The organism is Rummeliibacillus pycnus (assembly GCF_044359855.1).
GTDB classification, from domain to species: domain Bacteria; phylum Bacillota; class Bacilli; order Bacillales_A; family Planococcaceae; genus Rummeliibacillus; species Rummeliibacillus pycnus_A.
In genome coordinates this window covers 922744-1153429 of the sequence record NZ_CP132291.1, presented here as the reverse complement: position 1 = coordinate 1153429, position 230686 = coordinate 922744, and the positions used below count along the sequence as shown (strand labels likewise).

At 33.7% G+C, this 230686-nt stretch carries 249 protein-coding genes, 7 pseudogenes and 3 riboswitches (2 of these 259 running past the window's edge); of the genes and pseudogenes, 188 read left to right on the top strand and 68 right to left on the bottom strand.

The annotated features are described in order from the left end of the window. The 4 genes from Q8X41_RS05765 to Q8X41_RS05750 all read right to left on the bottom strand — a co-directional run. Positions 1 to 411: the 5' portion of a hypothetical protein gene (locus Q8X41_RS05765; protein ID WP_397539300.1), read on the bottom strand. The gene continues 162 nt to the left of window position 1, outside the view; only the first 411 of its 573 coding nucleotides appear in the window; its start codon is at positions 409 to 411; the stop codon falls past the left edge of the window. A gap of 19 nt (positions 412 to 430) precedes the next feature. Then, positions 431 to 1546 carry a flavodoxin-dependent (E)-4-hydroxy-3-methylbut-2-enyl-diphosphate synthase gene (ispG, locus tag Q8X41_RS05760; RefSeq protein WP_397539299.1) on the bottom strand — a complete coding sequence of 372 codons (1116 nt, stop codon included), beginning with the start codon at positions 1544 to 1546 and terminating at the stop codon, positions 431 to 433. Positions 1547 to 1642: 96 nt separating this feature from the next. Beyond that, entirely contained in the window at positions 1643 to 1975 is a 333-nt protein-coding gene (locus Q8X41_RS05755; protein ID WP_397539298.1) for a hypothetical protein, read from the bottom strand. 51 nt (positions 1976 to 2026) lie between these two features. Next, positions 2027 to 2539: a DUF1189 family protein gene (locus Q8X41_RS05750; protein WP_397539297.1), complete on the bottom strand. Its 513-nt coding sequence runs from the start codon at positions 2537 to 2539 to the stop codon at positions 2027 to 2029. Between the two features lie 187 nt (positions 2540 to 2726). Between Q8X41_RS05750 and Q8X41_RS05745 the strand changes: the two genes are divergently transcribed. The 5 genes from Q8X41_RS05745 to phoU all read left to right on the top strand — a co-directional run bounded on the left by Q8X41_RS05745 (position 2727) and on the right by phoU (position 8604). Then, complete coding sequence (locus Q8X41_RS05745; RefSeq protein WP_397539296.1) at positions 2727 to 3206, top strand: DUF456 domain-containing protein; 480 nt, start codon at positions 2727 to 2729, stop codon at positions 3204 to 3206. A gap of 130 nt (positions 3207 to 3336) precedes the next feature. Continuing rightward, positions 3337 to 3945: a superoxide dismutase gene (locus Q8X41_RS05740; RefSeq protein ID WP_397539295.1), complete on the top strand. Its 609-nt coding sequence runs from the start codon at positions 3337 to 3339 to the stop codon at positions 3943 to 3945. Between the two features lie 351 nt (positions 3946 to 4296). Further along, entirely contained in the window at positions 4297 to 6483 is a 2187-nt protein-coding gene (locus Q8X41_RS05735; protein ID WP_397539294.1) for a peptidoglycan D,D-transpeptidase FtsI family protein, read from the top strand. Between the two features lie 624 nt (positions 6484 to 7107). Then, positions 7108 to 7935 carry a phosphate ABC transporter ATP-binding protein PstB gene (pstB, locus tag Q8X41_RS05730; protein ID WP_397539293.1) on the top strand — a complete coding sequence of 276 codons (828 nt, stop codon included), beginning with the start codon at positions 7108 to 7110 and terminating at the stop codon, positions 7933 to 7935. Between the two features lie 12 nt (positions 7936 to 7947). Continuing rightward, positions 7948 to 8604 (top strand): phosphate signaling complex protein PhoU, encoded by a 657-nt coding sequence (phoU, locus tag Q8X41_RS05725; protein WP_397539292.1) that lies wholly within the window; start codon positions 7948 to 7950, stop codon positions 8602 to 8604. Positions 8605 to 9088: 484 nt separating this feature from the next. Here the strand turns inward: phoU and Q8X41_RS05720 are convergent, their stop codons facing one another. Both Q8X41_RS05720 and Q8X41_RS05715 read right to left on the bottom strand, forming a co-directional pair. Beyond that, positions 9089 to 9571 carry a hypothetical protein gene (locus tag Q8X41_RS05720; protein ID WP_397539291.1) on the bottom strand — a complete coding sequence of 161 codons (483 nt, stop codon included), beginning with the start codon at positions 9569 to 9571 and terminating at the stop codon, positions 9089 to 9091. Continuing rightward, positions 9568 to 9951 (bottom strand): hypothetical protein, encoded by a 384-nt coding sequence (locus tag Q8X41_RS05715; protein WP_397539290.1) that lies wholly within the window; start codon positions 9949 to 9951, stop codon positions 9568 to 9570. The genes Q8X41_RS05720 and Q8X41_RS05715 overlap by 4 nt, the downstream gene beginning before the upstream one ends. Before the next feature lie 168 nt (positions 9952 to 10119). Between Q8X41_RS05715 and rpmG the strand changes: the two genes are divergently transcribed. From rpmG to Q8X41_RS05695, 4 genes are all read left to right on the top strand, one after another. Next, positions 10120 to 10269: a 50S ribosomal protein L33 gene (rpmG, locus tag Q8X41_RS05710; RefSeq protein ID WP_066786565.1), complete on the top strand. Its 150-nt coding sequence runs from the start codon at positions 10120 to 10122 to the stop codon at positions 10267 to 10269. Between the two features lie 68 nt (positions 10270 to 10337). Continuing rightward, positions 10338 to 10901: a 5-formyltetrahydrofolate cyclo-ligase gene (locus Q8X41_RS05705; RefSeq protein WP_397539289.1), complete on the top strand. Its 564-nt coding sequence runs from the start codon at positions 10338 to 10340 to the stop codon at positions 10899 to 10901. A 23-nt stretch (positions 10902 to 10924) separates the two neighbouring features. Further along, positions 10925 to 11137 (top strand): YqgQ family protein, encoded by a 213-nt coding sequence (locus tag Q8X41_RS05700; RefSeq protein WP_397539288.1) that lies wholly within the window; start codon positions 10925 to 10927, stop codon positions 11135 to 11137. 195 nt (positions 11138 to 11332) lie between these two features. Beyond that, entirely contained in the window at positions 11333 to 13213 is a 1881-nt protein-coding gene (locus tag Q8X41_RS05695; protein ID WP_397539287.1) for an LTA synthase family protein, read from the top strand. Positions 13214 to 13341: 128 nt separating this feature from the next. Here Q8X41_RS05695 and Q8X41_RS05690 read toward each other — a convergent pair whose 3' ends face one another. Continuing rightward, complete coding sequence (locus Q8X41_RS05690) at positions 13342 to 13491, bottom strand: hypothetical protein (protein WP_397540206.1); 150 nt, start codon at positions 13489 to 13491, stop codon at positions 13342 to 13344. Between Q8X41_RS05690 and Q8X41_RS05685 the strand changes: the two genes are divergently transcribed. Beyond that, positions 13490 to 14476: a hypothetical protein gene (locus Q8X41_RS05685; RefSeq protein ID WP_397540205.1), complete on the top strand. Its 987-nt coding sequence runs from the start codon at positions 13490 to 13492 to the stop codon at positions 14474 to 14476. The two genes, Q8X41_RS05690 and Q8X41_RS05685, sit on opposite strands and share 2 nt — an antisense overlap. 118 nt (positions 14477 to 14594) lie before the next feature. Here Q8X41_RS05685 and Q8X41_RS05680 read toward each other — a convergent pair whose 3' ends face one another. Then, on the bottom strand, positions 14595 to 14777 hold the full coding sequence (locus Q8X41_RS05680) for a DUF2759 domain-containing protein (RefSeq protein WP_397539286.1): 183 nt from the start codon (positions 14775 to 14777) through the stop codon (positions 14595 to 14597). Between the two features lie 233 nt (positions 14778 to 15010). Between Q8X41_RS05680 and Q8X41_RS05675 the strand changes: the two genes are divergently transcribed. Then, positions 15011 to 15649 (top strand): MBL fold metallo-hydrolase, encoded by a 639-nt coding sequence (locus Q8X41_RS05675; protein ID WP_397539285.1) that lies wholly within the window; start codon positions 15011 to 15013, stop codon positions 15647 to 15649. Positions 15650 to 16318: 669 nt separating this feature from the next. Here the strand turns inward: Q8X41_RS05675 and Q8X41_RS05670 are convergent. Continuing rightward, positions 16319 to 16561 carry a DUF2626 domain-containing protein gene (locus Q8X41_RS05670; RefSeq protein WP_397539284.1) on the bottom strand — a complete coding sequence of 81 codons (243 nt, stop codon included), beginning with the start codon at positions 16559 to 16561 and terminating at the stop codon, positions 16319 to 16321. Between the two features lie 137 nt (positions 16562 to 16698). Next, positions 16699 to 17394: a helix-turn-helix transcriptional regulator gene (locus Q8X41_RS05665; protein ID WP_397539283.1), complete on the bottom strand. Its 696-nt coding sequence runs from the start codon at positions 17392 to 17394 to the stop codon at positions 16699 to 16701. A 299-nt stretch (positions 17395 to 17693) separates the two neighbouring features. On the opposite strand from Q8X41_RS05665, the gene comGA reads away from it, so the two are divergent. From comGA to gcvPB, 11 genes are all read left to right on the top strand, one after another. After that, a complete protein-coding gene (gene comGA / locus Q8X41_RS05660; protein WP_397539282.1) occupies positions 17694 to 18725 on the top strand; it encodes a competence type IV pilus ATPase ComGA in 1032 nt (343 codons plus the stop codon). Next, positions 18685 to 19758, top strand: coding sequence for a competence type IV pilus assembly protein ComGB (gene comGB / locus Q8X41_RS05655; protein ID WP_397539281.1), 1074 nt, complete (start codon positions 18685 to 18687; stop codon positions 19756 to 19758). Before comGA ends, comGB begins: the two co-directional genes overlap by 41 nt. 13 nt (positions 19759 to 19771) lie before the next feature. After that, positions 19772 to 20086, top strand: coding sequence for a competence type IV pilus major pilin ComGC (gene comGC, locus Q8X41_RS05650; RefSeq protein WP_397539280.1), 315 nt, complete (start codon positions 19772 to 19774; stop codon positions 20084 to 20086). Further along, positions 20070 to 20534 (top strand): competence type IV pilus minor pilin ComGD, encoded by a 465-nt coding sequence (gene comGD, locus Q8X41_RS05645; RefSeq protein WP_397539279.1) that lies wholly within the window; start codon positions 20070 to 20072, stop codon positions 20532 to 20534. Before comGC ends, comGD begins: the two co-directional genes overlap by 17 nt. After that, entirely contained in the window at positions 20524 to 20829 is a 306-nt protein-coding gene (locus Q8X41_RS05640; protein ID WP_397539278.1) for a hypothetical protein, read from the top strand. The genes comGD and Q8X41_RS05640 overlap by 11 nt, the downstream gene beginning before the upstream one ends. Continuing rightward, a complete protein-coding gene (gene comGF, locus Q8X41_RS05635; RefSeq protein ID WP_397539277.1) occupies positions 20808 to 21251 on the top strand; it encodes a competence type IV pilus minor pilin ComGF in 444 nt (147 codons plus the stop codon). Before Q8X41_RS05640 ends, comGF begins: the two co-directional genes overlap by 22 nt. 10 nt (positions 21252 to 21261) lie before the next feature. Further along, positions 21262 to 21432 (top strand): hypothetical protein, encoded by a 171-nt coding sequence (locus Q8X41_RS05630; protein ID WP_397539276.1) that lies wholly within the window; start codon positions 21262 to 21264, stop codon positions 21430 to 21432. A 173-nt stretch (positions 21433 to 21605) separates the two neighbouring features. Then, the gene (locus Q8X41_RS05625; RefSeq protein ID WP_397539275.1) at positions 21606 to 22118 is read left to right on the top strand and encodes a shikimate kinase; all 513 of its coding nucleotides are present in this window, start codon (positions 21606 to 21608) and stop codon (positions 22116 to 22118) included. Between the two features lie 147 nt (positions 22119 to 22265). Further along, a riboswitch (glycine riboswitch) is annotated at positions 22266 to 22359 on the top strand. Between the two features lie 140 nt (positions 22360 to 22499). Then, a complete protein-coding gene (gene gcvT / locus Q8X41_RS05620) occupies positions 22500 to 23600 on the top strand; it encodes a glycine cleavage system aminomethyltransferase GcvT (RefSeq protein ID WP_397539274.1) in 1101 nt (366 codons plus the stop codon). 25 nt (positions 23601 to 23625) lie between these two features. Continuing rightward, on the top strand, positions 23626 to 24972 hold the full coding sequence (gene gcvPA, locus Q8X41_RS05615; RefSeq protein WP_397539273.1) for an aminomethyl-transferring glycine dehydrogenase subunit GcvPA: 1347 nt from the start codon (positions 23626 to 23628) through the stop codon (positions 24970 to 24972). Then, positions 24965 to 26443, top strand: coding sequence for an aminomethyl-transferring glycine dehydrogenase subunit GcvPB (gene gcvPB / locus Q8X41_RS05610; RefSeq protein WP_397539272.1), 1479 nt, complete (start codon positions 24965 to 24967; stop codon positions 26441 to 26443). The genes gcvPA and gcvPB overlap by 8 nt, the downstream gene beginning before the upstream one ends. A 341-nt stretch (positions 26444 to 26784) precedes the next feature. Here the strand turns inward: gcvPB and Q8X41_RS05605 are convergent, their stop codons facing one another. Continuing rightward, positions 26785 to 27165, bottom strand: coding sequence for a rhodanese-like domain-containing protein (locus Q8X41_RS05605; RefSeq protein ID WP_397539271.1), 381 nt, complete (start codon positions 27163 to 27165; stop codon positions 26785 to 26787). A gap of 107 nt (positions 27166 to 27272) precedes the next feature. Here Q8X41_RS05605 and Q8X41_RS05600 point away from each other — a divergent pair, with 107 nt between their 5' ends. From Q8X41_RS05600 to Q8X41_RS05585, 4 genes are all read left to right on the top strand, one after another. Beyond that, complete coding sequence (locus Q8X41_RS05600) at positions 27273 to 28106, top strand: biotin/lipoate A/B protein ligase family protein (protein ID WP_397539270.1); 834 nt, start codon at positions 27273 to 27275, stop codon at positions 28104 to 28106. Between the two features lie 178 nt (positions 28107 to 28284). Further along, complete coding sequence (locus tag Q8X41_RS05595; RefSeq protein ID WP_397539269.1) at positions 28285 to 30849, top strand: vitamin B12-dependent ribonucleotide reductase; 2565 nt, start codon at positions 28285 to 28287, stop codon at positions 30847 to 30849. Between the two features lie 68 nt (positions 30850 to 30917). Next, the gene (locus tag Q8X41_RS05590; RefSeq protein ID WP_397539268.1) at positions 30918 to 31496 is read left to right on the top strand and encodes an HAD-IA family hydrolase; all 579 of its coding nucleotides are present in this window, start codon (positions 30918 to 30920) and stop codon (positions 31494 to 31496) included. Positions 31497 to 31564: 68 nt separating this feature from the next. Beyond that, on the top strand, positions 31565 to 31912 hold the full coding sequence (locus Q8X41_RS05585) for a hypothetical protein (RefSeq protein WP_397539267.1): 348 nt from the start codon (positions 31565 to 31567) through the stop codon (positions 31910 to 31912). A gap of 111 nt (positions 31913 to 32023) precedes the next feature. Here Q8X41_RS05585 and Q8X41_RS05580 read toward each other — a convergent pair whose 3' ends face one another. Further along, complete coding sequence (locus Q8X41_RS05580; RefSeq protein WP_397540204.1) at positions 32024 to 32908, bottom strand: DUF1385 domain-containing protein; 885 nt, start codon at positions 32906 to 32908, stop codon at positions 32024 to 32026. Positions 32909 to 33297: 389 nt separating this feature from the next. On the opposite strand from Q8X41_RS05580, the gene Q8X41_RS05575 reads away from it, so the two are divergent. From Q8X41_RS05575 to efp, 4 genes are read left to right on the top strand one after another with little or no spacing between them, the layout of a single operon-like run. Beyond that, entirely contained in the window at positions 33298 to 33747 is a 450-nt protein-coding gene (locus Q8X41_RS05575; RefSeq protein WP_397539266.1) for a hypothetical protein, read from the top strand. 28 nt (positions 33748 to 33775) lie between these two features. Then, positions 33776 to 34216, top strand: coding sequence for a type II 3-dehydroquinate dehydratase (gene aroQ / locus Q8X41_RS05570; protein ID WP_397539265.1), 441 nt, complete (start codon positions 33776 to 33778; stop codon positions 34214 to 34216). Between the two features lie 5 nt (positions 34217 to 34221). After that, a complete protein-coding gene (locus Q8X41_RS05565; protein ID WP_397539264.1) occupies positions 34222 to 35289 on the top strand; it encodes a M24 family metallopeptidase in 1068 nt (355 codons plus the stop codon). Between the two features lie 24 nt (positions 35290 to 35313). Next, positions 35314 to 35871 carry an elongation factor P gene (gene efp, locus Q8X41_RS05560; protein ID WP_397539263.1) on the top strand — a complete coding sequence of 186 codons (558 nt, stop codon included), beginning with the start codon at positions 35314 to 35316 and terminating at the stop codon, positions 35869 to 35871. A gap of 746 nt (positions 35872 to 36617) precedes the next feature. On the opposite strand, the gene Q8X41_RS05555 is transcribed toward efp, so the two are convergent. Next, positions 36618 to 37043: a hypothetical protein gene (locus Q8X41_RS05555; RefSeq protein WP_397539262.1), complete on the bottom strand. Its 426-nt coding sequence runs from the start codon at positions 37041 to 37043 to the stop codon at positions 36618 to 36620. Between the two features lie 210 nt (positions 37044 to 37253). On the opposite strand from Q8X41_RS05555, the gene Q8X41_RS05550 reads away from it, so the two are divergent. The 21 genes from Q8X41_RS05550 (at position 37254) to Q8X41_RS05450 (ending at position 56036) form a co-directional block, all read left to right on the top strand. Next, the gene (locus Q8X41_RS05550; protein WP_397540203.1) at positions 37254 to 37484 is read left to right on the top strand and encodes a SpoIIIAC/SpoIIIAD family protein; all 231 of its coding nucleotides are present in this window, start codon (positions 37254 to 37256) and stop codon (positions 37482 to 37484) included. A gap of 54 nt (positions 37485 to 37538) precedes the next feature. After that, positions 37539 to 37859 (top strand): hypothetical protein, encoded by a 321-nt coding sequence (locus Q8X41_RS05545; RefSeq protein ID WP_397539261.1) that lies wholly within the window; start codon positions 37539 to 37541, stop codon positions 37857 to 37859. Positions 37860 to 37985: 126 nt separating this feature from the next. Then, positions 37986 to 38786, top strand: a complete 801-nt coding sequence (locus Q8X41_RS05540; protein ID WP_397539260.1) for a hypothetical protein — start codon at positions 37986 to 37988, stop codon at positions 38784 to 38786. Further along, positions 38786 to 38932 carry a hypothetical protein gene (locus Q8X41_RS05535; RefSeq protein WP_397539259.1) on the top strand — a complete coding sequence of 49 codons (147 nt, stop codon included), beginning with the start codon at positions 38786 to 38788 and terminating at the stop codon, positions 38930 to 38932. Before Q8X41_RS05540 ends, Q8X41_RS05535 begins: the two co-directional genes overlap by 1 nt. A gap of 260 nt (positions 38933 to 39192) precedes the next feature. After that, entirely contained in the window at positions 39193 to 39447 is a 255-nt protein-coding gene (locus tag Q8X41_RS05530) for a hypothetical protein (RefSeq protein WP_397539258.1), read from the top strand. After that, positions 39444 to 39992, top strand: a complete 549-nt coding sequence (locus Q8X41_RS05525) for a SpoIIIAH-like family protein (RefSeq protein ID WP_397539257.1) — start codon at positions 39444 to 39446, stop codon at positions 39990 to 39992. The genes Q8X41_RS05530 and Q8X41_RS05525 overlap by 4 nt, the downstream gene beginning before the upstream one ends. 115 nt (positions 39993 to 40107) lie before the next feature. After that, positions 40108 to 40614 carry an acetyl-CoA carboxylase biotin carboxyl carrier protein gene (gene accB, locus Q8X41_RS05520; RefSeq protein ID WP_397539256.1) on the top strand — a complete coding sequence of 169 codons (507 nt, stop codon included), beginning with the start codon at positions 40108 to 40110 and terminating at the stop codon, positions 40612 to 40614. 15 nt (positions 40615 to 40629) lie between these two features. Then, positions 40630 to 41985: an acetyl-CoA carboxylase biotin carboxylase subunit gene (gene accC / locus Q8X41_RS05515; protein ID WP_397539255.1), complete on the top strand. Its 1356-nt coding sequence runs from the start codon at positions 40630 to 40632 to the stop codon at positions 41983 to 41985. Positions 41986 to 42006: 21 nt separating this feature from the next. Beyond that, positions 42007 to 42414: an Asp23/Gls24 family envelope stress response protein gene (locus Q8X41_RS05510; protein WP_397539254.1), complete on the top strand. Its 408-nt coding sequence runs from the start codon at positions 42007 to 42009 to the stop codon at positions 42412 to 42414. Between the two features lie 760 nt (positions 42415 to 43174). After that, a complete protein-coding gene (nusB, locus tag Q8X41_RS05505; RefSeq protein ID WP_397539253.1) occupies positions 43175 to 43549 on the top strand; it encodes a transcription antitermination factor NusB in 375 nt (124 codons plus the stop codon). A gap of 36 nt (positions 43550 to 43585) precedes the next feature. Beyond that, complete coding sequence (folD, locus tag Q8X41_RS05500) at positions 43586 to 44437, top strand: bifunctional methylenetetrahydrofolate dehydrogenase/methenyltetrahydrofolate cyclohydrolase FolD (RefSeq protein WP_397539252.1); 852 nt, start codon at positions 43586 to 43588, stop codon at positions 44435 to 44437. A gap of 201 nt (positions 44438 to 44638) precedes the next feature. Then, positions 44639 to 45994: an exodeoxyribonuclease VII large subunit gene (xseA, locus tag Q8X41_RS05495; protein WP_397539251.1), complete on the top strand. Its 1356-nt coding sequence runs from the start codon at positions 44639 to 44641 to the stop codon at positions 45992 to 45994. Positions 45995 to 45997: 3 nt separating this feature from the next. Then, on the top strand, positions 45998 to 46237 hold the full coding sequence (locus tag Q8X41_RS05490) for an exodeoxyribonuclease VII small subunit (protein ID WP_397539250.1): 240 nt from the start codon (positions 45998 to 46000) through the stop codon (positions 46235 to 46237). Then, positions 46238 to 47122, top strand: coding sequence for a polyprenyl synthetase family protein (locus Q8X41_RS05485; protein ID WP_397539249.1), 885 nt, complete (start codon positions 46238 to 46240; stop codon positions 47120 to 47122). A gap of 92 nt (positions 47123 to 47214) precedes the next feature. Then, on the top strand, positions 47215 to 49122 hold the full coding sequence (dxs, locus tag Q8X41_RS05480) for a 1-deoxy-D-xylulose-5-phosphate synthase (protein WP_397539248.1): 1908 nt from the start codon (positions 47215 to 47217) through the stop codon (positions 49120 to 49122). Beyond that, positions 49122 to 49943 (top strand): TlyA family RNA methyltransferase, encoded by an 822-nt coding sequence (locus tag Q8X41_RS05475; RefSeq protein WP_397539247.1) that lies wholly within the window; start codon positions 49122 to 49124, stop codon positions 49941 to 49943. Before dxs ends, Q8X41_RS05475 begins: the two co-directional genes overlap by 1 nt. Before the next feature lie 102 nt (positions 49944 to 50045). After that, positions 50046 to 50495, top strand: coding sequence for a transcriptional regulator AhrC/ArgR (gene ahrC / locus Q8X41_RS05470; protein ID WP_397539246.1), 450 nt, complete (start codon positions 50046 to 50048; stop codon positions 50493 to 50495). Between the two features lie 26 nt (positions 50496 to 50521). Beyond that, positions 50522 to 52219 (top strand): DNA repair protein RecN, encoded by a 1698-nt coding sequence (gene recN, locus Q8X41_RS05465; RefSeq protein ID WP_397539245.1) that lies wholly within the window; start codon positions 50522 to 50524, stop codon positions 52217 to 52219. Positions 52220 to 52396: 177 nt separating this feature from the next. Then, on the top strand, positions 52397 to 53356 hold the full coding sequence (locus Q8X41_RS05460; protein ID WP_397539244.1) for a SpoIVB peptidase S55 domain-containing protein: 960 nt from the start codon (positions 52397 to 52399) through the stop codon (positions 53354 to 53356). Between the two features lie 296 nt (positions 53357 to 53652). Beyond that, positions 53653 to 54444, top strand: coding sequence for a sporulation transcription factor Spo0A (gene spo0A, locus Q8X41_RS05455; RefSeq protein WP_397539243.1), 792 nt, complete (start codon positions 53653 to 53655; stop codon positions 54442 to 54444). A 441-nt stretch (positions 54445 to 54885) separates the two neighbouring features. Continuing rightward, a protein-coding gene (locus Q8X41_RS05450) for an IS3 family transposase (protein ID WP_397537045.1) occupies positions 54886 to 56036 on the top strand; the annotation gives its coding sequence in 2 pieces (ribosomal slippage) (positions 54886 to 55159 and positions 55159 to 56036; 1152 coding nt in all). A gap of 224 nt (positions 56037 to 56260) precedes the next feature. Here Q8X41_RS05450 and Q8X41_RS05445 read toward each other — a convergent pair. After that, on the bottom strand, positions 56261 to 56809 hold the full coding sequence (locus Q8X41_RS05445) for an SMI1/KNR4 family protein (RefSeq protein ID WP_397539241.1): 549 nt from the start codon (positions 56807 to 56809) through the stop codon (positions 56261 to 56263). Positions 56810 to 57231: 422 nt separating this feature from the next. Here Q8X41_RS05445 and Q8X41_RS05440 point away from each other — a divergent pair, with 422 nt between their 5' ends. From Q8X41_RS05440 to Q8X41_RS05425, 4 genes are all read left to right on the top strand, one after another. Then, positions 57232 to 57606 (top strand): DUF4181 domain-containing protein, encoded by a 375-nt coding sequence (locus Q8X41_RS05440; protein ID WP_397539240.1) that lies wholly within the window; start codon positions 57232 to 57234, stop codon positions 57604 to 57606. Positions 57607 to 58133: 527 nt separating this feature from the next. Then, entirely contained in the window at positions 58134 to 58424 is a 291-nt protein-coding gene (locus Q8X41_RS05435) for a hypothetical protein (RefSeq protein WP_397539239.1), read from the top strand. Positions 58425 to 58888: 464 nt separating this feature from the next. Beyond that, positions 58889 to 60460: a FapA family protein gene (locus Q8X41_RS05430; RefSeq protein ID WP_397539238.1), complete on the top strand. Its 1572-nt coding sequence runs from the start codon at positions 58889 to 58891 to the stop codon at positions 60458 to 60460. Further along, a complete protein-coding gene (locus Q8X41_RS05425) occupies positions 60453 to 61184 on the top strand; it encodes a glycerophosphodiester phosphodiesterase (protein ID WP_397539237.1) in 732 nt (243 codons plus the stop codon). The genes Q8X41_RS05430 and Q8X41_RS05425 overlap by 8 nt, the downstream gene beginning before the upstream one ends. Before the next feature lie 74 nt (positions 61185 to 61258). Here Q8X41_RS05425 and Q8X41_RS05420 read toward each other — a convergent pair whose 3' ends face one another. Then, positions 61259 to 61504, bottom strand: coding sequence for a DUF2627 domain-containing protein (locus tag Q8X41_RS05420; protein WP_397539236.1), 246 nt, complete (start codon positions 61502 to 61504; stop codon positions 61259 to 61261). A gap of 132 nt (positions 61505 to 61636) precedes the next feature. Between Q8X41_RS05420 and Q8X41_RS05415 the strand changes: the two genes are divergently transcribed. The 9 genes from Q8X41_RS05415 (at position 61637) to meaB (ending at position 74977) form a co-directional block, all read left to right on the top strand. After that, a complete protein-coding gene (locus Q8X41_RS05415) occupies positions 61637 to 63688 on the top strand; it encodes a sigma 54-interacting transcriptional regulator (protein ID WP_397539235.1) in 2052 nt (683 codons plus the stop codon). A gap of 186 nt (positions 63689 to 63874) precedes the next feature. Further along, entirely contained in the window at positions 63875 to 64969 is a 1095-nt protein-coding gene (locus Q8X41_RS05410) for a Leu/Phe/Val dehydrogenase (protein ID WP_397539234.1), read from the top strand. Positions 64970 to 65150: 181 nt separating this feature from the next. After that, positions 65151 to 66578 (top strand): dihydrolipoyl dehydrogenase, encoded by a 1428-nt coding sequence (gene lpdA / locus Q8X41_RS05405; RefSeq protein WP_397539233.1) that lies wholly within the window; start codon positions 65151 to 65153, stop codon positions 66576 to 66578. 15 nt (positions 66579 to 66593) lie between these two features. After that, positions 66594 to 67598 carry a thiamine pyrophosphate-dependent dehydrogenase E1 component subunit alpha gene (locus Q8X41_RS05400; RefSeq protein WP_397539232.1) on the top strand — a complete coding sequence of 335 codons (1005 nt, stop codon included), beginning with the start codon at positions 66594 to 66596 and terminating at the stop codon, positions 67596 to 67598. 3 nt (positions 67599 to 67601) lie between these two features. Continuing rightward, a complete protein-coding gene (locus Q8X41_RS05395) occupies positions 67602 to 68585 on the top strand; it encodes an alpha-ketoacid dehydrogenase subunit beta (RefSeq protein ID WP_397539231.1) in 984 nt (327 codons plus the stop codon). 126 nt (positions 68586 to 68711) lie between these two features. Further along, positions 68712 to 69974: a dihydrolipoamide acetyltransferase family protein gene (locus Q8X41_RS05390; RefSeq protein ID WP_397539230.1), complete on the top strand. Its 1263-nt coding sequence runs from the start codon at positions 68712 to 68714 to the stop codon at positions 69972 to 69974. A gap of 118 nt (positions 69975 to 70092) precedes the next feature. Next, positions 70093 to 71754 (top strand): methylmalonyl-CoA mutase family protein, encoded by a 1662-nt coding sequence (locus Q8X41_RS05385; RefSeq protein ID WP_397539229.1) that lies wholly within the window; start codon positions 70093 to 70095, stop codon positions 71752 to 71754. After that, a complete protein-coding gene (gene scpA / locus Q8X41_RS05380; protein ID WP_397539228.1) occupies positions 71751 to 73898 on the top strand; it encodes a methylmalonyl-CoA mutase in 2148 nt (715 codons plus the stop codon). The genes Q8X41_RS05385 and scpA overlap by 4 nt, the downstream gene beginning before the upstream one ends. Beyond that, positions 73898 to 74977, top strand: coding sequence for a methylmalonyl Co-A mutase-associated GTPase MeaB (meaB, locus tag Q8X41_RS05375; RefSeq protein WP_397539227.1), 1080 nt, complete (start codon positions 73898 to 73900; stop codon positions 74975 to 74977). The genes scpA and meaB overlap by 1 nt, the downstream gene beginning before the upstream one ends. Before the next feature lie 345 nt (positions 74978 to 75322). On the opposite strand, the gene Q8X41_RS05370 is transcribed toward meaB, so the two are convergent. Next, complete coding sequence (locus tag Q8X41_RS05370) at positions 75323 to 75502, bottom strand: hypothetical protein (RefSeq protein ID WP_397539226.1); 180 nt, start codon at positions 75500 to 75502, stop codon at positions 75323 to 75325. Between the two features lie 531 nt (positions 75503 to 76033). On the opposite strand from Q8X41_RS05370, the pseudogene Q8X41_RS05365 reads away from it, so the two are divergent. Further along, positions 76034 to 76234, top strand: a pseudogene (locus Q8X41_RS05365) (SDR family oxidoreductase); the annotation flags it as partial. Between the two features lie 129 nt (positions 76235 to 76363). Here the strand turns inward: Q8X41_RS05365 and Q8X41_RS05360 are convergent. The 3 genes and pseudogenes from Q8X41_RS05360 to ytaF all read right to left on the bottom strand — a co-directional run bounded on the left by Q8X41_RS05360 (position 76364) and on the right by ytaF (position 78605). Then, a pseudogene (locus Q8X41_RS05360) lies at positions 76364 to 77200 on the bottom strand (LCP family protein). Between the two features lie 30 nt (positions 77201 to 77230). Then, positions 77231 to 77875 carry a DUF1232 domain-containing protein gene (locus Q8X41_RS05355; RefSeq protein WP_397539225.1) on the bottom strand — a complete coding sequence of 215 codons (645 nt, stop codon included), beginning with the start codon at positions 77873 to 77875 and terminating at the stop codon, positions 77231 to 77233. Between the two features lie 97 nt (positions 77876 to 77972). Next, positions 77973 to 78605 carry a sporulation membrane protein YtaF gene (ytaF, locus tag Q8X41_RS05350; protein ID WP_397539224.1) on the bottom strand — a complete coding sequence of 211 codons (633 nt, stop codon included), beginning with the start codon at positions 78603 to 78605 and terminating at the stop codon, positions 77973 to 77975. Between the two features lie 288 nt (positions 78606 to 78893). On the opposite strand from ytaF, the gene dacB (Q8X41_RS05345) reads away from it, so the two are divergent. Further along, positions 78894 to 80348 (top strand): D-alanyl-D-alanine carboxypeptidase/D-alanyl-D-alanine-endopeptidase, encoded by a 1455-nt coding sequence (dacB, locus tag Q8X41_RS05345; protein WP_397539223.1) that lies wholly within the window; start codon positions 78894 to 78896, stop codon positions 80346 to 80348. A 384-nt stretch (positions 80349 to 80732) separates the two neighbouring features. Here dacB (Q8X41_RS05345) and Q8X41_RS05340 read toward each other — a convergent pair whose 3' ends face one another. After that, positions 80733 to 81278 carry a pyridoxamine 5'-phosphate oxidase family protein gene (locus Q8X41_RS05340; protein WP_397539222.1) on the bottom strand — a complete coding sequence of 182 codons (546 nt, stop codon included), beginning with the start codon at positions 81276 to 81278 and terminating at the stop codon, positions 80733 to 80735. Between the two features lie 55 nt (positions 81279 to 81333). Here Q8X41_RS05340 and Q8X41_RS05335 point away from each other — a divergent pair, with 55 nt between their 5' ends. The 4 genes from Q8X41_RS05335 to Q8X41_RS05320 all read left to right on the top strand — a co-directional run bounded on the left by Q8X41_RS05335 (position 81334) and on the right by Q8X41_RS05320 (position 84786). Further along, positions 81334 to 82782: a PLP-dependent aminotransferase family protein gene (locus Q8X41_RS05335; RefSeq protein ID WP_397539221.1), complete on the top strand. Its 1449-nt coding sequence runs from the start codon at positions 81334 to 81336 to the stop codon at positions 82780 to 82782. A 631-nt stretch (positions 82783 to 83413) separates the two neighbouring features. After that, on the top strand, positions 83414 to 83536 hold the full coding sequence (locus Q8X41_RS05330; RefSeq protein ID WP_397539220.1) for a hypothetical protein: 123 nt from the start codon (positions 83414 to 83416) through the stop codon (positions 83534 to 83536). 53 nt (positions 83537 to 83589) lie between these two features. Next, a complete protein-coding gene (locus Q8X41_RS05325; protein ID WP_397539219.1) occupies positions 83590 to 84279 on the top strand; it encodes a lysozyme family protein in 690 nt (229 codons plus the stop codon). A gap of 297 nt (positions 84280 to 84576) precedes the next feature. Beyond that, positions 84577 to 84786: a DUF6440 family protein gene (locus Q8X41_RS05320; protein WP_397540202.1), complete on the top strand. Its 210-nt coding sequence runs from the start codon at positions 84577 to 84579 to the stop codon at positions 84784 to 84786. Positions 84787 to 85068: 282 nt separating this feature from the next. On the opposite strand, the gene Q8X41_RS05315 is transcribed toward Q8X41_RS05320, so the two are convergent. After that, positions 85069 to 85617: a GNAT family N-acetyltransferase gene (locus tag Q8X41_RS05315; protein ID WP_397539218.1), complete on the bottom strand. Its 549-nt coding sequence runs from the start codon at positions 85615 to 85617 to the stop codon at positions 85069 to 85071. A 638-nt stretch (positions 85618 to 86255) separates the two neighbouring features. Here Q8X41_RS05315 and Q8X41_RS05310 point away from each other — a divergent pair. The 19 genes from Q8X41_RS05310 (at position 86256) to Q8X41_RS05220 (ending at position 99558) form a co-directional block, all read left to right on the top strand. Next, the gene (locus Q8X41_RS05310) at positions 86256 to 86690 is read left to right on the top strand and encodes a DUF1801 domain-containing protein (RefSeq protein ID WP_397539217.1); all 435 of its coding nucleotides are present in this window, start codon (positions 86256 to 86258) and stop codon (positions 86688 to 86690) included. A gap of 130 nt (positions 86691 to 86820) precedes the next feature. Continuing rightward, a complete protein-coding gene (gene dacB / locus Q8X41_RS05305) occupies positions 86821 to 88278 on the top strand; it encodes a D-alanyl-D-alanine carboxypeptidase/D-alanyl-D-alanine-endopeptidase (RefSeq protein ID WP_397539216.1) in 1458 nt (485 codons plus the stop codon). A 511-nt stretch (positions 88279 to 88789) separates the two neighbouring features. Continuing rightward, positions 88790 to 88969, top strand: a complete 180-nt coding sequence (locus Q8X41_RS05300; RefSeq protein WP_397539215.1) for a hypothetical protein — start codon at positions 88790 to 88792, stop codon at positions 88967 to 88969. 104 nt (positions 88970 to 89073) lie between these two features. Further along, positions 89074 to 89514, top strand: coding sequence for a BrxA/BrxB family bacilliredoxin (locus tag Q8X41_RS05295; protein WP_397539214.1), 441 nt, complete (start codon positions 89074 to 89076; stop codon positions 89512 to 89514). 59 nt (positions 89515 to 89573) lie between these two features. Further along, the gene (locus Q8X41_RS05290; RefSeq protein ID WP_397539213.1) at positions 89574 to 90602 is read left to right on the top strand and encodes an aromatic acid exporter family protein; all 1029 of its coding nucleotides are present in this window, start codon (positions 89574 to 89576) and stop codon (positions 90600 to 90602) included. 1034 nt (positions 90603 to 91636) lie between these two features. Then, entirely contained in the window at positions 91637 to 91822 is a 186-nt protein-coding gene (locus Q8X41_RS05285) for a hypothetical protein (protein ID WP_397539212.1), read from the top strand. Between the two features lie 103 nt (positions 91823 to 91925). Next, positions 91926 to 92129, top strand: coding sequence for a hypothetical protein (locus tag Q8X41_RS05280; protein ID WP_397539211.1), 204 nt, complete (start codon positions 91926 to 91928; stop codon positions 92127 to 92129). A gap of 89 nt (positions 92130 to 92218) precedes the next feature. Further along, entirely contained in the window at positions 92219 to 92428 is a 210-nt protein-coding gene (locus Q8X41_RS05275; RefSeq protein ID WP_397539210.1) for a hypothetical protein, read from the top strand. A 364-nt stretch (positions 92429 to 92792) separates the two neighbouring features. Beyond that, a complete protein-coding gene (locus Q8X41_RS05270; protein ID WP_397539209.1) occupies positions 92793 to 93191 on the top strand; it encodes a hypothetical protein in 399 nt (132 codons plus the stop codon). 14 nt (positions 93192 to 93205) lie between these two features. Further along, on the top strand, positions 93206 to 93409 hold the full coding sequence (locus Q8X41_RS05265) for a helix-turn-helix transcriptional regulator (RefSeq protein WP_397539208.1): 204 nt from the start codon (positions 93206 to 93208) through the stop codon (positions 93407 to 93409). Between the two features lie 47 nt (positions 93410 to 93456). After that, positions 93457 to 93663, top strand: a complete 207-nt coding sequence (locus Q8X41_RS05260; protein ID WP_397539207.1) for a hypothetical protein — start codon at positions 93457 to 93459, stop codon at positions 93661 to 93663. Between the two features lie 193 nt (positions 93664 to 93856). Next, positions 93857 to 94039 (top strand): DUF4083 family protein, encoded by a 183-nt coding sequence (locus Q8X41_RS05255; protein WP_397539206.1) that lies wholly within the window; start codon positions 93857 to 93859, stop codon positions 94037 to 94039. A gap of 182 nt (positions 94040 to 94221) precedes the next feature. Next, positions 94222 to 94455, top strand: a complete 234-nt coding sequence (locus Q8X41_RS05250) for a DUF3953 domain-containing protein (RefSeq protein ID WP_397539205.1) — start codon at positions 94222 to 94224, stop codon at positions 94453 to 94455. A gap of 170 nt (positions 94456 to 94625) precedes the next feature. Further along, on the top strand, positions 94626 to 95093 hold the full coding sequence (locus Q8X41_RS05245; protein ID WP_397539204.1) for a DUF3291 domain-containing protein: 468 nt from the start codon (positions 94626 to 94628) through the stop codon (positions 95091 to 95093). Positions 95094 to 95436: 343 nt separating this feature from the next. Continuing rightward, positions 95437 to 96561, top strand: coding sequence for a hypothetical protein (locus tag Q8X41_RS05240; RefSeq protein WP_397539203.1), 1125 nt, complete (start codon positions 95437 to 95439; stop codon positions 96559 to 96561). A gap of 46 nt (positions 96562 to 96607) precedes the next feature. Next, positions 96608 to 97801 (top strand): hypothetical protein, encoded by a 1194-nt coding sequence (locus Q8X41_RS05235; protein ID WP_397539202.1) that lies wholly within the window; start codon positions 96608 to 96610, stop codon positions 97799 to 97801. A 439-nt stretch (positions 97802 to 98240) separates the two neighbouring features. Continuing rightward, positions 98241 to 98519: a hypothetical protein gene (locus Q8X41_RS05230; protein ID WP_397539201.1), complete on the top strand. Its 279-nt coding sequence runs from the start codon at positions 98241 to 98243 to the stop codon at positions 98517 to 98519. Positions 98520 to 98681: 162 nt separating this feature from the next. Beyond that, positions 98682 to 99083 (top strand): Hg(II)-responsive transcriptional regulator, encoded by a 402-nt coding sequence (merR, locus tag Q8X41_RS05225; protein WP_397539200.1) that lies wholly within the window; start codon positions 98682 to 98684, stop codon positions 99081 to 99083. A gap of 13 nt (positions 99084 to 99096) precedes the next feature. After that, entirely contained in the window at positions 99097 to 99558 is a 462-nt protein-coding gene (locus tag Q8X41_RS05220) for a putative iron-sulfur cluster-binding metallochaperone (RefSeq protein WP_397539199.1), read from the top strand. Positions 99559 to 99720: 162 nt separating this feature from the next. Here Q8X41_RS05220 and Q8X41_RS05215 read toward each other — a convergent pair whose 3' ends face one another. Then, complete coding sequence (locus Q8X41_RS05215; protein ID WP_397539198.1) at positions 99721 to 100293, bottom strand: GNAT family N-acetyltransferase; 573 nt, start codon at positions 100291 to 100293, stop codon at positions 99721 to 99723. Between the two features lie 318 nt (positions 100294 to 100611). Here Q8X41_RS05215 and Q8X41_RS05210 point away from each other — a divergent pair, with 318 nt between their 5' ends. The 5 genes from Q8X41_RS05210 to Q8X41_RS05190 all read left to right on the top strand — a co-directional run bounded on the left by Q8X41_RS05210 (position 100612) and on the right by Q8X41_RS05190 (position 103418). Further along, complete coding sequence (locus Q8X41_RS05210; RefSeq protein WP_397539197.1) at positions 100612 to 100881, top strand: hypothetical protein; 270 nt, start codon at positions 100612 to 100614, stop codon at positions 100879 to 100881. A 331-nt stretch (positions 100882 to 101212) separates the two neighbouring features. After that, on the top strand, positions 101213 to 101509 hold the full coding sequence (locus tag Q8X41_RS05205) for a hypothetical protein (RefSeq protein WP_397539196.1): 297 nt from the start codon (positions 101213 to 101215) through the stop codon (positions 101507 to 101509). Further along, positions 101464 to 101988 carry a hypothetical protein gene (locus tag Q8X41_RS05200; RefSeq protein ID WP_397539195.1) on the top strand — a complete coding sequence of 175 codons (525 nt, stop codon included), beginning with the start codon at positions 101464 to 101466 and terminating at the stop codon, positions 101986 to 101988. Before Q8X41_RS05205 ends, Q8X41_RS05200 begins: the two co-directional genes overlap by 46 nt. 397 nt (positions 101989 to 102385) lie before the next feature. Then, complete coding sequence (locus Q8X41_RS05195) at positions 102386 to 102574, top strand: hypothetical protein (RefSeq protein WP_397539194.1); 189 nt, start codon at positions 102386 to 102388, stop codon at positions 102572 to 102574. Between the two features lie 409 nt (positions 102575 to 102983). After that, a complete protein-coding gene (locus tag Q8X41_RS05190) occupies positions 102984 to 103418 on the top strand; it encodes an OsmC family protein (RefSeq protein ID WP_397539193.1) in 435 nt (144 codons plus the stop codon). Positions 103419 to 103782: 364 nt separating this feature from the next. Here the strand turns inward: Q8X41_RS05190 and Q8X41_RS05185 are convergent, their stop codons facing one another. The 3 genes and pseudogenes from Q8X41_RS05185 to Q8X41_RS05175 form a co-directional block, all read right to left on the bottom strand. Then, positions 103783 to 104205: a tyrosine-type recombinase/integrase gene (locus tag Q8X41_RS05185; protein WP_397539192.1), complete on the bottom strand. Its 423-nt coding sequence runs from the start codon at positions 104203 to 104205 to the stop codon at positions 103783 to 103785. 146 nt (positions 104206 to 104351) lie between these two features. Continuing rightward, positions 104352 to 104639, bottom strand: a pseudogene (locus tag Q8X41_RS05180) (transposase); the annotation flags it as partial. A 14-nt stretch (positions 104640 to 104653) separates the two neighbouring features. Beyond that, the gene (locus Q8X41_RS05175; protein ID WP_397539191.1) at positions 104654 to 104896 is read right to left on the bottom strand and encodes a hypothetical protein; all 243 of its coding nucleotides are present in this window, start codon (positions 104894 to 104896) and stop codon (positions 104654 to 104656) included. Between the two features lie 339 nt (positions 104897 to 105235). Between Q8X41_RS05175 and Q8X41_RS05170 the strand changes: the two genes are divergently transcribed. The 5 genes from Q8X41_RS05170 to Q8X41_RS05150 all read left to right on the top strand — a co-directional run bounded on the left by Q8X41_RS05170 (position 105236) and on the right by Q8X41_RS05150 (position 109121). Next, positions 105236 to 105550, top strand: coding sequence for a YfzA family protein (locus Q8X41_RS05170; protein ID WP_397539190.1), 315 nt, complete (start codon positions 105236 to 105238; stop codon positions 105548 to 105550). A gap of 15 nt (positions 105551 to 105565) precedes the next feature. Next, entirely contained in the window at positions 105566 to 105937 is a 372-nt protein-coding gene (locus tag Q8X41_RS05165; RefSeq protein WP_397539189.1) for a GntR family transcriptional regulator, read from the top strand. Positions 105938 to 105942: 5 nt separating this feature from the next. Further along, on the top strand, positions 105943 to 106809 hold the full coding sequence (locus Q8X41_RS05160; RefSeq protein WP_397539188.1) for an ABC transporter ATP-binding protein: 867 nt from the start codon (positions 105943 to 105945) through the stop codon (positions 106807 to 106809). Then, a complete protein-coding gene (locus Q8X41_RS05155; RefSeq protein ID WP_397539187.1) occupies positions 106802 to 107407 on the top strand; it encodes an ABC-2 transporter permease in 606 nt (201 codons plus the stop codon). Before Q8X41_RS05160 ends, Q8X41_RS05155 begins: the two co-directional genes overlap by 8 nt. A gap of 350 nt (positions 107408 to 107757) precedes the next feature. After that, positions 107758 to 109121, top strand: a protein-coding gene (locus Q8X41_RS05150; protein ID WP_397538106.1) for an IS3 family transposase whose coding sequence is annotated in 2 segments (ribosomal slippage) — positions 107758 to 108232 and positions 108232 to 109121 — 1365 coding nt in all. Because the reading frame shifts where the segments join, the coding sequence is not laid out codon by codon here. A gap of 58 nt (positions 109122 to 109179) precedes the next feature. Here the strand turns inward: Q8X41_RS05150 and Q8X41_RS05145 are convergent. Continuing rightward, complete coding sequence (locus Q8X41_RS05145; protein ID WP_397539186.1) at positions 109180 to 110004, bottom strand: Ku protein; 825 nt, start codon at positions 110002 to 110004, stop codon at positions 109180 to 109182. Between the two features lie 106 nt (positions 110005 to 110110). On the opposite strand from Q8X41_RS05145, the gene Q8X41_RS05140 reads away from it, so the two are divergent. Both Q8X41_RS05140 and Q8X41_RS05135 read left to right on the top strand, forming a co-directional pair. Continuing rightward, a complete protein-coding gene (locus Q8X41_RS05140; protein ID WP_397539185.1) occupies positions 110111 to 111949 on the top strand; it encodes a DNA ligase D in 1839 nt (612 codons plus the stop codon). Positions 111950 to 112063: 114 nt separating this feature from the next. Then, the gene (locus Q8X41_RS05135) at positions 112064 to 112237 is read left to right on the top strand and encodes a hypothetical protein (protein ID WP_397539184.1); all 174 of its coding nucleotides are present in this window, start codon (positions 112064 to 112066) and stop codon (positions 112235 to 112237) included. 355 nt (positions 112238 to 112592) lie between these two features. Here Q8X41_RS05135 and Q8X41_RS05130 read toward each other — a convergent pair whose 3' ends face one another. Further along, positions 112593 to 113219: a nitroreductase family protein gene (locus Q8X41_RS05130; protein WP_397539183.1), complete on the bottom strand. Its 627-nt coding sequence runs from the start codon at positions 113217 to 113219 to the stop codon at positions 112593 to 112595. A 413-nt stretch (positions 113220 to 113632) separates the two neighbouring features. After that, complete coding sequence (locus tag Q8X41_RS05125) at positions 113633 to 114241, bottom strand: hypothetical protein (protein ID WP_397539182.1); 609 nt, start codon at positions 114239 to 114241, stop codon at positions 113633 to 113635. Positions 114242 to 114626: 385 nt separating this feature from the next. Here Q8X41_RS05125 and Q8X41_RS05120 point away from each other — a divergent pair, with 385 nt between their 5' ends. Further along, entirely contained in the window at positions 114627 to 114956 is a 330-nt protein-coding gene (locus Q8X41_RS05120; RefSeq protein WP_397539181.1) for a hypothetical protein, read from the top strand. Between the two features lie 161 nt (positions 114957 to 115117). Continuing rightward, a complete protein-coding gene (locus Q8X41_RS05115; RefSeq protein WP_397539180.1) occupies positions 115118 to 115282 on the top strand; it encodes a transmembrane Fragile-X-F protein in 165 nt (54 codons plus the stop codon). Positions 115283 to 115344: 62 nt separating this feature from the next. Here the strand turns inward: Q8X41_RS05115 and Q8X41_RS05110 are convergent, their stop codons facing one another. Together Q8X41_RS05110 and prli42 are read right to left on the bottom strand one after the other, a co-directional pair. Continuing rightward, entirely contained in the window at positions 115345 to 115632 is a 288-nt protein-coding gene (locus tag Q8X41_RS05110; protein ID WP_397539179.1) for a transposase, read from the bottom strand. Between the two features lie 365 nt (positions 115633 to 115997). Next, the gene (gene prli42 / locus Q8X41_RS05105; RefSeq protein ID WP_397539178.1) at positions 115998 to 116093 is read right to left on the bottom strand and encodes a stressosome-associated protein Prli42; all 96 of its coding nucleotides are present in this window, start codon (positions 116091 to 116093) and stop codon (positions 115998 to 116000) included. Between the two features lie 127 nt (positions 116094 to 116220). Here prli42 and mce point away from each other — a divergent pair, with 127 nt between their 5' ends. The 4 genes from mce (at position 116221) to Q8X41_RS05085 (ending at position 120307) form a co-directional block, all read left to right on the top strand. After that, positions 116221 to 116631, top strand: a complete 411-nt coding sequence (gene mce / locus Q8X41_RS05100; protein ID WP_397539177.1) for a methylmalonyl-CoA epimerase — start codon at positions 116221 to 116223, stop codon at positions 116629 to 116631. A 7-nt stretch (positions 116632 to 116638) separates the two neighbouring features. After that, entirely contained in the window at positions 116639 to 118195 is a 1557-nt protein-coding gene (locus Q8X41_RS05095) for an acyl-CoA carboxylase subunit beta (protein WP_397539176.1), read from the top strand. Between the two features lie 477 nt (positions 118196 to 118672). Continuing rightward, a complete protein-coding gene (locus Q8X41_RS05090) occupies positions 118673 to 119794 on the top strand; it encodes a M20/M25/M40 family metallo-hydrolase (protein WP_397539175.1) in 1122 nt (373 codons plus the stop codon). A 27-nt stretch (positions 119795 to 119821) separates the two neighbouring features. Beyond that, a complete protein-coding gene (locus tag Q8X41_RS05085) occupies positions 119822 to 120307 on the top strand; it encodes a chemotaxis protein CheW (protein WP_397539174.1) in 486 nt (161 codons plus the stop codon). A gap of 291 nt (positions 120308 to 120598) precedes the next feature. Here Q8X41_RS05085 and Q8X41_RS05080 read toward each other — a convergent pair whose 3' ends face one another. Together Q8X41_RS05080 and Q8X41_RS05075 are read right to left on the bottom strand one after the other, a co-directional pair. Continuing rightward, positions 120599 to 121774 carry a YbfB/YjiJ family MFS transporter gene (locus Q8X41_RS05080; RefSeq protein WP_397539173.1) on the bottom strand — a complete coding sequence of 392 codons (1176 nt, stop codon included), beginning with the start codon at positions 121772 to 121774 and terminating at the stop codon, positions 120599 to 120601. A gap of 156 nt (positions 121775 to 121930) precedes the next feature. After that, positions 121931 to 122467 carry a GNAT family N-acetyltransferase gene (locus Q8X41_RS05075; RefSeq protein WP_397539172.1) on the bottom strand — a complete coding sequence of 179 codons (537 nt, stop codon included), beginning with the start codon at positions 122465 to 122467 and terminating at the stop codon, positions 121931 to 121933. Between the two features lie 161 nt (positions 122468 to 122628). Here Q8X41_RS05075 and Q8X41_RS05070 point away from each other — a divergent pair, with 161 nt between their 5' ends. The 3 genes from Q8X41_RS05070 to Q8X41_RS05060 all read left to right on the top strand — a co-directional run bounded on the left by Q8X41_RS05070 (position 122629) and on the right by Q8X41_RS05060 (position 125412). After that, on the top strand, positions 122629 to 123870 hold the full coding sequence (locus tag Q8X41_RS05070) for a DNA polymerase IV (RefSeq protein ID WP_397539171.1): 1242 nt from the start codon (positions 122629 to 122631) through the stop codon (positions 123868 to 123870). Positions 123871 to 123881: 11 nt separating this feature from the next. Continuing rightward, positions 123882 to 124826, top strand: coding sequence for a ribonuclease Z (gene rnz, locus Q8X41_RS05065; RefSeq protein ID WP_397539170.1), 945 nt, complete (start codon positions 123882 to 123884; stop codon positions 124824 to 124826). A gap of 394 nt (positions 124827 to 125220) precedes the next feature. Beyond that, positions 125221 to 125412, top strand: coding sequence for a hypothetical protein (locus Q8X41_RS05060; protein WP_397539169.1), 192 nt, complete (start codon positions 125221 to 125223; stop codon positions 125410 to 125412). An 8-nt stretch (positions 125413 to 125420) separates the two neighbouring features. On the opposite strand, the gene Q8X41_RS05055 is transcribed toward Q8X41_RS05060, so the two are convergent. The 3 genes from Q8X41_RS05055 to Q8X41_RS05045 form a co-directional block, all read right to left on the bottom strand. After that, the gene (locus tag Q8X41_RS05055; RefSeq protein WP_397539168.1) at positions 125421 to 126350 is read right to left on the bottom strand and encodes an alpha/beta hydrolase; all 930 of its coding nucleotides are present in this window, start codon (positions 126348 to 126350) and stop codon (positions 125421 to 125423) included. 284 nt (positions 126351 to 126634) lie between these two features. Beyond that, positions 126635 to 127009, bottom strand: a complete 375-nt coding sequence (locus tag Q8X41_RS05050) for an SET domain-containing protein (protein ID WP_397539167.1) — start codon at positions 127007 to 127009, stop codon at positions 126635 to 126637. Positions 127010 to 127446: 437 nt separating this feature from the next. Beyond that, positions 127447 to 128532 carry a CotH kinase family protein gene (locus tag Q8X41_RS05045; RefSeq protein WP_397539166.1) on the bottom strand — a complete coding sequence of 362 codons (1086 nt, stop codon included), beginning with the start codon at positions 128530 to 128532 and terminating at the stop codon, positions 127447 to 127449. Positions 128533 to 128946: 414 nt separating this feature from the next. On the opposite strand from Q8X41_RS05045, the gene Q8X41_RS05040 reads away from it, so the two are divergent. Beyond that, on the top strand, positions 128947 to 129312 hold the full coding sequence (locus Q8X41_RS05040) for a hypothetical protein (RefSeq protein ID WP_397539165.1): 366 nt from the start codon (positions 128947 to 128949) through the stop codon (positions 129310 to 129312). 510 nt (positions 129313 to 129822) lie between these two features. On the opposite strand, the gene Q8X41_RS05035 is transcribed toward Q8X41_RS05040, so the two are convergent. After that, entirely contained in the window at positions 129823 to 130908 is a 1086-nt protein-coding gene (locus tag Q8X41_RS05035; protein WP_397539164.1) for a CotH kinase family protein, read from the bottom strand. A gap of 182 nt (positions 130909 to 131090) precedes the next feature. On the opposite strand from Q8X41_RS05035, the gene Q8X41_RS05030 reads away from it, so the two are divergent. From Q8X41_RS05030 to Q8X41_RS05020, 3 genes are all read left to right on the top strand, one after another. Beyond that, a complete protein-coding gene (locus tag Q8X41_RS05030; protein ID WP_397539163.1) occupies positions 131091 to 132620 on the top strand; it encodes a DEAD/DEAH box helicase in 1530 nt (509 codons plus the stop codon). Between the two features lie 357 nt (positions 132621 to 132977). Continuing rightward, positions 132978 to 133757, top strand: coding sequence for a YqhG family protein (locus tag Q8X41_RS05025; protein WP_397539162.1), 780 nt, complete (start codon positions 132978 to 132980; stop codon positions 133755 to 133757). A gap of 61 nt (positions 133758 to 133818) precedes the next feature. Then, positions 133819 to 134202: a DUF302 domain-containing protein gene (locus Q8X41_RS05020; RefSeq protein WP_397539161.1), complete on the top strand. Its 384-nt coding sequence runs from the start codon at positions 133819 to 133821 to the stop codon at positions 134200 to 134202. 387 nt (positions 134203 to 134589) lie between these two features. Here Q8X41_RS05020 and Q8X41_RS05015 read toward each other — a convergent pair whose 3' ends face one another. After that, positions 134590 to 135861, bottom strand: a complete 1272-nt coding sequence (locus Q8X41_RS05015) for a LysM peptidoglycan-binding domain-containing protein (protein ID WP_397539160.1) — start codon at positions 135859 to 135861, stop codon at positions 134590 to 134592. Between the two features lie 535 nt (positions 135862 to 136396). Here Q8X41_RS05015 and Q8X41_RS05010 point away from each other — a divergent pair. The 4 genes from Q8X41_RS05010 to pstA all read left to right on the top strand — a co-directional run bounded on the left by Q8X41_RS05010 (position 136397) and on the right by pstA (position 140616). Beyond that, positions 136397 to 137815 (top strand): stalk domain-containing protein, encoded by a 1419-nt coding sequence (locus tag Q8X41_RS05010; RefSeq protein ID WP_397539159.1) that lies wholly within the window; start codon positions 136397 to 136399, stop codon positions 137813 to 137815. Positions 137816 to 137837: 22 nt separating this feature from the next. Then, entirely contained in the window at positions 137838 to 138692 is an 855-nt protein-coding gene (locus tag Q8X41_RS05005) for a phosphate ABC transporter substrate-binding protein (RefSeq protein ID WP_397539158.1), read from the top strand. Positions 138693 to 138765: 73 nt separating this feature from the next. Next, positions 138766 to 139692 carry a phosphate ABC transporter permease subunit PstC gene (gene pstC, locus Q8X41_RS05000; protein WP_397539157.1) on the top strand — a complete coding sequence of 309 codons (927 nt, stop codon included), beginning with the start codon at positions 138766 to 138768 and terminating at the stop codon, positions 139690 to 139692. 3 nt (positions 139693 to 139695) lie between these two features. Continuing rightward, the gene (gene pstA / locus Q8X41_RS04995; protein ID WP_397539156.1) at positions 139696 to 140616 is read left to right on the top strand and encodes a phosphate ABC transporter permease PstA; all 921 of its coding nucleotides are present in this window, start codon (positions 139696 to 139698) and stop codon (positions 140614 to 140616) included. Positions 140617 to 140727: 111 nt separating this feature from the next. Here pstA and Q8X41_RS04990 read toward each other — a convergent pair. After that, a pseudogene (locus Q8X41_RS04990) lies at positions 140728 to 142089 on the bottom strand (IS3 family transposase). A 636-nt stretch (positions 142090 to 142725) separates the two neighbouring features. Here Q8X41_RS04990 and Q8X41_RS04985 point away from each other — a divergent pair. The 3 genes from Q8X41_RS04985 (at position 142726) to Q8X41_RS04975 (ending at position 144522) form a co-directional block, all read left to right on the top strand. Then, positions 142726 to 143268: a hypothetical protein gene (locus Q8X41_RS04985; protein ID WP_397539155.1), complete on the top strand. Its 543-nt coding sequence runs from the start codon at positions 142726 to 142728 to the stop codon at positions 143266 to 143268. Between the two features lie 163 nt (positions 143269 to 143431). After that, positions 143432 to 144046 carry a hypothetical protein gene (locus Q8X41_RS04980; protein ID WP_397539154.1) on the top strand — a complete coding sequence of 205 codons (615 nt, stop codon included), beginning with the start codon at positions 143432 to 143434 and terminating at the stop codon, positions 144044 to 144046. Then, the gene (locus Q8X41_RS04975) at positions 144016 to 144522 is read left to right on the top strand and encodes a DUF1648 domain-containing protein (RefSeq protein WP_397539153.1); all 507 of its coding nucleotides are present in this window, start codon (positions 144016 to 144018) and stop codon (positions 144520 to 144522) included. The genes Q8X41_RS04980 and Q8X41_RS04975 overlap by 31 nt, the downstream gene beginning before the upstream one ends. Positions 144523 to 144718: 196 nt before the next feature. Here Q8X41_RS04975 and Q8X41_RS04970 read toward each other — a convergent pair whose 3' ends face one another. After that, positions 144719 to 145537, bottom strand: coding sequence for a helix-turn-helix domain-containing protein (locus Q8X41_RS04970; protein WP_397539152.1), 819 nt, complete (start codon positions 145535 to 145537; stop codon positions 144719 to 144721). Between the two features lie 184 nt (positions 145538 to 145721). Here Q8X41_RS04970 and Q8X41_RS04965 point away from each other — a divergent pair, with 184 nt between their 5' ends. The 8 genes from Q8X41_RS04965 (at position 145722) to Q8X41_RS04930 (ending at position 153985) form a co-directional block, all read left to right on the top strand. Continuing rightward, a complete protein-coding gene (locus Q8X41_RS04965) occupies positions 145722 to 147677 on the top strand; it encodes a primary-amine oxidase (RefSeq protein WP_397539151.1) in 1956 nt (651 codons plus the stop codon). 96 nt (positions 147678 to 147773) lie between these two features. After that, a complete protein-coding gene (locus tag Q8X41_RS04960) occupies positions 147774 to 149189 on the top strand; it encodes an APC family permease (protein ID WP_397539150.1) in 1416 nt (471 codons plus the stop codon). Between the two features lie 3 nt (positions 149190 to 149192). Then, positions 149193 to 149741: a hypothetical protein gene (locus Q8X41_RS04955; RefSeq protein WP_397539149.1), complete on the top strand. Its 549-nt coding sequence runs from the start codon at positions 149193 to 149195 to the stop codon at positions 149739 to 149741. Further along, positions 149734 to 150294, top strand: coding sequence for a hypothetical protein (locus Q8X41_RS04950; RefSeq protein WP_397539148.1), 561 nt, complete (start codon positions 149734 to 149736; stop codon positions 150292 to 150294). Before Q8X41_RS04955 ends, Q8X41_RS04950 begins: the two co-directional genes overlap by 8 nt. Positions 150295 to 150493: 199 nt before the next feature. After that, on the top strand, positions 150494 to 150859 hold the full coding sequence (locus tag Q8X41_RS04945) for a GntR family transcriptional regulator (protein ID WP_397539147.1): 366 nt from the start codon (positions 150494 to 150496) through the stop codon (positions 150857 to 150859). 2 nt (positions 150860 to 150861) lie between these two features. Then, positions 150862 to 151734, top strand: a complete 873-nt coding sequence (locus tag Q8X41_RS04940) for an ABC transporter ATP-binding protein (RefSeq protein WP_397539146.1) — start codon at positions 150862 to 150864, stop codon at positions 151732 to 151734. Beyond that, on the top strand, positions 151731 to 152423 hold the full coding sequence (locus Q8X41_RS04935) for a hypothetical protein (RefSeq protein WP_397539145.1): 693 nt from the start codon (positions 151731 to 151733) through the stop codon (positions 152421 to 152423). The genes Q8X41_RS04940 and Q8X41_RS04935 overlap by 4 nt, the downstream gene beginning before the upstream one ends. A 746-nt stretch (positions 152424 to 153169) precedes the next feature. After that, complete coding sequence (locus tag Q8X41_RS04930) at positions 153170 to 153985, top strand: metallophosphoesterase (protein ID WP_397539144.1); 816 nt, start codon at positions 153170 to 153172, stop codon at positions 153983 to 153985. Between the two features lie 73 nt (positions 153986 to 154058). On the opposite strand, the gene Q8X41_RS04925 is transcribed toward Q8X41_RS04930, so the two are convergent. From Q8X41_RS04925 to Q8X41_RS04900, 6 genes are all read right to left on the bottom strand, one after another. Next, positions 154059 to 154973, bottom strand: coding sequence for an aminoglycoside phosphotransferase family protein (locus tag Q8X41_RS04925; protein WP_397539143.1), 915 nt, complete (start codon positions 154971 to 154973; stop codon positions 154059 to 154061). A 762-nt stretch (positions 154974 to 155735) separates the two neighbouring features. Beyond that, entirely contained in the window at positions 155736 to 155951 is a 216-nt protein-coding gene (locus Q8X41_RS04920; protein ID WP_397539142.1) for a hypothetical protein, read from the bottom strand. Positions 155952 to 156058: 107 nt separating this feature from the next. Next, positions 156059 to 156553: an energy coupling factor transporter S component ThiW gene (gene thiW / locus Q8X41_RS04915; protein WP_397540201.1), complete on the bottom strand. Its 495-nt coding sequence runs from the start codon at positions 156551 to 156553 to the stop codon at positions 156059 to 156061. 28 nt (positions 156554 to 156581) lie between these two features. Continuing rightward, entirely contained in the window at positions 156582 to 157586 is a 1005-nt protein-coding gene (locus Q8X41_RS04910; protein WP_397539141.1) for an ABC transporter substrate-binding protein, read from the bottom strand. Positions 157587 to 157934: 348 nt separating this feature from the next. Further along, positions 157935 to 158705: an ABC transporter permease gene (locus Q8X41_RS04905; RefSeq protein ID WP_397539140.1), complete on the bottom strand. Its 771-nt coding sequence runs from the start codon at positions 158703 to 158705 to the stop codon at positions 157935 to 157937. Next, on the bottom strand, positions 158692 to 159438 hold the full coding sequence (locus tag Q8X41_RS04900) for an ABC transporter ATP-binding protein (RefSeq protein WP_397539139.1): 747 nt from the start codon (positions 159436 to 159438) through the stop codon (positions 158692 to 158694). Before Q8X41_RS04900 ends, Q8X41_RS04905 begins: the two co-directional genes overlap by 14 nt. Before the next feature lie 571 nt (positions 159439 to 160009). Then, a riboswitch (TPP riboswitch) is annotated at positions 160010 to 160099 on the bottom strand. 116 nt (positions 160100 to 160215) lie between these two features. Then, a riboswitch (TPP riboswitch) is annotated at positions 160216 to 160322 on the bottom strand. A gap of 271 nt (positions 160323 to 160593) precedes the next feature. Here Q8X41_RS04900 and Q8X41_RS04895 point away from each other — a divergent pair. The 3 genes from Q8X41_RS04895 (at position 160594) to Q8X41_RS04885 (ending at position 163157) form a co-directional block, all read left to right on the top strand. Continuing rightward, positions 160594 to 161511 carry a patatin-like phospholipase family protein gene (locus tag Q8X41_RS04895; protein WP_397539138.1) on the top strand — a complete coding sequence of 306 codons (918 nt, stop codon included), beginning with the start codon at positions 160594 to 160596 and terminating at the stop codon, positions 161509 to 161511. A gap of 110 nt (positions 161512 to 161621) precedes the next feature. Beyond that, a complete protein-coding gene (locus Q8X41_RS04890; protein WP_397539137.1) occupies positions 161622 to 162440 on the top strand; it encodes an alpha/beta fold hydrolase in 819 nt (272 codons plus the stop codon). A gap of 291 nt (positions 162441 to 162731) precedes the next feature. Further along, positions 162732 to 163157 carry an HIT family protein gene (locus tag Q8X41_RS04885; protein WP_397539136.1) on the top strand — a complete coding sequence of 142 codons (426 nt, stop codon included), beginning with the start codon at positions 162732 to 162734 and terminating at the stop codon, positions 163155 to 163157. A 90-nt stretch (positions 163158 to 163247) separates the two neighbouring features. On the opposite strand, the gene Q8X41_RS04880 is transcribed toward Q8X41_RS04885, so the two are convergent. After that, on the bottom strand, positions 163248 to 163748 hold the full coding sequence (locus Q8X41_RS04880) for a GNAT family N-acetyltransferase (protein ID WP_397539135.1): 501 nt from the start codon (positions 163746 to 163748) through the stop codon (positions 163248 to 163250). A gap of 211 nt (positions 163749 to 163959) precedes the next feature. Between Q8X41_RS04880 and Q8X41_RS04875 the strand changes: the two genes are divergently transcribed. After that, the gene (locus Q8X41_RS04875; RefSeq protein ID WP_397539134.1) at positions 163960 to 164448 is read left to right on the top strand and encodes an Lrp/AsnC family transcriptional regulator; all 489 of its coding nucleotides are present in this window, start codon (positions 163960 to 163962) and stop codon (positions 164446 to 164448) included. Between the two features lie 155 nt (positions 164449 to 164603). On the opposite strand, the gene Q8X41_RS04870 is transcribed toward Q8X41_RS04875, so the two are convergent. Continuing rightward, the gene (locus tag Q8X41_RS04870) at positions 164604 to 164825 is read right to left on the bottom strand and encodes a hypothetical protein (protein WP_397539133.1); all 222 of its coding nucleotides are present in this window, start codon (positions 164823 to 164825) and stop codon (positions 164604 to 164606) included. 337 nt (positions 164826 to 165162) lie between these two features. Between Q8X41_RS04870 and Q8X41_RS04865 the strand changes: the two genes are divergently transcribed. Continuing rightward, complete coding sequence (locus Q8X41_RS04865; protein ID WP_397539132.1) at positions 165163 to 165579, top strand: VOC family protein; 417 nt, start codon at positions 165163 to 165165, stop codon at positions 165577 to 165579. Positions 165580 to 165650: 71 nt separating this feature from the next. Here Q8X41_RS04865 and Q8X41_RS04860 read toward each other — a convergent pair whose 3' ends face one another. Next, the gene (locus Q8X41_RS04860) at positions 165651 to 165872 is read right to left on the bottom strand and encodes a hypothetical protein (RefSeq protein WP_397539131.1); all 222 of its coding nucleotides are present in this window, start codon (positions 165870 to 165872) and stop codon (positions 165651 to 165653) included. A gap of 154 nt (positions 165873 to 166026) precedes the next feature. Between Q8X41_RS04860 and tlp (Q8X41_RS04855) the strand changes: the two genes are divergently transcribed. Continuing rightward, positions 166027 to 166269 (top strand): small acid-soluble spore protein Tlp, encoded by a 243-nt coding sequence (gene tlp / locus Q8X41_RS04855; protein WP_397539130.1) that lies wholly within the window; start codon positions 166027 to 166029, stop codon positions 166267 to 166269. A 94-nt stretch (positions 166270 to 166363) separates the two neighbouring features. Here the strand turns inward: tlp (Q8X41_RS04855) and Q8X41_RS04850 are convergent, their stop codons facing one another. From Q8X41_RS04850 to Q8X41_RS04840, 3 genes are all read right to left on the bottom strand, one after another. Continuing rightward, positions 166364 to 166645 carry a transporter gene (locus Q8X41_RS04850; protein ID WP_397539129.1) on the bottom strand — a complete coding sequence of 94 codons (282 nt, stop codon included), beginning with the start codon at positions 166643 to 166645 and terminating at the stop codon, positions 166364 to 166366. A 208-nt stretch (positions 166646 to 166853) separates the two neighbouring features. Next, entirely contained in the window at positions 166854 to 167036 is a 183-nt protein-coding gene (locus tag Q8X41_RS04845; protein ID WP_397539128.1) for a hypothetical protein, read from the bottom strand. A gap of 462 nt (positions 167037 to 167498) precedes the next feature. Next, positions 167499 to 168341, bottom strand: coding sequence for a helix-turn-helix domain-containing protein (locus Q8X41_RS04840; RefSeq protein ID WP_397539127.1), 843 nt, complete (start codon positions 168339 to 168341; stop codon positions 167499 to 167501). Positions 168342 to 168847: 506 nt separating this feature from the next. On the opposite strand from Q8X41_RS04840, the gene Q8X41_RS04835 reads away from it, so the two are divergent. From Q8X41_RS04835 to Q8X41_RS04820, 4 genes are all read left to right on the top strand, one after another. After that, complete coding sequence (locus Q8X41_RS04835) at positions 168848 to 170824, top strand: methyl-accepting chemotaxis protein (RefSeq protein WP_397539126.1); 1977 nt, start codon at positions 168848 to 168850, stop codon at positions 170822 to 170824. 736 nt (positions 170825 to 171560) lie between these two features. Then, on the top strand, positions 171561 to 172199 hold the full coding sequence (locus tag Q8X41_RS04830) for a lysostaphin resistance A-like protein (RefSeq protein WP_397539125.1): 639 nt from the start codon (positions 171561 to 171563) through the stop codon (positions 172197 to 172199). A 162-nt stretch (positions 172200 to 172361) separates the two neighbouring features. Continuing rightward, positions 172362 to 172598 (top strand): small acid-soluble spore protein Tlp, encoded by a 237-nt coding sequence (tlp, locus tag Q8X41_RS04825; RefSeq protein ID WP_397539124.1) that lies wholly within the window; start codon positions 172362 to 172364, stop codon positions 172596 to 172598. 137 nt (positions 172599 to 172735) lie between these two features. Next, on the top strand, positions 172736 to 173005 hold the full coding sequence (locus Q8X41_RS04820; RefSeq protein WP_397539123.1) for a small acid-soluble spore protein Tlp: 270 nt from the start codon (positions 172736 to 172738) through the stop codon (positions 173003 to 173005). Between the two features lie 155 nt (positions 173006 to 173160). Here Q8X41_RS04820 and Q8X41_RS04815 read toward each other — a convergent pair whose 3' ends face one another. Next, positions 173161 to 173355, bottom strand: coding sequence for a hypothetical protein (locus Q8X41_RS04815; RefSeq protein ID WP_397539122.1), 195 nt, complete (start codon positions 173353 to 173355; stop codon positions 173161 to 173163). Between the two features lie 213 nt (positions 173356 to 173568). Here Q8X41_RS04815 and Q8X41_RS04810 point away from each other — a divergent pair, with 213 nt between their 5' ends. The 10 genes from Q8X41_RS04810 (at position 173569) to Q8X41_RS04765 (ending at position 181217) form a co-directional block, all read left to right on the top strand. Further along, positions 173569 to 174423, top strand: coding sequence for a hypothetical protein (locus Q8X41_RS04810; protein WP_397539121.1), 855 nt, complete (start codon positions 173569 to 173571; stop codon positions 174421 to 174423). Positions 174424 to 174557: 134 nt separating this feature from the next. Beyond that, complete coding sequence (locus Q8X41_RS04805; protein WP_397539120.1) at positions 174558 to 174935, top strand: SET domain-containing protein; 378 nt, start codon at positions 174558 to 174560, stop codon at positions 174933 to 174935. Between the two features lie 352 nt (positions 174936 to 175287). Further along, positions 175288 to 175611, top strand: a complete 324-nt coding sequence (locus Q8X41_RS04800) for a YbjQ family protein (RefSeq protein ID WP_397539119.1) — start codon at positions 175288 to 175290, stop codon at positions 175609 to 175611. After that, complete coding sequence (locus Q8X41_RS04795; protein WP_397539118.1) at positions 175608 to 175844, top strand: hypothetical protein; 237 nt, start codon at positions 175608 to 175610, stop codon at positions 175842 to 175844. Before Q8X41_RS04800 ends, Q8X41_RS04795 begins: the two co-directional genes overlap by 4 nt. A gap of 242 nt (positions 175845 to 176086) precedes the next feature. Next, the gene (locus tag Q8X41_RS04790; protein WP_397539117.1) at positions 176087 to 176482 is read left to right on the top strand and encodes a VOC family protein; all 396 of its coding nucleotides are present in this window, start codon (positions 176087 to 176089) and stop codon (positions 176480 to 176482) included. Between the two features lie 627 nt (positions 176483 to 177109). Then, entirely contained in the window at positions 177110 to 177472 is a 363-nt protein-coding gene (locus Q8X41_RS04785; RefSeq protein WP_397539116.1) for an NUDIX hydrolase, read from the top strand. A gap of 151 nt (positions 177473 to 177623) precedes the next feature. Beyond that, positions 177624 to 178133, top strand: coding sequence for a MepB family protein (locus tag Q8X41_RS04780; RefSeq protein WP_328163709.1), 510 nt, complete (start codon positions 177624 to 177626; stop codon positions 178131 to 178133). A 200-nt stretch (positions 178134 to 178333) separates the two neighbouring features. Further along, the gene (locus Q8X41_RS04775) at positions 178334 to 178792 is read left to right on the top strand and encodes a VOC family protein (RefSeq protein WP_397539115.1); all 459 of its coding nucleotides are present in this window, start codon (positions 178334 to 178336) and stop codon (positions 178790 to 178792) included. Between the two features lie 717 nt (positions 178793 to 179509). Then, on the top strand, positions 179510 to 180307 hold the full coding sequence (locus tag Q8X41_RS04770; protein WP_397539114.1) for a fumarylacetoacetate hydrolase family protein: 798 nt from the start codon (positions 179510 to 179512) through the stop codon (positions 180305 to 180307). A gap of 502 nt (positions 180308 to 180809) precedes the next feature. Next, entirely contained in the window at positions 180810 to 181217 is a 408-nt protein-coding gene (locus Q8X41_RS04765) for a VOC family protein (protein WP_397539113.1), read from the top strand. A gap of 163 nt (positions 181218 to 181380) precedes the next feature. On the opposite strand, the pseudogene Q8X41_RS04760 reads toward Q8X41_RS04765, so the two are convergent. Beyond that, positions 181381 to 182615, bottom strand: a pseudogene (locus Q8X41_RS04760) (IS110 family transposase). Between the two features lie 476 nt (positions 182616 to 183091). Between Q8X41_RS04760 and Q8X41_RS04755 the strand changes: the two are divergent. Together Q8X41_RS04755 and Q8X41_RS04750 are read left to right on the top strand one after the other, a co-directional pair. Then, entirely contained in the window at positions 183092 to 183658 is a 567-nt protein-coding gene (locus tag Q8X41_RS04755) for a TetR/AcrR family transcriptional regulator (protein WP_397539112.1), read from the top strand. A gap of 58 nt (positions 183659 to 183716) precedes the next feature. Continuing rightward, the gene (locus Q8X41_RS04750) at positions 183717 to 185573 is read left to right on the top strand and encodes an alpha/beta fold hydrolase (RefSeq protein ID WP_397539111.1); all 1857 of its coding nucleotides are present in this window, start codon (positions 183717 to 183719) and stop codon (positions 185571 to 185573) included. Between the two features lie 690 nt (positions 185574 to 186263). On the opposite strand, the gene Q8X41_RS04745 is transcribed toward Q8X41_RS04750, so the two are convergent. Then, positions 186264 to 187691 (bottom strand): serine hydrolase domain-containing protein, encoded by a 1428-nt coding sequence (locus tag Q8X41_RS04745; RefSeq protein ID WP_397539110.1) that lies wholly within the window; start codon positions 187689 to 187691, stop codon positions 186264 to 186266. 538 nt (positions 187692 to 188229) lie between these two features. Between Q8X41_RS04745 and Q8X41_RS04740 the strand changes: the two genes are divergently transcribed. Both Q8X41_RS04740 and Q8X41_RS04735 read left to right on the top strand, forming a co-directional pair. Continuing rightward, complete coding sequence (locus Q8X41_RS04740) at positions 188230 to 188610, top strand: hypothetical protein (RefSeq protein WP_397539109.1); 381 nt, start codon at positions 188230 to 188232, stop codon at positions 188608 to 188610. A gap of 110 nt (positions 188611 to 188720) precedes the next feature. After that, positions 188721 to 188951, top strand: a complete 231-nt coding sequence (locus Q8X41_RS04735; protein WP_397539108.1) for a hypothetical protein — start codon at positions 188721 to 188723, stop codon at positions 188949 to 188951. Between the two features lie 161 nt (positions 188952 to 189112). Here the strand turns inward: Q8X41_RS04735 and Q8X41_RS04730 are convergent, their stop codons facing one another. Then, entirely contained in the window at positions 189113 to 189562 is a 450-nt protein-coding gene (locus Q8X41_RS04730) for a DinB family protein (RefSeq protein WP_397539107.1), read from the bottom strand. Positions 189563 to 190229: 667 nt separating this feature from the next. On the opposite strand from Q8X41_RS04730, the gene Q8X41_RS04725 reads away from it, so the two are divergent. From Q8X41_RS04725 to Q8X41_RS04700, 6 genes are all read left to right on the top strand, one after another. Beyond that, a complete protein-coding gene (locus Q8X41_RS04725; RefSeq protein ID WP_397539106.1) occupies positions 190230 to 190811 on the top strand; it encodes a hypothetical protein in 582 nt (193 codons plus the stop codon). Between the two features lie 240 nt (positions 190812 to 191051). Next, a complete protein-coding gene (locus tag Q8X41_RS04720; RefSeq protein ID WP_397539105.1) occupies positions 191052 to 191471 on the top strand; it encodes a DUF4181 domain-containing protein in 420 nt (139 codons plus the stop codon). A 215-nt stretch (positions 191472 to 191686) separates the two neighbouring features. Beyond that, on the top strand, positions 191687 to 192364 hold the full coding sequence (locus Q8X41_RS04715) for a hypothetical protein (RefSeq protein ID WP_397539104.1): 678 nt from the start codon (positions 191687 to 191689) through the stop codon (positions 192362 to 192364). A gap of 430 nt (positions 192365 to 192794) precedes the next feature. Beyond that, on the top strand, positions 192795 to 193790 hold the full coding sequence (locus tag Q8X41_RS04710; RefSeq protein ID WP_397539103.1) for a hypothetical protein: 996 nt from the start codon (positions 192795 to 192797) through the stop codon (positions 193788 to 193790). 853 nt (positions 193791 to 194643) lie between these two features. Further along, complete coding sequence (locus Q8X41_RS04705; protein WP_397539102.1) at positions 194644 to 194823, top strand: hypothetical protein; 180 nt, start codon at positions 194644 to 194646, stop codon at positions 194821 to 194823. A gap of 147 nt (positions 194824 to 194970) precedes the next feature. Then, positions 194971 to 195705 (top strand): hypothetical protein, encoded by a 735-nt coding sequence (locus Q8X41_RS04700; RefSeq protein WP_397539101.1) that lies wholly within the window; start codon positions 194971 to 194973, stop codon positions 195703 to 195705. A 629-nt stretch (positions 195706 to 196334) separates the two neighbouring features. Here the strand turns inward: Q8X41_RS04700 and Q8X41_RS04695 are convergent. Beyond that, positions 196335 to 197090: an SH3 domain-containing protein gene (locus tag Q8X41_RS04695; RefSeq protein WP_397539100.1), complete on the bottom strand. Its 756-nt coding sequence runs from the start codon at positions 197088 to 197090 to the stop codon at positions 196335 to 196337. A gap of 83 nt (positions 197091 to 197173) precedes the next feature. Between Q8X41_RS04695 and Q8X41_RS04690 the strand changes: the two are divergent. After that, positions 197174 to 197688 (top strand): annotated as a pseudogene (locus Q8X41_RS04690) (uridine kinase). Between the two features lie 174 nt (positions 197689 to 197862). Here Q8X41_RS04690 and Q8X41_RS04685 read toward each other — a convergent pair. Continuing rightward, on the bottom strand, positions 197863 to 198291 hold the full coding sequence (locus Q8X41_RS04685) for a hypothetical protein (RefSeq protein ID WP_397539099.1): 429 nt from the start codon (positions 198289 to 198291) through the stop codon (positions 197863 to 197865). Between the two features lie 490 nt (positions 198292 to 198781). Between Q8X41_RS04685 and Q8X41_RS04680 the strand changes: the two genes are divergently transcribed. Together Q8X41_RS04680 and Q8X41_RS04675 are read left to right on the top strand one after the other, a co-directional pair. Continuing rightward, on the top strand, positions 198782 to 199171 hold the full coding sequence (locus tag Q8X41_RS04680) for a DinB family protein (RefSeq protein ID WP_397539098.1): 390 nt from the start codon (positions 198782 to 198784) through the stop codon (positions 199169 to 199171). Positions 199172 to 199780: 609 nt separating this feature from the next. After that, positions 199781 to 201143: pseudogene (locus Q8X41_RS04675) on the top strand (IS3 family transposase). Between the two features lie 133 nt (positions 201144 to 201276). On the opposite strand, the gene Q8X41_RS04670 reads toward Q8X41_RS04675, so the two are convergent. The 3 genes from Q8X41_RS04670 to Q8X41_RS04660 form a co-directional block, all read right to left on the bottom strand. Further along, positions 201277 to 201750, bottom strand: a complete 474-nt coding sequence (locus Q8X41_RS04670; protein ID WP_397539097.1) for a hypothetical protein — start codon at positions 201748 to 201750, stop codon at positions 201277 to 201279. A 226-nt stretch (positions 201751 to 201976) separates the two neighbouring features. After that, positions 201977 to 202174: a YwbE family protein gene (locus Q8X41_RS04665; RefSeq protein WP_397539096.1), complete on the bottom strand. Its 198-nt coding sequence runs from the start codon at positions 202172 to 202174 to the stop codon at positions 201977 to 201979. Further along, complete coding sequence (locus tag Q8X41_RS04660) at positions 202174 to 202368, bottom strand: hypothetical protein (RefSeq protein ID WP_397539095.1); 195 nt, start codon at positions 202366 to 202368, stop codon at positions 202174 to 202176. The genes Q8X41_RS04665 and Q8X41_RS04660 overlap by 1 nt, the downstream gene beginning before the upstream one ends. Before the next feature lie 482 nt (positions 202369 to 202850). On the opposite strand from Q8X41_RS04660, the gene Q8X41_RS04655 reads away from it, so the two are divergent. The 4 genes from Q8X41_RS04655 (at position 202851) to Q8X41_RS04640 (ending at position 205074) form a co-directional block, all read left to right on the top strand. After that, a complete protein-coding gene (locus Q8X41_RS04655) occupies positions 202851 to 203189 on the top strand; it encodes an ASCH domain-containing protein (protein ID WP_397539094.1) in 339 nt (112 codons plus the stop codon). 503 nt (positions 203190 to 203692) lie between these two features. After that, a complete protein-coding gene (locus Q8X41_RS04650; RefSeq protein WP_397539093.1) occupies positions 203693 to 203893 on the top strand; it encodes a cold-shock protein in 201 nt (66 codons plus the stop codon). Between the two features lie 125 nt (positions 203894 to 204018). Then, the gene (locus Q8X41_RS04645; RefSeq protein ID WP_397539092.1) at positions 204019 to 204345 is read left to right on the top strand and encodes a hypothetical protein; all 327 of its coding nucleotides are present in this window, start codon (positions 204019 to 204021) and stop codon (positions 204343 to 204345) included. A gap of 336 nt (positions 204346 to 204681) precedes the next feature. Then, entirely contained in the window at positions 204682 to 205074 is a 393-nt protein-coding gene (locus Q8X41_RS04640) for a DoxX family protein (RefSeq protein ID WP_397539091.1), read from the top strand. Between the two features lie 404 nt (positions 205075 to 205478). On the opposite strand, the gene Q8X41_RS04635 is transcribed toward Q8X41_RS04640, so the two are convergent. Both Q8X41_RS04635 and Q8X41_RS04630 read right to left on the bottom strand, forming a co-directional pair. After that, positions 205479 to 205676 (bottom strand): YwbE family protein, encoded by a 198-nt coding sequence (locus Q8X41_RS04635; protein ID WP_397539090.1) that lies wholly within the window; start codon positions 205674 to 205676, stop codon positions 205479 to 205481. Beyond that, on the bottom strand, positions 205676 to 205870 hold the full coding sequence (locus Q8X41_RS04630; protein WP_397539089.1) for a hypothetical protein: 195 nt from the start codon (positions 205868 to 205870) through the stop codon (positions 205676 to 205678). The genes Q8X41_RS04635 and Q8X41_RS04630 overlap by 1 nt, the downstream gene beginning before the upstream one ends. A gap of 407 nt (positions 205871 to 206277) precedes the next feature. Here Q8X41_RS04630 and Q8X41_RS04625 point away from each other — a divergent pair, with 407 nt between their 5' ends. The 4 genes from Q8X41_RS04625 to Q8X41_RS04610 all read left to right on the top strand — a co-directional run bounded on the left by Q8X41_RS04625 (position 206278) and on the right by Q8X41_RS04610 (position 208861). Next, a complete protein-coding gene (locus tag Q8X41_RS04625; protein ID WP_397539088.1) occupies positions 206278 to 206574 on the top strand; it encodes a hypothetical protein in 297 nt (98 codons plus the stop codon). Between the two features lie 301 nt (positions 206575 to 206875). Further along, positions 206876 to 207427: a GNAT family N-acetyltransferase gene (locus tag Q8X41_RS04620; RefSeq protein WP_397539087.1), complete on the top strand. Its 552-nt coding sequence runs from the start codon at positions 206876 to 206878 to the stop codon at positions 207425 to 207427. A 244-nt stretch (positions 207428 to 207671) separates the two neighbouring features. Continuing rightward, on the top strand, positions 207672 to 207974 hold the full coding sequence (locus Q8X41_RS04615) for a hypothetical protein (RefSeq protein ID WP_397539086.1): 303 nt from the start codon (positions 207672 to 207674) through the stop codon (positions 207972 to 207974). A gap of 308 nt (positions 207975 to 208282) precedes the next feature. After that, positions 208283 to 208861, top strand: a complete 579-nt coding sequence (locus Q8X41_RS04610; protein WP_397539085.1) for a hypothetical protein — start codon at positions 208283 to 208285, stop codon at positions 208859 to 208861. Between the two features lie 164 nt (positions 208862 to 209025). On the opposite strand, the gene Q8X41_RS04605 is transcribed toward Q8X41_RS04610, so the two are convergent. After that, positions 209026 to 210389 (bottom strand): IS3 family transposase gene (locus tag Q8X41_RS04605; RefSeq protein ID WP_397539084.1). Its coding sequence is split into 2 segments (ribosomal slippage): positions 209026 to 209930 and positions 209930 to 210389, totalling 1365 coding nucleotides; the frame shifts between segments, so codons are not numbered across the junction. A 201-nt stretch (positions 210390 to 210590) separates the two neighbouring features. Between Q8X41_RS04605 and Q8X41_RS04600 the strand changes: the two genes are divergently transcribed. The 5 genes from Q8X41_RS04600 to Q8X41_RS04580 all read left to right on the top strand — a co-directional run bounded on the left by Q8X41_RS04600 (position 210591) and on the right by Q8X41_RS04580 (position 214243). Next, positions 210591 to 210986, top strand: coding sequence for a GNAT family N-acetyltransferase (locus Q8X41_RS04600; protein WP_397539083.1), 396 nt, complete (start codon positions 210591 to 210593; stop codon positions 210984 to 210986). A gap of 398 nt (positions 210987 to 211384) precedes the next feature. Beyond that, entirely contained in the window at positions 211385 to 211597 is a 213-nt protein-coding gene (locus Q8X41_RS04595) for a helix-turn-helix transcriptional regulator (RefSeq protein WP_063575037.1), read from the top strand. Between the two features lies 1 nt (position 211598). Next, positions 211599 to 211997, top strand: a complete 399-nt coding sequence (locus tag Q8X41_RS04590) for a hypothetical protein (RefSeq protein ID WP_397539082.1) — start codon at positions 211599 to 211601, stop codon at positions 211995 to 211997. 3 nt (positions 211998 to 212000) lie between these two features. Then, entirely contained in the window at positions 212001 to 212645 is a 645-nt protein-coding gene (locus Q8X41_RS04585) for a stage II sporulation protein M (RefSeq protein ID WP_397539081.1), read from the top strand. Positions 212646 to 213532: 887 nt separating this feature from the next. Beyond that, positions 213533 to 214243 (top strand): DUF421 domain-containing protein, encoded by a 711-nt coding sequence (locus Q8X41_RS04580; RefSeq protein WP_397539080.1) that lies wholly within the window; start codon positions 213533 to 213535, stop codon positions 214241 to 214243. A gap of 721 nt (positions 214244 to 214964) precedes the next feature. On the opposite strand, the gene Q8X41_RS04575 is transcribed toward Q8X41_RS04580, so the two are convergent. Next, complete coding sequence (locus tag Q8X41_RS04575; protein ID WP_397539079.1) at positions 214965 to 215843, bottom strand: helix-turn-helix transcriptional regulator; 879 nt, start codon at positions 215841 to 215843, stop codon at positions 214965 to 214967. Positions 215844 to 216235: 392 nt separating this feature from the next. Continuing rightward, a complete protein-coding gene (locus Q8X41_RS04570) occupies positions 216236 to 216946 on the bottom strand; it encodes a VIT1/CCC1 transporter family protein (RefSeq protein WP_397539078.1) in 711 nt (236 codons plus the stop codon). A 732-nt stretch (positions 216947 to 217678) separates the two neighbouring features. Here Q8X41_RS04570 and Q8X41_RS04565 point away from each other — a divergent pair. The 7 genes from Q8X41_RS04565 (at position 217679) to sspO (ending at position 222979) form a co-directional block, all read left to right on the top strand. Then, on the top strand, positions 217679 to 218491 hold the full coding sequence (locus tag Q8X41_RS04565) for an MBL fold metallo-hydrolase (protein ID WP_397539077.1): 813 nt from the start codon (positions 217679 to 217681) through the stop codon (positions 218489 to 218491). Positions 218492 to 218543: 52 nt separating this feature from the next. Continuing rightward, entirely contained in the window at positions 218544 to 218924 is a 381-nt protein-coding gene (locus tag Q8X41_RS04560; RefSeq protein WP_397539076.1) for a hotdog domain-containing protein, read from the top strand. 169 nt (positions 218925 to 219093) lie between these two features. Next, a complete protein-coding gene (locus Q8X41_RS04555; RefSeq protein ID WP_397539074.1) occupies positions 219094 to 220026 on the top strand; it encodes a DUF4030 domain-containing protein in 933 nt (310 codons plus the stop codon). Positions 220027 to 220264: 238 nt separating this feature from the next. Continuing rightward, positions 220265 to 220939 (top strand): MerR family transcriptional regulator, encoded by a 675-nt coding sequence (locus tag Q8X41_RS04550; RefSeq protein ID WP_397539073.1) that lies wholly within the window; start codon positions 220265 to 220267, stop codon positions 220937 to 220939. 315 nt (positions 220940 to 221254) lie between these two features. Beyond that, positions 221255 to 221542, top strand: coding sequence for a hypothetical protein (locus tag Q8X41_RS04545; RefSeq protein WP_397539072.1), 288 nt, complete (start codon positions 221255 to 221257; stop codon positions 221540 to 221542). 365 nt (positions 221543 to 221907) lie between these two features. After that, positions 221908 to 222630 carry a hypothetical protein gene (locus Q8X41_RS04540; RefSeq protein WP_397539071.1) on the top strand — a complete coding sequence of 241 codons (723 nt, stop codon included), beginning with the start codon at positions 221908 to 221910 and terminating at the stop codon, positions 222628 to 222630. Between the two features lie 187 nt (positions 222631 to 222817). Next, positions 222818 to 222979, top strand: coding sequence for a small acid-soluble spore protein O (sspO, locus tag Q8X41_RS04535; RefSeq protein ID WP_397539070.1), 162 nt, complete (start codon positions 222818 to 222820; stop codon positions 222977 to 222979). 357 nt (positions 222980 to 223336) lie between these two features. Here sspO and Q8X41_RS04530 read toward each other — a convergent pair whose 3' ends face one another. Beyond that, the gene (locus Q8X41_RS04530; protein WP_397539069.1) at positions 223337 to 224047 is read right to left on the bottom strand and encodes a diphthine--ammonia ligase; all 711 of its coding nucleotides are present in this window, start codon (positions 224045 to 224047) and stop codon (positions 223337 to 223339) included. A 401-nt stretch (positions 224048 to 224448) separates the two neighbouring features. Here Q8X41_RS04530 and Q8X41_RS04525 point away from each other — a divergent pair, with 401 nt between their 5' ends. The 5 genes from Q8X41_RS04525 to Q8X41_RS04505 all read left to right on the top strand — a co-directional run bounded on the left by Q8X41_RS04525 (position 224449) and on the right by Q8X41_RS04505 (position 228420). Next, on the top strand, positions 224449 to 225288 hold the full coding sequence (locus Q8X41_RS04525) for a YitT family protein (protein ID WP_397539068.1): 840 nt from the start codon (positions 224449 to 224451) through the stop codon (positions 225286 to 225288). A gap of 448 nt (positions 225289 to 225736) precedes the next feature. After that, a complete protein-coding gene (locus Q8X41_RS04520) occupies positions 225737 to 226135 on the top strand; it encodes a DoxX family protein (RefSeq protein ID WP_397539067.1) in 399 nt (132 codons plus the stop codon). A gap of 40 nt (positions 226136 to 226175) precedes the next feature. Further along, positions 226176 to 226796 (top strand): nitroreductase family protein, encoded by a 621-nt coding sequence (locus Q8X41_RS04515; RefSeq protein WP_397539066.1) that lies wholly within the window; start codon positions 226176 to 226178, stop codon positions 226794 to 226796. Between the two features lie 23 nt (positions 226797 to 226819). Further along, positions 226820 to 227755 carry a ring-cleaving dioxygenase gene (locus Q8X41_RS04510; RefSeq protein ID WP_397539065.1) on the top strand — a complete coding sequence of 312 codons (936 nt, stop codon included), beginning with the start codon at positions 226820 to 226822 and terminating at the stop codon, positions 227753 to 227755. A gap of 62 nt (positions 227756 to 227817) precedes the next feature. Next, entirely contained in the window at positions 227818 to 228420 is a 603-nt protein-coding gene (locus Q8X41_RS04505) for an alpha/beta hydrolase (RefSeq protein WP_397539064.1), read from the top strand. A gap of 622 nt (positions 228421 to 229042) precedes the next feature. On the opposite strand, the gene Q8X41_RS04500 is transcribed toward Q8X41_RS04505, so the two are convergent. After that, positions 229043 to 229675 (bottom strand): LysE family translocator, encoded by a 633-nt coding sequence (locus tag Q8X41_RS04500; protein ID WP_397539063.1) that lies wholly within the window; start codon positions 229673 to 229675, stop codon positions 229043 to 229045. A 255-nt stretch (positions 229676 to 229930) separates the two neighbouring features. Between Q8X41_RS04500 and Q8X41_RS04495 the strand changes: the two genes are divergently transcribed. Further along, positions 229931 to 230302 (top strand): iron chaperone, encoded by a 372-nt coding sequence (locus tag Q8X41_RS04495; RefSeq protein ID WP_397539062.1) that lies wholly within the window; start codon positions 229931 to 229933, stop codon positions 230300 to 230302. Positions 230303 to 230424: 122 nt separating this feature from the next. On the opposite strand, the gene Q8X41_RS04490 is transcribed toward Q8X41_RS04495, so the two are convergent. Then, a protein-coding gene (locus tag Q8X41_RS04490; RefSeq protein ID WP_397539061.1) for a methyltransferase domain-containing protein crosses the window boundary here: on the bottom strand, positions 230425 to 230686 show its 3' end. 593 nt of this gene lie beyond the right edge of the window; the window shows 262 of its 855 coding nt (coding positions 594-855); its start codon lies off the right edge, out of view; it ends in the stop codon at positions 230425 to 230427.

Genomic DNA, 230686 nt, shown 5'->3' with positions numbered 1-230686 from the left:
CATAAATAGTTGTACTCCGTATTTACGTCCAGCTATCACTTTATCTGTTGGACCGACTATATCAATCTTATCGTAAGGTAATTGATTTGATTTAAACCATTGGTCTGTAACTTCACGAGAGTTTTCTTCACGAGCTGTTATATAGTTCAAGGCAACATTTGGATACCAACTAGATAAAATACGATGCGCATTTGATTGAACAGGAGGATTTTTGTAAATGTTAAGTTCTTCTTTTTTAAACCAATCAAAGAAATCCTTTTTTTCAACAGAAAGGGCTTCTGTAAGGTCATATTTTATAATATCATCTAAAATCAAATTCGTTTTAAATGCATTATTGATATGAGGTAATAGGAACTCAGGTGTAGTGACTGTACCATCAATATCAATACCAAAACTATATTTCTTCGTCATTACAAAATCCCCCTAGATGCTAGTTTTGAGTGTTTGATGCTTTTTCTGCTTCTTGTTTTTTGTAATATTCTTCAGCAAGAATATCGATTTCTTTTTTCAATTCTTCAACCATTGTTTCTTCAGGTACTTTACGAACTGTTTTACCATGACGGAAAAGTAAACCTTCCCCGCGAGCACCAGCGATACCGATATCAGCTTCACGCGCTTCTCCAGGTCCGTTTACAGCACAACCAAGAACAGAAACTTTGATAGGGGCTTTAATTGTTTGTAAATATTCTTCTACTTCGTTTGCAATCGAGATTAAGTCAATTTCAATACGTCCGCAAGTAGGGCAAGAGATTAATGTAGGCATATTTGAAGCAAGACCGAATGATTTTAATAATTCTCTCGCTACTTTCACTTCTTCAACAGGGTCTGCGCTTAAAGATACACGTAATGTGTTACCTATACCTTTTGAAAGGATTGCACCTAGGCCGGCAGCGGATTTAATCGTACCAGAGAACAATGTACCAGATTCAGTAATTCCCAAGTGTAATGGGTAATCGAATGCACGAGAAGCTTTTTCATATGCTTCAATAGCAAGATTGATATCTGAAGCTTTCATAGATACGATAATATCATGGAAATCAAGATCTTCTAAAATTTTAATATGGTGTAATGCACTTTCAACCATACCATCAGCTGTTGGATAGCCGTATTTATCAAGGATTTTACGTTCAAGTGAACCAGCGTTAACGCCGATACGAATCGGTACTCCTTTTGCTTTTGCTGCATTTACAACAGCTTCTACTTTTTCTTTTCGTCCAATATTACCAGGGTTGATACGGATTTTATCCACGCCGGCATCAATTGCTTTTAAAGCTAGTTTATAGTCAAAGTGAATATCCGCTACAAGTGGGATATGGATGCGTTTTTTAATGTCTGCTAGAGCATCGGCTGCTCGTTCATCAGGACAAGCGACACGTACGATTTGGCAACCAGCTTCTTCTAAACGAAGAATTTCAGCAACTGTTGCTTCAACGTCATGTGTTTTAGTTGTTGTCATACTTTGGATGATTACTTCATTGCTTCCGCCGATCGTTAAATCACCTACACGGACTTTACGCGTTTTCGAGCGGTGCGTGATTTCATTCATGAAAACTCTCTCCTTCATAGGCTTCTATAAAAGCCTTCACTGTAAACTATTTTAGCAGTGTTTGAAAGGAAATGACAAGAAAGAAACATTAACTGCCTATTTCGTACATGAATCAGCATTTTTTGTCCGGAATGGTAAGATAACTTGTTCATTTGGTTTAAAGCTTTGTTTTAAAAGGTGCGGATTGAGCTTGTAAACAAGTTCAAGTCTTTCAGCGAAGGATATATCTTTTGCTGGATAAAGAGCAAATAATGATTCCCATGTATCGCCATCAGCTGTAGTGACAGTAATCGTTTGGATTTTATCTGTCTTCTCGCATTTCTGCTCCACCGTATAAAAATCAGCTTTTGAAATGGTTCCTTCTATTAAATCTACTTTTATAAAATAAGCACAAATTAAAATGATTAGTGCGGAAACTAGTATTCTCAAAAAAATCCCTCCCTTTTCCACTAATATATGAAAAAGAAAGAGATTCAGACCTCATTTTTGAGGTTGATTTGGATATTTTGTACAAGCAATTGTCAGATAAACAGCTGTAATGATGATCCCAACAGTTGAACATAAACGAGCATTAACGGGGAAGAAAACTAATAGCGTCGTGAAAATGGTCGATAAAGTGATAGCAATTGCAGTTGTTCGCCATAAATGGCGATATTCTCCACGTTTTTTCAGAAGCTTTAGAGTGCCGATCCCAACAAATGCATAAATACTAATTTGAACAAATAATGAAAATGAATTAATAAGAAATAACAGTATAAAAGCAAAGGGATATATTAACCATTTAATATCATTGATGAATTCTTTAAGTCCTTTAATTTGGCTCGTTTCAAGACCAACTCCAGTAAGGAACTGAATAAAAGAAATAATTGTAACGAATGTGACAAGTAATAATACATATTGAATAACTTTTCCAATGGGGAGCAGTCGGTATGCAGCTAGTTTTTTTGGATGAATGAGGCTGTCTTTGAATAACTGCCAATGTTTAATTTTCATATGTATAACCTCCATTTAGTATATTAACATGGAAATGAAGATGATACGAATAGGCAGCGTAACTAAATGTATACTTAATAAAAAAGAGCGTTAATCATTTGACGTATTTTAAATTTTAATGTGAAAATAAATAGTAGTGAAAAAAGGTAAATAAGGATAATAGAATTCTACATTAAAGGGGTTTGTTATGGAATATATTTCTTGGACACTTGTTATTTTAAGTTTTGTCGTTGCTTTTATCGGTTTAATCTATCCGATTATTCCATCTGTTTTATTTATTTTTTTAGGTTTTATTATTCATGGACTATTTCATGGATTTGGAGAATTTCCTTGGTGGTTCTGGGTTATAGAAGTGCTATTTACAATTCTTTTGTTTGGTGCTGATTCATTGGCGAATGCATTTGGAGTCAAGAAATTTGGTGGAAGTGAAGCTGGGATTTGGGGAAGTACAATTGGATTACTAGTGGGTCCATTTGTTATCCCGTTTGCTGGTATTTTAATTGGTCCTTTTATAGGTGCAGTTATTGGAGAATTATTATTTTCAAAGAGCTCCATTAAGCTCGCTTTAAAAACTGGAATTGGATCACTGGTTGGATTCTTAACATCAATAGTAACGAAGGGAATCGTCCAAATTGTGATGATTATTCTATTTATATTGGTTGTATGAAATGAGTAGAAGTTCAGTCAAAAGGCTGAAATTAAAAAATACAGTGAATAATATTTGAACGATTATCTAAATTTTGTTAACCTATGTGTTGTAGTTAATAATTACATTATTTCGAGGAGGAAATTTTATTATGGCATTTGAATTACCAAACTTACCTTATGCATTTGATGCATTAGAACCACATATTGACGCAAAAACTATGGAAATCCATCATGACAAACATCATGCTACATACGTAGCGGGCTTAAACGCTGCTCTAGAAGGTAAAGCAGAATTCGAAGGAAAATCAGTTGAAGAAGTAATTGCTAACTTAAACGCTGTTCCTGAAGAAGTTCGTACTGCTGTACGTAACAATGGTGGCGGCCACGCTAACCACTCATTATTCTGGGAATCATTAGCTGCTAACGCTGGTGGTACACCAACTGGTGAATTAGCTGCAGCAATCGATGCAAAATTCGGTAGCTTAGAAGCTTTCAAAGAACAATTCGCAGCAGCTGCTAAAACTCGCTTCGGTTCAGGCTGGGCTTGGTTATCATTAGCTAATGGTGAATTAGAAGTTTCTTCTACTCCAAACCAAGACTCTCCAATCATGGAAGGTAAAACACCATTACTTGGCCTTGATGTTTGGGAACATGCTTACTACTTAAACTACCAAAACCGTCGTCCTGACTACATTTCAGCATTCTGGAATGTTGTAAACTGGGACAAAGTTGCAGAACGTTTCGCTGCTGCAAAATAATCCAATAATAATGGAACAAAGCACACATCTTACGCGTCAGTAAGATGTGTGTTTTTTATTATAAATGAGGAACACGCTCGTGTACTCCTACAATCAAATATTCTGTTCCCGAAGAGGAGATTGTTACCGCTGAGGATAGGTTATTCGACCTCGAGGAGTTGGCGAGTGGAGCTGGAATTTGCTAAAGCGAAATCAGCTCGTTCATCCACATTTACATAGGCAAGAAACGTGCTAACTCCCTATGATTTTGGAAACATGCAATTATTCATTTTCAACCAATAGTTTTATGTTTTTTGTGTTGAAAAATGATATACTACTAATTGTGATTTGAGCGGAAAGGGGGCTAAATGCATGCGCAAAAAAAACAAAAATACAAAGAAACGTGCATCAAGTGTCAAAGCGAAACAGCGTGCAAATTTGTCTTTTCGTATGAATATACTTTTCTTCTCGATTTTTGTGCTATTTTCAATTCTTATTTTACGATTGGGTTACATGCAAATTGTAAAAGGTAGCGATTATGTTAGAGCATTACAGCAAACAGAAGAAGTAACAGTTAATACTAGTGTTCCAAGGGGACGAATTTATGATAGTCAAGGAAGAGTATTAGTCGATAATAAGCCGAAAAATGCGATTACGTATACAAAACTTCAATCGACAACGAGCGATGAAATGTTAAATACAGCAAGAAAATTAGCAACGCTCATTAAGATGGATACAAGTAAAATTGCATTACGAGATAAACAAGATTTTTGGATCAAGCTTCATAATAAAGAAGCTTATGCAAAGGTTTCGAAAAGTGAACAAGATGCGATTAATAAAAACCAAAAAATAGCTGCTACAGATAAGCAAGCTGAGATCGATAAATTAGTACGAGAACGTATTACAAAGTCAGAGCTGAAAAGTTTAACGAAAAAAGACTTACAAGTTTTAGCGATTTACAGCAAAATGGTAGCAGGGTACAACTTATCTCCACAAATCATTAAGAGTGATAATGTAACAGATAAAGAGTTTGCGGTTGTATCAGAACATTTAAATGACTTGCCAAATGTCAACACAACTACAGACTGGGCTCGTGTTAAAAACTCTGATCTAAGTATTCTTGGCTCTACAACATCTCCAGCTGAGGGTATTCCAAAAGATAAGTTAGACTATTATTTAGCACGTGGCTATTCACGAAATGACCGCGTTGGGAAAAGTTATCTTGAAGCCCAATATGAAGAACTACTTCAAGGTCAAAAAGCCGTAGTGAAAAACGAAACAAATGGTAAAGGTAAAGTAGTTGATACGAAATCAATCTATAATGGTGCGCCAGGGAAAGACTTGGTATTAACAATTGATAGTCAACTTCAAACTAAATTAGAAAAGCTTGTAGAACAACAATTGTTGGCTGCAAAAGCATCTGGCGCATCTAGTCTATTGGATCGAGCATTTCTTGTGATGATGAACCCGAATACCGGTGATGTGCTATCAATGGTTGGAAAAAAATTAGATACTGATAAAAATGGTCGAACAGTTGTAAATGATTATTCAATTGGTACTTTCACATCTGCCTATGAAGTAGGTTCTGTAGTAAAACCAGCAACTTTATTGACAGGTTATAAACTAAATGCTATAACTCCGGGTCAAGTCTTAGTTGACCAACCAATTAAACTTGCAGGTACGAAACCAAAATCATCTATCTTTAACCGTTCAGGGGCTATTCCAATGTCAGATTTAACGGCTATTGAACGATCTTCGAACTCTTATATGTTCCAAACAGCGATGAAGATTGCCGGTGTCAATTATGTACCAAATATGGCATTGCACGTAAAACCAAGTGATTTTACAAAAATTCGAAATTCCTATGCGCAATTTGGTTTAGGAGTTGATACTGGTATTGACTTACCTGGTGAATTCGCAGGCTTTAAAGGGGAAGAACTCCTTCCAGGTAAATTACTCGACTTAGCAATTGGGCAATTTGATACATTTACACCGCTTCAACTTGCTCAATATGTATCTACCATTGCCAATGGAGGAAAACGAATACAACCACATGTTGTAAAAGAAGTTCGCGAACCTTCAAAAGATGGTAAAAACCTTGGGCCATTAGTTGAAGAGGTTGGACCTACAGTATTGAATACAATCGATAACTCACAATATGAAATTGACCATGTGAAACAAGGGATGCATCAAGTTTACTTTGGTAGTCAAGGTTCTGCTGCTAAATATTTCAGAGATGCCAAATTTGATGCTGCTGGTAAAACAGGTACAGCTCAGGTAGTATATTATGGACCAAAAACAGCTGCATATGGGACTCAAACTTTGTCAATTACACATATTGGTTTTGCACCGTATAAAAATCCAGAAATTGCCTATGCGGTAGTCGTTCCATGGGTTACAACGACCGAAACTTACACAGCAATTAATAATATAATTGCTCGACAAGCAGTTGAAACTTATTTCGATTTACACAAGAAAGATTTAAAAACCAGTCAAGAAACTGTGAATCAAAAGATAACAAAAACACCATCTAAAGGTTCAACAAATACAGCACAATAAAATTTTCGTAAGAAACTATGAGTTTCTTCTATATTAAATAGAGCACAGTGATTATCAATCACTGTGTTTTTTATTCTTTTAATATATAGGCTATGCTTGTATGAAAATGAAACTTCTGATGTTGTAACAGAAAAAATCTCCAGCAGGAATAATAGAAGAAATAATGGCTATAATGAGCAATTTACATTACATTTACAAAACAATAATAATTAATAACATTAAATTTATATAACCTCAACATTCCGGCTTTATAGTGAGTATTGTAATAAATAAAACAATTCCTTTGGAAAGCAATCTTTCAAATTGCTACTTTATTCGAGTTAAAACATTAGGAATTTTGATTAATAGGAGTAATACCCAAGGGAGTGTTTTTGATTTCCTGGGCAATTTTTCTTCTTGATTCCTAAAAGGCTGATATTCACGCAGCTACTTTAATCGATTCTAATTGGTGTTGCACCAGTTTCACTTTTACTCGGTGCTGGCATAGCGTTTTATCTTGAAGAATATGCAAAAAATAAAATGACCGATTTTATCAGAATGAATACTACAAACTTAGTAGGAGTTCGACGCAATCTTCATCTGATACAAATTCCAAAAACGCTATTAATAGTAGGAGGAAATATAATGTTGAAAGTTCAAGTGAAAGAAACTGATGAAAGTTTAGTGGAAGATCTAAAAGTACTTCAACCAGAAAAGAAAAAGACTGTTTACCAAACAAAAAATTTGAATCTATGGTACGGTGAGCAACAAGCATTAAAAGATATTAATCTTGATATTTTTGAAAATGATGTTACTGCTATAATTGGACCATCTGGTTGTGGTAAATCGACATATATAAAAACATTAAATCGCATGGTAGAACTTGTTCCAATTGTTCGTACTACTGGAGAAATCGTATATCGTGAACGTAATATTCTAGATAAAAGCTATAGAGTAGAGGAATTACGCACGAAAGTAGGGATGGTTTTCCAAAAACCGAATCCATTTCCAAAATCAATCTATGACAATATAGCTTATGGACCTAGAATCCACGGTGTTAAAAATAAAAAAGTATTAGATGAAATCGTTGAGAAAAGTTTACGAGGAGCAGCTATTTGGGATGATGTAAAAGATCGTCTTAACCAAAGTGCATACGGACTTTCTGGTGGCCAACAGCAACGTATTTGTATAGCACGTTGTTTAGCTATCGAACCAGATGTTATTTTAATGGATGAACCAACATCAGCACTTGATCCTATTTCTACTTTAAAAGTGGAAGAACTTGTACAAGAACTTAAACAAAACTATTCCATTATTATCGTAACGCACAACATGCAACAAGCTGCACGTATTTCCGATAAAACAGCATTCTTTTTAAATGGTGAAGTAATTGAATTTGATGATACAAATAAATTATTCTCAACACCATCAGATAAAAGAACAGAAGATTATATTTCTGGACGATTCGGATAAGGAGGAAATAGAATGACACCTCGTGAAAAATATGATAAAGATTTAATTCGTGTGCAAAATCTGTTAGTAGACCTTTGTGAACGTTCAATTCAAGCATTTGAAAAATCACTAGAAGTACTATTTGGAAAAAATATTGATGGAGCTCTTGTCATTATCGAGCAAGATCGCTTTATCAATCGTCTGGAAGAACATCTGCACGATGAAATTATCTTATTAATTACAAAGCAACAACCCGTTGCAACAGACCTACGTCGATTAGTTTCTATTATAAGAGCTGCTCAAGATATGGAACGAATTGGTGATTATGCTGTTAATATTGGAAAAGAAACGATTCGAATAGGAAAGAACCCCAATCCTTATCCTGAAAAACAATTGCGTGAAATGGGGCAATTAACTATTACGATGCTAAAAGAAATGCTAGACGCATTTGTTCAAGAGGATATCGAGAAAGCAAAAGAAATTGCTCTTCGAGATGATCAAATTGACCGTTATTATGGCGAAACGATGACGGCAATCGAACAAATGGCTTCAACTGAGAATGCAAGTAGTCAGGCAATTCAATTAGCATTAATTTGCAAATATATCGAAAGAGCAGCAGACCATGCAACGAACCTTGCCGAAGCATTATTCTTTATCGTACAAGGTAAACGATTTGCCCTAAATTCATAAAAAGGAGTTATCCAAAAAAATTTTTGGATAGCTTTTTTTATTTTAATAAATCAATTTCATATTGCAAAATTCATCTAAAATAATGGAACAGTTAATGACATCCAATTTTATTCATCTTTTTACTTTTGACGGCGAATCCACGAAAATGCATTCGTATTTCTTTCGTGCTATGTTAATTCATTGAGGTAGTCCTACGGGAAAAGCTTGAGCTGAAAGTCCCGCAGGAACGTAGAAAAGGCACAGAAAAAGTAAAAATAGGCGAAAATTGATTATAAAAATCTTGTATTGCTATATTATTATGATGAAAGTTAATGAAATGAAAAATATAATTTAAAAAAGAGCAAGCAAATCGCCGAAATGAGCAAATAATATACAAGTTCAATTGTATTCATTAGCATAGCTATATAAATACTCCATCATTAATAACTTCAATTGAAAAAGATGTTTCACAAGTGGATTCTTTCACTTATGAAACATCTTTTTTCTATTTTGCCTTAGTAATAATTTTTAATATTTCTGCATGGGTCATATCTGATGTAAGTTTATAATCACCAATCTGTATGTCTTTTGCTTCATTTTTATTAATAATATATCGTTCGAATTCCGCATCGTCTTTTACAATGCCACCAGTTTTCAATGCTTTACTAACCTCTGCAGTACCCATTCCTCTTTTTATCATCAAAGTATATGTTTTTACACTGTCTTTTTTAGTTGTTTGATCTGTTTTTAAGTTATTATAATCAGTTTGAATTTTTGCTAATTGTGCTTTTGCATCAGCAGCTTCTGCTTTTAAAGTAGCAAGTTCTGCTTTCTTAATAACAACAGTGCCTTTTTGATCAGAATTTGTTGATTTTATAGTAGTCTTTGTACTTGCAGACGTGTTTTGATCGAAATGATTATTAATCGCTAAGATAGCGCCTGCGAAGAAAATGCCTATACCAAATGAACGCAATGAAGACTTCATCATAGGCTATAGCCCCCAGAAGCTATGATGGCTTTTACTTGATCAGATGATAGGGCAGAGCGATTACTTATTTCATCTGTGTTATAGCCTTGTTTATGTAAAGTTAGAACTTGGCTAATCAAGATTTGATGAATGCCATTAATGCCTACTTTCGCGTTTGGCTTTGGACTTACTTTCTTTTTTTGTTTTGCAAAAGTTTGTGGCTCAATTAATAATTCTTCTTCTACTACTTTTAAACGACGTTTTAATTGGTGTGCCTCTTGATAAAAGTTAAGGGATAATTCTTCAACATCTTTTTCTAATTGTTTTGATTGATTTCCGACAAAAAAGGATGCAATGATGATGAGAATCCCAACAATAATCAAAATGAGCGATAAGTCCATTTTCATTCACCTCATGATGGATATATAGTTGTATATTTAATTGTAACATATCAAATTCTAATTAGAAATGACAGTAGATTTTTTCGCAATATATGATATAATGGTCTAGTCGTATAAATCATGCTCACTAAGACATTTTATTCTTTATATAGAGTGGGAGGGATAACAATGCGCGTTAATATTACATTAGCTTGCACTGAATGTGGCGAACGTAACTACATTTCAAAGAAAAACAAACGTAACAATCCAGAACGTCTTGAATTGAAAAAATATTGTTCTCGTGATCACAAAATGACACTTCACCGTGAAACGAAATAATGCTCATTGCCAAAACCCTTTGTGGTTTTGGCTTTTTCCATTTTTAGAGAAAAAGGAGTGAAAGACGTATGCATAAAAAAGAACTTCGAAAAATAATAATGAATGATTTAAAAAAACTTTCACAGTCTACTTATAACGAAAAATCTAAACTTATACATAAACAACTACTTCAAGAAAAAGCTGTAAAAAACGCAAACATCATTGGTATTACACTTTCTGCATTTCCAGAAGTGGAAACGTGGACCTTAATCGAAACATTATGGAACGATGGAAAAAAGGTTGTTGTACCGAAATGCGAACCTAAAACAAGAATGATGACATTTTATGAAATTACGTCTTTTGAACAACTAGAGAAAGTTTACATGCAGCTTTCAGAGCCGATTCCGCATTTAACAGCTAAAATTACTAAAGAACAAATTGATTGTTTAATTGTACCGGGCCTTGCATATGATAGACAAGGTTTCAGACTTGGATTCGGTGGTGGTTACTATGATCGATTTTTGTCGAATTTTAAGAATCCAACGATTTCTTTGGCGTTTCTAATGCAGGTAGTTGAAAAAATCCCGACAGATGATTATGATGTACCTATTGAAAAAATTATCACTGAAAATGAGATAATAAAATGTAAGTGAATTGAAAGGGGGCTTATTTACCCTTGGAGACAGTATATGATGTTATGCAGTTTTTAAAACGTTTCGGTACGTTTGTTTATACCAAAAATCGTATTGGTGATTTGCAACTTATGGAAATGGATTTAGTGGAACTATATAAAGGTGGTATAATCGAATCACAAGAATTCCAATCAGCTCGCCATATTTTGAGAATGGAAGAATTGAGATTAGAAAAAGAAGCAAAGATGAAAGATTAATAAGTTTTTTTTTTACAATGAAACCTTCTGATGATGAATTCGTTTATATAGGGGTATCCATTAATATAGATTTACGATTTTAATGAATGTGTAACAAAATTGTTGCGTTTTTGTAAAAAAAGGATTAATATGAATTTTGTTTCTTTCATTTATGAAACTAAAATTGTAACGAAAGAAAGTAGGAGGATGTTAGGAATGAATCTCAAAAAACTACCTAAACATTCAATATTGGTGATTGCAATCGTCACCACTTGGATTAAGACATATATCACTTATCAAACAAGTTTTGATATGAAAATTGAAAATGCAATGCAACAATTCATATTAATTATCAACCCGCTTGCATTCTTGTTATTTATATATGGGATTTCGTTATTCTTCAAAACAGCAAAAGTACGAAATCGCTATATGATTACAGTAAGTATTATTTTATCAATAGTCAATTATGGTAATGTAGCATTTTATAGATTCTTTAATGACTTTATAACATTACCAGTATTGTTCCAAACTAGTAACTTTAGTGATTTAGGAAACTCTGCAGGATCTTCAATGTATTGGACGGATATCTTCTATTTCACTGATGTCGTGTTATTGATATTAGCTGTTAAATTCTTGCCTGTTGCAAAAGAAGCATTTGTTGTTAAACCAAATATGCGTCGCACATACTTTGTATTATCTTTTGCAATGTTATTCTTAAACCTTGGCCTTGCGGAAACTGAAAGACCACAATTATTAACACGTAGTTTTGACCGTGAATTATTAGTAAAGAATATTGGTACTTACAACTATCAGTTATATGATGTTTTCATTCAATCAAAATCACATGCACAACGTGCTTTGGCTGATGGTAGTGAATTAACAGATGTAACAAACTATGTTAAATCTAACCAAGGTGAAAATAACAAAAAAACCTTTGGGGTTGCCAAAAAACGTAATGTAATTATCGTTTCACTTGAATCTACTCAAAACTTTGTGATTAACAATAAGGTTAATGGTCAAGAAATTACGCCGTTCCTTAATAAACTATCAAAAGATAAAGATACATTCTATTTTGATAATTTCTATCATCAAACAGGTTTAGGTAAAACATCTGATGCAGAGTTTATTATTGAGAACTCTTTATATGGTACAGGACGAGGCGCAGTATTCTTCACAAACAGTGGAAATACATTCAACTCTATGGCAGAAAAACTAAATGGTAATGGCTACTATACTTCTGTACTTCATGCAAATAATAAAAGTTTCTGGAATCGTGATATGATGTATCAAGCATTAAATATCAAACATTTCTATGATGTAGATTCATATAAAGTAACAGATGCAAACTCAGCTAACTGGGGTCTAAAAGATATTCCATTTATGGACCAATCGGTTAACATTATGAAAACAATGCCACAACCTTTCTATACACGAATGATTACATTATCTAATCACTTCCCATTCACATCAGATCCAGAAGATCAATTGATCAAACCTTATACTTCTGATGATAATACTGTAAATCGTTACTTCCAAACTGTACGATATACAGATGAAGCGATCAGAGAATTGTTTACAGATCTAAAAAAAGCTGGTCTATATGATAACTCGATTATCGTTATGTATGGTGACCACTATGGTATTTCTGAAAACCACAACAAAGCAATGGCTCAATATCTAGGTAAAGATTCAATTACGCCATTTGACTCTGCTCAACTTCAAAAAGTACCATTCTTTATCCATATTCCGCATTCAGGAGTAGGTAAACAAATGCATGAAGTTGCTGGCCAAATGGATGTACGACCAACAGTTTTACATTTACTTGGTGTTGATACGAAAGACGACTTGCAAATGGGTACTGACTTATTCTCTAAAGACCATAAGGATTTCGTAACATTCCGTGATGGTCGATTCGTAACAGATAAATTAGTTTATGCTGGTGAAGTATGTTACGATAAGAAAAATGGTGAAAAAACAGATATATCAAAATGCCAACCTTACATTGATCAATCAAACAAAAAACTAGAATACTCTGATAAGATTATCAATGGTGACTTGCTTCGCTTCTATGATAACGAAACAGGGAAAACAAAATAGAATTAGATAAATGATATATTATTGACCACATGGCTTTTAATAGCTATGTGGTTTTTTATTTATGAGATGAAGTTTTTCATTTCTCTTGACATAAAAAAATTTTATTAGAATGATAGCTTTTTATATAATTAATCGTATAATAGAATAGCTAGAAAGGATGTGGCAACGATGAAGAAAATTGCATTTCTATTACTTATTTCTGCCGTTTTCCTTGCTGCATGCCAACAACAAAACTTAAATTCAAAGGACGAACAGAAGCAGTCTGAAAAGAAATCAATAGAAACTGTAAAAACAATATCGAATGTTGTTCCTTATCGATTAAAAACAGATGAACTACATAGTGTTGTTGGATTCTTATCTGAAATTGAAGTTCTTTTTATTAAACAGGATCAAAAAGGAGAACACTTAGTTAGATACAATTTATTAACGGGGAAAAAGAAAACAATCTACTCCACTAATGACGACATTATACAAGCGTTCATCCATCCTAGTATGAAGCAAATACTTATTCAAACAGCAAGTAACGAAAAAAAAGCAAAAGTCACGATACTTTCGGTCGAGGGGAAACCATTACATCATTTTGAAGTTACATCGTCAGAGTTATCAATTGTATGGAATCCTAATAATGTAGACTTATTAGCATTTGCGTCATTTAGTGATAACTTTTCTTATAAAAGTTATGTCTTTGAAAGTAAAAAAGAGCAGCTACATGAATTTCAATCAGAAAATCCATTTTGGGTATGGTTAACAGATGATACTTTATGGATGAATAGAATGAGCAACAACCCTCTAAACGGCGGGACTTTGTCAAAAGTTGACTGGAGAAATAATAAAGAAACACCATTATCTAATCATCAAGTAGTTTATATGAATAGTTATAAACAATCCACATTAATTGTTTCAATGGATTTCAAACGTGAGGAGTTTCAGTATGTATTACAAAAGGGAACGCAAAAGCAAGTATGGGAAACACCTGCTGTTACCAATTTCTCGCAATGGTTTGTACCTGAAGTGCAATGGTTAGATGATCAATCAATTATTACATTATTACCGACAAAGAGTGGTAAAATAGATGAAGAAGAAAATCCATTTCAACTTGTACACACCTCAATTCATGGTGTTCAACAAATAGGTGAAATGAAAAATTATGAACCCATTGTCTGTTCTTCAAAAGGTAGTGTGTGTCTAACCGGTTATAACTATGAAAAAGTATTCACAACCAAGAAATTTAAGGTAAAAGACTGGCTATTGCTTCAAGGATAGAAATACCATTAATTATATAAATACCTCATTTAAATAGTGAAAACTATTGATAATTGGGAATTTTCAGATTAAAAAAGGATATCCAAAAGAGGATATCCTTTCTCCTACCAATTTTCAATTAGTGATGAAGGCTTGGTGGAAAACCTTGATGTAGGACAGTCATTACTACGAACCATCCAAACACTGCGAATGCCGCGAAGTTAAAGATTATTCCAAGAATAGCTTTTTCTTTAAGAGCTTGCACAGTGCCGACAAGACCTAGGATAGCTACTAGGCCAAAAATAACCATTAATAAGTTCAATAGAGACACTCCTTTCGACATCAGAAAATGAATGCCGTAAGCATTATTCCTTCTCTATTGTAATTCTATTTCCAGCTTTTGTCGAGAATAAAAAGTGACGGAAATTCGAAAGTACTTGAAAATAATAACTTTTATATATGACAATACCTGACAGATTTCTGTGTCATTAGAAAGACTCACAAGATAGTAGCCAACTGTATTTTTATCTGTATAATGAAGAAGAGGTGATGAAAGTGTTGAATATACGTACATATCCGCTTGGACCTGTTCAAGCGAATTGTTATTTAATAAGTAATTCGAATAAGGAATGTTTGGTAATTGATCCTGGAGGTGAGGGTGATAAACTTGTGCATCAAATAAGAGTACTTAATTTGAAGCCAATAGCTATTTTATTAACACACGCTCATTTTGATCATATTGGTGCTGTAGATGATGTTAGAAATACATTTAAAATACCAGTGTACTTGCATAAAAAGGAATCAAAATGGTTGCAAGATCCTATGAAGAATGGATCTGGACGGTATGCAGAAATTCCTAATATTCAAATTGAGCCTGCTGACTACTTAATTGAACAAGAACAAAGACTGGAGCTTGCTAATTTTACATTTGACATTTTGTACACTCCAGGCCATTCACCTGGGAGTATTACATTTTTATTTGAAGATGAAGGCTTTGCGATTGTAGGGGATACACTTTTTGAAGGTAGTATTGGACGCACTGATTTAGAAGGTGGGGACAGTAAACAACTTTTAGAATCCATCCATAATAAATTATTAGCGCTTGATGAGGAAACTATTATATACTCTGGTCATGGCAATCCAACTAGAGTTGATATTGAAATGGAACAAAATCCATTTTTAAATGGATTCTAATAGAGTAGCACCTGAACTTACATTTAGGTGCTATTTTTTTATATATTTGATCTAATAATTTAACACCCTCTACTTAAAATAGGTATGTTATTGTTTACTCTCTTGGCAAACGTTTAAAACCTATGAAACTCAAAAAGGATTTATATCCAATTTTGTTATTGTGGAGCGAAAGACGGCGACTCCTACGGGAAAAGCTTGAGCTGAAAGCCCCGCAGGAACGAAGTGACGAGGAGATTGAAGCCAAGCCCGTGGAAAGCGCCGTCTGTAGCGGAACATCGATATCTAAATATGGAAAAGTTAGTATGTTGAATGTTCGTATTTAAAAATCAAAAACGGATTTATGAAATTGATTCAATTACAAAAATTAATATGATGTATTAAATGAAGTACATAAAAAATAGTAATTCAATTTATAGATAAAAACCGTATCCACGAGATGGATACGGTTTTGAAATCAATAATAAAGTTAAAAATCGCAAAAAAAAGAGGCTTTATAGGCCTCTTAAGTAGAAGATATTAATCTTCATCTAGGGGATGTTTTCTCACCATATATAAATGGGAGGGATAAAGTTAAGCTACTAATATATCATATACGACCATTTTTACTATGTCAATAGTGAAAACTGTATAAAAGAAAAAAGACAGCCGTTTGACTGTCTTTTTTAACTATTAATGTTCTAAACCTGGGACGTGAATGAATGTAGTCCAGTACGTGAAACCAGCAAAGAATACTGTTAAGTAAGCACCGAAAATGTACATATACATACGTTCTGTTAGGTTTAAAAAACCTAATAGAAGGAAAAATCCTGTATTAGCTAAGAATAATAGCGAAACCTCTTTCATATCACCTAAATAAAACATAACTGCGAAAATACCTGTCCAGAAGCCAAGCACCTTATACATATTATCCATGTACGATTCCCTCCTTTTCGACGACACAATAATCTCATAATCATTATAAATGATTATATTGATACATGTAAACCGCAAGTTAAAAGACTTTGTGACAATGCAGTGTAATATTTCACAAAGTCTTACCAGATATTATATTATACGTTAATTCTATAAGTACAGTAATCACAACTATTAGTCATACTTTCAATCTGCACAAAATCTTTGACATCGAAAAGCGTATCGAATTGACCTTTTAAGTAGGATTCGTGTAAATCGCAAACAAGTGTTGAATGCTTTTGTATTTCATTATTATATGGGCAATTATAAACTGCAAAAGATATTGTCTTACCATCTGGCGTCTCTTTAATTAAAGGTACATAACCGATTAATGATGCTGCTTCAGTAATCAATTCTAATCTTTCATCAAATGTAAGTTGAAGTCGATCTTTACCGTGGCTTAAGACAAGTTTTTCCATGTCTTCCGAACCCTTTTTATAACAAATTTTCTTGCCTACATTATTTGCTTCTTCACCAAATTCTGTTAGAATTTCAAGAGCCCATTCAAGTAATTCATCGTAATTTCTTTTTGGAAAAGATAATGTAACGCCTTTTTCTTCAGCTTTATATCTACGTCCAGGTCGCCCACCCTTACCAGTCTTTTCATATTCTGAGCTGATTACTGCAATTTCAGTTAGTTTTGTTAAATGAAGTCGCGCTACATTAGGGTGAATATGAAAGCGGTCAGCAATATCTTGAACAGAAAAAGATTTCTTTTCCTGTAACATAAATTGGTATATAGAGAATCTAGTTTCATCAGATAAAGTACTTGTAACTTTTAGTGAATTTAACATGTAATCTCTTCACCTCCTATTTGAATACTATTATTATAAAGCAATAATTCAATTGTAGCAGTAGAAAAAAACTTTTCTTCAATTAAATGTGATTTTTTTGTGGAAATTTAATGAAATTCATCCAAATACATGTAGTACTGTTGTCTAATTAAGGGAAATAGCACTATGAGAAAAAGTAGAACAGGGAAAATGTGATGAATATCAATTGAAATAAATCCTTTCATTTCCAATATAGACCATGTATAATGTTTTTAACAAGTAAAGAGCGGTCATTACTTGTATGGTTGAGAGGAGGTACAATGTCATTTACTGAAACAATTATCGAACAAAAATCGGTGCAACTATTACAAAAAGCTTTGCAATTTGGTGCATCAGATTTACATCTCATGCCTACAAATAATCAATATGAAATTTATTATCGAAAGTTTGGGCAGCTAATATCGGCTGGTCACCTTCCCCTTGATATTGGAGATCGTATGATTTCCTATTTGAAATATTTATCCTCTTTAGACATAAGTGAAAAACGCAAACCCCAAAGTGGCTCATTCGAGCAAAAATTCAATGAACAACAAATTTCTTTTCGTGTTTCTACCTTACCTTCTGTTTTTTTAAGAGAAAGTCTAGTAATAAGATTAATGCTCCAAAATCGAACATTACCAATATCAGAATTAAGTGTATTTGTTGATTCTGCAAAACAATTAGTTCAACTTGTCGAACAGCCACAAGGAATATTATTTGTGACAGGTCCAACTGGTTGTGGCAAATCCACTACACTCTATTCATTAATTCATCATCTTGCAACAAACTTTCAAAAACACATTATTTCTTTGGAAGATCCTGTGGAAAATAATCAATCACATTTGTTACAAATCCAAGTAAATGAAAGAGCTGGAGTAACTTATGCAGTTGGTTTAAAAGCAATATTGAGACACTCGCCAGACGTTATTATGATAGGTGAAATAAGAGATAGAGAGACGGCACAAATTGCGATCGAAGCAGTACTGACGGGTCATTTAGTGGTTACGACTATTCATAGTAAAGATACAGTTGGTTGTTTATATCGATTATTAGATTTAGGTATTTCACTTGAGGAGTTAAAACAAACTGTATTAGGTGTCGTAGCACAACGTCTCGTTCATTTAACATCAGACCAAAAAGCCTCGGCAGTATTTGAAATATTATCAGAAAGTTGTTTAGAAAAAGCATTTGAAGCAATAGAAACAGGCAAGTCATATAAACTTCCGTCTGAAAAAACGCTAGAAGGTCAGATAGCAAAGGGGGTAAGATTTAGTGCAATTACCCTTAATCCAAAAGAAAGATTGGATGGATAAGCTTTTTTTAAAGAGAAAAATTCAATTGAAAGAACCTGCACAGTTATTAAAAAAGATGAGTGTGTTATTGGATGAAGGATATACATTTTCGGATTCTTTATTCATGCTTATGCCCCATCATTTAAAAAGTAAGTCAGAAATGGAAGATGATATTTTAAATCAGTTACGCAATGGTGCATCAATGACAGATGTATTAAATGTATTAGGCTATCCTAAAATTTATCTAATGACAATTTTAGTGGCCGAGCAGCACGGTAAAACTGTACAAGCATTAAAAACAGTTGCAAATCAGTTAGAAAAAAAGATACAGAACAGGCAACGTCTAATTAAATTGATGACATACCCAATTGTCCTTTTCCTATTTCTAATTGTCTTATTTTTAGCCTTTAGAACATATTTCTTACCTAATATGTCTTTTATGATAAATAACCGCTCAGCAGAAGGGAATTTAGATTTAACATTGTCTGCCTTATTTTTGCATTTACCAGATTTTATAATAGTACTGGCAATTGGGGGATTGGGCGTCTTAATTATCATCTGGCGTTGGCTATGTAAAAAAACAATTGAAGAACAAATTCGTTTTTTAATGAAAATACCTCTGGTCAACCGACAATTTAAATTACAAATTACTAGGCAAATATCTTATGAATTAGGTGGTCTCATAGAAAGTGGTATGCCGATGCAAGAAGGACTTGATATTCTACAAAAGCAGTCGCTACAACCTTATTTAGCAAAGATTGCAGAAATAATTCAAAATAGGATTGTCTATGGAGATTCACTATCTACAGCTATAGAAAGAGAGAACTTTTTTTATAAAGGATTCTATGCACATGTTATTCATGGTGAACAAGGGGGAAATCTTGGGCGCGAACTACAAATTTATAGCGAATTTCTAACTGATCGAACAGAAAATAATGTTCAAAGGGTATTAGCTCTTGTGCAACCTCTACTTTTTGTCATTATTGCACTTTGTATTTTAGGAGCTTATCTTGCTATTTTACTACCAATGTACGAAATGTTGGAACTTGTTTAAAAAGGAGCGGACTATGATATTAAAACAAAACAATCAAAAAGGATTTACTTTAATCGAGATGTTAATTGTGTTGTTTATTATTTCAGTTCTGATTTTAATAGCCATTCCAAATGTAACAAAGCACTTCACAACAGTTGATAAGAAGGGCTGCGATGCCTACGTCAAAATGGTACAGGGACAAGTAGAGGCTTATCGCATTGATTTAGGACAATATCCGACGTCGATATCAGAATTAGAAAATAAAGAATATTTAAAAGCAAGTGATTCAAAAACATGTGAAGGGAAAACAATTACGATAGCAGATGGAAAAGTTGACGTTTCAAACTAAATGTCATAGTAACAATCAGAAAGGTTTTACTCTTATCGAGATGCTACTTGTTTTGGCGATTACAATGTTCATTTGCACAATCGGTATTAGTGTGGGAAAGAAACAGTTAGATCGACAAATAGAAAATCGTTTTATAGAACAATTAAAATTAGATATCGAGCTGACGCATGCGATGTCATTTCGTTATCAAGGTGCTGCAAGTCTATACGTATTTGACAAGATTGGAGAAATTCAAGTTTATGTACCTCAAATTAGTACGGTTAAACCTATTGTTGTTAGAAAATACCCGGAAAATATTGCATATCGGTATTACAGTACGTTAGATCATGTGATTTTCACGGAAAGACAAACGGTTAGTAGAGCAGGGACGATGACATTTTCTGTGAATGGAAGAAAAGTAGAGCTGATTGTATATCTAGGTGAAGGAAGGGTGAAAATTGTCCAATGAACGTGGGCACTCGTTGCCGGAATCATTATTGACACTTGTTATTTTGATCCTCATTTTTGGAACATTATTGCCATTCTATTATCATCTAGAGACATCCCTTTACCAAAAAAAGTTGAGTTTACATGCCGCAGAAGCGGCATTATATGCAGCTGGTAACATTAAAAAGCTTCAAAAATATGAAGGACAAATAACAATTGATGGCGTCACATATTACTGGGAGGGGGACGAGTTTCAAATTTGTATCCAATACTCAGGAATTCAAAAAGAAACACTATGGGTCAATACAGACTCTTAAACAATAAAGATGAACGTGGGTTTACATTATTAGATGCATTATTACAGTTGATGATTTTAATTTGTTTTGCTCATTTCTTTCTGTTGTTTTTTATTTGGTGTAGCCATAAAAACAATGGAATGTTTAATACTGAAGAATTACAATGGGAACTATTTTCTTTTCAATTGCAAAAAGAGTTAACCTATACGAAAGATTTTTATCGTAGAACTTCATATCATATTCAGTACTCATCAACGAGAGGAAATTTAGGCCTAAAACAAGCGTCTGGGGAATTAAGAAGGGAAGAAGGTTATCAACCTTTACTATTTGGCGTTTCAATGGTCAACTTTGAATATGCCAACAATAGATTAAATACAACGGTAAAATTTATGAATGGTAAAGAAAGGAGTAGAGAATTTATTGTGCCGAATTCTAAAGAATGAGCAAGGCTTTATGCTTTTAACGGCTATGATTTTTTTGTTTTTTGTCACAAATCTAATGATGGCGGCGAGTTTTGCTTATGATTCACACTATCGAGCATATGATGCCTTACGAATTGCTGCAATCGATCAAACGAAGCTAGTTTTAAACTCAATTCAGGAAGAAAGTGAGAAGTCAAATTGAAATCTAAAACTTCTTATTCGAAATGACTTGCAAATGTTGACATAATGTTCTAATTTTCTTTTATTTCTTCTCATCATTGAATGATTTATTGGAATCGACTAGTGTTCATGCTACTATTAATAAAAAGTGATATAAAGTTGTAAGGTAGTCGTAAGTCATAAGAAGGTGAGAAGATGAGAAAAGTTTATTTAGTGGGCTATATGGGCAGTGGGAAAAGTGCAATCGGAAGAAGACTTAGTTATTTTCTAAGAATGCCTTATTACGACATGGACAAAGAAATCGTGAAACGGGAAAAAATGACAATTCCAGAAATTTTCGAGCAAAAAGGAGAAGCATATTTTCGTAAAATAGAGACGGAATTTTTAAAAGATTTTCGTGATGAATTTTGTATTATTTCAACTGGTGGCGGAGTTGCAGTGAATGCAGAAAATCGAAAAATTATGAGACAAACTGGATTAGTATTATTTTTAGACGCAACATTCCCTGATATTTGGAAAAGAATCCATAAAGACAAAAATCGCCCTATTGTCCAACGCTCGACTAAACAAGAATTAGAAGATTTATTTTATCAGCGAAGAAAATGTTATAAGAGTGCAGCACACATAAATATCCGTACAGAAGGTCGTTCATTGAGACAGATTGTTGAGTATGCTGCATTCCAAGTTACAAGGTTGAAAGGCGAATAATAATGATGCTTGTGTGTTATATTGTTCGTTTTTAAAACATTTTTCATAAAGTTATTGCATGTTATCACTTTCAATGTTAGGATATAGTCAAGCAATCCTGTTATAGAACATTGATATGAAAATAGTACCAAGATTTTTCTTGGGCGGATGATTGTACGGGGAGAGAACGCTATGTAGCGTCGCCGAAGGAGCAAATAGTGAGTGCTGTGAATCTCTCAGGCAAAAAGACTCGTACGGGACGCAACTCTGGAGAGAGCTACTTTATGTAGCCACCAAAGAGGCCAGCCGTAATGGTTAAACTTTCAGGTGCAAGGACAGAGAAATCCTTAAATAGGGTTTCTCTGTCCTTTTTTTGTGAATTGATGATTAGGAGGAAGAAAAATGACGACAGAATTAAAACAAACACCATTATTTGATTCTTATGCGAAATATGGTGGTAAAACAATTGATTTTGGTGGTTGGGATTTACCCGTGCAGTTTTCCTCTATCAAGGCAGAACATGAAGCAGTTCGTACAAAAGCGGGCTTGTTTGATGTTTCGCATATGGGAGAAATATTCGTAGAAGGTTCAGAAAGTTTAGCGTATTTGCAAAACCTTGTAACGAACGATGTTTCAAAGGTAGCGATTAATCAAACACAATATACAACAATGTGTTATGAAGATGGCGGAGTTGTAGATGATTTACTAATCTATAGACTAGAAGAAAATCGATATTTACTAGTTGTAAATGCAGCAAATATAGAAAAAGACTTTGATTGGATGAAAAAACAGGAAATTGGAGACGTGAAGATTACGAATTGTTCAGATGAATATGGACAATTAGCGCTTCAAGGACCACTTGCAGAAGAAGTATTGCAATCCTTAACAGAGACTAATCTTAAAGAAATTAAACCTTTCCGCTTGCAACAACATGTTTCAATTTGTGGATTTGATACGCTTATTTCTCGTACAGGCTATACAGGGGAAGATGGTTTTGAAATTTACGCATCTGAAGAAGCAGTCGTTGCTCTATGGGATCAAATTTTAAAAGCTGGTGAACCAAAAGGTGTGATTCCATGTGGTTTAGGGGCACGTGATACATTGCGTTTTGAATCATGCCTTCCTCTATATGGCCAAGAATTATCAAATACGATTTCACCTCTGGAAGCAGGTATTAATTTTGTCGTGAAACTTCAAAAAGAAGATTTCATTGGAAAAGCAGCTTTACTTGATCAAAAAGAAAATGGTGTACCACGAAAAAGTATTGGTATAGAAATGATTGATAAAGGTATTCCTCGTCATGGTTATAGAGTTTTTAAAGGAGATGAGGAAATAGGTGAAGTGACAACAGGAACACAATCACCGCTTACAAAACGTAATATTGGATTAGCACTTGTGAAAAGTGAATTTGCTGAGGTTGGCCAAGAATTAGAAATTGAAATTCGTAACCGCCGATTAAAAGTGATGACAGTTGAAACACCTTTTTATAAACGTCAAAAATAAGGAAAAGAAGAGAGGTATTATTGCAATGAAACATCGGTATTTACCAATGACTGAACAAGATCAGCAAGAAATGTTAAAGGTGATTGGCGTATCATCAGTTGATGAATTATTCGCAGACATCCCAGAAAAAATTCGATTTAAAGGTGATTACAAGATAAAATCTGCTAAATCAGAATCAGCGTTATTAAAAGAATTGGCACAACTTGCAAAACAAAATGCAAATAGTGACGAATATGTATCCTTCTTAGGTGCAGGTGTATATGATCACTACAAACCGGTTATAGTTGACCATGTCATTTCTCGATCAGAGTTTTACACTGCGTATACTCCATATCAACCTGAGATTTCTCAAGGTGAATTACAAGCTATCTTTGAATTTCAAACAATGATTGCTGAACTTACTGGAATGGATCTTGCAAACTCTTCCATGTATGATGGTGGCACTGCACTTGCAGAAGCAGGAATGTTAGCTGCAGGTCAGACACGTCGTAAAAAACTTTTAGTTTCAGAAGCGGTACACCCAATCGCACAAGATGTTGTGAAAACATATGCATATGGTCAATCTATTGAAGTAGTAACTGTTCCATTAAAAGATGGCGTTACTGACTTAGAAGCTCTTGAAAGATTAATAGATAAAGACACTGCAGGAGTAATGGTGCAATATCCTAATTTCTATGGACAAATTGAAAATGTCCAAGCGATATCAGATGCTATTCATGCAGTAAAGGGATTATCTATTATTTCGGCAAACCCATTATCATTAGCAATTCTTACACCTCCAGGTAAATTAGGTGCTGATATTACGGTTGGAGATGCTCAACCTTTTGGTATTCCTGAAAGCTTTGGTGGACCTCACTGTGGCTATTTTGCAACAACAACAAAATTAATGCGTAAAGTACCTGGCCGTTTAATCGGTGAAACAGTTGATGAAGAAGGCAGAAGAGGATATGTACTTACGTTACAAGCGCGTGAACAACATATTCGCCGTGAAAAAGCAACTTCTAATATTTGTTCTAACCAAGCATTAAACGCTTTAGCTGCTTCTGTTGCAATGACAGCACTAGGTAAAAAAGGTGTTCAAGAAATGGCAAAACAAAATATTCTTAAGACTCATTATGCGAAGGTAGCTTTCGAACGTGCAGGCTTTGAAGTAGCTTTCCAAGGATCGCATTTCAATGAGATTGTTGTAAAAGTAAAAGAGTCAGTAGAAGCTATAAATGAAGCTTTATTTGAAAAAGGAATTATTGGTGGCTTTGATTTAGGCAAAGTTAGTCCGGAATTTGAAAATCATGTACTAATCGCGGTTACTGAACAACGTACAATAGAAGAAATCGATGCACTCGTGCAAGAAATGGGGGCTCAACATGCATAAGGAAAATCAACCACTTGTATTTGAATTATCTAAAGAAGGTCGTGTAGGCTATAGCTTACCAGATTTAGATGTACCCGAATTAGAACTATCAAGCATTTTACCATCTGAATTTATTCGCGAGGAAGAAGCGGAATTACCGGAGCTTTCTGAATTGGATATTATGCGTCACTATACAGCATTGTCTCGTCGTAATCATGGTGTGGATTCTGGGTTTTATCCATTAGGTTCTTGTACGATGAAATATAATCCGAAAATCAATGAATCTGTGGCACGTTTCTCAGGATTCGCCAACATTCATCCATTGCAAGATGAAAAAACAGTTCAAGGTGCACTTGAATTAATGTATGATCTGCAACAACATCTTATTGAAATTACAGGGATGGATGAAGTAACGCTTCAACCAGCAGCTGGTGCTCATGGAGAATGGACAGCATTAATGATGATTCGTGCATTCCATGAAGCAAATGGTGAACATGAACGGACAAAAGTGATTGTACCTGACTCTGCGCATGGTACAAATCCGGCATCTGCTTCCGTTGCAGGTTTTGAAATAATAACAGTTAAGTCTGATGAAAATGGTTTAGTTGACTTAGAAGATTTACGTAGTGTCGTAGGTTCAGATACAGCAGCTTTAATGTTAACAAACCCAAATACATTGGGCTTATTTGAAGAACATATTCTTGAAATTGCTGAAATCATTCACAGTGTTGGCGGTAAAGTATACTACGATGGCGCAAACTTAAATGCTGTTATGTCTAAAGCACGACCTGGCGACATGGGCTTTGACTGCGTACACTTAAACTTACACAAAACATTTACTGGCCCGCATGGTGGTGGTGGTCCTGGCTCTGGCCCAGTTGGAGTAAAAGAGGATTTGATTCCGTACTTACCAAAACCAGTACTTGTAAAAACTGAACAAGGCTATCATTTCGATTATAATCGTCCACAATCTATTGGTCGTGTGAAACCTTACTTTGGTAACTTTGGTATTAATGTTCGTGCATACACTTACATTCGCTCAATGGGACCAGACGGCTTAAAAGCTGTAACAGAAAATGCAGTTATTAACGCAAACTACATGATGCGTCGTCTTCAACCATATTATGAATTGCCATATAATCGTCATTGCAAGCATGAATTTGTATTAAGTGGAAGTCGTCAGAAAAAGCTGGGTGTCCGTACACTTGATATTGCGAAAAGACTGTTAGACTTTGGTTATCATCCACCAACAACTTACTTCCCATTAAATGTGGAAGAAGGGTTAATGATCGAACCAACCGAAACAGAATCTAAAGAAACATTAGATGCTTTCTGTGATGCAATGATTCAAATTGCCAAGGAAGCAGAAGAAACACCAGAAATCGTGCAAGAAGCACCTCATACGACTGTTATTAGCCGTCTAGATGAAACACGTGCTGCACGTCATCCAGTATTGAGATATGAAAAAACTTCAAATCTTGTTGAAGCGTAATTTCAGGATGTAAAATGAGTTAACAAGAATGCTTTAGAATTTCTAACAATTTCATGACAAAGTAAAATGCACTGCAGTCTAAATTGGATTGCAGTGCGTTTTATATTTTAATTATAAAATCTTAGGATTTAGTTAGCTTCAAGATTTTTCATAGAATAATAATAAGGGATTTACTATGAAATTAACGGAAAATTATTTGGAGTTTCTTCCTATTATATATGTTCAGGAAATGATGTGGGAAATAAAACGTTCAGTGCCTTGCTAAAAGTCTATCAGGGAAAAATTTTGTAAAAAAAGAAAGCCATTTCGTAATTGAAACGACTCTCCTTAATTAGAAGAAACTATTTTACTTTAATTTTACCGTGCCAGTTTTTGTAACCGCCTTCTAATTGATAAAGTTCATTATAGCCCTTTTTCTTTAAGAATAAAGCAGCACGTGCACTACGACCAGCATTTTGGCAGTATAAGTATACTGGTTTATCTGGACGAAGCTCATGATATCGATTACGAATTTGGGTTGTAGGTAAATTACGTGCCCCTAAAATATGTCCACCTTCAAATTCTTTTAATTCACGAACATCGATTAATTGTGCTTTACGATACCCTTTTTTAAATTCTTCTTCATTTAGAGTTGTAACTGCTTTTTTTAAGCGTAATGCATTAATAAGCGCGTAAATAATAATTACAACTAGGATGATTAATATTGTATATAACCAGCTCAAGATGACTTACCCCTTTCTGTCTATAAATAATATTATAAAAGAAGAACTAGCGATAGTCCAATGACTTTGATAAAATAGAAAAGTTGATATAAAAGGGGGAAGATAAAATGAAAACAAAATGGTATTTTATTAATTCAGGTCCTTGTAGCCCAGCTTATAATATGGCTCTAGATGAAGCGTTACTACATTGGCATAGCAAAGGCCTTATCCCACCAGTCATTCGTTTTTATGAATGGAATCCTGCGACACTTTCAATTGGTTATTTCCAACGAGCACAAAAAGATATTGATTTCGATCAATTACATAAATTAAATTTAGGGTTCGTAAGACGCCCAACAGGTGGACGAGCAGTCTTGCATGAACATGAACTAACGTATAGTGTTATCGTTTCAGAAAATTATCCTAACATGCCTAAGACGGTCACAGAAGCCTATAGAGTAATCAGTGAAGGGTTATTGTTAGGCTTTCGCAATTTAGACTTAGACGCTTATTTTTCTGTGCCTGATTCGGAAGAAAAAAGAGATATTTTGAAAAAACCAAAAAGTGCAGTTTGTTTTGATGCACCAAGTTGGTATGAACTTGTCGTAGAAGGTAAAAAGGTTGCAGGTAGTGCACAAACTAGACAAGAGGGCGTAATTTTACAACATGGATCAATTTTAATTGATTTAGATGATGAAAAATTGATCTCTGTTTTCAAATTTCCATCAGAAGCATCAAAAGAGCGTATGCGCAAACATTTACCACAAAAAGCGATCGCAATTAATCAATTAGCAAAACGTAAAGTAGATGTCGAAGCATGTGCTGAAGCGTTCCACAAGGGATTTGAAGAGGCACTAGATATTGAGTTAGTACCTTACGAATTGACACAAGAACAACAAGATTTTGTTGAAAATCTTGCAAAAACACGTTATGAAACGGACGAATGGAATTTTAGAAAATAATAGGTTTTTAGGCTTATTTTTTGTGATAAAAAAACCGAAAATACCTATGAATCGCGATATAACAACGTTTTTTTCTAAAAAAGCTCTATTTGCTTTTCCAATCAATATATAGTATCGTATTTAATTGTATAAATACTATATATTGTGTTTTGCTATAAGAAATAGGGAGGCGGATGGTATGGTACTTGCATCGCAGCATCATAATCAGACAATCGACATTAAACAACTAAACAAAGACATTCAACAATTTCCTCAAGTTCATCCAATCACAGAGGACATGCATTTAACGCACAAAGGTGTTTCTCGACTTGTGATGATCGACCGTTATTCTTTCAAAGATACTGAAAAGAAAACGTTAAAAGTTGGGGATTTTGTTGTTTTAACAGTAAAAGCAGATCCTAAGTTTCCTGCTCGTGGACTTGGCTATATCGTTTCAATCGATGAAGTAAACAAAAGAGCAAAAATTCTAATCGAAGATGACTATCGTAGTGCAATCGATGATCCAGAAGAACTATCTGAAGGAATTGTTACTCGCTCACTAGACGTCATTGAAAAGCCTCTAGAAGTTTTTTACGAACAAATAGCAAAACGTAATGCAACGGGATTAGCATCTGTCGAAAAGACAGAAGAAAAACGTAAAGAATGGTTTCAAAAGTTTTATAAACAACTTGTAGGTCTGAACTTCATCCCAGCAGGACGTGTTATTTACGGAGCGGGATCAGATACTGATGTTACGTACTTCAACTGTTATGTTATGCCATTTGTGGCAGATTCGCGTGAAGGGATAAGTGATCACCGCAAACAAGTAATGGAAATCATGAGTCGCGGTGGTGGTGTTGGTACAAATGGTTCAACATTACGACCACGCAATACATTAGCTCGTGGAGTAAACGGCAAATCATCTGGTTCTGTATCATGGCTCGATGATATTGCGAAATTGACACATCTCGTGGAGCAAGGTGGATCACGTCGCGGAGCACAAATGATTATGCTATCATGTTGGCATCCTGACATTTTTGAATTTATTATTTCTAAAATGCAAAATCCACGTATTTTACGATTCTTAATCGAAAATACAGCAGATGAAGAAATTAAGCGCTTAGCAAAAGAAAAACTACAATTCAAACCTTTAACAGAGCAAGAAAAAGCGATGTATCAAGGTATTATCAATTATAAATCCATCCCCGGTTTCGGCGGCTTCAATGAAGCCATCTTCAAAGATGCTGAAACAAAATTACGTGATGGTGGTACTTATAGCGTAAACAATCCAGAATTCTTAACAGGTGCTAATATTTCTGTTACATTGACAAATGAATTCATGGAAGCAGTTGAAAGTGATGCAGAATTTGATTTGCGTTTCCCATCAGTTGAAACTTACGATGCAAAAGAGATGGCAATCTATAACAATGAATGGCATGAATGTGGCGATGTTCGTGAATGGGAAGAAAAGGGACATGCTGTAAGCTCATATCGTAAAATCAAAGCACTTGAGCTTTGGAATTTGATCAATATTTGTGCTACTTACTCAGCTGAACCAGGTATTTTCTTCATTGACAATGCCAATGAAATGACAAATGCTAAAAGTTACGGACAAAAAGTTGTTGCTACAAATCCATGCGGTGAACAACCATTAGCCCCATATTCAGTATGTAATTTAGCTGCAGTTAACTTAGCTCAATTTGCACAAAAAGATACAAAAACTGTTGACTTTGAAGCGCTTAAAGAAACAGTTCGTGTAGGTGTGAGAATGCAAGATAATGTAATTGATGCAACACCTTACTTCTTAGAAGATAACCGTGTTCAAGCTTTAGGTGAACGTCGTGTAGGTCTTGGAGTTATGGGGTTAGCAGATTTACTAATCTACTGCGAAAAAGAATATGGTTCAGAAGAAGGTAATATTTTAGTAGATGAAATCTTCGAAACAATCGCAGTTACTGCATATGAAGCATCTACAGAACTTGCAAAAGAACGTGGTAGCTTCCCGTTCTTGATCGGTAAAAATGAAAAAGAAACTGCTGAACTTCGCAAACGTTTCACAGAAACAGGCTATATGAAGAAACTGCCAGAACATATACGTCAAGCTGTTCTTGATGGCGGTATCCGCAACTCACACTTATTAACGGTAGCTCCAACTGGCTCAACAGGAACAATGGTTGGTGTTTCTACTGGTTTAGAACCTTACTTCTCATTTACTTACTACCGTAGTGGTCGTCTAGGTAAATTCATCGAAGTAAAAGCTGATATTGTTCAAGAATATTTAGCGGCACATCCTGAAGCGGATGAAGCAAACTTACCAGAATGGTTTGTCACTGCAATGGAATTAGCTCCTGAGGCCCATGCAGACGTACAGTGTATCATTCAACGCTGGATTGATAGCTCAATTTCGAAAACAGTAAATGCTCCTCGTGGCTATACTGTCGAACAAGTTCAAAAAGTGTATGAACGTTTATACAATGGTGGTGCAAAAGGCGGTACAGTATATGTTGACGGTAGCCGCGATTCACAAGTATTAACTTTAAAAGCAGAAGAAAACAATATGGATGAAACGATGCAAGAAGAAAAAGTAATTGAAAAACGTCCAGTTGTTTTAGTGGATACAATCCAAGATTTACGTTCTACAAATGTTACGATTGGATCTGAAGTGGGGAATACTTGTCCGGTATGTCGTAAAGGTACAGTCGAAGAATTAGGTGGCTGTAATACTTGCACAAACTGTGGTGCCCAATTAAAATGTGGTCTATAAGATAAAATAGAAAAAATCCAAGTGTGTAGTGATACATACTTGGATTTTTTTCGGATAGGAGTAAATAAATGAATATATTATGGGATTTTGACGGTACAATCTGTAATACATATCCGGCATATGCAGCTCTTTTCTATCAAACGATTCAAGAAAGAGGGAGTTATGATGAAGTCTTCAAACATTTAAAAGTTTCCTTTTCTCATGCTTTTGACTATTTTCAAATAACAGAACAAGAAAAAGAGCGTTTTATGCAATTAAATCATTCACTTAAGATGGATCAAATGCCGCCATTTCCAAATATTGAACTTGTACTACAACAAGCAAATTGTAATGTCATTATGACGCATAAGGACCGAGCAACTGTTGAAAAAGTACTTCATCATTACAACTTAGCACGTTATTTTGAAGAAATTGTCACTGTAGAAAATGGTTTTCAGAGAAAACCTAATCCGGAGTCTTATCAATATCTACATGATAAATATAATTTAACTTTGGCTATTGGAGATCGCGAGCTTGATTTAATTCCTGCAAAAAAAGTGGGATTTGCTACATGTATGTTTCAAGGAGAATGTGAAGCAGCTGATTTTTCAATAAAAGATTATAGAGAGTTCCATAGTACATGGAAACAATTTATGGATAAGGATTAACTTTTGATATTATTACTTTTTGTAATCCTTTTCATGATAAAATAGAAGGAACTGCAAGGAGTGATTACATGTATAGTAAAATTGCCGGTATAATATTCCCAGCTTTTACAATGCTTACTTTAACGGTATTAACAATGTTTAAGGCTTTTGGTGAAGGTGATGTCAATAAATCATTTTTCATAATAGGGCTAACGATTATTTTCCCATTAACATTTTTAGTACAAGGGATTTCATGTGCATTAAATAAGATTAATCCATTTATAGCTCTAATCGTTTCATACATAGCGTATGCTATTGTATTGTACACGTTATTAGATAAATCATATTGGAACTTTACAATCTATTATTTGATTTTTTGGCTTGTGGGATACTTGGGAATAAAAGTGATTCAAAAATGGCGCAATCGTAAAAAATAAAAAATGCAAGGCACCTAAATTAGGCGCCTTGCATTTTTTTTAATGTTATATTAATAGATGGTGTTATTTTTTCCTAAAGACCAGCACAGCTTTTAAAGCTGGGATACGCTGCTAGACTGCTTTTCCTGGGATTTTTGAAGGATCTTTTTCAACTTCTAATAACTTATTAAATGAAGCAATTGCAACTTCAACTTGATCATCTTTTGGTTCTTTTGTTGTCAACAGCTGAAGCCATAAGCCGGGATAACCTAAGTAGCGTAAGACGGGTACATTACGGCATGCGTTCGTTGCTTGCAAAACTTCAAAAGCAACACCAAGAACAACGGGAATTAACAAAATACGGTCTACAATACGAAGCCAAAATGGATCTGTTGGAACTAAGAAATAAATAAACATTCCAACGAACACTGTAAATAACATAAAGCTACTACCACAACGATAGTGTAAGCGAGATTGTGCTTGTACATTTTCGACAGTTAAAGGTAGTCCATTTTCAAAGCAATTGATCACTTTATGCTCTGATCCGTGATATTGAAAGACCCGTTTAACCAGTGGTGTTAAGGATACAATATATATGTAGCTTATTAATAAAATTAATTTAAAACAGCTTTCAAGTAAAATTTGTGCTGTTTTACCTGGTAACCAAGTATGAAAAAGTTGTGCTAGAAAGACTGGAATTAAAGTGAAAAGGAATTTACCAAAGATAAAAGATATGACACCGACTGCGGCAACACCAAGCCACATTTCCAATTTTGAACCTTCTTTTTTTTCTTCTATCTCTTCTTCTCCAGGGTTTACACCATATCTTTCACCTGCAAATTGCAAATGCTGAGAACCATTTGATGCTGATTCGATTAAAGCAATGATTCCGCGTACAAAAGGAATTTTCTTTAGTTTTTGGAGTTTTGGATTCTTCTTTCTCTCTACATAAAAATATTCGATTGAGTTGTCGTTACGGCGAATGGCAGATACAGTATGTTCTTTACTCCCCATCATGACACCTTCAACCAAAGCTTGTCCTCCGTATACAGGAAGATTAGGTTGATTTTTCAATACCAACACCGCTCTCTTTAGATGAATTAAGACTGTTTTTATCCCGCATTAACGAGCATTAATATCCCCTCCTCAAGCTTGAGTGAAGCGAAGAAGATAGGTAGGGGATAACTGCCAGTAAAAGCCCGATTGATTCGGTCCAACAGGATGTTGGACACTCAGTTGTTGCCACAGGACGTGGCGAAATTAAACTGAGTTCTTTTTTTCAGTGGGGATAAAGAAAACCCACTTATGGAAGTTTCACTTTATTGTACTAAAAAAATTATCAAACCTCTAGGAAAAGCATATTATTATTGTATTTTGTCTATCCTTTTTACAAAGGAGGGGTTCAATTGAGATTAAAAGTATTTTTCTGGACTATATTTTGTAGTTCCATTACATTTATTCTTTCATTAAAGCTATTAAAAATTTTTTCGTTTATGAAATTTTCTCCGATTGGATGGACAAAAAAATATCATGTATTTAGTGATTCACATGTTTTGGTTAAGTGGTTTATGCTATGGGTATTATTACTTGCTATAGCTTCTATTTTTTTTGCCTTGGCAGAATTGTTAAAGAAGATTCGAATGGATATGATGTCATTAGTTGTTGCAGTGATTATTGTTTGGGGAATTGAATGGTCTGTTCAAAAAACAGTCTATATACACAAATTCTCAGTACCCTTGGCTGTCATAATTGCAATCCATCTTTTATGGATATTCGAAACGGCATCTTATCATGCCAAAATAAGAAATTTAGATTCCCGAAATAAGTTGCCCGATTCTAGTAATGTGCTAAAATAAGGATATTATAGATTAGGGAGGAAAATGGATGAAGTATTTATGCTTAAATGGACCTAATTTGAATCGTCTGGGTAAAAGAGAGCCAACAATTTATGGTTCTGAGACCTTGCAGGATATTGAATCCAAGCTCAAAAGTTTAGCTGCTGCGTACGATGCCGAAATTGAATGTAAACAATCCAATTATGAAGGGCAACTGATTGATTGGATTTATGAAGCTGAAGATTCGGGTGTGAATGGGATTATTTTTAATCCTGGCGCATATACACATACAAGTGTTGCTCTTAGAGATGCTATTGCAGGTGTAGAGGTACCGGTCGTAGAGATTCATATTTCAAATGTACATAAGCGTGAGGAATTCAGACATCATTCTTACCTTGCTCCCGTTTGTGTAGGACAAATAACAGGACTTGGTACATTCGGCTATCAGGCAGCATTAAGAATGTTTTTAGAAGCTGAAAGAGGGGAATGACAACGATGGAAAAACTAGAAAAATTACGTACAGCACTTGAGATACAAAATTTAGATGCCCTATTAATTACGAATGATTATAATCGTCGCTACATGACGGGTTTTACTGGAACAACAGGTGTTGCAATTGTCTCACAAAACGATGCAGTGTTTATAACAGATTTCCGTTATACAGAACAAGCGAATGCACAAGTGAAAAGTAATGGTTTCCGCATTGTTGAAAACAAGGGAACTATAATGGAAGAAATCGCAAATCAAGTAAAAGTGATGGGTATAAAAACTCTTGGTTTTGAAAAAGATACAGTAAGCTACGCAATGTATGAAGTATATTCTAAGTTAATCAGTGCAGAATTAGTAGCAGTATCTGGGTTAATTGAAAATATTCGCTTGATTAAGACTTCAGAAGAGATTAAAATTATAAAGGTCGCTTGTGAGATTGTGGATGCCACATTCGAACATATTATTCAATTTATTCAACCAGGAAAAACAGAACTTGAAGTTTCCAATGAAATTGAATTCTTCATGAGAAAACAAGGTGCAACATCTTCTTCATTTGACACCATTGTTGCTTCTGGTTTGCGTTCGGCATTGCCACATGGCGTTGCAACTGATAAAATAATTGAAAAAGGTGATTTAGTCACTTTAGACTATGGTGCTTTATACAATGGTTATATCTCTGATACAACTCGTACAGTTGCTGTTGGTGAACCTGCTGATCAACTAAAAGAAATTTATCAAATTGTTTTAGAAGCTCAATTACTAGGTCTTGAAAAATTTAAACCAGGTATGACGGGTATTGAAGCGGATGCAGTTACACGCAATTTTATTAAAGAACATGGCTATGGTGATGCATTTGGTCATTCTACTGGTCATGGGATTGGTTTAGAAGTACATGAAGGTCCTGCATTATCACATCGTTCAAATGTAGTATTAGTACCAGGAATGGTTGTAACATGTGAACCAGGTATCTATTTGCCAGGTATTGGTGGCGTACGTATTGAAGATGATACGCTAATTACAGCGACTGGCAATGAAAAATTAACTCATGCCCCAAAAGAATTAATCATCTTATAATTTAATATTGGAGGATTTTTAGAAATGATTTCAGTTAACGATTTTAAAACAGGCTTAACTATCCTTGTTGATGGTAACCTATTCCGAGTTATTGAATTCCAACATGTAAAACCAGGTAAAGGTGCTGCTTTCGTACGTTCAAAATTACGTAACCTACGTAACGGTAACGTGGCAGAAAAAACATTCCGTGCTGGTGAAAAAGTTGAAAAAGCACAAATCGATACACGTAAAATGCAATATTTATATGCATCAGGTGATGCATATGCATTCATGGATATGGAATCTTATGAACAAATCGAACTTACTCAAGACCAATTAGAATATGAATTAAAATTCTTACTTGAAAATATGGAAGTATTTATCATGATGTACGAAGGTGAAATCCTAGGTATCGATCTTCCAAATACAGTTGAACTTGAAGTAGCTGAAACTGAACCTGGTATTAAAGGTGATACAGCAACTGGTGGGTCTAAACCAGCAACAATGGAAACTGGATTAGTCGTAAACGTACCATTCTTCGTTAACCAAGGCGATAAATTAATCATCAACACTTCAGATAGTTCATACGTTTCACGCGCATAATTAAATTATTTCATATGACAATCTAAAATGTACCCTAAGTAAAGGGTATTTAGAATAAGACTATGAATTGTTAAGAAGATGATTCCTGTAATGTACAGGAGTCATCTTTTTTTGGTATTTTGCATTTTACCCGAATAAATTGTGGTTTATTGTTGGTACAGGGAAATGAAACATCATTAATTTAAATTTAATTATTTGAATCAATTACAAAAATGCTTTTCTAGGTGAAAAATACGAATATTTCCTAAATAATCAATTCAATAATTCGGCTAGTCATTCCTATCTAGTATTTACTAAGTATGTCGCTCCAGATTTCGCTTTCCGCGGGCGAGCGTTGAACCTCCTCGCATTAAGGGCACTGAAAAAGTAAAAGTAGCTTTATTTTTATGATAAAAATCTTGTTTAACCATCTTCGTTGAAGTGGAATTAGCGGAGACTCCTCGAAAATGCATTCGCATTTTCTTCGTGCGATGTTCATTCAGTGAAGTTCATTCAACGTCCTGTGGGAAAACGAGCTAGACGAGACCCCGGAGCGCAGCGAGGAGGCTCGTCAGTTCGCCCACGGAAAGCGGAGCTAATTCCACTTCATTTAACAGCAGATATATACTATAAATTTTTGTATTCCTATACTTTTTCAGTGGCCTTCTCGCATTCCCACAGGAGTCGCCATCTTTCGCTTTATAGATATGGTAAATAAAAATAGCCCAATTATTGTTCGTGTATTTTATCAATCCTATGAATTATGATTAAGAACCTATTAGTATTTCTTTAAAACCTTTGGCATCTTTTTTATTTAATCTTCCTGTTTTATGATCATTATAATCAATAACAGTTGCAGAATTATCTTTATTAAACCAAATATTATATTCCTTCGATATTTTCTTCTTATCAAAATCAATAGTTAAAATTATATTGACATCGTGCTTTCTCGCCATATCAGATTTTGCGTTTTCCCATGAAATCTTTTCAAAATAACTTTTCAATAATTCCATTGTTTCCGTTTCTGTAATAACCACAACTTCTTTATTACTTGCATCTTTTTGAACATCAACCCTTGTAATTTCCCAAAGTGGTTCTTGATTTTCCGCTGTGCATCCTACTAAAAGAGAAAAAAATAGTATGCAAATAAACAGTTTCAATTTCAATTCCTCACCCCATTCTTTTTTTCTCATAAATGGGCGCGACCAGAAGCAATTTATTCAATAGACCTATTTATATTTGTGCATCTTAAAGGGTAAAACCTTCATGTTGTTGTCTTTATTGTATTCAAAGAAATAACCCCAAAAACGATTTCATAATAAATCAATCCAACATAATAGAAATTAAGTCTTTTAAACAATTAGACACTTCTCTTTTTGCATATTTTTTTGTGCCATACATAAATTGAAGAGAAAGGAGGGGCGACTTCGGAACTTCAAGATTTGCTTCGTATTGCTGGGATTGGACTTGTCTTAGGATTATTGCATATTTTCTTTGAACAAACAGGAAAAAAAGAGTTTTCCTTTTTCCTAAATTTCATTGCATATCTATATATAACAATCGAATTACTTCGATTCTTGCGTCTCTTCTTTGATGAAATTATTACATTTTTCCAATGGCTGATGACGTCATAGATGACATTCCTATTCTATATATTAATATCACTCCTGCTTTTGGTGGGAATACAAATGACGTCTCCAGCGTTACATCGCTTATTATCAATCGTGTTTTTTTTCATATTATGTAGTTTTCTAATGATGCAAGTTGTTCTACCTTTTTGGCAAAAGTTACGAACGTTTTATTTATTTGATTTGCCATATCTGCCATTAATATTAGGTAGTTCATTGCTTTATTTATGTTCAATCATAGTTTCATATTTATTAGAAGAAAATGATTATGGAAGTATTGCTTTTATTAGTCATCTTGCGATTAAAATTTGGATTGTAACACTATGGTTGGACGAGTTAGGTCAGCTTTTTAAGCAATGGGAGAAGCTATTAGTACCATAGGAGGTTGTAAGTATCGAACAACTGACTACTTTCTTTTTAGGACCATTTAAAGAGCAACTTTTTGCACTACGTTCTTTTTTTCTATATGCATTTCTATTTCTTTGTATCAATTGGCTGATTCCAACGATGAAAGAATGGACAAGGTTTTTCTTTTTAATCGTAGTGATAGTGGTTACCATTCGCCCTGTATTTGATGCTTTTCTTCAAATGCAAGATATTACAGATCAACTGATGCATATCTATGTTGTACTGTCACCATTATTAACATCATCTTTACTTTTTGGTTCGGGACTATTTTCAGTATTGGCGATTAGTCCCGTTTTTTTAATGTTTTTACAAACCATTTTAGTAATCGTTTCAAAATATCTTATTCCAATGTTAATAGCTTCTTTTGTATTTGATTTTATTACGAGAATGTTGCCTGAGTTATCCTTTGCTAAAATGGCGGATTTTTTGCGTATGTCTGTTCTTAGTATTGTTTCAGCTTCAGTTGTAGTTTATGCGATGTTACTTGCTGCAAATGGTGTCATTATTGGCTCCTATACAGCAGATATATCTGAACCTATTAAAAGGTTAATACAACAGAATATCCCGATTATTGGTTCGTTAGTTACGGAATCTCTTAATACTTTTAAAAAATATTCCTCAACTGCATTAGTAACAACTAGTACGGGATTATTAATCAGTGTCTGGAGTGTAACGATCCTACCTACAGTAAATATTTTAATATTGGGTTTTAGCTATCGTTTTCTATCAGCAGTATTAGAACCTTTTTCAGATAGTAAAGTAAATGGATTAATCGAAGATATTAGTAAAACTCTCTTTGTCCTTTGTGCTGTTTCGTTTTTAATTGCATTCGCCTATTTCTTTACTATCATGATGGTGCTACTAATGATACAAATGCAAATAGGAAAGGGAGGAGCGTAGTGACAAGCTTTTTATTTGGCTTGTTAGCTTATAGTATAATCGGCAAAATATTACTTTTAATCATGCCGAAAGATTATGAGGAAGAATCGACTCAACTTTTAAGAATGGTCATAGCACTTTATTGCATTAACTATTTCTTTTTATAGATTGCTTTGCATATTGAATACAATCAGTTCATAAGATGTACTAGTTGTTAATGTATTAAGGAGGAGATGTCCTTGGAAAAGCACTACACTTTAAAAAGTCGCAGTATCTCATTGCAGGAATCATCATTGTACTACTTTTAGTTAGTGGTTTTTGGAGCCTATCAAAAGGAGCGAAAGATGATGCGAAAACTTCCACTAACAATACAGAACAATATCAAGAATTAACCTCTATTCTTAGTTCAATTGAGGGCGTAGGAAAAGTGATGATTTATTTCTATTATGATCAGCCAACACCAGATGCGAAAACTGATGAATCATCATTAAGCCAATATTTTAGTTGGCAACAAAATGCTGAAAGCAAACAACAAAAAGTGACGGGCGTTTTAGTCGTGGCAGAAGGGGCTGATTCAATAACTGTAAAAAATGATCTTGTTACTGTGTTATCAAGTGTACTAGAAATACCAACCCATCGAATTGTGGTACGACCAATGGAAAAAAAGGAGGATTCAAATTGAGAGTAAAAAAGAAAGCAGTATGGTTTTTAACATTACTAAGTTTAGCTGCGGTAATTTCGGTATATTATTTATCTAATCCTGTGACACCATTTAATGGACTAGCAATTTTCAGTGATAACGCTTTAAAAGATACTAAAATTAGTGATATTGCTAGTAAAACAGGTAAAACAACACCAGTGACAACAGAAAGTCATCTATTTGAAGAAATGCGAATGGAATTACAAAATCAACGTAGTCAATTAAAAGATACGTTAACTAAAAAAATCGCATCTTCACAATACACAGCTGAAGAAAAAAATGAAGCATTCAACCAAATCGATGCCATTACAAAAAATGAATCAAACGAAGCTATGTTAGAAATGTTAATCAAAACTTTAGGATATCCTGATGCATTTGTAAAAGCTGAAAACGATCGAATTCGTGTTACAGTACAGGCGAATGAATTGTCCAAAGCTAAGGCAAATGAGATTATTTATATGGTAAAAAAAGAGCTTGATAACTCTGGACAAATTGTTGTCGATTTCCAATCTGAAACAATTAACTGATTTTTGTGCGAATTTTCTTGAATAATGTTTATTTATAAATAAGTGTTTAAAAAATACATTAAACGAGATAAAATAGTAAATGTATTATACTACACACAAGTAAGGGGAGTAATGTATGTTGAAAATTCAAGAAATTCGCGAAATCATTAAACTAGTAGATTCTTCTTCAATCGATGAGTTCGTGTACGAAGTAGATGACACAAAAGTTAAACTTAAAAAGAATAGTGGTACAACAGTTATAGCTGAAGCTCCAGCGCAAGTTGTTAAAGCGGTTCCAGCACCAGCAGCTCCAGTTGTTGAAGCTCCTAAAGCACCAGCAGCTCCTGTTGAAGAAAAAGCTGCAGCACCTGCACCAAAAGTTGAAGTTGTAAATGATGCATCTTTACACAAAATCGTTTCACCAATGGTTGGTACTTTCTATCAATCACCAAATCCTGAATCTCCAGCATTCGTTCAAGTAGGGGACAAAGTGGGCGAAGAATCAATCGTTTGTATCGTCGAAGCGATGAAATTATTCAATGAAATTGAAGCAGAAGTAAAAGGTGAAATCGTCGAAGTTCTTGTTAAAGACGGCGAATTAGTGGAATACGGTCAACCTTTATTCCTAGTGAAAGAAAACTAAGGGAGGCCGTGTGCAATGAAAAAAGTATTGATCGCAAACCGTGGAGAAATCGCGGTACGCATTATTCGAGCATGTAAAGAATTAGATATTCAATCTGTTGCTGTATATTCAGATGCAGATCGTGAAGCACTTCATGTACAACTTGCGGACGAAGCGTACTGTATTGGTTCTAAATTTTCTAGTGATAGTTATTTGAAAATTGATAGAATTCTAACAGTGGCTGAAAAAACAGGTTGTGATGGTATTCACCCTGGATACGGTTTCCTTGCAGAGAACGCTAGCTTTGCAGAAGCTTGTGAAGATGCTGGCATTACTTTTATTGGACCAACTTCTGATGCGATTAAAATTATGGGTATTAAAGATATCGCAAAAGACACAATGATTGCAGCAGGCGTTCCAACAGTTCCAGGTTCAAAAGGCCTTGTAGCAGATGAACATGAAGCTGTAGAAGTGGCAAAAGGAATCGGATACCCAGTTATTATTAAAGCCACTGCCGGTGGTGGTGGTAAAGGGATCCGCGTTGCACGTGATGAAGAGGATTTGATCAAAGGCGTTCAAATTACTCAAAAAGAAGCAGCAGCGGCTTTTGGTAATCCAGGCGTATACTTAGAGAAATTCATCGAAGATTTCCGTCACTGTGAAATTCAAGTGTTAGCTGATAGCTATGGTCATACTATCCATTTAGGTGAACGTGACTGTACAGTTCAACGTCGTATGCAAAAACTTGTAGAAGAAGCTCCATCTCCAGCACTTTCTGAAGAACGTCGTGCTGAAATGGGTGACGCAGCTGTTAAAGCAGCAATTGCTTGTGGTTATCGAGGTGCTGGTACTGTTGAGTTTATCTATGACTATAAAGAAGATAAATTCTACTTCATGGAAATGAACACTCGTATCCAAGTAGAACACCCAGTAACAGAAGCTATCACAGGTATTGACCTAGTTCGTGAACAGTTGAAAATTGCATCTGGTGAAAAATTGGTGTATAAACAAGAAGATGTGAAAGTAAATGGTTGGGCGATTGAATGTCGTATCAATGCAGAAAATCCATCTAAAAACTTTATGCCATCTCCAGGTAAAGTTGAAAGTTATTTAGCTCCTGGTGGTATTGGTGTGCGTATTGATTCAGCGATGTACCCAGGCTATGCAATTCCGCCATATTATGATTCAATGGTAGCGAAATTAATTGTACATGCTGATACTCGTGAAGAAGCAATTGCTAAAATGAAACGCGCTTTAGGTGAATTTATTGTTGAAGGACCTGGCATTCATACAACAATTCCTTTCCATGAAAAATTAATGGATCATGAAGTATTTAAATCAGGGAAATTCAATACAAAATTCCTTGAAGAAAATGACGTTATGAATTCATAACACGAGAAAGGGGCGAACTCTATGGCTGATAAAGTCGTACAATCTCTACCACAAAATACTCCTTCTGGTAAGGATAAATTAGGTAAGATTGAGGTTGCACCTGAAGTCATTGAAGTTATTGCGGGAATTGCTACAACAGAAGTGGAAGGTGTCTCTAAAACTAGAGGTAATTTTGCTACAGGTGTTGTAGAAAAATTCGGTAAAAAAGTTCATGGTAAAGGGATAAAAACAGAATGGACTGAAGAAGGCTTAATCGTGGATGTCTATTGCTTCGTGCAATATGGTGTATCTGTCGCGAAAGTAGCAAAGCAAGTTCAAACTCAAATCCGAGAAGCAATTGCTAATATGACATCTCACACTACAAAAGAAGTGAATGTACATATTACAGGAATTCAATTTGACCAATTGAACGACGCAAAAACTGAATAATTTTTCTTATGAGCGTAGAAGAATGTATTGGTTACTTCCTGATACATTCTAAGGCGTATCTATAGGGTGTCTTGATAGTGTAAAATCACTTTCAAGACACCCTTTTTATTTTTCAGAAGGCTTCTTTAATCTAGATTTAGTTACGTTAGCTCCTTTAATTATTACGGAAATCCATCCTGTTTTTAGAGCTGAAGTAAGATTCTTCAATTGGACAACACGAGTTGATTGGAGTGGAGAGCGGCGACTCCAGCGGGAAAAGCGAGAGGGCACTGAAAAAGTAAAAATAGATGTAAATTTATAATAAAAATCTTGTATAGCTATCTTCGTTGAAGTGGAATTAGCGGAGACTCCTGTGGGAAAACGAGCTAGACGAGACCCCACAGCGTAGCGAGGAGGCTCGTCAGTTCGCCCACGGAAAGCGTCCGCTCGGAACAGAAATCAACGGATATACATGCTGATCAGACCTTTTCAGTGTCCTACACATTTGCTAGGTTCTTTTTCTTAGCAAAACAATGCTTCTGCACTACTACGCAGCTCGTCCGAGAAAAATCGTTCAAAAGAGTTTTCGAATAATTCTTTTCTGATTTTTCAAAAGATGCAAGAATCCATGCGATGAGATTTATTTTGTGATAAAATAAATCTAAATGTAAACAAATGAAATACTTCACATAATGGGTCACTTGTGGCGTTCTTTGCTATTTTATAACATTTAACAGTCCACAGTGTCCCGATGTAGTAGTATAAAGGAGCACAAACAATAATGAAGCGACGAGAAGCGCGCGAAAAAGCGTTACAAACACTTTTTCAACTAGAAAATACAGAGTTAACAATTCAAGAAGCAATGGTGCATGTGATGGAAGAACAAACAAATGATTTCTATGAAAAATTAGTTTCAGGTACTGTTCAACATCAAGCAGAAATTGATGCTGCATTAGCAGGGAAATTAGAAAATTGGTCATTCGATCGTTTAGCTAAAATTGAAAGAACAATTTTGCGCTTAGCGGCTTATGAATTGATGTATACACCAGAAACACCAAAAAGTGTTGTATTAAACGAGGCAATTGAGCTAAGTAAAACATTTGGTGACGAAAAATCAAGTAAATTTGTCAACGGTGTATTATCAAAATTTGCATAATAGATAAAAAAAGCTGAATTTGGGAGTGTTAACAAGATGTCAGGCAAACTAATTAACGGTAAAGAAATTGGCAATACGATTCGACAATCCATTCAACAAGAAGTGAATGCTTTAAAAGAACAAGGTATTACTCCAGGTCTAGCAGTTATTTTAGTAGGTGACGACCCCGCTTCACATACCTATGTTTCCAACAAACAAAAATCATGTGAACAAATGGGCATTTACTCAGAGCTAATTAAGTTATCTGCAGAAGTCACAGAAGAAACATTGTTACAACAAATTGAGCAATTGAATGTTAATCCAGCAATTGATGGTATTTTAGTTCAATTACCACTTCCAAAGCATATCGATGAACAAAAAGTAATCGCAACGATATCTCCAGAAAAAGATGTCGATGGATTCCACCCAATAAGTGTCGGTAAAATGTTATTAAAACAATCAACATTCTTACCTTGTACTCCATATGGCGTGATGAAACTATTAGAACATGCAAATGTTGAAATTGCTGGTAAACACGCTGTAGTTGTTGGGCGTAGTCATATTGTTGGTGTTCCTATGGGACAACTACTACTACAAAAAGATGCAACGGTTACATATTGCCATTCAAAAACACCTGATTTAAAAGCTATTACAACTCAAGCTGATATTTTAGTAGTAGCAACAGGTCGAGCAAAAATGATTGGTGCAGATCATGTAAAAGAAGGTGCAGTCGTAATCGACGTTGGTATGGACAGAGATGAAAACGGCAAACTTTGTGGAGATGTAGATTTCAATGCAGTCATCGACAAAGTATCTGCAATTACACCTGTTCCAGGCGGCGTTGGTCCAATGACAATTACAATGCTATTATCTAATACATTGCAATCTTCTAAAAAAAAGCTATCATAAGACAAATGAACACAAAACATGTAAAATAGTAACGTCAAGGGCTGTTTTTCTAGCGAAAGACAGCTCTTTTACTTAAATGCTGAAGTGGACAATCAAGGAAGATAGCCTAAACACACCGTAGCTAGAAACGTGAAGCTAATTACTTAACAAATCGCTACATAGCAAACGCTAACAAAGCGAATAGATAAGGAGTTTGAGGTTTTGACAAGCACACCTTATTTAACAGTCCAAGCTTTAACAAAATATATCAAAAAGAAATTTGACGTAGATCCTCATTTACGTAATGTTTACGTAAAAGGAGAACTTTCAAATGTCAAACACCATATAGGTTCAGGCCATATCTATTTCACATTGAAAGATGAAAAAACACAGATTAAGGCATTAATGTTTGCCGCACATGCAAAACAATTGAAGTTTAAACCTGAGAGCGGAATGAAAGTGCTTATAAAAGGTGATGTTAATGTGTATGAAGGTGGCGGACAATATCAACTTTATGCTCAATCAATGGATCCAGATGGACTTGGTAGTTTATATTTAGCCTTTGAACAGCTGAAAGAAAAGCTTGAAAAAGAAGGACTTTTTTCTGATTTATATAAAAAACCAATTCCAACTTTCCCAAGAAGGGTTGCTGTCGTAACAGCCTCAACCGGTGCTGCAATTCGAGATATTTGTACGACCATCAAACAACATTATAAATTAACAGATATTGTGATATTCCCCGCGCTTGTACAAGGGGAGCATGCTGCCAAAAGTATAGTAAAGGCGATTGAACAGGCGAATAATACTTCTGGTATTGATACTTTAATCGTTGCACGTGGTGGCGGTTCGATAGAGGATTTATGGGCTTTTAACGAAGAAATTGTTGCCCGGGCAATATTTGAAAGTGATCTGCCAATAATAAGTGGTGTAGGTCATGAAACAGATACAACGATCGCTGATTTGGTAGCAGATGTGCGAGCTGCCACGCCAACTGCAGCTGCAAAACGAGCAGTACCTAGCAGCGAGGATTTGGCCAAATATTTGCTTACAAGAAAAGCTCAATTATTCCAGTTAACTCAAGCAAGAATCAAACACGAGAAAGCAAAATTAGAGCGCTTACAAAAATCCTATCCACTAGCCTATCCTGATCGATTATTTCGACCATTTATCGAGCATGTTTCGAGAATAGACGAACAATTACAACAAAGTATTGTGAACTATATAAAAAACCAGAAACTATTAGTTAATCAAATGGATCATCGTTTGCAAATTCGTTCACCAATTCAACAACTTCGCTATGAAAAAAAGCGAGTAGAGAATGATGAGAAATTATTGAAAATAGCGGTCTTACAAATGATCAATCAAAAAAAAGAAGAATTTCGTTCTGTTATTCGAACACTAGAAGCATTAAATCCATTATCTATTATGACACGTGGATATAGCCTTACTTATCATAATGGACAGGTACTAAAATCAATCCAGGATATTAAGGAAAAAGATGAGGTAGAATTTCATCTACATGACGGCAAAGCAACTGCAACCATTACATCTATTACAATGGAAGATAAAGGAGTATAAGAGATGACTGGTAAAAAACAAACATTTGCGACATCGATCAATGATCTTGAAGAAATAGTACATCAACTAGAACAAGGTGAAGTTCCATTAGAAGATGCTATTGAACTGTACAAAAAAGGAATGAAATTATCTCAGTTTTGCCATGAACAATTGACTAAAGCTGAAGAACAACTAGTTTCCGTTATGGATGAAAACGGAAATGAACAGCCGTTTGAACCAGCAGGAGAAGAGGGAAAAAAGTAAATGACGCAACAATTGAAAGCATTTATGATTGAGAACATTCCTGTCGTTGAACAACGTATGAATGATCTTGTGAAAGAGATTACAGCACCAGAAATATTAAAAGAAGCAATGCTTTACTCCTTAAACGCAGGTGGTAAAAGAGTTCGTCCGCTATTTGTATTAGCTGTTATGGATCATTTCAATGTAAAAGATGATGCAGCTTACACTGTAGGTGCTGTCATTGAAATGATTCATACCTATTCATTGATCCATGATGATCTGCCAAGTATGGATAATGACGATTATCGCCGAGGTAAATTGACGAACCATAAAGTATATGGTGATGCATTTGCAACATTAGCTGGAGATGCACTCAATACGATTGCATTTGGTATTTTAGCTCGAATGGAACAAGTTGACGCCGAAAAACGTTTAGAACTTATCGATAAGCTAAGTGTTGCAGCAGGTGCTGAAGGTATGGTAGGAGGTCAAATCCTAGATATCGAAGGTGAAACAAAGCAATTGACATTAGAAGAACTTGAAAACGTTCATGTCAATAAAACAGGTGCTATATTACGATTTAGTATTGAATCTGGAGCTATTTTAGCAGGTGCCTCAAAAGAAGAAAAGGCTATCTTGGTTGAATATGCAAATCATATTGGTCTATGCTTCCAGATACAAGATGATATCCTTGATATAGTAGGAACTACAGAACAATTAGGTAAAACAGCAGGAAAAGATGTTGCGAGTGATAAGAGCACTTACCCTGCACTTTTAACATTAGATGGTGCAAAAGAAAAACTTCATACACATTATAATTTGGCTATTGAAGCATTGGGAAAATTGCCATCTGAAAGTAATTTATTGAAAGAGTTTGCTGAATATATTGTTCATCGTAACAAATAACAGCCCATTTAATTTTGTGCAATTGATTATCACTGTTATAATGGTAAAAAACATTGTGCGATGAATCTATAATGAAAAGGTGTGTGATGGCGATGGATTTAAACAGTATATCTAGTCCATCCTTTTTGAAAGAATTAAATACGAAACAACTTCGAGATCTGAGCTATGATATTCGAAAGTTTTTAATTGAAAAATGCTCAAAAACAGGTGGGCATATAGGTCCGAACCTAGGGGTTGTTGAGCTAACAATTGCACTTCATCGTGCTTTTAATAGTCCTAAAGATAAATTTCTTTTTGATGTTGGACATCAAGCCTACGTCCATAAAATTTTAACTGGTCGTGCATCAGAATTTGATACACTCCGTCAATATAAAGGTTTATGTGGTTTCCCTAAACGTAATGAAAGTGAACACGATGTTTGGGAAACAGGACACAGTTCCACATCACTCTCTGCAGCTATGGGCATGGCAGCTGCACGCGATGTTAAAGGTGAACACAACTATATCGTTCCAATTATTGGTGATGGTGCTTTAACAGGTGGTATGGCCCTAGAGGCACTAAATCATATTGGGCATGAAAAAAAGAATATGATTGTTATTTTAAATGACAACGAAATGTCTATCGCTCCGAATGTTGGTGCTATGCATAATATTTTAGGTCGTCTTCGCACAGCGAACCAATATAACAAAGCAAAAGACGATTTAGAAGGTTTATTGAAGAAAATTCCAGCAGTTGGTGGAAAATTAGCTTCTACAGCTGAACGAGTAAAAGATAGCTTAAAATATTTACTTGTATCAGGTGTGTTCTTTGAAGAGTTAGGTTTCACATATCTTGGACCGATTGATGGTCATAATTTTGAAACACTCGAAGCAACATTACAAAATGCCAAAAAAATGCAAGGTCCCGTTATTATTCACGTTGTCACGAAAAAAGGTAAAGGCTATTTACCAGCTGAAACTGATACAATCGGTACTTGGCATGGAACAGGTCCTTATAAAATTGAAACAGGAGACTTTGTGAAATCAAGCACGACTGCACCCGGATGGTCTAAATTGATTGCAGATACAGTTACAAGAATTGCTCGCGTAGATAAGCGTGTTGTAACTATCACACCAGCAATGCCAGTTGGATCAAAACTGGAAGGTTTTGCGAAAGAATTTCCAAATCGTTTCTTTGATGTTGGTATTGCAGAACAACATGCAGCTACCATGGCAGCTGGAATGGCTGAGTCTGGAACGAAACCGTTTTTAGCGATTTACTCTACATTCTTACAACGTGCTTATGATCAAATGTTACATGATATTTGTCGTCAAAATCTAAATGTCTTCATCGGAATTGACCGAGCAGGACTAGTTGGAGCAGATGGAGAAACCCACCAAGGTGTCTTTGATATTGCATTTTTACGACATATGCCGAATATTGTGATTATGATGCCAAAAGATGAAAATGAAGGACAACATATGGTGAAAACCGCATTAGATTATGATGACGGTCCAATTGCACTTCGTTATCCAAGAGGTAATGGTTTAGGTGTGCCTATGGATGAAGAATTACACAATATCCAAATTGGTTCATGGGAAGTGCTAAGAGAAGGAAAAGATGCAGCAATCGTGACATTTGGTACAACCATACCTCTAGCAGAAGACGCAGCAAATATACTTGCAGCTAAGGGGATTAAAGTTGAAATTATCAATGCACGTTTCATCAAACCAATGGATGAGAATATGCTTCACCGATTAATGCAAAGCGGAAAACCAATATTAACGATTGAAGAAGCTATGCTTGAGGGTGGATTTGGTAGTGCTGTATTAGAATTTGCTAATGATCATGACTACTCAACAGACATAATCGATCGCATGGGTATTCCAGATGTCTTCGTAGAACATGGTAGTGTCGATTTATTGCTTCGCGATTTGCATATTACAGACGAGGAAGCAGTAAAACGTATCGAAGAATTAGTAGCCAAAAATTCGAATAAGCAAGCAGGTTTAAAAGCATAATGACAACAAAAATACCAAAAGAACGCGTTGATATATTATTAGTTCAACGTGGCTTATGCGAAACACGTGAAAAAGCAAAACGTACGATTATGGCAGGACTTGTGTTCTCAAAAGAAGTTCGTATCGATAAGGCGGGGGAAAAAATCCCCGTCGATTGCGAATTGACAATTAAAGGACATCAATTACCATATGTTAGTCGTGGCGGTTTAAAATTAGAAAAAGCATTGAAACTATTCGATGTTGATGTAAAAGATAAACTAATGCTAGATATTGGATCATCAACAGGCGGCTTTACAGATTGTGCATTACAAAACGGTGCAAAACATTGCTATGCATTAGATGTTGGCTCCAATCAGTTAGCATGGAAAATTCGTTCTGATGAACGTGTAACAGTAATGGAGAAAACAAACTTCCGTTATGTTACAGCCCCTGATTTAATTGAAGGTCTTCCAAATTTCGCAACAATTGATGTATCCTTTATTTCTTTAGAATTGATTCTCCCAGTATTGAAAACACTTCTATTACCTGGAGGAGATGTGGTAGCTCTTGTGAAACCACAATTCGAAGCAGGAAAAGAAAAAGTAGGAAAAAAAGGAGTCGTCCGTGAGGCGAAAACTCATTTAGAAGTATTAGATAAAATCGCAACTTTTTCTAAATCAATTGGTTTTGTTGTAAAAGATGCTTCCTACTCACCAATAACAGGTGGAGAGGGGAATATTGAGTTTCTATTTCATCTATATAATCCAAAGCCAGGAGAAGAAATTGAATCCTACACGGATTTTACTTCCTTAGTTAAAGAAGCACATCAACAACTGAAATAACGCGGTCCTAGCTTTGTCGGACCGTGTTTTTTCTTGTTAAAATAAAGAAAAAATGTTACGTTATTTATGAATGAGCATAATTATGCATAGAGGTGAAAACAATTGAATAAAAGCCAACGACATATTAGAATTCGTGATATGATTGCCAATAATGAAATTGAAACGCAAGATGATTTAGTCGATATGTTAAAAGAAGCAGGATATCAAGTAACCCAAGCAACTATTTCTCGTGATATTAAAGAACTGCATCTTATTAAGGTACCATTACAAGATGGACGGTATAAATATAGCTTACCAGCTGACCAACGCTTCAATCCAATCCAAAAACTACATCGTGCATTAGCAGATGCATTCGTATCAATAGATGGAACTAGCCATATGCTGGTCATGAAAACATTACCAGGTAATGCACATGCTATTGGCTCTTTACTCGATCATTTAGATTGGGAGGAAATTTTAGGCACAATTTGTGGTGACGACACTATTCTCATTATTTGTCGTGCAGATACAGAGCGAGATGCGATCAAAAATCGATTAATTGAAATGCTGTAAGCTTATAAAGACGGGGTGAAATAGTCTTGTTAAAAGAGCTATCTATCAAAAATTTTGCAATTATAGAAGAGCTAACTGTTGATTTTCAAGAAGGACTAACAGTGTTAACAGGGGAAACTGGTGCAGGTAAATCCATTATTATCGATGCTGTTCAGTTATTAGCGGGTGGACGAGGTTCTCAAGAATTTATTAGACATGGTGCGAAAAAGGCTGAATTAGAAGGCCTTTTTACAGTGGCACAGGACAGTCATTTAGCGTATGAAAAATGTGCGGATGCAGGAATCGATATTGAAGAAGGTATGATTATCTTACGTCGCGATTTAAACGATAACGGTAAAAGCGTATGTCGCATTAATGGAAAACTTGTCCCATTGTCTCTACTACGTGAAATCGGTGCGACTTTAATCGATATTCACGGGCAACATGAGAGCCAAGAATTGATGGATGATAAGCACCATATATCATTGCTCGATCAATTTGCAGGAGATGAAATTGAGCCTGTAAAAGCACGCTATTTAAATCGGTATGATGAATATAAATCATTGAAAAAGGAACTTGCAGCTATTTCCGTAAACGAACAACAAGTTGCTCAAAAAATTGACCTTTACCAATTTCAAATTAAAGAAATTGACGCTTGTAAATTCCAGCCAAGCGAGGAAGAAGATTTGACCGAAGAACGTCGTCGATTAATGAATTTCAACAAAATTTTTGAATGTTCGAATTCAGCTCATGAAGCAATCTTAGGTGAGTCAAAAGGACTTGATTGGATTGGACGAGCTATGGCAGATTTGGAAGATGTTGCGACAGTAGATGAAAGCTTTAAAGAGTATTCTGATGCAGTATCGAATGCCTTTTATAATCTACAAGAAGCTGCATTTGGTGTAAAAAATATTTTAGATGATCTTGAATTCGACCCAGAACGATTAAATGAAGTAGAGCACCGTTTAGCACTTATTCAATCAATGAAACGCAAATACGGACCTACTTTACAGGAAATTTTAGAATACCGTGAAAAAATTGGTGAAGAATTAGAATCCTTATTAAATCGTGATGAAAATATTCAAAAAAATGAACAACAATTAATTGAACTTCGGAAAAAACTTCAAGTTACAGCGAATGAATTAACAGTAATTCGTAAAAAAGTAGGCAATAAACTATCTGATGCTATTATGCAACAATTACGCGAATTGTATATGGAAAAAGCGGAATTTAGCGTTCATTTTGAATCATTACAAGAAGAACAATTTGATCATAATGGTTTGGACAGAATCGTATTTTATATTGCTACAAATGTTGGAGAGCCACCGAAACCACTTACGAAAATTGCGTCAGGTGGAGAACTTTCTCGTGTTATGCTTGCTTTGAAAACAATTTTCTCAACAACAAATGGTATTACATCAATCATTTTCGATGAAGTAGATACTGGCGTCAGTGGAAGAGTTGCACAAGCAATTGCAGAAAAAATTGCCGCAATTTCAATACATTCTCAAGTTCTATGTATTTCCCATTTGCCTCAAGTTGCAGCAATGGCAGATCATCATTATCATATCCAAAAACAAGAGGATACAAATCGAACTTTTACATCTTTAACTGAAATTTTTGGTAATGATCGAATCGATGAAATCAGTCGTATCATGTCCGGAGCGGAAGTAACTGAATTGACATTCCAACATGCTAAAGAATTGATTCAAATTGCTGATGAACGGAAAAAAGCAATGATTTAATTATTCAGAAGTGAAAATTTCTTAATATTTATAAATTTAGTCGCTGTTAAAAACCTAAATTTTAAGCATCTTACAAATATTTGTGAGATGCTTTTTTATACGTTCAAAGTGTAGACAAATATTTACCTTTCATAACTATTCAAATAGAAGCCATGATAAGTGAAAAGGAGGTGACATATGCAAAGTGCGAAGCGCTCTTTTCTGAGCTTATTTATTTTACTTGTCGTTTTTGGATCCTGGACAACGATTGCAAGTGCAGCGAAAAAGGTTATCCCAATGGGAGACTCAATTGGTGTGGAATTGCAATTAACGGACATTACAGTTTCAAATGATGTGTTATTACAAAATGGAAGTTGGTTAAAAAGAGGGGATATTGTTGAAATGGTCAATGATACTTCCGTAAAAAAACTCGAAAACATTCATCAAATCGTTAAAACCTCCAATAAAGACTCCATAACTTTAACCATTAACAGAGATGAAAAAGATAAAAAACTGGATGTAAAAAGAGAAGAAATGACATCCGTAATGAATTTTCTTCGCGATGAAACCGATGGTATAGGTACACTTACCTTCTTAGATCCTGATACCAAGCAATATGGTGCATTAGGACATCAAATCATCGATCAAATTTTACAAAAACCACCTCAATTCAATCAAGGCGCAATTTTTTACGCAAGAATTGAGCATATTAAGAAAAGTATTCCTGGCGAACCAGGATACAAAATCTCTGCAGTTGAAAATGCTCAAGGTCAAATCGGAAGTATAGTGTCTAATAGTGTATATGGAATTTTTGGGAAATGGCAAAAACCTATACAACCAGCTTTACCAGAAGCAATTGAAATTATGCAACCTTCCGAAATCAAAAAAGGACCTGCTAAATTATTAACGACTATATCAGGAAAAAAAGTGGAGTCATTTGATGTTACGATAACAAAAGTGAATGAGAAAAACTTCCAAATTGAAATAACAGACCCCGTATTAAAAGAAAAAACAGGCGGCATTTTGCAAGGAATGAGTGGTAGTCCTATTATACAAAACGGGCACTTCGCAGGGGCAGTAACTCATATGTTTATCGAAAGTCCAGAAAAAGGGGCTGCATTACCAATTACTGAAATGCTCCAAAATCAACCTGCTTAATATGTAAATCCACCCATTTCGGGTGGATTTTCTCTTATTTATAAAGAAAACAGTAAAAGCATCATATTTTTTCGGATAAATATTTGTTACAATTAAGGTAAGAAAACAGCAGGTATGAAATATACATAATTTTGTCGAAATCAAGAAAATATCTATTCCAACATACTCATTTTTAAAAAACTTGCAGGGCTAACCCTGAAGTTGTCGAATAAACCATTTTGTATCAAAAGCGTGTCTACATTCAGAGTATACTCAGATTTTGATCTTATTTTAGGAAGTACTAAGGAGGAACATTAATGGAGAGAGTAAAAGTTGCAATCGTGGATGATAATAGTGAATTAGTTAAAATGATGGAGGAATATCTTTCAAATCAATCTGAAATCGAAGTGATTAACACAGCAACTAATGGCAAACAATGTTTGAAAATGCTGGAAGAACAAATTCCAGATGTCCTATTATTGGACATTATTATGCCGCATCTAGATGGGTTAGCTGTTCTTGAAACAATGCATGAAAATCCACAATATAACAACGTTCAAGTAATTATGTTAACAGCTTTCGGTCAAGAAGATGTGATGAAGCAAGCTGTTGAATTAGGCGCTTCTTACTTCATGCTTAAGCCATTTGAATTTGATCGATTAGCGACGAAAATTCTACAATGTGCTGGTAAACGGGTTGAAAAACAAAAACGTGTCAGCATTTTACAAGGTTCTAAACCGCAAAAATTAGATCAACGTCAACTTGATGCCACAATTACAGCTATTATTAAAGAAATTGGTGTTCCTGCTCACATTAAAGGATATGCATACCTCCGTGAGGCGATTCAAATGGTCTATCTTGACGTAGAATTGCTTGGTTCGATCACAAAGGTGTTATACCCAGACATTGCGAAAAAATTCGATACAACGCCTTCTAGAGTGGAGCGTGCGATTCGTCATGCTATCGAAGTCGCATGGAATCGTGGAAACTATGAATCTATTTCCAAAATGTTTGGCTATACAGTACACCATTTAAAATCAAAACCTACAAACTCTGAGTTCATCGCAATGATTGCTGATAAGATTCGTATTGAAATGGTAGCGGTTTAAAGAGTTTAAAAAAAGGGTAATAGTAAATTGTAATTATATGTAAAATAAAACTATATAACAATAAACTACTTTTTGAACTTATAACTAATTAAATATAATTGTGTTATATAGCACATTTCCATTTATTGAGTTTACAAATAAATTCAATAAATGGAGGTGTGCTTTTTTGTGTTGTATTGAAAATAATATTACTGAAATTAAGTAACAACTAGATTCATTCAGGTTGTATTGTGATTCTTTTGGATCAAGGCTAGGTGTTACTCTTTTTGAGTAATAGCTTTATACCATAAAAGGAAGAAAGTAATTCTGCCACAAGTTGCAGAAAATAAAAAAGGCAGCTACAATTGAACTGACCCCATTGGGTTAGACAAAACAAAAAAGCATCTTTAAAGGAATTCGGGTATTAGTTACCTAACTATTTCTTTGGAGGTGCTTTTTCTAATGGGGACAAGAGTAAGTTATCCGTATGAAGTAAAAATGAAAGCAATTGAGATGAGATTAGCGGGGGTGCCAGTACGAAAAGTAATGGAAACTTTGAACATTCGAAATAAAACACAAGTAGAAACATGGATGCGATGGTATAGAAATGGAGAAATTCATCGCTTTGAACAACCAGTTGGCAAACAATATACCTTCGGTAAAGGTCCTGAATATGAAAGCGAACAGTCAAGATTAGAAAAGGAGAATCGCTATTTGAAACAACAGATTGAAGTGTTAAAAAAGTACGCAGAATTGGAGAGGAAGTGGTTGGACAAGTAGCTGTCGATTTAATCGATTCATACAAAGGGAAAGTAACAATACAAACAATTTGTGCTCATTTAGGTGTTCCAAGATCTACTTATTATCGTTGGAAGAAATTATCAACCGATGAAAAATCAAAAACAGCTCTTGAACAAAAGATAGGTGATTTATGTAAATCAAATAAATTCAGATATGGTTATCGAAAAATTACAGCACTTCTACGAAAAGATCGACTAGTAAATCATAAAGTTGTTCAACGTGTTATGCAAAAATATAATTGGCAATGTCGTGTGAAAGTGAAAAAACGTAAAGCTACTGGACAGCCCTATCATGTAGCTGAAAACTTAATGAACAGAGAATTTACAGCAACGCAGCCACTTCAAAAACTAGTAACCGATATTACTTACTTGCCTTTTGGTGGCAAACAATTATATCTTTCAAGTATTTTAGATGTATTTAACAGTGAGATTGTAGCGTATTCGATTGGAGATTGTCAGGACACAACATTTGTACTGGATACACTGTCTCAAATCGATAATTTACCCGAAGGATGTATTCTTCATAGCGATCAAGGATCGGTTTATACGTCCTATACGTATCAAAGAGCAGTAAAAGCAAAAGGCATTACCATGAGCATGTCCCGTAAAGGAACGCCCGCTGATAATGCCCCAATTGAATCGTTTCATGCGACGCTTAAGTCAGAAACGTTCTATCTCGATGGATTAACTCGCACTACAACCGCCATTGTAGAGCAAACCGTACGAGAATATATAACCTATTATAACAATACTCGAATCCAAATAAAACTAAACAACCAGTCGCCGATTCATTATCGACAACTGGTTGGATGATGCTTTTTTGAGACTGTCTCATTTAAAGGGTTCAGTCCCAATATAGCCACCTTTAAGAATTACATATTATTTTTAGATATTTTTCTTCTCTTAATTTTTCTGCTTTAGAACGTCTATCAATGCCGAAATATTCAATTGAAATTCTATTCAAAAGAATACACCTTGCTTCAGGCTCTAATTTGTTAATTTCTTTCGTAATTTCTTCAAATGCTTCTTGTCCTTCTTTATCGTTTAAAGAAAGCTTTTCTTTTCTTTGCTTTTTTCGGACTTATTCGAAACAATTGATTTAATAAGTCATCAAAAGTGTCCGCAATTTTATGAAATTCCCATTCTATTTCCTCAGTAAAATAGTTTTCTACTATATATACAACTGATGGTTGTTCATTCCCTTTTCGATAATCTAAAACGACCCATTGATGAAAATCTGTCCAAAGAACAATTAATTCTTGTGGAAGATCTGATTCTTCTAAAAATTCTTTGGAAGATAATATACTCATATCATCTTTTTCAAAATGAATTGGCTCTATGCTAGGAAGGACCTCTTTGTATTCTGTAAAATAAGGATAGTTAAGTTCACCACCATTTTGTTTTTTCATCAGTTCAATAAATGAAGATGGGAAGTGAACATCTAATATATTTTCAGCTTTTTTTATTATTTCATCATTGAAAGGGTATTCGATACGCTTATTTTTAGGTTCCGTATTCCAAAAATTCTCACCTTTATAAAAATCCTTATTCATCAAATAACCACCAACCTTTTTATCTTTCCACATTTTAGCAGCTCCTAATTATGTATAAATTAATATTAATCTATCATAACACTTAAGAAATAATATCTTTTTGGCTGAACGTAACTTGTTGTTGATTTTCTTATTAAAGTGACGGGGCTTAGTTTAATAAAAAGAAAACAGTCAGCTGAGATCAGTTGGCTTTTTATTTTGCAATCGGAACATGATGTTTAATAAATGGAGATGCGTTTTTTTGTAGTCTATTGAGAATGCCATACTGCTATTTGTTAGTACTGTCAGATGAGTTTTTATATAGGTTTTTGTTGCTAAGGAAAGTTAAAATATCGTGTTTGAATTGAGTATATAAAAGGAATTGGAAAATATTTATAGTATAATATATCTATATTTAGAAAAGGATTAATTCAATCTCATTTTAAAAAAGGTCTTTGGATTAGGAGGAAAGCGTATTGAGTATTTTAAAGATGATATGTTTGTTTGTAATTTTTTTGATCATTGGTTTTGCAATTGAAATATTACTTCGAAAATTATTAAGAACTGATAGAAAAGCTTTGAAAAGATATGGGCCAATCAATGACTTTCAAAAACGTGGTGAATTATTTTTATTAATAATATTTTTATTTATTCTGGCAGTACAAGTTTTTTTAAAAGGCGATCTATGGTTCGGAAGCGTGCTAATATATTTTGTCGTTAGTACATTATTCCGTGGATTTATAGAATGGAAATATGATAGACAGAGTAAGGAATATATTATTACGTTAGTTTTCCTTATTTTCACAATCTTATTTTTAGTCATAATAAAATATTTTGATGTACATAATTGAATCAATGAGAACATAGTGCTTCTAAGTCGAAGTGTGCTGCGAGATGCAGATTTCAACGAGGAGACTGAAGCTAAGCCGGTGGAAAGCTCCGTCTGTAAAGGGATATCAAAATCTGAACATTGAAAAGATAGAGTGTTGCAATTTGTATTTAAAAACCGAAAATGGACTTATAAAATTAATTCAAATAGATTACAAGTGTGTTGATTAGATAAAAAAGGACGAATATTCTTCTGTAATATTACTTTCAAGATGCTTGTGTCTCATTGTTTATTGATTGTAGCGGAGGATTGCTCGACTCCCGCGGGAAAAGTGTGGCAGCTGAGACCCTGCACGTAGCGTTTGAGGAACGGAGTCTAAGAACGCCACGTCATGTGGCAACGACTCCGCGACCAACATCCTGTTGCCCCGAAGCGGCTCAGCGCACGCCCGCAGGAAAGCGAGCAATCCGTAGCGGGTAACAGTTATTTTTTAATGGAGAAACGCATGAATAGGTTAATTAATATTGTAAATAAAAGGAGCTGAAGCGAATGATTCTATTTGAATTTTGTAGAGTATTGATTTTACTATTTCTATTTTTCGCCATTTTCTACTATCCCATAAATAATTTGTATCATTTAATCGGAATTGAAACGGACCATTACCTATTACTCGTTACACTAGCGTTGCTTCTTATTATCTTTGTGATTTATAGTAATAAATTCCAATTTACTGGATTTTACACAAAAGGTAGTAAGAAGTTACCGAATAAAATAACATGGGCTATACTGTCGATTGCTTTTTTATTATTAGTAATTCCAATCATTATTCATTTTTTATAGTGTTTTTTTAAAAGGGTTTTGGGGTGAACTAGGAGTATAAATGACTTCTTTGGTAACTTAGTATATTCAACTTTTATTGAGAATAAATCAAGTAGATGTGGCGCTAAAAGAACTTATTTATTAGCTTAATATCTAAAGCTATTACTATCCAAATGGTAAAGTATTAAGTTTAGCATTTTACTATATTACCATAGTGAAATCGTTGGAAAGCGTAAGTTGATCTTAACGATATATAATCAATATTAATCAATGTTATTATTTCAAATATTAGTATAATATATTTTACAAAACCATTTTTTTTATATAGAATTATTTGTAAAAGAATGGTTCTAATGGAACTTGAAATAGTAAGTGATTAATTGTTAAATGGTAAAAAATAATCAGTTTTTTAAAAGGAAAATTAAAATAATTTCAAATTATTACGATGATATAATACAGACACAATGGGGAGGATGGAGTTTTTTTTGCAAATTTATGAGAACGATTACATATTATTAACAGAAGACCAATCGATTGTGTATATCGAAGTGAAAAAAGAGGGTTTTTCTTTAAAAGACTTTGATACAATTTTACAAAAATATAAAAGAATTAAATTAGCAAGCTTTGCTGTACTAAGAACAGCTTTGAGTTTAGGCTCAGATGAACGTGTGGAAATTGGTAGCTGGTTACCACCAATTGAGATTGAGATTTCAAAAGATTGTATGAAAGCTACAATGTATATCAACGAGGATCCTTCAACTATTTTTCATGATGAAGAAAGCATGAATCGTCAAATAAAAGAAGTCGCAGAAAATGTAGGGATACAATTTGGCATTTATTCAGTATCCTTTGAAACGGTAATGTCAGAAAAATCAATAATTATAGCTGCGGGTTTACCAGCGAAAAAAGGTGAAGATGCGAAAATTACTTATATTAATATTCCTGAAAAAAAGCCTCAAATTTTAGAAGATGGACGTGCAGATTACTTAGATATGAATTTTATTTATGAGATTGAAAAGGATGCTTGGTTAGGGGAGAAAATACCTGCGCAACCTGGAATACCTGGAAAAAATGTATTAGGAGAAGAGATACCTGCTATAGACGGTGAGGACATTCCATTGAATTTTGAAGTTGCTTCCGTTTATGAACAAGAAGAAGATGGCAAAATGGTTATTAGAGCGATTGATAGTGGCGTAATTGATTATACTAATGGAACTTTTTCGATACAAAAACATCTTCTTGTGAAAAATGATGTTGGTTTAGAAACAGGTAATTTAACATTTGATGGTTCAATTACAGTAAAAGGAAGTATAATGCCAGGTTATTCAGTTGTGGCAACGGGAGATATTCAAATAGAAGGCCAAGAAGGAGTAACTGGCCCTAAACTAATTGAATCAACTAGTGGAGATGTCTATATTCGCGGAGGTATTTTCGGGAATGGTGAGACAGTAGTACGTGCTTGCGGGAATATTTATGTAAAACATGCGAATGATAGTACATTGAAAGCTTTAAAGGATATCTTTATTGGCTCATATGCAATGGGTTCAGATATTAAAGCGCAAAATATATATGTAAATGAGCAGCAAGGTAAAATAATAGGTGGTCGCGCAGAAGCAACGCATTCTATTCATTCAGCTATGTCTGGAAATCGATTAGAAAGAAAAACGGAACTGATCATCATGATACCAGATCGAATAGAGAGTGCGAAATTAATCAAAGAAAGAAGAGAGAAAATAATAAAGTTGGAAGGAGAAATTGCTGACTTAGATGAAAAAGTATTTTCACTCAAGCCTTTGTTAGACCATATGAACGAAGCACAACGAAAAACATATGATGATATTATAGAAAAAATCAACGAAAAAGAATCAGAATTTAAGCGTCTTGAAGTTGAGATGAATGAGATAGCATATCAAATTAAAACCATGGGAGATGAAATGATTCATATTACAAAGGAAGCGTTCCCAGGAACATATATTCAGATTGGGAAAAAGTCGACAACGCTGAATCATACAACTTGTGGGAAATTCAAATTGGAGAATGGTGAAATAAATGTCTAGAGCACTTGTATTCGCCCATCGAGGTGCATCCGCAAATGCGATTGAAAATTCTCTTGAAGCTTTTGACCTTGCACTTGAAATGAAAGCCGATGGAATAGAACTTGATATACAAACGACAAAGGATAATATTCCAATCGTCGTACATGATTTAAATCTCAGACGACTTACCGGAAAGAATGGTTTAGTTTCCAGTTTATCTTTAGAAGAAATCAAACGGTTGAGAGTTGGTAAATTATTTCTACGAAGATTAAAAGGACCTAGAATATTAACGCTCGATGAATTATTAGCTTGGCATAAAAATCATTTAGTACCCTTAAATGTGGAGCTAAAGGAATCATTTTTGGAAAATGAGAAAGCTTTGAAAATTGCAGTTGAAAAGTGTAAGAATATTGATGGATTACATTTTTCGTCATTTCATTCGGAATTACTAGAAAAAGCCAAAAGATTTGCACCAAATATTGAAACGGCATTAATCGCAACGAAGTTGCTCAATTGGGATGAATTAGATCAAATCCCTTATATTGATACAATTCATGCCAATAAATCTCGCTATTATAAAGAAAAATATTTGGATGCGTGCTTACGCCAAGAAAAGAGATGTCGTTTCTATAATATTAATGGGAACGAAAAATATATTGCCTCTCCCCATAAAGCAGTGATTGGTTGGATCACAGATTATCCGCAAAGTGTTCGTGAAGCACAAAAAAAGGACGGCAATTTCTAAAATGTGATTTTAGCAAATGAATATTAAAAACGCAAGGATCTTTGTGATCCTTGCGTTTTTAATACAATCATTTTCTAGTTTTCTTTGTTCTTAGTGTATTTTGGTGCAACTCGTCCGTTTTTACGGTCTCGATTCAATAAAAAACCTGCAAAGAAGCCAAATCCCAATAGAAATAACACTATTCCTACAACAAATTGAAGCCATAGATATGGAATTGGATCAAATAGTTTCGCGAAAAACGTATCACGCATTAATTTAATCCCAACAGCAGCCATTATTGCAGGAATTGCCAAAATGACAAAAGCTATAAAACGACCCATTTTCGTCCACTCCTCTAATCTATTTTATTCTCACGTGTAATGCTTTGATTGTCAAGGGCTGAAACATTGGTTAAGATAATATCAATCAATTCTTGAAAAAATTTGCATTTAGTAGATAGGAAGTGAATAAATTTGCATAGAATAATGATTGTTGGTGCGGGGAGCGGTGGGATGGCTATATTAAAGCTGTTAGCCCATTCAACAAATTTGCAAACTGTTGCAGTGGTAGATATAAGGGAAGATGCGCCAGGAATTGCAGCAGCAAGGAAAGCCGGCATTGAGACAAGTAGTAATTGGCGTGACTTTTTGCATTATCCGTTAGATATGGTTATTGATGTAACAGGTGAAAGTGTGGTTTTTGATGATCTTTTAACAGCGGTATCAAAAAATACTATACTAATTCCAGGTGGAATAGCTGCGATTATCGTTCAACTTTTACAGGAAAAAGAATACTATATTCAAAAACTCCAAAACTTTTCACGTCGTCAGCAAATTATTTTTAATTCAATTGAAGAGGGCATGGTTAGCGTAAATCCAGAAGGTGTGATTACATTTTTTAACCAAAGTGCTGCAAGAATGACGGAAGTTTCAATTGAAGATGCAATAGGAAAGCATTTTACAACTGTGATTCATGATCGTGGTATAGAGCGCGTAATGGAAACAGGAATTGCAGAAACAAATCAAGAATTTCTATTAGAAACAGGGAAAAGATTAGTGACTTCCCGTATTCCAATGATCGATGAAAATTCTCAGCAAATTGGTGTCTTAGCAATTTTTAAGGATATTTCAGAAGTTGTAGCATTAGCTGAAGAAATAACAGATTTAAAAGAGATCAAAACGATGCTAGAGGCGATAATACAATCTAGTGATGATGCTATTTCAGTTGTGGATGAAAAAGGACGGGGGATCGTAGTAAACCCCGCATATACTCGGATTACAGGATTATCACCAGAAGAAATCATTGGCCAACCAGCCACAACGGATATCTCTGAAGGGGAAAGTATGCATTTAAAAGTAATTGAAACAAAAAAACCGATTCGTGGTGTGAATATGCGACTTGGACCTCATAAGAGAGAAGTAATTGTTAATGTGGCTCCTATTATAGTTGAAGAAAAACTAAAAGGTAGTGTAGGCGTTATTCACGATGTGACAGAAATGCGTAGGTTAGCAAATGAGTTAAATCAGGCAAAAACAATTATTAGAACGTTAGAATCTAAATACGTTTTCGATGATATTATCGGAGATTCAGATGAAATGAAATTAGCTGTTGAACAAGCTAAATTAGCTGCTAAAACGCCGGTCACAGTATTTTTAAGAGGCGAATCAGGGACAGGGAAAGAACTCTTCGCGCATGCGATTCATAGTGAAAGTAATCGTCATTACGAAAAGTTTATCCGCGTAAATTGTGCTGCAATCGCTGAGAATCTTTTAGAAAGTGAACTATTTGGGTATGAAGACGGGGCATTTACTGGAGCAAAAAAAGGTGGCAAACGCGGGTTATTTGAAGAAGCAAATAAAGGAAGTATTTTTTTAGATGAGATTGGTGAGCTTTCGCTAAGTACGCAAGCGAAATTATTGCGAGTCCTACAGGAAAAAGAAATTGTTCGGGTAGGTGGCTCAAAACCAATCCCAATCGATGTGCGAATTATTGCAGCGACAAATGTCAATATGGAAAAAGCTTTGCATGATCATACTTTCCGCGAGGATCTTTATTATCGTTTGAATCGAATGCCGATTTATATTCCACCATTACGAAAACGATTAGAGGATATACCCCAACTTGTAGAACGGCTTCTTTCGAAACTAAATCGTGAGTATGGAAGAAATGTTACGAGCATAACACCAACTGTTTTACAAAGATTAAAGTCCTACCGTTGGCCAGGGAATGTACGTGAATTAGAAAATGTAATTGGACGTGCAATGATTTACATGCCGATAAATGAAACAGAATTACATGAAAGGTATTTGCACATTTCAACAAATCAAAAGGATTTGGATGAAAAAAGGATTGCCAATGAATTGAATGTTGAAGGTACATTAGAAGAACGGATTAATCATTTTGAAAAACAAATCATATATCAAGCATTAGAAAGTTGTCAGCATAATAAAACAAAAACCGCAAAAATACTTAATATCTCTTTAAGAAGTTTATATTATAAATTAGAAAAATATGAACTTGCATAAAATGACGCGCAAAAAGTTGCATGGTGTGCAAAAAAATGCATAATATAAAAAGCCAATCATTAATGAAAATCATTTTTGATAGGCTTTTTTCATTTGGCATACATCTTGCATTTAATATAAGTAACTGGGTCATCTAAGCAACCAGAAAAGGTGGATTTTTTCACAACTTCAAAGGGGGATTTACAAATGGAAATTTTTAAATACATGGAGAAATACGATTACGAACAAGTGGTGATTTGTCAGGATAAAACATCAGGATTAAAGGCAATAATAGCTATTCACGACACAACATTGGGGCCAGCATTAGGTGGAACACGGATGTGGACATATGCTTCAGAAGAAGCGGCAATCGAGGATGCATTACGATTAGCACGTGGAATGACATATAAAAACGCAGCAGCAGGTTTAAATCTTGGTGGTGGGAAAACAGTAATAATGGGAGATCCTTTCAAAGATAAAAACGAAGAAATGTTCCGTGCGTTAGGAAGATTCGTTCAAGGGTTAAATGGTCGCTACATTACTGCTGAGGACGTGGGTACAACAGTTGCAGACATGGATTTAATTCATGAAGAAACAAATTATGTTACCGGAATCTCTCCAGCATTTGGTTCATCAGGTAATCCATCTCCTGTTACTGCATATGGTGTTTATGTTGGAATGAAAGCTGCGGCAAAGGAAGCCTTTGGAAGTGAAAATTTAGAAGGTAAAAAAGTTGCAGTTCAAGGTCTTGGGAATGTTGCTTACACTTTATGCAAATATTTACATGAAGATGGAGCACAATTAATTGTTACAGACATCAACGAAACTGCAGTTAAACGTGTTGTAGAAGAATTTGGCGCAACAGCTGTTGATCCAACTGAAATTTATGCACAAGACGTTGATATCTTTGCACCATGTGCCCTAGGAGCAATAATAAACGACCAAACCATTCCTCAATTAAAAGCAAAAGTTATTGCAGGTTCTGCAAATAATCAATTGCAAGAATCGCATCATGGTCAAATAGTACATGAATTAGGAATTGTCTACGCACCTGATTATGTTATTAATGCAGGAGGCGTGATTAATGTAGCAGATGAACTTTATGGTTACAATAGAGAACGAGCAATGAAAAGAGTAGAAGGAATTTATGACAGTATTGCAAAAATAATTGAAATTTCAAAACGAGATGGAATTCCGACGTATTTGGCTGCCAACCGATTAGCAGAGGAAAGAATTTCTAGGGTTTCCAAATCAAGAAGCACATTCTTGCAAAATGAAAAGCATATTCTATCAAATCGCTAAAATAGAATAAGATAAAAAGATGATTTTTTCTGAGAGTATGATATAATTTAGTACCAGGTAATAAAAAAGAAACTGTCACTTTTATCTAGATGTCATAGAGAAAAAGTGACAGTTATCAGGTTTGAGATATACTAATAAGTGGTATAAATAATATGGAAATATAAAATGGGAGCGTGTTCTTATGGCTAAGAATTATGACCTTGTCATAGTAGGTGGCGGTCCAGGAGGATATGTCGCTGCAATTCGAGCTGCACAATTAGGCCTCTCTACTGCCATCGTGGAACAAAGTAAACTAGGAGGTACTTGTTTACATAAAGGTTGTATACCGAGCAAAGCTTTGTTACGCAGTGCTGAAGTTTATCGGACAACAAAAGAGCAAGCTCACGAATTCGGAGTAGATGTTCAAAACATTACATTAAACTTTGAACAAGCTCAAAACCGTAAAAATGGGATTGTCGATCAATTGCATAAAGGGATTCAAGCATTGATGAAAAAAGGGAAAATTGATGTATATGAAGGGTATGGAAGAATTCTAGGCCCATCCATCTTCTCACCAATGCCAGGTACAATTTCAGTAGAATTTGAAGACAATAGAGAAAATGAAATGCTAATACCTCAAAATGTAATCATTGCAACGGGTTCAAGACCCAGATTTTTAGAAGGTTTGACACCTGATGGAGAAAGAATCTTAACTTCTGATGATTTAATGACACTTGACCAATTACCAAAATCATTGATCGTTGTTGGCGGTGGCGTTATTGGGATTGAATGGGCTTCTATGCTACATGACTTTGGTGTAGAAGTAACTGTTGTTGAATATTCAAACGCTATTCTACCTACTGAGGATGAAGACATTCAAAAAGCAATGGCTAAATCCTTTAAAAAACGTGGTATTAAGGTAGTGACGAATGCCAATCTTATTGCAACTTCTCTTCAAAAGTTGGAAGATCTAGTTGAAATTACAGCTGAAATCGATGGAGAACAACAAACTTTTTCAGCGGAAAAATTATTATTATCAGTTGGCAGACAGGCTAATACTGAAAATATTGGACTTGAAAATACAGACATTCAAGTTGTTCGAGGCTTTATCGAAGTAAATAAGCATTATCAAACAAAGGAATCACATATATATGCGATTGGAGATGTTATTGGGGGCTTACAACTAGCACATGTAGCATCTCATGAAGGGATTCATGCAGTTGAACATATCGCAGGCTTTGAACCAGAAACGTTAGAGCTTCATAAAATTGCTCGCTGTATTTATGGTAGTCCAGAGGTTGCGAGTATTGGTTTGACTGAAAAACAAGCGAAAGAACAAGGAATTGAAATAGCGGTAGGAAAATTCCCGTTTGCAGGAATAGGTAAAGCACTTGTTTTTGGTGAAACAGAAGGTTTTGTCAAGATGATTGCAGACAAAAAAACAGAAGACCTTGTTGGTATGCATATAATTGGTGCGCATGCAACAGAACTCATTTCTGAAGCTAGTCTTGCGATGCTAGTAGATGCGACACCATGGGAAATTGCTTCGCATATTCACCCACATCCGTCGTTATCGGAAGCAATAGGAGAAGCAGCTCTAGCTGTTGAGGGAAAAGCTATTCATCAGTAAGGGAGAGATGAAAATATGACTGAAAATAGACACGCTGCATTAGGATTATCAGATGAAGTAGTACTTGAAATGTACAGAACAATGCTATTAGCACGTCGATTAGATGAAAGAATGTGGCTTCTAAATCGAGCAGGTAAAATTCCATTTGTAATTTCTTGCCAAGGTCAAGAAGCCGCTCAAGTCGGTGCAGCTTTTGCACTAAATCGTGAAGAAGATTATGTGGCACCATACTACAGAGATATGGGTGTTGTATTACACTTTGGAATGACAACAAAAGATTTAATGTTATCTGCTTTTGCGAAAGCAGAAGATCCGAACTCTGGTGGTAGACAAATGCCAGGGCATTTTGGCCAGAAGAAAAACCGCATATTAACAGGCTCCTCACCGGTTACAACACAAGTACCACACGCAGTGGGCGTTGCGCTTGCTGGTAAAATGCAAAAGAAGGATTTTGTAACGTTTGTGACTTTAGGTGAGGGATCATCCAATCAAGGAGATTTCCATGAAGGAGCTAATTTTGCAGGAGTCCATAAATTGCCAGTTATCATTATGGTGGAAAATAACCGTTATGCTATTTCCGTTCCATTAAATAAACAAATTGCCTGCGAAAACATTTCAGATCGCGCAATTGGTTACGGAATGCCTGGAGTAACAGTAGATGGCAATGATCCAATAGAAGTATACAAAGTAGTAAAAGAGGCTGCGGACCGTGCAAGAGCAGGTGAAGGTCCTAGCTTGATAGAATCTGTTTGTTATCGTTTAACTGCACATTCTTCCGATGATGATCAACGTCAATATCGTACTGAAGAGGATCTAGCAGAGGGTAAAGCTAATGATCCAATTATAAGATTTTCAAATTATTTAAGAGAACAAAACATCTTAACTGCTGAAATTGAAGAAAAACTACAAGAAGAAATTATGGCTGAAATTGATGAAGCAACTGATTATGCAGAGCAAGCTCCTTATGCTGCACCTGAGGATGCACTAAAATATGTCTATGCAGAACAAGAGGAGGTGTAAAAAATGGCCATTTTATCTTATATTGATGCGATTACATTAGCAATGAAGGAAGAAATGGAAAGAGATGAACGCGTCTTCGTACTTGGAGAGGACGTTGGTCGTAAAGGTGGCGTTTTCAAAGCAACTCAAGGACTATATGAACAATTTGGGGAAGAAAGAGTCATCGATACACCTTTAGCTGAATCTGCTATTGCGGGTGTTGGAATTGGTGCAGCAATGTATGGATTGAGACCAATTGCTGAAATGCAGTTTGCAGATTTTATCATGCCTGCTGTTAACCAAATTATCTCTGAAGCTGCAAAAGTTCGCTATCGTTCAAATAATGACTGGACTTGTCCAATGGTGATTAGAGCACCTTTTGGCGGAGGTATTCACGGAGCACTTTATCATTCACAATCAGTAGAAGCTGTATTTGCCAATCAACCAGGTTTGAAAATTGTCATTCCTTCTACACCTTATGATGCAAAAGGTTTGTTAAAAGCAGCAATTCGCGATGAAGATCCTGTGTTATTCTTTGAACATAAAAGAGCCTATCGTTTGATTAAAGGCGAAGTTCCTGATGATGACTACACAATCGAAATTGGGAAAGCGGATGTTAAACGCGAAGGCGAAGATATTACGGTGATTACTTATGGATTAGCCGTTCATTTTGCATTACAAGCTGCAGAACGACTTGAAAAGGATGGGATTTCTGCTCATATTTTAGATCTCCGTACGATTTATCCACTTGATCAAGAAGCAATTATTGAAGCAGCGAAAAAGACAGGTAAAGTTTTACTTGTAACAGAAGATAACAAAGAAGGTAGTGTCATCAGTGAAGTGGCTGCAATCATTGCGGAACATGCACTATTTGATCTTGATGCACCTATTAAACGATTAGCAGGACCAGATGTACCTGCAATGCCATATGCACCAACAATGGAAAAATTCTTTATGATTAATCCAGAAAAAGTAGAGCAAGCAATGCGTGAATTAGCAGAATTTTAATGCTGAAGCGGCTCGTCTTAAGGAAGATAGCCTAAGCGACCCAAGGTCTGCGACAATGGCTATCTGACTCATATCCTGTGAGCAGCTGAAACCGGATATTTTCTAAAAGGTAAAGGGGGTTATATGATGGCAACTCAAAACATCACAATGCCACAGCTAGGTGAAAGTGTAACAGAAGGAACGATTGAAAAATGGTTGGTTAAGCCAGGTGATCAAGTAAAAAAATATGATACTTTGGCTGAAGTACAAACAGATAAAGTAACAGCAGAACTTCCTTCATCTTTTACAGGTACAATAGGAGAGCTGATTGCAAACGAAGGCGACACAATTGCTGTTGGCGAAGTTGTTTGCAAGATTGAAATTGAAGAAGCTGCAACAACTAAAAAGGCACCTCAAAATAGTCCAAGTACCAATGTAGCTACATCCACAAAACCAACAGATCAATCCATGAAAACAAGATATTCTCCAGCAGTCGTACGCTTAGCTGCAGAACATAAAATTGATTTGACTCAAGTGGAAGGTAGCGGTACTTCAGGGCGTATTACGAGAAAAGATATTCAAAGAATACTGGAAGAAGGATTTATTCCAAAAGCTTCTACACAAACAGATGAGAAGCCTGTAGTAGAAGTGAAACAACAACCAGTTGCTGAAGCCAAAGTGGAAAAAGAATATACGCCAATCAGTTCAGGGGATATTGAAATTCCAATATCCGGTGTGCGTAAAGCCATCGCAAAAAATATGGTGACAAGTACACAAGAAATACCACACGCATGGATGATGATGGAAGTTGATGTGACAGACTTAGTAAGTTATCGTGATTCAATCAAAGACGAATTTAAAAAGAAAGAAGGATACAGTCTTACTTACTTTGCTTTCTTTGTAAAAGCTGTATCGCAAGCTTTGAAAGAATTCCCGATGATGAATTCACAATGGCAAGGTGACAAAATCATCCAGAAAAAAGAGATTAACTTGTCTATAGCTGTTGCGACGGAAGATTCATTATTTGTACCAGTCATTCACAATGCTGATGATAAATCCATCAAAGGAATTGCTAAGGAAATTTATGAGCTAGCAACAAAAGTAAGAAGTGGCAAGCTAAAATCTGAGGATATGCAAGGCGGAACATTTACTGTCAATAACACAGGTTCGTTTGGTTCTGTTCAATCTATGGGCATAATCAATTACCCTCAAGCTGCTATTTTACAAATTGAATCCATTGTCAAACGTCCTGTTATTATGAACGGCGGAATGTTCGCTGCACGAGATATGGTGAATATTTGTTTATCAATTGATCATAGAATTTTAGATGGATTTATTAGTGGGAAATTTCTCGCTCGCGTGAAGGAAATTCTCGAAAACATCTCAAATGACAATACTTCAATTTATTGACAGTAGTCTGAAAACCGTTATATTACGGTTTTCAGACTTTTTTTACTTTTACGAATCCAAAATGTTGTGTAAAATAGTGAATAGAATCACCGAAGGGGGGAAGCGTCATCGCGTCCGTATGACAAAAATGAAAGAAGTAGAATTTACAAATCCTTCTTATGATGAATGGAAGGAAACATCGATAAAAGCTTTGAAAGGGAAACCTTTTGAATCATTATTTACTAAAACAATTGAAGGTATCACACAAGAACCTTTATATACTGCTGAAAGCCTATTAGCCAAAGTTGATGGCAAATTAGAAGAACAGGTTTCTACTATTCGAGCAATGCAAACTGAAGGTGTATTTGGCTTAGCACAAGAAGCTTTCGGTGATACAATTGAAGAATTTATAGCACAAGTAGAAGATTCTTTTGAGCGTGGTAATCAATATGTCACAGTTGGTAAAGTGAATTTCGAATGGAATGAAGTTGCACTGAAACAATTGGCGGAATTATTTGAAAAACATCCATTTTGCATCAATGTGGTGGATCCAGCAGTTTTAAATGTATTTAATTACATTGAAAATAAAGAAGTAAGAGGCTTTATCAAATCAAAAGAAACATTTAATATTTCTGATTTTCCGAATGTTCGAAAGTTAAACGCTTACATTTCTGATGCGCATTATGAAGGGGCAAATGCCGTTCAAGAATTAGCCATTGCACTTGCAAAAGCAAGTGAGTTAGCTGGCGACATAAGTTTTGAGGAATTCGAAAAACAATTCTTTGTATCTTTTTCTGTTGATACAAAATTCTTTATGGAAATTGCGAAACTTCGTGCATTTAGAGTGCTATGGAAAGCATTTGCTTTAGGTTATGGTGTTGAAAAACCACAACCTGTGAAAATCCTTGCAGAAACGTCTTTGCGTAGTTTTTCTAAATTAGATGTGTATGTAAATCTTTTACGTGCTGGTAATGAAGCTTTCTCTGCTGTTTTAGGTGGAGCGGACGTGGTGACAGTACATCCTCATGATGTATTAACAAAACCAACAAAACAATCTATTCGTATTGCACGAAATGTTTCACTAGTGATAAAAGAAGAATCTCATGTAACAAAAGTATTGGACCCAGCTGGTGGTTCATATTACATTGAGTCATTAACACATGATCTTGTTAAGGAAGCTTGGGCGAAATTTGTCGAAATCGAAGAAGCAGGCGGCTATAATGCTTATGTTGCATCTGGCAATCTTCAAAAAGAGCTTGAAGAAATGATGGCAAAACGAATCCTAGATGTTGAACGTCGTAAAACAGTCTTAGTTGGTACAAACGATTTTGCAAACGCTCAAGAAGAACTACCTACAGAATCCTTCTATGAAGTGAATCGTATTGCAAAACCATTCGAAGATCTTCGACAAGAATTCAAAAAATCACCGATTAACGTTGCAATTCTAACATATGGCGCTTTCAAAAAGATTAAACCACGTACAGACTTTGTAAAAGGTGTATTCGCTACTGCAGGTATTACAGCTGAAGTAACAGAACCATTTACTGATGTGGAAAAAGCAAAAGAGTGGTTAGCGAACACTTCTGCAGATTATGTTGTATTTAGCGCAATCGATGAAGATACAAAAGAAGTCATTCCAGCATTATTGGCTGCAAAACCTGGACATGTAATCCTTGATGCAGCAGGTAAATTTGATGAAGATTGGGAAAGCCAAGGCTTAAATGGCTTTGTCTATGCTGGTCAAAATATTATCGAGAAATTACAAGGCATCCAAGATACCTTGAAGGAGGTTCAACGATGAGCAAGCCAAACTTTGCAGAGATCTCAATAGAAGATGTATTACAACAAGAACAAGTAGCCACTTCAACTGAAACATTCAATACAAATGAGAACATTGAAGTGAAAAATGTTTACACTAAAGAAGATTATAAAGGCCTAAAACATTTAAATGATGTTGCTGGTATTGCTCCAAATACTCGTGGACCATATCCAACAATGTATGTAGGTCGTCCTTGGACAATCCGTCAATATGCAGGTTTCTCAACAGCTGAAGAATCAAATGCATTCTATCGCCGAAACCTTGCGATGGGACAAAAAGGTTTATCAGTTGCATTTGACCTTGCAACACACCGCGGTTATGACTCAGATCACCCTCGTGTAACTGGTGATGTAGGTAAAGCTGGTGTGGCAATTGACTCAGTAGAAGATACGAAAATTCTATTTAATGGCATTCCACTTGATCAAATGTCTGTATCCATGACAATGAATGGTGCAGTTCTACCAGTTCTAGCATTCTATATTGTAACAGCAGAAGAACAAGGGGTTACGCCAGATAAATTATCAGGTACAATTCAAAATGATATTTTAAAAGAATATATGGTTCGTAACACTTATATTTATCCACCAGAAATGTCGATGAAAATTATCGCAGATATTTTTGAATATACTTCAAAATTCATGCCTAAATTTAACTCTATTTCAATTTCTGGTTACCATATTCAAGAAGCAGGTGCAACAAATGATATCGAACTTGCTTATACATTAGCGGATGGACTTGAATATGTTCGTACAGGATTGAAAGCTGGTATTGATATCGATAAATTCGCACCACGTTTATCATTCTTCTGGGCAATCGGTATGAACTATTACATGGAAGTTGCGAAAATGCGTGCAGCTCGTCGAATCTGGGCACAAATGATGTCTACATTTAATCCAGAAAATCCAAAAACGCTTGCATTACGTACACACTCACAAACTTCTGGTTGGTCTTTAACAGAACAAGATCCATTCAATAACGTGACACGTACGTTAGTAGAAGCTAATGCAGCAACAATGGGACATACGCAATCCCTTCATACAAATGCACTTGATGAAGCGATTGCACTTCCTACTGATTTCTCTGCTCGTATCGCACGTAATACACAATTGTTCTTACAAAATGAAACAGGTATGACAAAAACAATCGATCCATGGGGCGGTTCATATTATGTTGAAAAATTGACAGATGAATTAACTGAATCAGCATGGAAATTGATTGAAGAAGTCGAAGAACTAGGTGGTATGGCTAAAGCAATCGAAACAGGTCTTCCAAAAATGAAAGTCGAAGAAGCTGCAGCTAAACGCCAAGCAAAAATCGACTCAAAAGCAGAAACAATTATCGGTGTAAACAAATATCGTCTAACAGAAGAAGAACCAATCGAAATTTTAGACATCGATAATACATTAGTACGTCAATCTCAAATTGACCGTATTAACAAAATGAAAGAAGATCGAGACGATGCAGAAGTAAAACGTCACTTAGCCCGTCTAACAAAAGCAGCTGAAACAGGTGAGGAAAACTTACTTGCTGTTGCAGTTGACGCAGCTCGTGCACGTGCAACACTTGGTGAAATTTCAGATGCGATTGAAGTAGTATCTGGACGTCACAAAGCTGTTATTCGCTCAATTAGTGGGGTGTACGCTACGAACTATTCAGATGAAGATGCGATTAAAGAAATTAAACAAATGACTGATGAGTTCTTAGAAAACGAAGGTCGTCGTCCACGTATTCTTGTAGCTAAAATGGGTCAAGATGGTCATGACCGTGGGGCGAAAGTAGTAGCAACTGCATACGCTGACTTTGGCTTTGACGTCGATATCTCACCATTATTTATGACGCCTGAAGAAACTGCACAAATGGCTGTCGAAAATGACGTTCATGTTGTTGGTGTATCTTCACTTGCTGCAGGTCACAAAACATTAGTTCCTGAACTTGTTGCAGAATTGAAGAAATTAGGTCGTGAAGATATTATCGTTATTGTTGGCGGAGTAATCCCAGCGCAAGATTATGATTTCTTATATGAAAATGGTGCAGCAGCAATCTTTGGACCTGGTACTGTATTGCCGATTGCATCACAAAAAATGATTGAAATCATTTACAAAAACCTGGGCTACGAGGAAGCTTAATGACTGATAAAGAATCAGCGCTTTTTGTACAACCAGGTGTTAAAGCGATTCACGATGGTATGGAACCAACAAAGCGAAAAAAGTTTGTCAAGAAAAAGAAAGAAAAGCAAGACTTAGATACATTAGCGAAAGAAGTGAGAGAAGGCTCTCGCCTACATCTGGCAAAAGCCATTACACTTCTTGAAAGCTCAAATGTTGACGATAAAGTGGAGGGGCAGGAGTTATTAAAAAAACTCCTCCCCTATACAGGCAATTCTATTCGAATTGGGATTACCGGTGTACCTGGTGCAGGGAAGAGTACATTTATCGAAACCTTCGGGAAAATGCTCTGTAGTCAAGGTCACAAAGTAGCGGTACTAGCCATTGATCCAAGTTCAACCGTTACGGGTGGAAGTATTTTAGGGGATAAAACAAGAATGGAAGAACTATCTCGTGAGAAGAATGCTTTTATTCGTCCATCTCCGTCTGCCGGTACACTTGGAGGCGTACACAAAAAATCACGTGAAACGATGCTCTTATGTGAAGCAGCTGGCTACGATATCATATTGATTGAAACAGTTGGTGTTGGACAAAGTGAAACAATTGTACGGGGAATGGTTGATTTCTTCCTATTACTTGTTTTGACAGGAGCAGGAGACGAGCTACAAGGTATGAAAAAAGGCATCATGGAACTTGCTGATACGATCGTCGTGCATAAAGCAGATGGCGATAATGTCCGCAATGCCAAAAAAACAGTCGCAGAATACAAACAAATTCTGCACTTTTTACAGCCAGCAACACCAGGATGGACAACGCGCTCCATGCCTGTCTCATCGTATGAAAACAAAGGATTAGACAAAGTACTCGAAACTATTTTAGAATTCCAACAACAGGGACTTGAGAATGGAGTATGGGACAGTCGAAGAAGTAAACAAACAACTGACTGGTTTCAATCCATGATTCACGACCATCTAATCGATTCCTTCTATGGAAATCCCGAAAGAAAGAATCAGGTACAAACATTAGAACAACAAATACTACATGGAAAATTAACTGTCGCACAAGGTGTAGAGCAGTTGTTTCCGAAAGAGACTGAGTGATTTTTGCTCAGTCTTTTTTGTTGAGTTAGGATAGTAGATCTTTTTGTCCTTTGAAAAACAGGTTGAACAAAGGCTTATTTCGCGTGTAAAAAATCAATATTGTAGAGGGAATTTACAATGAAAATAAACAGCAAAATAGTTTATAGTTATATGGTAATTGGTGGAGAAATTTTAATTAGACATTGATTCGCACTTTCTGATAATGGTGTGATGATGTGACTATGCTATTCTTAAAAGAAGCACTATCGAAGAACATAAATCGGGTAACACATATATATCAGTTAAAATATTTGAATCCTTTATAGATTATTTAGACGAAATGGATAAGAACCATAACGGTATGGGTTATGATGTTGATTTTCGCGTTTCTCTATTAGATACATTTAAATATGAATCTTTGTTTTCGTCTACAATTTTGAATGGTACAGTAATTCCATACGTTTTATCTTCACCATAATCAAGCTTAGATATATATTTCCAATCAAAATCCCCTTGCTTATAAGCACTTACTACGTTTTTATTCATTTCTTTAATTCCATCTTTTAATGAATTGATAAGTTTATTATCTTCAACTCTTTCATAACCTATTAATGATAAATTCGCCTGTCCGCCTGAAGAGCAACCACAGTCCTCTGTATCTTTATCTCTGTATTTACTAAGCTTTGAAAAACCTTTGAGTTAAACAAATAGGGTTGTAACAATAGTGCAAATGCAGAAATAAATAAAACTACATACTTTAGCATTTTCAATTACATTTCCCCCTTAATATTTTCATATAACCTTGATACCTTCTTTATAATCCACCTAACAACGATATCGAGAAATAATCCACTAACTAGAGCAGAGGTTATAAAGAGTCCAACCTTTCCTGTAACAAACAAAGCAAAAAATACTAGAAACAAGAAAATCCTCCAAGCTATTAATAGCTTTTTCTTTTTCTTAATTCTTATACCCCCCTATTATAATATATATTCCTTTTATGTTAAATATCACTATATATGGATTATTGGCTGATTTAAATACTATTACTAAAATGCATTAACCTATAGATTCGTTCGTCCAGGGTGGATTGAGACATGTGATTACAACTCATTATCAGAACTTGATCATTCGCAACATCTTGCAAGACGTGTTGGTAAACCAGATGATATAGCACAAGCATGTCTTTACTTAACCCATCCATTAAATGATTTTATCACTGGACAGAATATCACGATTGATGGTGGCATGACAAAGAAAATGATATATGAAGAATGAAAAAATGATTGATTCAGTTAAATTGAAATAAAAAAACCCATTTTAAAAGTATGTGACTTTTAAAATGGTTTTTCAATTTGAAAAGCTATGAAAATAATTTTCTTTTCATCTTATGTTGAAACTTTTTAATTATTGAACTTTTTTATGATCATCAGAAGATAAAAATGTTTCTAGTGCTTTTTTGTTCTTTTCTAAGTCAATATCCAAGACTGCACCTACATTTTCATTTTTGTTTTCAAAAGAATTTGCAATAGGAATTCGTAAAGTTTCCATACCATTAGATTTTTCAACAATTAAGCCTTTTGCAATTGTAAGAAGTGTTTTATTATCAACATTTGTATCAATGTATGGATCCGCAACGCCAAGAATTTTTGGTAAGTTCACTAAGGTATTTGTACTGATAGCTTGGTCTTTAACTTTAGTTAAAACTTCTTGCTGACGTTCCACGCGTCCAAAATCACTTAAACGATCGTGGCGGAATCGCACATAGCCTAATACCTGATCGCCATGTAATGTTTGTTTTCCAGGACATAGTAATTTACATCAACATCAAAATTTTGTTTTATTGTTTTTCTTAGAAGTTAAGGTCCTCCAAAAGCATAAGCAGCATTTATTTTTTGCTTACCATGGCCTGGGATATCAACATATGTATCTCTCATAATAGATACAAGCTTTATATTATTTGTCGTTTGATCATAATGTGCAATCATTATAGAATCTGATCTCGAATGTGGTTCTCCTCTAGTGTCACTTCCTAATTAATAGCACATTCATTTCTCCAATATGCAAATCCGCACCTTCAAATGGTTTAAACGTTTTTTGATCATCTTTATAGGGACCTTTTTCTGCAATTGCCAATCCGCTATTATACTGATATACCCAATAGGATATACCAGCTATGATTATTAATAGTAATGTTAAGAATAAATTTCTTCTCCTTTTCCATCTTATGTTGCTACGTTTCATTATAAATCCACCTATCGTATTATTAAAAAATTATTGTTTTAATAAAGCACTTGTAATAAGTTGTACTGCAATTGCATCGTCTAAATAGCCAATAGGAAATAGATAATCTGGTATTACATCGACGGGGATAATAAAATATAACAATGTACTACCAATTAAGGTTAATTCAAAAATTGTACCCTTCCTCGATAAAAATTTCATATTCAGTTCTTTTAATTTGCTAATAAAGGGCCCAATACTTCCGACTTTCTGAATTTTTTCATCAAAACTATTGATAATTGTATTTTTACCCTCATCTGTTTGTGCATATAATTCGAAGGTTTTTAATTTTTGTTTAACATGTTCAATTGAAAATTGATTATCATAAACATTTGAAGTTTCAAGTAAAGTTTGTATTGCGTCAACAGATGCATGAATATCAGAATGTGATTCTTCAGATTTCTGTTCAAGTGGGTATCCTGCGGCTTCAAAAAGATTAATTAAAGGAATTCCAAGGCAATCTGCAAATTTTTCTAAATGTTGTGGGGTAGCTTTTCGTTTATTATTTATTATTCGTGAAATAGTAGCCGTATCGATTCCGGTGAGTTCACTAAAATTACGCATTGATAATGAACGTTCTTTTAATAATTTTCTCAGCAACAAACCGAGAGTTGAATCGTTTGTCTGTTCAGTCATTTGCGATTCTCCCTTCAAAGTTACATAATGCAGTGGTTTGATATCAAACTATTCACTTCAAAGAGTAAAATAATATTGACAATTTGTCAATTCGCTATTAAAAAAATGCTGTAAATGCAAGTATTAAAATAATTACACCACTAATAATTGTTCCAAATTGACCAACAGTAAAGGATCCAATTCGAACATCTGCAACTTTACTTCCTAATTCGACGCCTGCCCAAACACTAACCAGACTACCAATAGCAGCAGTTATCGAAATTGAAAGAGGTGAAAAATTGAGTAAACCAGCGCCTATCCCGTTCGTAAGTGCGTTTGCAGATAATGCGATACCTAGAAGTACAGATTCCCACCAACCAATATCGCCAGAATTATCTAGATCAGCTTCTTCGGGATTTTTTAAAACATTTTGGAAATGGTTGGACTGCGATTGATTTTGGCTATCTACTTTTGGAGTCACTTTTTTAAGGGGGGAAGCCAAAAGAATGACCCTAATTCCGATAATAAATAATAAGAAAGCGCCAAAGATTATAGGAAGCATACCTGGGAGGATTTTGGAGAGCCAAACGCCAAATGTAATTCCTCCCATACTCATAAGAAAACAAATGAAAGCAATTAATATATTTTTGTCAACTCTGATTTTAACCTTTCGAATCCCGTACGAAATTCCTACACCTAAATTATCAATGCTCGATGAAAAAGCAAAAGCCATAATGATTAACCAAGTCACTTTACAACACCCCTTACTTTTTTTTACATCATATTATACGCGTTGACAAAAGATGTTGTTCATTGCAAATTGTATTGACAAAAAAACAATGGTTTTTTTGGGTTAGGTTGCACCAAAAAAGGTAGCAAGAAGAATGATTAAAATTGATTACGAGTAATTAGAAATACCCTAAGAAACACGAAAAACTCTATCGATAGAACTGATTTTCCAATATTAGTAGGAAATGAAAATAAGAATATTGAATTCTTATGAAATAGCTAGAATATTCTATCGCAAAGGGGAAATCGTATGAAGAAAAAATTAAGTATGTTTTTAACTTCTTGTATCGTTACTTTCGGATTGGTTGGTGTACATACATCAGCAAAGGCTAGTACCGATCAAATTCAAACTCTCGATCAATCAGTCAGGAAAATAGTAAATGAAAAAATGGCTGATGCTGATGTCAGTATTGCGATTAGAGATGGAAATGGCAAAATCATCTATGATTTAAATGGAAATCAGAAACAAAAGCCGGCATCTAATATGAAGTTGCTAACAAGCGCAGCAGCTTTAGAGATATTAGGGCAAAACTATCGATTTAAAACTAACGTCTTTACTACAGGGAAAGTAAAAAATGGTGTCTTGAAGGGAGATCTTTATCTTCAAGGTACAGGTGATCCGACTTTAAATGTTGATGATCTGGAACAATTTGTAGAGAACATCTCTGCTCAAGGTATTCAAAAAATAGATGGCCGAATTGTAGGTGATGATTTTTGGTTTGATCAAGATATGTTAACTCCTGGTATTGAAGAAGATGATGAATCCTACTATTATGCAGCGCCAATTACCGCTTTAACAACTTCACCAAACAGTGATTATGATTCTGGTACGATTATTGTGGAAGCAAAAGGTGAAGAGTTAGGGAAGAAACCTAGTCTTTCCATTACACCAGACTTAGGGAATTTAGTTATTGAAAACAACGCAAATACAGTTGAATCTAATCAGACAAATACATTAACAATTGAACGTCAATTTAGAACAAATCGAATAGTTGTAAGTGGAAATTTACCTATTAACAAGAGTTTAAAAGAATGGGTAACAGTACAAAATCCGACAACCCACACATTAACAATGTTCAAGCATTTATTAGAACAAAAGAATATTCAATATTCAAAGGACAAGCTTTATCGGGCAAAGACACCAAAGAATGCAACATTAATTGCTCAAAAACAATCAATACCACTCTCTCAATTGATGATTCCTTATATGAAATTAAGTAATAATGGAATTGCAGATATTTTAGTAAAAACGATGGGTGCAGAAAAAATGCATCAAGGTAGTACAAAAGCGGGCTTAAAAGTATTAAGGGAGTATGCAAAATCTCGCCATTTGAATATTGATGAATGGTCGTTTGAAGATGGCTCAGGTATGTCTCATAGTAACCGAGTATCAAGTATCAATTTAACGCAACTTTTGTTCACTGTTCAAAAGGAGAAATGGTTTAACACATATTTTAACAGTTTACCAGTTGCTGCAAATCCAGAAAGAATGGTAGGAGGTACACTACGTAATCGACTAAAATCACCACTTACAGCTGAAAAAGTTATTGCTAAAACCGGATCATTGAGTGGTGTGAATACATTGAGTGGTTATCTGATTGGAAATAGTGGGAAACCTTATACGTTCAGTATTTTAGTGCAAAATAAATCGGGCACAATACCTGCAATTGATGAAATTGTGGAAGTCATGGCTGGGCAATTATAATTCGAAAAAGGAAGATGATATTCAATTTTATTAAAAGTCAAGATTTTAAGTAATGAACTTAATGTATCTGTATTCTTTATACAATGTGTAACATTATAATAAGTTATTTTAAAGCTGAACTAGTTATTGTATTAGTTCAGCTTTTATTTGTGTTTAAAGGTATAATTGGGAATATTTACGAAATAGAAATATAGTACCTTATGTTTAACAATCGGGTCAGATTGTAGAAGAAGTATCACTTAGTTACAATAAAGTTTTGATATAAAAAGGGAGCCAATGCGTCGTGCAGCAATGACTCCTTAATAGTCTTATATCATTAGTATTGTGCACTAGCATATTTAAAGTGTTTTCTTGTTGGAAATGGTGTTTAGATTACAGAAAACTTTAGATATCCATCTCAACGTTCCTACCTGGGAAGAAAGACAGTTGCGGATCCAATTGATTTTCTTTTGCAGTTCGTACTCTAGGAGTAAGTCTAAAAACAACTGTATGACTCCCTAGAGAGGAGCGATATCTCTCAACATGGGATTGCGAAAGGCTTTTATCGTAGTAGCCGGGTACGTATTTATTCAACATTTCCTGCATTGCCGAGGTAGCTTCATTTAATTCGCTTACAGTTTCTAGTACTCCGAACAGCATCACACTCATATATGCCGTATCTGTTTTGGCGGGTATAGGACTTACCGTGGTTCCGTAATCTTCAGATACTGTGAAACAACAGTTGGGGTTGGCATGAATTAAATCTATTTTTCTCCCGTGTGCAGCTCCATGAAAATACAAAGCTTCATTCATCCAGATAAAATTCAAAGGTACAACATAAGGAAGCTCCCCATCAGTTAATCCAAGGTAACCCGTCCGTGCATGGCTTAAAAACTGATCAATACGCTTATCATCTGTACATATTAATTTTTCTTGGCGGATCTTATGCATTGCTCATCCCATCCTTCTTTATAAGTGATAAAATCATTTTAGGGGAATTCTGTACATGATAAAAGTGACAGAAATAAAAAGTTTGATAGGGACAGATGGAGGGTTAACAGTGGAACTTACACCTTTTTTACATAGGGAGTTGTCAGAGCCGTTATACAGTCAGTTGTATCATTGGATTAAGAAAGAAATTGAAGAAGGCAGGCTCTTGCCAGGAATTAAAATGCCATCAATTCGCCAACTAACGACTCATTTAAAGGTCAGTCGGAATACAGTTGAGTCAGCATATCAGCAGCTACAATCAGAGGGATACCTCGAAAGTATCCCTAAAAGTGGAATATGGGTAGCAGAGATTGAGAAACCTTCACTACATCCGATTGAGAAGATACATCCTATTAGGTCGGAATGTAAGCCTTCAAGCGAAGTCCTTGTGGATTTTGAATATGGAAATGTGGATCATGACAAATTTCCCGTGAAGCAGTGGAAGAAATGTCTGTCAGACGCTGTCGATCAAGAGAACAACTGGTTATTTGAGTACAGTGAAAAACAAGGTGAGTTTGCATTGAGGCGAGAGATTTCAAACTATTTACTGCAATCCAGAGGTGTACGCTGTATACCAGAACAGATTGTTATAACATCCGGAACACAAACTTCCATGGCTTTGATCTGCCGTCTTTTAGAACTCCGGGAAAAAACCGTGGCTATGGAAGAACCAGGTTATAGTGGAGTACGATCTGTCTTTGAAGATCAGGGATGCAATATAGAACCCGTTCCTCTTGAAAAGGACGGATTGTCAGTAGATCATATTCAATCGAGCAGGGCAAAGGCGGTATATTTAACACCTTCTCACCAATTTCCATTTGGTATGGTTCTGTCCATTTCGAAAAGAATACAATTATTAAAATGGGCTTATCAAACTGGGGGATACATTATTGAGGATGATTATGACAGCGAGTTTCGGTACCGGGGACAGCCAATTCCTTCACTGAAATCCCTGGATGAAGAGGAAAAGGTAATTTATTTAGGTACATTTTCTAAATCATTTCTTCCTTCAGTCCGATTAAGTTATATTGTACTTCCACCCTCTCTAATGGTTCAATACTCACAAAAGTTCGCAGATTACAACCAATCTGTCTCTCCTATTATTCAGAGAGCTATGGCCTTATTCATGCAATCCGGAGAATTCGAAAGGCATATTCGAAGAATGCGCAAGCTGTATCAAAGAAAACATCAGGCTTTGCTAAGGAGTATTGAACAAAACATGGGTACTAAAGTAAAAATAGTTGGAGAAAAGTCTGGTTTACATATCTTATTGAAACTAAACAACATATCAAACTTAGAGCTGATTGAAAATGGTCTTCAGAAAGGAGTCAAAGTTTATTCTCCGGTAAGATTTTGGCTTAATCCAACCCCCGAAGGTAATTCCTATATCATGTTAGGATTTGGCGGATTATCAATTGAGGAAATTGATAAAGGAGTCCAATTACTTGCTAGCTGTCTCCTATGAAGAAGAAGATTAGTGAAGATTAAACATATTCGCTTAATAATTAAAACTAAATAAGATGATAGCAGAAAAACTCATTTATATATGTTAAGGATGAACCATATCAAAAATAGGACGGGGAAGGTAAGTTTTTTCGAAAGCCTTCAAAATTAGAGCGATTACAATGAATGAATTTATAGTTATAGGCGGATTGGTAGTAATAATTTTCATGCTTATTACTACTGTTTCAAGCAAATTTAACAATAAAGGCATTGTCAAAGAAGCATGAAATCAATAGTACTAAAGAGCATTCTAATCAAGGTTCTCTTTTTTCTTTTACTTTTATAAAGAAAAATTCGCTATCGTTGCATACGTCAGTAACCCCAATGTAATTCATGGGATCGATGATGCAGAATGGTAAAATAATTCCTGCAACACTGCCACATCCTTGTTTTTCTTGTAATGATGATACCTAAACGCCTTTCGCATCCACCATATACTATTTTCGTTGACAATTTGTCAACGAAAATAGTATATTCTTCTTGAATACTTTGCTATTATTAATGGAGAATATTATTTATGATACAAATGGAAAAATCTTTTTCAATGAGAATACTTAGTAAACTCGCGAATATTGATCTTTGAAAATATCGGAATGGTCGATAGGGAATATCTGTTAAAGGGATCATCCAATCATCTTAAAAATCCAGAAATCGATGCATCAACTATTCATAAAGAGGAACAACTTGATGCAGATGCCACAAATTCAAAAGAGTAGTTGTAAACAAATAGATTATAAGAACTAGTAAAAAGATCAATATTAAGCTTAGTATGTTTTTAGTAGTATTGATTTACACCGTACATAGAGAAAGGGGGAGAACAGTGAAAAAACGCCTTAAATGTCTTTTCAATATTTTCATTGTATTGCTTGCCTTTTTGGGGGCTTTTGCAGTAGGGGGAAATGAGTTGAGACATTTGATAAGTAGTTCTTACTACTTTTTCTCCCCACAATCAACCAATAAAGTTATGTCTTATGAAACAGACATTGAAGAAGAATTAAAAAAACATGACATCGTTTCACTTACCCCGGTTTTAATGACTATTATGTATCAGGAAAGTCGTGGTGAAGGTAAAGATCCAATGCAGGCTTCTGAGTCGGCCGGTTTAAAAAGAAATGAAATTCGCGACCCTCATTTTAGCATCCAACAAGGAGTTGACCATTTTTATCAAATGTATACGCTTGGAAATGAATATGATGTAGATATGGATACCATTATACAAAGCTATAACATGGGGCCTGGTTATATCTACTATGTTGCTAAAAATGGATTCAAACACAATGAGAATTTAGCCAAAGAATATTCCGAAATTCAGGTCATTCGCAATCCGAAATTGTATACATGCGGAGAGTTTAAAGGAAACTTTCGTTATCCCTATTGCTTCGGTGATTATACATACGCTACAAAAGTAAAGGAAGAAATTCCTACCATGGTGAAAAGATTGAAGAGTTCCGGAAAATAAACAATTATATAAATAGTTATAGTAAGCTTTAAATTTACTAGATTTTCTATCCATGCATTTTTGAAAAAACTTTAATAATAAGCAATTAAAAACATTGTTATTCCCATACTCTGCAGAAAATTTAAAAGATAGATATTGTTCAACTAAAGTGGAGGTTAATACAATGGGCTGTTTTCGAGTGAGTTGCCTACTTTTTGGTGGTTTTGTAATAATTACCTGATAAAAACGTAGTATATAAAGGTGTTATTTGGAATTCAGTAATAGTGTTAACATTTAAATGAATATGAGGGAGAAAAAATATTTAATAAAGACTCAGAGAAGAATAAAGGTTCTAAGAAGAGATTTGAAGAAATCCTTACAGAAAATGGCGTGGCTAATGGCAACAGAATAATAGTAGATAGAGAAACAGGAATTCATTATTTATTTAGTTGGGGTGGATATGCAGGTGGAATTACGCCGTTATTGGATAAGGATGGAAAACCAATGATAAAACCAAATAATGAATAAAACACTTTATCTTGTTCAACTATATGGTAGCTTTAGTTCTATAAGGAATAAACAATTTTATTATCTGTTTTAATTTCAGAAGTAAAGCTGAACTAAATCTTTTTAAAGAACTTTAAAAGGAGATACTACAATTTAAGTAGTGTCTCCTTTACGTTTTTATAAGTGAATTTTAATGTTTTTAATCGGCACCTCAACTTCAATTAACAGGGGCTATAGTTTAACAAGGCAAATTTGTATCTCACTTCGATTTTCGCTGATAGGTAATTCAAAACGGGAAAAAGCCTATTTTAATAAATTTTCGACCTTGATTCTCCAAATCATATGATCATATCCTTCGTCCCAATAATCCTTTAACAAATAATCAGGATCTCCAAATTTCTTTTTCCAGATTTTTTGTGCACGAATATATCCACTATCTAAACAAAATTCTTCTATGCCCCTTTGTTGTAAAGTAATATACATTGAATTTAAGAGTAAATTACCTACCCCATTCCTCTGATAGTCAGGATGAACAAATACTGTACCAATCTCAATTAGATTATTTAAAGCATTTTTTGTACAATTGCATATCAACTCGCTTGCTGGACCGTATTCGATCGAACCAATAATTTTATCATCATATAAAGCAATCAAAAAATATCGATTTTCCCCATTACTTTCAAAATCACTTTCTAAGTATTTTTCCTTAGCTTCGATTTCATCTTCTATGTCATCCAATTTTTCTCCGATACCTTCTTTAGTAAACGTGTCTGTAATCACCAGCCTAAAGAAATAATTTAACTCTTTAATGTTCTCAATTCTTGGCCGTCTAATCTCAACAGTAGTAAGCACTCTGAATTCCCTCCCACTAGCAATTATAAATTTAATAAAACCTTACCCTTCAATAAATTCCAATTCGTTAGTTTAAGTGATAACCCACAAAATACCCAAGAAATATTTCAACTTAAATCTCCGGTTGCTTTAAAACAATCCTCAACAACCTAAACAGATTGTGGAAGAACAATGGGTATTTTTTGATATCTTTATTAAAAAACACCTTTATTTGGATTTTAACGAATTTATTGTAAATCACCAAACAAAAATCGTTCGAATTCATTGATTGAGTTCGGATGTTTTTGTTATGGTTATAGGAGGGAGGACCTATAATTGTAAATTATTTTAAATAAAACAATCTAGATCAATCAATTTCATAATGCAAAATTAATATGAAATATACGAATATTTAATTTTATCCAACTTTGTTAATTGTGGAGCGGAAGACGGCGACTCCTACGGGAAAAGCTTGAGCTGAAAGCCCCGCAGGAACGTAGTGACGAGTAGATTGAAGACAAGCCCGTGGAAAGCGCCATCTGTAGCGTAACATCCGAATCTGAATATTAAAAAGTAAATATGTTGAAATGTTCGTATTTAAAGTCCGAAAATGGATATATGAAATTGATTCAGATGAATTAAAAAATGGAGGATATAGTATGTTTGAAGAATATATTAATTCAATTGATGATAAATGGAAAGATGCATATATTCGACTTATGAATGAAGTTGATGACAATATACCAGAGGGTTTTGAAAAAGTGATGCAATATAACATGATTTCATATGTTGTGCCATTAACGACTTATCCTAGTGGTTATCATGTAACGCCGAATACGCCGTTGCCATTTATCAGTTTAGGTGTACAAAAAAGACATATTGCACTATATCATATGGGCATCTACGGAAATGCAGAATTATTACAATGGTTCCAAGACGAATATAGTAAAAGAGTGCCGACAAAATTAAATATGGGGAAAAGCTGTATTCGATTTACAAGTACCAAAAATATTCCTTACGATTTGATAGGAGAGTTAGTAGCTCGAATGTCTATGGAAAAATGGCTCGAATGTTATGAAGTAAATAAAAAATGATAATTTTTCTTCCGATGTAATTTTGTTCTTTAAAATGGGCAAAATAGTGGTGTTAATTCCATAACTTCCAAATTCACAATTGAAATATCACCTTAAAAGTTAGAATATTCTACCGTCAAGGAGAGATCCAATGCAAAAAAAGATAAGCATGCTTCTTATTTCGTGTATGCTCGTTTTTTGTTTGATAAGTGTACATACATCAGCTGAAGCCAATACCTCAACAATTCAAAGACTCGATCAATTAGTCAAGAAGATTGTAAACGAAAAAATGGCTAATGCTGAAGTAAGTATCGCAATTCGAGATGATTTTGGAAAAGTCATTTATGATTTCAATGGGAATAGGCAGCAAAAGCCAGCTTCTAATATGAAGCTGTTAACGAGTGCTGCTGCATTAACTGAATTAGGTGAAAATTATCGATTTAGGACAAATATTTATACTACTGGTGATGTGAAAAATGGAATATTGCATGGTGATCTTTATATACAAGGTACTGGTGACCCTACATTAACTGTTGAAGATCTTGATCAATTTGCTTCTTTTTTTTCTGATCAAGGAATTAAGAAAATAGATGGTCGAATTGTTGGTGATGATTTCTGGTTTGATCTAGATTTACTCACACCAGACATTAAAAAGGATGATGAGTCTTATTATTATGCAGCGCCGATTACGGCATTAACACTTTCACCAGATAGCGATTACGATTCTGGCACAGTTATTGTTGAAGCACTGGGCAAGACAATTGGAGAGAAACCAAGACTTACGATTACACCTGAGTTGGGCGAATTAGTCATTGAAAATCATGCCAAAACAGTTGCTGCAAATCAATATAGTACGTTGAAAATTGAGCGTGAATATAGGAAAAATAAAGTGGTAGTTAGCGGGAATTTACCTATCAATAAGAGTTGGAAAGAATGGATCACTGTTCCCAATCCTACAATGCATACACTATTGTTATTTAAACACGCACTTGAAAAACATAACATTCAATATTCCCTGGATAAATTTTATCATGGAAAAACACCAACAAACGCAACACTAATTGTACAAAAACAATCCATTCCACTTTCTCAATTAATGGTACCTTATATGAAATTAAGTAATAACGGTATCGCAGATATTTTAGTAAAGACAATGGGGAAAGTAAGGATGGATCAGGGAAGTACAAAAGCAGGTTTAAGGGTTTTGAAACAATATGCGACATCCAGACAGCTAAACATTGATGATTGGTTTTTTGTAGACGGCTCTGGTATGTCAAATAATAATAGCGTTTCTAGTATTGATTTAACACAGCTATTATTCATTGTTAAAGGAGAAAAACAGTGGTACGGTACTTTTTTCAATAGTTTACCGGTTGCTGCAAACTCAGACAGAATGATTGGTGGCTCACTCCGAAATCGTTTAAAAACTCCATTTACTGAAGGTAGAGTTTTTGCGAAAACAGGCGCAATCGATGGTGTCAATACTTTAAGTGGTTATTTAATTGGAAGCAGTGGTATGCCTTATACATTTAGTATTTTAGTGCAAAATCAAAAAGGTACGGTTCCTACTATTGATGAGATTGTAGAAGCAATGGCAAAGGAATTGTGAATATCAAAAGGAAGATGGCAGTTCTAGTCATCTTCCATATTATAATTTCATTACTATATAAATTTTAAAGTGGGAAATGTCTAAAATATAAGATTTTTGTTATATTTATATTCATGAATCAATTTCATAATTCAAAGATTTAATAAAATAGACGAACATTAAATGGGCATTGTTATATGCCATATCTATTAGAACATTGTCTATGGAGCGGAAGATGGCGAGTCCTCGAAAATGCATTCGCATTTTCTTTGTGAGGTGCGAATTCAAGGAAGCTCATTCAATGTCCTGCGAGACAGGTGAGACCCCGCAGTGAAGCAAAAATTCTTTTTGCCCCGCATAAAGAATTTTCTGCGACGAAGCTAGCGAAGCGATGCAGGAGCACGATGTTTTAGCTTCCGAGGAGGCTAAACGCCCGCGGAAAGCGCCATCTGGAGCGGCAAACTAAGTAAAAAGAATTTCAAGTTCTGATGTCGAATATAGTTTCATAGGTGTATTTTGGGAGGTATTATTGATGAATCATAGAATGCTATATATTGTAATTGTTCTTATGCAATTCGTAGTTCTAACAAATGTAACGCTGTTTCACAGTAAATGGAATGGTTTTATGATGTTTATTTGCACGGGTTTATTTATACTTGGTACTTATTTTTATTTGAAGGGAACTGGAAAGTTAGATCCGCATGATGGTTAGTTTACAATATTCCGATTAAATTGATGTGATTTTAAAACAACTACTTTGAAAACCTTTGTTACTCCTGTTATAGTAATAATTGAAGCTGAAAGGAGCGATTTTCTATGAATATGGATTATGATTTATTTATGCAAGATATGTTACGTCAAGCACGCGGTGAAATGACTGCGAATGGCTATGAAGAACTTAAAACACCTGAAGAAGTAGACGAAGCGTTTAAACGCGAAGGTACTACTTTTGTTATGGTTAACTCTGTATGTGGTTGTGCAGGTGGTATTGCCCGTCCAGCAGCTGTTCATGCGGTAAACTATGACAAACGTCCAGATCATTTAGTAACTGTATTTGCAGGTCAAGATAAAGAAGCTACTGCGCAAGCACGTATGCACTTTGGTGAAGATCACATTCCATCATCACCATCATTCGTTTTATTAAAAGATGGCCAACTTGTTGCAGAAATAGGACGTCATGAAATTGAAGGACATGATCCAATGTCAGTTATTACTTCGATTCAAGCTTACTTCGAAGAGCATTGTAAAGAAGTTTAGTCATTTTAATAAAGAGAGCGCTATTTTACTATAGTGCTCTTTTTTTAGGGGTGATAATAGTGAAGAGGTATCATATTGGCTCTCGAATTTTAAAAACTGCGCTAGGTGCAGCGATATCAATTGGAATTGCTCAATACTTTCAATTGGAGTTCTTTTCATCTGCAGGGATCTTAACGATACTTTGTGTACAATCTACGAAACGAAAATCTATTCATGCAGTATATACAAGGGTTATGGCAACTTTAATCGGTATAATCATGTCTGTTTCCTTCTTTGAATTATTTGGGTATCATTCATGGGTTTTAGGGTTAATGATCTTATTCTTCTTACCGATTCTCGTTATGATTAAAGTAACACCTGGATTCGTATCTTCTGTCGTTATTATTTTACATATATTTTCTACTGCAAATTTCACATGGAGTTTAGTATCTAACGAATTATCTTTAATGCTAATTGGTTTTGGTACAGCTTTAGCAGTGAATATGTATATGCCGGATATACGACATAAATTAGATGAATATCGTTTGAAAATAGAGGTACAATATAGTTCAATTTTTAAAGAAATTGCTAAATATTTGCGTAATGGGGATACGAGCTGGGATGGGAAAGAACTTGTTGAAGCGAATAGTGTGATTAATAAAGCAAAGGCACTTGCATATCAAGATGTTGAAAATCATCTCACTCGACATGAAAATCTCTACTATCAATATTTTGATATTCGTGAACGACAGTTAGAAATTATTGAAAGGGTATTACCGAAGATTACAACCTTACCCGTAATTGTAGAACAATCTGAACTTGTTGCAGATTTTATGGAAGAGTTATCTGAAAATGTCCATTCAGGAAATACTGCAAAAAAATACCGCAGTAAATTAGAAGATGTAAAGATAGACTTTGCGAAATTACCACTACCATCAACACATGAGAAGTTTTTAGCAATGGCATCACTTTATCAATTCATCGAAGAAATGGATAGATACCTTGCGATTAAGCAGGATTTTAAGGGGATAAGCCCGTCATATAGACGTTTGGCGAAAAAATCCAAAGTTGAAAAACAGGATGGTCCCCCAAAAAGTCCCCAAAATTGAATCAAAAATGAAAATGTATCATATTTGAAGTGTATTTTTGAAAACTTCAAGTGGTACATTTTTTTTTCTTCACAAGCATGTCCATATACTTTTAATATCGTTTCTGAACTGTAGAGAAAACAAAAAGATAACTGCAATAAATAGTGAACATCCCGTAGAAAATACGACATTGAAATTATCGAAGAGTTACTGCTATACAAACAAAGTTCCTGGGCCTTACGTAGATAAATCAAAAAGTATGTTAATCATCATTAAAACAAATAATAAACTAACGGAACATATTAATGATAAATAAAAAAGGATGAAGAGTAATGATTAATATACTTATTGAAAATTGGTATGTATGGACTATATTGCTTGTGATTTTTATTATTTTAGGAATTTTTTATTACAAAGATAATGCATAGAGGGTTTTATAATCATTGGTGCGATGAACGATTGGAAGATGAATATAACAAGTTTGCAAAGGGTAATGCATTATGGGTAATTTCATAATAAAAAAAACACGCTTGAACGGTAATTCAAACGTGCGTACTAAAAGAATAAGGAGAAATTTCAAGACGGTCCATGAAACCGTCTTATCTCCATTTTTACCAAATTGTTAATAGATTATACGGTTAAGTAAATTGAAAGATGCATTTTTATAAAAAAATAATAAAACGTGATGTGAATAGAAATGGCTTCAAAATTGGAATTACGCCAAACGGCACTAGATTGGCAGAAGTTTCTTTTTGATAATCGGTGTACTGGATGTCCATATAGAGAGCCCAACAATTATACGAAGCAATGCTAAACTGTCCGGTAAGAGATGAACTATTAGAAATTGACCTAGTGTTGGATAAAACAATTAGAGTATCCAACACGTAGATCGTAGGCTTGGAGGTATTATTGTATTATTCGTTTATATGAACTGTGAATCTCACTTTGAAAATTCCCCTTATTGGACATCTTTATGGTGTCCTTTTTATCTGTATATCAAATATGTAATATACTTCCATAATTAGATGTCTTATATTAATTGTGGAGGTGAAAATATGAATGGATATAAAGTTGAATTAAAAATAATTGGAGATGAAAATCTTGAAGTTATATTAGATTACCAGACTGTTCATCTTATGATGTTATCTGAATACGTTACTATTGATGGGAATACTGTTCGAGTTAGTTATAAAGAGGTAACAAGTGATGGTATAGTAAGATTTACAGGTTCAAAAATTTAATTAATTTACATAAGTATCCTATGGGATGTTTTTTATTAGGTTTATCAGATATATAATATACTTCCATTATCTTGTATTTTATATTAGTTTTGGGAGGTGTATTATGGGAGAAACTATTGGTGATTTCTTTAATCAAATAGGTATACAAATAATTTCCTATACATTGATTTGTGTTGTGTCATATTCTGTCACATTAATTGTATTAAGGGTATTTAGAGTGCCGTATAAAATTGCTAATTTCATTGCTGGTATTGCTTTTTTATATTCAGCTTATTACATATTCACTCGAGTTGTACCAAATATTTAAGCACTCGAAAATGAATGCTTTTTATTTGAATATCAAATATGTAATATACTTGCTTTGGCTATTTTGTATAGTGATTCAGGTGGTGATTTATGGATATTATTGGAGCTAACTTCGATAATGGGGTTATAAATCTAATGGCTATTCAATTCGGGATGTTCTTAGGCATTTTAGTAATTGCACTTATAGCAATAGTAATTTTATTTAAAGTATTAAAAGTACCAAACAAAATAGCACGACCAATAGCTTCTTTGGTATTTTTGATTATTACATACAATATTTTTAAACTTGTCATATCTTGATGGTTTAACAAGAGTGATTGACGGTAAAGGGTACCCCTAAAAAGTTTCCTGAATTGAACCAAAAATGAAAATGTATTACACGGAAGGATCTAGAATACTTCCTGTGATACATTTTTATTTTCTTCGGTAGAGTATGCATTTTCTTTTAAACATAATGGTCATTCTTCTTCAACTAGAACGTTAATTGAATAGAGTTGAGTTAAAACTAGAATGATTTTAAAAAATGAAATATCCAGTTACTTTAAAAGAAAATATCACTTGATTTTTGTTTAAAAACACATTATAGTGAAGTTAACTTCACATGAAGTTTTCTTCACGTGAAATAAACTTCATTTTAAATAGATTTTGGTTAGGAGAGGTATATTTGAAAAATCTATTCATACAGCGATTATTAGCATCAATCTTGCTAATAATATTGGGATGTATTCAAATAATTCTAGATACATCAGCAGGAATTAATTATGGTTATCTCATGTTATTCTCAGGTGGAATAATTTTGTTGTATTCAACGATTTCTTACATTAAATCACGAAAGAACAAAACACTTGAAAAGGAATTATCGAAGGAGTATGACGAAAGAGATGCTTTAATTGATGGAAAAGTTGCCTACTTTTCTTTGCAAATTTTGGTGTTTGAAATATTAATTATTTTGTTTCTATTAAATTTTGTGGCAATTCCAGCAAATAAAGCTTTATTTATTGTTTTAATATCTTTAATAATTAGTGAAATCTTATCTAGAAAATATTATAATCATATTCTTTAATTGGGTGTGAATTAATGGAAAATAGAGTAAAAGAATTGCGAATTGAACATGGAATAACACAACAAGAATTAGCAGAGAGAGTAAGTGTATCTTCAAGAACAATCATTTCATTAGAAAAACAAAAATATAATCCATCTGTCCTACTTGCGTATAAAATAGCTTCAGTTTTTGAATTATCAATTGAAGAAACATTTATTTTTGATGAGGATGATAAATAATACATTTCAAAAGATGGACTTATAAAACAAATAACGGAGGAATTAAAATGCTTTATATATCATTTATTTTTGGGATAGTTTTAACAGTTTGGGGGCTTTATCGTATGAGAACAGACGATGGCCTATTTGGGAAAAATCAAAAAAGAAAAAACATCTTCAATTTATTGCTAATGGGAGAAGCTTCGGGATTAGGGCAATTTTTGGGCGGAATTCTGTTTATTATAATAGGGGTTATTGCACTTGTTTTGAAGTAGTAATTAATAAAAATTAAGTAAAGTAAAAGTCAGCTCAGCTGGCTTTTTTATTTTGTTTTAGGAAACTAACGAGGGGAAAGTTGAAGAAGAATGGATTTAAATAGCCACTATAAATAATTTAAAATATGTAATTAGTGTTAAAATAATTGTATAAGAAATAAAGAAGCATATTGAATAGTAGGAGGATAATGAAATGGGTATAAATATAGGTGATATCCTAGTAACTTTAATTTGCTTTGTATGCCTGATATTGATCATTTCTCTGGTCATAGTATTCATTAAGAGAGTATTTAGTTCAAAAAAACAAAGCCAAATCATTAATCAAAAATTAGACAACATTTTAGAGAAATTAGAAGAGAAAGAGCAAGTTAAGTAGCATAGATTTTCTACAAATGTTTGGAGACGCTTATTGTACTCCGAGTAATATAGTTTTTTACATATTTTGTGGTGAAGTAGATTTTCATGGATGGCTAACAGGAAAGGTTAGTAAAAGAAGGGTTGATGATTAGGCGTTAAAGACTTTAAATAGTAAGATTAAATAATTTTAGGGGTATATTGATGAAAATAATTAGAGTTTTATTAGGAATAATTGTTATTGCATTCTCGAGTTATTGTCTAATAAGTAAAAACTTTGAGTTAATGCCGTTTATGATGCTGTTCTTAGGGGCGTTTATGTTGGCAACGGGATTAGGCGAACTTCAAAAAGACAGAAAAAGATTTGAAGGTTATATGTGCATAATCGTTTCTTTATTTATATTCTTTGTTTCCATCAAGGGTTTCCTAATGAACTAACCGTGTCTAACTTTTAGGGGTCACTTCAGATCAGTGGGCTTTTATATCGCTGTAGGAACTAATAGTTCGCTAAGAAAACTTTTTTTAACTATTTGTGAGGCAAAGATTTTGTAATGAGATTCCATATTTCTTGAATATAATAGGTAAAAACTTTAGAAGGAGGTCTATTTATGGCATATGTATCAATTTATACTGTTGGTAGGCTAAATCAACCCTATGACCACCCTGCATCTCGTGAATTTTTTGAAGTGGGAGATGAAGTAATCCGTCAGGCAGCTAAATCTGGTCAACTGATTGAAGTGTTTTCACCTGATGGAGTACCTTTTCCTGAAGAAGCCAAAAGGGGGGATGGTTTCCCTATTCTTACACTAACGGTATGGAAAAGTCCTCAATCATTATATAGTTTTACCTATTCAGGTCAGCATAAGCAAGCGTTGAGAGATAGGAACAAATGGATGGAGCCTTATAAAGAGAAACACTTATCATATGTAGTCTGGTGGACAGAGAAGCAGAAGGATGTCTCATGGAAGGAGGCATTCAAGAGATATAACTACTATATTCAGCATGGACCCACTCCTTATGCGTTTGATTTTAAGCACCCGTTTGATGAAAAAGGGGAAACGTGCTTGATTAAGTAACAGTAGGATAATGCAAATTATATAAATGAAAGAAATTACTTTAACAAAATAGAGCTTTAGTTTAATAAAAAGATAAAAGTCAACTTAGTGAAGTTGGCTTTTTATGTAGGCAGATTTAATGTCGTATGGTATTTCCGGTACTGTTAGTAGTATAAATTCGTTAACAATGACAGGTACTTTTAATTCAAATGTTACCTCTTATCTAAGAAGCAAGCATATAGTATTTAAAAATACAACAGCTCCGCTCTGTTTATATTGTAATAGTATTTTTTCACTATATATTAAAAGGTGGGAATGATATACTAAAATATGGTAATATAATTAATCTTAAGGAGATGAAAAAATGAATAAAGTAATTAAAAACGTTACAGCAACAATGCTAGGGGCAGCCTTACTAACTTCTACATTCGTACAAGTACCAACAGCTGAAGCGAAAACAACAATTAAAAAGGTAACAAACAATGTTAAAGTTAAATCTGAAAAACTAGTGAGTACAAAAAACAGTAAAGTAATAGCAGGTTACGCACTATACAAAAGTAAACTTTATAAAAATGGCAAACTTTATACAGGAATCGTAAACAGTACATATTATAAAAATGGTGTAAAAGGAAAAGGGACGTATAAAAATAAGTATTATGAAAATGGTAAGCTTTTTACAGGTTATGCAGCAAGTATTAACTACATAAATGGACTAAAAAGAAACGGTCTTTATAATGGCCGCTATTATAAAGATGGTGATTTTCTAACAGGAGAAACAGAGGATGGCATCTTTTACAAATTTGGAGAAATAGCGTATGGTCCCTTTCGAGGTGTCATATATAATAAAGGTATTAAAAATGTAGGAATTAATCGAATAGGAAAAGCATATTACAAGGACCAAAATTATTATATGGGCAACTACACTGATAATGGTAAACAGATCTATGTCCTTAAAGGATATCCTTATGATATAGATGGTATTGATAGTTTGATTAATAGTAGTAATGAAAGTTTAGAAATTGCAAAGAATGAATTTAGGGAATTTTCAGGACATCTAGCTGACGTGAAAGATGATAATAGTAATATGTGGTCAACACTTCTTGATATTAAAATGTCTACAGAATATATCTATGCAGCAACAATCGTTGCGAAAGGATTAAATGCACCTGAAACAAAAATAGCAGAAATACAAAATCAACTAACTGCTATTCAAGAATTTTTTGAATATGTGAAAGTCAAACATTCAATTGTTATTGAGAACATGAAAGTAAAAGGATACAGTGAAGAAGAAATTACAAAAGAGTCGAATAATGATCGAATAATTGATACTAATACAATGGTAAAGAATGCGACAGATGTATTAGCGAATGGAATTACAGAGTCAAATACATCTTATTATTCCTTGAATCCTAATGTTGACGATCATTCTTGGTTGGCTATAGATTGGGATAGTCCTTGGATCAGGTATCCGGAGGATGATGAATATTAAATAAGTATTACCTTACTAATAATAGTATTTTAAGGGAGATGGCAAAATGCATAAAGTAACAAAAACAGTTGCAGCAATAATGCTAGGAGCAACGTTACTGACTACTACAATTGCACAATCACCAATAGCTGAAGCAAAAACAACGATTAAAAAAGTAACAAAAAACGTCAAGATCAAATCAAAAAAACTAGTAAGTACAAAAACGGGTAAAGCGGTATCCGGTTATGCACTATATAAAAGTAAACTCTATAAAAACGGAAAGCTCTTTACGGGTATTGTGGAAATTACAACTAACAAAAATGGTTTTAAAGTAACTGAAAAGAAATATTATCAAAATGGTAAGTTATTTACTGGTCTTACCAAAGATAATACGTATTACAAAAAAGGTGTTGAAGCATCTGGTCTTTATAAAGGTTACTATTACAGATATGGCAAGATATTCACAGGTACTAATCATAAGTATAATACGTATTATAAAAATGGAAAGCCATTTACAGGTCTTTCTGGTGATAATTATTACGTAAATGGTGTTTATGCAACTGGATTTTATAAAGATTACTATTATAAAAATGGTTACCTTTTAACAGGTAATCTAGAAGGCATCTATTATGATAAAGGTAAAGTAGCAAATGGTTACTATAAAGATATAAATACCGTTTATAAAAATGGTGTTAAAAATGTAGGTATTAATCGTTTTTATGGAGAATATTTTGATGGCCAAAACTATTATATAGGTATCTACACGGAGGATGATAAATCCATCTATGTCATTGCAGGAGCAGGTTATAATTTAGATTCCATTGATAAGATGCTACACTATTCCGATGTGGATCTAGCATATGCACAAAATAGTTTTCTTAAATTTTCAGGGAATCTGGATAATGTAGCTGGTGACATAAATGTTATAGAGGATACACTTGCAGAAATTAAATGGGCTGTAGATGAGCGTTATCGAGCAGCTATAGTAGCTATAGGATTAAACGAATCAGAAAAAAAAGTACAAATTCAACTAACTGAAGCTCAAGAACTTTTAGCAAAAGTGAATGACAAATGCTCAATTGTAATTGAAAATATGAAAGCAAGAGAGTATAAAGAAGATAAAATCACAGACAAAGAAAAATCGTTTGATAAATACTTAACAGATATTAATATGATGTTAACAAATACAGAGGATGTATTGAAGAATGGTATTACAGATTCAAATACATCGTATTACTCATTAAATCCTGCTGATTATTAAGATGATATGAGAAATAATAGGTAATAGGATGTTGTATTCCAAAATATAATAGTATGTAATAAAGTCCTTTTTCTCTATGCAGTTTAAGGACTTTTTTGTAAGTAGTTCAATCTCATTTCATTTATTGGGTCACTATTAAGTCATAATGTACATATATTACTCTAAACGCCTAAATAGATAGAAGCTTAAAACCTTAAAATTTCTCTCTAAAAAAATTTCAACTGGATCTGCCATGACATGGTTCTTTCCTGCTGGTGTATTTCCTTTTTCCTTGAAATCCTCAAATGAGAAATTCGAGGGACTGAGTACGAAAAGAAGGGGATGAATTCGCAGTTGAATTTCTACTAACGGGGTAGGTCAATTCAAGCCACTGTATATATTTGTATATATATGGTAAAGTTTATTTGCGTTTATAAAAAAAGGGGGGGCGTTTATTATTATGGATAAGAGAAAAGTAGGAAACATTTTAGGTGTTACATCATTATTACCTGTGATAATAAGTATTATTGTTTTCTATGCACTAAGAGGACCAAATGCTGATGCTTATTTTGGTATCACCATTTTTAGTACTTTGTCAATTATCGGTATTTTCCTCGCTATACTCTCTTGGGTAATGTCTAAACAACGTATTCCTTTAATCATCGGTTTATTAGGAAATGCCTTTGTTTTGGCCAGTGCTTTTCTATTATTATTAGCAATGGGAATTGGCGAACAATAAAATATCTTTCAACTAACGAGGGCGTTGATCCAAAACAAGGATTTAACGCTCTTTTTGCTGAACTTATCGTACTATCAGAGCAGATTAGTTGAAGAAAACAAATATAAGTACTCTTTACTCTGTACTATGGTACAGGGTTTATAATTTATATGAGGTGATTAGTTGGGATATCGTATTAGTGAACTTGCTGAGAAATGTAGTATTAATAAAGAAACAATCAGATATTACGAGCGGATAGGATTACTTTCTGAACCATCTCGTACAAATGCAGGGTATAGGGTTTATTCAGATGATACTGTTAAACGAATACATTTTATCAAACAAATGAAAGAATTAGGATTTTCTTTAGCGGAAATTAATAAATTGCTTGGAGTTGTTGATAAAGATAATGAACGATGTAGGGATATGTATGACTTTGTAATTCAAAAAATTGATGAAGTACAAAATAAAATTAGAGATTTAAAACGAATCGAACACATGCTTATTAATTTAAAAGAATGTTGCCCTGATGAAAAGTCTCTACACGAGTGTCCTATTATTGAAACTATTATGAATGATAAGTAAAGGTGGGAGAACGATGGATTGTTGTAGTAGCAACCTCAAAGAAATAGAAAATGAAAATGATGGTATTTGTCCATCTTGTAAAAATAAAGCTAAAAAAGTAAAGTTAATTACACTAAAATCTTTACTTAAACCATCCTCATTAGAAACATTAAATGTGAAAATTAATCACTATTTTTGTTCAACTGAAGATTGTGAGGTAGTTTACTTTGATGCCAATAATAAAAAGTACCTTTTGTCTGACATAAAAGTAGCAGTACATCAAAAAGATAGCTCTACAACTACACCTATTTGTTATTGCTTTGATTGGACAAAAGAGAAAATTGGGGAATATATAAAACAAGAACTTTCCCCTAATCCACTTGAAAATATTCGAGTAAATATAAAGGAAAACAGATGTGGTTGTGAGGTTAATAATCCTCAAGGTAGTTGTTGTTTAGGGAATGTTACAAAGTATATAAAAAGCATAAAAAAGTGACATGAATATAAAACTAACCGGTGCTTTATTTTAATAAAAAGAAAAGTCAACTGTAAATTGAACTACACGCCAATTGTTAGACACATCTAACAATTGGAGGTGCTTTTTTATGTCACAATCGGAACAAATACTTAAAAGCTCCTGATTAAAGTTAATCTTCATTTAATTCTCCATGTAGTCTTCACTTAGTATGCTATACAATTCTAAATCTACTATTCCTTTTCCGGACCATAATGTAGCTTGTCTTATCAACCCTTCTTTTGTAAAACCATTTTTTAGAAGGACTTTTTTTGAAATCTCGTTTGCAGGCATAACCTCTGCTTGAATCCGGTTAATACTAACTTCTTCAAATAAAAATTTTATTACTGTACGAACTGATTCTGATGCAAAACCTTTTCCCCAATATTCCTCTGCTAAAAAGTATCCAATAGATACCATGTTTACTTTTTGATTGAAGTCCATAGCTTCAATTATTCCCACCAATTTATAGCTCTCGTTTTTTTGAAAGATTCCCCACTTGATCCTACTCTTTTTATGAAAATCCCTTTCAAAATGACCAATCATTTTACGTACTGTATATATGTTATGTTTTGGAATAATTCCACAGTATTCAAATACATTTTTATTGTCATAGATCCTAAATACTTCTTGTAAATGTAGCTCTTCAATTTTTTTAAATACTAAATTTTCAGACTTTAATTCAGGGAAATCTCCAAAGACTATGTCAATATTCATCGTATTCTCCTTTGTCGTCGTTATGAAATGACGATTAGATTTTTATTTTATGGTAATCGATCGATTTCTAAAATTTTACACTAATAAATCTTTAGCATCAACTTTCATTTTAAGTTTAATTCCTGATGGATGAATGAGTTCTTTTTGTGACGATTTTCAGAAATAGACCTGTCTTTAGGCTAGTTCACTTGAAAAGAATTAAAGCTTATTTTTTATTGTTTACAATACTGAACGAAAATAGGATATACTTTTATAGTCCTATGTTTTACAGATAAAGTAGGAGCTTAACATAACAGAAAGTTTTATTGGAGGTTTATTATGAATTATAAAATCATGAACAAACAAGTATTTGAACAAGCACAGCTACGTTCAGTTTCGGACGTTCCATTTACTGAAGAAGAACTTCAAAATGGTATGCAGTTAGCTGTTTCTAAGGCGGATGAGACACTTGCTTTATATTTAGTGGATGTAGACGGTCAGAAGAAATTCGATGTCCGTTGGGATGATTCATCCGAACTTTTTAACGGCTGGTACTCTGCTTGGGATAATTTCTCTTGGTGCCTAGATGTAGTGAGTCAAAAAAAATAACGATTCCAACTTTTGAATGATTATAATAAATGAACCGTGTGTCGAGTGAAGAAAAACGAATATTAACCATTATTACAGTAGCTTTTAATTTATAATCTAATAATAATGTAATTAAAAACCGTAGCTAAACAAAATACTGTTTAGACTACGGTTTATTTTTATATAGAATTTGGGTAAGAACATTTAAATGGAATTTAATTTTTCATATGGAACATACGCTGCATAAACTTTAATTTACTTGTTAAACATATGGTATACGATAGTTCAAAATGTCCGTAAAGTAAGAAGTCAACTTTATAATGAATTAAATTGTGAGTGATGAGTGCTATCTATGTACAAAATTCTAAAAATTATCCATCATACTGCTGGCTTAACAGGATCTATCCTAGTGTTACTTATGGCCATAACAGGAATTTTACTAAATCATCGTTCTCTTATTGGTTATTCTTCAAATAGGGAAATGAAGTTACAAGAGTTTATTTTTGCATTACACTCAGGACACGTTGGAAATACATCCATCATATTTCTTACCGATTTAGGAGCAATTTGTATGATTGTTCTAAGTATTTCGGGGGTATGGATGTGGGTGAATTTAATAATCAAAAAAAGGAAGAAGAAGAAAAAATGAATAAAAAAATATATGCGATAATTATTGGTTCAAGCCTAGCATTTAGTCTTACAGGTTGTGGAACATCTCAAGATCATAATCAATCACAAAGCAATACGCTGACCCAAAGTAATACTACTTCAAAATCCACAAAGGATGACTCAATGAAGGGTATGGAAATGGAGAATAACCAAGCTTTGGCAAAGGCATTCAAAGATGAACTTGATGGTTTTACAACCATTGAACAAGATATAAAAAAAGGAGACTATAAATCTGCGAACACTATTGCAGGTAAACTTCATGATGAATTTCATGCTGCCATTCTGCCTCCTTTGAAAGCGAAAAAAGGTGAGGTCTATGCAGAAGAAATCCATGGGAAATATGATGCTTTACAAGATGCCATTACAAGTAAAGACAACACAAATATTACAAAATTAATAAAAGTAAACCGAGATAACCTTAAAAAAGTAGCTGAAATTTTGGGTGTTTCAATAAAATAGAAATAGCTATCCTATTATTTTTCTAAGGACTGTTTGCATAATAAGCAAACGGTTCTTTTTAATATTTAAAAACCATAAAAAATATTACTTCCTATTAGAAAAAACTTTTAAAACATAATTGAAGACTATAGAATTTCTTATTCTTTAGTTCGTTCACATTATTCTAAAGTCATCATTTCAAATTCTTCTTCAAAGTCTATCTTAAAGGAGAAAAAAATTCTAGACTATTACCATCAGGATCTTGAAAATAAATAGCTGCATTTCAATTTAGTTAAAAAGCCATTTGATTAATGCATTTTTCTAAGTGTGTCTTTTTTGCGTCGTATTTTTAAATATCAAATATGTAATATACTTACTATTATCTATGTAATATAGTGTTGAGCAGGAGGTGTTTAATGTGGCAAAGACTTATATTAATTTATCTAATGGTGGTAAAGTGTTAATGGACATTACTTTTGATGAGTTTGAAACAAAATTCTTAGATGCAGAAGGCAACTTTACTGTATCTGCATTAAGAATTAAAGAAGACGGAATACGTACGGTTATTTTTACTAATCAGGTAGCGTCTATTCAAGAAGAAAAATAGTAATCAACTAAAAAGCATCCCTCGGGGTGCTTTTTTTGCTAAAAAAGGATTTATTGAAGAAAAAAATAAATACAACTACCGTAAAGTAGGAGTGGGCAGAATAGTCTCTCAGCCATATATGGAATTTGTTTGAAAAGAAGTAGAATAAGCTGTTTTAAATGAATAAACATAAATCACTTTTATCTTGCTTGTTGTGGAGTAGAAGACTTTACATACCCCTATAGGTATGTTACTATTTCACCATGTTGATATTTTGAGATTTAGTAAAACGATAGAAAAAATAATTGCGCAGACTAAATTATGAATATCATTTTTTTCTATACCCCTATGTGCGTATATTTTGTACTATATCTACACAAAAAATGCGGATCGGTTATATATTATTAATATCAATGGAGGAATCTTAAATATGGTTAATCAAAAAACAAATGTGAATGCTGTTTGGAATGGAGGAGTAGCAGATAATGGGATTCTAAAATCCGAACATTTTGATATAAATATCGCTATTTCTAAATCTTCTGGTGGCAACGGTAACGGAGCAGATCCAAAAGATCTATTAGTTAGTTCAGCAACAACTTGTTACATAGAGACTCTTATTTATATGCTTGAAAGCAGGGGCCTACCTGTAGATGAACTTACAGTAAATTCTAAAGCAACTTTAGCTACTGATGGATTTACTATTACTCACTATCCACAAATCGTATTAACTACTGATGCAACAGAAGAACAAATTGAATCTGCACAAAGAATAATTGAAGGAGCAGATAGAGGTTGTAAAGTTGGAAATTTATTAAGAAAAGCAGGGATTATTATTGAAGTTCAAGGTGAAGTATCTATAAAATAAAATCATAATTAAGATAAAAGAGTAAAAGTAGGTAAAATAGTGTTCCGAGGAGTGTCGGTTCGATCCCGACCACCGGTATCTTTAGATTAATTTACGTTACGAATGAAAAATTAAGAAAGCTCATAAACCTTGATATGATAGGGTTTATGAGCTTTTTGCATTTCCTGAGAACACGATAGAAAACGATAAGAATTGAATTCATTTTACACAAATTTTACACAAGAAAAAGCCTTGATAACACAGCTTACTTTAGTCGTAAGCAATATCGTTTTTTGTATTAAATATTCATAAAGCCTTTATGAATAGTAATTATTTATCTGCATCAAAAAAGCATATCTGAAATTCAGATATGCGTATACTAAGATTATTTTAAAGAAGACAACATGTTAGTAAATAAATCCGTTGTGGCCTTAGCATCCTCTGCACGTAACTCTTTCGTAACATGAGCATAATATCTATGCGTTGTTTCAATGTCTTGATGACCTAATCGTTCACTTACATAGTAAATGGATACCTTTTTGTAAAGCATCACACATGCATGAGTGTGTCTTAGCCCATGTACAGTGATTCGCTCAATTTCAAGATCCGCCAGTATATTTTTCAAAAGTTTATTTGCATTTGAATTACTGATGACTTTATATTTTGATTTAGAACTGTAGAAAACCAATCCATATGGGTTGTTCGCCAATGTTGTAAATAACTCTTCGAATTTAGACATAGTAATTTCATCAACATCAATGATTCGGTTCGATTGTTTGTTTTTAGTTGGTCCAAATCCCTCTGGCATTGATTTTTTATATCTCCATGTTTTATTAACAGTAATGGTGTTGCCAGCATCTACGTGGACGACGATTACAACAACAACATCAGCTTTTGTTTCAACAATCAGTAATCACTGTTAATAATCCGTGAGGGAAGAATTTAGGCTCTTAGTCAAATGTTGGGGTAGGAATGATTGAATTCATTTCCTCCCTCAATAGGAGTCTCTAAATACATAGATTGGTGATGTAATAAAATTCTACTTCTAAAACGATCAAATCTTCGGTATCCAAAGGCATTCCTTTTCATTACCTTTGTTAGGTTGTTTATTCCTTCTTCCTCTATTCTTCGATAAAAGGTAAGTAACTGATTTTTCACAAGAGCTATATCCTCTCTTCCAATCTGTTTAGCTTGGTCAAACCATTTAAGATACTCTTCTTTCAATTGATACGCTTTCTTCAACTAATCTGACAAGTTTAAAATCCCCCTTTTGACTGATAAATTTTCAATGACTTTCCTGGTTCAGTTCCTGGATAATACTCCACTTCACAGTAGTAGTTACCTTCTGCTACTCCTTGATAATCCTTAAGAAACATAATGCTATCTTTTCCAAAGTTAGCTTCCGTATGTCCTCCTCTTGTAATATCGAATATGAAGATTTCACAATCCCCTTTATATTGTTTTGCCTTTTCAGCTAAAACGTAAGGCAGATCGAACAAAAAATAAACAGGGCCCCTGAAAGGAACTCCGATTTTCTTTTTCAATTTATAAAAATGTCAAAAATCACACGCTTAAACAAAAGAAGCACATCCTTTTTGATTAATCTTTTTCAAAGTAGAGGCTTCTTTTGTTGAATTCAGGTAGACTTTGTTTTTAAATTTATTTTAATTTTCTTTCTTTTTAAATAATAATAGTTGCATGACGTTTCACGTATGTATATAATGTGTATATAGTATATATACATTATATAGGGATGTGGGTAATTATGTGTACTCGTTCTTAAATGACAATTAATGAAGGAGTAACAACCAACACACTAACATTCTAAGAGAGGAGATGTGTTTCAAATAGTAGGCATAGAAAAAACTCATAATATTAATCTAGCAAAACGCTGGATGATCACCATTGGTATATTTTTTATTGTTCAATTGATCTTTATCGTCGTTGATGGTACTTTCCTGGAACCAAACATAAACGATAGTGATAACTTATTTGCCAGGTTAGCAAGATGGATTTTGGACTTGAAGCTCTTTACTAAATGGATTGCCCCTTATTCCTTTCCATTTTTTAATATGTTCATGACAATTCACGTTATTGTTATACTGATTCAAGCAGTTCATGACATTATTTCAAGTATGTTTTCAGAAAAATAAAGAAGAGGGATTAGCATGCAAATTATTATTTCCAACAGTTCAAAGGAGCCGATTTATGAACAAATTACGAATCAAATTAAGTCGTCTATTTTAGCAGGTGAACTTATGGAGGGCTCAGCAATACCTTCCATGCGTAACCTCGCAAAGGATTTACAAATTAGTGTTATAACGACGAAACGTGCCTATGAGGAATTGGAGAAGGCGGGCTTTATCTATTCCATTGTCGGGAAAGGTTCTTTTGTCTCAGAGCAAAATTTAGAGGTTATAAGAGAGAAGAAGCTAAAGGTCATTGAGGAGCAGCTAAGTGCGGTCATAACGAATAGCAGAGAAATTGGCTTGTCATTTGATGAATTGAAGCAGTTATTGAAGATTTTATATGAGGAGTGAAATGAATGGAAAATGTGGTTGAATTAAAAAATGTAACGAAGCAATTTAAAGAATTTTCCGTTAAAAATATTAATTTACAAGTGAAGCAAGGCTTTGTGACTGGATTCATTGGAGAAAATGGAGCTGGTAAGTCAACCACAATAAAGATGATTATGAATCTATTAAAGCCGGATGCCGGAGAAGTTAAGCTTTTCGGGTTGGACTACAAGTCACATGAGAAGGCTATCAAAGAAAGAATTGGGTTTGTCTACGATAGCAATATTTTTTTTGAAGGGCTAAACTTAAAAGATATAAAGCGTATAGTTGCACCAGCTTACAAACAATGGGATGATACTTTATTTTATCATTATGTTGAACAATTCAAATTACCGCTTAATAAAGCGATCAAAACTTTCTCAAAAGGGATGCAAATGAAAGCTTCATTGGCGATAGCACTATCACATCATGCAGAGCTGATTATCATGGACGAACCAACAGCAGGCTTAGACCCCATTTTCAGACGAGAGCTATTGGATCTTTTACAGGAATTAATGATTGAAGCTAATCGTACCATTTTCTTCTCTACGCATATTACAACAGATTTAGATCGTATCGCAGATTATATAGCTTTTATGCAGAATGGGGAATTAGTATTTAATCAGTCCATTCACAACGTAGCTGAAAACTATGCACTCGTTAAAGGTGGAATGGATCTTCTGGATAGAGACACTGAAAAGGATTTTGTTCATATTCATCGTTCATCAACGGGTTTTGAAGCATTAACTGATAATATTAAAGAAGTGAAAAATACTTTCGGAGACACAGTTGTCATTGAACGCCCCTCTCTGGAAGATATCATGTATTACTTGAAAGGTGGTATACATCATGTTTAATTTAATCAGGCGTGATGTCATACTACAGAAAAGGCAATTATTAATATTTATTCCTTTTATCATATTCTTTATCATTATGGACTCACATCCAGCTTTGACTTTTCTCGTTGCCAGTATTTTTATTCCCTTTAACACTTATGCATACGATGAAAAAGTAGAGACAAACATATTATTAAATTCCTTACCTTATACACGTACGGAAATTATCGCATCACGCTATCTTGGTGCTATTGTTTATATGGTTTTAGCAATTGGTGTGACAAGTCTAGCATTATTTGCTTTCAATAAACCATTTACGATGATTGATATTGCGATTGGCAGTAGCTTATTCTTATTATTTGCTGCATTTACCTTTCCATTATTTCATATATTTAAACCAGGTTATATTTCAGCAGTTGTAATGATTAGCTTTCTCCTTTTAGCAGCTATTGGACCGGCTATTGTATTGTTTTTAGCTGAACATTTAACAGCAATAACTGATTTTATTAATGGTTTATCCGTCCCGGTTTTATATATAGGAGCGACACTTGTTATTATGTTACTCTATTTAATTTCTTGGGGGACTACGACTGTTATATACAAACGAAAGGCGTTCTAAGTAGGTTCATCTAACATTAAAATATAGGCTTGTGAGATATGTTTTTTAATCAAATTTTATAAATAAACTACAAATTGTTGAATGAAAAAAAGTCGGGAACTGACGTTATGCTGCCATTTGATAAAACAATTATTTCCTATAAGACTTGGTTCGATTGATTGGATCGAGCCTTTTTTTGTTCTAACATCAATGGCATCAAGGTCATGTAGTAGCAAATTAAATCTTAACTAATTTTCCCTTTTGATGGTTTATAATAAAGATTGATAATTTGTAAAAAAGTTTGATTAAAAACCCTGTATTGAACTGCCCCGTAAATGTTAGACACTAACTAACATTTACGGGGTGTTTTTATGACTAAATTTACAATGGAGACAAAATTAGACGCAGTGAAACGTTATTTAAATGGAACTGAAAGTTATAAAAAGATTGCAGAAAGTATTGGTTCAACCAAATCTCAAGTTATCAACTGGGTAAAATTATTTGAGGCCCAAGGAATGAATGGTTTTGAAAAAGACTATACAGCTTACTCTGTTCAGTTTAAACTAGACGTACTTAATTTTATGAACGAAACAGGCGCTTCTCTTCGAGAAACAGCGAGTAATTTTAATATTTCTTCTCCAAGTACAGTTTATAAATGGGAATGGTTATTAAAAACACAGGGGCTGGATGCGCTAGAACCAAAGAAAAAGGGGCGCCCTCCAATGAAAAAAGAATCGAATAAGATGCAATCAAAAGTTGTAGTATCAGATGAAGGCTCGCTAGAGGCTTTACAAGCAAAGATAAAGCGTTTAGAAATGGAGAACGCCTACTTAAAAAAGTTAAATACTTTAGTTCAAATGCAAGAAAAATTACAAACAAAATCAAAGCGCAAGTAATAGTTGAACTAAAGCATAAATATGACGTTGTGGAGTTGGTTAAAGTCGCTGGCATTCCCCGTAGTACGTATTATTATTGGGAAAATCGATTAGATCAAACTGATAAATACGGACAAGTAAAAGAAGCAATTAAAATGATTTACCACGAACATAAAGGTCGTTATGGTTACCGTCGTATAGCTAAAGAATTGAAGAAATATGGTTATACTCACGATCCTAAAACAATTAATAGTCTAATGAATCAGATGGGCTTAAAATGTCTTGTACGTATAAAGAAATATCGTTCTTACAAAGGGACCGTTGGTCGAATCGCACCAAATCTATTACAACGTGATTTTAAGGCAAAGAAAATGAATGAAAAATGGGTAACAGACGTTACGGAATTTCATCTATTCGGAGAGAAACGTTATTTATCACCTGTGTTAGATTTGTGTAATGGTGAAATCATTGCGTATAAAGTGATGAGCCGTCCTGTTTATCGACTTGTTGGAGAGATGTTAGATCAAGCTATTAATCGTCTTCAACCAGGAGATCAAGTAATTCTACATTCCGATCAAGGATGGCATTACCAAATGAAGAAGTATCAGAAGACCCTACAAGAACACCACATTACGCAGAGTATGTCCCGTAAGGGCAACTGTTTAGATAACGCCGTCATTGAAAATTTCTTTGGCTTGTTAAAATCTGAACTTCTTTATCTTCAGGATTTTGAGAGTATGGAACATTTTGAACAAGAACTACATGATTATATCGAGTATTATAATCACAAACGAATGAAGGCAAAATTAATAGACCTAAGTCCAGTAGAATACCGAACTCAGGTCTTAGAAGCTGCCTAAACTATTTGTCTAACTTTATAGGGTCAGTTCAAACTTTTCGATTTTAGGGGCTTTTCAATTAAGAAGTCTTTTCTTTCAAAGTTTTCGTACGTTTTTTAGTTGTTGGTTTTTTCGTCTTATTCAAAGATGCTTGTAACGCTGACATTAGATCTGTTACGTTATCAGGTAGCTCTTTTTCCACATTATTCGCAGTAACAGTATGCTCTGATTTCTTTTCTTCAATTAAATCCATTAACGCAGTTCTGTAATCATCTGTATATTTATCTGGGTCAAAAGCGGTTGTTAATTGTTCAACTAACATTAAGGCAGTATCAAGTTCTTTTTGTACTACTAATTGTTCTGCAGGGATATTTGGAACATCGCTAATGCTTCTCACTTCGTCAGGATAGTGAATGGTCTCCATCACCAATGTGTCTTTATATACACGCACGACGGCAAGTTGTTCTTTAGAACGGATAATAATTTTGGCAATACCTATTTTCCCTGATTCTTCTAGCGTTTTTCTTAAAAGTGTATAAGCCTTGTTGCCAGTAGTGTCAGGGGACATATAGTAGCTTTTCTCAAAGTAAATCGGATCGATTTCCTCTAATTTTACAAAATCAACAATTTCAACTGCTTTATCCTCATTTTCTTTTCTTAAATTTTCTAGATCTTCCGCATCCAATACAACAAACTTATTTTTCGCATATTCATATGCTTTTACAATATCATCTTCAGTAACTTCTTTACTGCAGTTTTCACAAACTTTTTTATAACTAATGGGTGTATTGCATTCTTTGTGAAGCTGTCTAAGTTTTACATCTTTATTTTCAGTGGCAGCGTGTAGCTTAATAGGAATATTTACTAAACCGAAGCTAATACTTCCTTTCCAGACTGTGTGCATAAACGGTCACCTTCTTTTTCTTTTTATTATTCAAACTTTGTCTGTTTTTATGTATTAGTAACGAACATAAATCAAAAGATAAATAAAAATGAGAAAGTAGGATTGTATGAAACCCATGCTTTTAACTCTTGCAATGGAAATACCACAAGGAGAAGAATGGCTGTATGAAACGAAATATGATGGATTTCGCTGTATATTAGAGTGGGATGAAAACCCCGTATTAGTAAGTAGAAATGGGAAAACTCTTAATCCAAACTTTCCCGAAATTATAGATTTTCTTGATGAAATAAAAGAAAAGATAAGTGCCTTCTTACCCTTACAGCTTGATTGCGAATTAGTTTTTTTAACAAATAATTTCAAAAGTAATTTTTCTGTTGTTCAAACTCGAGGTAGAATGCGTAGTCAGGATTCGATTGAAAAACATGCCAAGGAGTTCCCTTGTCAATTAGTTGTATTTGATCTGTTGCAACATAAAGGGAAGAACCAAACAAACTTAAAATTAACTGAGCGAAAAGATAGGTTACAAAAAGTATTTAAAACGGTCAACCTTCCAACTTCGATAAATTATGAAGATATAAATCGATTACAAATGATTGATGTATTTTATGATTCGATGAAATTGTGGAACAAAATGGTAGTGGATAGTGGGGAAGGGTTAATAGCAAAAAGAAAGATTAGCAATTGGATTAGCGATACAAGAACGACTAGCTGGCTAAAAATTAAGAATTGGAGATATGTCAGTGTTATTTTAACCAAATTTGATAAAAATAATGGTTATTTTAATGGGGCAGTATATCGAGAAAATAAACTAATAGATGTGGTCTCTTTTCGACATGGACTAAAGGAAGAAGAGTTCAGCACTTTAGTAACTTTTTTCGAAAAAAATGGAACAAAGTTAAAGGAGGATGTTTGGGAAATACAGCCTTCTATTTGTGTAGAAATCGCTTGTATCGATTTCCTCGGAGGGATGTTGCGTGAGCCTAGATTTCATACATTTAAGCTTAATAAAGAACCGGAAGAATGTAATTGGCGACAAATGTTGCGTCAACTTATCCCAATTCCTGAATCTGTACAAATTACGCACCCTGATAAATCCGTTTTTCCTTCACTCGATATACAAAAAGATGATTATCTATACTATTTACAAAACATAGCACCATTCATGTTACCTTTCCTCCGCAATCGGCCATTAACCCTTATTCGTTATCCTCATGGTGTACCTGGAGAAAATTTTTACCAAAAAAGCAGTCCTGAAAATACACCTGATTTTGTGACCACTACAAAGATAGAAGATATGGAATTTATCGTTTGCAATAATATTGAAACACTACTTTGGCTAGGAAACCAATTAGCAATTGAGTATCATATACCCTTTCAACCAATTCAAACAGATAAACCGACTGAAATTGTGTTTGATTTAGATCCACCTTCAGTTGAAGAGTTTTCTTTGGCAGTTGAAGCAGCACTACAGATGAAAGCAATATTTAATCAGTTTGAGTTAAAATCATTTATCAAAACATCTGGTGGAAAGGGAATGCAACTATATATTCCATTACCAATGGATGTATTTTCATATGAACAAACTGGATTATTTACTAAATTTGTATGCGACTTTTTAATCGAACAAAATCCAAAATGGTTTACAATAGAGCGATTAAAAAAGAATCGGCACAACAAACTATATTTAGATTACGTCCAACATCGTGAGGGGAAAACGATTATTTCTCCTTATTCGCCAAGAGGGAATGATAAAGGGTTAGTAGCAACTCCATTATACTGGGAGGAAGTGAATGACTCTTTAAAACCAGATGTATTTACGATCCTGGCTGTAGAAGAACGAATTAAAAAACAGGGTAATCCATTTCTTAAATTTAGAGTTGCGGAAAGTGTTAATGGACAATCCTTAGCTAATTTACTTACTCAGTTAAATGAGATGAAAAAATGATGCTGTTTAATGAGTAGGATATTTCATGAGCTTCTAGTATATCTTCAACGAATAAAGTGAAAAAAGAAAAGCAAACTAATAACGTAATTTATAAAATGTAAAGGAGGCGATCAAATGTCAGAAAAAAATTCACCAAAATCTCATGGAAGGTTTGGACATGAAGAAATGGGGATGGATATTACACAACAGGGAAAAAACAGTTCTGGTTCAAAAATTAATATAATTCAAAAATTATTTAAGAAAAATAAAAAGAAAGCAAATGAAGTAGCTCGACAAAATTTAGAATAAGTAAAAAATTAGGCGGTAAAAAAGAGTATTCGTTAATACTTCTTTTATTACCGCCTTTCCTTTTATTAACTATAAAGAAAATGATTCAATATCTTCATTTATCGTATTTAAATGAATCCATTTCATAATGTAAAATTTATATAAAATATACGAACATTAATGATATTCAATTTTATTCATTGTGGAGCGAAAGACGGCGACTCCTACGGGAAAGCTTGAGCTGAAAGCCCCGCAGGAACGTAGTGACGAGGAGATTGAAGCCAAGCCCGTGGAAAGCGCCGTCTGTAGCGTAACATCCAAATCTGAATATGGAAAAGTTAATGTGTTAAAATGTCCGTATTTATAAGCTTAAGTGTTAAATGAATTTCGCGATTTTTTCTAATGGTAGGCGTGAAGAGTTGTGTGCAGGTACTGCTGCTTTACCAATTGCAATAAGTAAAATTGGTTTGATATGATCTGGTAGTTCAAATCGTTTAGCAAATGCATTTTTATCGAATCCACCCATAGGAACTGTATCGTATCCCATGTCTTTTGCTAACAACATTATTTGCATTGAAATTAAGCCAGCATCAAAAGTTGCGATATTTGTTAATACTTCTTCTGGAAGATTTGAATATAGTTTTAATGAGTTTTCAATCATCATATTTTTTGTGGCTTCGTCCATATAGCCAAGTTCAAAGTTTTGATTATTAACTTCTTCGACATTTTTATACATTTCGATATCACCTAAAACGGCAATGATTGCTGAAGAAGTTACTACTTGTTCTTGATTAAATGCAATTGGACGCAATTCTTTTTTGATGGCTTCATCTTGAATTACAAGAAAACGCCAAGGTTGTAAATTGCTTGATGATGGTGCGGATGTTGCTTCTAATAATAATTCCTCTATTTGTGATTTAGGGATTTTAAATTGTGGATCGTATTTGCGCACAGATTTACGTTCGTGCATTACTTTATTTAATGTACTTTGTGTCATTGTCAATGTTCTCTCTCCTTGAAATATCATGTTGAGACTATACTATACGACAAAATTTTTTTAAATCCAAGTAAATTGCTTGTACTAATACAGTTAAATAAATCAGAAAATATAATTTTCCAGTTATTAGATTGGCAATAACCAGGTAAGTTAATGTAACCAGTAGGCATATGCCAAGAATGTTTGCGTAAAGTCTCTATTTATAGAGGAACTCTTTAAGAACTCTTTAAGAATCTACCCTTAATCTAATAGTAAAATCCTCGGAGGACAAAGAGCATGTATTAAAAACAATCTTGAATGATCCAACATACACGTTAGTTTGAGCAATTGATACAGATTACTTTTGCAAATAAATTATTTAATTCTATATGATGTAAACATTAAGTTTTAAATTAATTTTTATTCTCATCAAGCGATGATTATTTTCTTTTTGTAAGTTGGATTAACTCAAATGTTGTGTGAAATTGTTTTTCATTTTTATTTTTTGACTTGATTTTTATTGCCCCATGGCCTTTTGCAAAGTAAAGATAAGAGACAGCATATTTATTAGTAGATTTCACGATAACTACATGTTTGAAGGTTCTTGCTTTTGTTTTTACAGTTGCATTAGTGTCAGTAATCGTTTGTGTATTTACAGTATTTTTAATATCATCGGGGAGTTTAACTTTCCAAGTGTATCCATTTTTAATGGTCTTCTTTAGAAATGGTGTATGATATTGTTTATCCCCAACAATTGTACAATCTCCATATATTGAACTTGTAGCGCGTTCACAAGTATCTATATCAACATATTCATATTTCTTCTCATCTTCTAATTTTACATATGACTTCCAGTGATAATCGTTACCTACTTTATTTCTGAAAATCATTTTTATTTTATCAGAAGAAGAATCGTATACGTAGGTATAAGCTGTATTCAATCTATAATCAGAAGGTTTTAATTTTTCTTTTGCACTGGCACCATCCAATATGGAAAATAAATTTAAAGTAAATAGTAAAGCTATCAAGTATTGAATTAACTTTTTCATATATCAAAATCTCCTTTTCAACAAATGCGTATATTTTCTACATCCTTTTGACTTTAAACAAATTATAATACTAAAGATCTAAAAAGGAAAACAATCATTAGGTATATAGGATGTAAAAGATGCCAATTTTATTTTATAATAAATGGAAAAACAAGTGCAATTTAGTTTTATATTTATTTCTATCGCGAAATTAAAAAATTAAAATAACTGGAAATTGTTTAAATAATATTATTAAGCACATCATGAATATAATTTTGATGTGCTTTTTTACGTATTAAAAAGTGAAAAACGGATTTATGAAATTGATTCAAGAGTTTTGCGAATAAATTGTCTATCAAATAAATAATCTAATACTAGATATTTATTTATGATAGGAGGGGTGTTCATGGTAGACGTAAATGGAATAACAAAAGACACAGCAACTTTATTAATTGAGGAGATTGAATCTAGCATCCAGCAATTTGCTGAGGAATCCGTTCAATCTTTTGATAAGCAGAGGAATTTAGCACAAAGAAGGCAACTATTAATAAATGCTTACGCGAAAACTAGTAGTGGAATGACACAACTCATTATTACGGATATGATTAACGAAATCGATCAAGAAATTGCTCACCTCAATGAAAATGTTCGTAATTGTGAAAATCAAAAGGGGTTCTATACAGAAATTTTAAGGGTAGTAAAAGAAACAGTGGACGAATTAAGATTAACAAAATAATGTGTCATTTAAGCATCTCTAACGAGGTGCTTTTATTTTGCGAAACAACTGAGATTTAAGAGAAAGTATGTCAAGTACATAGAAAATAAGATATTGGAAAAGCTGAAGAAGACTAAAAGTAAATGCAGTACCTAACTTTTTGGATAGAAAGGAGAAGAAAATTGGGGTTTGCTGAATCTTTAACCATAATTTTAATCGTATTAAAATTAGTAGGCGTTATTTCATGGTCATGGTGGATTGTGTTGATACCAGAATTATTCGCAATGTTAATATATATCATTGTTTGGATTGTATGGTTATTTTATTCTGTTAAACTTCACAAATAAGAAAGGAAATGATAAATGGATTTTTTCAGATAATGAACAACTAGAATGTTTCAAAGACAATGCTAACTTTCCTCTATAGTAAGAATTATTAATCTGTAAAGAATAAATACACCAAGATACGAACCAGAAATCAAGAAAAATGGATTAAGAAAAATACCGTGAATAGTAGTCATAAATACAGCATGATCAATAATGATTTGATAAATAGAAGTAGAAGCAATACCACCAAAAATAACTGTTGTTATAACAGCAATCACATTAAAAATGATTCGGAAACTTTTCATTTTAATTTGGAGATAAAACATAAGAATAGGAATCACAATGCTAAAAATAACTAATAAAATTTTCAAAATGCAACTCTCCCATAAGTATTCACAACTTTTTTAGTTAATTATGACCTATTATGTAGTTAGATATACAAAAAAGAGCGAAGTTAAAGAATTAGGTTTTGTTTAACAATACTGTTGATATTTCATCAGTTTCGCTTTCATCGTGGACGCATTCCGCTCAAGTAAGATGCATTAAAAAAATCAACATTATCATATAACAGAGCCAAGAATTAAAAAACACCTTTCCCATCAATAATAGATAAAGAAAGATGTATTATTTATACAAAAAGTAATTACTAGACTTATAAAATTTATAATAAAAGATTAGCATATAACAATAAGTGTAACAGCAGACCTATTAGTGACATAATGGGTCTGCTGTTTTGTTATTTAAGCATTGCAAGTCCGAATGTTAACATAGACATTACCATAATTAGGGCCATTAATATTACGACAATTTTCTGTATCTTCTTATTACTCATTTCTCGTTCTCTCCTTTTTTTCCTTAAAAATAATTTTATCAGATATTATTTATTTAACAAGTACTAGAGTTTTCTGAAAAATTTATGTACAATTGTGTTATACAACAAAGAAGGAGTTGGGGGATGCATGGAGAATGTTGATCATATCGGTATTGCGGTCAAGGATTTAGATGAGCGCGTTACATATTATACAAATGTGTTAGGAATGAAACTTATCAATGTTGAAGAAGTAGAGTCTGAGCAAGTCCGTGTTGCATTTATAGATGCTGGGAATACACATATTGAACTCTTAGAGCCACTCACAAAAGAAAGCGCTATCTATAAATATTTGGAAAAACGCGGTGAGGGGATTCATCATATCGCGTTAGCTGTTACTGGCATAGAACAAGAAATGGCGAAAATGCAAGGAGAAGGTGCTCGTCTATTATCTGAGCAACCGAAAATTGGCGCAGGTGGAGCTAAAGTGGTTTTCATACACCCTAAATCTTCTTATGGTGTGCTTTACGAATTAGTAGACAGAAGTCAAGCAAAGGGGTAATTAGCATATGGATATGTACGATAAAATCAATGAATTATATGATAGAAAACGTGAAATCGAACTTGGTGGCGGTGAAGCACGGATCGACAAACAGCATGAAAAAGGTAAGTTGACTGCTCGCGAACGTATCGAATTATTACTTGATGAAGGAACATTCGTAGAGATTAATCCTTTCGTAAAACATCGCACAGTAGACTTTGGTATGGCGAAAAAAGAAGGTCCTGGAGATGGTGTTGTAACGGGTTACGGTAAAGTTAATGGTCGCCCTGTTTACCTATTCTCACAAGATTTCACAGTTTTCGGTGGTGCTCTTGGAGAAATGCATGCAAAGAAAATTGCGAATGTTATGGATTTAGCTGCGAAAAATGGTGCGCCATTCATCGGTATTAACGATTCAGGCGGTGCACGTATCCAAGAAGGTGTATTATCACTAGATGGATATGGTCACATTTTTTATAGAAACTCCATTTATTCTGGTGTAATTCCACAAATCTCAGTGATTATGGGGCCTTGTGCAGGGGGTGCTGTATATTCACCAGCAATCACTGATTTCATCTTAATGGTTGATAAGACATCTCAAATGTTTATCACTGGACCAAAAGTTATCGAAACAGTAACAGGTGAACAAATTTCATCTGAAGGTTTAGGCGGTGCGAAAGTCCATAACTCTGTAAGCGGTAATGCACACTTCCGTGCAGAAGATGAAGAAACTGCAATTGAACAAATCAAACAATTACTTAGCTACTTACCACAAAACAACACGGAAAAAGCACCAATTGTTGAAGTAGAAAAAGATTCTGAAGATGACAATTATCGTTCAGAACTACTTGACCTTGTTCCAGTTGACCAAACAAAAGCTTACGACGTTCGTAAAGTGATTGAACACATTGTAGATGCTGATTCATTTATGGAAGTTCAAAAAGAATTTGCGAAAAACATTGTCGTTGGTTTCGCTCGTATCGATGGTGAATCAGTTGGTCTTGTATGTAACCAACCAAAAGTACTTGCAGGTGGCCTAGATATTAATTCATCTGATAAACTAGCACGCTTTGTCCGTACTTGTGACTCGTTCAATGTACCAATCATTACATTTGAGGACGTTTCTGGTTTCTTCCCAGGCGTAAAACAAGAGCATGGTGGAATCATTCGTCACGGCGCGAAAATCCTATTTGCTTATTCAGAAGCAACTGTTCCAAAAATCACAGTTATTCTTCGAAAAGCATATGGTGGTGCATACGTTGCGCTTAACTCAAAATCAATTGGTGCAGACATGGTTTATGCATGGCCAAATGCTGAAATCGCAGTTATGGGTGCATCAGGTGCAGCGAATATCATCCACGCAGGCGAAATCGCAAAATCTGAAGATCCAGAAGCTACTCGTGAGCAAAAAATTGAAGAATACAAAGAAAAATTCGCAAACCCATATGTTGCAGCATCTCACGGCTTAGTAGACGATGTAATCGATCCTCGTGAAACTCGTATTAAACTAATGCAATCACTAGAAATGCTTCGCACGAAGAAAGAATCAAGACCATACAAAAAACATGGTAATATTCCTTTGTAAAAAGGGAATGCCAATTTCATAGTTAAAAAAGTCCATAATTTACTATCTTAATATTCACAATAATATTTAAAAACTGACAAAGGCTATCTCTACCGATTAACGGTATGGGGATAGCCTTTTCTTCTTTCTAATAAGCGGTAATTAGTTTATTTGATAACTGCTAGAATAAAAAAATGAGCGTTATTACCATTTTTATTTTGACTCTATTGAATTGTTGCAGCGATTTTGATCAAAAATGTGTTTTGTTACATCATTGCATTCTAAGATTAATCGCACGAATCGTGATACAATTCAACATTTCGTGGATAGCATCCAAATTTCGTGTAGAGCCACATTCTAATATAGTTTGAATAGTTTCTTAAACCTTATTATAAGGAAATAAATTGGGACATCCGATAAGTTATTTCTCAGATTTTATGATAAAATTGACTAGGAATAAGGTGGTAAAGTTACCACATATAAAAGGAGTCTTGGATGATGACAAGTCGTATTGTTGAAGAATTTTTAGAATTAGTACAAATCGATTCAGAAACATACCATGAAGAAAAAATCTCACCAGTATTAGTAAATAAATTAGAAGCTCTAGGTTTTGAAGTTTTCGAAGATGATGCTGCTAGCCGTAATGGTCATGCATCAGGTAACCTAATTGCAACTTTAAAAGGAACATTATCTGATGTTCAACCAATTTACTTTACATCACATATGGATACTGTCGTTCCTGGTGTTGGTATTAAACCAATTATCAAAGAAGATGGATATATCTACTCAGATGGCACAACAATTCTTGGCGCAGATGATAAAGCAGGAATTGCTGGTTTGTTGGAATTAGCAAAACGTCTAAAAGAAGAGAATATCGAACACGGTGACATTCAATATGTCATAACTGCTGGAGAAGAATCTGGTCTTGAAGGTGCTAAAGAATTAGATCACGAAAAAGTTTATGCAAAATATGGCTTTGCCGTTGACTCTGATGGTAAAGTTGGCGAAATCGTCACTGCAGCACCATACCAAACAAAATTATTTGCTACATTAAAAGGCAAAACAGCTCACGCTGGTGTTGAACCTGAAAAAGGCATTTCTGCAATCACAATCGCTGCAAAAGCTGTTGCTCGAATGAAATTAGGCCGTATTGACTCTGAAACGACTGCAAACATCGGTCGTTTCGAAGGTGGTAAAGCTACAAATATTGTATGTGATGAAGCATCTGTTTTAGCTGAATGCCGTTCATTAAACGAAGCAAAACTTGTGGAACAAGAAAATCACATGAAGGAAGCTTTCGAATCAGCTGCCAAAGAAATGGGAGGATCTGCAGAAGTTGAAGTACAACGTATGTATCCAGGCTTCAAATTCGGTCCAGACGATTTAGTTGTAAAAGTAGCTGAAGAAGCAGCAAAAAATATCGGTCGTGAGCCTAAACTTATGCAATCTGGTGGCGGTAGTGATGCCAACGTAATCGCAGGATACGGTATTCCAACTGTAAACTTAGCAATAGGTTACGAAAAAATTCATACAACAGAAGAACGTATTCCAGTTGAAGAATTAGAAAAACTAGCCGATCTATTAGTGGAAATTGTTAAGTGTGCAGCTAAAGTTAAATAACCCATCTTACGAAAAGAGAGTGAATTTATGCCAAATGTGAAAGTTGTCGTTTTTCGATGTGGCCAAGAGGAGTATGCCATTCCAGTTGAAAAAGTAGTATCAATTGAAAAGGCTGAAAGAGTAAATCGTATTCCTCATTTACCTGATTATGTATTAGGTTTAACACGAATTCGAAACGAATTGCTTCCAATTCTAGATTTTGAACAAATTTTATATCGCCAACCAGCCAATTCATCTGAAGCTAAAATGATTGTCTTACAATCAGATGATTTTATCTTCGGACTATTAGTTGTGGAAGCGAAAGAAATTTTAGATATTGAAGAAGAACAATTAAAGCAAGTCGGACTTGTAAATTATGCAAAAACACAATATTTCAGTGCTGTTGCAAATCTTGAACAGCGTATGATTACTATAGTGTCACCAGATGTATTAGTAAATACATTAGATGGCATCAAAGAAATCAAAGCATATATGAAATCTCTTACTGAAGAAGAATTGCAAGAAATAAAGTAATACAAAAAGAGGCAGAAGCTTATTGTTTCTGCCTCACAGACTGTAGACAAACTTGAAGGATTTCGAGTTTACCTATAGTCTTTTTCTTTTACTTTAAATATAGAAAACAGACCGTTAATTTCCACTGTGGGCGGGGCCAAGTCGCTTCCATCGCGTTCAGTCCAGGGTCTCGACTTCTCGCTTTTCCCGCAGGAGCCTCCGCCCGCAGCGAAGATCAATTGAATGGTGAATTGAAACAAAGATAAGCTTCTGCTTTTTTTCTTATCAGCTACTATAAAAGCTTAAATAACCTTAAGCGGCAGATGTTTTCGCATCTAATTTTACTTGCGAATGCCTTTTACCAAATAATAGTAAACATAAAGCAAAGGCAATAACACTACCAGCGAATATGAGCGCACTATTATAGCTACCGAAATATGTAACAAGTTTTCCTGCAATAAGTGGGCCTATTATTTGTCCAATCGCATAATAAGTGGTAAGAGTTGAAACAACACTGGCACTTTTGGTCGGATAAAGCTCTCGACAATAGGAAGTTGTCAAAACAACAATCCCCACAAAGGTTATGCCGAATAGGAGAGCAGAGATCATGACGCCAATAATAGTAGGGGAGATAACAGGTAATATAATGCCGATAATTTGTAAGATATAAGCGGAAGCAATAATGATAATAGGTTTATATTTTGACATTAATATGCTCCAGATAGGTGCTGAAGGTATAGCACCAATACCCACAATAACCCAACTATAACTCGCGTATTTTTGTAAACTTGGCATTTCATGAATCATATCTACTAAAAATGTCCCCGTAACAATATATCCTAGTCCTTCTAATCCATAGGCAATCGTAATCCAAGGCATAAAACCAGTCCAGAATTTTTGGATGGGACCTTTCACTTTTTCTAATGATGGATCCTCTAATTTCTTCCATAAGAAGTGATTTAAAATTATAAAAACAGCAGATAAAATACTAAGTCCTGTAAAAGCTCCTTGCCATGAAAAGTGTTTTTCTAAGTATGGTACCAAAATTCCTGATAAAGCAATGCCAACTCCAATACCGCTAAAAACATAACCAGACCATTTAACTAGAAAATGCCGAGCCAAATAATCCAATAACATACTAGAAGTTAATACAAATATAATTCCTCCGGTAATTCCATTAATTAATCGTAAAAATAACCATACATAAAAGTTGTTTACAATACCCATCCCCAGTATGGAAATAACACAAATCCATCCATTCATGTAAAGCTTTTTTTTCTGTTTTTTTACGATAAAGCCTGCCCATAAAGCACCAACAAAATAACCAATATAATTTGCTGAAGCTAACCATCCACCTTTTTCAACAGACAAACCCTCAGCTTCACGTAGAAAAGGTAAAATTGGTGTAAACGAAAAACGACCAATTCCCATTGCAACTACTAAAAATAAAACGGCCCCCACAATGATCCCTGTATGGTGACGATTCATAAAAACACCCCCATTAAGTAGAAAAAAATGACTTGAACGATAAATATAGTATAACTTAAATGGGGTATTATGGTATATATTGGATTGGGATAATGTGAAAAAGTTATTGGATAATGTATTTGAATCATTTTCATAATTACTCAAAACTAAGGAGTATTATTTATGCCATTCATCAGCCAATATGCCATAAACCGCATGGTCAACATAATGGTCATAAAGCCATTCATTGCTCCGAAGTGTACCTTCATGAACATAGCCTAGTCGTTCAGGGATACTTCTGCTTTTTTTATTTTCAATGGCAGCACGTATTTCAACTTTATTCATGTATAGTTCTTTAAAAGCGTATTCGGTTAAAGCATGAACGGCTTTTGTCATGATCCCATTTCCTTGATATTCGCTACCTAACCAATAGCCAATAGCTGCAAAACGGTTTATACGATCAATATTGTTGAAACCGGTGATTCCAACGACCTTTCCTTTCCAAACAATAGCCAAGTTTAATAATGTGCCAGTTTTTTCACCTTTTTGACTAAAAGTAATATAGTTTAATGTATCTTCTTCAGTCTTTGTGCCATCCACCCATGGAAGCCATTGTCTTAAATATGCTCGATCATTTTCTGTTAATGAAAATACTGCACTTGCATCTTGTGGATTTAAAGGTCTTAAAATAAGATCATCAGAGACTTTTAACATATATATCTACCGCCTTTCGAAATATTCTTATAATTGTAATAGGTAATACTGTAAATTAGCAATAATTTTTTAAAATTTCTATATAATTATTGAATATTTAGTCTTACGAATATTTTTGTTATACTAAAGGAGAACGTTTGGTCGATTAGGGGAGGGAAGATATGGCTACTCAAGGAAGGATATTATTTCATATTGATATGAACTGTTTTTATGCTTCAGTTGAACAGGCACATAATCCCGAGCTGAAGGGAAAAGCACTTGCTATAGCAGGAAACCCAAAAGAGCGTAGAGGGATACTTGTTACATGCTCTTATGAGGCAAGGGCAAAGGGTGTTTATACAACAATGTCTGTATGGGAAGCAAAACGAAAATGCCCTGAACTAATCCTAATGGCACCAAACTTTGAACGCTATCGTAATTCTTCACAAGCAATGTTCGCAATATTACGCACATACACGGATCTTGTTGAACCTGTGTCAATTGATGAAGGTTATATGGATGTCACAAGTATTGTTCATGGAGAAGAAGCGATTGAACTTGCAGAATCAATCCAAACTCGTATTTTAAACGAATTAGATTTACCTTGCTCTATAGGTATTGCCCCAAATAAATTCCTTGCAAAAACTGCTTCTGATATGAAAAAGCCAATGGGTATTACAATTCTAAGAAAAAGAGATGTTTCGAAAATACTATGGCACTTACCGGTTATTGAAATGCATGGAGTAGGGGAAAGTACGGCAAAAAAACTTGAGGGAATAGGAGTTCTCACAATTGGGAACCTTGCAAATATAGAGGATTATGTAATCAAATCGAATCTTGGAAAAAATGGACTTCGCCTAAAAAATCGTGCAAATGGTATCGATCATCGTGAAGTTGATCCAAACTCAATATATGATACGAAATCGATTGGAAATTCGATGACTTTTCCGGTCGATTTGGTTGAATTTTCAGAGTTGGAAAGTGCTATTCAAAAGCTTTGCGAAAAAGTAGCGAAACGATTGGATGCAAAAAATCTAGCAGGGCATACGGTTTCAATTATGATTCGTGATGCAGATTGGCATAATAGTAGTAGAAGTAAGACAATTTCAAATGCAATTTATAAAAAAGAAGCGATTGAATCCATCGCAATAACTCTAACCGAAAAGCATTGGAATGGTTCACCAGTGCGATTACTTGGCGTAACCGTCAGCAATGTTGTAGACAAAAAAGAAACAGTGGAGCAATTATCCATCTTTACTTTTGAAAAATACGTAAAAGAAGAGCCAGTTTTGAAAATTGTTGAACAATTACAACACAAATTTGGCAAAGATATTATTACAAAAGGAATCAAAGATGTGAAGAAGAAAACTTACGAATCACAAACAAGTTTTAGCAAAGATTTTTTGGATGATCATAAACGTTAGGAGGAGAACAATTGCATATTCAATTTTTAGGAACAGGTGCAGGGATGCCTTCTAAATCACGAAATACAAGCTCATTAGCTCTAAAATTATTAGATGAGAGAGGCACAATATGGTTATTTGATTGTGGAGAAGCAACACAGCATCAAATATTACATACAACAATCAAACCTCGAAAATTAGAAAAAATTTTTATCACACATTTACATGGGGATCATATATATGGATTACCGGGTTTACTAGGTTCTCGTTCATTCTTAGGTGGGGAAAAGCCATTAACAATATATGGACCTAAAGGATTGAAAGAATGGATTCAACTTACCTTACAAACATCACAAACACATCTAAACTATACTATCGAGTTTGTTGAAGTTGAAGAAGGCGTTATTTTTGAAGATGAAGATTTTAAAGTGATAGCAATGCCCCTGCAACATGTTGTCCCATGCTTTGGCTTTCGTCTTGAACAAAAGCCATTACCAGGCGCCTTACAAATTGAAAAGGCTAGAGCATTGGGTGTTCCAAAAGGTCCATTATTAGGACAATTAAAAAATGGGATGGATGTAACATTAGATGACGGTACGATTATCCGCAGTGAAGACGTCACAGAACCACCAAAAAGTGGATTTACAGTCGCAATTTTAGGTGATACACGCTATTGTGAGAATGCTATTACACTAAGCCGTAATGCAGATATCGTCATTCATGAAGCTACTTTTGATCATACCACAGAAGAATTAGCTGCAAATTATGGTCATTCCACGAATATTGATGCAGCAAATGTAGCACGAATAGCAGAAGGCCAAAATCTATTGATCAATCATTTAAGTGCTCGATTTTTCCCACAAGATATTGAAAATATGCTGAAGGAAGTTAAAGAACTAATCCCAAATACATTTATCGTGAAAGATTTTGATGAATTTAGTTGGCAACAAGGAGAGCTAAAAATTTTAGGGAAATAAAACAAGCAAGGGAATTTAGGTCCCTTGCTTGTTTTAGATAGTAGAGGAAAAGCCATTTCATAAATGATTTCAGACTGGATGAAATCGCTATGCTGACGGGGCGTAAGCAAAGGCGGAAAATTATAACTCACCAGTCTGAAATTAGGAGGATTCAACCTCAAGCTTTAACCCTAATGATTTCACCAAGGATCATTACTGTTAGAGCTTGGATTGTATCATATGCTTTGGCTAGAAAATCAGCTTGTGCGAATAACACGATATATAGATTCTGACGTTCTATAATTTTAAAATGGTAAAAAATCAATTCATTTTTAAAGTTTACATTGAATAATCAAGCTTCTTTTTCAAAAAGTGATATACTGAAATAGAATATAACTGAAGGGATCTGTGCAACATGAAATATTCAAAATCACAAATGCAACAACTAGTAAATAACGATAAGAATTTACAAAAACGCTTAAAAGAAATTATGAAATCAATGGAACTTGAAAAAAACTTTGCTTTAAAAGCTCTTTATCATTCAGATGTGGCTGATGGAGGTAAGTACCAACAAGCGTATCAAGAATTAGATCAAACAACGAAATAAAAAAAATCCTACTCAGGATTTTTTTTTTCGAAGAATTCAGCAATTAGTTCAGTTGTCTTTTTCGTATCTTCTTCAAAGAATTCCATTTTACTAAAATAACTGTGAATGAGACCCGGCATTACAATATGCTTTGCTTCAACGCCAGCCTCGCGTAGTCGCGTTACATACGCAATACCTTCATCCAACAAAACATCGTATTCTGCTGCGATCAATATAGTGCGTGGAAGCTTATGTAATTCCTTTGCGATTAAAGGGGAAACGGATGAATTTATTTCTTCCTTTGAATTCCCAATATACTGTTTTGTGAACCAAATCATACCATCACGATCTAATCCATACCCTTCTCCAAATTTTTCGTATGAAGATGTATTAAAGTTAGCGTTTGTTACAGGGTAAATCAATGCTTGTGCAGCAATTTCCGGTCCATCGTTTAAAACTGTCCACTGTGATACAACAGCTGCAATATTACCTCCAGCACTATCACCAGCTACGTAAATTTTTGAAGAATCGCCTTGTAATACAGCCGCGTTTTCTGCCACCCATAGAAATGCATCATAGCTATCTTGAACAGGCGTTGGAAATGGATGTTCAGGTGCAAGACGATAGTCGACAGATACTACAATAGATTTGGCAGAAGCAGTTAGATAGCGGCAACCTCCATCTGCATAATCTGGATTTCCGAATACCCATCCTCCACCGTGAAAGTAAACTATTATAGGAAATGGGCCATTACCTTCTGGCGTATAAACTCGTACAGTAATTTGTGCTCCATCAGATACAGTAATGAAACGATCTTCAATTTTAGCTATTCCATCAACTGAAACTTGATGAATGGGAGATGCAGCTCTTTCCGCTCTAGCCTCTTCTGGTGTTTGTTCATAATATTGAATACCTTGATGTGCTTCTATATAAGCTAACGATCCTTTAGTCAATTTCATTCAACCGCACCCTTTCCAAAAAAAAATGTTAAAATCAGTATACCACAATAAATAAATTAAACCAATAGAATAACTTGGTTTTATCTATGTTAAGGATTAATAAAGGGAAAATGAACATATTTCATAAAAAAGCAAGACTTTCTAAGCAAAATTTAACGCAGAGAGATTATTTCCCTCTGCGTTAAGGTGTTCTATATTTTTTAAATAAGTAATTTGACGGTGCTATATGTTGGATGTACTAACCGCTTTTAGCATAACATTATGTTTTATATGGATCAGCATGTTTAATCGATGGTGTTAAACCAAAGAGGTGATTGATCATCTGTTTCACCATTGTAATTAATCGTTAATTCTTCTCCTTCTTTAATATCCTCAAATGCATAAAAGTCTATTGATACATTTTCTTCATTATTATAAAAAGTTACATTCGGTGTATATGAGTGATTGAATAGGGATCCAAGGCCGAGTGCAATGGCTGTATCGTCCTCTCCCCAATAAAAACAGTAATAAAATAGAACAGTCTTCTTTAAATATTTCCATTCATGATTTGGTGATATGACGACTGGAGAAACCTCAATGAGTTCATCTTTCTTAATATCTCTTGTAGCAAAAAGCCCTCTTCCGTATTTACCAGTATCTTTCACCATTATTGGTGCCACAGCAGTATCTCCTCTCTTAGTCATAAAAGTACTAACATGAGTCAATTTCAAAAAGCTTTTCTAGTTAAAATACGAATATTTTCTAAATAAACAATTCAATAATTCGGATAAGTTTTCATTCCTAGTAATTACTTACTAGGCCGCTCCAGATGGTGCTTTCGTGCTAAGCGAGCGTTGATCCTCCTCGGAAGCTAAAACATTGTGCTCCTGCATCGCTTCGCTAGCTTCGTCGCAGAAAATTCTTTTTGTGGGGCAAAAAGAATTTTTGCTTCACTGCGGGGTCTCACCTGTCTCGCTTTCCCGCAGGAGTCGCCCTCTTCCGCTTCAAAGACAATATTCTAAAAGATATGGCATAGAACAATGGCACATTTAAAGTTTGTGTTTCTTATCAAATCTCTAAATTATGAAAATGCTTCCTAAAAAAATAAAAGTAAATCTCAAACTAGTAACTTTAACTGGTTTTTTAAAAAATCATTACGCATCCGAATAAATTGGAAAATGACATCGGGTTCTTTATCGAAAATGTCGATCTTATTTTTTTTATATGGATCGAGGAGTAGATGGGGACGTATCAATTCATGTAAAGTTAATACTTTGTCCTCCATGTAATTCACCATGAACTTTGTTTCAAGAATTTCTTCTAATTTTTCTCTGTAAATTTTCCTGTATTCTGGTACTTCTAAAAGGAGATAGCAAAGTTTGTTACCAGGTTTACCTCCGATAGGAACGTAAGTATGATCCATGATGCCACCACTTACTTTTCTCCCCCAGGTTGCATCATAGTCCCAAGGAAGTATTTCGAACAAACAAGTTTCGCTATTACGATAAAGGGAATAGTTGTGAGTAAAGCCATCATTATTCATCGTACAAACTGCTCCAACTTGCCAGCTAAAGAACTTATTAATATCTAAGTACTGCAAAATTTTCTCTGTAAATTCTGAGGGAGGGGTAGTATTGATATTAGTGATGAATTCTCGAAGTAAGTCGTCGTCGGATGGTGTACCACATGCTTGATAATAGCCCGACAAACGTGATTTTTTGGGTTTATCGTCTCTTGTCAAAGCAAAGTTTGCATCGTTGTTTTCTGCATAGTAGATTGGACCGAAAGGGAGATTTCTATTTTTTAAAAACAAATCATCTACTGATTCTAATTGTAAATAAACACCTTTTAATACACCATTCCTATAAAAATTAATATGTTGAGTATTTGGTGATAAGACTCCAAGATCTTGAAAGAAATCCAGTGACAGTTTGTTACGAATAAGTGAAGGATCTCTATATTCGGCATTTAGATGAATTTTACGAGCTCCGAAGAAATAGTCTTCTTCATCGAAATCAATAGTATAGGATCTTTTTCGAAACTTTCGTGTATAAGAGCCACGATAGCCAATCTCAATTTGGTGAGTAGTATTTTCTACCCTTAATTTGGCAGGAACAGTTTCTTCATACAACAAATTTTCTCTTAAAATGTCTAAGTCATCGTCTTCAATCAATAAGAAATAAGATGGAATTGAATCAGACATTTATTCACCTTCTTGTTATTATTTTATTGAATGATAAAGTATTTTATTTCCTAAATAGCCGACAACAAATATGTCCATATGAAGTGGAGAATGTAAGAGAAACATTTGTTGGCGGCTAGAGAAAGTGAAGATAATAAGCAAATTGACTCTAATATTTAAGGATAAAAGCCTCCCTTAATCATTGTACATTGATTAAAGAAAGGCTTTTATTATTTCTTTTAGAATGATTAGTGTTAATAATAATCGTCTTTTTAATGCAGTTCTTTGCCGGTGGTAGTACAGCCATTATGATTAGAAGAAGTATGATCAGTAGTAGTACATCCATTATGGTCAGAAGAAGTATGACCAATAGTAGTACATCCAGTAGAACTGTGTTTTGAAGAAGTATTACTGGTTGAACTATGACTAGATGAATTGCTACCAGAAGATGAATTTCCAGATGAACTGCTAGAAGAACCGGAGCTGACTCCTTGTTCTCCCTTCTTTCCGCTAGATGAACTACTTGAAGAACTACCAGAAGACGAGTTACCAGAAGATGAACTTGAAGCAATCATTTTTTTGCCTTTTTTTCCTTTTTTGCCCTTACTTTTTGAAGACGAGCTACTAGAAGAAGAACTTCCAGAAGAAGAACTTCCAGAAGAAGAACTTCCAGAAGAAGAACTTCCAGAAGAAGAACTTCCAGAAGAAGAGCTTCCAGAAGAAGAGCTTCCAGAAGAAGAGCTTCCAGAAGAAGAACTTCCAGAAGAAAAACTACTAGAAGAAGAGCTACGAGAAGAATGACTAGTTGAAGTACAGTTACAAGATGAAGTACTTGAAGAAGAATGAGAAGTAGAAGTGCAGTCACAAGATGAACTGTCAGCTGACGAACTAGAAATTCTATTTAAACCCGTTTCCTCTTTCATTAAAGGCACCTCCTTAATGCAGAATTAATTTTATAATACGCAGATCAATCTTTCTTTGCTTAGTCTAATACCTAAAAGAAAAGGTTTTTTTAGTAATAGAAAATGGATGAATGCAAGATAAATTTTATTGCCTTATTTATACGAATAAATTTAATAATGAATTTAATGATATTCAATTTTGTTCATTGTGAAGCGAAAGACGGCGACTCCTACGGGAAAAGCTTGAGCTGAAAGCCCCGCAGGAACGTAGTGACGAGGAGATTGAAGCCAAGCCCGTGGAAAGCGCCGTCTGTAGCGGAACATCAATATCTGAACATTAAAAATTAAATGTGTTGAAATGTTAGCAGTAAAATACCAAAAATGGATATATGAAATTGATGCATTCATTTTAATTTAGACTTTTTAGCTGCATTTTTAAATACTTGTTACGATCTTGAATGAATTGAAAAATCATTTCAGGCTCATAATCAAATATATCGATACTATTATTAATATATGGATCAAGAAGGAAGTGTGGCCGAAGATTATGATGAAGTGTTAATACTTTGTTTTTCATATAATCAACTGTAAACTTCGATTCAAGAATATCCTCCATTTTTCGTTTGTACAGTTTACGGAAATCTGGTATTTGCAATAATAGCTCACTCAACTTGTTACCGGGCTTTCCTTCAATAGGAACATATTTATAATCCATTATTCCGCCACTGATTTTCCTTCCCCAAGTAGCGTCATAATCCCATGGCATTATTTCGAATAAACCCGTTTCGCTATTTCGATACAATGAATAATTATGGTTGAACCCATCATTATTCATCGTACAAACTGCTCCTGCTAACCAATAAAAATACTGATCTATATTTATATAATTTGATATTACTTTAGAGAATTTGTTAAGAGGGGTTGTATTAATGATTGTAATCAGTTCAAAGAGGTAGTGATTATCAGATGGAGAACCATTAGCTTGGAAAAGGCCAGAAAGAAGAGATCTCTTTCGCTTACCATCTCTTTCAAAAGAAAAGTTAGCATCATTGTTTGTAGCATAGTAAATGGGACCAGGAGGTAGACCTCTTTTTTTCAAAAATAAATCATCTACAGATTCTAATTGTAGATAAACACCTTTAAATATATCATTTCTATAGAATTTTATATGCTGACTATCTGGTGCAAGAACTCCTAAATCTTGAAAAAAGTCAAGGGAAAGTTTATTGCGGAAAAGTGAGGGATCTTTGTATTCAGCGTTGAGATGAATTTTACGAACACCTAAAGTATTTTTTGAATTACCAAAATCAATTAAATAAGATCTTTTTCTGAATTTACGAGTATATGCCCCCCGATACGCGATTTGAATGTTGTAATTTATGTCTTCAATTTGCATTTGTGCTGGAACCGATCGATCATTCAATAAATTTTTCCTCAGTAGATTTAAGAACCCTTCTTCAATTGTTAAGAAATATGAAGGTATTTTATTTGACACATAATCACCTCCCGAAAGAATGGAATAACTGTATAGTACGCAAATTCAAGTCTAATACTTAGATTCAAGCCTCATTTATGGGATGAATACTTTGAATGTCGCTATTTTATTTCGATAAATTTATCATAGTTATAATATTATTGGACAACTTAAGTAAAAGAAAATTTGCAGAGGTGATAATCATGATCATTGAAAGGTCGCCTGAATGGGAAGAAGGTTTTCTAAATAGATTAGAAAATGAGAGTGAATGGGATAATTGGAAACTTTACAATATGTGTTACGAAGTAGTAAAAGCGAACCTCATTACAGAATTTACAGGACTTCGATCGCCTAAACATTTACCCAATTTAACTCCTCTTGCCCATCAATTAGAAGTTGCAGAAAAGGTTATCGAAAGAATGAATGGAAAAGCAATTTTAGCAGATGAGGTTGGCCTTGGTAAAACGATAGAAGCAGGTTTAATACTGAAAGAATATCTAATCAGAGGTCTTGTAAAAAAAGCGTTAATCTTAGCTCCAGCCTCTCTCATCAATCAATGGATTGAAGAACTGAACAATAAATTTTATATACCCGCCATTCCTTACAAAAAGAAATCCTCATTAGAGCATATCGATATTGTCGTCATGAGTATGGATACCGCAAAAAAAAGCCCCCATAAAGAGCTCATTTATGATCAAGACTATGACATGATCATCATTGATGAAGCTCACAAGCTAAAAAACCACAAAACCAAAATCTACGAGTTTGTACAAAGTTTAAAGAAAAAGTTTTGTTTATTGTTAACTGCAACCCCAATTCAAAATGATGTTTTTGAACTATTTTATCTCATTTCACTACTAAAACCCGGACACTTAGGAAATTTCGAAGTATTTCAATCCTCGTTTTCCGCGAGTAAACATGATTTAGAAAATGATGAATTTTTGAAGGAATTAGTTAACCAAGTCATGGTGAGAAATAGAAGACAGGATACTGGCGTAGAGTGGACTAATCGTCGTGTTCAAAACATTCCGGTGGATTTTACGAAAGAGGAACGAGAAGTCTATAACATGATACTGGAATTGAAAGATGTTTCGTCTATTTTCTCTGGTTCTTTCTCAATGATCACACTCCAAAAGGAAATGTGTAGCAGCAAGGAGGCTACTTGCTTGACGTTAGAAAATATGCTCCAAAATTGTAATGATCAAGAAGAGGTTAGCTTTGTAGAAGAAATCATAAAAAAATTGATGTCACTCGAAATTAACTCGAAAGCGGAAAAGGCTTACGAAATTATTTCTCAAGCAAATGATAAGGTCATTATATTTACCGAATATCGTGCGAGTCAAATTTATCTACAGTGGTATTTACATGCAAAAGGAATCAAAAGTGTCCTTTTTAACGGAAAATTCAACAAAAGTAAAAGAGATTATATGAAGAAACTTTTTCAGGAACAAGTCCAAGTATTAATCGCGACGGAAGCTGGGGGAGAAGGGATTAACCTACAGTTTTGTCATCATGTCATCAACTATGATTTACCATGGAACCCTATGAAATTAGAGCAAAGAATTGGACGTGTCCACAGATTAGGACAAGAACATGATGTCCATATCTATAATCTAGCTATTGCCGATACCATTGAACAAAACATTCTGGACTTACTCCAAACAAAAATTGAGGTATTCGAAAAGGTAGTAGGGGAGTTAGATGATATTTTAGCTTTCAAAAGAACAATGTAAGAACAAGCTTGTTTATTAGAATAAAATAGGAAGAATATTCTTCTGTTATCTCATTTTCAAGGTGCTTGTGTCTCACTGTTTATTTATTGTAGCGGAGGATTACTCGACTCCCGCGGGAAAAGCGTGGCAGCTGAGACCCTGCACGTAGCGTTTAAGGAACGGAGTCTAAGAACGCCACGTCCTGTGGCAACGACTCCGTGACCAACATCCTGTTGCCCCGAAGTGGCTCAGCGCACGCCCGCAGGAAAGCGAGCAATCCGTAGCGGGTATCGGTGGATTATTCATTTTTAATGGATAAAAACGGAAAATAAACATTCATGATGTAGGGGGAATTTATTATGGAGAAGGAGGATGGTTATGCTCCCACAACAAGTTCACGGATATTTACGTGATTTTTTTCAACAAACAGATTGTCCGATTGTTGAGGATAAAGGACATTATTTGACAGTACAATTAACGATTGAAATGGACAAAAGGATCATGAACCGTCCTTTCTATTGGAAATACATTGAAAGTACAGATACCGTTCCATGTCCTGCTCAACTTACATTCATTACGAATCAAAATATACTTAATGAAAATGTAAACGGTGAAATTGTGCACTTTGGATCATTTCGCCTTAATCAATTGTTTCAAGCTACTAAAGAAATGGGTGCATATGTACAGTTGTTTGAGAGGATAGATACGCATGAATCTCAAACCATACTTACGCCTTTCTTATGCGTGAATTACAAAGTATCGTATTTTTGTGATCAAACCAAAGAGATGCTTTATTCTCTTGGAATAAACTTAATGACAGGCAATATCAATGAAGATTTTCAAGAGATTTTAGCTGAAGTTGATTTAGTTTCAGATATTTCAGATAGTGCATTTCCATTGCAATATATTATTAAGCCGATTCGTGCGTTAAAACGATTAGATGATTTTATTGAAAATATCATTCAACAGGATGATCACACATGGGCAGAAAAGGCAAAAAAAAGATGGCAAAAGGACCAAAGGGTATTAGATTATTTTTATGAAGAGATAGAGGAAAAGCCAGAATCCTACGAAATAGAGAAGAAAGCATTAGAAGATCGATATGGCGTTAAAATAAAAATTGAAATTATTAATGGAGGATTGTTTTATTTAAAATGATTTATACGGGTAAATAATTACAATCGATACAGTTGAAATTACTAAGGAGACGAACTGTCACATGTTTCATTACACAGTAACATCTTCTCGAAATATGGAAGATACAATTGAAAGTTTAATGGGAAATTTAAAAAAAGAACAATTTGGTGTTCAATGGATTTTTAATATTAATGAAAAATTAGAGGCTAAGGGTCTAACTTTACTACAGAAATATCAAATTTTAGAAGTGTGTAATCCTGTTGAAGCACACCGCGTTCTTACGAAGAATCCACTTGTTAGTTATTTTTTACCTTGTAAAATTATTGTGTTTGAGGATAATGATAAAGTCAATGTAGGAATGCCACTACCCACAGCGCTAATTAGTATGGTGGAAGATCATGATTTAAAAGAAATCGCTGAATCGATTGAAAAACGCTTAATTCACTGTATTGAACAAAGCTTATAATGGGAAGCAATTGAGCATTTGTGCTTAGAGATCAAATAGTGAAAAAATAAAAAGCTGTTTCAAGGTTATTAATGTACCTTTGAAACAGCTTTTTGATATGAAAGGATCAAGCGTGTTGATTAGGATTAAATAGGAAGAATATTCTTCTGTAATCTTATTTTCAATGGGCTTGTGTCTCATTGTTTATCGATTGTAGCGGAGGGTTGCTCGACTCCCGCGGGAAAGCGTGGCAGCTGAGACCCTGCACGTAGTGGAGCGGAGGAAGCGGCTCAGCGCACGCCCGCAGGAAAGCGAGCAATCCGTAGCTGATATCGGTTAATCATCTATTGTTAATGGATAAAACTGGATTATCAGCATGCGTAATGAAAGGATTAAGATTAGAAAAAATTAAGTTAGTTTTTTTATATAAAAATTATCTGGGAGTAATGCCCAGTTTTGTGGGAAAGGGAATCCTAAAGCCCAGTAACTGACACCTCGAAGTTTATATCTCTTAATTAAATCAAACTTAGCTTGAGCACTTCTTGCATCTTCAAACCAAACTTCGTGTTGTTGACCATTTTCATCTACATAACGGAAGAAGGGGGATTGAGTAGCTGTATCATATTGAATAATCGTGCCGTATTTTGCTGCTCGTCGTATAGCTTCCTGAGGGCTAAAAGTTTCAGCTTCTTGTCCTTTAACATGTGGTAATTTCCAATCTCTTGCGTAAATTTGGAAGCCTAAAAATATTTTGTTTGCTGGCATAACAGATAGGGCATATTCCACGACTCTTTTCATCTGGTTAATAGGGGAGATAGATTGTGGTGGCCCGAGGCGATAGCCCCATTCATATGTCATCAAAATTACGAAATCAGCAATTCTTCCATGTGCCTCATAATCATGAGCTTCATATAACAGACCACCTTGAGTAGCAGACGTTTTTGGAGCAAGTGCTGTTGAAACAAAATAGCCTTTGGGATGTAGTCGATCAACAGCGAGCTGGAGAAATGCATTATAATTCTCGCGGTCTGAAGGTAACACACTTTCAAAATCAATGTTTAAGCCTTTATAGCCTTTATTATCCATGATTTTAAGTACGTTATTGATCACTTTTTCCTGTAAAACTTTACTAGATAATATCGTATGAGCTAAATTTGATCCCGTTTGGGTAGCTGTGAAATTTGTAATAGACATCAGCGGTACCACATTTTTTGATTGTGCTGCAGAAATCATTAATTCATCTGGAAATGGTTCTAATGAGGCATCCTCTTTTACTTTATAAGCGAACGGGCTCATATAGGTAAGCAGATACCCAACATCTTTAATAGATTGTGCACCCTCTGCAGGAGATTGATACGTATATGCATTTACTTCAATGGTAGGTTTTGATTTTGGAATAACCAAACGCATACCAACGTATAACCTGGAGGCATTCGAAAGATGGTTTTCACTCACAATTGCCTGCACTGTAGTACCATAACGATTAGCGATTTGCCAAAGTGTATCTCCAGGACGTACTACATAGGTTAAGCCGTGAGTTGGAATCACTAGTGATTGGCCAATTACAAGGTTATTTGGATTGGGTAATTGATTTAACTGAATGATTGAATTGATATCCACATTGTAGTGGGAAGCAATTTGCCAAAGTGTCTCACCTCTACTAACAATATGTATCTCCAAAACATTCTCCTTCCAAATTAAATTCCATTCTGTAATGTATATGATGAAAAGAATTAGATATGCATATTACTCGTAATCATTACAAAATTAATGTTAGTTTTAAAAACATATAGATACCCATTCAAGCGTTTCACAATTGAAATTAAACAAATCAACAAGTCTTTTTGCTGTAAATCTATTCTATTTATTAGTCAAAGTTAATGACGGCGCCTTCAAATGTAAATGGATTATTAATATTAATCCTAAATAGTGAAAACCTGGATTATTTATAAATCTAGGTTTTTTTTCTTTGCTATCGGATAATGGGCATTATATTCGTATTTACTTTATTGAAAAATAAAACTTTTGTATTAGATAAAATAGAACAATTGAATCACAAGTGTTTACAAACAATCTATATTAAGCTTACAAAATTAGTGAATTAGGTTAACAAATATACCTTATAATACCAATTGTGGATAAGAAATTATGCACATTTGAAAGGAGGATTATCGCAATACCCTGAAAAAAATAGCGACTATACGGAGGATGTAGAATGAAACATCAAATTTCAAGTTTATTAATTGCATCAACAGTTTTAACAACAACAGTTTTTACTCCAATTGCTTTAAATGAGGTAAGCGCAAAAGCTGTTCAGCAGCAAAAGGTAGAAAAAGGAACAATCATTGTAGACGGTAAGTCTAAATCAATTTCTTTTTCAAAATCAAACAAACAAAAACTTTATTCAGCCGAACAATTTTCAAAATTAATAACTGCTAAGTATAAATACAATAGCAAAAACAAGACTTATGAAGTATCAAAAACGGTAAACAAAAAGCAAGTAAAGGTTACTTATAAAGTCAATGTTAAAACAGCTGTTATTAATGGTAAGAAAACAAAAATCAACATAGCACCTAAATTGATTGGAAAAAAATTATATATTGAAGCTGGTTCATTAGTTAAAGCTTTTGGTGGAGATTTTGATGGAAACTTTTTATCAACTACTGGATTAGTAAGTGGAGATACATTTGAACCACAGTGGGTAAATAATTCGACTATTCTTGTTTCAAATGAGGATGTTCAAGATAGTAGAACACTTTTACTAAATACTACTACTAAAAAAGTAGTACATACAGTAAATGGTACAGGCTTAGTAGTTTCTCCGAATGGTAAACAAGCTATTTATTCAGATGAAAATGGCTTTGTTTATCTAGTAGATTTAATGTCTAAAAAGACAAAGAAACTAAATGCGGAAGATGATTCAGTTAAAACTGAATTTGTATGGTCACATGATGGCGAAAAAGTGTATTTCATTCAAGGTGATAAGAGTGAAAAAATAGGTTCCATCAATATTTCAGACGGAGCAGTTACTACTATTTTTGCTGATAGTTTGAATTATAAAGCTGATCTACATTTATCAGTAGATGGTAATAAACTTCTATATACAGTAGGTAAAGAAGGTAGTACTTCATTTACTGATGGCGATGATCCAGAAGTAGAGAACATCGATACTACTGGAACAGAACCGCAAATCTATGCCTTAAACCTAACTGAAGCTACACCAGCTGCAGTTGCAGTCACAACTACAACTGACAATAAAGTTTTCCCTGGCTTTGTATCAAATGGGAACATCGTGTACTTAAGCACAGATCCAGAAGACGATCAACTTACTGAGTTGAAAATGATTGATGGAAACAACAAAATAACTACACTTAGTTCTACTAAAGATATTGTTTATTCTTTAGTAACACCTAAAGGTGAATTAATGATTTTGGTAGCAGAAAGCAATGGATCTTCTACAATTTATAAAGTCAATACTGCTACAAAAAAAATAACGAAGGTAGTTTCTACGAAATTAAAGCTGTCTTCATTTAGTGTTTCAAATGATAAGTTAATTGCTGGTACCACTTCAGACAAAAATGGTGAAAAAGTGGTTGTACTGAAAAAAGGATCTTTTGATTTCCTAACAAAATAAAAAATAAAGGGGTAAATTAATTATGAAAATGTTTAAACGTATTACAATTGCAGCTTTATCTACAGTCGCGGCAGTAGGATTCACATTTGGTAGTATTTCATCAACTTCAGCAGCTTCTTCAAATAAGATTGTTGTAGCAGGCTCAACTGCATTACTTCCTGTCACACAACAAGCTGCAAAAGAATTTAAACGTTCTAATCCGAAAGTATCTATCTCTGTTTCAGGTTCATCTTCTGTTGCTGGTCCACAATCTGTACAAAAAGGTTCTGCAACAATCGGAGCAGTGGACTGGGATGCTACGAAATCAGTGCCTGGTTTCAAAGCATTTAATGGATTAAAAGCACATAAAATCGCAGTTATTCCTTTTGCAACAATCGTTAACAAATCGAACCCTGTTAAAAACTTAACATCTGCACAATTGCAAGGTATATTCTCTGGTAAAATTACGAACTGGAAACAAGTAGGCGGAAAAAATGCAAATATTGTTGTAGTAAACCGTAAATTTGGTTCTGGTACACGCGTTAACTATCAAATGAAAGCCTTAAACGGAAAAAGCTTTATGACAAAAGGTAACTACAAAGAAGTAGGTAAAAGTGGAGAAATGGTTACTTCTGTAGCAACGAATCCAAATGCAATTGGTTATGTTGACTTAGCATACGTAAAAGGTGACATTAAAGCTGTAAATTTCAATGGTGTAGCAGCTACAACTTCTAACGTAATCAACGGTAAGTACAAAGTATGGAGCTATGGTTACCTTGTAACAAAAGGAAATCCTACTGGCGCTAATGCACAATACATTAAATATATTCAAAGCAGCAAATTCCAAAATGGTTCTTTAAAGAAACTAAAATTCATCCCAGTTAGCAAAATGAAATAATTTCTACTTTTTAAAATATGAAATGATGCCAGCCTTTAATAAGGCTGGCATTATGTTAGTAGTGGAGGATATTATGGCGAAAATAGAGTATGAGCTACAAGAACCGAAACTTTTAATCAATACAGATAAGGTAGTAAAGGAAAAAGTCTATATACAAAATCGATTGTTTAAGATTTTTTGTTTGCTAAGTGTCTTGTTTCTAGGGCTTGTCCTTCTTTCAATCATTGTATTTATTGGTCGTACTGGATTATTAGTGTTTAAAGACGTTTCATTTAAAGAATTCTTCTTTTCAACTACATGGGAACCATTTGAAGAAAAATATGGAGCAGCAACATTTATTATAGGTACTTTAGAACTGACAGGTTTAACCCTTTTAATTGCCGCACCAATATCGATTGCTGTGGCGATCTTTACCGCTGAAATAGCACCTGACTTTCTTAAACGGATTCTTCGTCCAATTTTAGATTTATTAGTAGGCATTCCTTCGATTGTATATGGTTACTTGGGATTAACTATACTCATTCCTTTTTTAAGAAAAGTGACAGGGACTATGATGGGTGATGGTCTATTAGCTGCAGCTATCGTATTATTTATCATGGTTTTACCAACGATTTCTAGAATAAGTGATGATGCAATCTCTGCAGTATCTTCTGATTTAAGGGAAGCAAGTTATGCTCTTGGAGCAAGTAGGATGCAAACTATTTTTAGAGTAGTCATCCCACATGCAAGTTCGGGTCTGTTAACTGCTATTATTTTAGGAATGGCTCGTGCGATTGGTGAAACAATGGCTGTTGTCATGGTGATTGGAAATACACCTCAATTAGCACATGATTTATTGACACCGACGGCAGTTTTAACTAGTAATATCGTAAATCAAATTATCGATGTCGAATTCGATTCTACTTGGAATTATGCTTTATATATGATGGCATTCTTATTACTGATCCTTTCAAATGTGCTGATTATTATTATTAGAAAGCTTCGTACCAAAGGAGTATAAGAAATGAATAAAAGTTTAGATGAAAATTTATATAAGAATGGTAATAGATTAAAAGATAAAGTATTCACAATTGCAATATGGACGATTACTTCCTTGATTTTCATTCTAATTATAGGATTACTTATTTATATTTTATCTAAAGGATTACCGAAGATTACACCTAGCTTTTTAATCGATTTACCAGATGAAATTGAAAAAGGTGGAGGGGTAGGGCCATTCCTATTTAACTCTTTTTATGTATTACTTATTTCGCTCGTCATTTCAATTCCTATTGGGATTGGATCAGGTATATATTTAGCTGAATATGCACCTGTCAATCGATTTACAGAATTTATAAGAACTTGTGTAGAAAGCTTAGCATCCGTTCCTTCCATTGTTTTTGGTCTATTTGGTTACATGTTATTTGTAGATATATTTGACGTGGGATTAACTATTTTAGGGGCTGGAATAACACTGTCACTTCTCAATTTACCAGTGATAACTTCTGTAACGGAGGAAGCAATAGAAGCTATAGATGATGAATTAAGAGAAGCTTCCTTAGCTATGGGTGCGACTAAATCTCAAACTATTTTGAGAACTGTAATTCCTGCAGCTATGACTGGAATTATTAGTGGTATAAGTCTAGCTACATGTCGTGCATTTGGAGAATCTGCGTTGATCCTATTAGTAGGAGGAACCGGAACCTCAGGCGAAATGTGGGATTGGAATCCGCTTTCTCAAGGAGGAACGCTACCTGTGCAGTTATGGTATGTTCAATCAGAAGCACTTGTAGAGGATGCACCGGAAATTGCTCAAAAAGCATCTGCTTTATTGGTTTTGATTACACTCCTATTGAGTTTTTTACTCAGATTACCGTTATGGATTAGAAATTCTAGATATAAAGCTCGTCCGAAAAATGCGAAGAACTCAAAGCTATCCCTATAAACTGGAAACTGAAAAAATCAAATCCATTTGTCTAAAATTGAATATTTCAAGCTGAAGTTGATGAAGAAAAGTTCCTTTTATGAACTGACCCAATAAAGTTAGACAAATAGTTTAGGCAGCTTCTAAGACCTGAGTTCGGTATTCTACTGGACTTAGGTCTATTAATTTTGCCTTCATTCGTTTGTGATTATAATACTCGATATAATCATGTAGTTCTTGTTCAAAATGTTCCATACTCTCAAAATCCTGAAGATAAAGAAGTTCAGATTTTAACAAGCCAAAGAAATTTTCAATGACGGCGTTATCTAAACAGTTGCCCTTACGGGACATACTCTGCGTAATGTGGTGTTCTTGTAGGGTCTTCTGATACTTCTTCATTTGGTAATGCCATCCTTGATCGGAATGTAGAATTACTTGATCTCCTGGTTGAAGACGATTAATAGCTTGATCTAACATCTCTCCAACAAGTCGATAAACAGGACGGCTCATCACTTTATACGCAATGATTTCACCATTACACAAATCTAACACAGGTGATAAATAACGTTTCTCTCCGAATAGATGAAATTCCGTAAAGTCTGTTACCCATTTTTCATTCATTTTCTTTGCCTTAAAATCACGTTGTAATAGATTTGGTGCGATTCGACCAACGGTCCCTTTGTAAGAACGATATTTCTTTATACGTACAAGACATTTTAAGCCCATCTGATTCATTAGACTATTAATTGTTTTAGGATCGTGAGTATAACCATATTTCTTCAATTCTTTAGCTATACGACGGTAACCATAACGACCTTTATGTTCGTGGTAAATCATTTTAATTGCTTCTTTTACTTGTCCGTATTTATCAGTTTGATCTAATCGATTTTCCCAATAATAATACGTACTACGGGGAATGCCAGCGACTTTAATCAACTCCACAACGTCATATTTATGCTTTAGTTCAACTATTACTTGCGCTTTGATTTTGTTTGTAATTTTACTTGCATTTGAACTAAAGTATTTAACTTTTTTAAGTAGGCGTTCTCCATTTCTAAACGCTTTATCTTTGCTTGTAAAGCCTCTAGCGAGCCTTCATCTGATACTACAACTTTTGATTGCATCTTATTCGATTCTTTTTTCATTGGAGGCGCCCTTTTTCTTTGGTTCTAGCGCATCCAGCCCCTGTGTTTTTAATAACCATTCCCATTTATAAACTGTACTTGGAGAAGAAATATTAAAATTACTCGCTGTTTCTCGAAGAGAAGCGCCTGTTTCGTTCATAAAATTAAGTACGTCTAGTTTAAACTGAACAGAGTAAGCTGTATAGTCTTTTTCAAAACCATTCATTCCTTGGGCCTCAAATAATTTTACCCAGTTGATAACTTGAGATTTGGTTGAACCAATACTTTCTGCAATCTTTTTATAACTTTCAGTTCCATTTAAATAACGTTTCACTGCGTTTAATTTTGTCTCCATTGTAAATTTAGTCATAAAAACACCCCGTAAATGTTAGTTAGTGTCTAACATTTACGGGGCAGTTCATTTATGGGGACTTTTTTAATTTTATCCATTTGAATTAATTTCATAATGCTAAATTAATATAAAATAAAAAAACATTTAATTTAATCCAATTTTTTTCATTGTGGAGCGGAAGCCGGCAACACCTACGAAAAGCTTTAGCTGAAAGTCCCACAGAAATGTAGTAAATGCAATGAAAAAGTAAAAGTAGATGAAAATCTTGTTTTGCTAAATTTGTTGACGTGGAATTAGCGAAGACTCCTGCGGGAAAGCGAGGCAGGTGAGACCCCGCAGGGAACGAAGTGAGCGAGGAGGCTCAACGCTCGCCCGCGGAAAGCGAAGCTAATTCCACATCATTTAGAAAGCAAATCAATAATATTTGTATTTAAACACTTTTTCAGTTCCCACAATGTAGTGATCGAGGAGATTGAAACCAAGCCCGTGGAAAGCGCCGTCTGTAGCGGAACATCCAAATCTGAATATTGGAAAGTTAAGTGTTAAAATGTTCGTATTTAAAAACCACAAATAGATTTATGAAATCAAATAATAGAAAAAATTGAAACTATCCCCTTTTTTAATCGTAGATAAATTAATTGGGGGGGATGATAAATGCGAACTATAAAACTTTTTACTATGATGGTTGTTATGTTATTAATATGTGTAGGCTGTTCAGAACAAAAGGGTATAGATGAAATTGAATCATTCTTAACTGCATATTACAATGTCTCATTCGAAGAAAGTAATCAAATAATGGATAAATTGTATGAAGAATTGGACAAACAACTTGAGGTAAAAGGTGAAGAAACAATAATTACAGTCGAAACTCCAAAATTTGGAGAAATTTATCCGAAATCTTTTGAATCATATTTCACAAAAAAGGAATTTGATATATTGTTAAGAAATGGAATATTCTCATTTTTACCACAGATAGCTATGAAGAAAAAAGCTGATTATAAATTACAGTCGCTAAAGCAATTGTCTATTACTGAAAAAGATGACCATTTGGAGTATACATACGAAGTTGAATTAAATGAAATAATAGATGGTCAAACGACACCATATACCGATGAAGTGCGTTTTTATATGACAGAAGAAAAAGGTGAATGGAAGATTTCGAATCTTCGTTTCTTTAATCGAGAATATGTAAAATAGGCAGAATGTAATTATTTCCCCACGTAAAGGAGAAGTGATTCTAATGAAATTGACTCAATAATGCGTAATTTTATATAATTTAAGTAAGTTTCCATTTTGTTCTATTAAAGAATTATGAACAAAAGCTAATTTATAGTTTATCTATCTCATTGGAGGAATAGAATTGATACTCTTCTTAAATATTGTGTTTTTAATCATCATTGGGTACTTCTGTTATAGATTTATTCAGCTTTTAACAAAATTGAAAAAAGATAAGATCTTTCCAATTACAAATGAGGAGTTAATCGCAATTAGAACATATCCTCAGAAAGTAGTGAGCTTACCAACTTTTTCAAAACAAAAAACTGCAATAATTCTTTATTTCTTTATAATATTATTCGTAATAGGTATGTACATAATAGATGTAGTTTATAAAAAATTTGATACTTCCTTTTATTTACTGGCGTTTCTTCCTTTAACCTATTCACATAATCTGTTGAATTTATTTGCAATAATAAATGAGGGAGTGTTAAGTGGAACTCGTTTTGTCCCTTGGAAAAGAATAAAATCATTTCAATTTGTACCTATTAATCTTAATCATGGATATTATGGATATTCAAAAGAGGTCAATGACGGCTATGAATTGAAAATGATAGCAAAGTTTTCAACGATAAGCTGTATCGTTACTACAGATGAAGCAAAAGAAAAATTGACGAAGATATTGTCTGAGCATGGATTAACGGAGACTGGAGTAAAGGGGGATGAGCAATGTCCGATTATTGGAAGAGACCAAAAATAACCATTCCAAAAACCAAAAGTGAATGGGTTTGGGATATCATTGGCTATAGCTTTTACTTTGCTTCTTTCATTTTACTCATTACGAATTGGAACGTACTACCTGATAAAGTACCGGCACATTATAATGCACTTGGTGAAGTAAATCGCTATGGATCAAAATGGGAACTTTTGATTTTACCATGTATAGGTGCTTTTATAATAATTTTTTTACAGGTAATAGAAAAACATCCTGAGATTCATAATTATCCAAGTCGATTAAACGAATCAAATGTAAAACAGTTTTATTTACTCAGTCGAAAGCTAATAAATAAAATAAAAAATATTAGTCTCATCATTTTTGCTTGCCTCTTATTTGAATCCATTTCGATTCCACTGGGGTGGGGGCATGGATTTGGTAAATGGTTTTTACCTATCAGCCTTTTTGCAACAGGAATTCCAATTATCTTAGTAATAATCGAACAGAGAAAGATTCAATAAATAAAAGAAATCTTATTTTTATTTTCTTTAAATTTCAAAGTACTAGAGCATATTATATTATGTCTATTAAGAGAGTATCCTCAATTTGAAAAGTTTGTTTAAAAACTTACATTTCACATGAGAATCTCTCTTTTTTGTACCCTTTTTAGGAGAAATAGGATCATAAACTTCCGTAGTTCATTTATACAAAAAGAAATTATTTATGGAGAATTGTTTTATTCAAAAGGGTTGCATATTCCTTTGGTGTCATTTTGGCATACCTTTTAAATTCTTTATAAAAATGAGATTCATCATAAAATAATCCTTTCATTAAAAATTGATTGATATCTAGTAAATTATGAGTTGCCATTTTTTGTACGGTTATTTGAAAACGATAAAGTTGTAAAAATTGTTTAGGAGATAGACCGACATATTCGCTAAATAAGTTACGTAAATATCTTTCGGAAAAACCAGTGTATTGTTCTAGCTCTTTTAATTTTATGGCCCCTTGATTACATGTGATTTTTTGCATACATGCTTGTACAATGTCAAGTTTTGAAACATGTTGATCATTACATTTTTGAAAATAAGAGCTAAATAACGCTGCCTTTTCTTTAAGACTTGTTGTTGAAATCAATTGTTCATATAAATCAAATGGAAAATCGATGACATCAAATAGTGGCATGGTGAAATGTTGGAAGAGATGTTTTAAAGGTATTTGAAAGCTGAAAATTCTTTGTTGAGGTAACAATCGGATTCCTGTATATATTACATTAGATTCGAACGATCTGAATATTCTATGAGGGGGGCTTGCCACAACAAGATTACTTTCTTTTTTTCCATTGGAGCAAAAAATAAGATCTGTACATGCATCTGGAATGCCTGGAATGGATAAGTCGAAGAGAGAGTTGATCTTGAATTCATACATATAAGCAATATGCTGACTTACTGGAAAGGGTAAATTTATCTGTCGATAGTATGAAAATACATTCTGCCATTCTGGTTGAATCGGGTAAAATGCAATTTGATTGTTCATCTTCAATTCCCTCCATTATTAGGTTTCCTCTATTATTTAGTTAATCGTTTTATGTTAAGAATTATAACATTCTATTAAATTATTTTAACTAAAAATCGATTGAAAATTTGGAAAATTCCGTTTTTTACAATGTAAATAGTGAAAGCGTTTTCTATAATATCCATATAAGAGAGGGGTTGGTAAAATGATATCAATTATTAAACATAATAATGTTGTGGATCATCCGTTATCTCCGTTAACTGAAAGTGAAGTAAAATTATCAGTGGATATTATTCGAAAAGAAAAAGGATTAAGTTCAAGTGTTCGATTTGCCTCTATCACATTAAAAGAACCTAAAAAAGAAGTCGTTTTAAACTTTAAAAAAGACGATCCGATTGATCGAGAAGTAGCTATGGTTTTATTGGATACGAAAACTATCAAAACGTATGAAGCCGTAATTTCTGTTACAAAAGGAAACGTCCTACGATATGAAGAAATTTCAGATGTTCAGCCAAATATAATGTTAGAAGAATTTGAAGAATGTGAAAAAGTAGTTAAAAATAGTCCTGAATTTATCGCAGCACTTAAAAAAAGAGGGATAGAGAATTCTGATCTAATCATGGTAGATCCATGGTCGGCTGGTTACTTTAACATACCAGAACATGAAGGGAAACGTATTGCAAGAGCAATATGTTGGGAGAAAAAATTCGAAAATGATAATGGATATGCGTATCCTCTAACAGGGATTGTCGCGTATGTTGATCTGAATAAAATGGAAGTAGAACGTGTTGAAGATTATGGTGTGCGTAAGATACCTACCCATGATGCGAACTATTATCCAGAGACGAATGAAGCAATTACTTTCCGTAATGATTTGAAACCTCTTGAAATTATACAGCCAGAAGGCCCTAGTTTCACTGTAGAAGGAAATTTAATTAAATGGCAAAAATGGAGTTTCCGATATGGCTTCACCCCTCGTGAAGGTCTTGTACTTTATACAATTGGTTATGAAGACAAAGGAAAAGTTCGTCCAATTCTATACCGTGCAGCATTATCTGAAATGGTTGTTCCATATGGGGAAGCATCATTTGCGCATAATACCCAAAATGCCTTCGATGCAGGTGAATACGGTATGGGACAATTAGCAAACTCATTAGAACTTGGATGTGATTGCTTAGGAGAAATTCAATATTTTGATGCTGTTTTAGGAGATTCAAATGGCGTTCCACGTACAATTAAAAATGCTATTTGTTTACATGAAGAAGATTATGGAATCGGCTGGAAACATACGGATTGGCGTACGAATCATGTAGAGGTTCGTCGTTCTCGGCGTCTTGTCATTTCTTTCTTCTGTACGGTAGGAAACTATGATTACGGATTTTATTGGAGCTTCTATCAAGATGGAACGCTTGAAGTTGAAGTGAAATTAACTGGAATGTTGAATACAGGAACATTTGACGAATCTGGAAAATCTAAATATGGTACAGAAATTGCACCCGGATTAAACGCAGTACATCATCAACATTTCTTTAACTTCCGTTTGGATACAACATTAGATGGGATGAAAAATTCTGTAGTTGAAACAGAGACCGTTGCTGAACCAGAAGGCCCAAATAATCCACACTCTAATGCATTTTATCCTGTATCAAGAACTTTCCAAACTGAACAAGAAGCAGTTCGTATATTAGATATGCCTACCCAAAGAACTTGGAAAATTGTTAACAAAAACTCCCTGAATTTTGTCAATCAGCCTGTTGGTTATAAAATAATGCCAGGTGAAAATTGTCTACCATTTGCACATGATAGTGCTAGCGTTATTAAGCGTGCAGGTTTTATTAAAAACCATTTATATGTAACAAAGTATAATCCAGAAGAGATGTACGCTACTGGTAAGTATCCAAACCAACATAAAGGTGGAGATGGATTACCGAAATACGTACAAGCCAACCGTGCAATTGATGATGAAGATATAGTTGTATGGTATACAATGGGACATCATCATATTACACGCCCTGAAGATTGGCCAGTTATGCCTACAGCGTATATTAATTTCCAATTAAAACCTGTAGGATTTTTTGATGGTAATCCTGCACTTGATGTACCACGTCCATCAAAGGGATCAAGTTGCAAAGCAAAAACAAATTCACATTGTAACCATTAATTTTTACCCTTGCTTTTATAAGCAAGGGTAACTTTGAATATTCAAGTAAAAGTTTCTTGATTTCACTTTAGGCTAAAAAGATTGGAGTCGGTAAGAATGCCAGAATTAAAAAGAAGATTAGGTTTTTGGCAAGCGTATGCTACCGCTACTGGACTTGTAGTTGCAGGATCAACAATGGTTTCATTGGGAAATAGTTTTGGAACAATTGGCCCTGCTTTTATCGTTTCTGCATTCATTGCCATGCTTGTAAGTATTATGATTGCATTGTCATATGCTGAGCTATCTTCAATTATGCCGGGATCTGGGATGGTAGGAGATTATACGGCCGTTTCGATGGGGAGATTTATGGCAATTGTGGCTTTACTTGGAGGATACTTAGTTCTTACAGCTACAGTTGGTCCAATGGAAACTATGACGACCAGTATGGCAGTACACTATATCTTTCCAGGTTTTAATCCTGTAGTTATTGCTTTTTGCATTTTAACAGTATTTCTAATTATTAATCTTCTTGGTGTAGAGATTTTTGGTTCGATTCAATTAAGTATTGTTGTGATTCTTATGGTAATGACAGCAGGGATGGGGCTGTTTGGATTATTTGACCTATTTACAGTTAATAAGTCAGTACCATCCACATTTAACCCACATGGGTGGTCTACGGTCTTTCAATCTTTAGCTCTTGGGCTTTGGTTATTTATCGGGATCGAATACGTCATACCATTAGGCGAAGAAGTAAAAAATCCCGAAAAGATAATTCCAAAAGCAATGATTTTCGGATTATCGACAATCTTTGTCGTAGATATGCTATTTGGAATAGCTTTAACTCGTCATATCGATTTAACCGAGCTTTCCAGTGCAGATATACCTCAAATACTGGGAGCAAAATCTATGTATGGTCATACTGGTGCTATTATTATGGCTCTTCTCACACTGTTAGCAGGAGCTAGTACAATTAATTCGAATTTAGCTGCAATACCTCGAATGTTTTATGGATTATCGAGACAGGGGTTATTACCACGAATATTCGGATATATTCATCCAACATTTCGTACGCCTTGGTTTAGTATTATCTTAGTATATTTAATGTTTGCGTTACCGTTACTTGTCTTGAAGGTGAATGTTAATATTATGACAACTATGTTAATGTCTGCGAGTGTTACTTGGTTAATATCTTATATCATAACACAGGTAGATTTATTGATTATCCGTAAGCGCTATAGTCATATAAAACGCCCGTTTAAAGCCCCATTTACTCCTTTTATTCAGATAATTGGAATTTCCGTGTGTTTATATATGATTTTGACCATTCATCCTAATCCAGAAACTAAAAGAATTGTTTATTATATTTCAGGTGGCTTTATGTTCTTCATTTGTCTGTATGCTTTTTGCTGGTTGAAATTTAAGAAGATGCCGTTATTTAAACCTATTTCTTTAGAGGAGTTAAAATCACAATCGGTGTTTATTGAACAGCCAATACCACAAATTCAACCAGACCAAATGGAAAAGAGTTGGTAGTCAATGCATCTGTCAGTCGGAGAACACAAAATTAATCGATTTTTGCATTCAATTGTTTCACTATTTAAATATGATTTTAAAAGGGAAAATCCGTATCACTATATTCATGAGAATAATGGAAACTATATAACGATTCAATATGTAAAAAAGAAAAAGCTATTATCTAAAGTTTATCATTTTACCTTAAAAGTAGAAAAGCATATTACCGTATGTAATCCCGAAACGAAAGAAGCTAGATATAATTTTCGGAAAGGTTGCTGGAATGAAAAAATGGATTCTGAATTTGGGAGGATGTGTAATCAACTTTTCCAAAGTAATTATTGGAAACTACTAGATATCGAAATGTTATGTATACGTCAGGTACAAGGTAAATATATATTTGAGATGAATCTTTTGCCGGGTAGTTATACGTCGCTCATATTGCCTCCGATGGCACAAGGAATCCCAATGTATCATTCAGAAGTTCAAATGCTTGAAAACATTATCGAAGGAGTATTAAAACAATTTGAAATACTCGAAAGTTATGTGGAAAGGGGAGTAGATTATGCTTGAAGCGGCATGTTTTCTAATAATTATATTACTGACATTTGCAACAGGAAATGTATTACGAAAACAGTATAAAAAGAATACTTCTATTAGCTGTCTTTCAATGGCAATCGCTATGACAAAAAGTACTTTGATAGGTATTCTTATAACAACCTGGATACATGATTTGGTTTTATCTACTATTTTATCAATTATGTTTAGTATACTTTTAATAATCATTCTTACTTATTCTCTTCCATTACGCATAGTTTCAGAAGCGCTTTCTTCTGCTTTTATGGGGGGAATGATGGGTGCCATGCTTGGCGTTATGATCAATCAATATATGATGATTTGTATTCTCTTCTTTATGGTTTTATATTTATTGAGTACAGTGGTGGCAATCGTTTTATGGAATAAAGAGGAATATCCTACGTTCTCTAAAGCAATTCCTAAAAGAATTTTAGTGTCCCTATCAATATCAGTGATAATGCTTGGTGTATCTGTGTTAGTCGACTATGAGAAGAGTCCTGAAATTGAGCAAATGGATATGAAGATGGAGATGCATCATCATAATCATTAGCAGAAATCTAATTACAATAGTTATTTACCAAAGTGGGCCTTAAAAGTGATATCTACACTTTTAAGGCCCACTTTTTATTTTATTAATGTAATTTTATGTATTTACAAATATTTATTGACACCATAAACGCTTCGTTGTATAGTTAGTTACACAAGTAACTAACCAACTAAGTAACTAACCAAATGTGAGGGGTGATATCTTGAAGTTAGATGTAAATAGTGAAGTGCCCATTTTTCAACAAGTCGCAGAAATCATTTCAAATGAAATTTTGAATAAACATATTCATGAAGGTGAGCAAGTACCCTCTACAAATGAAATTGCTGATTTTTATCAGATCAATCCGGCCACTGCAAGAAAGGGCTTAAATTTATTGGTAGAAGACGAAATTTTAATTAAAAAAAGGGGAATTGGGATGTTTGTAAAAGAAGGCGCAAGTCAAAAAATCCTTATGCAGCGAAAAAATGAATTTTATCAAGGTTTTTTAAAGCCTTTGTTAGAAGAGGCAAACCGTCTTGGAATATCGCTAGAAGAAGTAAAACAACTAATTGACAAACAGGGGGAATAAGAATGACTGTTATTCAAATGGAAAATGTTTCGAAAAAGATAAAAAATCGTGTCATCTTGGAAAATCTAAATTTTAATTTTGAAGAAAATCAGATTATTGGATTTCTTGGGAAAAATGGCTCTGGTAAAACATCACTTATGAAAATCATTGCAGGTGAATGGAGCACAACTTCTGGTGATGTCTTTGTAAATGGTCAAAAACCTTTTAACAATCAAGAAGTGTTAGGGGAAATGTGCTTTATTCAAGAAGGAAATAATTTTCATGGTCATATGAAAATCTCAGAATTACTGAAGTTATGTAAAAATTTCTATCCAAATTGGAATCATGAAATTGCTGAATCCCTTCTTACTCTTTTTGATTTAGATAGTACGAAAAGAATAAAAGAACTATCAAAAGGGATGGAGTCTGCAGTAGGTGTACTAGTAGGCATTGCTAGTCGCAGTGAAATTACGATTTTCGATGAGCCATACATCGGAATGGATGCCAATGCAAGACAAAAATTTTATCAATTTCTTTTGAATGATTATATGGAAGTGCCAAGAACCATTATTTTTTCAACACATTTAATTGATGAGGTTAGTTCCTTGTTCCAAAAAGTGTATGTGATTAATAAGGGTAAATTACTATTAGAAATTCCAACAGATGAATTAAAAGAGATCGTTTACTCCATTTCAGGGCCAAATGAAGAAATTGAGAAAATAAAAAGTAATTTCTTTGTTCTGGAAGAGAAACATTTTATGGGGAATGGGGAAATAATCGTTTTCGATCAAGAGCAACGAAAAGATCAAGAATTACCTCTAGGCTGCAAGAAAAATGCATTAAACATGCAAGACATAATCGTTCATGTAACAGAGAAAGGGGAACAATTACGATGAATCGAGTTCTTTCGGCAAAAAAAATTATTGAAATAAAAAACTTGAAATCAATCACTATTTTTTGGGGATACTTTACTTTCTTTTTAATTCTAAATCTTACTCTTGCCACTTCCTTCCATTATTCTACTTCGATGTATATGAGTAGTTTTCCAGTTTATATTTTCTTATTCATATCGAATCATATATTGATAAAAAATAATTTTCATTATTGTATTCATTTTGGCGTAACACGTAGTGAGTTTATCAAGGCAAGTTTTGTAAGCAGTTTTCAAAGAACAATTGTAATGGTATTAATTAATATTATCTTGCTTTTAGCTGTAAATGGGTTCACTACTGCATTGAATATGAATAACTTTACAATGTTTAGCTGGAGTGATGTATTTACAAGTCATTCTTTTATCGTATCAAATATTTGGATTGATCTTTGTGTAGGGACTTTCGTTAGTAGCATGGCTATGCTGAGTGGTTCACTTCAGTATAAATGGGGGCTATTCGGACCGTTAAGTCTTGCAGTGATTCTTCTTATAACTGTCACTTTACCTTCAATTCATAACTACTTATTTGAAGCAGGCAAGAATGTTTTTATACACCAATCACTAGGTTCTTTTAGTTGGTTGTTGGTTGCATCCGTAATTGTATGGGGTTGTATTTACTTATTGTTACAAAAAGTGGACTTAATTAAAAGATAACTTAGTAACTCAACTTTCGGAGCTAAAGCTTTGAATCCATATCATAGATTCATTTGGTTTGCTCTAGCGTGTTATATCAAAATAGTCTTTGTTCAAAATGTCCATTCTGAAATTAATGTTAAACAACCCATAAATGTTATGCATTAACAAACATTTATGGGTTAGTTCATTACGTGCAATTTTTAATATAACGATTTTTTATTTCAATGTATATAATATTAACTAATATACCCACACCTAGTACAATGAACAAAATATTAGGTAAATTAAATAAAATAATTAAAAATGATATTAAAATACATATCCCAACAAGTTCTATATAACTATATAATTTATTTCTTCCTTTTTTCAATATAGTTCCCCCCTTCATGTCAAAATTTCCACTATTAAGGTAATTTTAACTTACAACTTTATGGAGAAAAGAACAAGTATCATAAATAACTAGCCACATAAGAAGAAAAGCGATCGAACCATTAAGCATAGTGGTTATCCTTCTTTTATCTGTCACTGTGCCTACAATTCGTATTCATCTCTTTGATGTAATCAAAGATATTTTTATTCAACAATCACTAGGTTCTTTTAGTTGGTTGCATTCGTAATTGTATGGGGTTGTATTTACTTATTATTACAAAAAGTAGACCAAATTAAAAAACTATTTAGTGATTTTTGGTATTAATCTGAAGCAACATTTTAAAGTGGAAATCGTCTATAATTCTTAATGAGTGAAATAGGTTAGGATGATATTGATGAAAAAACTCATTAAAATTGTGGTTGCATTAGGTGCTCTTGTTGGTTTTGTATATATCAATCAGCACTGGCTACAGCTCACGAAATATGCCATTGTAGTAAAGAAGCTACCTAAAAAAATGGATGGTTTACGTATTGTCCAAATATCAGATTTACACCACTCTCGATTTGGTGAAAATCAAAATCAACTCATTCAACAGGTGCAGAAGCAGAAGCCAGATATTATTGTTATTACAGGTGATTTAGTCGATCGCTACAATTATGATTTGGAACGTAGTTTAGATGCAGTAAGAGGCTTTGTGAAAATTGCACCTGTTTATTATGTAGTTGGTAACCATGAAGTATCAACAAATGATGTAAATCATATCAAAGAGAAGCTAACAGAGCTTGGCGTACATGTATTATCAAATAGTGCTGAAAATTTCTCAATGAATGGCACAACCATTCAAATTGTTGGTATTGATGATCCTCTCAGTGGTAAAACAACGGATGAGATGCTTAATTTAGCATTGAATGGTGAAGATAAAACAAAGTTCCAAATTTTACTTGCACATAGACCGGAGTATTATGAAAATTATGAGCAACATGGGATAGATTTAACGTTTAATGGTCATGCACATGGTGGGCAAGTTCGGGTTCCAGGGCTAGGAGGGATGATTGATCATCAACTCCATTTATTTCCTTCACATATTGATGGTGTGGAACAAATTGGCGATATGACTCAAATTATTAGCCGTGGTCTAGGAAATAGTGGATCGACGATACGAATTTTTAATCGTCCTGAAATTGTAGTAACAGACTTACATGCCAAATAATAAATAATAGGGCTCTTCTGAAGTATAACTTTTGAAGGACCCTATTTTTTTTGGTCTTGTAATTGAATCAATATCATCTATACCAAGTTGGTTTTAAGAGCTCAAAGTTTTTATGGTCTTCCAAAACTACATCTATACGTTCTAACATTTGATCGAGTTGTTTTGGGGAGTATTTTATTGACCAGACGACACTAGAAAAGATAACCATTGCAACATAAACTACATATAGTCTCCAAAAATCTTCTGGAACATTATGATTGAAGTACCCTTGAATTTGCCCTATAGAATAGGAAACGCTTTCTTCTCTAGTAAACATAGCTACTTTTACAAAATCATGAAGTGGATCTCCCCAATCAAAATTATTAAAATCGATTACTCCAACATATTCTTTATCTTTTAATATTATATTTTCTAGGTGAAAGTCATCATGCTGAAAACGATTCGGTCGAGTTCTTAGTATATTTGCATTATTATCAATAAAATTCATCACTTTGTCAGCACCATCAATTTTAATACCACATTTTTTATATTCATCTAAATATCGATAGTGTTTTTGCATGGCTCTTTCATACCAATGTTTTATATTAGTAGGTGCAGGGTGTAGATGCATTCTTGATAATTCGCTACCTGCTGCAATCCCAATATTAAATTGATCTTGCGTTGATAGGGTAGGCATGGCCTCTTTTGCATCTTCTCCTTCTATATAAGAATGAATAGTATAACAAATACCTAAATCTCCATAAAAACCGATGTCAATTGGTAAAGGAGATTTGATCATATACTTTTGAATCTCTTTCAAGATTTGAAATTCTGTTTTTTTTCTTTCGTAATTTTTGATAGCACTAATTCTTAATATATATTTTTGTCGATGCTGATCTACAATCAGATATTTCTTATCTGGTGAATAACCTTTTGTAAGTTTTTCTATATTCGTAACATTGTGAAGAAACTTTATCCTATCTTGAAGAAGCAGAATTGTGTCTTCCATATGTACCCCCTGTTGTGTTGCATTTTGATTTTCAGTGGTATCCAATACATTCCTGTTAGCATAATCGCAATTACATGAATCTGAATAACAATTGATTAAGTTTAATATCATAATTACTGTCGGAAAAAATAAATCTGTGTATATACATGAATCAATTTCATAATTCAAAGATTTGATATAAAACACGAACATTAATGAGGGGATAGTATATATGCTATATCTATTAGAATATTATCTAAGAAGCGGAAGATGGCGACTCCTGCGGGAAAGCAAGACAGGTGAGACCCCGCAGGACGAATAAGGAACGGAGTCTAAGAACGCCACGTCCTGTGGCAACGACTCCGTGACCAACATCCTATTGCCCCGAGGAGGCTCAACGCTCACCCGCGGAAAGCGCCATCTGGAGCGGTATATTAGCAAATAGCTATGGAGTATATTCTGAATTATTGGATTATATATTTAAAAAAGCATTCGTGTTTTTCGGCTAATAAGATGTGAATATAATATAAAAAAGAAGTAGAGAAGTAAAAAATATAATTTAATGAAAGGTGACCTAATATGATTTCTAAAGTAAAAAGATCGAATTTGTTACTTTTTATATGTGGTTTGATTACAGGAATGATTGTAATTTCATTATTGCGTAATTTACTTTTTTAGGTCTAGTGAAAATAGAAAAAAACTGTAGATAAACTTGAGATTACTAAAGTTTGTCTACAGTCTGAAGTGCTGAGAAAATCCTTCTAGGCACTTTTTAAGAGAAAACTATTTTCTTTTCTTATCAACATCATTAGAGACTATTGGCTTTTTCTTTTTTTCGAAGATCAAATGAATTTGAAATTTATTATCATTCATTTGAACCACATTAATAATTTTGCCTTTACGACCTTTAATTTTTAATTCTTCGTTAACTGACGGAACTTTTCTAAGAAGCTGGCTTAAAACAATTTCTTTTTTATCCAAAAAGTGAACTGTAAACATAATCTCTTATCTCCTTTTTCTAAAATTTAAAAAGGTAGAATCACCTTGTTTACGTTCATTTTATGAATAGATTCGTAATATAGAACAAATCTGAAAGACTTATATAATTAGTTGAAAATATTACTAAGTGCATGATTTCTACTTAACACTTTTAATAAACCATATCCCATAAGTGCACCTGTAAATGAACTAATTGCAAAAGCAGGGATTAATCCGAATAGTGTTGCTTCTTGACCTAAAAACAAAACAGCAATTGGATAAGTGGCCATAGCACCTAAGATCCCAGTGCCGAAGACTTCTCCTAATCCTGCAAGCTCTATTTTTTTTGTTTTTGCATATAGGATGGACGCGAGTAGTGCGCCAATCATACTACCAGGATAGGCAAATACGGTTCCTGTGCCCATCATAATTCTTAGCGTAGAGGAAATAAATGCCTGCAATACAGCGTACCATGGTCCGAGCAGTACAGCTGATAAAACATTGGCGAAATGCTGGATAGGGAATATCTTTACGAAACCTAAAGGAATATAAATTAAACTACTCGAAATCGTTGTAATTGCTGCTATAATCGCTGTATAGGTAAGCTTTTTTGTTTTATTCATTTCACGCATCTGAATTACCCTCCTTTTCCTATTTAGAAACAATATTGTCCATCACTTCATCTGGTTTAACTTGTTTCTTAATAACACCATTTTTATATAGCCAATTTGCTGCCTTTTCCCAGCTAGCCTTTTCTTGATAGCCGAATGGTACTCCTTTTTCCTCCATTAGAGGCAGTAGGATTTCCAGACTTTTAGTTTCTACATCTTTTTTTAATGGGAAACTATCATTTTCATGATCTAGTAAAATTTTAAGGCCTTCTTTTGGATTTTGCTTAACTGTTTCTTGACCTTTTGTGACTGCTTTCCAAAATCTTTTGATCGCATCTCTTTTTTGATCTAAAGTTTTTTGACCTGTAACAAGTACTAATTCGTAATTGTCTGGTACACCATAATCACTATCTTTGATGGCATGCATATTGTAGCCTTCTTTATTTAACAGAACATATTCGTGATTGATATAACCACCTGTAATGGCATCTACTCGATCTGTAGCAATGGCAGGAATTAAATCCCAGCCAACATCGGTCATTTTAACTTTACTAAAATCTCCTCCATCAGCTTCAACCATTTCTTTTACTGTCGCTTCGCTTATTTCACTTGATGAATAACCTACATTTTTTCCTTCTAAATCCTTAGGCGTTTTAATACCTGATGATTTTTTGACCATTAGAGTATCTAACGAATGTCTAACAAGTGCTGCAACCGAAACGATTGGAATCCCTTCTGATTTTGATAGAATGGCTTGTTTTTGATAACTAATCGCTAAATCTACTTTTCCAGTAGCTGCAAGTTTTAAAGGATCATTTGTATCAGCGGGCATTTCAATTTTTACATTTAAGCCTTCATCTTTGAAATATCCTTTTTCTTGTGCCACGTAAATAGCAGAATGCACTGCGTTTGGATACCAATCTAACATGATACTTAAATTATCTAGTTTTTTACCACCTTCATCCGTTGTTTGTTCTTTCCCATTACATCCTGTAATTAGTACGGCTAGTGATACTAGTAAAATAATACTTATCCATTTCTTCATTATTTAACATCTCCTAATAGTAATTTATCCCGTATTAACGGAAAATAAGGCCCCAGCACAAGATTAAGAGGCTACTGAAAAAGTGTAGTAACTCATAAATTTATAGTGTATATCTGCTATTGAATGAAGTGGAATTAGCTCCGCTTTCCGTGGGCGAACTGACGAGCCTCCTCGCTGCGCTGTGGGGTCTCGTCTAGCTCGTTTTCCCACAGGAGTCTACGCTAATTCCACTTCAACTAAGATAGTCATACAAGATTTTTATTATAAAAATCAAATTGTTTTTGCTTTTTCAGTTGCTAATCTAGCCATTAGTGGGGCTGAAGAACCTCCACTAATGGAAGTTTCACTTTATTTTGCATTATTCCATTTATGCGTTACTTTCTTTTCCAACCAAGAAGCCAGTGCAAACAATAGAATACCCACGATTGTTAACACGGTAATCGCTGCAAAAACACCTTCTGCATTTAAGTTTCCGGACATCCTACGGCTATAGTATCCTAAGCCTTCACTAGCTCCGAGCCATTCGCCAATGGTTGCCCCAACGAGCGCAAAGACAATTGCCATCTTAAATCCTGAGAAAAAAGAGGGGAGAGCCATTGGAATATGTAGCTTTTGAAATATTTGAAAACGTGATGCCCCCATTGAACGTAATAATTCGATATATTCCTTATCACAAGACTTTAATCCATCGTAAGTTCCTACGACAATTGGGAAGAAACAAATAAGGATTGTCACGGCAACCTTACTCCAAATGGTATAGCCAAACCACAGAACAAAAATAGGGGATAAGGCAATAATCGGAACCATTTGAGATATGATGACTGCAGGATAAACAATTTTCTCGATTGTTTTTGAAAAAAACATACTGACGGCTAAAAAAACACCTCCGATAACGGCAATGACAAAGCCGATGAAAAATTCAAGCATTGTGGCACTTAAATGTTCAATGAGTAAAGGTCGCCAGTTATCGATTATCATTCGCACGACGTTAGTAGGTGCGGGAATGATAAAGCTTGGTATAATTTCAGTTCGCACAAGCCATTCAACAATACCAAGAAAAATAATTGATACGATGAAAAATAAACTATAGGTTTGTAGAAAATATTTAATCTGTTTCATTTGAAATTTTCTTCTCCAATTTTTGTCGTAATGCTACTATTTTCTGAGAATGAATCATTTCAGGTTGGCGAGGTCTTGGCAATGCTATAGTAATTTCTTCTAGTTCCTGATTTCGATGTAATAGTAAAATGCGATCACTTAAGTAAATGGCTTCTTCTAAATCATGCGTAATAAATACAATCGTTTTGTTTAAATCTTGCCAAATGGATAATAGCCATGCTTGCATTTCTTTTTTCGTTAACGCATCTAGAGCACCAAACGGTTCATCGAGTAGTAGTACATCTTTTCCTGTTAATAGTGCTCGTAAAAAAGCAACACGTTGTCTCATTCCTCCAGACAATTGTTTTGGGAGAGCATTTTCATAGTCACTTAATCCGACTCGCTGCAACCACATTCTTGCTTCTTCTTTTGAAATATGTAAGTCTTTTTGAATTTCGGAAGCAAGTATAATATTTTCAAGAATGGTTCGCCAAGGAAGTAGTAGATCTTTTTGTGGCATATAGCCGACATCACCTAAGGAAATGTCTTTTTGATTAATCTGAATTTCCCCTTCATCATGCTGAAGAAGACCGGTTATAAGTCTTAAAATTGTACTTTTTCCTGTACCGCTTTGACCGATGATTGAAACAAATTCTCCTTGTTGTATTTCCATGTTCAAATTGGAGATGACATTCTTTTTTTGTTTGTCTTCGTTTGTAAAGCTATAGGATACATTTTTTAAAATAAGTGCCATTTTTGATTTCCTTTCTAAATTGAATCAATTTCATAAAATCATTTTCAGTTTAATTACGAACAATTCAACACTTTAACTATTCACTAATCAGATAAGGATGTTCCGCTACAGACGGCGCTTTCCACGGGCTTGGCTTCAATCTCATCATCATTATGTTTAAGGTACTTATAAATATGCTTTCTGCATGATGTGGAATTAGCTTCGCTTTCCGCGGGCGAGCGTTGAGCCTCCTCGGAAGCCCGTACCGTGCTTCACTGCGGGGTCTCACCTGTCTCGCTTTCCCGCAGGAGTCTACGCTAATTCAACATCAACAAATTTAGCAATACAAGATCAAGATTTTCATCTGCTTTTACTTTTTCATTGCATTTACTACATTCCTGCGGGGCTTTCAGCTCAAGCTTTTCCCGCAGGACTTTGAATGCACTTCACTGAATTAACCTCGCACGAAGGAAATGCGAATGCATTTTCGAGGACTCGCCGTCTTTCGCTCCACAAGGAATTGATTCAATTAAATTAAATAAAAAAACTGCTATCTAAGAATAGAAAGCAGTTTTGTAAATAACATCAAACAAGCGATGCTAAACTACTTTCCTACGCTAGAATGATCTAGATCAGGTTCAAAGGGTACAATCTCAGCCAATAGGCGCCCCTAGTAGATGTTTGTATTAAATTTTATTCAAGTATATAAATTACATGATTTTTCACTTTAATGTCTCTTTTTCCGGAAATAAATAAAAAAACCCACTCGAAGTAGAGTGGGGATGCATAACAAATTTCATTAAACACGACTCACTTCCCTCCGCTAGTTTGAACTAGATCAGGTTCAAAGGGTTTAGAACAATTGTTCAGTCTCAGTCCGTTATTGGACACCCCTAGTGTTATTTAGTTTCCATATTCAGCTTAACATGTAATTTTTATAATGCAAGACCTTTTCATTAACAATTTTTTTAATGAGTTGCCGTATAAATTGGTACACTTGGAGGATTTTCCCCCGAAAAATAGAAAATATTAATACAACAACATCTTCATTTTATCGTTGTGATTGTTTTCAAAACAAATTTATTTAAATAGTTATATTCAAGTAAATTCCGACATAAGTTCTAATTTAAACACATATTTTTACAGTGTAAAGAGTACGGATAAGGAGGGAAATCTATGCTCGTCGATGGTGTTTTTTCAGGTGGAGGAATTAAAGGATTTGCATTTGTCGGGGCACTTCAAGTGTTGGAGGAAAACGACATTCACTTTGAACGTGTTGCTGGCACGAGTGCAGGAGCCATATTGGCGGCTTTTCTCGCTGCAGGTTATACAGTTGATGAAATTGAGACGATGTTAGATGAACTCGATGTTTCTACATTTCTTGATCCACCAAAAACTGTATTACCATTTCCATTTATGAAATGGATTAATTTGTATTTTAGAATGGGACTTTATCAAGGAAAAGCGCTCGAAAAATGGTTTTATGAAAAACTTTCGGATAGAAATATCTATACATTTGATGATTTACCTACTGGATCTTTGAAGCTAATCGCATCTGATTTAACAAATGGTACAATGATGGTTCTCCCAGATGATTTAATGAAGTATGGGTTGAATCCAGGAACATTTTCAGTTTCTCTAGCTCTTCGAATGAGTTGTGGTGTTCCTTTTTTCTTTCAGCCGGTGAAATTAAGGGTTTCACAAGGAGAATCAATTGTAGTCGATGGCGGAGTATTAAGTAATTTCCCAATATGGCTATTCGAAGATGAAAGTGGTAAGAAGGACCGTCCTGTTCTCGGATTAAAGTTAAGTAATCCAAGAGAGAATATGGAGCCACATAAAATTAATAATGGACTCAATTTATTTGAAGCACTTTTTAGTACGATGAAAAACGCGCATGATGAACGTTATATCTCACGCATACATGAAAAGAATATAATTTTCATTCCTGTTGAAAATTATAGTGCGACCAAATTTGATTTAGATGATGAAACGAAAGAGCATTTAATTGAAATCGGAAGAATACGAACGGCTCAATTTTTGAAAAGTTGGGAAGCTACTAATAATACAGATAAGTTTATAGTGGAAACTTGAGATTGGATATTTCCAATCTCTTTTTTTGTAAATTTGGATTTATGATACAATTTAATGGATTTATATGTAAAGACCAATTCTTTTAATTCTTAACTGGAGAAGGTGAAAAAATGGAATGTAAAATCAAAGATATTGTTATAAATTATCAAGTAATTGGAGAAGGAAAACCAATTATTATGTTACATGGGTATTCTCCAGATCATCGATTAATGACTGGTTGTATGGAAGATATATTTAGTAAGAAAAGTGGTTATAAAAGAATTTATTTTGATTTACCTGGGATGGGGAAATCCAGCAGTGCTGAATGGATTGTCAACTCTGATATTATGCTAGATATTGTCATTCAATTTATAGAAGAAATTATTCCTGAAGAGAATTTCTTAATTGTAGGCGAATCATATGGCGGTTATTTGTTAAGGGGAATTGTTTATAAGATGGCAGAGAGAGTTGCTGGTGTTGCAATGATCTGTCCTTTAATAATAGCCACTCATGAAAAAAGAAATGTTCCACAGCAAGTTGTTTTGGTAAAGGATGATGGATTATTATCCAAACTTGATCCGGAAAATGCAGAAAAATTTAATAATAATATGGTTGTACAAAGTGAAAAAATTTATGAAAGATACCAAAATGAAATAATTGCTGGTATTAATATTGCGGATGTTACTTTTTTAGAGAGGTTTCAAAAAAACGGCTATGAATTTTCTTTTGATGTAGATAAAACTAATATGAAATTTGATAAACCTTCTCTTATAGTTTTAGGAAGACAGGATTCAAGTGTAGGTTATAAAGATGCTTGGAATATCCTCGAAAACTACCCAAGATCAACATTTGCAGTTCTAGATAGAGCGGGACATAATTTGCAAATAGAACAAGAAGATTTGTTTAATTCTTTGATTAATGAGTGGTTAATAAGGGTTGAAGAATTATAAATATAAATTAATCATGAACTGATCACGATTGCACAAGATACGCATATTTTAAAAGCAACTGTAAAACTAGGGATATACGCTCAATACGCTTTAATTATTCTAAGAACTTATTTTAATTTTTGTTTACCTTATAAATTTATGGCTGGTGAGTAACTAACTCCTGCTCAACGACTCGGAATAACTGAGAAGGTTTTTGACATCAAAGATATAATCTACTTACGATAGTTTTCCGTAATTTGGAAATGGGATGTGTAATTGAATATAATGTGATGTAAAAGGGAGGGAGCCGAAATGAACTGTTTAGGTTGTAATTTAGCAAATAAAATAGGATATGTTAATGTAGTATTTGAAGACGATTATGTTTGTTGCATCTTAGACCACAAACCTTATAACGAAAGACACGTTCTAATTTTGCCTAAAAAACATATTCGATACTTTGATGAACTTGACGAAAATATTGCAAACTCAGCAATTCAGGCATCAAAGATCATATCAAAAGCTATAAAAAAATTGTTTAATCCTGATGGAATAACTATATGTCAAAACGGTGGAGTTTTTGATGAATTAACACATTTTCATATGCACGTTGTTCCGAGATATGAAGGACAAAACTTTGCAGAATTCTATACAGAAGATGGAGAAACACACATTGAAGAAAAAAATAAATTAGAAGAGACAAAAAGAAACGTCATTAAAGCTATAAAGGTATTAGATTAAAATCCAATACCTTTTGTTTTCTACTTCAAAACTGAACTACTTAGAGAATTACACACCTATTATATTTAAATATTTCTGAAAATCAAATTATCAAACTTTTTTACCGAGAATAACCAAATCTCTTTTAACGCCATCCAATTCAGCTACTTCTGGTAAATGAGCCCATTTTTCAAATTGAAAATTTGAGAATAGTCGTATGCTAGGTTCGTTATGTGCAAATATAAATCCTAATAAGTTTTTGATCTTCAGTTTAGGACAAGCTTCAATCGCGTGTTGTAAAGTGATTTTACCAAGGCCTTTCCCTCTAGAATCTTCACTGAAATAAATACTTAACTCAGCAGTTGAGTCGTATGCGGGTCTTCCATAGAATGATTGGAAACTAATCCAACCGCATATTGCACCTTCATATTCTACAACCCACAATGGTCGTTTCGAAGGATTGTGTTCGTTAAACCAAGGTAGACGGTCCTCAATGGATACGGGTTCAGTATCTGCAGTTACCATTCGACTTGCAATGGTCGAATTATAGATTTCTACGATCTTTGATAAGTCTTCCATTTCTGCGTCTCTAAATGTTATTTTGTCATTCATTTAATTTCCCCCTCACTAAATAAATCTGTTGATAAGTTGTTTCTTAGTTGTTAACAATTTTAACATTTTTCTAATATTTTTCGAATTAAATTTTGCTTCATATAATGAATTTGAAATAATAATAAGTGTATAATGATATTTACTAAATTTTATTTTATTTCGCATATTGTTTTATAAAATTTTATGAAGATTTGTAAGGGGGTAGGGATCAATGGAATCTGTAGTTAGTAAAATACTGGATGATTCGGATATTCAAATATTAGATATTTTGCAAAGAGATGCACAAGTAAGTAATTCTGAAATTGCTAAGCGAGTTAATTTGTCACCTCCAGCAATTCATGCACGGATTAAACGACTAGAAAATGAAGGCTATATTGACCAGCGAGTTGCTATTTTAAATCAAGAGAAGCTTGGATATGAATTATTGACCTTTATATTCATCAGTACGAATATCCATCAAGCTGAGCAGCTAGAAAAGTTGGAGAATGAACTGGCTTCTTTGCCAGAAATATTAGAATGTCATTGTATAACAGGTGAATACGATTATCTGTTAAAGGTAGCAAATAAAGGACGTAAAGAATTAGAGAGCTTCATTAGAAAGTTAAATTTGCTAGGTGTATCACATATTCAAACGAGTTTAGCTCTAAGGGGAGTAAAATATTCCACAGTTTTGCCTATACGAGAAGATGCTAACCTCTAGATTCTATTTATTCATTTGGATTTGTTTTTTCTCAGTTTTCGCTTACGCTCAATTGCGGCGTCTCGTCTTGCTAGCTTTCCCGTAGGAGTCGCCACCTTTTGCTTAAGTAAGAATGTATAATAATAAGCAGCCCAAAATTGAAAGTGTCTACTAATTTATCTTCTTCTTTTTTTAAGATCAAGTGCTGAAGGCTGTTTTTTCTTCACTATTTCAAAGATCACATAGACATTGATTTTGTTTTGATCAACGAATTCTACATCAACAACTTTTCCTTTACGGCCTTTTATTTTAATTGGATCATCGATTAGGGGAATGCTTCTCAATAATTGACTTAAGACGACCGTTTTCTTTTCATAAAAATGGACATTAAACAACATTTCATATCTCCTCCCTCTATTAAACATTCATGTAATAATGATTTGAACTTATTGAAAATTCTATTAATCTGATTTCTAAAATTTTGTTTACAAAAAGATAGATTCAGCTTGTATATTTTATGATTACGACAAAAACATTGAACATTGTCCCAATCGCCTAAGTAAACTTTACAACCCATAACAAATAACAATCCGGAGTTCTGAAAAAACAAGGAAGGATACGGCTATAAAAAAACGAATATTGTTTAAAGAGTAATTGGAGGAGATTGAACAACTGATTCTGTGGTATGAAAGCTACTGAAATAATTTCATTACTTTGAAAGGGGACTGCGGTAGAATGAGTGGGAAATTATTAAGGGTAGGAACTACTTATATTCCGGTAACGGATTTGGAACTTTCTTCAGAATGGTATGTAAATAAATTGGGGGCAGAGTTAAGTTATAAAGACGAAGATAAAGCTATTCTCAATTTTGCAAATCAAAGCATTTTTCTTGTTAAATCTAAAAAAAATCAAAGTGCCAATTTCTATGATATTTACGGTGAAGAACGTTTTTCTTTAACTTTTGAAGTAGATGGGTTAAATGCTTTAATTGCTATTCATAAAGATTTTACAGAAAAAGAAATAAAAGTAGGGGAGATAGAAAGCAGAGGACATGCTGGAAAAAATTTTGTTTTCTACGATTTAGATTGTAATAAATTTGATGTGTGGAGTGAATTAAGTCAATCTTTCAAAGAAAAATTCCCTCTTCTTTAAAAAAAGCCTTAATGCTTATTGGCATTAAGGCTCGGGTTTTCTAATATAAAGGATAATTCGCAATCTGACTATTATTTATTTGTATTCTTATTGGAATGTTGAGTCTTGTCATGGTTCGTTTGGTTATTTTTGTTTTTTGCTTTTGAATCCCATTCAGCAGAAAATTCTTCATATAGATTATTTTTAGGGTTGTTGTTATTACTATTGGTGTCGTCATTGCTTACACTTCTGTAAAGATCGTAAGGATTATGAGTTCTAACATTCATTGTTTTTTTGCTGTTTTTATTACCCATGGTTGTTCACCTCCTAGAGTTTAATGTGCTCAGTAATGGACTGTTTATTCTTAATGAACTTTTAGAAAGCGATATTCGATCATTTTACGCATAATGTGCATAAAGAAAAACAAACTACTACTGTAACTTTAAAATTGAACTAGGAGGTAAGAGAATGCCAAACCAAAAACAAAATTCTCCAAAACCAGATGACAGAACAAACAATGTAGAACGTATCGATCAAATGATCAAAAACACGAAAGAAAATATCCATAAGGCAGAGATAAGTATGGAGTTTTCAAGTTCAGAAGAAGTGCAAAAAATGCAAGAAAAAAATAAACGTCGTGAGCAATCGATTAATGCCATGGTTGAGGAAAGAAATGACGAAGCTCAAGATCGTGAGAATGGTTATAAATAATTAAAAATAAGGCTGTAATAAAAGGATTTTTAATCCATTTTTCATAGTCTGAAGAAGTCCTTGTGATGTTTTAATTTCACAAGGATTTTTTCAATTAGTAAAGAGTTGGGGTAGGATAACAGGAAACGGCATCAATAAACCTTGGATCAATTCCATAATAATACCAGAATGCACCATTCCATCTATATCCAGACACTTCACCATACTCAACACGAGTAGGATAAAACCAGAAGCTCTCTCCATTAATGAGCCAAACATAAGTGTTTTGGTATACACAATCAACTATATAGGATACAGAAGGTTTTGATGGAATAAAAGTAGGTGGAGGGGATAGTGGTTGTTGTCCAGATGGCCCTTGCGGTGGGTAATATACCATATAATTTCACTCCTTTTTAATAGGTCCTCAACGATATTATATGTTGTATGAATTAGAAGGGGTTACATTAGAGTGAAGAACTAAATTATATGTATTTATTATATTAATGCTATCAGTTTTGATGAGAAGTTATTCAGAGGAAGTTTGTACAATTGATATAACATAAAAATGAAAAGCCTTAATGCGCGATAGCATTAAGGCTTAGAACTTAACAAGACTGATTGTTGTTATGACTTGCTTGGTTTTTTTCTGCTTTTGCATCCCATTCAGAAGCAAACTCAGTTTTTGAGTTATTGTTCTTGTTTGTGTTGTTTGGGTTGTCCACATTGGTCGCAGCTTTTGAGCTTGGAAAATTATTATTATGTCTATCATTACCAGTTTTTTTTGTCATGGATATTCACCTCCCAAAGATTAATGTGTTCAATTTCGGATGGTTTATTCTAATAACTATTTAGTTTTAAGAAAAAAAGAAAAGGAAAGTGGTGTATAAAGTAAACAAAAAAACAAAGGTCAATATCTAACGACAAATCGAAAAGTGAATGCAAGAATTCAAAGTACGATTAAAACTCAAGAAAAAATTAAGTAAAGCAGAAATAAGTATGTAATTCGAAGGTGAGGAAGAACTAAGACATCTTTAAGAGAAAAAACAACGTCGAAACGAGAAATCGTATTAGGGGAAAAGGAAGTAGCAGATTATACTGCAGAACAAGTTTTGAAAACAGTCTAAAGGATAAATAGTGGTTAAGGCTGCGATGATTTTATTATACATTTTTCACAGCCTGGATTTTTTTTATAAGTTGTTGCAAATCGATTATTTTACAATTGTTGTCTAGTAGGGTTAGAGAATATGCCGTCATCTAACATCTTTTGTGGGAAGCTCTATACCCAAGTGTTCTAAAATCGCTTTTGTCATAAATTTAGTTGCTTGAATATCTTTTTCTATTTTACTAATTCTATTTTCCATGTTTTCTATAGTATTCAATGATGTTTTTAATGTTTTTTCAGTTAAATCTTCTGTACTTTTGATTCCCTCGAATATGTTATTTAATTCAGAGGCTGTTTTATGCGTAAGGTTATTCACATTACTAGTTATTTCGTGAATATCAACACCTAAACCTTCTTGTAGATCAATTATATTATGTTCAAACAGATCAACTTTTGCATTTGTTTCTTCAATTCGTTTGTCCAAATTAACAATATGTCCTTCTAATTCTTCAGTTGCCTTTTTGAACCTATTAAAAAAGATTTCACTTTGTTCTTGTAAAAAAATATTTAGCAATCTACTTCGATTAAGAGGAAGGTTTCTTCCATCTCCACGAATTAAGTATGTACCTTTAAAAGTTGAATAGGGTTTATGCTCTCCACTCGGTATTTCGATTCTATAAAATGGAGTTTCTCCCTCATTTTCAACATGAATTTCAATATCTACTGAAGGCTGACAATCACTTGCTTTATTTAAAATTGAGAGTTTTTCTTTGTCACCTATTGTACAGCCAACTACTTTACCAATTTGTTGACCATCTTCATTTATAGATTCGTCAACACCCAATAAAATAGCACCGCCTTTAGAGGAATTCGCAAAAGCAACTAAATCATCAACACTTAAACCTTTTTGATTCCTCTTATAGTCAACGTCATATCCTTCCTCTTTACTTAAAAGTATACTTGCACGTTCGCTTATTTTCTTATTGTTCATTTTAAATCCTCCTGGATATAATTATAAAACAATTAATCAAATAATAAATAATTTTGATGTTCATAATCATCTGATGTGATGAAAGAGATTCAACTATTTGTTTTAATAAGATAAAATATTCAATCAGTCAAAAATTTTATCAATAATTACCTTATCGTAAAGTGGGTATTAAAAAATTTCAATTTGAAGCCTTCTATAAAGAAGTAAATTACTGGTCCGTAACAATGTGATGTTACTTTACAAGTTTCTTTTATTTTTTATTTGTAAACTTTGTTAAGTTTGTAAACTTTGCTGAATTTTGTTGAACTTTGTTGAATTTTAGAAAAAATTTAAGTATGATAAAATAGTACTAGTTAATAGTTTGGGTATATAATACCATTGAGGGGAAATGATGAATAATAGGATTATATTTGTTTATGAAGTAAAAATGTATGCTCCAAGATTATTTACTTCGATTTTTGTAAATTTCTAAATCAAAAGAGAAGAATTAGAGAAGAGGATGTTTAGTGGGAAAATTCTTTAGAAGTATCGGGAATTTAAAAACAAAATTAATCATTTCATTTTTGAGTATATTAATTATTCCTTCCATTTTTATTGGAGTACAATCTTATTCAACTGCAAAAAAAGCAGTAAAAGATGAAATGTTAGACGGATTTGCAAAGACGACTAATGTATTAAATCTTTCGATAGATAACTCGCTAAAACCTAAAATGCATGACGTAGAGTATTTTGCCAAGAATATTACCTTAAAGCAGTTCAAAGGAGACAATAGACTTAAGTTAGGCCAACAATTTAATCAGTATGCAAAATTACATCCTGAAGTTTTAGGTATTTATGTGGGCAGTAAGACAGGTGATATAATTCAAAGACCTGATATACCAATTACTGCTGGTTATGATCCAAGAAAAGGTGGTTGGTATAAAGCTGCGATGGATAAACATGGGGAGATAGATATATCAGCTGCATATCAAGATGCTGATACAAAAGAATGGTGTGTCACTATTTCTCAAACTATTCAAGACGGATCAGGCGTTGTAGCTGTCGATATTTATTTAAGTTATATACAAGAGATAATCGGTAAAGTGAAGTTAGGTAATACAGGATATGCATTTCTGTTGGATCAAAATAAAAAATACATAGCACATCCTACTATGAAAGCTGGAAGCGTAGCAAAAGAGTCCTTTTATGATCAGATGTATAAAAAAGAACAAGGAAATTTTGATTACGTATTTATGGGTAAAGATAAAGTAATGGACTTTACCACAAATAAACTAACTGGTTGGAAAATAGCAGGAAGTGTACCTGCATCAGAAATTAGTGATGCAGCAGCACCTATTTTTCTAAAAACGTTTTTAGTTATCTTAATCGCTTTGATTATCGGAGCTATAGTTATCTACTTTATCATAAAATCCATTTTAAGTCCTCTAAGAAAACTAAAGGAAAATGCTAATACCATTAGTAAAGGTGATTTAACAAAAGATATTAATGTACAATCCAATGACGAAATTGGACAATTAGCTAAAGCATTTCAAGTAATGCGAAAAAGTCTTATCAGTTTAGTAAAAGAAGTAAATCAGAATGCTGAACAGGTTGCTTCATCAGCAGAAGAATTAACTGCAAGTGCTGAGCAGACTAATGCTGCGACAGAACAAGTTGCCACTGCAATCCAAGAAGTATCAAGTAGTGCAGAGAAACAAACAGATGGTATCAACAAAAATGCTGAGTCATTACAACAAGTTTCTCAAGGTGTAACACAAATAGCAGAGAATTCTATGAAAGTTTCAGAGCTAGCTTATCTCACAACTACACAAGCAGAGGAAGGCGGTATCGCTGTTACGAATACCGTTAACCAAATGAATTCTATTCATCAATCCGTATTAGAGTCAAATGATATGATTGAATCTTTAAATTTACGCTCTAAAGAAGTCAATTCAATTTTAGATGTAATTACCGGAATAGCAGATCAAACAAATCTTCTTGCTTTAAATGCAGCAATTGAAGCAGCAAGGGCTGGGGAACATGGTAAAGGATTTGCGGTTGTTGCTGATGAAGTTCGAAAATTAGCTGAACAATCTCAACAATCGGCAAAAGAAATACATGAAATCGTTGATAAAATCCAAAAAGATACAAAAAGTTCTGTTCAAATCATGGCTAGAGTTACAGATGATGTTCAGACTGGTGTAAAAGTATCAACTGAAGCGATAGAGAAATTTGATCAAATTCTTCAAAGCACAAAAAAAATGACTCCACAAATGGAAGACGTTTCTGCAATTGCACAACAAATGTCTGCTTCAATTCAAGAGATTAGTGCTACGGCACATGAACTATCTAGCATTGCAAAAACAAATGCGACAACCTCAGAAGAAGTAGCAGCATCAACAGAGGAGCAATTAGCTTCAATGGAAGAAATTTCTTCATCAGCACACTCTCTTTCAGCTATGGCAGAAACCTTAAAGCAATTAATTTCTAAATTTAAATATTAAAAAATCTCCTCAAATCTAGGTTAATTTAAATCAATTGAAAATAGGCTTGGTTCATTAGAACCGAGCCTATTTTTTGCGCTGGCATAACCATTGTGTTTGCAAGAATAATCCGTCTTTATTAAATAATGTGTTCAAATTAGAAATCATTTATTCTTATAACATTTAGTGAATCAATTTTTAATAAATCCCTTAAAATTCTTTCGGTATTGAGAGATTGGCTATAGTTATGATGAAGAAACATGGATATTCAATTTCAGAATGGCAAGAATCTGTGAAATCCATTCTGTATTTAAATACAGACGTTTAGGAGAGTGTAGTATATTACGATCGTCATACGGAACATTGGAAATAGGGAAATCGCTTGGATTACAGATTAAAACTCTTTCAGAAAAATAAAAAGATTTTGATTATATAAAATAACAATATACCAATTTATTAACATATTATAAATAAAGTGGTATATTATGAACAAGTCTTAATTCAACGTCGTATTGTCTAGTAGTTGAGGAGAATTAAATTGGATGTTATTTGTGTACATATTATTGGAAACGACCGTACGGCTTCAATAACTAAAATTGTTGTGACTCACGATGACCAGTATTTTAATGTTGTAGACAGAATGATTAAATTAAATAGTGGGAAAATATTGCAAAATTAGATAAATTCAGTTTAATGCTGGATATCCATCAAATATTTGAATTGCATAGGGTTCCTGGTGAGATAGGATGATATTAATATGAGCGCACTTGCTGCTTTAATACTTGCTGTTTTATTAGCTTTTTCATATAAAATTGTTGATATTACTATTCGCTTAATTATTGGAAGAACGATGTACCGAAAAATAGAAAATGAAGTTATTTATATATGGGGAACACTGCTGACAGTAAGTGCTTATTTTTATGAAGATAATTATGTATTTCGTTTACCTGTTCGCTACGACTCAATTGTACTATTAATCTTGATTACCGCGATAACGAATATTTTCATTTCGCGATACTCAGGATATAAGCCCAGCGGAATAAAGAACATATTAAATTTTGTTATGATGTATCCTATTTTTGAAGAAGTAATTTTTAGAGGGATGATTATACCGATTCTTAACAAATCATTTCCTGTATACTCTTATTTTGAATTTTTTTATACCCCAGTCACAGTGCCGATCCTAATATCTGCCTTTCTATTCGCTGTAGCTCACTTACAATATTACCGCTGTAATCTAACTAGCATAAAATTTATGCTATTCGCATTTTTGGGAGGAATCATATTTGGTATGATTTCAGATTATTCTTTATCAATTGTTTTTTCAGTATTATTGCATATGGAGTTTAATTTTTTCTCAGTATATTATTCAAAAAAGAGAGCTGCAAATAAATAAAGTTATTATTCTCATAAAGGAATTAATGAAATGATGAGATGCTTGAGTGTCAACACCTAAATTGAATTCGATAAAAAAGATATGAAAAGTGACGTATAAAGCAAACAAAGTAAAACAAACTATTTGAGTGATTTAAAAATACATGACTTTGGAGGCTATGTAATGTCAAATCAAAATACACCAAAACCTGATGACAGATCAGACAATGTCGAACGTTTGCAAGAAATGGCTCAAAATACGAAAAAGAATATTAAAGAGGCAGAAATAAGTATGGAGTTTGCAGGTCCAGAAGTAGCCCAAAAAATTAAAGAAAAAAATGACCGACGAAATAAAGCACTTGATGCTTTCATAGCAGAAATGAAGGACGAAGCAGAAGCTCGTAAAAAAGGGCTAAAATAAAAATAATGGTGATTAGGCTGTAATAAAAGTGTACGTATACCTTTGTTGCAGCTTTTTAATTGTTGATTACAGTATAAAGTGAACAAAGAAAAACAAACTAATAAGGTAAGAAAAAATAAAATTTTGGAGGGTAATGAATGAAAGATAAATTTCGCGGTCAACATAGTCCAGATTCTAATGATAGATCAACTAGTGGGTTAAGAGTTCAAAGTATGATTGAAAATACAAAAAAGAATATTCGGGAAGCCGAAATCAGTATGGAATTTGCAGGTGAGGAAGAACTCGAACATCTCCAAGAAAAAAATCAACGTCGTAAAAGAGAAATTATGATGAAAGAAAAGGAAATAGCAGATAAAGCTGCAAATGTAGCTTGGAAAAATAGTTTTACTGGAGGATCGAAAAAGTAGCTGTGGCTGTGATGAAAGTTATTTCATCACAGCTTAACTTTTGTAAATCGTTCATAAAATAATTCTACCTAATTAGAGACTATAAACGTGTTCAATTTAAATAGAAGAAATGAAAAGCCTTAATGCAAACTGTCATTAAGGCTTTCAATAAAAAATTATTTATCAACTTTGTCCTTTGATTGTTTATTGATATTTTCGATGGCATTTTCTCGCCATTCAGCAGCAAACTCTGCTCTAAAGTTATCTGGATTATTATAAGGGTTATTCGTAGATCTCGTATCTTTTACGCTTTTAAAATTGCTGTTATGATTCTTTTTATTTTTAGCTTTATAACCATTTTGTTTTGGCATGGATGTTCACCTCCCAAAGAATAAGGTGCTCAAATCATTGAATTTTATGCTCTGTTACATGATGAATAAATTAAACAAATTGAGTAGTAGGAATTGTAACTGTGATGATTTTAAATAACTTGTTATCGGAACATCTTTGAAGAACTTGAGATTTTAATATAAAATCATTTAATTTCTAAAAATTGAATAAAAAGTTTAATATAAACAATTGAAATGAAGTTAATCAAAAAGGGGGAAAATGTTTTGAATAATTATATTTGTGAGACTTGTGGGGTACAATATGAAAGTTCAATTGGAGTACCAGACAAATGTATGATTTGTGGAGAAGAAAGACAATATGTTAGTTTTAATGGCCAAACTTGGACAACATTAGAATCAATGATTAAAGATGGTAAATATAATAATTCTATTAATTTTGAAGAAGAAGGCTTATATAGCATAAAAACAAACCCGAATTTTGGAATTGGCCAAACCGCCTATTTAATACAAAATAAGAATTTCAATTTATTGTGGGATTGTATTTCATATATTGATGAAACGACCATTAGCCAAATTGAAGAATTGGGAGGAATCGATGCAATCTCTTTATCTCACCCCCATTATTACTCAAGTCAAGTAGAGTGGGCTGAAGCATTGGATGCTCCAATATATATTCATGAAGATGATAGAGAATGGGTGACCAGACCAAGTGAAAAGATTGTTTACTGGAATGGGGAGTCGCTTGAATTTGAAGAGGGAATCAACCTTCATCGAATCGGTGGCCATTATAAGGGAGGCACCATTTTAGAGTGGCCAAATGGAAACAGTCAGAACGGAATTTTACTAACTGGCGATATTATTCGAGTAGTAGCTGACCGTCAATGGGTGAGCTTTATGTACAGTTATGCTAACTTTATTCCTCTTCCAAGCGTAACTGTTGAAAGAATAGCAAGAAGAGTAAGTGGATTGAAATTTACTCGATTATATGACGCATTCAATCGTGTTATTAAGGAAGAAACAGAGCAAAGAGTACAAAAATCTGCAACTCGGTATATTGAAGCACTAGAGGGCAAGTTGTTTAATACATAGCGTTTCCATGAAAAACCGAATCTACAATGTCATTTTGGAAGTAAAATCATCCTCTTTTCTAAATAAAGAGAGCATAATGTTCAAATTAATGTTACAGTTAGAAAGAATATTTTAAAAGTGAGAAGGCGAACAACATGATTGAAGTAAAAACATCTCCAATAAGTGATGGAGAATTCAATAGAGGGGTATTTGCTACTTGTGATATCAAAAAAGGAGAGCTTTTCCATGAAGCACCTGTCATTGCTTATCCAAACGAAGAGCATCAATACATTGAACAAACCCTACTCGCGGATTACGCATTTGAGTATGGGATAGGTCGATCTGCTATCCTTCTAGGTTATGGAATGTTATTTAACCATTCTTATGAACCGAATGCAAATTATGAGATTAATTTTAGAAATCATACATTTGACTTTTATGCTTTCACAGATATAAAAGCAGGAGATGAGATTCTAATCAACTATAATGGCGATGTTGATGACAAAGATCCATTGTGGTTTGATCAGGACTAAAAAGATAGGACGATAAATCAGAACTTTTCCAAGTAAGTGTCTGATATTCCACATTCTCATAAAAATAAACCAGATAGAGGTAAACAATTTGTTTACCTCTATCTGGTTTTTATTTAGGAGTCATCCTTTACTGTTGAATTATACTGAACATAAGTGAACGGAAAATTAGCGATATCCACCGTGTTTGGTGTTGGTGCATGTAAGTATTTTTAATAGTTCTTTTCCCTATTAATTAATAATTGGCTATTATTGAATACCTATATTATGATTAAATTATACTGGGGATTTCTTCTCAGTAAATACATAAGATGTTATTTGTAATTAAACAAATTAAAAATTGGAGATGATGAATATGTTAGTAGTGACAACAGAACGTATTGAAGGGTATAAAGTCGTCGATGTAAAAGGTCCTGTTTTTGGTCTGATTGTAAGAAGTAGAGGACTAGGTGGAGACATTATGGCAGGTCTAAAAGGTTTAGTAGGAGGAGAAATCAAGCAATATACTGCCATGCTTGAAGATTCCAGAAAAGAAGCTATGGACCGAATGATTAAAAATGCTAACCAAATGGGGGCAAATGCCATTATCATGATGCGATATGATTCTGGTGAAATCGGTAATAACATGAGTGAAATTGTGGCATATGGAACAGCAGTGGTGGTGGAGCAGCTATCATGACAACAATTTTTGGCATAGGTATTTATGTCATATTTGAAATTATAGCTGTTTTAGTATGTATTTTACTTGGATACTTTGTATATGACAAACGATATAAAAACAATAACGAGACGAAAGTTCCTACAGGTTTTGAGTTAACAAATGAAGTGAATCTGGATCCTGTTACGGGTGAGAAAACAAGAGTATATTATAATCCAAAAACAGGTGAGCGTTTTTATAGAAATGAAAAGTAGTTTTTGTTGCATATTGTCTAGCAGCAGATTTACCTCGGTTGGTAAGAATAAACTGTATTGATAAAAGATATGTATTATTACAAATAATTGAATACTTTACCATGAAACTGCTATAATAATGAGGAACAAGCGAGCGATTTTTCGTAGAAATGAGCGTTGTTTGTTATTTTACAGTGGGAGAAAACAATCCTGCTAGATAATTTATGAAAATAATAAATCTGTAGATTAAATCGGAGGTAACAATGGGTAGATTAGTTCATTTTGAAATTCATGTAGATGATATGGATCGTGCAAAAAAGTTTTATGGAGGGGTTTTCGATTGGACGTTTGAAGATTGGACTGCTTATGCAGGTATGCCTTACTTTGGTGCAGTCACTGGTGATGAGGGCGAAATGGGAATCAATGGTGCTTTAATGCAACGACAAAGTGCTCCACCAGAAGCAAATCAGAGTGTAAATGGATTTGTTTGTACAATGGGCGTGGAAGATTATGATTTAACAGAACAGAAAATTCTGAGCCACGGTGGCAAAGTCGCATTGCCAAAATACGCATTACCAGGAATGGCGTGGCAAGGTTACTATATTGATACAGAAGGAAATACAATTGGAATACATCAACCAGATGTAAATGCAAAATAAAATTTAACAATGATAATTTTCATAGACAGAACGCCAAAATCCTTGAAATTAAAGGCATGAGGCGTTTTTTTATTGTATCATATTGGAAAGGAAAGTGCGATTAACGCTACTTCTGCTAAATCCCTAAGATGTATCCCGAGTTATTCTATAAAAGGGTGCTATCTTCGAATTAGTATAAGCGCTCATTTTTCATTTAAGGGCCATATTCTTAAATAAAGGTTAGATTGTAAAGCGAAGATTGTAAGAAAAATACTTAAGCTAGCAGGCAGATTAGTTGAATAAGGAAAATGTTAAAAGAGGCGCTATTCTTGAATATTAGGATTAGCGCTTCTTTTCATTTAAGGTCCATTTAGTTTAAAAAGGAATTTGGCGAATAATTAGAGAATATTGTTTAAGAAAAATTATTTATTTTATGTACGAGGGTGGAGCAATTGATTTTAAAGGAGCTTAGATGGAATGTGTTAAACTGGAATATCGAAGTGAACCTTTCCGCATTGGCGAACAAATGTGTGCAATACTTTAAGGAGTGTAATAAATGGAATACTATAAATATCTTAGGCAATATGTAGGTCATAGACCAATTATTTTGCCAGGTTCCGTTGTATCATTTTAAATGGACAAAATGAAGTGTTATTGCAAAAAAGATACGATGGATGTTGGGGATTACCAGGTGGTTTAATGGATCTAGGAGAAAGTTTTGAAGAAGTAGCTATAAGAGAGATTTTTGAAGAAACAGGATTAGTAGTCGAAAATTTAAAATTACTTAATATATTCTCTGGATCTAAATATTATTTAAAAGTTCCAAACGGTGACGAATTATATTCGGTAACAGCTGTTTATTATACTAGAGATGTAAGTGGAGATATGAAAATTGATTATAGCGAGTCAGAAAAAATGCAGTATTTTTTAATGAATAATTTACCAAATGAATTAACTGATGAGTATAGAGGTTTTATTGAACAATATTTAGATTGTAAAAAATGTATTTAAAGTAGTGGAGTGAGTTAATCCAAGCAGAACTAATTGTTTTGGAGTTAAAAATCTATTTTAGTTATTTCATTATAGGGCGCTATTCTAGAGTAATGAATCTGAGTTTTATTAAATAAAAGGGCCATTTTGTTTGAAATTTAGGAGTGAAGAAATGAATAATTTTTTTACAGCATTAACTTATGTAAATAAAATGATTTATGAGTCGAATCACTTAACTGTAAAGTCAGTTCAAGAAGAGAAGCAAAATTCTAAGTATGGTGCTGGTACATTTCAATTATCTTCTAAAACAGTTCGATTCAGAGTTGCGAATATAACCCCTACTAAAGTCGGGCAGTTTGTTGCATTTTGGGAAAAGGACGAAAATAATAAAAATCAACCCTACTTATATGAAGAGGCCCCTGATTTATTAGTTATAACTACCTTTAAAAATGAAAATGAGTTTGGTCAATTTATTTTTCCAAAAGAAATTCTTTTAAAACAGAACATTCTTAGGTCTACTTCAACAAAGGGCAAAATGGCAATAAGAGTTTATCCTAGCTGGGATAGTCCGAGTAGTAAACAAGCGATGAAAACTCAAAAATGGCAGTTACCCTATTTTGTTGATATGTGTAATCCGAATAAATTACCCTTAGAAAAAATAATAGAACTGTATTCTCTTTAATCCTCTGCAATCGGGTGCAATTCTTGAAAAGGAATTGTGCCTTTTTAGATAAAGGGCAATTTAATCGAGGAAGAATCTCATAAACTATAGGTTAGTTTAGTACAAATAATCATTATTCCATTTACACCAAAAGTTGTAGATATTTTCATTATCCTTTCTGCGAAAATTTATTAAAAGTGGATTAAATAGGGGGAATTTATGTGATTGAAGGAATATATGAAGCGCATTTACCAGTAAGTAATTTAAAACAATCTATAGAATTTTATAAAGATCTTGGTTTAGAGTTTGACCATAGTGTGGATGGAAAAATAGCATTTTTATGGATAGAAAAAAATAAAAGTTGGTTAGGGTTGTGGGAGACAGATAAAGTAGAACTTGAGTATCATCCTTCAATTAGACATATTGCTTTTCAAGTATCTCTTGAGGGCTTGAACAAGTCAGTTTCTTGGCTTAAAAGTAAAGGATATGAACCTCGAGAAGCCTTTGGTTTTGAGCAAATCGAACCTTTTGTAATGGCACATGAAGGATACGCTCATGCTAAAATCCATTTCAGTGATCCAGATGGTAATAGTCTAGAGTTTATTTGCAAACTTGCTAATCCGAATAAAATTAATAAACGTATGTATTTAAGCGAGTGGGAGAAAATAAGCCTATTTTAAAATCAAAGCACCAGAAGGCGAAAAATTTTTAATTAATGTGTCATGAAGAAACAATGGAAATGAGATTTCTGTATATATAAAACTATAAAATATAGTACCCTTGTTCAACAATCAGGTGCAGTCCTTGAAAAAGGAGATGCGCTCTTTTTTCATTTAAAGGCCATTATAATTGAATTACGTCTTTTTTTAAAATGGGAATTCATCTTAAATATTAGACGAGATTGTGATGTAATGTACTTAAACTATCGGTCAGGATCGTTTGATTAAGGGCATAGCCACTAGGGAAATGGGAAAGCTATTCCGTAAGAAAAAAGCGGATGGTGATGTCCATGAGAATTCAACCCACATCTATGGTTTATATGACTAAACAAATACCTGAAAAAGATTGACAACGCTTAATGCACTACGTATTATCAACTCTTGTGGTTCACTAATAGGTCCTGCCATTGTATCAGGTGCAAAACGGCAGGAATATTTTAATAAAGGTGCTTCTTCTTTAAACAGTTAATTATAAAAAGGCTTGACCTATAAAGTAATCGGCAAGCCTTTCACTGTTCCAGATTTATAGTTATTGAACTAAACCAGCTAATAGTTTGTGAAGAAATGTATTTAAACTTAAGCTAACTAGCCCTGATTATAGTCACCAGATGCACCCTATAGGTTCCATTTTTGGTGAAATTTAATATTCATTTAATAAATTATGGAGTTGATGCAATCATGCAAGCACTACAAAAAACACAAATGATAGTTCGTTATCGGCACCCTAACAGTAAAGTATATTACGGAATTGTTGAAGGGGATGAAATTATACAATTATCTAGTGATTTTACTGAAATCGTAAAGGATGAACTAAAATATGATGGAACAAGAGTTAAATATAGTGATGTTAAGATTTTGGAGCCAGTAATCCCCTCAAAAATCATTAATTTTGGCTGGACATATGCTGAACACGCAAATGAGACTGGGGGAAAGGCCAATCTTAAAGAACCGTTTTTGTTTTTAAAACCGACGACTTCTCTTATTCCAGAGCATGATGAAATTATTCTTCCGCCAAGTGATTTAACGAATCAGGTAGAAATGGAGGGGGAAGTGGCACTTGTTATTGGAAAATTTGGTAAAAATATAAAAGAAGAAGAGGCATTAGATTATGTTTTTGGCTGCACGATCTTTAACGATGTGACGGCAAGAGATCTTACAAAAAGTGATCCTCAGTTTACGCGTGGAAAAGGTTTTGATACCTTTGGTCCGTTGGGTCCGTGTATTGTAAAGGGGTTAGATCCAACTAATTTAAGCATTGTTACAAAATTGAACGGGAAAATCGTTCAAGAGGGAAATACTAATCAGATGTCATTTTCGATTCCTTTCCTTATCAGTTGGATTTCACAGGTTATGACACTTGAGCCGGGTGATATTTTGGCGACAGGCTCCCCTTCTGGAAGTTGTCCAATGAAGTCTGGGGATACTGTAGTAGTTGAAGTAGAGTATATTGGTAAACTGTTTAATTATGTAAAATAGAAAAAATAATCTCAATAAACTTATGATGTTTTGATAATAAAAACCATTTTTGAGTTGGATTTTCAAAATTAACTTCCGCCTTTCTTTGTTTATATTGAAATAAATTTTGAACAAAATAAGAAGTGGGGTTTATTAGTACTGACAGCTTTATTTTACTTGTACCTACTATTTTAGCTGCGATAAGAGTTAATGAGCTAATTGGACCAGCACCATTTAAGATGATGGTTATTCAGTAATAGGGCGCTTTTCTGAAAATAAGGAAAGCGTCTTTCTTCATGAAAAGGGCCATTTAATGGAGGAAGAATCTTAAGAAAAATTGAATACTTATGATAATGATAGTTTGGTGTTTGTGAAAGATTGTACTTCAACTATCGGGGCAGGTTAGTTCAACAAGACTTAACTTTTTATCTTAAATATTTTCCATTTCGTAAAAGAGGTATATTCCATGTAATATTGAATTACTAACATGTTGTATAAATATTTCGAGAAAGAAGGTATTAGAATGGCAAGGGTAATTGGATTTGAACTAAGTAGTCAAGAACCTGAAAAAGCAACGGAATTTTACTCTAAAGTTTTCGGTTGGGAAATTGCCGAACCTAAATGGGAGTATTGGGCTGTGACTACAGGAAATAATGTTAAGCCCGGGATTGATGGTAGAATTGGGAAAGGACCAAATGATTTTCCTCACGGAACTCGTATTCAAATTCAAGTAAATTCAATTGATGACGCTATATCAAAAGCTAAGAGCAATGGTGCAATGATTGTACGAGATAAAATGGAATTTGATGATTTTTATCTTGCATATTTGGTAGATCCTGTTGGACTTAGTTTTGGTCTAATACAACATAAAAGTAAAAGTGAAGTTTCTTATTTGACTAGCGGGGGCTTTAGTGAAAGAAGAATTAAGTGATTATATGCGATCATATTTTATTTATACCACTAAACCAGCTAATACATTGTTAATAAAAATCTTTTAAATTAAAAATCACTTCATGCTATACTAAAAATGCACAACTCAAATAACCCTCCGAATATATTTTGGAAGGTTTTTGTTTTATTTGGAAATAATGTTACTAAATCGTTTCTTGGAATGATGTTTTTGTTTTTAACATCGCATAAATCCAGTGTAAAAGCTTATTAGCGCAAGCAATAATCGCTACTCTGTATGGTTTACCTTCTTCGCGTTTCAAGTCGTAGAAGGCTCGTAATCTCTTATTTCGTGCTATAGTTTCGTCAGTTGTTTTCTTTTTACGGCTATCACGTATTGAGCATCGCACAGCTGTATAAAGCATACGGCGGAGCCTAGCTGAGCCACGTTTGGTAATATGATTTTTTGTACCTTTAAAGCGGCCTGATTCAAACACACTTGGATCAAGTCCTGCAAAGGCAACTAACTTCTTGGGATGACTAAACCGATCAAATTCCCCGATTTCAGAAATAATCGTTGCAGCGATTTTTTCACCAACACCGGGAATTGTTTGGAGTAGTTCATATTCTTCAAGTTGTACCGCTAACTCATCAATCTCACGCTCCAACGTAGAAAGTTGTTGGCGGTACGCTTGAAGTAAATCTATATACATATTCAGACTAACAAGAAGGCTTTGATAAAGGGTTGATTGAAATGGGTTACGTTCTGCAGCTATGATTAATTCTTCTGCTTTTTCATGGGCCCAATCAAACGAACGTGCTTTACAATGCTTATTAATAAACTGGACAATTTCTTCCACTCCAGCTTTTAAGACAGACTCGGAGGTAGGGAAGGTTTGTAAAGTTTTTAATGAAATTTCGGCATATAAATTCCCGAAAACACCTTTGTATTCAGGGAATACTTGATCTAATACTGATTGGAATTGGAGCTTGGTTTGAACCATAATTCCTGTGATGTTTTCATGCTGCCTTGTCAAATGCCGAAGGTTTAATAACTGAATACCACGTTTCTTCTGAGGCTCTAAATCCTCTTTGTAATACATTTCACCTAAGTGATAAGCATCAATGGCATCTGTTTTGGTTTTCCGTAAGCTAGAACTTTTCGCTCGATAAGATACCAACGGATTAACGATAATCACAATATACTCTCTTGCTTCTAAAAACTGAACAACTGGGGCATGGTAGTGGCCCGTTGATTCCAAAACGACAGGCGGTTTCATTCCTGTTTGACGCTCTAAATCTAGTAAATAAGAGTGTAACTCTTCTAGACCCTCCACCGTATGTTCAACCTTCACACTGTTTTTATAGGGCATTTTTTATCCAAGAACATTTGAACCTGACTTTCACCTTTTGCGACATCCAGACCAACAACTGGATTCATCTGTATCTCCTCCTTGTGTAGTGGATTGACCGGTAACCTCTATCTATCTTGTTATTCATATCTTCGCTTGTTATACGGGATCTCTATGTCCCAACCAGCCTAATCATGTGTTAACAAGTAGAGGGCGAACAGTTTAGTTGTCGGGATCTAGTCCCACGGGCGCGAACGTTCTACCCCGGCTACTATCAATCTATAAATTGAATAAAAAATAGTCAACCAGATTTCTCTGGCTGACCTTATAATACGATAGGGCGCGATTGTGGAGCTGTAGATTTGAAATAAAGTCGTACTGTTTATAAAAAAGATGTACTGTTTAAAATAAAGTTATACCGTTTATTAAAAAGTTTCACCGTTTTACCCCTTTGGATATGATTATCTAAAGGGGTTTTTCTATGTCCCATAGAAAAAGAAATAGTTAATACTTGCAACATTCAAACTAGTACTATATAGTTCTAGTTATGACAAAGGTAAAATTAATGAATCAAAAACGTGTGATTGAAGCGGCGGCAACATTATTTTTAGAAAAAGGGTTTGCTTATACAAGTATGGATGAATTAGTGCGTGTAAGCAAAGTATCAAAATCTAATGTGTATTATCACTTTTCTAATAAGGAAGAATTGTTAGAAGGGGTCGTTGATTATTGGATTGAAACGTATCAGCGTGCCATTGATGAAATACTTTCTCAGAACCAATTATTAGTTGAAGATCGTGTCCAGCTGTTTTTAAAACATTTATCACAGGGAGTTCAGTCAAGGGAGTATAAGGGTGGCTGTCCATTTATTACTCTTTATATTCAAAGTCCTGAACAAGCCACGCACATAAAAGAAAAAATAGGTCTCTTTTTTACAGGATTACAAACGAAAGTCTCTCTATTACTAAAACAAGGAGTAGAAAAAGGGGAGTTTAGAAATACGATTAATATTGACGAGGTAGCAGCACTTTTTATAACGAATCTTGAAGGAGCGCTATTTATTTCAGAAACATTGAAGGATGCTACTGTTATCAAGCAAACAGCAAACCATTTTTTTAACTTGCTTCGATAAGAGAAGCATTTTTTTTACATTGAATTAGTACTATATAGTACTAAAAAGGAGTGCGGATATGAGGACAATATTTTTAACTGGTGGAACAGGCTTTATTGGGAGGCAATTAGTGGAGGAATTAACTAAAGAGGAAGTTATGATTTTTCTTTTAGTTAGGTCAAAAAGTAAGGCAACACGCATTTTTCAAGAAAAAGGTATTTTAAATGAGGCAGCCATGCACTTTATTGAAGGTGATTTAACGAAAACAGATTTAGGTTTAAGTGATGAAGATAAGGATAGGGTATTAAAAACGGATGTGATTATTCACGCGGGTGGACCAATGGATATTAAAGCGACAGAGAAAGAGGCAGTTTCTGTAATTTTAAACGGTGCCAAGCATATCGGTGAATTAGCTAAAAGTATTCATCAATTGAAGGGCTTGCAGCAATTTATTCATATAGTAGGTTATATGAGCCCCTTGGATGATAAAAGTAGCATGGTTACGATTGATGTGTTTAAGGAAGGCAACGATTATATGAAAATAAAAAATTCATATGAAAGAACAAAATTTTTAGCAGATCTTTATATTCGCCAGCAGGCATCTGAAATAGGCTATCCGCTTTCTGTGATTAATCCACCAACTGTAGTCGGCAGTAGTAAAACAGGGAGTACGGAGCAAGTAGCAGGCTTAGGCTTGCTTGTGACGAGTATGCGAAGAGGGCTAATGCCAGTTGTTCCTGGAGGTAAGGGGTATAGATTACCACTTATTTCAAACGATGAGCTAGCGAAGTTTATTGTGCAGGTTTTTAAGCAGGAGCAACCGTCTATTCAAACATATACACTTGTTCAAGACAAACAGCTTGATCCAAATATATCTGAATTATTAGGAGTTATGTCAGAAAGTATGAATATGGTAGCACCTAAAATCTCTGTACCAATTCCTTTCATGAAGGCACTTATGAAAAGTGGGGTAAGTAAAATAACACAAATTCCATCGGATGGACTGAACTTTATTACAAATAGGAAGTTTTCAAATGATTCTTCGAAAAAATTCATGGGAGGGGATTGGTTTAAGAAGACGAGTGTAATGAAATTTTTCCCAGCCGTCGTAGCGGATTTGGATTATCGCTTGATGTATCAAAATGACCAGCATAATCATGCATTTGAACGAACATTAATCGGAAACACTGTCATTTATCAAATACAAGGAGAGGGTAAGCCGTTTATTTTATTACACGGTTTATTGAGCGATGGAGAGGATTTATTTCCTTTAGGACTAGAGCTTCATGAAAAAACTGGTCAACCGATATGGATCCTGGATCTTCCAGGTTTAGGACGTTCCCCTTTTAAACGAGAGAAAAACCTTCTGGATCTCTATTTGAATGTAGTGAAAGAGTTAATGGGGGAAGCTACTAATGGTGCACATTTGATTGGCCATTCCTTCGGCGCGGTAATTCTTCTGGAAGCATTAGTACAAGAGTACATTGATACGAAGAATACTATTACTTTACTTCAGCCACCTGTTGCAAAAAGAAATTCTAACTCGTTTAATGCTCCTCAATTTATGAACAAATGGGCGTTGAAATTGGCAACTGCTAATTTGATAGAGCGATATTTATTAGGTAATGGTCTGTTTGAAAGTACGGAGAGCATTCCGGAACATTATATTGCCAAAGTAAGTAGGAGCTTTACTTCGCCAAGAATTTTAAATACAACGGTTCAGCTTAACAGTTTTCTATTGAAAGACTATCAGGGTGATTTTAATAAAGTACAAAGGTATAATCTTCATATTATTTGGGGAGATCATGATAGAAGCTATTTTGCTCCATTGCATCTTGGCAAGGTTGAAATTGTTCCATATGGTCATCATTTCCCTCTTAGCCATCCGAGGGAAACGGCTGATTTGGTTATAAAAAATAGTAGTACTAGCAGATGATAGTGTGGGGTAAATACAAAAAAAGTGTGTAGTAAGATTGTTCGTTCAAAGTTTGGTTTAACATCATCGGTTGTCCTGTATCAAATAATAAAAGAAAATAGTATTTTTTGCTTGGATTAGCTTAATCATAGGTGCATTATCATATTGCTTCTTATGTATTTTCTATTAGGAAGTCCAGTCATCAGAGAACAATCTTTTTTTCAAAATAGATTCTTTTATTTTCGCTAATATAGCGGTGAAAGAGGAACTGTAGTTTTGAAATAAAGTCGCGATGTTTTAAAGAAAGTTGCGAAGCTTTACCCCTTTAGATATGGTTATCTAAAGGGGTATTCTTATAGTGAACCAAAAGGTGTATTAGAGAATTGTTTAGTAACAATAGAGTTGTTCAGCAATCGGGCCAGATTGTTGAATAACAGTCTTTTAAGAAATGTTATCTAACGACGCTTGTGCAAAAATAATATTGTTGTTTAATTTACAATAAAGTCATTTGTAAAATAATATTAGTTGTTTAAAAATCCTTATTCCACGAACGGAGCAGGTTAGTGGAAGCAATAGTAATTAGGTTTGACTGGGAAAATTGTCGATGATATTAAAAAAGACACCGAAGTGTCTTATGTTTTTCAAATTAAGCATACCGATAAATTGAAATTTAATTACTTAACATTATGCTTATCTTGGGAGCGAGGTATTTTATCGGTGAGTGTATACAAACCATGTAATGCTTGCTGTTAATAATGCTGACGAAATCAAAGCTGTAAGAACACTATATGTTTGCCAAATAAGTATCGTTGACCAATCGAAAGCACAGCACAGTATACCCAGGGCAATCGTAGCAATCAGGAAAATAACTGTTACGATTATTCTCTTTTTTGTCATTGGCTGCCGCCCATTCGTTTTCCTTCTGCGTAATCCTAAGAGAAATAGCAAAACGGCCAATAGGCAAAGAATAATTGTGATAGACGACAAAATAATATCCAAAAGCTGTGTGCCGCTTATTTCATATGACTGAGTTAGATTGCCGTCTAATATATCTTTAACTTTTAGTACCAGGTTTATATTGGTATTTGCGCCGTTGCTCAGCAAGCAGACGGCTGTTCGTTCATTTAGCAGTATGACTACTTCGGTTCTGAAATTTGGATTGCCCCCAGTGTGTTCTATAATCGTTTGGTCGGCGTTTACCGACCAGCCTGCCGCATAATACATATCGTTGACAGCCGAAACAGACATATCACCCCTATGTGATTTTTCGATAACCGTGTGAAATATTTCGGGTATGTCCTGCACAATACCCATCTGTATGCCCATCCAACGCGCCATATCTTTTGTATTAGAAATGATGTAGCCTGCGGGCTTATTCCCAGCATAATCCGGAGCTTTAAATGGAGTTGTCATAAAAAAGGAAGAACGGTAGCCCTGTGCCAACTGTCCAGTGGCTTGAGCATCTTCTTTATAAACATACGTCTGGTGAAGGCCTAACGGCTGAAATACCTGTTCCCTCATAAAGTCTTCATAGCTTTGTCGCGACACAATCTCAATAACCAAACCCAATACGTCATAATTAACGGTTCCATAGTTATACTGTTCACCGGGAGGGAACGCCAATTCAGCATCTACGAGCATTTCCACAGTCTTTTGCAACATATCCGGTGTATTGCCTTGTGGAATACTTTGAGTATGCCTAATATTTGTTAGACCACTGGTATGGTGAAGAAAGTTATTTAGTGTAAGGCTTTGCATATCAACAGGTTTCCCTTGATACTTTAACGTAAACCAAGGTAAATATTTTTGGACAGGGTCAGTCATTGAGAGTAGCCCTTGCTCTTCCAACAGCATAATACCCATACCGGTAAAAGCTTTACTGACCGAGGCTAACTCATAGAGTGTATTTTCACTTGCAGACAACCCCTTTTCACGGTCAGCATACCCTGAAGAAAAGTAGAACACTTCATCATCAGCAAGTATTGAGATTGACATTCCCGGCACACCTGATATACGAGAGGCATCATCTAGCAACGCTTGTATTGCCGCAGATTTCGAATCAGACAACGCATAACTTTGTGTTGCGAATCCTGAGAATAATATAAATATCGTTAATACAAAAACAATAATCTTTTTCATAAATTCTCCTTTTTAAAAAATTATAATAGAATAATATAAATAACCTACTTTTACAACTACTAAACTAAATTTTAATTTATCTTTCTATTCACTTATATAATATCAAGTAATTGTGAAGAGTTACACTTAACGAACAGATGCGTTAGTTCAATAAGAAAAACGATCTTCAACAATCGGGCGCTATTCTTGAAAAAGAATTGTGCCTTCTTTAGCTAAAGGGCCAGATTGTTGAGAAACGCTTTCACGTATTCATGTAGAATAATAGCTGAAATTGTGAAGGATTACACTTAATCTAACGGGGCAGTTTGCTTGAAGAGGAATATCATTAGAATGGAAGAAAAAATCGATAAATGAGGTCAAGGATAAATAAAAAATCTCCCCAAATACAGGTTTGAGAAGGATTTAATGACTACTTTACTTTTGAAACTATTGTGATTAAAATTATGTAGATATGATAATTAATTGTTATTAGGATGTGAAAATTATCGTTTTTTATTATTTTTTACTCGGGTTAGGTGCATTTTTAGTAATATTTGCTGTGTTTTATTTTATTTCGATGTATCGAGCGAGAGAATTAGAGTTTCTAGATACAGTAAAAATTCTTGGTGGCTTTCTACTAGGTGTTTTACTTTTATGGATGACTATTCCAAGTCTAAAATCTGTACTAATGAAGGACTATGATGTTGTTAGTGGAAAATGTACTGTAGAAATAACATCATCTGGTCGATCTACTGATTCAACCTTTAATATGCTTGATACAGATGAACAATTTGAGTTTCAGGAGATTCCTGATCTGAATGCTTACGGAAGATCTATACCTTATTATTGTGAGGTTACGGTGACAAAGGATCATATGTTTGGAATCGATTATAAAATTTACGATTTCAAGACAAGAAAGCTTGTTAATCCAAGCGATTAGCTTGTTCTTAGCAAAAAATTATAAAAATATTATAGAATGCTTATCTATACATATGATTTTGATAATGTTCTTCAGCTAACCGGTTACGTTAATAAATTTTGGAGGTTTTTATGAAAATAGAAGTAAAAGATGATGATAAAGTAGTAATTGATGGCTTTGAATTTTATGGTCATATTGAACAAGAGCAATTCTGTTCTAAATGCGAGTTTAATTTAGTATACAATGAAGATTTTGATGCATATTTTTGTCCTAAATGTAATTACTGGAATGAAGCCCAATGTAGTGACCCTGATTGTGAATACTGTCCGAACCGTCCTGAAAAACCATTACCTCACAAATAAGTTCTTTAACTAACGGGTGTTTTACTTCAATAACAATTTTCAATAATCGGGCGCAATTCGTGTAAAATGAATTGTGTCTTTTTTAGTTATCATCTTCATAAGTGGTATTGTTTACTTGAAGAAAAATGCGACATAGAGAGAGGGAGAAATTCCCCCTTTACTTAAAATAATGGTTTTTGAAATCCATTAATGCGTGCGATAACGGATATTTGTCCAACATGATATGCTTCATGCGTGTAAACATGATTAAACAACCAATTTAGTGTAGGTACTGAAGGTGGCGTCCATCCATCAGAAAACTTTGGAACTTCAACTAATTTAGTGAGTTGTGAATCTTCTAATGTATGTAGGATGTCATCTGTATAGTTTCTAATTTGAATATAGTTATCTAATATTTCTTTAGGCGAACAATCATCATTAAGATTTAAAATACAGCTCTGTTTTAGTCCAATTTCATTAACCCAATAGTCTTCGCTACTTGATATATGAGAAATAATCCAAGCTATATTATTTGGATAGAAAGCTGATTTCTTAAACCAAAATTCCTTATCAAGACTGTTTAGGTATGGTATCAAAGTTTTTCTAAGATCATTACGATATGGAAAAAGCAAGAAAAAACATCCTTTCTTGTATTAATATGTGTCTTATATTTTAAATGAATGAACATCCGATAAGAAGGGTTTTTAGAAATTATAGAAAAACTTTATTGCACAGTTCGTAGACATTATACAGTAGCTTATTCCATTATAGGGCGCAATTCAGTAGCAAGAATTGTGCTTTTTTTATGTTAATTAAGGGCCATATTGTTGAACAACACCTTGAAGAAAGATGGTATCTTTGTTTATATTTAGAAGAGCTTTTGAAGCAATATACATAAAATATCAGCAAGATAGCTGAAGCAAGAGCAGAGAAAAATTTAAAGTGGATACTACAAAAGAGGTGTATAAATATGGCTATCATTTTTATAGCTGTTTGGCTTGGTTTGACTATTCCTATCCTTTTATCCCTTATTCTAGGTTTGCTAAAACCGATAGTAACGGCTGATAATACTGGGATAAGTATGATAATCATTACTTTACTAATAGCCATATTGGACAGTTACATTGGACTAAAGATATTTAATAAAATCCAATTATGGCTAGAAAAACGAAAAAGATATTGACTTTTATGGAATATATATCTGAAAATGGTGTAATTTTAGATGATGAATGGGGTAAAGAGTTTTAATTAAATGTTTTCCTTAATTAACAGGTGCATTTTAGAGGGAGTAGGTATTAAATGGAATTTTATTTATTAAAAGATTATTATGGTGAAGGATTTACAACAGCTTATTGGAATAAAAAGGAAACTGTTAGGTATATATGTGAAAAATGTGAAGGAATTAATAGTCAAAATAATGGTCCGCTTGTTATCTCTTTTGAGGGAAAAGGGGATATTGCTGACTATTATCGAATTGTAAAATGGCACACTGTAAGTCCAAAATTCATGCAAGTTCTTATAGATAACAAGATAACAGGTATTCGATTTAAAGATATTCTCATAGATGATGAAAAGGGAAATTTACTAACTACAGATTTAAAACAATTAGATGTTTATGGAAGATGTGGACTTCTAACAGATTTAAATGGAGAGGAAATACCTAATTGCCCAGTCTGTCATAGAGTCACTCCCGATAACCTTGAAGGAAAAAAAGGATTATCAGTCAACTTAGATAAATGGGATAAATGGGATGGTTCAGACATGTTTTACTATGCTAATTGGGAAGGAAATATCATTGTGACAGAAAAAGTGAAGGAAATCATTGAAAGAAATAACATTACGAATATTTATTTTGTTAATATACATTCGTATGATTTATGAATCGCATTTGAGGATAGTAATATTCCACAATCGGGCGCAATTCTTGAAAAAGAATTGTGCCTTCTTTAGCTAAAGGGCCATATAATTGAACACCAACTTCTTTATGAGGCTGTAAATTTATGTTAACATTTAGCCGAGATTGTAAATTAATGTGCCTAAACTATCGAGACAGGCTAGTTGAATACTTATTCTTTTTTTAAACGCTAAGTTAGACATACAAAAAAACTGTAGGTGGATACGATGAATAATAATGGTTCTATAATAATTTTAATACTCATTGCTATATGTGTTGTCTTTTTTGCTTTTGATTTTTTTATGAGGAAGCTATTGAAAGTCGAGAACAAAAAATGGTTTTCATATAATCATATCAATCATTTACATAAGATAGTAGATTGGGCGATTCGAATTACGTTTACGGTATTAATATTAGCGAGTACATTTTATCGAATTAATATTGATTCCACAGAAATAATCTGGTATTTAGATGTATGGTTTATATTAACAATATTTATAATTATATCAGAGTCTGTCAGGGCCTTTATGGAATGGAAATATGAAACTAATCGTAAGGCGTATATTTTAACTATTTCTGAAATGGCACTCATGATTGTTGTATTAATTTCAATAGTGAAAACGAATTTTTTTAATTTATTAATCTAACGGGGCGTTAGTTAAAGAAGAATTCATGATTTTAGGTTTGGGAACTTATTATAGTTATTCAATTATCGGGCGCTTTTCCAAAATAAAGGAAAGCGTCTTTCTTCATGAAAATTGCGCGATTCTTCAGTAAGAATTGTGCTTTTTCTTAATGTATCGGGGCATTTAGCGGAATAAGAAAACATCTTAGGGAACACTATCAATGAGGTGTTGAACAAATGAAAAGATACGTAATTTTTATACTGGCATTAATTCTTGTAATTTTCCCTAATAAAGCATGGGCAACAATTAAAGGGTATGATAAAGTCGCGACGTCAAGTAAGAATGATATAACTATATATGCCAAGAAAATCGATGATTTATATTATGACTTCAAAATTGACTTTAAGGGAAGGATTGCCTCAAGACCTTTTTGGTTAAGCGTTGCTAATAACCCTGCTTATGCCCCAAAAATTATATATGAGGACATAAACAGAGATGGAAAGAAAGAGTTAATCATAATTTTGAACCAAGGTTATGGTACTGGAGTTTCATTAGAAGAAGTTTATGTTATTGAGGTCGATAATAATCGATTTGGTGAGGTGCTTGTTGATAATCCCCTTGCAGTAGTATTGAAAAATGCGAAAACCAGCTTAACACCAACTGAAGCGAAAATAAGTATTGGAGATAAGAATTATCTTGTAGATATAAGTTCAGTAGGTATCAAGCCAGAGAATGTATTTAAAGATATAGTTTTTGGAGGCATTATTAAGTATGAAGTAAAAAACAATCACCTAATCGCTAGGTTAGCTGCTCAAGTTTCTCCTGCACACTCTATTGGTGAAGTTATCATTACTTATGAATATCGTGACAAAATGTATCAAGCAAAATCAGTGGATTTTCAGCCCTACAAATAAAGATTGTGAAGTATTGTACTCACGCTTACGGAGTGTATATCTTCAATTAGAAATCATAAATAATCTTCAACAATCGGGTGCAATCCTTGAATAAGGATTGCGCTTATTTCTATTTCAGGGCCATTTAATTGAATAAACACCTTAGAAGAAAATCGGATATTTATGTTAAAATTTGGGTGATATTGTGAAAAAGTGTACTTAAACTAACGGGGCAGGTTAGTTCAATAAGGAATATCCAGTTCAACCCAATATATAGAGTTAATGACGGGTGCTTAGTTAAACAAGACCATCATTTAGATGATCTTTTACGTCTCAGACATCAGGTAGATTTCCGCTCATTACAATTATCATCGTTAGGAAATGGTATGATGAAAATAGATAATAATTGTTTAATTGAGATTACTTAAATTCATAATTAGGAAGGTGAAATATGTATATTGAAGAACCCGAATCTAAAACAAAGTGGGGCATTGCTCTAATCGGTAATATCAGTATAGTCGAAAAAAGTGCTGATTACTTTGGAACGTATCGACACTTTTATTTTTGGTGCGATGATGATTATGATACTCCCTCTTTTACTCCGATTTTAAGTTCTCCTCATGTTGACGTACTAGAAAAGGACGATGCTCATCGAGCAGCAAAACGATTAGAAGTTCTCCTTCTTATTTTTAATGGTATTCAAGCTACCTTTGAAAATGGTACTCGTAAATCACAAGGGGGAATTACAGAATTTGAACATAATAGGGTTAGAGATCATTTTAATTTGAAACCTAAACCTAAAAATCCAGAAGAAAAGTCTCCAAATAATAATTTTGAAGAAGATGATTTTGATGTTTTTATGGAGGAATTAAACAATCCTTTCGATCCGCATGTTGTCAAATACATACGAAATCGTGAGCCTATCATTAAAACACAAGAGGGCTTCATGATGGAGATGGCCATTGACGACGATATTTCTAGAAATATTTTAATATGGCGTTCTTTATGTGAAGACGATAAAATTCATTTCATTACAAATGCATATAAGATATATGATGCTGTTAATTATTTTCTAAATAAAGATGAAAAATATGAAGAAAATAAAAAAAATCCCCAAATGCAAGAATTAATTAAGCAACATAAGATTATGCAATCTAACAAACATTTCATGAATACTTTTAAATTTGCTGGTTTGCTTTCACGTCACGGATATTCAAATCATGTTGCCCCCGCTAAAGCTGATCCAAAAGCAAATTTGAAAAAATTGCGAAGTGATTTAAACAATTTAGTGTTATCTTGGTTTAAATATTGGCATGATACAAAAGAAGTCCATCAAAAAGAAAAAACCGATGCTTTGAAAAATGTTATGGAAACAACTAAAAAAATTCACCAAGAAGCTGATGAAATTCTCTTGAAACTTAACAATTCATTTAATATTCACAAATAATCATAAGGTTCGTTACAACTATTTAGTTCTTTAGTAAATGAATGTTTAGATAGAACAGAGGAATTATTTTGAATTAGTAAAAGAGCTTGTTCAGCAATCGGGCGCGATTTTTGAATAATTGTTTAACTTCTTCTACAACTAAAAGGGGAGTAGGTTAATGGAATAAACAGGTATTTTAGGAAGGTTGTAGAAGTATATAGAATATGAGGATCATTTAAAGAAAGGACTAAATTTTAAGGAGTTGAAAGTGTGATAAAGAAATACAGTCTATTTTATATATTTAGTATTGTAATCGGGTTATTTATAATGAATGGAATACTTAAATGGTTAAATATCCCAACGTATGACCAATTACTTGAAATGATACTGGGGAAATCGAATACTTTAAATGGAGTTATAGCAATAACAATTTCAGGCTTATTAATTTATATAATCATAAAAGGCATACCTAAACTAAAAAAGTCTATATAGTGGTGTAGCTTTAAATAGAAGAATCAGTTACACATCGAGGTGTGATTATGAAATTAAAAAACAAAAGACACATTCAAAGTATTTATAGAAAGCAATTACAAGAAAAGAAAGAGTTCGAAAGAGATTTTGTAATTTTTCTGATTTTGATGTTGATAATTGGAGGGGTTATTATCATTGATTCATATATTGGGGATCCTTTTAGGTGAGCGACTTATAGAAAATCCATTTGCATCACTTCTATATTACCAATATTAAACAATCGGGTGCGTTAACAATTGCTAATGCAAATGGATGTGGAATTTATATAAGATGGTCTTTGATAAGCCATACTGGACAGGTTTTCAATGTTAATAAGTAGTAATTAAAGGAGAGAAAAACAAAGGTGTCTGGTTTCCTACTTGCAAAAATACTTGGCGGTCTTGGATTTGTGTTGATTCTAATCAAAATTTTATTCTTTAAAACAGAGAAGAAAAAAGATGATAAGTATCTAATTTTCACACTTCTTCTAATTATTATTTCTGTTAACATTTCCATCTGGGTTATTGCAGCAACTAATCCCTAAAGGAAAAAGAAAGGAGGAACCGTTATAAAGTAACGGGCAAGTTAATGCAAAAATAAATTCCGTTAAATTGGTAATAATATTACAATTTACACTAAAGAATTGGGGTTATAAAGTAAGATTTTTGAATAAAAGATGTAGGGGGGAGTTATGGCAACTAAAAAATCATTAAAGTTAATGTTACCAATTATTTTTATAAGTTCAATATTATTGGGTTGTTCCTTCAACAAAACTGATTTTGAGGGAGTAAAAGGTGTTGGCTTAACTTATAGTGAGTATTTTAAGACCTACGATGGGCTTGACGAGAGGCAAAACATTAAATATTACAAGCCTGTTCCAATTGATGAGGTAGAATCATCTTTATCAGAACAAGTTAAAAAGGCTATAAATACGATTGATTCCAATAGGTTACCTTTCACAGTTGATGATGAGAAAGTGTATCTTATAACCTCCAAAGACGAGAATGGTAAAATAAAGAACCAGGTTCAGTTAAGCTATCTCAGCAAGTCAGAGTATAACGAAGTAGATAATTTTTTTATCATTTCTGTAACAGAAGTCGATGAAAATCCACTTAAAAAATATGATATTTCGGATAAATATGATTCAGTAGGAAACGAATTAAAAAAAGAAATTTTAACAGAAGATTTACCAATTTACCAGCAAGTAATTACGACAGATAGTGCGTTATTATATACCTATTATGATTATGATGTAACTAAAAATAGCATAGTTACCGTTGGGACGGCGGCGAATGAATTTTATGCTTATTACAATGGATACATTTATCACATAGGTTATTTAATTGATAAAGAAAAGAATAACGAGGAAATGCAAAATAAGATGCTTCATTTGACCCGTGAATATATCTTAGGAAACTCTTTGTGAAAAGTTCTACTTAAACAAATGGGGGCTTATCTTCAATAACGGTCTTCAACAATCGGGCGCGTTTGTGGAATAAGATTCATTTTTCTTCTTCAACTAATGGGTGTTTTTTAGAGACATGAATGAATTTTATCAATTAACCGCCTGAAATAACTTGACTACCATTTTGACTACCAGAGCGTATCAATTGGTATGAAATCATATAATATTTTATATGGAAATTAGCCATACATTGAGTTAATAAGAATATAAAATAGGAAGAAACTCGATTATACAACAGTAGTTTAATCAACGGTAAAGAATTAGTTAGATTCTTAAAATAGTTAAAGATCTTATCGGAAACCCAGAAGATTTACTTCTAGAAGCTTAATCTAAATGCTTTAAAGAACCTATCGCTTACACTCAGACCACACTTTGATTAGGGTGGTTTTTTATTGTTTTGGCTTTTTGACCACCAGAGCTTTTTTATATGGCTCATTTAGGTAATTTAATTTGTATCTTTTAGGGTGTGGATGTTTAGCTAAACTACAATCGAGTAAGTTAATGCATCTATATTGGAATCTCAACGAAAGACCCGTAGTCCATCGTGGATACGGGTCTTAAATAATTGTAGAACTTATTTATGAAATGGACTATTTCAATTTTACAAGTGTAAAGCCATAATAAGGGTCGATACATTGGATACGACCGACAATCGGTGAATAAAAGTTAGTTGTTTTACCTTTTTTAATAGCAATAACATTATCAAACGTACCGGCATTAGTGTAAATAGTAGCTTTCGTATTCACAACTTTATAACCTCTTCCGAATTCCTGATTTTTCTTAACTGGATATTTTATTGTTAATTGTAATGTAAATTCTTCCCCAATTCCTGTATATAGACCTCTACTCGTTTCAAATTCAAAGTATCCCCAAGGCGTTGGGTCTTGATTGAAAATCCAAGTATTGATGATGTCGTAATTTTTCTTAACGAAATTGGTTGTAATCGTATCTCGGTGATCATAGCTGCTAGGTGTTAGATCTTTATACGTATATTTTTTTGATGTATTCATCGTGTAGCTTGTGTACTTTTTATTTGGCTGAGGTTTTGATTTTTCTAAATACTTTGTTTGGATATACCCACGCAAGTTTGTCGTGTAAAGCTCCGTCCATTGTCCCTTTTTCTTTCCTGTAATCATAACTGCATCACCATTTTGTACTTTTGTATAGCTAAATGAAGATGACTTTGCCTCGGATTTAATCGCAATGGCTTTACCACCAGACACTTTTACATAACGAAGAGATGTAATTGGTGCTTTTTTAGAAGCGGCCTCAGTTATCAGCAATGTAGGCGAAAAGATAGTAAGAGCAATAATAAATGATAACAAATACTTGAATAATTTCTTCATGAAAACCCTCCTTTATTACACTATATTACCTTTTTAGGAATGAAAAGTAACCTATATTTATATTATTCGTGCAGATAGTGGCTTTGCAACGCCCGAACTGTACAAATTACGTTATAAATGAAATTTCTAAAAAGCAATCTACACTCTTAATCGGGATAGACGGTTGTGGAGGTTCTGGAAAAAGTACTTTTGCTGATAAAATAAAAGAAGAATTTTCTAATGTAACGATTGTACATAAGGTTGATTTCACCTTCCTTCCTCTCAAATTATAAATACACATCCACCCAAAAAACTATTGGTGCTTATTTTGATTGGAAACGTCTTTTAAATCAAGCCAAGAAAAAGAGGGATATTATCAACGGTACGATTGGGACACGGATAGCTTAACAGAATGGCATATTGTTCCTGTTGGTGGCATTGTAATAATCGAAGGTAAATATTCTATTCGAAAAGAATTAACAGATAAATATGATTTCAAAATATGGGGTAATTGTCCAAGAGAAAAACGTCTTTCAAGAGGTCTCGATATAGACGGAGAAGAAGCCCGTGAAATGTGGGGGGAAATAATTGGATAATTTCAGAAGATATTTATGTGTAAAAACATAAGCCTTATGAAAAGGCAGATAATGTTCCTGGACTAAGTAAAAGAGAAGTTTTTCAACTAACGGGGGCTTTACTACAATAAGGGTAGGACCATTAATGTGTTCCCATCCTAATGGAGAAATATGTTTCAATAATTTTTCATTAGGATGGGAATTAAATAACTATAAAACTAATCTTTTTTAACTGTATATCTAACTTGTTTAAAGGTCACTATATCTCCATCTTCAATATCATCTATAGTTTGCAAAAGTTGAACTTTTGGCTTGTAGTCAGTCCTATGAGCATCTTTGATACCATTAATGTCAAGTTTGTAGGATTCATCATTTTTTATTTTTTGTTCAAACACTTTTTTATTGGCAACAAAAATAAAGGTCACTTTATTTTCATCAATTCCCTCAGTCATAAATTCTAATTGATTATCTTTTGTTGTAATCGTTGGTGTTAATAATTCAATACTTCCGTTTCCAGTTTCTCGTTTAGTAGCAATTTCAATAGCGGCTCTATCACTTGAATCTAAAGAATCTTCTAAAATATTTGAACATCCGAATAATATGATTCCAGCAAATATAATAAAACTTAATCCAATTATCTTTTTCATAAGAACATCCTCCCCAAAAAAATTAGTTTTCGTCAGTCGTCAGTAAGGGAATGAATTGTCATACCCTACTCGTTAACGTAGAACATAGATAATAAGGTGTAAACTTCTAACAATTATACCATAATGAGATGGGTTATATTTTGGCATTTTGACGGGACCCCTATATAGATTATTCTTATAATTAAATTATAAAAAAATGTACTTAAAACAAGGATGGAGAATTATATCATAAGTAAATACGATCCTTTAGTAAGATTTTCTTTTCTTCTTCAATAGTTGAAGAACGAACTTCCATAATCGGTCCAGATTGTGGAATAAAAAGGGAGGAATTTCAAAGAGTGAAGAGAATACAGAGGATATGCTCTAAGCCATGTGACATGGAAGTTAGGGAGTGGTCAGGCATAATTTCAAAAAAGGATGGATTCTACTTCCGGCATTTGTCAGTAAAGTTCTTTACTATATTAGAAGATAGATGGAGGAGGAATGTTAGATGAAAAAACATCATGCTATACAGTTATATGATTATCATGTTTGGGCGAATAACAAATTTTTCGGAAGATTAAAGGAATTGCCACAGGAAATTTATGATCGGGAACTTCAAAGTATTTTTACCTCGATTGCGGAGACTCTTGTTCATATTTATACGACAGATACACTTTGGCTTGGTGTGATGCATGAAAAAAGTATGGATGAGATTCAAGCTTCCATCGCTCAGGCACAAGAGAAAACAAAGAATAAGGGTTTTGAGGAAATGGAAATGTTGTTTCATCATTTGTCACTGGAGTATCAAGAATTACTTAACAATGAAAGTGATTTGGATAAAGAGATTTTCCCTAAACATCCTAAATTCGGACGTTTAGATACTCATTTTTCAGAATAGGTTCAGCATATAGTCAACCACGGAACGTATCATCGCGGAAATCTTACGGCAATGATACGTTAAACAGGGTTACCCAAGTGTACCTACTGATTATGTTTTCTATCTTTATGAAATCAGCTCAACAAAATAGTTTTTTATTTATATTCAGTTTGAAGATGATAAACAAAATATTTTTTCGCAAACAGGCACTATCCTTGAACAAGGATAAGCGCTCATTTTTCATTTAAGGGCCATATAATTGAACAACACCTTTAAAGAAATATGGATGTTTATGTTAAAATTCAGGTGAGACTGTGAAGATATATACTTAAACTATTGGGGCAGGTTAAAATCCAAATCCCATATGCTCCACAAGCGATAATGAAGAGTGGGTTAAAAAAATATTAGCTTTCAAAATTGGACAATGCAACTTATGATATATGATTTAACCTAAGCATTAATTGTATCAACTTTTAACAAATCAAAAATCATATTGTTGATTTGGAATAAAGTTTGATTAAAAAGTTGCTGGAAATACTCATTTCATCATAAAAAAACCCATATCTTTTGAACACAGATTGAACTGCCCCGTAAATGTTAGACACTAACTAACATTTACGGGGTGTTTTTATGACTAAATTTACAATGGAGACAAAATTAAACGCAGTGAAACGTTATTTAAATGGAACTGAAAGTTATAAAAAGATTGCAGAAAGTATTGGTTCAACCAAATCTCAAGTTATCAACTGGGTAAAATTATTTGAGGCCCAAGGAATGAATGGTTTTGAAAAAGACTATACAGCTTACTCTGTTCAGTTTAAACTAGACGTACTTAATTTTATGAACGAAACAGGCGCTTCTCTTCGAGAAACAGCGAGTAATTTTAATATTTCTTCTCCAAGTACAGTTTATAAATGGGAATGGTTATTAAAAACACAGGGGCTGGATGCGCTAGAACCAAAGAAAAAGGGGCGCCCTCCAATGAAAAAAGAATCGAATAAGATGCAATCAAAAGTTGTAGTATCAGATGAAGGCTCGCTAGAGGCTTTACAAGCAAAGATAAAGCGTTTAGAAATGGAGAACGCCTACTTAAAAAAGTTAAATACTTTAGTTCAAATGCAAGAAAAATTACAAACAAAATCAAAGCGCAAGTAATAGTTGAACTAAAGCATAAATATGACGTTGCGGAGTTGGTTAAAGTCGCTGGCATTCCCCGTAGTACGTATTATTATTGGGAAAATCGATTAGATCAAACTGATGAATACGGACAAGTAAAAGAAGCAATTAAAATGATTTACCACGAACATAAAGGTCGTTATGGTTACCGTCGTATAGCTAAAGAATTGAAGAAATATGGTTATACTCACGATCCTAAACAATTAATAGTCTAATGAATCAGATGGGCTTAAAATGTCTTGTACGTATAAAGAAATATCGTTCTTACAAAGGGACCGTTGGTCGAATCGCACCAAATCTATTACAACGTGATTTTAAGGCAAAGAAAATGAATGAAAAATGGGTAACAGACGTTACGGAATTTCATCTATTCGGAGAGAAACGTTATTTATCACCTGTGTTAGATTTGTGTAATGGTGAAATCATTGCGTATAAAGTGATGAGCCGTCCTGTTTATCGACTTGTTGGAGAGATGTTAGATCAAGCTATTAATCGTCTTCAACAAGGAGATCAAGTAATTCTACATTCCGATCAAGGATGGCATTACCAAATGAAGAAGTATCAGAAGACCCTACAAGAACACCACATTACGCAGAGTATGTCCCGTAAGGGCAACTGTTTAGATAACGCCGTCATTGAAAATTTCTTTGGCTTGTTAAAATCTGAACTTCTTTATCTTCAGGATTTTGAGAGTATGGAACATTTTGAACAAGAACTACATGATTATATCGAGTATTATAATCACAAACGAATGAAGGCAAAATTAATAGACCTAAGTCCAGTAGAATACCGAACTCAGGTCTTAGAAGCTGCCTAAACTATTTGTCTAACTTTATTGGGTCAGTTCAGATTGATCAAAATGTATGGGTTTTATAATTCAACTTACGAAAATTATATAAACAAGATTGATAACTTTGGTAGGTAAATAATTTTAAAATAACCCCATATAATTAAATTCCACCATGATATAAAATATATTGTGGGTTTTGTAATTCTTCTACAAAGTTTAAACAAAGGTCAATATTTTTTAATAACTCTAAACGATCAAATTGATATTGGCTATCTAAATCATGAAAAAAAGCTTCAGGCATCTTTTCAGCAATAACCCTCCACTGTAAAAACATAGCCCTTAATTCTTTTATCGAATATTGATTAAAAATAGTTACACCAAAGGAATTGAATCCTTCATCTTTAGGGATAAGGTTTTTATAGGGTGCTTCCTCATATCCTGGATTAATTGAAGGAACTTGATAAAACAAATTATCTTCAACACCTATTTGGCTATCTATATAATCAATTACATCATCATGAATGATTGCACTTTTTATAGTTCTTCCATAAATCGTATCATTATCTTCTTCTATATTAATGTATTCAGGTAATTTTATTAATTCAAAATCATGAACACACCCCATACCACTCATAACAATCTCCTCCAATCAAATATTCAATTTTTTATTATAACATATAAACAAAAGATGGTATGCTATTCCAATTCACACCATCTCTAAAGAAAATTCTTATCAAATGGGGGAAAAGGAGCGATAATTTCAAACCCGTACCTATCTGAATGAACAAGTATAAATTGAATAGAAGAAAATAATAAAAAAGCATTCAGAGAACTGTCCCTTGAATGCTTTTTCGCTACTTTTAATTAGAGTGAATTACCTGTACCCTTCCAATCTGTCCATCTTTTAGTCTAACTTTAATACCGTGGGGATGGGTGCTCGATTTGGTAAGAATATCTTTCACGATACCTCTGGTAAGCTTTCCCGTTTTTTGATCCTTTTTTAAAACAATATCAACTGTCATATTTGGTAATACGTCTTTCCGATTTTGACCGTTCATTAGCCACCTATTTTTCTGCGCGTACTGGTTGCTTTTTTCGCTTGCTGGCTTTTCATTTTTTTTGTTGAAAGGTCGGCATTCAGTTTCCCTTTATTAGCGGAGGACTGGTTCTTTTTGTTTTCAAGTTGCTGCTTCACTGCATCTCGCAGGCTAATTTTCTTTTTTGGTGCTTCGGATTGATTATTTTCGATCATAGGAAATTCCTCCTTTTGAGTATGATATTAACTCCAGTATAATCTATTTTCGCTTATTTGTGAAAGAATGTACTTAAAGTAACGGTGGCTTTAGTTGAGCAAGGTTCAATTAGATTTTTTATATGAGATGAATAAAATTTATTCAGACCTGTTATTGTTCTCAAAAAACCTCTTAACCTGAATATCAAATCCAAGCAGAAAATCCCTTGAACCCTTGATGTAAACGGGTTCAAGGCGTTTTTTATTGTATCCTATTGGAAAGGAAAGTGAGATTAACGCTACAACTGTTAAGAAGGAATTTTAGTTTTTCTTGTGAATGTTAAGTGATAATAAAGTTATTCCATTAAAGGGCCATATTGTGGAATAAAAGCTTTTATGCAATGTTGTAAAATGACACTTTAGGAGTATTTTAAATTCAAGTTAAACTGTTATAAATTTTCATTTATAATAAAAAATAGAAATGTATATGTGGAGGGAAATGAGTGATACATCAAATGGCTTTACACGAAACATATTTCGAATCAATCAAAAAAGGGCGAAAAAAGGTTGAGGTTCGATTAAATGATGAAAAGAGAAGAAAAATCAAAGTAGGTGATTTGATTGAATTTATTAGTGTTCCTAATCAAGATGAATCACTAACTGTCAGAGTAACTGAATTAAGAACATACAATACATTTAAAGAAATGTATCAGAATATCCCTTTTAAAGATTTTGATTGTGATGGATGGACAATGGACGAGATGATCAAAGGGACTTACGACATATACACTCCAGAGCAGGAAAAAGAATGGGGAACATTAGCGATTTCGATTGAAATTTAAATAGCATGAAAAAAACTAAATAAAGTATGAGTATGCAAATAAAGAAGAAATAACGTTCCCAAATAAATGTTAGGTAATACACCAGAGAGGTACGAATGTTGTTAAATAAACGTTTGTGCCTTTTTGCGAGGACAATTGTTTTTACAGCTTTTTATGCAAAGGTAGTTGAAAAACGATCTTCAACAATCGGGCGCGATTGTGGAATAAGAGTAATTTGTCTTCTTCAATTAACTGATGTTTTATTAAAGGATACTGTTCAACAATATCCCCCCTCAACCAATTGTGGAAGATGGGGGGTTCAATTCTTTTGTAATTGATCAAAATGATATTAGACAAATGTGTATTTAGACTATATAATGACATAAAAAAGGCCTTTATAGGAAAAAAGTTGAATTCGCATATTACAAAGAGTAATCGTGTTTGTTCGGTACTTTTTGTAATATGTGAATTTTTTTCTTTTAAAAAGCTTATATATTAATAATTTTTTAATGGAGGTCATTTAAATGACACAAGGTACAGTAAAATGGTTTAACTCAGAAAAAGGTTTCGGTTTCATCGAAGTTGAAGGCGGAGCAGACGTATTCGCTCACTTCTCAGCAATCCAAGGCGACGGTTTCAAATCTTTAGAAGAAGGTCAAAAAGTTGAATTCGAAGTTGAAGAAGGCCAACGTGGACCACAAGCTGCAAACATTGTAAAACTTTAATTTTTAATTAGTTATTTTTAGAAGTATCTAGAAAACTAGAGGAATCCTTACAATAAGGGTTTCTCTTTTTTATTTAGTTCGACTCCAATATCTATGTACATAAAATACGCAGTTCATATCCTTATATGATCTATCGTAATATGGAAGCATTAAAACTATCAGCATCATTGAAGGTAGTAAAAATGGGAGATACGGCATCAGATATAAAAGAGGCAGTTAATGCAGGTGTTTGGGCAATGGGTGTCGTGATTGCCAGCTCTGAAATGGGATTAAGTTTAGATGAATTTCATGATCTATCCGAAGAGGATCAAGCGAAAGTGATTTCTCAAACAGAAGAATCCTTTTTACAAAATGCAGCGGATTTTACCATCAAATCGATGATCGAATTGCCACAATTAATCAAAAAAATCAATCACCTTATTTCAGAAAGAAAAAGACCTTATGATAAATAAGTTTAAATAGTAAGAGTCAAAAGGTAATCATCGTTAGGGAAATGATTATTCAGTATTGGCAACCGTGAGCAAACCGTTATTACAGGTTTGGCTCTTTTTTATTTCTCGATAGAAATTCTTTTATCATCTTTTTCAGAATTACACATTACAATGTCTTGATTCAACTTCTGTTGATTAACTTTAGGACTTTCACCTTTTATCAACAAATTTTGGAGAGTGATAGGCACTTAACCAAAAAGAGAATAATACTTACTTGACGTAACTATGTTATTATTGTATAGTTAGTTACGAAAAGTAAGTTGTTAATTATTTGATATTTTTGGAGGGGAAAATTTAGTGAAGAATTACGAATTGGGTTCATTTATTTTACGTGTAGTATTAGGTGTTTCTTTTTTAACACATGGAATTTTAAAATTTAGTACAGGTATTGCAGGTACAGCAGGTTGGTTTAGCAGCATTGGATTACCTGGATTTTTAGCATATATTGTTGCTGTTATTGAATTAGTTGGTGGCATAGCGATGATTCTTGGAATTGGTACTCGTATAGTGGCAGTATTATTTGCTATTGTGATGTTAGGCGGTATTTTTACTGTAAAACTTTCCATTGGGTTTGTAGGTAATGGACCAATGGCAGGTTGGGAATTAGATTTAGCCTATTTAGCTATGTCAGTATATTTCCTTCTTAATGGCAGTGGAAAATATGCATTGTTCACTAAAAAGAACGGCTAATAAATAAATGAAACTTTTGAAGTTTCCGACATTACGGGTCTTGGAGTTCTATAAAAAGTAAAACCATCGAATAGAATGAAAATGAAAAAGATAAGTGAGCACATTTTAACTTTGCTCTTCTATCTTTCTTTTATAGTCTTTTTAAAAATGAGAAAATAAAGTAAATGTATTATGAATAGGTGTGTGTTTGGTATAAAAACAAAGCCCTGATTTAGAAAAATCGAGTTACTAACAACGATGATGAAACACTGTAAGGGGGAAAATTCGCACTTACAGTGTGGAGTACCGAAAAGGAAGCGATAATTTCAAACCCGTACTTATCTGAAGAATAAGTTATAAATTGAATAGAAGAAAATAATAAAAAAGCATTCAGGCAACTGCCCTTGAATGCTTTTTCACTACTTTTAATTAGAGTGAATTACCTGTACCCGTCCAATCTGTCCATCTGTTAGTCTGACTTTAATACCGTGGGGATGGGTGCTAGATTTAGTAAGAATATCTTTCACGATGCCTCTGGTAAGCTTTCCCGTTTTTTGATCCTTTTTTAAAACAATATCAACAGTCATACTTGGTAATAAGTCTTTCCGATTTTGACCGTTCATTAGCCACCTATTTTTCTGCGGGTACTGGTTGCTTTTTTCGCTTGCTGGCTTTTCATTTTTTTTGTTGAAAGGTCGGCATTCTTTTTTCCTTTATTAGCGGAGGACTGGTTCTTTTTGTTTTCAAGTTGCTGCTTCACTGCCTCACGTAGGCTGATTTTCTTTTTTGGTGCTTCGGATTGATTATTCTCGGTCATAGGAATTTCCTCCTTTTGAGTATTATATTAACTCTAGTATAATCTATTTTCGCTTATTTGTGAAAGAATGTACTTAAAGTATCGTGGGGCTTTAGTTGAGCAAGATTCAATTAGATTTTTTTATGGGATGTATAAAATTATTCAGACCTGTTATTGTTCTTATAAACCCCCTTAACCTGAATATCAAATCCAAGTAGAAAATGCCTTAATATAAAAGGATTCAAGGCGTTTTTTTTGTTGTATCCTATTGGAAAGGAAAGTGCGATTAACGCTACTTCTGCTAAATTTCTAACGTGCATCCCAAGTTATTCCATAAAAGGGTGCTATCCTTGGATTAGGATAAGCGCTCAATAAGCACTCATTTTTTATTTAAGGGCCCTATATTCCCATTTCCAGATAAAAACACATTGCCTTGTGAAAAAATAATTGATTTAAAAATAATCAAAAAAGATTTTTCAGCATTCGAAATTGAAACCAATGCTCCCCAAGATTTATGGTCTAATGGAATAAATGTTATGCCTGAAAATAAATTCATAAAAATTGCAGAAGATTTTATTAAGAATTGCAAGCTGCTACAAAAAGAAAAGATTTATATAGTTTCCCACGATGGTACCATAACTGCTTATCGTCAATTAATTTCAGGTCAGAGTTTATCTAGAAAAGATTTCTTACCAGAAACAGGATGGTTTCAAATTACTTGTTGAACTATCGGGGTTCTTTACTCCAATAACAATATGCAACAATCAGGGCCATATTGTTGCATAACAAGTATGAAAAATTGTAAGATTTTTACTTTAACTAACGTGGCAGTTTAGTAGAAGAAGGATTGTTTTTAAATCAATAAAAAGGAAGTAAACCTATTTTTGGGAATTTTATTGCTAAAAATTTAATAAATCATTAAGATTAAATTATCAAAAAATTAAGGGGCTGAGGTATTGCGTACGGTTAGAGATTTATCACATAACGGTGAGGTATATAAAACTAACTACTATTAAGGAGATTCACATGACAACTATTAATTCTAATCTTTTTTACGGGAATAGTGTAAAACTTTCATTACCTAGAGAAGAAGACGTTGAAATTATGCTGAAGTGGGGAGAAGATTCTGAATATCTTCGTAATGTAGATACAGAAATAGCCCTTCCTAAAACTAAAGAACAATTGGTTTCAGAAGGAAAAACGGACTTAAATGAAGTGTATTTCCGACTAAGAACAATTGATAAAGATCGTTTAATTGGATTTGTTGCTATTCATAGTATTGAATGGAACAATCGTACGGGACTCTTGTCCATAGGAATTGGGGAATCTTCTAATCGAAATAAAGGTTACGGATCAGATGCTTTGAAGCTGATACTTCGTTATGCTTTCCATGAATTAAATTTGGATCGAGTTGGTTTGGAAGTTATTGAGTATAACAAAGGTGGAATAAGAGCGTACGAAAAGGTTGGTTTTCAAAAGGAAGGTAGAAAAAGGTCGGTAGTATATCGGGACGGAAAAAGATATGATGTTATTGTTATGGGAGTCTTGCGCAATGATTGGAAGGCTATCCAGGGATAGGATAATATGGGAAAATGATATAGTGAAATATTGCACTTAAACTATCTGTCTTATTTACTTCAATAACGATATTCAACAATCGGGCGCTATCATTGAAAAAAGGATAAGCGCTCATTTTTCATTTAAGGGCCATTAACTTGAATAAAAATTCCCCACAAATAAATCGAAAACAACTGTTAAATATAGATAAAATTATGAAATAATGAATTAATAGGACGTGTTTAGTTTATAAGGGAGGGGGATAATGATGTTTCGAGTAACTTTGGAATTAATTCGGATTACAGCAATTTTTTTGATTCTTGGCGGCTTAATGGGTGCTTTTATAAAATTAGTTTATGGAAGTTTTGGAATAAATGTTGATAATACCAATGGAGGTTGGATGGTGGGTATATCTATTCTTATAATAATTTTTGTATTGTATAGAAATAGGCTCCAATTTTCTGGGTTTTATAAAGGAGAACATAGAGTAAAACTTCCAAAAATAATTAGTGCTTTTCTTATTTTTAGTTCAGTTTTAATGCTAATCTTTGCCCCTTTATTTCATTAACAGGAGTTTTAACAAAACAACTGAGAAACTATCGTAAGCATTTTTTCAATATTCAATAATCAGGCGCTTTTTTAGAAATAAAGGATCAGCACTTATTTTCACTTTAGGGCCAGATTGTTGAAGAAGACTTCCAAACAAAGCTGGATATTCATGTTAAAATTTATATAAGATTGTGAACAAATGTACTTAAACTAATGGGCAGTTTAGTTCAAATAGAAGAGCGAAACCTAAAAAATAATATTAGCCCAATCACTTATTGATATAAATTGGAATAGAAGAAGTTAAATGAATTCTCAGTGGAGGTAAAAATGGAATTTTACGTATTGAAAGATACTGATGAAAAAGGGTTTAGAATAGCATATTGGAACCAAAAGAAAACTATTAAGTATATATGTGAAATTTGTGGAGGAATTAATAGTCAAAATGAAGGCCCTCTTGTTATCTCTTTTGAGGGGAAAGGAAAATTGGCTGACTATTATCGAATAGTAAAATGGCACACTGTAAGTCCAAAGTTTATAAAAGTTCTTGTAGAGAACAAGATAACAGGTATTCAGTTTAAAGATGTACTCATAGATGATGAAAAAGGAAATTTACTAACTACAGATTTAAAGCAATTAGATATTTATGGAAGATGTGGACTTCTAACAGATTTAAACGGGGAGGAAATATGTAATTGCCGCCAATGTCACAGAGTAGTTCCAGGTAATCTTTCTGGAAGAAAAGGATTATCAGTCAACTTAGATAAATGGGATGGCTCAGATATGTTTTACTTTGATAATTGGGAAGGTAATATCATTGTGACAGAAAAAGTGAAGGAACTTATTGAAAGAAATAACTATCCGAATATTTACTTTGTTAATATTCGTTCGTATAAGTTTATATGGTAGCCTAAACTTGAAGAAAACTTAACAATTAAAAATGAGAAATATTAACCTGAAAATATTAAAAAATATAAACAGCCTTAGAAGTAGGAACATATTACAATTACTCAATTAAAGGGCGCTATCCTTGAAAAATGAAGTGACCCCAAAAAGTTAGACATTATATTAAGTTAAGCAGCTATAGTGGATTGAATTCGGTATTGTACCGGACTCAATCCTTTTAATTTTCCTTTAATACGTTTGTGGTTGTAGTATTCGATATACAGTTCAAGCTCACGCTTGAAGTGAACCATATTCTCAAATTCTTGTATAAATAATAATTCAGATTTTAATAGTCCAAAGAAATTTTCAATTACTGCATTATCTAAACAGTTACCTTTACGAGACATACTTTGGGTAATACCATTTTGTTTTAATGCATAAGAGTATTGTTTCATTTGATAATGCCACCCCTGATCCGAATGTAAGACAGGGGCATCTCCTTCGGATAAGCAAATAAAAGCTTTGTCTAACATGTTTGAAACAAGTTCATATGTAGGACGGCTTTGAATATTATAGGCGATAATCTCACCATTAAATAAATCTAGTACAGGGGAAAGATATAATCTCTCACCAAATAAATGAAATTCTGTTACGTCCGTTACCCACTTTTCATTTGGTTTTGTCGCAACGAAATCACGTTTAAGAATGTTTGGTGCGATTTTACCTACATTTCCTTTGTAAGAACGATATTTTTTCAAGCGTACAAGAGATTTTAAACCCAATTCCTTCATAAGCCGTTGAACGGTTTTATGATTGATCTGGAAGCCTTGATTACGTAATTCTAGCGTTATTCGACGATAACCATATCTTCCCTTATGGTCGTGATATATAGTAGAAATCATCGATTTCATTTCGGCATATTTATCAGGTCGGTCAAAGCGACTTGTCCAGTAATAATAAGTGCTACGTTTGATTCCTGCTAGCTTTCTTAACTCTTTCACACTAAATTGATTCCTTAGTTCATAGACTACTTGCGCCTTGTCTTTCGTTTTAATGTTTCCTTTTCTTGAACTAAGGCATTCAACTTTTTTAGAAATGCATTCTCCATACGTAAACGTTCATTCTCTGCTTGTAATGCCTCTATAGAACCTTCTTCGAAGATCTGTTTCTTAGCTTCTTTTTGGTTGTCTTTCTCCAACTTTGTATGCCCCTTTTTCTTAAGAACTAGGGAGTCTATACTTTCATTTCCAAGACTAATTCGCCATTTTCTAATTGTTCCTGGAGTAGGTAAATTAAACTGTACTGCAGTCTCTAAAGAAGACAACCCGTTCTCGTTCATATAATTGAGTATGTATAGTTTATCTTCAAAAGTATAACGTGTATAGCCTTTTTTAAAAGATTCTGGTCCATGATATTGATATTTTTTAATCCAAAAATGAAGGGTTTCAGTATTAGTTAAATTGAGTGATTTAGCAATAGAAGTAAGGCTTTCTTCTCCGTTTTCATAACGAAAAATCGCATCTAATTTTTGTTCGAGAGTAATTCTTGCCATAAAAAAGGCACCTCCAAGTGTTAGATTCGTGTCTAACATTTGGGGTGCAGTTCAAAAAAGGATAAGCGCTCATTTTTCATTTAAGGGCCAGATTGTTGAATACAGGGTTGTATTGAAAAAATTAATTAAACGAAAATGAAATAAAGACATACTGTTTTAAATTCAGTAAAATTATGTAAAAGGATTTTTGGGGGTTAATACTTGAATATAGTAATTTTAAGTAATACTGATAAAAAGATTAAAGCGAATGATTTAATTAAGTTGTATCAAAATGTAGGTTGGTGGGAGGAAAGAAAACAACAGGATATTGAAGATATGCTACTAAAAGTAAAATCCGTAGGTGCGTGGAAAGACGATACCCTTATTGGTTTCGCAAGAGCTGTTTCAGACGGAAAGTTTAGAGCGTATATTGAAGACGTAGTTATACATAATTCCTATAGAGAGGAAGGTATAGGAACAAAACTGGTATCAAAATTGTTAGATGAGCTATCACATATCGATGTAATCAGTTTGTTTTGTGAAGAAAAGTTATTACCATTCTACGAGAAGAACGGTTTTAAATACAGCAAATCACAATTTATAATGCATAAGAAATAATCGAGTAAAAAAGTTTAATGTTCAATTAACATCTTATTCATTTAATAGGAGCTATAGTTGGAAAAGTATCTTCAACAATCGGGCGCAATTCTTGAAAAAGAATTGTGCCTTCTTTAGCTAAAGGGCCATATAATTGAGCAACAGTTTTAAAGATACGAATACTCTGTAAAAAATGTTTAGCGTTGTAAAAAATACATTTAAAATATGGGATTAATTGAATATTTACAAAAAAAGTCGGTCCCATACATATTAGGTGCTGATTTTTTTAGTATCAAATAGTTAGGTTATTTCGAACTAAAAATTGGTAAAAATTAAAATGTAACGTTGACATTACATTTTAAACTGTATACTATCATATTATGTAACGTGTACGTTACATTTTGGGAAGGATGTAATTCATGAAGCATGGTGTACGAAATTCAGTGAAAGAATTTAGAAAAGAAAAGGGGATAACACAGGACCAATTAGCTGAAAGTATCTCTGTTACTAGACAAACGATTATAGCGATTGAAAAACAACGATATGAACCATCTATAGGTACTGCACTTAAATTAGCAACTGTTTTAGAATGTTCGCTTGAAAAATTATTTTGGATTGAAGGAGAAGAATAATATGAATGTATCTTATCGAACGAATTTTATTTTGCGTATAGGGATCCCACTGTTTTTGTTTATTAGTTATTTCTTTATTTCACACTCTAAATTAACATTAATCATTGCTATTTTAGCAACAATTCAATTGATTGTATTTGGTCTAGATATTCATAGAAAAGGTTATTGGAATAAGGTCAATCTTCAGCATGACCAACGTACAAGGTATAATGCTTTATTTGCAGGAAATCTCATCTATTGGTTTACTATTATCGTTTTATTTATAGGCGCATTATTAATACAAAATTCTATAATTTCAATCACATATCCGAAGTTGATTGGCTACCTGATTTTAATTAGTTTGATTTTAAGATGGATAATACGAGACTACTTAAATAATCAGGAAGAAACCGAGGATTAAAAAATGAAAAAAGTCTATTTGAAAGAATTTGAGATTTATAAGAAATGTTATCAAAAAAGTTTTAGGTGGACATTTATTTCTTCGATTATTATTGTAACCGTTTGTTTCATATTATCTTTTTCTATGGCTGATTTCTTTATAAAACAAACAGAAGCAATTGCCGAAAGTATAGCTAACAATATAGCTGAAATATCTAGTAAAGAAATAAGTAAACTATCAGATGTACAAAACCTACTGTTGATTTTTTGGAACAATCTGAAAGTAGGAACAATCACAGTTTTATTAGGAATAATCCCTTTTTATCGTTTGTCATCCTTCTTTACAATTTTTCAATTTAGTGTTATTGGTGTGGTGTTTGGTGGGCTATCTGCAATGGGACACAATGTGATAAATGCATTTGTTATTAGTTTTTTACCCCATGCCATCTTTGAACTTACAGCATTTATTTATAGTGTAGCAATAGGGAACTTCATAAACAAAAACATTTTAACAAAAATATTCTTTCGTAAAAAGAAAGGTTCAGAACCAATAGGGAAATTATTAATGCAATCTTTAAGAAGTTACATTTTCGTTGTCATTCCATTATTGTTCATAGCAGCTTTTATAGAAGCGATTATTACTTCTCGATTATCGGAAACTTTTTTATGATAAATAGCTAAATATATTTCAAGTGGTAACTCTCGGAAACGTTGAGTTAAGAAAAATAAACGTTTTATTTTTTTGTTTTTTTACGAATGAAACAGATTAATGGAGCATTTTGGAAGTTATATTAATTAAATTTATAAGAAGACATTTTTAGATCTTTTCAGTATTTTCACTATTCAATAATCGGGCGCAATTTTTTTATTGTTATATTTTTAAGTAAAGTGAAGTATCTTATATCGAAAATAAGACAACTATATTTTAACCCTGTCCCAAATATTTAGAAGGGGGTTATGCTTGTTTTAAGTTTTAAAATTAAATAACTTTATTGTCTTTTTACAGGATAATGATAAATAGATGTAATGATAACGTAATTCACTTTTAGATTTTTTTGAAATTGTTGAATAGAATTATGGAGCAGTGCAATTGTTCCCCAAAATGCTATTAACCATGGTAAATCATCTTTTTAAATATAGTCTTAAATCCTTGATGCGAAAGAGTTTAAGCATTTTTTTTAATGTATCCTATTGGAAAGGAAAGTGCGAATAACGCAAAAAATTTAAAAGTTACTTTAACCAAGCTGTTGATACGAATAAAGCAGTATTAGAAGCGAAACGTAGACCTGTTTAACATCTGTTAAAGAAATGAAATTCGCTGAAAAAAATCTGGAACAATTGAATTTAATACAGCTATGGCTGCAGGCGACTAAACCGTATCAGTTTCTGGCTTTTCAGAAGCTGATCTAACAGGTTCTAACCATGAAACGAGTAAGGTTCCATTTTAAACCGTACCCGTACCAAGATTATTAAGAGCCTATCCTTAAAATAAAGGTTTAGAAAGGGAGAAATAGTAAAGTCTATTAGTAAAAGATAAAAGTTAAATGAGGTGTTGAAATGCCTGAACATTTTGAGGTTATTTTGAGGTCAATAGCTTCTTTTGGACTGTTATTAATAGGCACGCGAATACTAGGTAAACAAACGATCTCTCAAATGACGATGTTTGATTTTGTTGCAACCATTTCATTAGGAGCCATTGCTGCGAACTTAGCCTTTAATACATCGATAAAAGCACATCATATTATCATAGCACTTGTCATTTATGTCATTATAATTTTTACGATTGCTCTCATTTCTTTAAAAAGTAGAAAAGGCAGAAAGTTTTTAGCTGGTGACCCTACGGTTGTTATTCAAAACGGAAAAATACTAGAGAAAAATATGAATAAGATGCGTTATACGTTAGATTATTTAAATCAACAGTTAAGGGAAAAGGACGTCTTTAATATTGAAGAGGTACTGTTTGCGATTATAGAGACAAATGGGACGTTAACAGTCTTAAAAAAGCCTCAATTCAGAAATGTAACTAGACAAGATTTAATGATACCGATAACTCCTGAATTTAATTTACCAATTGAACTTATTATGGATGGAGAGGTAATAAAGGAAAATCTAGAACAGAATAACTTAACGGAATCATGGTTACATTTGGAATTAAAGAAACGTAACTTAGTTCAAGATGATGTATTATATGCAGTCCTGTCCGGTAATGGAAATATGTATGTTGATACATATGAGAATCATATTCATTCTCCAATAGATAAAGAATAAATGATTTTTATATAAGGATTATGAGCATACAAAATTACGGAAAGTCCTTTGGATTTAGTTGCTGAACTAGTTGAAAATGAAGATTTAAATAAATTAACAAGGAGGGAGTAAATTGTAGGTTATCTTTGTTCAAATTTGATTAAAAACAAAATTTTAAGTGAAAATGACTGATAATAGTAATAGAATTCTATGAAGATAAGTGCTTCTTACGATATGTTAAGCCTTAAAAGATTTTATCCACGATTATTAATGCCACCGTTCCTAATTTCGGTGGGCATTTGTAGTTTCATTATTTTTAATTCATTAAATGTGATTTTTCAGTAAACAAATAAGAAAAATCTCGTAACTAAAGTACGAGGTTTTTCTCAACTTTTTTTAAGAGAATGCTTAGTCATGGAAAAATAAACATTCTGTATTGCAATAATAACATCGTAAGGGACAAACAATTTTATTTACTACTTAAGACTATGTTGTTAATTATTAATCTTTTTATTCGAAGCAAGTGATAGAATTATTTACTTTAGAAAATGTTTTGAATAAAATTCTTTATAACACTGCCGATTGTATTCGAATAGAAAAGCTTCCCTAAAGGAATAAGCGCAAAAATACATACGGCCATTAATGAATATAATACTGCTTTATGATTATTTGATTTGATTTCAAAACATGTGTTCCTCCTCAATTTTTAGTTTGTAAAAAATGATAGGAGAATCACAAATTATTAAATCTCATCAAACCCTAAATTAAGTGGCTCCTTAGGCAAATTTTCGGACGTTAACATATTAGTTGATGAAACCGTTAAATCCACTTCTTCTAAAACAAAACCATCTGCCCATACTTTTCCTTGTCCTATTAGCAAAACACCAAAATGTATTGAAGATGAACTGTTTTTCGGCACATCTAAAACAATTGAATAATAATTCCAATGTGTTGTTCCTGTGATTGAACGACTTTCCATATTATCAAATTGAATAGGATCACCTGCAACATTATCTACACGGCACCAAGCACCGCATTTCGCAACATTTTCAGTTTTTAAGAAACAAGACAGTTTTATCCTCTTACCTAGCCAATTTTCTGCTGAAAAACTTTGCATCATTGTTGCAAATTGTCCTTCTTTAGTTTCATATGCGGATGCCAAATATCCAGACTGCGTTCCTGTATGAAATATTTCTTTATCAGTTTTCATCTCATAAAAATCAGGATGCGAACCACTTAAAATCCACCCTTTAATTTTTGTTTCTGCACACATAATGTCTTCCTCCGTTCTTTGAAGTGTTTGCATTAATTTTCGATATTTTCCAGGTGGCATTTTGTACAGCTCTTTAAAAGAACGAGTAAAGGCTTCTTGCGATTGGAATTGTAAATCAAAAGATATCTGAATAATAGGCAAATCAGAATACAACAAGTACTTTGCTGCCATTGCTAATCGACGTTTGCGAATATATTCTCCAACAGTCAATCCAGTCTCTTGTTTAAACAATCTAGTTAAATGGAATTTTGAATAACCTATTCGATTAGCGTAATCTCCCAATTGCCATTCTTCTAATAAATTTTGTTCTATAAATGAAATAACGTCCCTTGTTACTTTGCCATACATATTGCTCACCTCACTTACAAAGTTTAGAGGATATTTCGAAAGATTTTTTGATAATAATTGCTATACATGCTACTTAATTTCATAAGTTTCGAACAAGCGAGATTCAGGATACTTTATTTTATGTATAATAATCTTTCTTTTTTACATGATAAATATCAAAATATTTACATTTTATTATACAGTGAAACTATTAATAATAGTATGGCAACTAGAATTGTAATTCTTTTCTGCTTTCTAGTTTCTCATTTTCAGACAAAATACTTTTCAAACACGCATCATCATCAGTCTAATACAGTGGTTAGCCATTGAACCTTTCATGCACGAAAAAAAGAACACGTAAGAAATAAAGCCGCACGTGTCCTGATTTAAGTATCGTTTTATTTGTGAAAAAGTTAAGAAATTAATCTTGCAATTAAAAAGGCGATACCTGCTGCTAAGCCACCGACCAATGTCGTTTGAAAAGCACTCTTAAACGGCTTAGCACCAGTAAACTGTCCTTTTACAAATCCGAAAATAAACAAGGCAATGAGTGTCATAATTACGGAAAGAAGTAGGGCAGAGTTAGCATTTGGGATGATCATATAGGGGAACAAAGGAATGAGACCACCAACTATATAAGATCCACCAATTGTAATGGAGCTCGTTAATGCACGCTTTGGTTCTGGCTTCTCAAGTCCAAGTTCGTATTTCATCATGAAATCTGCCCATTTTTCAGGATCTTTACTCATTGCAGCAACTGCCTCATCGATTGCGGATTCAGGTAGATTCCATTCACGTAATATTTCAGCTACTTCTTCTCGTTCCCGATCCGGCAATTCCACAATCTCTCTTCTTTCCCGATCCAGTTCAGATGCATAGTGCTCCTCGTCCGTCCGTGCAGCAAGGTAACCGCCAAGTCCCATTGCAATTGACCCCGCAGCAATTTCTGCTACGCCTGCAACGACAACTAAACTTGCATTCGAGATGCTACCTGATAATCCGGCAGCGAGTGCAAACGGAACTGTCAATCCATCGGCCATACCGATTACAATATCACGAATTAGATCAGATGCCATAAAATGCTGTTCTTCATGTGTTGGTTTATTCATTTCAGTTTGAGACATAGAAATCTCCTTTCTTTATTTAAACCACCCTTACATTAGAGGCGGAAATGAAAATTCTTATCATTCCCCATAAAATGACACATAGTGCTTTACCAATTGAATAGCACCATATTTAAAATTAAAAAATAGTATTTTACTATTTTTACTATATCATATATCTGTCCTGCCTTATCATACATTTTTCCCCTTAAGGCTTTTATTATGCATTCCTAAACATTTCAACAGTGGTGTACTCAAAATAGTGAGACGTTAAACGGTAACTCTTCGTTAAATTCGAATAGCTATAACATATTTATCAGCTGTATAGTCCAGCAAAAAAACAACGAAATTCAAGGGAATGAAGAGGAATAAGCTAAAGGGAAAAGTATGTGGAGAAATGTACTTAAAATAACTAGCAGTTTAGTTTAAGAAGGAATAATCAATTACTATATCGAATTAGAGATAAAACAATATTAATAGAGTTCAAAGAAATTTTTTTATAATCTTTCAAACCGTTAAAAAAATAATAATTGAACGTTCAATCTTAATTGTTTAGTTCATAACTTTTTAGGAGGAATAGCTTATTAAGAAGTCCAATATTATTTTCTTTGAAAGGCAATTTCCAAGTGCAAACATGATTCTAATAAAAGATCAGCGCCCGATTCTTATTGATACTGGTTTTGGAAGTGATGTGAAAGATACAGAGCAATTAGTTAAGGATTATGCGTTTCACCAGAAGAATTACACCTTATAGTGAACACACACTATCATAGTGATCATGTAGGTGGCAATTATCATCTTCAAAAAAATTATGGTGTCCCAATTGCTGCTCATAAATGGGACGCAGAATTAATTAATTCTTGTGACCCTGAATCTTGTAGTGCACAGTGGTTAGATCAACCTGTAGAACCTTATCGAGTTGATAGAAAACTATCGGATAACGATGAGATTCATGCAGGAAGCAGAACTTTGAAAGTGTTGCACACACCAGGACATACCTTAGGACATATTTCTTTATATAACCCAGAAGAGGAAATCTTAATTTGTGGAGATCTCTTTCACAAAAGCGATATCGGGTGGTTAAATACCTTCCGAGAAGGTGTTTCATCTATCCAACGTTCACTAGAAAGTTTGGATCGGTTGTCCACGCTTCCGATTCAAAAAGCATATTCAGGACATGGACCTCAAATAGATAATCCTACTGCTTCTATTGATGCAGCAAGGAAACGATTTGAAAAGTGGCTTAAGACTCCAGAAAAAATTTCATGGCATGCCCTAAAAAGGATTTTTTCATTTACATTAATCATGAAAAACGGAATGGCAAAAGAAGAAATAGATGATTATCTACTAAACTGTGGTTGGTTCCAAGATTTTGCACGTTACTCCTTCCAGCGTCAACCTGAAGAATTTATACAAACCCTGTTAGATGAAATGATTCGCTCTGGAGCAGCAAGCTGGTACAATAATCATTTAATTGCTGCCGCCCCATACCAAGTGCCACAAAAAGAATGGTTGGATAAAAACATAATGCCAAAGGATTGGAAAGCTCAAGATTTAATCACTTAACAATTTAAAATGGTTAGATTTTTAATAACACCTTTAAGAGAGGGAGATTTATATGTCCTTAAAAGTAGGAGATATTATTTCGTTCGAACGGACATTTACAGTAAGTGATGTTAAATTATTTACAGAAATCTCAGGTGATGAAGGGATTCACCATAGAACCCTAGATGAGCAGGGGCGACTTGTTATTCAAGGACTATTAACGGCAACTCTTCCAACAAAAGTAGGTGGGGATAATAACGTGCTTGCTCGTAATATGAATTTTGAGTTTTTAAGACCTGTGTTTACCGGGGATACAATTATATGTGAAGTGAAAATAGAAAAATACGAATGGCAAGAAAATAAAAATCGAACTGCTATTTATACGTCTTTTTTATGTAAAAATCAGAATGAAATAGAAGTCTTAAAAGGGGATTTTTCAGGTGTAATTCTATAAATTCTTGATTTCCAAAATAAAATAAGATCGAAATAAAAAACGCATGAAACTGAATGCGTTTTTGTTTGTATATCCATACTCTACTGATTGTAGTAGACAAAATAGTTAAGTGATATGTTACAATTAACAATAATGCATAAAAATGTAAATTATCAAAGGGGTTGATTTTTTGAAAAAAATATCAATGTTGTTTGCTTTACTCAGTATATTGTTTTTTGTAGCAGTCTGTACATCAAATAAGACTATGGAAATATCTGATAATCACGCCTTAGCTAAAGAGAGTTCAAATAATATTATTTCCTATTATGAAACGATCAAATTAGAAAATGCCATTGAATCTTCCATCAATAAAAAGGTATTTAAGAAAAAAGGCTATCCAAATGGTTATGATCTAACCATTTCTCGTGCAAAAAAAGAGGTCAATCTGGTGATTAGACCGTATTCTAAGAAAAATTTTAATTATTTAAAAGATGACCTTCAAAGTAATATTGAAGAAGTTTTGAAAACAAAAAAATATACGGATTATAAAGTGAATGTTCTTGCTTATTGGTCTAAAACGAATCCGACAAAACGACAAGATAATGAAATAAAGATTAATAATGAAATAGTTGAGAAAATGAAAAAAACTCATAATATAGATGTTGTTATGTTAGGAACTAGATATTCAGCTACAGATGGACGCATTGTACAATTGGACTTAGTGGTAAAGAATGGAAAAGAAATTATTAATCCGAATGAAGTGAACAATTTTCACAAAGAATTTTTAAAATTAGCTAAAGAAAAAGGAATCAATGTTACAGATATTCCTATACGATTTAATTCAAATTTAAAACGTGATTGGGAAATGAAAGTGATGCCGTCTATAAATCAAGGGTTAAAAGAAATAAAAGATTTAAAGGTTACATCAACTACTATAATAGATGATCAGAATCCGATTATTATTAATACAGCAATAAACAGCACTGATAATAATGCTAAAGAGGTTGGAAAACGCATTGAAAAACACATAAATGAATTTCTCAAATATAAAGAAATTAACAAATCATTTCCTGGTTCTTATGAAATTCAGGTTCTAAGTAAAGATAATAAGAAAATAAATTAAGAAAAGCGTAGGTAAACCTCCAAAGAAGTAGGTATAAAGAAATTAGAAGAAGATTTACTGAACAAAATGTATTTACGAACGAGTTATTTCCTTATAATAAATTAATAAATCCCGGTCTTTATAGCTCTATGCAATACAAAACTATTAATCCTATTAACTCAGTGTATAAAAGAAGTACATGTTTACGCTCAATATAATTGGTAGAAATAGTAGTAATTAAACGGGAGGAGATTGCCAAATGAAGTATTTCCAATCTGGTGAAGTCGCTGACATACTCAATATTTCCACGGGATCCTTAAGATCATATGCACAACTGTTAGAGCATGTGGGATATGAGTTTAAAAAGAATGCAAATAAGCAGCGTCAGTATAGTGATCATGATGTTAATATACTTAGCGCTATGCTAGCTCTAAAAAATGAGCATGGTTTAGCATTAAAAGATGCAGTAGAGAAGGTTTCGAGTGCTGACTTTGCGCCATCTAGCGTACTTCAACCAATCGCAGAGCGCCAAAGCGAATCACCAAGCGCATTACCAAATGAAATCAATAGTAACGAGTTTTATCAGATATTAGAATTATTAACGAACGAAATGGTAGCGCTAAAAGGTGAAAACCAAGAATTAAAGTCGCTAATAAGTGCGCAAAACGGTGCTATAAAAGACTTAGAAACCAAGCAGGATAGGGCTTTAAAAGCAATCGAACATCCCCAAAAAAGTGCCGAGTTTAAGCGCATGGAGGAACAGATAGATACAATGATAAGGCATCAAACAACGTTAGCTGAAACTGCACCGAATACTAATGCATTAACTGCTGAAATTCGTATATTAAATTCTAAGATTGCCGAATTAGAAACTTTAGCAACAACCGAGGGGAATAAAAGTAGTTTTTGGTTTAGATTGTTTAAAATAAGATGAATGTAAAAAAGGTAGGACCTTGGCTATTCTTAGCTAAAGTCCTGCCTTTTACTTGTCTTTAATTTATCCTAGATTATGTACATCAATAGATCGAGCTTCAATAATGGAAGTCAATTCATTATCTGGTGATTTCATCATGGTATGCTGTACCTTTTGAAGGTTTACTCGTGTAAAATATTTTCACACTCTCTTTTGACTTTAGAATACTTGCAAAATTGGTTGAATTACTAGCTGATTTTCCATTCATTGGAACTTATTTTGTTTTTAAGTTAAAATAATAGAATTGGTATTGATTATTTTTAGGGAAGTGGAATTATGGAAGATTATGAAGATAAAAAATTACCATGGTATTTAAGACAGGGGTGGTCAATTTTTTTTGCTATTATTAGTCCACCAATAGCATACTTGATTATTATTTTTAATTTAAAAAAAATGGATCAAGAAACTAAATCGGATAGATTATTTTTTGCTACGATTATGACGGCATTATGGTCGTTAAAGTTTTTACCTCATAATACATTTACTTTAATTATTTTAATCTTATGTTTTGCTGGTACTGCATTTCTAATGTTCTATAAATTATTAGGGGAAAAAGATAGATAAAGAAACACCACCAAACATTAATAATAAAATTGTAATAATACATAACAGGAAAAATTAGTGCTTGAATAGAGAAAAGAGAAAGCATAAGGGGGAAATGTCTTCTATTCCATTGTGGAATTAGGTAGATCCTAACTTTTCAATGGATACATGTTTTTTCCAGATAATTAATAAATCCATGTAGAGATAGAATCAGGGAAATGTGGATTTACAACTAATGAAAATAATGAAAACAACGAAAAAATATGAACTTATAAACCAAATCAAACAATATTATTCAGAATAGAGGTATGAGAGAATTTCATAAAAAAAATCTTCTTTTTGGGTGAGGTTATTTCAAAAATAATATTATTATTGGAGGAGATGACATGAAACGTAGAAGTATTTTTATTATCGGTTTAATTTTATTTGCTGTCTCTGCACTACCGTTATTTTATATGGTACGTGAGGTATTGACGAAGTGGATGATTGATAGTCAGTATTCAATCAATCATGCATATAAAGATGATCAAGGGTTTTCAACAATTATTGATGCACAAAATATCGAAGTAAACGGATTAAATATTAGAATCGTAGAGGAACCTACTGGAAAAAAAGGAAGCTTAACACCATGGGATAAAGAAGAAGGTGTAGAAGCTGGTGATATTGTAAAGCTCCATCTGTTTGTGGAAGGGAAAGAAGTAACTCCAGCGAATGAAATTTGGTTATCAAATCGAAAACGTGGGAGTCGCTATTTTTCGTGGTTAGATATTTTAACAGTCAATAAAAAGATTGCTATTGTCCAACGACTCACGGATGACGATACACCAATGGAAGATCGACGATGGAAGATTATTTGGATTGAAAAAAATGGTAAGATAACTGAAGAACATATTTCGTATAAACAAAGGGGAGAAAATCCAATTGCAGTGCGATTAATTAATGCTTCAGGAACAGATCGTATGATGATGGGGTATTATTCTGATATCTTAACGTTTTACCCAACGATTTTCTTTCCATTTATGTATCCAATCGGAACAGGAATTGCAGGATTTGTGATATGTCTGATTTTCTTAATTCAACGAAGAAAGCAAAAAACAACGAATAATTAATTGTGTTAAAAAACAGGTTACGATAAGTAATTCAAAAGTGAAAACAAGGCTAATTCCACATCATGCAGAAAGCAGATTTATATAATTAATATTTGTATTTATACATTTTTCAGTACCTTCTGTTTTCTGATGGTTGTTGAATACTTCATAAGAATTTGCAAAACCTATACTTATGGAGGTGAAAAACTTGAATAAAGTCCAAAAAGTAAGTAAGCAATTGGGAAAAGATTTCAGTGATAAACAAGCGACTCGTAGTCAACAATCAAGAGAATTTAATCAGGAATTTGCAAATGAGCCATTAACGGCAACAGAAAAGTTAAACAATAAAAAAACAAAGAAACGACAATAGAGTGAAGTAGAAGTGCTGCCTCAAACGTCATTAATTAATCAACCGACACTATAAATTGTGTCGGTTTCTTTATTATATACGTCGAATATAGATAGGACAGTTGTATCATGAATTTTCTAATATCCCGGTATTTGTTGTCCTGTATGGAGTAAACTGGTAGATTTTTGAAGAGAGTGCCCGGGTAGATTCCCTCGCTCCTCTTTTAATCTAATCGGTAACAATATTAAAGATACCTCCAGATAAAAACAGGATTTGCTTTCTGTTTGTTTCAACAGTGCGCATGATATCCGCTAGAAAGACCTTTTCCATTGTATTGTTTGTTTTCAATCTGATATGAAAGTTTATCGGAATTCTGTATTAATAGGTATCCATACCCGCCATCTGATCTAGTTCCAAAGGTAAAAAAGCATAATCACCGTCTTTGATAATCTCACATTTACGAACTGGGATAGGACGTTTAAAAATGGGCCCATCTATTACTGTGGTATGGAACTCTCCACCTTCTCCACAAGGGTCAATATCACGAGCTTCAAGCTCTTTCACGAATTCATGGGTTAACGTTCGCCCTAAATCGTCTTCTCGCATGCCAAGTGATAAGTTAACAGTTACAATAATCGTAACAAAACCTAGATTTATGAACTCTTCGACAGCTTCATAGTGGTTCATTTCCCATAGAGGCATTCCAAGCTTTAATCCAGCATTCTTCGTGACCTGTTCATGCCAACAGCCATGAGCAGGCATATCTAAGTCTCCAGTTACTAATACTTCTGCACCTTGCTTTTTTGCTTTGTCTAAAAGGCGCATAAATACTTTTTCATAATCTGCCCAACTTGCAGCTGCTGTATATACGGGCAACCCTATAGATTTAGCTTGTGCACGTATGAATTCCAGAGACATTCCATGGGATCTGGAACGTTTCCCTTCATCCTCCAGCATTACGATCAGTCCAACCGCTTCTCCCACTTTCGTTGCTTTATACAGAGCTAAGACACTATCCTTTCCTCCGCTAAAAGAAGCTATAAATTTATGCCCGCGAGCACTATTTTTCCAATCCATTATTTCTGCCATTCGTATTTTTCCCCTTTATTCTAGTATAATGCACCTTCAAATAGATTGAGTTTGATTGTAACTCTGATAGTCCTCACAATTATCGATGCGGTAGCGTTAAAGTCCTATGCGAGTATTTCTTTGTTCGATGGTCCCATCTCCTTTTGCATTGTTAATACCATATATTTTATATGAAAAAGATTACATCTGCCCTTTTTATTTTTTCACACACTACTAAATCAAGTTTAAAGGATTTATATTGTATATTTAACTTTTTAAAGGGAGAATGTTAGTTTGTAATACATTTTGATTAGAAACCTATATTAAAAATAAAACAGGCTATTGTTCGATTTCAATGTTCCACGATATAATGGTGAGAGTTTGTGCCTAAGAAAATATTTTTATAATTAGTGAGGTATTGTATGAAAAAAAGAACCACAGACATTATTTTTATCATTATTGGTGCATTTCTTTTTGCGCTAGGTGTTAATTTATTTGTTATTCCGAACGAACTTGGTGAAGGCGGAGTAACTGGTATCACGATTATTACTTACTATTTATTTAAGTGGTCACCAGGATTAGTCAACTTAATTCTGAATGCATTTTTGTTAATAATTGGTTATAAATTCATGAGTAAGATTACAATGATTTATACGATTATTGCTGTAGTTACTAACTCGCTTTTTCTTCATCTGACAGAAGGCTGGAACATTGCTTCTGATGAATTGATGGTAAATGCTATTTTTGGAGGAATATTTGTAGGGTGCGGGATTGGTCTAATCATTCGGGTTGGCGGTACAACAGCAGGTACTACCATCTTAGCAAGGATAGCACATAAGTGTTTAGGATGGAGCATGAGCTATGGTCTATTGTTTTTTGATTTAATAGTTGCTTTTTCATCTTATTTTATCATTGGTGCAGAAAAGCTGATGTTGACAATTATTATGCTATATGTAGGAACGAAAGTGATGGAATTTGTAATCGAAGGCTTGAATCCGAAGAAGGCCGTTACAATTATTTCTGATAATTCAAATGACATTGCCAAACAGGTGACTACTTCAATGGACAGAGGGGTAACCGTATACTCGGGTCATGGTTATTACACAAAAACCCCTAAGGAAATTCTTTATATAGTAATAAGTAAGCAAGAAGTAATAAAGTTGAAAAGGATTGTTCAATCTACTGATCCAAACGCTTTCATCGCTATTCACGATGTTCGTGATGTGTTCGGAGAAGGATTTATTGATATTTCTAAAGCTTAATTAGAGGTTGTTTTAAAAGAGCTAGAATTTGTAGAGTAGGTATTATACTCTGTAATATTACAGACAAGTAATTGTACATGATTTTGATTTCATCATTACTTGTTTATAATGTTGCATATATTATGGAAATGTACATTACTAAAATAAATTTTAGTGGTGTACATTTTTTGTTTTGTTAAGAATTACAGTGCATTCTTAGAGAAGAATTCAACTTTGACCAATACGAAGTAGAGGCTTAGAAAGCTTTTTATATACATTATTTATATAATTCGTAGCCAGAAGTGAATAAAAAACATTGACAATGTGAATTATATGTAATATGATTATCTCGAATTCAAGATAAATTAATTGAAGATATTAAACGGAAGTAAAGTTTAATAAGTTTTGGTCTTTATAAAATTTTTTAAACTAATATCTCGAATTCAAGATAAATTAGGAGGAATTAAATATGATGAATATAGGTTTATTAATAATCCGCTTAGTTATTGGGTTGTTATTTATTGGTCACGGTGCACAAAAGTTGTTTGGTTGGTTTGGAGGTTATGGAATAAAAGGAACCGGAGGATGGTTTGAATCAATCGGTATGAAACCTGGAATAGCTATGGCTATTTTTGCAGGACTAGGAGAACTGGTTGGAGGAATTCTATTTGCTACAGGACTTTTAACACCAATTGGCGGAATTTTGATTGCTGGAACTATGGTAATGGCAATAATTAAGGTGCACGGGGCAAATGGTTTATGGGCAACATCTAATGGTTACGAATATAACCTTACGATACTTGCGATTGCTATCGGTATAGCTTTGATTGGACCTGGCGCTTATAGTCTTGATGCTTTATTTTTCTAAAACACATTATTTAAGATAATTATAGAGGAGCATGAATTAGATGACGGATTTTATTCAACTTGTAAAAGAAAGACGTTCTGCTAGTAATTTTCAAGCAGGCCATCCAATAAAGTTAGAAGAATTAAATGAAATCTTTGAATTAGTTAAACTTGCACCTTCAGCATTTAACCTTCAGCATTCAAAATATGTAACAATTATCGATCCAACTATAAAAGAAAAAATAAGAAAGGCTGCAAATGGTCAATATAAAGTAGCTTCATCATCTGCAGTAATTATTGTTCTAGGTGATAAAGAGGCATATCGCCAGGCACCTGAAATTTATGAGGGTCTAGAATTGCTAGGGATTGTAAGTAAGCAGGAATATGATTTCATGGTTAATGATACTGTTTCTTTTTATGAATCAAGAGGAGAAGAATTTCAAAAAGAGGAAGCCATAAGAAATGCTTCATTGTCAGCAATGATGTTTATGATGGCTGCTAAGGAGAAAGGTTGGGATACTTGCCCAATGATTGGTTTCAATCCTGAAGAGATAAAGGACATTTTGGATATTAGCGACCAATATGAAGTTGTATTAATGATTACCATAGGGAAAGAAAAAATAGAAAGTAGAAGACCACGCGGATATCGTAAACCCGTTAATGAATTTGTTACTTTCATATAGACAAATTAATAGGAGGAATAGAAATGAAAAAAACAATGGGAATTCACCATATTACAGCAATCGTCGGTCATCCTCAAGAAAATTTAGACTTCTATGCAGGGGTTTTAGGTCTGCGTTTAGTGAAAAAAACGGTAAATTTTGATGATCCTGAAACTTATCACCTTTATTTTGGTAATGAGGGTGGAAAACCAGGGACTATCATTACATTTTTCCCTTGGGCTGATGCACTTCCAGGTATTATAGGAGATGGTCAAGTAGGGGTTACTACTTATGTTGTTCCTAATGGAGCCATGGCTTTTTGGGAAAAGCGATTAGCGAAATTTAATGTTAACTTTACAAAAAAAGAACGCTTTGGTGAACAATATTTATCATTTGATGATCCTCACGGGCTCCATTTGGAAATTGTAGAAAGACAAGAAGGCGAGAATAATCAATGGGCGTATGGTGACGTTACACCAGAAGTAGCGATTAAAGGATTCGGTGGGGCAACTCTATTTTCTACTCACCCCAACAAAACAGCAGACTTATTAGAAAAGGTCTTGGGGCTTGAAGTTATTGGTGAAGAGGGCGAATTTATCCGTTTCCGATCTTCTGCAGATATTGGGAATATAATAGATTTGAAAAAGATATCAAGTATCAAAGGTGTAATTGGTGTTGGAACAGTTCATCACATCGCATGGAGAGCAAAAGATGATAACGATCAAATGGAATGGCAAACTCATGTATCAGAACATGGACGGCATGTAACAGAAGTGAAAGATCGTAATTATTTCAAAGCTATTTATTTTAGAGAACCTGGTGAAATTCTATTTGAGATTGCTACAGATCCCCCAGGATTCGCACATGATGAAACACTCGATACAATGGGTGAAAAGTTAATGTTACCTGTTCAGTATGAACCATTTAGAAAACAACTGGAACAAAGCTTGATACCGATTAAAGTTAAAGAATTAGATTAACTAATCATAGATAAGTGTTAGAAGAATATATTCTGTAAGAGTCATTTACTGGAGGGAAAATCATGAAACATATATTCAAAAAAGGACAAGATTCAAAAAAACCAACACTCTTACTTCTTCATGGTACCGGTGGAGATGAATTAGATCTATTACCTATTGCAGAGAGAATAGATCCCACAGCTTCCGTATTGGGTGTAAGAGGTAACGTTTTAGAGAATGGAATGCCTCGTTTTTTCCGAAGAATAAGTGAAGGAATATTTGATGAAGAGGATCTTATTTTTCGCACAAAACAATTAAATGATTTTCTTGACGAAGCAGCTGAACAATATAGCTTTGATAGGAATAATATAATAGCAATTGGCTACTCAAATGGAGCCAATATAGCTGCTAGTTTGTTATTTCATTATCAAAATGCATTAAAAGGTGCGATATTACATCATCCAATGATTCCAAGAAGAGGAATCAAGCTTCCTGATTTATCAGGGAAATCTGTATTTATCGCTGCTGGTACAAACGATCCAATTTGTGCACCTGAAGAATCAACTGAATTACAATCATTATTAGAATCTGCAAACGCAAGTGTAGAACTTCATTGGGGAAATAAAGGGCATCGATTATCGATTGACGAAGTAGATGCTGCCTCTCAATGGTATCAACATCTTTAAAAAAAATATAAAAAAATCATGTGTGTTGATTATCTAGTTTGGATGATTAACCAATACCCGCTTCGGATTGCTCGCTTTCCTGCGGGCGTACGCTGAGCCGCTTCGGGGCAACAGGATGTTGGTCACGGAGTCGTTGCCACAGGACGTGGCGTTCTTAGACTCCGTTCCTTAAACGCTACGTGCAGGGTCTCAGCTGCCACGCTTTTCCCGCGGGAGTCGAGCAATCCTCCGCTACAATCAATAAACCATGAGATACAAGCACTTTGAAAGTAAGATTACTAAAGAATATTCATCCTATTTTATTCAAATCAACACGCTTGATAAAAAATTCTATCTGAAAGAATATTTTTAGGCAGTCTTCTCCACAGAAATGATAGAGTATTTTTATTAACATTCAACAATTGATATCGAATAACTTATACTGGGTGTTAATCTAATAATTGTTTGTTATCCCAGTGTATCTGAAAACAAAGCATATGAACCCACAGGGAACATTACGAATTAAGCTGGATTATTGAATATTTATAGGAAAAGAAACAGAAGCCCTTCAGAAGTAAATCTGAAGGGCATTTTTTAATTTAAATTCAAATATAAATAGGGGGCATTGTTATTTATTGAATGTTTAGTTAGGAGCTTTTGTTTGCAGTAGCTTAATCCCCATACCGATAAAAATCATTCCTGTAATTTTGTTTAAAACCATTCCTACTTTTTGGTTTCCTCTTAGTTTTTTTGTTACATAAGAAGAAAAATAAGCAACTATTAAACACCATATTAGTCCGGTGAATGTAAAGGTCAATCCCAGGATGAGAAATGGAACGGGTCCTGAAGCCTTTGTATCTATAAATTGTGGAAGAAACGCTATAAAAAATAAGGATACTTTTGGATTTGTTAGACTCGTCAAAAGTCCCTGTACGTATAGTTTTCGTATATTTAGCTTGTCGTTCGAAGCTGCCTGAAACGTAACATTGGACTTATCAAGTAGCATACGAATCCCTAAATACATTAAATAGATTACACCAATAATCTTAATAGTATTAAATAAGAAAATAGATTTTACAAGTATCATTGATAAACCAAATGCAACGAATAACGTGTGAATCAAAGAACCGCTAATAATACCTAAAACAGAATATACACCAGCTTTTCTGCCTTGTGACATACTGCGCCCAACTATATACATCGTGTCTGCACCAGGAATTAAGTTTAACAAAATACCTGTTAATAAAAATACTTCATAATGAATTATACCAAACATAATAATTATGCACCTCTTTCTTTTTTTGGGGGTGCCCTTATATATATTACAGAATCAAATATGCAAATAAAAGTTTTTTTTCGAGCTATCTCAAAAGTGATGAGAGTTAGAAGACACTCTAACATTTGTGATAAGATTGTAAGAGATTATCTAATATATTACGAATTGCTAAAGATGTTTATTGAATATAAAATGAAAGAAAAAACTAATAATACGAGTTTTTATAGGAAATAGCATCATATCGAGGAGGCAGACATGGAAGTTTTTGCGAAATATTTAGCGGGTATCGATAACCCCGACCACCGCGATCGTACAGAGGAAATTTTGTTGTGGATTACTAATAAATTCCCGAATTTGGAACCTCAAATCAAATGGAATACGCCAATGTTTACTGATCATGGCACATTTATCATCGGTTTTTCCACAGCGAAGCATCATTTGAGCGTTTCACCCGAAGAATTTGGAATTGCGCACTTTGCTGATGATATTGTACAAGCTGGCTACAGCGCTACCAAAGGCTTGTTTCGAATTCCATGGAATGGGCCGGTAAATTACGAATTGCTTGAGAAAATGATAGAATTTAATATTCAGGATAAAGCAGAATATACGAATTTTTGGCGGAAATAATATATTACGACTTCTCAAAAAACGCATGACACGTAAAAATGTCATGCGTTTTTGCATGTAAAGCAACAGCTGTTGTACCTTTCGATAGATTGGCATATGTCTTTGAACTTGAATTTAGAACTTTATTTGTTGATTTTGCAATTTACCGGATTCCAATATATTAAAGCAGCATGAAACGGATATACGTACTCATATGTACCCTCTTTTTCTGATACATATTTATTAATAACCGTCTCCATTTCTTTTACATTATAGTGCTGATCTAAAATCTTTGTGGTGTTATCACGAATCAATTCCTCATAAGAAGAGTAGCTTTTTCTACTTTGTAATTTCACCATCTTACAGTTTGCCAAAATTCCAAGCTGGTGTAGAACATTCAAAATA

Coding starts and splice junctions, on each gene's coding strand:
- Q8X41_RS04770 (WP_397539114.1), top strand. CDS start 179,510: ATGCAAGCACTACAAAAAACACAAATGATAGTTCGTTATCGGCACCCT.
- Q8X41_RS04560 (WP_397539076.1), top strand. CDS start 218,544: ATGTCCTTAAAAGTAGGAGATATTATTTCGTTCGAACGGACATTTACA.
- dxs (WP_397539248.1), top strand. CDS start 47,215: ATGGATTTAAACAGTATATCTAGTCCATCCTTTTTGAAAGAATTAAAT.
- Q8X41_RS05275 (WP_397539210.1), top strand. CDS start 92,219: ATGGATATTATTGGAGCTAACTTCGATAATGGGGTTATAAATCTAATG.
- Q8X41_RS05070 (WP_397539171.1), top strand. CDS start 122,629: ATGGCTACTCAAGGAAGGATATTATTTCATATTGATATGAACTGTTTT.
- dacB (WP_397539216.1), top strand. CDS start 86,821: ATGCAAAAAAAGATAAGCATGCTTCTTATTTCGTGTATGCTCGTTTTT.
- Q8X41_RS04660 (WP_397539095.1), bottom strand. CDS start 202,368: ATGATCGAAAATAATCAATCCGAAGCACCAAAAAAGAAAATTAGCCTG.
- gcvPA (WP_397539273.1), top strand. CDS start 23,626: ATGAAACATCGGTATTTACCAATGACTGAACAAGATCAGCAAGAAATG.
- Q8X41_RS05695 (WP_397539287.1), top strand. CDS start 11,333: ATGAATCTCAAAAAACTACCTAAACATTCAATATTGGTGATTGCAATC.
- Q8X41_RS04550 (WP_397539073.1), top strand. CDS start 220,265: ATGAAGTATTTCCAATCTGGTGAAGTCGCTGACATACTCAATATTTCC.
- Q8X41_RS04880 (WP_397539135.1), bottom strand. CDS start 163,748: ATGAATGACAAAATAACATTTAGAGACGCAGAAATGGAAGACTTATCA.
- Q8X41_RS05120 (WP_397539181.1), top strand. CDS start 114,627: ATGGTAGACGTAAATGGAATAACAAAAGACACAGCAACTTTATTAATT.
- Q8X41_RS04800 (WP_397539119.1), top strand. CDS start 175,288: ATGTTAGTAGTGACAACAGAACGTATTGAAGGGTATAAAGTCGTCGAT.
- Q8X41_RS05220 (WP_397539199.1), top strand. CDS start 99,097: ATGGATTGTTGTAGTAGCAACCTCAAAGAAATAGAAAATGAAAATGAT.
- Q8X41_RS04680 (WP_397539098.1), top strand. CDS start 198,782: ATGAAAAAACATCATGCTATACAGTTATATGATTATCATGTTTGGGCG.
- Q8X41_RS05230 (WP_397539201.1), top strand. CDS start 98,241: ATGGATAAGAGAAAAGTAGGAAACATTTTAGGTGTTACATCATTATTA.
- Q8X41_RS05445 (WP_397539241.1), bottom strand. CDS start 56,809: ATGTGGAAAGATAAAAAGGTTGGTGGTTATTTGATGAATAAGGATTTT.
- Q8X41_RS05370 (WP_397539226.1), bottom strand. CDS start 75,502: ATGAATAAAAACGTAGTAAGTGCTTATAAGCAAGGGGATTTTGATTGG.
- Q8X41_RS05740 (WP_397539295.1), top strand. CDS start 3,337: ATGGCATTTGAATTACCAAACTTACCTTATGCATTTGATGCATTAGAA.
- folD (WP_397539252.1), top strand. CDS start 43,586: ATGTCAGGCAAACTAATTAACGGTAAAGAAATTGGCAATACGATTCGA.
- Q8X41_RS05205 (WP_397539196.1), top strand. CDS start 101,213: ATGTACAAAATTCTAAAAATTATCCATCATACTGCTGGCTTAACAGGA.
- Q8X41_RS05705 (WP_397539289.1), top strand. CDS start 10,338: ATGCATAAAAAAGAACTTCGAAAAATAATAATGAATGATTTAAAAAAA.
- Q8X41_RS05715 (WP_397539290.1), bottom strand. CDS start 9,951: ATGGACTTATCGCTCATTTTGATTATTGTTGGGATTCTCATCATCATT.
- Q8X41_RS05090 (WP_397539175.1), top strand. CDS start 118,673: ATGACAAGTCGTATTGTTGAAGAATTTTTAGAATTAGTACAAATCGAT.
- Q8X41_RS04795 (WP_397539118.1), top strand. CDS start 175,608: ATGACAACAATTTTTGGCATAGGTATTTATGTCATATTTGAAATTATA.
- Q8X41_RS04935 (WP_397539145.1), top strand. CDS start 151,731: ATGAATCGAGTTCTTTCGGCAAAAAAAATTATTGAAATAAAAAACTTG.
- gcvT (WP_397539274.1), top strand. CDS start 22,500: ATGACGACAGAATTAAAACAAACACCATTATTTGATTCTTATGCGAAA.
- Q8X41_RS04860 (WP_397539131.1), bottom strand. CDS start 165,872: ATGGGTAATAAAAACAGCAAAAAAACAATGAATGTTAGAACTCATAAT.
- Q8X41_RS04570 (WP_397539078.1), bottom strand. CDS start 216,946: ATGTCTCAAACTGAAATGAATAAACCAACACATGAAGAACAGCATTTT.
- aroQ (WP_397539265.1), top strand. CDS start 33,776: ATGAAGTATTTATGCTTAAATGGACCTAATTTGAATCGTCTGGGTAAA.
- Q8X41_RS05310 (WP_397539217.1), top strand. CDS start 86,256: ATGTTTGAAGAATATATTAATTCAATTGATGATAAATGGAAAGATGCA.
- Q8X41_RS04645 (WP_397539092.1), top strand. CDS start 204,019: ATGATCTATCGTAATATGGAAGCATTAAAACTATCAGCATCATTGAAG.
- Q8X41_RS05250 (WP_397539205.1), top strand. CDS start 94,222: ATGAAAATAATTAGAGTTTTATTAGGAATAATTGTTATTGCATTCTCG.
- Q8X41_RS04750 (WP_397539111.1), top strand. CDS start 183,717: ATGAGGACAATATTTTTAACTGGTGGAACAGGCTTTATTGGGAGGCAA.
- Q8X41_RS04900 (WP_397539139.1), bottom strand. CDS start 159,438: ATGGCACTTATTTTAAAAAATGTATCCTATAGCTTTACAAACGAAGAC.
- Q8X41_RS05020 (WP_397539161.1), top strand. CDS start 133,819: ATGTTTCATTACACAGTAACATCTTCTCGAAATATGGAAGATACAATT.
- Q8X41_RS04890 (WP_397539137.1), top strand. CDS start 161,622: ATGGAATGTAAAATCAAAGATATTGTTATAAATTATCAAGTAATTGGA.
- Q8X41_RS05005 (WP_397539158.1), top strand. CDS start 137,838: ATGAAAATGTTTAAACGTATTACAATTGCAGCTTTATCTACAGTCGCG.
- Q8X41_RS05185 (WP_397539192.1), bottom strand. CDS start 104,205: ATGCCAGAGGGATTTGGACCAACTAAAAACAAACAATCGAACCGAATC.
- Q8X41_RS05540 (WP_397539260.1), top strand. CDS start 37,986: ATGAAAGAATGGACAAGGTTTTTCTTTTTAATCGTAGTGATAGTGGTT.
- Q8X41_RS05625 (WP_397539275.1), top strand. CDS start 21,606: ATGAGAAAAGTTTATTTAGTGGGCTATATGGGCAGTGGGAAAAGTGCA.
- Q8X41_RS05255 (WP_397539206.1), top strand. CDS start 93,857: ATGGGTATAAATATAGGTGATATCCTAGTAACTTTAATTTGCTTTGTA.
- Q8X41_RS05410 (WP_397539234.1), top strand. CDS start 63,875: ATGGAAATTTTTAAATACATGGAGAAATACGATTACGAACAAGTGGTG.
- Q8X41_RS04850 (WP_397539129.1), bottom strand. CDS start 166,645: ATGGTATATTACCCACCGCAAGGGCCATCTGGACAACAACCACTATCC.
- Q8X41_RS05435 (WP_397539239.1), top strand. CDS start 58,134: ATGATTCTATTTGAATTTTGTAGAGTATTGATTTTACTATTTCTATTT.
- Q8X41_RS05340 (WP_397539222.1), bottom strand. CDS start 81,278: ATGCATAAGATCCGCCAAGAAAAATTAATATGTACAGATGATAAGCGT.
- Q8X41_RS04665 (WP_397539096.1), bottom strand. CDS start 202,174: ATGAACGGTCAAAATCGGAAAGACGTATTACCAAATATGACAGTTGAT.
- Q8X41_RS04520 (WP_397539067.1), top strand. CDS start 225,737: ATGATGAATATAGGTTTATTAATAATCCGCTTAGTTATTGGGTTGTTA.
- Q8X41_RS04495 (WP_397539062.1), top strand. CDS start 229,931: ATGGAAGTTTTTGCGAAATATTTAGCGGGTATCGATAACCCCGACCAC.
- Q8X41_RS05490 (WP_397539250.1), top strand. CDS start 45,998: ATGACTGGTAAAAAACAAACATTTGCGACATCGATCAATGATCTTGAA.
- nusB (WP_397539253.1), top strand. CDS start 43,175: ATGAAGCGACGAGAAGCGCGCGAAAAAGCGTTACAAACACTTTTTCAA.
- Q8X41_RS05425 (WP_397539237.1), top strand. CDS start 60,453: ATGTCTAGAGCACTTGTATTCGCCCATCGAGGTGCATCCGCAAATGCG.
- Q8X41_RS04905 (WP_397539140.1), bottom strand. CDS start 158,705: ATGAAACAGATTAAATATTTTCTACAAACCTATAGTTTATTTTTCATC.
- Q8X41_RS04630 (WP_397539089.1), bottom strand. CDS start 205,870: ATGACCGAGAATAATCAATCCGAAGCACCAAAAAAGAAAATCAGCCTA.
- tlp (WP_397539130.1), top strand. CDS start 166,027: ATGCCAAACCAAAAACAAAATTCTCCAAAACCAGATGACAGAACAAAC.
- Q8X41_RS04610 (WP_397539085.1), top strand. CDS start 208,283: ATGGAATTTTACGTATTGAAAGATACTGATGAAAAAGGGTTTAGAATA.
- Q8X41_RS04510 (WP_397539065.1), top strand. CDS start 226,820: ATGAAAAAAACAATGGGAATTCACCATATTACAGCAATCGTCGGTCAT.
- accC (WP_397539255.1), top strand. CDS start 40,630: ATGAAAAAAGTATTGATCGCAAACCGTGGAGAAATCGCGGTACGCATT.
- thiW (WP_397540201.1), bottom strand. CDS start 156,553: ATGAATAAAACAAAAAAGCTTACCTATACAGCGATTATAGCAGCAATT.
- Q8X41_RS04575 (WP_397539079.1), bottom strand. CDS start 215,843: ATGTATGGCAAAGTAACAAGGGACGTTATTTCATTTATAGAACAAAAT.
- Q8X41_RS05750 (WP_397539297.1), bottom strand. CDS start 2,539: ATGAAAATTAAACATTGGCAGTTATTCAAAGACAGCCTCATTCATCCA.
- Q8X41_RS04780 (WP_328163709.1), top strand. CDS start 177,624: ATGAATAATTTTTTTACAGCATTAACTTATGTAAATAAAATGATTTAT.
- Q8X41_RS05160 (WP_397539188.1), top strand. CDS start 105,943: ATGGAAAATGTGGTTGAATTAAAAAATGTAACGAAGCAATTTAAAGAA.
- dacB (WP_397539223.1), top strand. CDS start 78,894: ATGAAGAAAAAATTAAGTATGTTTTTAACTTCTTGTATCGTTACTTTC.
- Q8X41_RS04545 (WP_397539072.1), top strand. CDS start 221,255: ATGGAAGATTATGAAGATAAAAAATTACCATGGTATTTAAGACAGGGG.
- pstA (WP_397539156.1), top strand. CDS start 139,696: ATGAATAAAAGTTTAGATGAAAATTTATATAAGAATGGTAATAGATTA.
- Q8X41_RS05510 (WP_397539254.1), top strand. CDS start 42,007: ATGGCTGATAAAGTCGTACAATCTCTACCACAAAATACTCCTTCTGGT.
- Q8X41_RS04815 (WP_397539122.1), bottom strand. CDS start 173,355: ATGCCAAAACAAAATGGTTATAAAGCTAAAAATAAAAAGAATCATAAC.
- Q8X41_RS05245 (WP_397539204.1), top strand. CDS start 94,626: ATGGCATATGTATCAATTTATACTGTTGGTAGGCTAAATCAACCCTAT.
- Q8X41_RS04960 (WP_397539150.1), top strand. CDS start 147,774: ATGCCAGAATTAAAAAGAAGATTAGGTTTTTGGCAAGCGTATGCTACC.
- Q8X41_RS05095 (WP_397539176.1), top strand. CDS start 116,639: ATGGATATGTACGATAAAATCAATGAATTATATGATAGAAAACGTGAA.
- Q8X41_RS04530 (WP_397539069.1), bottom strand. CDS start 224,047: ATGGCAGAAATAATGGATTGGAAAAATAGTGCTCGCGGGCATAAATTT.
- efp (WP_397539263.1), top strand. CDS start 35,314: ATGATTTCAGTTAACGATTTTAAAACAGGCTTAACTATCCTTGTTGAT.
- Q8X41_RS05720 (WP_397539291.1), bottom strand. CDS start 9,571: ATGATGAAGTCTTCATTGCGTTCATTTGGTATAGGCATTTTCTTCGCA.
- Q8X41_RS05355 (WP_397539225.1), bottom strand. CDS start 77,875: ATGACTGAACAGACAAACGATTCAACTCTCGGTTTGTTGCTGAGAAAA.
- tlp (WP_397539124.1), top strand. CDS start 172,362: ATGTCAAATCAAAATACACCAAAACCTGATGACAGATCAGACAATGTC.
- Q8X41_RS05460 (WP_397539244.1), top strand. CDS start 52,397: ATGCAAAGTGCGAAGCGCTCTTTTCTGAGCTTATTTATTTTACTTGTC.
- Q8X41_RS05590 (WP_397539268.1), top strand. CDS start 30,918: ATGAATATATTATGGGATTTTGACGGTACAATCTGTAATACATATCCG.
- comGF (WP_397539277.1), top strand. CDS start 20,808: ATGGGTCAATACAGACTCTTAAACAATAAAGATGAACGTGGGTTTACA.
- Q8X41_RS05215 (WP_397539198.1), bottom strand. CDS start 100,293: ATGAATATTGACATAGTCTTTGGAGATTTCCCTGAATTAAAGTCTGAA.
- Q8X41_RS05630 (WP_397539276.1), top strand. CDS start 21,262: ATGCTTTTAACGGCTATGATTTTTTTGTTTTTTGTCACAAATCTAATG.
- Q8X41_RS05555 (WP_397539262.1), bottom strand. CDS start 37,043: ATGAGAAAAAAAGAATGGGGTGAGGAATTGAAATTGAAACTGTTTATT.
- Q8X41_RS04755 (WP_397539112.1), top strand. CDS start 183,092: ATGAATCAAAAACGTGTGATTGAAGCGGCGGCAACATTATTTTTAGAA.
- Q8X41_RS04940 (WP_397539146.1), top strand. CDS start 150,862: ATGACTGTTATTCAAATGGAAAATGTTTCGAAAAAGATAAAAAATCGT.
- Q8X41_RS05190 (WP_397539193.1), top strand. CDS start 102,984: ATGGTTAATCAAAAAACAAATGTGAATGCTGTTTGGAATGGAGGAGTA.
- Q8X41_RS05400 (WP_397539232.1), top strand. CDS start 66,594: ATGACTGAAAATAGACACGCTGCATTAGGATTATCAGATGAAGTAGTA.
- comGC (WP_397539280.1), top strand. CDS start 19,772: ATGATATTAAAACAAAACAATCAAAAAGGATTTACTTTAATCGAGATG.
- Q8X41_RS04965 (WP_397539151.1), top strand. CDS start 145,722: ATGATATCAATTATTAAACATAATAATGTTGTGGATCATCCGTTATCT.
- accB (WP_397539256.1), top strand. CDS start 40,108: ATGTTGAAAATTCAAGAAATTCGCGAAATCATTAAACTAGTAGATTCT.
- Q8X41_RS04580 (WP_397539080.1), top strand. CDS start 213,533: ATGCCTGAACATTTTGAGGTTATTTTGAGGTCAATAGCTTCTTTTGGA.
- phoU (WP_397539292.1), top strand. CDS start 7,948: ATGACACCTCGTGAAAAATATGATAAAGATTTAATTCGTGTGCAAAAT.
- Q8X41_RS05580 (WP_397540204.1), bottom strand. CDS start 32,908: ATGATGGGGAGTAAAGAACATACTGTATCTGCCATTCGCCGTAACGAC.
- Q8X41_RS04975 (WP_397539153.1), top strand. CDS start 144,016: ATGTCCGATTATTGGAAGAGACCAAAAATAACCATTCCAAAAACCAAA.
- Q8X41_RS04635 (WP_397539090.1), bottom strand. CDS start 205,676: ATGAACGGTCAAAATCGGAAAGACTTATTACCAAGTATGACTGTTGAT.
- Q8X41_RS05485 (WP_397539249.1), top strand. CDS start 46,238: ATGACGCAACAATTGAAAGCATTTATGATTGAGAACATTCCTGTCGTT.
- Q8X41_RS04590 (WP_397539082.1), top strand. CDS start 211,599: ATGAATGTATCTTATCGAACGAATTTTATTTTGCGTATAGGGATCCCA.
- Q8X41_RS05745 (WP_397539296.1), top strand. CDS start 2,727: ATGGAATATATTTCTTGGACACTTGTTATTTTAAGTTTTGTCGTTGCT.
- Q8X41_RS04720 (WP_397539105.1), top strand. CDS start 191,052: ATGAATAATAATGGTTCTATAATAATTTTAATACTCATTGCTATATGT.
- Q8X41_RS04955 (WP_397539149.1), top strand. CDS start 149,193: ATGCATCTGTCAGTCGGAGAACACAAAATTAATCGATTTTTGCATTCA.
- Q8X41_RS04505 (WP_397539064.1), top strand. CDS start 227,818: ATGAAACATATATTCAAAAAAGGACAAGATTCAAAAAAACCAACACTC.
- Q8X41_RS05125 (WP_397539182.1), bottom strand. CDS start 114,241: ATGAAAAAGTTAATTCAATACTTGATAGCTTTACTATTTACTTTAAAT.
- Q8X41_RS04950 (WP_397539148.1), top strand. CDS start 149,734: ATGCTTGAAGCGGCATGTTTTCTAATAATTATATTACTGACATTTGCA.
- Q8X41_RS05545 (WP_397539261.1), top strand. CDS start 37,539: ATGACGTCTCCAGCGTTACATCGCTTATTATCAATCGTGTTTTTTTTC.
- scpA (WP_397539228.1), top strand. CDS start 71,751: ATGAGCAAGCCAAACTTTGCAGAGATCTCAATAGAAGATGTATTACAA.
- Q8X41_RS04695 (WP_397539100.1), bottom strand. CDS start 197,090: ATGAAGAAATTATTCAAGTATTTGTTATCATTTATTATTGCTCTTACT.
- Q8X41_RS04525 (WP_397539068.1), top strand. CDS start 224,449: ATGAAAAAAAGAACCACAGACATTATTTTTATCATTATTGGTGCATTT.
- Q8X41_RS05210 (WP_397539197.1), top strand. CDS start 100,612: ATGAATTATAAAATCATGAACAAACAAGTATTTGAACAAGCACAGCTA.
- lpdA (WP_397539233.1), top strand. CDS start 65,151: ATGGCTAAGAATTATGACCTTGTCATAGTAGGTGGCGGTCCAGGAGGA.
- Q8X41_RS04745 (WP_397539110.1), bottom strand. CDS start 187,691: ATGAAAAAGATTATTGTTTTTGTATTAACGATATTTATATTATTCTCA.
- Q8X41_RS05335 (WP_397539221.1), top strand. CDS start 81,334: ATGATAAAAGTGACAGAAATAAAAAGTTTGATAGGGACAGATGGAGGG.
- mce (WP_397539177.1), top strand. CDS start 116,221: ATGGAGAATGTTGATCATATCGGTATTGCGGTCAAGGATTTAGATGAG.
- Q8X41_RS04895 (WP_397539138.1), top strand. CDS start 160,594: ATGCTCGTCGATGGTGTTTTTTCAGGTGGAGGAATTAAAGGATTTGCA.
- Q8X41_RS04865 (WP_397539132.1), top strand. CDS start 165,163: ATGAGTGGGAAATTATTAAGGGTAGGAACTACTTATATTCCGGTAACG.
- Q8X41_RS05240 (WP_397539203.1), top strand. CDS start 95,437: ATGAATAAAGTAATTAAAAACGTTACAGCAACAATGCTAGGGGCAGCC.
- Q8X41_RS05565 (WP_397539264.1), top strand. CDS start 34,222: ATGGAAAAACTAGAAAAATTACGTACAGCACTTGAGATACAAAATTTA.
- Q8X41_RS05325 (WP_397539219.1), top strand. CDS start 83,590: ATGTTTTTAGTAGTATTGATTTACACCGTACATAGAGAAAGGGGGAGA.
- spo0A (WP_397539243.1), top strand. CDS start 53,653: ATGGAGAGAGTAAAAGTTGCAATCGTGGATGATAATAGTGAATTAGTT.
- Q8X41_RS05260 (WP_397539207.1), top strand. CDS start 93,457: ATGCTTTATATATCATTTATTTTTGGGATAGTTTTAACAGTTTGGGGG.
- Q8X41_RS04970 (WP_397539152.1), bottom strand. CDS start 145,537: ATGAACAATCAAATTGCATTTTACCCGATTCAACCAGAATGGCAGAAT.
- Q8X41_RS04595 (WP_063575037.1), top strand. CDS start 211,385: ATGAAGCATGGTGTACGAAATTCAGTGAAAGAATTTAGAAAAGAAAAG.
- Q8X41_RS05475 (WP_397539247.1), top strand. CDS start 49,122: ATGACAACAAAAATACCAAAAGAACGCGTTGATATATTATTAGTTCAA.
- Q8X41_RS04735 (WP_397539108.1), top strand. CDS start 188,721: ATGAAAATAGAAGTAAAAGATGATGATAAAGTAGTAATTGATGGCTTT.
- Q8X41_RS04790 (WP_397539117.1), top strand. CDS start 176,087: ATGGGTAGATTAGTTCATTTTGAAATTCATGTAGATGATATGGATCGT.
- Q8X41_RS04650 (WP_397539093.1), top strand. CDS start 203,693: ATGACACAAGGTACAGTAAAATGGTTTAACTCAGAAAAAGGTTTCGGT.
- Q8X41_RS04585 (WP_397539081.1), top strand. CDS start 212,001: ATGAAAAAAGTCTATTTGAAAGAATTTGAGATTTATAAGAAATGTTAT.
- Q8X41_RS05075 (WP_397539172.1), bottom strand. CDS start 122,467: ATGTTAAAAGTCTCTGATGATCTTATTTTAAGACCTTTAAATCCACAA.
- Q8X41_RS04670 (WP_397539097.1), bottom strand. CDS start 201,750: ATGAGTGGTATGGGGTGTGTTCATGATTTTGAATTAATAAAATTACCT.
- Q8X41_RS04700 (WP_397539101.1), top strand. CDS start 194,971: ATGGCAACTAAAAAATCATTAAAGTTAATGTTACCAATTATTTTTATA.
- Q8X41_RS05420 (WP_397539236.1), bottom strand. CDS start 61,504: ATGGGTCGTTTTATAGCTTTTGTCATTTTGGCAATTCCTGCAATAATG.
- Q8X41_RS04710 (WP_397539103.1), top strand. CDS start 192,795: ATGTATATTGAAGAACCCGAATCTAAAACAAAGTGGGGCATTGCTCTA.
- comGA (WP_397539282.1), top strand. CDS start 17,694: ATGTCATTTACTGAAACAATTATCGAACAAAAATCGGTGCAACTATTA.
- Q8X41_RS05585 (WP_397539267.1), top strand. CDS start 31,565: ATGTATAGTAAAATTGCCGGTATAATATTCCCAGCTTTTACAATGCTT.
- Q8X41_RS05085 (WP_397539174.1), top strand. CDS start 119,822: ATGCCAAATGTGAAAGTTGTCGTTTTTCGATGTGGCCAAGAGGAGTAT.
- Q8X41_RS04515 (WP_397539066.1), top strand. CDS start 226,176: ATGACGGATTTTATTCAACTTGTAAAAGAAAGACGTTCTGCTAGTAAT.
- Q8X41_RS05330 (WP_397539220.1), top strand. CDS start 83,414: ATGGTCGATAGGGAATATCTGTTAAAGGGATCATCCAATCATCTTAAA.
- Q8X41_RS04930 (WP_397539144.1), top strand. CDS start 153,170: ATGAAAAAACTCATTAAAATTGTGGTTGCATTAGGTGCTCTTGTTGGT.
- Q8X41_RS04715 (WP_397539104.1), top strand. CDS start 191,687: ATGAAAAGATACGTAATTTTTATACTGGCATTAATTCTTGTAATTTTC.
- prli42 (WP_397539178.1), bottom strand. CDS start 116,093: ATGAGTAATAAGAAGATACAGAAAATTGTCGTAATATTAATGGCCCTA.
- Q8X41_RS05665 (WP_397539283.1), bottom strand. CDS start 17,394: ATGTTAAATTCACTAAAAGTTACAAGTACTTTATCTGATGAAACTAGA.
- Q8X41_RS05300 (WP_397539215.1), top strand. CDS start 88,790: ATGAATCATAGAATGCTATATATTGTAATTGTTCTTATGCAATTCGTA.
- Q8X41_RS05600 (WP_397539270.1), top strand. CDS start 27,273: ATGAAAACAAAATGGTATTTTATTAATTCAGGTCCTTGTAGCCCAGCT.
- Q8X41_RS05165 (WP_397539189.1), top strand. CDS start 105,566: ATGCAAATTATTATTTCCAACAGTTCAAAGGAGCCGATTTATGAACAA.
- Q8X41_RS04620 (WP_397539087.1), top strand. CDS start 206,876: ATGACAACTATTAATTCTAATCTTTTTTACGGGAATAGTGTAAAACTT.
- Q8X41_RS04765 (WP_397539113.1), top strand. CDS start 180,810: ATGGCAAGGGTAATTGGATTTGAACTAAGTAGTCAAGAACCTGAAAAA.
- Q8X41_RS04870 (WP_397539133.1), bottom strand. CDS start 164,825: ATGTTGTTTAATGTCCATTTTTATGAAAAGAAAACGGTCGTCTTAAGT.
- Q8X41_RS05060 (WP_397539169.1), top strand. CDS start 125,221: ATGAAATATTCAAAATCACAAATGCAACAACTAGTAAATAACGATAAG.
- Q8X41_RS05595 (WP_397539269.1), top strand. CDS start 28,285: ATGGTACTTGCATCGCAGCATCATAATCAGACAATCGACATTAAACAA.
- Q8X41_RS05140 (WP_397539185.1), top strand. CDS start 110,111: ATGAAACCCATGCTTTTAACTCTTGCAATGGAAATACCACAAGGAGAA.
- Q8X41_RS05030 (WP_397539163.1), top strand. CDS start 131,091: ATGATCATTGAAAGGTCGCCTGAATGGGAAGAAGGTTTTCTAAATAGA.
- Q8X41_RS05080 (WP_397539173.1), bottom strand. CDS start 121,774: ATGAATCGTCACCATACAGGGATCATTGTGGGGGCCGTTTTATTTTTA.
- Q8X41_RS05395 (WP_397539231.1), top strand. CDS start 67,602: ATGGCCATTTTATCTTATATTGATGCGATTACATTAGCAATGAAGGAA.
- Q8X41_RS04830 (WP_397539125.1), top strand. CDS start 171,561: ATGAGCGCACTTGCTGCTTTAATACTTGCTGTTTTATTAGCTTTTTCA.
- Q8X41_RS04805 (WP_397539120.1), top strand. CDS start 174,558: ATGATTGAAGTAAAAACATCTCCAATAAGTGATGGAGAATTCAATAGA.
- Q8X41_RS05265 (WP_397539208.1), top strand. CDS start 93,206: ATGGAAAATAGAGTAAAAGAATTGCGAATTGAACATGGAATAACACAA.
- Q8X41_RS04820 (WP_397539123.1), top strand. CDS start 172,736: ATGAAAGATAAATTTCGCGGTCAACATAGTCCAGATTCTAATGATAGA.
- Q8X41_RS04910 (WP_397539141.1), bottom strand. CDS start 157,586: ATGAAGAAATGGATAAGTATTATTTTACTAGTATCACTAGCCGTACTA.
- pstB (WP_397539293.1), top strand. CDS start 7,108: ATGTTGAAAGTTCAAGTGAAAGAAACTGATGAAAGTTTAGTGGAAGAT.
- Q8X41_RS04920 (WP_397539142.1), bottom strand. CDS start 155,951: ATGTTTACAGTTCACTTTTTGGATAAAAAAGAAATTGTTTTAAGCCAG.
- Q8X41_RS05025 (WP_397539162.1), top strand. CDS start 132,978: ATGCTCCCACAACAAGTTCACGGATATTTACGTGATTTTTTTCAACAA.
- Q8X41_RS04885 (WP_397539136.1), top strand. CDS start 162,732: ATGAACTGTTTAGGTTGTAATTTAGCAAATAAAATAGGATATGTTAAT.
- Q8X41_RS05010 (WP_397539159.1), top strand. CDS start 136,397: ATGAAACATCAAATTTCAAGTTTATTAATTGCATCAACAGTTTTAACA.
- rpmG (WP_066786565.1), top strand. CDS start 10,120: ATGCGCGTTAATATTACATTAGCTTGCACTGAATGTGGCGAACGTAAC.
- gcvPB (WP_397539272.1), top strand. CDS start 24,965: ATGCATAAGGAAAATCAACCACTTGTATTTGAATTATCTAAAGAAGGT.
- Q8X41_RS04925 (WP_397539143.1), bottom strand. CDS start 154,973: ATGGAAGACACAATTCTGCTTCTTCAAGATAGGATAAAGTTTCTTCAC.
- Q8X41_RS04840 (WP_397539127.1), bottom strand. CDS start 168,341: ATGAACAATAAGAAAATAAGCGAACGTGCAAGTATACTTTTAAGTAAA.
- Q8X41_RS05735 (WP_397539294.1), top strand. CDS start 4,297: ATGCGCAAAAAAAACAAAAATACAAAGAAACGTGCATCAAGTGTCAAA.
- meaB (WP_397539227.1), top strand. CDS start 73,898: ATGACTGATAAAGAATCAGCGCTTTTTGTACAACCAGGTGTTAAAGCG.
- Q8X41_RS04685 (WP_397539099.1), bottom strand. CDS start 198,291: ATGAAAAAGATAATTGGATTAAGTTTTATTATATTTGCTGGAATCATA.
- Q8X41_RS05155 (WP_397539187.1), top strand. CDS start 106,802: ATGTTTAATTTAATCAGGCGTGATGTCATACTACAGAAAAGGCAATTA.
- ispG (WP_397539299.1), bottom strand. CDS start 1,546: ATGAATGAAATCACGCACCGCTCGAAAACGCGTAAAGTCCGTGTAGGT.
- Q8X41_RS05235 (WP_397539202.1), top strand. CDS start 96,608: ATGCATAAAGTAACAAAAACAGTTGCAGCAATAATGCTAGGAGCAACG.
- Q8X41_RS04615 (WP_397539086.1), top strand. CDS start 207,672: ATGATGTTTCGAGTAACTTTGGAATTAATTCGGATTACAGCAATTTTT.
- Q8X41_RS04540 (WP_397539071.1), top strand. CDS start 221,908: ATGAAACGTAGAAGTATTTTTATTATCGGTTTAATTTTATTTGCTGTC.
- Q8X41_RS05390 (WP_397539230.1), top strand. CDS start 68,712: ATGGCAACTCAAAACATCACAATGCCACAGCTAGGTGAAAGTGTAACA.
- Q8X41_RS05385 (WP_397539229.1), top strand. CDS start 70,093: ATGACAAAAATGAAAGAAGTAGAATTTACAAATCCTTCTTATGATGAA.
- Q8X41_RS04725 (WP_397539106.1), top strand. CDS start 190,230: ATGGAATTTTATTTATTAAAAGATTATTATGGTGAAGGATTTACAACA.
- Q8X41_RS04985 (WP_397539155.1), top strand. CDS start 142,726: ATGCGAACTATAAAACTTTTTACTATGATGGTTGTTATGTTATTAATA.
- Q8X41_RS04500 (WP_397539063.1), bottom strand. CDS start 229,675: ATGTTTGGTATAATTCATTATGAAGTATTTTTATTAACAGGTATTTTG.
- Q8X41_RS04810 (WP_397539121.1), top strand. CDS start 173,569: ATGAAGTTAATCAAAAAGGGGGAAAATGTTTTGAATAATTATATTTGT.
- Q8X41_RS05285 (WP_397539212.1), top strand. CDS start 91,637: ATGAATGGATATAAAGTTGAATTAAAAATAATTGGAGATGAAAATCTT.
- Q8X41_RS05045 (WP_397539166.1), bottom strand. CDS start 128,532: ATGTCTGATTCAATTCCATCTTATTTCTTATTGATTGAAGACGATGAC.
- Q8X41_RS05280 (WP_397539211.1), top strand. CDS start 91,926: ATGGGAGAAACTATTGGTGATTTCTTTAATCAAATAGGTATACAAATA.
- Q8X41_RS05670 (WP_397539284.1), bottom strand. CDS start 16,561: ATGGATAATATGTATAAGGTGCTTGGCTTCTGGACAGGTATTTTCGCA.
- Q8X41_RS04845 (WP_397539128.1), bottom strand. CDS start 167,036: ATGACAAAAAAAACTGGTAATGATAGACATAATAATAATTTTCCAAGC.
- Q8X41_RS05145 (WP_397539186.1), bottom strand. CDS start 110,004: ATGCACACAGTCTGGAAAGGAAGTATTAGCTTCGGTTTAGTAAATATT.
- Q8X41_RS04875 (WP_397539134.1), top strand. CDS start 163,960: ATGGAATCTGTAGTTAGTAAAATACTGGATGATTCGGATATTCAAATA.
- pstC (WP_397539157.1), top strand. CDS start 138,766: ATGGCGAAAATAGAGTATGAGCTACAAGAACCGAAACTTTTAATCAAT.
- Q8X41_RS05055 (WP_397539168.1), bottom strand. CDS start 126,350: ATGAAATTGACTAAAGGATCGTTAGCTTATATAGAAGCACATCAAGGT.
- Q8X41_RS05135 (WP_397539184.1), top strand. CDS start 112,064: ATGTCAGAAAAAAATTCACCAAAATCTCATGGAAGGTTTGGACATGAA.
- Q8X41_RS05295 (WP_397539214.1), top strand. CDS start 89,074: ATGAATATGGATTATGATTTATTTATGCAAGATATGTTACGTCAAGCA.